The sequence below is a fragment of the Vibrio lentus genome (assembly GCF_030409755.1).
Taxonomy (GTDB): domain Bacteria; phylum Pseudomonadota; class Gammaproteobacteria; order Enterobacterales; family Vibrionaceae; genus Vibrio; species Vibrio lentus.
Window position 1 is genome coordinate 230,687 of the sequence record NZ_JAUFQE010000002.1, and the last position, 230,686, is coordinate 461,372.

The window sequence follows — 230,686 nt, forward strand, 5'->3', positions numbered from 1 at the left end:
TTGGGTACGAAGTTGTTGCTCTTGCTGTTTTTGTTGTTGAGTTGCCGCGTCATCAACGAACTCCGCACCATAACCTGCGGTTTTTACCGATTCTATGAGAGCGCTTTCGATGACGTCTCGTGTTTTAGACGTGAAGACCAAGGCTGTCTGTTCTGCGAGATTGATCTGAGCTTGGTCGACGAACTCATTCTTTTTCAGTGCTTTCTCTACCGAAGAAACACAACTCGCACACGTCATTCCCTCAAGAACAAGGTGATAAGTATATTGGCTAGCAGCAGGTTTATCTTGGGTCGGTTCCACTGGCGCTGTTTTTTTATCGTCTTCTGAATCTGAATCTGAATCTGAATTAGATAAAGGCTCATTAACCTCAGAGTAGGAAGCCGCGTGATAACCTACGCTTTCGATCAACTCAATAAGCTCGGATTCTGAAAGCAGAGTAACCAATGACAATTCATGTTTGCTGATTTCTAGCTCTGAGATTTGCTCGGTTTGTTCAAGTGCTTGAGTCAGCTTGCTCACGCACTTACCGCAGCTAAGACCGGATAACGAAAGGTGCAGCTTATTGCCCATGCTATAACCAAGCGTCGCCAACTGTTCACTGAGTAGAACGTAATTAATTGGAGTCGAAATATCGATGTATGTCGGCGATATATCATTGATCGTCGTATTGTCGAGTTCGCCAAACAGTGTGCGAACTTTCTTCGCACAACCCATGCAATTTAGGCCGTTGAGCGCGGTTGTGTAATGGTTCATATCGATACTCCAATTCTCATCTACGCCTAACATAAACCTTCCCGTAAGGGTAAGGTCAAACATAAATTCAAGAATTTGATCTTAGTGGCATATGAATGGGTGGGGTACGTTGATGAAATAAGCGGGAGTTAAAGAAAAGCGTGGCTATAATTTATTGGCTCAGGCTATAGATTTGCTACATCGAAGCTGAATTTGGCCTTTCTACAGTGGCTTTCGCACAAGATCCGCGCATTAATCATTCACTACTGATTGTAGATTTAAGCGGTGGTGATAAAATAGCGCCCAAAATTTAGTGATATTTGGCTATTACAGACTTTGTATTAGACCCCACTAAAAGAATCACCTACATAATCAAGGTATTTAAATGACGGTTAAAACTCGTTTTGCTCCTAGCCCAACTGGCTATCTTCACGTTGGTGGTGCACGTACTGCACTTTACTCTTGGCTATTCGCTAAGAACCAAGGTGGTGAATTCGTTCTACGTATCGAAGACACGGACCTTGAGCGTAACTCTCAAGAAGCGGTTGATGCAATTCTAGAAGGCATGCAATGGATGGGTATGGAATGGGATGAAGGTCCTTACTACCAATCTAAGCGTTTTGACCGTTACAACGAAATGGTTGATAAGCTACTTGCTGAAGACAAAGCATTCAAATGCTACGCGTCTAAAGAGCTGCTTGACGAAATTCGTACAGAGCAAGAAGAAAACAAAGAAATGGCTCGTTACGATGCGAACCACCCTAAAATTGTTGCAGCAAACGAAGCAGCGAAAGAAGGTGATGCGTGCGTTATCCGTTTCCGTAACCCTAAAGAAGGCAGCGTAGTATTTGATGACCAAATTCGTGGTCGCATTGAAATTTCTAACAGCCAACTTGATGACCTAATCATTCGTCGTACAGACGGTGCTCCAACTTACAACTTCGTAGTTGTAGTGGATGACTGGGATATGGGTATTACACACGTTGTTCGTGGTGAAGACCACATCAACAACACACCTCGTCAAATCAACATCTACGAAGCACTAGGCGCGCCAGTTCCAACTTTCGCTCACTGTGCAATGATTCTTGGTGATGACGGTGCGAAACTTTCTAAGCGTCACGGTGCTGTTTCTGTAATGCAATACCGCGACGAAGGTTACCTACCAAATGCACTGAACAACTACCTAGTTCGTTTAGGTTGGTCTCACGGTGACCAAGAGATCTTCTCTCAAGAAGAGATGATTGAGTTCTTCAGCCTTAAAGCCATCAGCAAGTCTGCATCTGCATTCAACACTGAAAAGCTACTTTGGTTGAACAACCACTACATCAAGACTTCTGAGCCTGAGTACGTTGCAAAATACCTGCAATGGCACCTAGACGCACAGAAGATCGATACAACAAACGGCCCAGCGATCACTGAAGTGATCAAGCTAGTTGGCGAGCGTTGTAACACGCTTATCGAACTTGCTGAGCAGTCTCGTTACTTCTACGAAGACTTCTCTGAGTTTGAAGCTGGCGCAGCTAAGAAGCACCTACGTGGTGTTGCTAAAGGCCCACTAGAACTTGCTCTTGCTAAGGTTGAAGCGCTTGAAGATTTCACTACTGCAAACATCAAAGATGGTGTGATTGCAGCGGTATGTGAAGAGCTAGAGATCGGTATGGGTAAAATCGGTATGCCACTTCGCGTAGCAGTAACTGGCGGTGGTCAGTCTCCTTCTGTTGATGCTGTGATGGAGCTTGTTGGTAAAGAGCGCGTAATCGCTCGCATCAAGATGGCTCTTGAGTTCATCGCTGAGCGTGAAGCTAACGCTTAATTGAGCGATTGCTAGAATCAAAAAAGGGTCAGTAACTTGGTTACTGACCCTTTTTATTTGTCTCGAGCTTTAGTCTCTGAACGATTTCGTTAGAGCTTGTCGTCGGCAATCATTTGAGTTGCTTGCGCGGCTGTTTTCTTATCGAACAAGATATCCATCATCGCTTTGATGCGTTCCATATCGTCACCAAACTTAGAAAAGTTTCCGCTGTTTGGCGCTTTGAATTCGACATTGCCTACGCGCTGTTGATCCTGATAAGCAGAGATCTTTGCGTCAGCCACAAAGGTTCTGAAATCCCAACTCCAACGAGAGATATAATCCAGCGTGATGTCCTCTGGATTATGTTCTGAGCCGTCGGCAACGACTTTACATTTGACCTGATTATTCAGACACCAGTCGAGCATGGAGTCGAGGAAAACCGCACGAGTTTTCTCGTCTTCAACAATCGTTACTTGTTCGATTGTATTTGCTTCTGGTAGTGCGTTTCCTGAATATTTCGGAGCACTACAACCTGCGAGTAAAACGACAACAGCAGCAACTAACCAGTTTTTCATTATCTATCCTAGATTTTTTTGAAGATGATTGAGGTGTTGATTCCACCAAAAGCGAAGTTGTTGCTCATCAGATATTCAACGTCCAATTCGCGACCAGAGCCTGTGATGTAATCGAGCTTGCCGCATTGTTCGTCGATATTCTCAAGATTCAATGTTGGGCTGAACCAACCTGAATGCATCATCTCTAGGCTTAACCAAGCTTCAATCGCACCACACGCGCCAAGCGTATGACCAAAGTAGCTTTTCAATGAGCTGATTGGCACTTCACCAAAAATGTTCGCGGTCGCATTACTTTCCGCAATATCGCCTTTTTCAGTCGCGGTACCGTGCGCAGAAACATAGCCAATTTTTTCAGCCGGAAGTTGAGCATCTTTTAGCGCTTTTTCCATACAAATTTGCATGGTTTCCATCTGAGGTTGGGTCACATGAGCGGCATCGCAGTTGCTGGCAAAGCCAATGATCTCAGCGTAGATCTTCACGCCACGAGCAACGGCATGTTCATACTCTTCAAGAACAAGCGTACCGGCGCCTTCACCGATAACAAGGCCATCGCGCTCACTGTCGTAAGGGCTAGGAGATTTTTTTGGTGTGTCGTTTTTTAAACTGGTAGCAAAAAGGGTATCGAAAACGGCAGACTCAGTTGGGCATAGCTCTTCACCGCCACCGGCAACCATCACGGTTTGGTAGCCGTGTTTGATCGCTTCATAGGCGTAACCAATGGCTTGGCTTCCTGAAGTACAGGCACTGCTGGTGGGGATCACGCGGCCGCGTAGGCCAAAGAACAGTCCCACGTTTACCGCAGCGGTGTGTGGCATCATTTGCACGTAAGTTGTTGCGGTGATCGCACGTGTCGACTTCTCGTTGAGCATTACGCCAAACGCGCCAACCGCATCTGTACTGCCGGTGGAAGAGCCGTAAGCAATGCCTGTTTCGCCGTTTGTCAAAACGTCGTGGCCGATCAGCCCAGCTTGCTTTAATGCGTTTTCTGTCGCAACAGTGGCTAGGCGAGACACACGTCCCATGCCACGTACTTGCTTACGCTTATAGTGTTTTGGTAATTGGAAATCATCAATAGGTGCAGCAAGCTTAGTGTTGAGGCCATCATATTGCTCAAAGCTTGGCATATATTGAGTGGCATTTTCACAGGCTTTTAGTTTTGGTTCGATGTGCTGCCAATCATTACCAAAGGCAGTAACACCAGACATGCCAGTTACAACAACGCGGCGGGTCATACTAAGCCTCCATTGACTGAAATCACTTGGCGAGTAACGTAGCCTGCAATATCAGACATTAGATAACTCACAAGGCCTGCTACTTCTTCTGGCTCACCCATACGTCGCAATGGCACTTGAGGGAGAGCATGCTCTTTCACGTGCTCATCAACCATGCCTGTATCGATTAAACCCGGAGCCACACAGTTTACTGTGATCTTGCGTTTTGCGAGTTCTAGAGCAAGTGACTTAGTCGCGCCAATTACGCCCGCTTTTGCTGCTGCATAGTTGGTTTGACCGCGGTTACCCATGATGCCGGATACCGACGCCAGAGTAACGATTCGACCGCCTTTGCGTTTTTGAACCATTGGCATCACGCACGGGTGAAGTACGTTGTAGAAGCTGTCGAGGTTGGTATGGATAACACCATCCCACTCTTCTTCAGTCATAGCTGGGAATGCCGTGTCACGAGTAATACCGGCATTGTTCACCACACCATAGTAAGCGCCGTACTCGGCAATATCTGACTCAAGCTTTTCGCGACACTCGCTGCGATTGCTGATATCAAATTGGATGAGACGTCCTGCGCCACCCAGTTCAGTGACCGACTTCAATGTGTCTTCAGCACCTTGCTTGTCACCCATGTAGTGAACGGCGATTTCAAATCCGTCTTTCGCGAGTTGAATAGCGATCGCTTTACCAATGCCTTTGCTGGCACCTGTGACTAAAACCTGACGGGTCATGATGGGCTCCTAGTTTTCATTTCTTGTAATTTTTGTTCGGTCGGCACGTAGACGTTGAGTTGGCATTGAGCCACTAACTCACCTTGGTCTTCGACTCGGGCGGTAAACACGGCCATGCCACTGTCTTCCATCAGTTGCTCGGCGTAGATATCAAGGGTCTGACCTTGAGTGAACTCATCACACAGTGACTTGTAGCGACGAGAACCGAGTAAGAAGCCGATTGGAGGAGTCGTGCCGTTTTTCAGCGCATGGTATCCAGACCATGCCGCTACAGACTGAGCCATAAACTCAATACCGACATACGCTGGTACGGTTTGAGATTCGGCATTAAAGAACAGGTTATGAGCACCAATATCGACCTGACAGTGAATCGACAACGCCTCTACGTTGATAGCACGATCGATTAATATCATCGGATCATCGTGTGGGAGAAGTTGGTCTACAGAAGGGATATCAGTCATTTACTACACCAAAAATCAGGCTAATGTTGTTGCCACCAAAAGCGAAAGAATTGCTTAAGATGTTCTTTACTTTAAGTTTCTGGGAACAGTTTACCAAATCAATCTCAATATCTTCAGCTTTATCCTGACATTTTTGTAAGGGAAGCGGTAAGTCATGTTTTAAAATATGCCATGCTATTGCAGCCTCTATTGCACTTGCGGCTCCAAGAGTATGCCCGGTGAGAGGCTTGGTGGAACTGACGGGAACCTTGTTTGCAAAAATACGATGAATGGCTTTGCTTTCCATTGAATCATTGAGTGGAGTTGCGGTGCCATGAGCATTGATATAACCGATGTCTTCAGCTTGTAATTGAGCGGAATCTAACGCCTTTTGCATAGCTTGCTCCGCACCATTTCCCTCAGGGTGAGGCGCTGAAATATGGTGTGCGTCAGAGCTATCGCCACAGCCTAACAAGGCAATGTTCGACGTGTTTGGGGTTGTATTAACACTGACCAGTTTTGCCTTGCTGAGCAACATAAATGCTGCTGCTTCTCCGATGTTGATACCATCTCGTGTTGCACTAAACGGCTTACAATGTGTGGTTGAAAGTGCTTCAAGACCATGAAAACCATTGAGCGTCAGCTCACATAAGGTGTCGACACCTCCAACCAACACAGCATCAGCCATGCCTGAATCTAACAAACGTTGAGCGGTCAGAAATACGCGGCCACTGGACGAGCAAGCGGTCGATATCGCATAGCTTGGTCCTGTTAATGCACAATGTTGGCTAACAAATTCAGAGGCATTGCCTAGTTCTTGTTTTGAATAATGGTAATGCTCAGGAAATTCACCATGTGCCAGTTTATGTTTGAATGCTGCTTCGCCGTCCGAGATACCTGAGGTGCTGGTGCCAATAACTACGGCAATCCTGTCTGCGCCAAATTGTGATTTTGCTTGCTCAATAGAGTCTTTGATTTGATTAAGAGCGGATAACGCCAGCTGATTGTTGCGAGTGGCGTATTGCGTTAGATCAGATGGGATCGCTGGCAGCTCGCCAGCCACCTTACCGACGATAGTGTGCTCACCATCATTCAGCATATCGCTTACTTCAACCATGTTTGATTCACGCGCACCTTTGAGGCAGCCATGAATGTCAGCGATACTTGAGCCTAACGCGGAGTGGAAGCCACAATCTTGGATATAAATAGGCATAGTGTTCAGATCTTACTTGGGTTGTCGACAATCGCTGAGTTCAACGTTTGTATGGTGATGGTGTAGCCCTGGGTCAAATGTTTGAAAACAATATTGCCCGTGGTTTTGTGTGTTCCGGGCTCTGCTTGGTAATCAATTTCAATGATTGCCTGTTGGTTTTCATCAAACACGGTGCGGCTGTTGTCTGTATCGACCAAATGCCAACCGATGCCTTGCAGAGGCTGAGCCCATGCTTCAATTGGCCATAGAGTCAGCATTAAATTAAATAACACCTGCTCAGGTTGCGGCAGGGTTGCGCCAAGACCGGACAGAACTTGAGTCTCAATGGCTTGGTTTTGGTATTGCAGCGATAAGATGCGCGTTCCCCAAGAGGAAAAACCCGCTAACACGACTTTATTTGGTGTGACTTCGACTTGAACAGGCAGTTGCTGTGTATCGTCTTGCCATGTTGCGCTGATCAGTTGGCTCGCCGTAAATGAGTATCCCAGTTCAGCAGGCAGCGGCAAGGCTAGCTCGGTGTCTTTATCGATTGCGACACTTGCGCCTGTAGGCTGTTGAGATACCATCGAACAAGCGCTGAGTAATAAGCCCAATCCAACGGCGAGCGCTATCTTGATTGTTTTGTTCATCTAAAAGCCTCTCGAGAGTTTGATTTTTCCGCTGGTTGTTGGTTGTTGATTGCAAGTGGCGAAAGCAGCCACGCGACGAAAATGCCAGTTAGGACGGTAACACCGAAACTATGAATGGCATGAGTTTGACTCAGTGACAATAAGCCAAATGAGAGTAGCGTCGTGAGGCCTGACAAAGTAATCGCTAATAAGGTGCTTAGTGATTTCTTCTGCTCAGCAAAGAACAGGGTATAGTCGATACCAATCCCTAAAATCAGAATCAGTCCAAGCAAATTAAACAGGTTCAATGTTGAGCCTAAAATACCCGTGATCGCTAAACCAGCGACTCCGGCAATTAACGATGGCAACAGCATTAACAGGCTTTGCTTTACACCGTAGCGCCAACCTAACACCATCCCAATAGCGGCCAAAGCAATCAATAATAGCTCGGTGATCTTGACTCTGTATTCCGCAAAGAGAGCGGAGATTTCATCGGCTTTATTAAGGTATTTAACACCTTGTTGCTGAGCAAAGCTTGAATCGAGCCATTGAGAGAACTGTTCTGAATCTGTGACGTCTTTGATCAAAATGACCGACGCGGCTTGCCCATCGATCGGTTTTAACCAAAGTGGTCGAACAGGCTCTGACACTGGTGATTCTAAAAATCCAGATACCGTGATTTCCTCGAACTTAGGTAGCTCTGGAAAGCTAGGCCAACCAAGAGTGTTCTGCAAGATATGGCTTTGCTGGCTATAAAGTTGTTCAACCAATTGATAGTTATCATGCTGTTGTTGTTTGCTTAACAATTGTTGATTGATGCTGCGATATCCGGAGATACCTTGGCTATCGACCAAAGAATCTAAGCTCGTGGTGATCTCTGCCAGTTTTTTTAGCAGTTTTTGGTCGCTGTTGGCAGTCACCAAAAGCATATTTTGACCGCTGCCTAATCCTGATATCTCAGTAATGGCTTGTTCTTGCTGTTTGAGTTGTTCAGGCATCGCTTGAAGTTGACGAATATCGTCGTCGTAGCGAATTTGGCTGAGTGATATCAAACTAACGACAGTCACTATTAATGGTAAGCCAATTCTAAATTTTTGGTTGCTCCAGAGGCTTAACCAAGTATGCCAAAGCTTCGATAAGGGAAGAGGGCGTTCTTGGCTTGGTTTTGCCGCTAAAACCGGATACCAACACACCACACTGGCGTAAGCTGCGATCAGTCCAATCGACGAAAAAAGAGCAAGTTGCTGTAACCCCGGGAAAGGTGCCACCAACAGACCTAGGTAGCCAATCAAGCTAGTGATCAGACCCAAGGTGATCGCAACGATAATATGTTTCAACCCTTTGTCGCTTTGCCATTGATTACCAGCCGCCAAACGATCGGTTAGGTAATGGAAAGAGTAGTCGATGGATACGCCAATTAAGCTGGCACCGAACACCAAACTAAATAGGTGAACCTTGCCGAAGATAGCGACGGTGCTTGCAAGGGCAACCAACAACCCAGTACTGATTGAAAGCAAAGACAAGGCAAGTGGGAGGGCGCTACGAAATGTCAGCCACACCAATAAAATCACACCTGCTAATGAGCCCAAACCAATGGTACTGATTTCTGATTTCGCACTTTCGGTACCGTAATTGGCGTAGAACACCACACCGGTATGCTGCACTTTGACACCAAACTGCGTTTCGATCTGGCGCTCAATTGAATCAAGATCTGGAAGCTGCTCTTGAATCGCTAAACTATAAGGCGAACCTGCCAGAGTCGCTGTCACCAAAATATGAGTTTGCTCATTAGACTGGGCTGTGAGGTAGCCTTCTTTCAGAACAAAGTTACTTGATTGAACGCCAACAGCGCTGATGTAGTCGCGAAATAATAAAAATGGGTCGAGAGATAGCTCTGCGGCAGTGACGCCTGAGAACGGATTGTACAGAGACTGAATGACATATTGAGCTCGCGAATCCGGCGAGTGTGTCAGCGTCTCTTTTTGTTGTTGGGTCAGCAGTTGAGCTCGGTGACGAAAATAGAAGTCGCTCCACTGGCTTTGAGTACTGGCGTTGATTTTTCCTTGAACTTGCTTAAACAGAGTTGGCTGGCTTGAGAAAGCTCTTTGGTTAAGTTTTTTTTCAAAAGCGTCAGTCGCTGTCATGGCTTGTTCGACGTCGGAGGCACTTATGATAAACACCACTTGCTCGCTCATCGAGCTGGATATCTGCTGAAAGGCTTGCTCTACCATGGGATCTTGCTGGTTTTCTGGCAGCAATTTCATGATGTTGCTTTCAATGGGTACCGACGAAGAAAAAGCGAATTGTTTGATCAACAATCCGCTAAATAGCATTACGACAACAAGCCAAGCAAGGGCTAGGCTAGAATTGGAATTGTTGCGCTTCAGCATCTGATAATACTTCCGGTAGATGGCTTAACTGGCTAAATTCGATCACTGTGCTGTCCCCACGAACTTCTCTAAGTTCGATACGTTCAATGTCACCTTGTCCTTGCAGTGTGATGGCTTCAAACACCGCGTTCATTGGCGCATTCTTTGGCTTTAGAGTGAGTGTCCATCGTGTGTCTTCTGAACTTGAGTTTGCACTTTCATCAGAATTTTTCGCAGTCGCTGGTTCAAATGACAGTGAGAATTGCTCTTGAAGTTTTTGGGTGTCTCCGTGAAACACTGACAAGAAGATATGACTGAAATAAAACGCCATCGGGTTTTCTTTGTCGGTGATGATTTTAGCGGGTTGATCGGCAAACCTTTGGCTCAGTTTGTTATCCGTGAGCACCAGACTTACAGGAAATGGTGTTACTTGCGTCCAAAGCAAGCCACTCGACTTATCTAATAAAAACGTGCCTTGTGACGTCAGAGGTTGGGCGAACATTTCCATGTTACGTGTTTGAGTGAACTCACCACGAACGATACTATTTTCGCTTAACACGGTTTGTAGCTCTGAAATAGAACCGACAGCAATCGTGTTCTCGCTAGCGCCAGCAAAGTGACTCGCCATCATTGAAGCAAGCCCTAATAGTGCGATGCTGATTTGCTTACGCCCGTGTTTAAACAGACTCATGTTTCACCTGCTGCTGTGTGTTAGATGCTTGATATGGGTCTGATTGTTGGTCGCTTGATTGCTGCTCAGCTGATTGGGGTAAGCAGCCAAATTGATGCCAGTGCTCGACTTTATCGGTAAACACCTTAGGCGAAGCAAAACACATCTCTTGCTCTTCAATGGTTACTGCAACCTGCATGGTGTGGGCGCGTGTCATACGAGCACCTGTGTTGGCATCGTGAATTTCGTAGTCAACACGCAAGCGGTTTTCCCACTCAGTTAACTTAGCGGATACCTTGATCTGATGATTAAACGGTATCGCTTTGATGTATTTTACGCGCGTGTCGATGATCGGCCACATGTAGCCAGAACCCTTCATCTCATGGTAGTTGTACTCAATCTTATCCATCATGATGCGTCTTACTTCTTCAAAAAATCGGAAGTAGTTGCCGTGATAGATCACGCCCATCGGATCGGCATCTTGGAACGAGGTGATAAGTGTCACCTCAGATTGTAATGGATGAAGGATTTCAGACATAAATCGCTCTCAACAATATTGCGTAAAGGGTTGGCTACTTTATGAGTTTAGCTACTTTATGAAGTTAGCTACTCTATGAGTAAAGTGACCAGTGCTGACTTTGAATACGAGCAATGAAGTGACGTAGATCGCCTTCAAGTGGTCGATCTTCAACGATAAATTCAAACTCTTTGAGTACTTCGTCGCGAATGTGCTTTAGGTTTTCACTCATGTGGTGCTCATCAAGCTCATTGTGGCGTTTACGAAGCTCAAGCGCTTGTGTACCTGCCAGAAGTGACGCTGCCGCTACTTGTTCAGTCAGTTCAAGAACGCGTAAGCAGTCACGAGCTGCAATGGTGCCCATACTGACTTTGTCTTGGTTGTGACACTCGGTTGAACGAGAGAACACGCTTGCTGGCATGGTGTGTTTCAATGCTTCTGCTGTCCAAGCTGAAACGCCAATCTGTACCGCTTTGAAACCGTGGTTGATTGGTTTACGTTCGCCTTCAGCACCCGTTAGGTTAAATGGTAAGCCGTTGTTGAACTTGTAATCCATTAGCTGTGCCATTTGGCGATCAAGTAGGTCTGCAAGGTTGGCTACCGCTGTTTTTAGTGTATCCATTGCCATTGCGATATGGCCACCATAGAAGTGTCCACCGTGCAGTACGCGCTCATTGTCGCCATCGATAATTGGGTTATCGTTAGCGCTGTTGAGTTCGTTCTCAATCATTTGGCGTAGCCAAGGCAGAGAGTCTTGAACGACACCGATAACGTGCGGTGCACAACGCAGTGAGTAACGATCTTGTAGGCGATCACTGTTACGTGGCGGGCGATCCGCTTGTAAGTCGTCACGTAGCCATGCAGCAACTTGCTGTTGACCCGGATGAGGCTTCACTGCAAACAGCGCTTCATCGAAATGGAAATCGTTGCCTTGCATACCGACAGACACCATTGCGGTGATCTTAGTCGACAGCTGAGCTAGGTATTCTGCACGTTTGTAGGCGATACAAGCCAAAGCCGTCATTACTGACGTGCCATTCATCAATGCTAAGCCTTCTTTTGGCTTAAGCTTGATAGGGTTAATTCCTAGCTCTTTGTAGACGTCACTAGTAGGGCGAACTTCGCCTTTGTAGATAACATCGCGCTCACCAATCAGTGCTGCCGCTAAGTAAGACAGCGGCGTTAAATCGCCACTAGCACCAACCGATCCTTCTTGAGGAATACGCGGTGAGATATCTTGGTTGATCAGAGTAACGATCTGGTTGAGCAAATCGTGAGTCACACCAGATACACCTTGTGACAATGAACAAAGGCGTGTTGCTAATACCGCACGAGATTGTTCGTGAGACAGTATTTCGCCTAAACCACAGCCATGAAAGCGCGTTAGATGCAGTGGTAGCTCATCAACTAGGTTTGGCGGAATCGCAACGGTACAAGAGTCACCGTAGCCTGTTGTCACACCATAGATCACGCCTTCTTCTTTCAATAGGCGTTCTAAAAAAGCGACACCACGGTCGATTTTTGATGTGAATGCTTCACTTGAGTTCATCGAGGCTTTTGCGCCTTGTGAGATAGCGACAACATCCTCAATCGTGAGGCGTTCGGCACCAAAGGTGATGCTATTTGGATTCTTTTTCGTCATGGTGCTTGCTCAATGTCCAAAAATTAAAAAAGTTGTACCACTGAAGCGGTGCTTTCAGTGTGTAGTGCTCAAGTCGATTTGCGTATTTTTGCACGACTTGCTGTAAAGATTGTTCGCGAGTCTTTCTTGGTAGTTCTATCTTGTCGCTAAAATGCTCGAAATAGACATCAAAATGCGGCTTAGATTGTGAGTCGTCACGTAGCCCAAATAATAGGAAGACTGGCGCTTTGAGAACCGAGGCTAACATAAATGGCCCTTGAGGGAAGGGGGCTTCCTTACCCAAGAACTCAGCCCATACTGAACGGCTCTCTTTGCTGGTGGAAGTTCTATCGCCAACAATCACAATCCACTCGCCTTGCTCCAACTTCTGTTGCAACAATATGGCGGTATCAGGGCCCATTGAAGTTACTTGAATCAGGTTTAAATCAGACTGCGGGTTGACCGCTTTCATCACTGAATTAAAACGTTCAGCGTGCTCTGTGAACACCAGCGCATTGATTTTGATGTTCGAGTGTCTGCGACCTAAAGCGCGGCACAGTTCGATATTGCCAAGATGAGATCCTAGAATCAGTACACCTTGTTGGTTTTCCACCATGCTTTCGAATTGGTCTTGGCCATGAATCGTCAGGTTATCTACCGAGAAATCGCCTTTCCATGCCGCTAACTTGTCTAGCATGGTATGGCCAAACGAAAGAAGATGGTTATAGCTGGTTAATTCAGCGGGTAACTCAATATTCTGTTGTTCAGCGTATGCCTTAAGCTGAAATAGGTACTGTTCTGAGGCGTTTCGTGCGCGCTTACCCGTTAGGTGGTAGTAACGCATCACACCGCGCAAAATAAGATTAAATACGCCTCGGCCTAACAAGGTATAAACAGTCAATAACAGTTTGATGCCGAGCACGGTTCCGCGTTCTTGAGTGCGAGACCAATGGGGTTGTTCTGACTCGTTTTTGTTGGATTCGGCCAAGGAACCTTGGTTTTGCCCACTTTTAGCAGAATCGGATTTGAAATGGCGAGCAATCAATTTTGGTGCTCTCGGCAGCATGCCAAAGAACAGTCTCGTGTGCATCCAGCTGATTTTTACGTTATCCCACAGCGCATCGAAATGAGATATGCCGTTTTCAGGATAGATGACTCGCGTTTCAACGAAGTCGATGTCACAGCCTTCCCAATACAGGCGAACCAAAATCTCGATATCGAAGTCCATTCGAGACCCAACATCGTATTTATTCAGTACGGTTTGCGTCTTATCGATTGGATACGCTCTGAAGCCACACATGCTGTCTTTAATCGATAGAGATAGAGTTTCTATCCATACCCAGATGTGCGTCGCGTAGCGCCCGTAGAGCCTTGCTTTAGGCACGCTCTCGTCGTAGACAGGCTGACCTGATATCAGGCGTTGTGGCTTAGTTTGCGAAGCTTGGATTAACGCGGGTAGTGCTTCAAGGTCATGTTGTCCGTCAGCATCAATTTGAATGGCGTGGCTAAAGCCGAGCTGTTGCGCTTTTTTGATACCGGCCTTTACTGCGCCCCCTTTGCCTTGGTTTTGCTCGAGCGTCACCAAAGTCACATTTGGGCTTTCCGCAAGCGGAGTCAGAAACTGTTTGGTCGCGAGTTCACTGCCATCATCAACAATAATAATCGGAAGTTCGAAATTAAGAAGTGATGAGACCACCGAGGGCATGGTTGCACCGTGGTTAAAGCACGGGATTAGGAAGCAAGCTTTGTAGCTGCTTTCTTTTAGATTTTGTTGAGAAACAGCCTCGATGGGAGCGCTATTCACTTTTCTCTCCCAGCTTCATTTTGCCTGAAGAGTGGGTCTGTTCACCGTTGTTTGAGGTGTAACTAAAGCTCAGTTTGTCTTTGTCAGCGTCCCACTTTAATGACAACTGAATAGTCGAGTCTGGCAGGATCGGTTCTTGGAATTTGATGACTTCCATGCCTTTAAAGAAACCAGGGACACTCAGTTCTTGGACTGCGTAGTGAAGTGCCCAATCAATCTGTGTAACACCCGGAAGAATAGGGAAGCTCTTGAAATGCCCCTTAAAATCGGTGATGTCTCCAGTAATATGGAGTGTCAGGGTCGATTCTTTCTCTGCAGTGTCAACAGCAATGACGTTTGGTTTTCTCTTATCCATAGCGTGTGCTTAGAATCCTTGGGCTGAAAATGGGTGTTCTGACAAAAATATAAAAAGATAATCTCAGTGTAAAATACGATCAGCGGTTTCTATGATTTTATTAGCTGTTCTATGTGAGATGTTAATCGCTTACCTTGGCTGTTGAGAGGAATCTCATCAACAATGCGATACTTTCTTGGGATAGCGATCGGTTCTAACCATTTTCTAAGTTCTGAACGCAGCATCAACCAGAATTTACCTTTACTCATGGTGGCGAGTTTCGCTTGGCCTTCCTCTGATAATACCAAAACCGACGCCAAGATTAAGCGCTCCGGTTCTTCAAATGGAATGACGACACATTCACTTATCCAAGGCAGTTGCTCAAGTCGCTTTTCGACTTCAACCAGTGATACTCGTTTTTCTTCTATCTTGATCACTCGGTCGGTTCGGCCTTTCAATATAAACTGATTATCCGAGACCATTTCGCACTCATCGGCGGTTTGATACCAGTTATTGTTATCGATGTAGGGCGACAATAACTTAATGCAATTCTCACTGTTGAGACTTGCCTCAATACAGTCAAAAAGTTGCCAAGGTGTTTGAGCGCTCTCTTGCTGGCGAAATGCGATGCCACCAGTTTCTGTGCTGCCAAAAACCTCGATAGGTAAATGACCAAGCAGATTCCGAGATTGGTGAGCCGATTCAGTCGGTAATGGGCCACCGGAAGAGAACACACCAGCAAGCTGCGCGGTATTGGTCTCATGTTTTAATCGTTTGAGTAGAGCTGGGCTGCTGATCAGCACACAGTTTTTATTGGCGTGAGAAAGGATCTGCTCAGGGTACTCAAGGTTGTTTCGAGCAAATGGAACACCAGAGCATAGTGGCCATAAGATTCTAAACAGCAAACCATAGATATGTTGATGCGAAACCGTGCTGTGAACTCGATTACCTTTGAGTAATTCGCCCCAGTTTCTCTCTAGCTGAGCAGTTTCTATATCTAGATGTTCTAGTGTTTTATTGATTGCCTTCGGCGTGCCGCTTGAACCTGAAGTAAATAGGGTCAATTGGATTGCTGCTAACTCAATGGCGGGAATATTATCGGTTAGAGGCTCGCGTGTTTCGGTGTCCAATAAGGTTTGGATATTGCGAACTTCACTTACTTCCACGGCACCAATCACATCATCGACCAACAGACAGTCAAAATGTTCATTCAGCTCGGCAAGCGCACAAGGTTGATAGTTACCTGGCAAAATGATGTGTTTGCGGCTGACTGTGCACGCTAAAAAGGCCACCGAAAATAGGTAGCTGTCTTGGGTGCAAATCGCGACTCGCTGAAAAGGGGATGAAGATAAAAGGTGTACGAGCCGAGATAAGTCGTCGTTAAATGTTTGCCACGTAATCTCGCTATTGTCGTCAAAGCAGACAATAGAATCAGGCGATCTGTTCTGACTGAGAAGTTCAGACAAGGAAGTGTAAGAGACGGTTTGGGTCATAACAATTTAACTCTGACGAATGCGCTGTCTTACTACCCACTCTCCTGCAAAAAGTAACCCGGCGAACAAATAGCTGAGTAAGCCATTGTATAGGGTCCATATTTCAAGCGGTTGGAAGCAGGTGTAAAGAGCGATAGAGCCATTGATAACAAAGAACAGGCACCAAACTTTGGTGACTTTTCGTGTGTAATCAACGCCACTTTGCGGAAGTTCAGGCTCTTGGAGACGAGCAAGACGCTCGATAATTGTTTGAGGTTGCCATAGGCTTGAAGCGAATACAGCCAACATACAAACATTAACGATGACGGGATAATAGGTTAACCAGCCATGCTGCTTGAAGGTTAATCCTAGTGCCAGCAGAACAATTCCGGCACTTCCACTGATCCAAGCTAAGTGTTTTAGCTCTTTGATTTTAGCCTGACCGCCAGTGAAAATGCGGACAGCAAAGATAGCGGCTAAGACGATACCAACGGTTTGTAGGCCAAACTTGTTGAGTCCAAAGTAAACCGCTATTGGATAAGTGAAAAGTATGATTGCCGACAGTAAAGTCAGCAGAGGACGCATTATGCGTCCTTCAATAGTTCAACCACAGACTCCACAACGTCATTAACGGTGCGTACTGCTTTGAACTCTTCAGGCTTGATCTTCTTACCTGTGACGTTCTGTAAGTGAACGACTAAATCAACGGCATCAATGCTGTCTAGGTCTAGATCGAGATAAAGGTGTGCTTCAGGAGTGATATCTTCAGCATCAAGCTCAAACAGCTCAATAAGCGCATCTTTAACCTGGTTGTATACTTCTTGTTGGTTAGCTTGTGTCATAAAGATCTGTCTAGTTGTTCGTTTGAGAAGAGATGTAATTCGCTAGATTTTCAACCGACGAGAAGTGCTGTCGAGTGTTTGAATCATCGGCATCGATAACAATGTTGTACTTTTTCTTGATAGCAAGGCCAAGCTCAAGTGCATCAATAGAATCTAGTCCAAGTCCATCACCAAATAGTGGAGCTTCCGTTTCAATTTCATCAATGCTCATGTCTTCAAGGTTCAATGCGTCGATGATCAGTTGTTTCAGTTCGTTGTGTAATGTTTCCACTTTGGCCTACTTAATGCTTTATCTAAATGCTGCTTTAAGGGGGCGATTCTACATTATGCGATGTATTTTCGAAATGCTGATATCGCCAGTTGTTTATTGATTTGCTAAATGTTTTCTTCGGAAGGGAAAATAGTATGTGCAAGATGATGATTAAGGCGTCTTGCTGCCGAAGTTAAGTTATTTGCATTCTCAATAAATGGTGCGACTTCTATTTTACCTTTCACCGCGATATGAAAAAAGGGTTTCGTAGCAGGAACTTGATACCATTTTTTCTCTTTCGTTAAGAATGTCGGAGAAACCGTAATATGAATCACGCGTAAATCGGTTTGTGTTCGAGTGGCAATTTGTGCCGCACCACGTTGTAAGGATGGTTCAATTCCCGGCGTTGTGCGAGTGCCTTCTGGAAAAACCAGCAGGACATTGCCACGTGAAAAGCGTTCTTCACAACGTTCTAAAAGATCGTCAGGTGCTTGATTGGGTATGTAACCCGCCGCTTTAACAATCCTCTTCATAAACGGGTTTTCCCATATTGCCGCTTTGACGAGGCAATCACATTGAGGAAGTTGAGAGGCGATTAGCACATAGTCGATTAAGCTCGGATGGTTGGCAACGATGATGCAATTACGATCTTCACGTAGCAGTTCGGCACCATCAATTCGATAATCAATCGCACCAGTGAACTTCATGATCTGGCAGAACGCATTGAATGAGAAGCGAATCAGTCGTTGAGCCTTAAGCTCTCTTTGAATGGTGTTTGATGTGGTGAGCGCGATCGACGGCAAGATCAAAAAGCTGAGAACTAAGCCACCTAAACCGAATATGGTGAAGCAAAGCCCTGTCGCGAATACTCGCCAATATTGGTCGACCTTACTCATTCTTGAGTTCCAGGTTTCGCGTTGTTTACCCACGACCAAGCTTGGTGTTTGCCTGTAATCGCCCATCGCTGCGTACCCAGTAGAATATGTTGTAGTGTTTGCAGACCTTGCGGTAAATCAGGCATTGACCTGTCGTGAGCTATGGGGCTACTAGCTATTGAGTTGCTGGTGGTTGTTCTCGAAATTGAGTATTCATTACCTGCTGTGATCACTAAACCCAGAGCATAATCGGCATAGTGCTGAGTTTCGTATTCTTGATAAAGCTCAGGCAGCGGTTGGTCAAAGTCGATGACTAAGACACGATGCGATGGGTATTGGTGAAGGTAAAGATAAGCTTCAATCAGCGCGTTATGGAAAGTATCTTGCCCCGCGGCGATTGAGGTCAATGGAATCGGTGCTTTTACGGCAATGGTGGTTAGGCCTGCTGCGGTATTATGTACCGACTGCGAGAACGCCATTGGAGAGGCATCGTCACCTTCTAGTATCGACTGAATCAATGTGGCAGTTCGGTGCAGTTCACCATGTCGGCTGGCAAAAACCAGATAATCAATCGAGGTGTCTTTTAATAGCGTTAATGCGGTTTGGACGGCAAGCTTACTTTGTTTGCTCATTCGGCGGCGCATCATCGGCGGGATAGCTTTAAATTCAGTTGAGCCATCTTGTGGCCAATCTAAATTCTTGCTCCATGTTTGCCATTCGGCATTAGAATTGAGCCCCGCAGAATTTGCAGACCATTTCTCAATATTAAACGACATTAATTGGGATTGATTTGACATAGAGTATTGATTTGCTTTGGGTCTAACTAAATACTACGCATGCTTATAAATAAACACAGATAAGGAATTTAAATGAAATTACTAAAAGTAGCGGTTTCAATGTTATTCATATTCGTTCTTGCAGGGTGTGGACGTGTCCAACCTGTAATGAATGTTGAGGATACTCCAGTTGCACTTAATCTTCAAAGCAAACAGGTGAAATCAGCTATTTATGAGTCGGCTGAGAATCGAGGCTGGTTGGTTTCAGAAATAAAGCCTGGCTTGATCCGTGCGGAACTGTATGTTCGTTCACACCATGCGGTGGTTGAAATTCCTTATAGTGACAAGTTTTACTCTATTCTTTACGTTGAATCAGAGAATTTGAAGTATGACGATGGTGAAATACACCGTAATTACAACCGTTGGGTTAATAACTTAAACGTTGATATTAAACGTAAGCTTGCACAAATGGCTGCTGAGTAACCCTCTATTATTTTAAAGTTAGGTTTTTCGTGTCGGAATATAAATTAGATCCATTCAATGCATTAGAAGCAAAAACAGAAGCGCAAAAGTTGTCTTTCGCTCCAATTGTTTTTCACACTGCTCGTACACTTCGTGATTTAGGTATTTTAAAGGCCTTAGATGGTGTGGGTAACGATGGTTTACCAGCTGAGTCTATCTCTGAAATAACCGGCGTATCTGAGTACGGCGTGAAAGTGTTACTCGATATGGCGTTGAGTGCTCATATTGTTACGTGGGAAAAGCCTAACTACAAAATGGCCAACCTTGGTTTCTATCTTTTGCATGATGGCATGACTAACGCAAACATGGATTTCACTGCCGATGTTTGTTACGCCGCGATGATGCATCTAACTGAAGCGATTGAAGAGGGTACACCTGCGGGTTTGAAAGAGCTGGGTGACTGGGAAACTATTTACCAAGGCTTGTCTCAATTGCCAGAAAAAGCAAAAGAGAGCTGGTTCAAGTTTGATCACTTCTATTCAGATCGCTCTTTCCCTGTTTTGCTTGAGAAGGTGTTCAGTAAGAAACCTAAATCGCTGGTAGATATCGGCGGTAACACGGGTAAGTGGGCGATGCAGTGCTGCAATCACGACTCAGATGTTGAGATAACGATTGTCGACTTGCCACAACAACTCGAAATGGCAATGGCAAATGCAACGCAACATGGCCATCAAGGCCGAGTGACGCCATTCCCAGCCAACATGCTCGATAAACAACAAGCGTTGCCGACAGGCGCGGATGTGTGGTGGATGAGCCAGTTCCTTGATTGCTTCTCGCCAATGGAAATTCTGAGCATATTAAAGCGTGTTCGCTCTCATATGTCAGAAGAGGCGACGGTCTATATCCTTGAACTGTTTTGGGATGCACAGAAATACGATGCGGCTTCTTATAGCTTAAACGCGACGTCGCTTTACTTCACTTGCTTGGCCAACGGCAACAGCCGTTTTTACCGCAGCGAAGATTTCTTAGAGATCGTTGAAGAAGCTGGCTTTGAAGTAGTGACCCGTACCGACGATATCGGTCTTGGTCATACGCTTCTTGAATTGAAAGCTGGCGCGCAATAAAAAATAACAAACATGGCTTAAATTAATGAAAAAACTGTCAACTCAAGTAGTGATCATCGGAGCTGGGCCATCAGGGTCTATTGCCGCGTCTTTGCTTCATAAAAAAGGCATCGATGTTCGAGTGATTGAAAAGAGCCTTTTCCCGCGCTTTTCTATTGGTGAAAGCCTATTACCTGCTTGCATGGAAGTGATTGAACAAGCTGGGATGAGCGAAGCGGTGGCTGACGCTAATTTCCAATTTAAAGATGGTGCTGCTTTTCGTAAAAATGGTGTGTACACCGCGTTTAATTTTGAAGATAAGTTCTCTGCTGGGCCGGGAACGACGTTTCAGGTTCAACGAGGCGCCTTTGATAAGGTGTTAGCAGACACTGCCGAGGCGCAAGGTGTTGCCATTGATTATCAACATGAGTTGATGGGCATTAACTTCACTGAAGACAGTACCATTTTAGACGTACAAGTGCTTGATGGAGAACGCTATCAGCTCGAAGCGCAATACGTGTTGGATGGCAGTGGCTTTGGTCGTGTGTTACCGAAGATGCTTGATTTAGAAGAGCCGTCATCGCTTCCTCCACGCAAAGCTATTTTTACGCACATTAATGATCATATTTCAGCGACGGAGACAGACCTTGAATATGACCGCAACAAAATTCTAATCTCGGTGCACCCAACTAACCCTGATGTTTGGTATTGGTTGATCCCGTTTAGTAACGGTGTGTCTTCGTTTGGTATTGTCGGGGAGCCTAAGTTCTTTGAATCATACCCAGAAGACAAGATTGCCGCGATTAAGCAACTGGCAACAGAAGAGCCGGGTTTGGCTGAGATACTGGCAAAGGCAGAGTACCCGAACCCTGCGGGCGAAATCGGTGGTTATTCTGCCAACGTAAAACACCTTGCAACAGACAAATACGCGCTATTAGGCAATGCCGGTGAGTTCCTTGATCCTGTGTTTTCATCAGGCGTGACAATTGCGATGAAGTCGGCTCAGTTTGCGGTTGAGTGCGTGGAAAAGCAGCTCAATGGTGAGAAGGTTGATTGGGATCGTGATTATGCGGATCCGCTGATGGTTGGCGTGAATACCTTTAGAACGTATGTTGAAGGGTGGTACTCAGGTACCTTGCAGGATGTGATTTTCTATCAAGATCCCAACCCGAAGATTAAGCAAATGGTGTGCTCAATTTTGGCTGGCTACGCATGGGATCAAACCAATCCTTATGTGAAAGAGTCAAAGCGTCGATTGACGACACTGGCAGAGATATGCCGAAGCTAGGTGGTCGATTTAGGGTGTAGCAACATGCTAAAGCACCATGATGACTAGTCTATAAATCAAAACAGCCGCGATGCGGCTGTTTTTGTATCTGATAAATATGGCAAGCTGATTCTCAGCTCATTCGCTCTACTGAGGTAGATACTACTTCAGGTCGATGCTGTTCAGTCGTCCCATAAAGATAAGCAGCTCAATCACGTCTTTGTGGGCCTCAAGGAGCGCTCGTTTGGTTTGGCTATAGGCGGCGAGTCGCCCGTGCTTCCTTATAGAACATACTTTGGTTTTGTATTTGTACTCACCACTTTCAGAGAATACGCGCCACTTAGCGATGTAGCATTCATCTCTATGTTCAGGATCTGTCTGAGTAGGGTTTGGTTTGAATACTATTTTAGGTTCTAAACTGTGCGGCAAACGTGTCATCAGATAGGGCTCTCTAAGGACTTTTGGCCAAAACTTTCCCCAGAGCTTTCTGCCAAGCTCATCTCTCAACTTGATGGTTTTCTTTAGTGCTTTGTCTTCACCCATACGAACAAAACCGACAGAACGATGTAACACCGTATCTTCAGGAGTATGGATGTGGATTTTAAAAGCGGTTTGGCCTTTCGATATAAATCGATAACCGGTCGCACCAATTAGATTATTCTGGCTCATAGTTTGCTAAATGATGATTATGTTATTAATAAGGTTACGACAAATACGTTAAAACCGAAACTAATCATCATGAAAAAAATAAAGCCTTAACAAAAGTGCTAAGGCTTTATTAGAAACTATGAAGCGAGGGTGACGCTAACTACATGATTTTCTGCATCACATCACCAATTTGAATGCTTCCAGCCAGGCTAGGTTGATCAATCGTGAGTTCGGCTTCATTTTCATAAACACGAGAAACCGTCAGCGTGATATCACTTTGAGATACCTTGTTACGCGGTAAACCTCGTTGGTCGATAAACGAACCTGTATGCCACAGTTGCAGTTTGTCACCTTTCTGAACGCCATGCATTCGCCCTAAGTCAATGGTCACCGTATTGCCAAATACCGCGGCAACCTCAGGAAGGGTGATCTTACAAGACACTTCAGATTCTAAGTCCAACATAATATTACGACTGACGCGCAGCATCATACTGCCGTAGGTCGATGCCCAGAAGCGAGCGCTGCGGGTGTCCACTTCACTGGTCTTAGCAAATGGCCACTTAGCTACTTCACGATAGCTGCGGTTGTAAACCTGATGACCCGTCTTACCGTCAAAGACTTGCATCTCTAACGCAAATTGTCGGTTGATAACATCGTCCTTTAACAGCTTAGATTCAATCGTTGCGGTTAAGTCGGTAATGTCGCCACCAATGATGTATTGCGCCCCCGTATCTTGAGCAATCATTTTAATGACTTCTGGTTGGCGCTTATCAATGTCGAAGTCGGTCGTGCCCACTGAAACAAAACTGCGAGACTCTTGCGCTAATTGTCGGTCTACAACATGGCTGAAGTCATCACCAATGTTATAGATTCTTCCCATAACGGCTTGCTGCGGGGAGGTAACATCAATATTACCGACGAGAAATGTCTTTTTGTATTGGCTCTCATGGCAAGCATTTGCCGAAGGATAGATGTCGATCCTTGCGGTGATCATTAAATTGCCACCGCGAGTTTTCTCTTTCTGAACCAAGATGTAGCGAACTTCATGGTTAGTAAACTGAAACTCTTTTTTATTCGAATCTAGATAGGGCGTGAGGTTGGAGATACTACCAATATCAGCACCTGAGAACTGCACAGCTTTATATACAGCGTCTTCCAGCGCGTGGATGCGTGCGCTTTCTTCCGACGATACGATGGCTGCTGTACCGGTAACTTCATACCAAGAGGCATGAACACTGAAGCTTATGGTTATCAGTGAACTTATTGAAAATAAGTAAGATATTATTTTTTTCATCTATTCGTTACCAGTTGGGTATAAATATTGCTTAACAAATAACTATAAGCTTGAAGCTGACTTAAGTGCGTTTTTCTTAATCTGAACCATTAATGAAAAGCAAAGACTGTTCCAACATTGTAATCCATTGAAAAGAATAATGGTGAGAACATATTGGAACAGGTAGCACTAAATATATCTGGAGATAAGAGAATGAAAAACTGGCTCGTAGTAATGAGTGTCATGTTGATGACATCATGTGCTTATTCGCCCATCTATAACGGCAAGTCTGAGTATTCAGGCAGTCAGTTTATGTTGATGGACAGCCCTCGTCATACCATGGATTTTTTCGTGGAAAGTATGACTGAAGATCTGATCATTTCGAATACGAGTATTTCAGCGAGAACGCCAATTGCTATCACTTCGTTTGTTGACCTACAACATATGGATACAACAAACTGGCTAGGTAATTCAGTTTCAGAAGGCTTCATTCACCAGTTTCAGCGTCGTGGCTTTAAGGTCGTCGATTTCAAAACAACGGGCTCTATCCAAGTGACTCACCAAGGTGACTTTGCGTTAAGCCGTGATTGGAAAGACCTCGCGCAGGAACAAGACGTGCAATACGTGCTAACAGGTACGATGCTACGCCAAGAGGGCGGTGTGCTTGTGAATGCTCGCGTGGTGGGTATGCAAACCCGCATTGTGGTGGCTTCTGCGCAAGGCTTCTTGCCTGCAGACCGTATTGGTCGTGACCTAGATACTCTGAACAGTATTCGAACTCAAGATGGCGTTATCATTCGTTCTGACCCAACGATCAGTCAGCCTTATACTGTTATTCTTCGCCCTTAGGAGTTCGAGATGAAGAAGTTAATATTTGTTGTTGCCGCTTTACTGCTTGTTGGCTGTCAGCCACTGCAAAACATGAGGCCAGACGACTATTTGGTTGCTGTTGGTTACGCAAGTATCAGTGAGCAATCAGGCCGTAACGACGAAGAAAAACGCATCCGTGCTATGCGAGCATCCAAAATTGATGCTTACCGTGAACTTGCTGAGCAAGTGTATGGCATGCGAGTGAGTGGCCGAGCTGAATTATCAGATCAGCGCTTGGGTACCGAGCGAACGACAGGTGCTGTCGACGGCGTTATTCGTGGTGCGGAAGTGGTACGCAGTTACCCTGTCGGTGATAGTTACGTGACGGAGCTTCAGTTAGACATCCGTAAGATGGAACAACTGCGTAATTACGGTGAAGTTCAGGCTGTACCTGAGAAGAGACAACAAACGCTGTTCTAGTCTTTATGACCATTTAAGTTATATGACCGACGAATTGTATAAGTGGCCCTCGCTTTCCAGATGGCAGGGCGGCAATAAATAACGACAGTGAATGTAAAAGCGGCAAGTATGAAAATACTTGCCGCTTTTTTGTATTTACAGGTTGGGTGTGGGATCTAGGCTTGGTATGAAAGATAAGTCGAGTAGTAAGTTAAGGGTTGGTGTTGCGAAAGACGCAAGGTGAATTAAGGTACTGGCTAGAGAATAGAGAATAGAGAATAGAGAATAGAGAATAGAGAATAGAGAATAGAGAATAGAGAATAGAGAATAGAGAATAGAGAAGTAGCTGGTGGCTTGGTTAGGCTTTAACGTTGGTGCCAAGTGTAGAAATCGTATGCGTTTGACCACCGGCATTGTAGGTCATGCCGATCTTTCCGTGGCTTTGTTGCATCATATTGCTGAGTTTTTTAAAGCTGAGGTGTGCTCGATTCAAGGCTTCACCATTAACAAGGTTCGCTTGATGGCAATCGTACACAACAGATTTGATGGTTTTAACTAACTGAGCCAGATCTGGATTCTCGGTCAGTTCGGAGATATTGCTATGCGCTTCGATTCGTTGATCGGTTGTTCTTAATTGTTCAACTAAGACAACTTTCTCTTTAGCGATGCGTTCAATGTCGGTCGATTTTCGGCTAGTAATAGCGGTTTTCTCTGAATCTAATAGATCAGATAGGGCTTTGGCATTTTGAAGTTGGAAATTAACTAAATCTGCTAGTGCCGCCATAACGTTATCCTACTAAAACCTTAGTGCTCTTTAAGTGGAGATAGCTTGAACTAAGAATCTATCGCTTAAAGACCTTTTAACTCATTTTCGAACTTGATCATGTTGTCAGCCAGTTTTTCTGGGTCGACAGTGTATGAACCGTTCGCAATCGCTTCTTTGATCGCTGCGACTTTTACCGTGTCAAAGCTTGGTTGTGCTGCCATATCTTGTTGGAGTTGGCCAATTGCTTTGCTTTGTTGACTCAGTGAAACCGCGTCTTTGCTTGTCGGTGATTTAGCTGCAACATCAGAACGTGATGCCTGAGAGCTAGAATCAGAGCGCGCTGCTGATCGGTTTGTGGTCGTTAGGGTCTGCCCTGAACGAATATTATCGATGCCTGCCATAGTTAAGCCTTTTTCTTCAAAAATGGGAACCTGTACAGTCAATATCGACCAAGGGTTCGATTACTTTAGCAATTTTTAGCTCAATAGTCGAAAAGGGGCAAAACACCGCAGCCGTCATATTCAGCGTTAGAATTGAGAGTAAAATCACTAACGATTACCACCCATTTAGAAGTAAAGCGTTAAAAGTAAACCGTGACTTCAGACATGTTGGTAACAATACCTTCGATTATACGCTGAGATTTGTCATTTTTCACTCTTACTTGATCACCCATCGAGCCATCAGTTAACGCAGTACCTTTGGTGGTAATGGTCATGCCACCTTTTACTGCCTGTATGATAACCTTCTCGTTTCGGCACACGACACAGATATCACCTCGTTCAACAACATCACCGGGTCGCATGTTCTTCTTCACTTTTGCACCAATCACCTGTTGTGGAGCGGTGAAACCTTGACGACGAAACTTGTTAAGCGAAATCATGGCGGTGGTGACATCGTATTGACCGACGATCTCGCCTCTGGCTAAAGAACGGGTGGTGGTAACCAGTGGTACCGACATTGAAAGTCGAACAGGCACGTAAATCCGCCACTCATCCGGTATACATTGCACTAAAACCGTAATACTACTACGGGTATTGGTGGTGGTTGAAGCACTGGTTTCAAGAGGGGTTGGGCAATCTGTTGCTTTTACTCTTGAGTCGATATTTGCTGCATTAACAAGGAGTTCGCCACCTTGAGGCTGCTCAATGGTCTCAAAGATGTGTTGTTCCGCCGCAGACTGAATCATTTCAATTTGTTCTGGAGTCGCAGCTTGTATAAAAAAACTAAACAATATTGACAAAATGCCGATAAACTTAGCGACAGTTTTAAAAGTAGCTCTACACATTGCTATAGAAAAAGGAGGCAGATTTGTTTTACGATGCGTCATTCTGTTTCTCTGGTAGTTCGTAGCCTGCAGTAGACTAACACTTTTTATCCAAAAAAGTTTGATATGGAGATGAGCTCATGACGGGTATTCTTGATTCAGTGAATCAGCGTACGCAACTCGTCGGTCAAAACCGATTAGAATTACTAACCTTTCGCCTAATGGGGCGTCAGCGTTACGGCATAAATGTCTTTAAAGTAAAAGAAGTGCTTCAATGCCCTAAGCTGACAAAGATGCCAAACTTGAACCCACTAGTTAAAGGCGTAGCACACATTCGTGGCCAAACGATCTCAGTGATCGATTTGAGCTTAGCGATTGGTGGCCGTCCTACAACGGATGTTGAAAAGTGTTTTGTGGTTATCTCTGAGTTTAACCGAACCATTCAAGGTTTCTTGGTCAGTTCAGTAGAGCGCATTATTAACATGCACTGGGAATCTATCCTTCCGCCGCCAGATGGTGCAGGTAGAGCTAACTACCTGACAGCGGTAACCAACATTGACAATGAATTGGTAGAGATTCTTGATGTTGAAAAAATCCTTGCCGAAATTTCGCCTGTTGATGAAACAATGGACAGCAAGATTGCTGAAGACATTGCGAAAGTTGAACAAGAGAAACCATTAGTCCGCCGTATCTTGATTGCTGATGACTCTACGGTTGCTCGTAAGCAGGTTCAGCGTGCGATTGAGTCTATCGGTTTTGAAGTGATCTCAGTGAAAGATGGTAAAGAAGCCTATGAGAAGCTGGTGCAGATGTCATCAGAAGGCAGTATTTACGATCAAATTTCATTAGTGATCTCTGATATCGAAATGCCTGAAATGGACGGCTATACGCTGACTGCTGAGATTCGCCGTCATGCAGAGCTAAAAGATTTATACGTAATTTTACACTCATCATTGAGTGGTGTATTTAACCAAGCCATGGTTGAGCGTGTAGGGGCTAACTCCTTCATCGCGAAATTCAACCCTGATGAGCTTGGTGCAGCGGTTAAAGCTGCGTTAACTAACTAAAAGAGACATTAATGACTGCTATAACAATAAGTGATCAAGAGTATCGCGATTTCAGCCGTTTCTTAGAATCTCAATGTGGCATTGTATTAGGTGATAGCAAGCAGTACTTAGTGCGCAGCCGCCTAAGCCCATTAGTAACGAAGTTTAATTTAGCGTCGTTATCTGATTTGTTGAGAGATGTAGTAACAGGTCGAAACCGTGAGTTGAGAGTGGCAGCAGTGGATGCTATGACGACGAACGAGACACTTTGGTTCCGAGATACTTACCCGTTTGCTGTACTTGCGGATAAGCTTCTACCGGAAATAGCGGCAAATAAACGTCCTATTAAGATTTGGTCTGCGGCAAGCTCTTCAGGCCAAGAAGCATACTCAATGGCAATGACGATTCTTGAAACTCAAGCACGCAAGCCAGGTATGTTGCCAAACGTGTCGATCACGGGAACGGATATATCAGCGAGTATGTTGGATATGTGTCGTAAAGGCGCTTATGACAACCTAGCGCTGGGTCGAGGCCTTTCTCCTGAACGTCGCCGTACCTTCTTTGAAGATGCGGGTGATGGCCGAATGAAAGTTAAAGATAATGTGAAGCGTATGGTTAATTTCCGTCCGCAGAACTTGATGGACAGCTATGCCTTACTCGGTAAGTTCGACATCATCTTCTGTCGTAACGTATTGATTTACTTCTCGCCTGACATGAAGGCGAAGGTACTGAACCAAATGGCAAACAGCCTAAACCCTGGTGGCTATCTACTATTGGGTGCTTCAGAATCGTTAACAGGTTTAACCGACCGTTTTGAAATGGTTCGTTGTAACCCTGGCATTATCTACAAATTAAAGTAATTGCGGGCACCGCATAAGGTGTAACGTTACTGTCTAATTTCAAAACCCAGCCTAGTGCTGGGTTTTCTTTTTTCCGCTAAAGCTATATCTTTAAGTCAGAGTGACATTCCAATTTACTCTGTTTTTTGGCTTGTATATTGCAAGTTTACCCACGAGTAACCTGTAAAAGTATTGATAGCCCGCTTTGTTTTAAAAGTTGGTATACATATTGCTTTGGTTATCTCATAACAGTCAGTTCTTGAGTTGAGGTTTACATGGCTATTTCTTTTGACAATGCTTTGGGCATTCACCAACACACGGTTGGTGTACGTGAGCGTAACGCTGAGGTGCTTTCCACCAATATCGCGCAAGCCAACACGCCTGGGTATAAAGCAAAAGGATTAGACTTTAAGAAATCACTGCAAGCGGCAAGTTCTGGGGCAAGCATTGGTCTTAGTCGTACAGATGGTCGGCACATTTCTGCCTCAACAACGGTGAACGGTGAAACGAAGTATCGAATTCCTACCCAACCTGATACAGGAGATGGCAACACGGTTGATTTGGATTTGGAAAGAAACCTTTTCATGCAAAACCAAATTAGGCATCAAGCCTCTCTCGACTTCTTAGGAAGTAAGTTCAAGAATTTAACTAAAGCGATTAAAGGGGAATAATTAGATGAGTTTATTCAATGTATTCAATGTGACTGGTTCTGCGATGAGTGCTGAATCTGTTCGTCTAAATACGACCTCGAGCAACCTTGCGAACGCGGACAGTGTAAGTAGTTCTGCTGAAGAAACTTACAAGGCTCGTCACGCAGTGTTCGGCGCTGAGTTAAATAAAGCACGCAACAGTGGTCACACTGTGCCTGTGAAAGTATTAGGTATTGTGGAAAGCGATAAGCCGCTGAGCGCGGAGTACAACCCGGATCACCCATTAGCGAATAACGAAGGCTATATCTACAAGCCTAACGTGAACGTTATGGAAGAAATGGCAAACATGATTTCGGCATCACGTGCGTACCAAACAAACGTGCAGGTTGCTGACTCGAGTAAACAAATGCTGCTGCGTACGCTGCAGATGGGTCAATAAGGATAAGGAGGTAGCACATGGCTGGAATCAACAACAATGTTGGTCAAAGCGGCTTGTCCTATGTTGACCAGCTGAAGAGTCTTCAAGATGGCGCTAAAAAGCCCGACGAAACAACAGGTAAGCAGGATCTTAAACAAGAAGACTTCTTATCTTTGTTGACTAAGCAATTAGCACAACAAGACCCTTTTAAGCCGGTTAGCAATGACCAGATGATTGCGCAAATGGCTTCATTTGCGACCGTAGATGGCATTGGCAAAATGAATACACAGTTTGAAAGCTTGAATTCATCAATGACTTCTAACCAAGCACTGCAGGCTTCCTCTTTGGTTGGCCGCGATGTATTGGTTCCTGGTGCGGCAGGTGTGAAACCCGGTGATGGCGGTATGGCGTCCATGGTTAAGCTTCCTCAAGCAATGGACAATGTAATTGTTCGTGTTGAGAACGAAGTTGGCCAATTGGTTCGCACTTTTGATATCGGCTCTAAACCATCAGGCGACACACGTGTTGAATGGGACGGAAAAGACGAAGACGGTAACCCATTGCCGGCTGGTAAATACAACGTGAAAGCGTCGGGTTTACTGGATGGCGAGAACACAGAGTTCCAAGTGTCGAGTTATGCGAACGTGAACAGTGTGCTTCTTGGTAAGGGTGATGGCAACGTACTACTCAATCTGGCTGGTTTCACATCGCCAGTACGACTTGCTGAAGTACTAGAAGTTGGTAAAGCGTAACGCTTTAAAAGAGTGATTATGCTAGCTAGAGAGATTAGGAGAATATTGGAATGTCATATGTAGCTTTAAGCGGTCTATCCGCTGCACAACTAGACCTGAATACAACCAGTAACAACATTGCGAACGCAAACACATTCGGCTTTAAAGAGTCGCGTGCGGAGTTTGGCGATGTTTACTCAAGTTCGTTATTCACTAACGCAAAAACGACGGCAGGTGGCGGTGCGCAAGCTAGCCAAGTGGCGCAACAGTTCCATGAAGGTTCAAGTATTTATACTAACAACCCAATGGACTTACGTGTAAGTGGTACAGGTTTCTTTGCAGTATCGAAAGACCGTATGGTACCGGAGATCAATGAACTAACGCGTAATGGTGCATTTCACCTAAACAAAGACAACTACATGGTTACTGCTAACGATGAGTTTCTTTTAGGTTACGATGTTGATCCAAACTCGGGTGAAGTTCTTTCTTACGCGCCAAAGCCACTCGACATTCCTGCTGAGTTTGGTAAGCCAAAACAGACAGAAAACATTGAAGTAGGGGTTAACCTTCCTGCAAACGGTGATCTTAAAGACCCGGCTGCATTTAACTTCAAAGATGCTGATACCTATAACCGTGCAACGTCTTCGACGGTATACGATTCTATGGGTCAGTCTTACAAGTTAACGACTTACTACCTCAAAGATCAGACTCAACCAAACACTTGGCAGACGTACTACACCATGTCAGATGAGAACGGTGAAAAGCCGGTCAACATTACTGGTGGTGATGCGACAAATGCACAAGGTCATGTTGGTCACACCATGAAGTTCAACAATGACGGTACATTGGCGAGCCTTAACAATGGCCAGCCAATTAACTCTGAAGCACTAGGTGCTGGAGCGAACCCAATTGATCTGAACGGTGCTGATCCAACGCAAGTGCTTAAGTTTGGTCTAGATTCGTCAACTCAGTTTGCTGCTCCATTTGAACTGACTAAGTTCGATGAAGATGGCGCGACAACAGGTTTCTTAACCAAAATCGATTTCGATGAGTACGGCAGTGTTTTAGGTACTTACTCAAATGGTGAAAACGTGATGCTTGGCCGTGTAGGCTTGGTTCGTGTACCCAATGAGCAAGGTCTAGATAAGAAAGGCGGCACTCAGTGGGATTCTACTAATGACTCAGGTTCTAAAATCTGGGGTGAATCGAACAAAGGTTCATTTGGTAGTATCAACAACGGCTCACTAGAGCAGTCGAACATCGATATGACTCAAGAACTGGTTGATTTGATTTCTGCTCAACGTAACTTCCAAGCGAACTCGCGTTCTCTAGAAGTACATAACCAACTGCAACAGAATATTCTTCAGATTCGTTAATCGTTTCGAGCGTTTGAATCATCTGCGAATACCCAATTCAATGTTATTGAATTGGGTATTGTTGGTGAATTTGATATGGCAGTTCACTTTTCTATTTGCCGCCCTTATTGCCGCACGGTAATGCCACTGGCAACAATTCTTCCTCAATGATCCTTTTGTGATCCCTCTTCTTAGTCGTTTTTCTATTTAAATTATTGATAAATAACAGTTAAAAATATTGGCACAGTGTTTGCTTTATTAGCCCCAGAAGATGATTTTTGGAGCAAAATTATGGATCGCGCACTGTTTCTTGCCATGAGTGGCGCTAAGCAAAATATGCAAGCTTTGCAGCTACGTGCAAACAACCTTGCCAACGTAAGTACAACGGGTTTTCGTGCTGATTTAGCACAAGCACGTTCAATGCAAGCGTACGGTGAAGGCATGCCTACTCGTGTTTTCAGCATGACAGAACGTCCGGGTCATAATTTCGCACAAGGTAGTGTGGTCACCACTGGCCGCGATCTCGATGTCACGATACAAGGTGATGGCTGGATTTCGGTAATGGACAACACGGGCCGTGAAGGCTTAACACGTAACGGTAACCTAAAGGTTGACCAAAACGGTTTACTAACCAATGCAAGCGGCCATTTGGTGTTAGGTGAGAACGACGCACCCATCACACTCCCTATTCCTATCAGTAAAGTAGAAATCGGCACAGACGGTACCATTTCGGTGATTCCTCAAGGCGCTCCAGCTGAAGAATTAGCGATTGTCGACCGTATCAAACTTGTGCGTCCAGATAATCAAAGTTTATTTAAAGACACGAATGGTCTATTCCGTTCGAAAAACCCAGATCAGGCATACGAAGCAGATGCAGCGGTAACGTTGCTAAAAGGTGCCATCGAAGGCAGTAACGTAAATGCTGTCGGTGAAATGACCAGCCTAATTGACTTACAACGTCAATTCGAAATGCAGGTCAAGATGATGAGCACAGCAGAGGAAATGGACAAATCGTCTGATTCACTGCTTCGTATGAGCTAATAGAATTTAAAGGAATTTGCTATGCATCCAGCATTATGGGTAAGTAAAACAGGTTTAGACGCCCAACAAACCAATATCTCAACAATTTCAAACAACCTTGCCAACGCCTCAACCATTGGCTTTAAAAAGAGCCGTGCGGTATTTGAAGATCTGTTCTATCAGAACATCAATCAGCCGGGTGGCCAATCTTCTCAGAATACTGAGCTGCCAAGTGGTTTGATGTTGGGTGCTGGTTCTAAAGTTGTGGCAACTCAAAAAGTTCACACGCACGGTAACGCACAAACGACATCGAACAGCCTAGATATGATGATCGAAGGTGATGGCTTCTTCCAAGTGGAAATGCCAGACGGTGAAACAGGTTACAGCCGAAATGGTCAGTTCACATTGAACGGTGACGGTGCGATCGTAACTTCGGGTCAAGGTTATGCTCTGCAACCAGAAATCGTTATTCCTGAAGATGCGATTTCGGTGACGGTTGGTAACGATGGTGAAGTATCGGTTCGTCTTCGTGGTGAGCAAAATAACGTCGTGGTTGGCCAAATCACCATTACTGACTTCGTAAACCCAGGTGGTTTAGAGCCAGTCGGTCAAAACCTTTACTTACCAACGGGCGCAAGTGGCGATCCGCAAGAGGGCGTTCCGGGCTTTGATGGTTTGGGTAACATCCGTCAGTCGATGCTAGAAACATCGAACGTAAACGTAACCGAAGAGCTGGTTAACATGATTGAAGCTCAACGTGTTTACGAAATGAACTCAAAAGTTATCTCGTCAGTAGACAAGATGATGAGCTTTGTTAACCAACAGCTGTAATTGGCTTATTTGCCGTTTACTGACTTATTTACAACTAATAGATCGGTTTCTAGTAGATAGACGAGTTTCTATTCATTGATCTATTTACCATTGCCTGCTGAGAGTATATCGCCATGAAACGTATTTTTTGTTTAGCTCTGTTTCTGTCTATGACAGGTTGTTCTGTACTGGATCCCATTGAAACTCCAGCGCAAGAAAACGCGACTACAGTGGTTGATGCAGTGGAAGGTGATAAGTCGGCTGAAGAGAGCTCTGGTATTATTGACACACTTCGTGGCAGAACTGATCCAATCGCGGGCGACCCTGCATGGGCACCAATCAACCCAAAGAAGAAACCTGAACATTATGCCGCAGCGACAGGCTCGCTGTTCAATGTGAGCCATATTGGCAGCATGTATGACGACTCAAAACCTCGCGGTATTGGTGACATCATTACTGTCGCTCTCGATGAAAATACACGAGCGACAAAAAAAGCCAACGCAGACATGTCTAAGTCGAACGACGCATCAATGGAACCATTGGCTGTTGGCGGCCAAGAGCTGACCATAGACAAGTACAACTTCTCTTACGACCTGAGTAACACCAACACCTTTGCTGGTGATACCTCAGCCAACCAAAGTAACAGCATCAGCGGCTACATCACCGTAGAAGTGATCGAAGTGTTAGCCAATGGCAACCTCGTGGTTCGTGGTGAAAAGTGGATGACACTGAACACGGGCGACGAGTATATCCGCCTAAGTGGCACCATCCGCCCTGACGATATCGATTTCGAGAATACCATTGCTTCGAACCGAGTTTCTAACGCGCGAATTCAGTACTCAGGTACTGGTGTTCAGAAAGATATGCAAGAGCCTGGATTCTTGGCACGATTCTTTAATGTATCTTTGTAGAGCTTGATCCAGTGTCGACATACTGACACGCCCAGAATTATCTAATTTCAAGCTAAATCATTATAAATTAAAGCAATACAGACAGGTTACTCAATGAAAAAACTGACACTCGTACTATTCGGCATGCTATTTCTTGCCACCAGTGCCCATGCTGCGCGTATTAAAGACGTGGCAAAAGTGGCGGGTGTTCGTAGTAACCAACTTGTAGGCTATGGTTTGGTCACAGGCTTGCCGGGTACCGGTGAGACAACTCCCTTTACCGATCAAACATTTAACGCAATGCTGCAAAACTTTGGCATTCAATTGCCGCCTGGCACCAAGCCAAAAACCAAAAACGTAGCGGCCGTTATTGTTACCGCTGAACTGCCTGCTTTCTCTAAGCAAGGTCAGGAAGTTGACGTCACCGTTTCTTCTATTGGTTCTGCTAAAAGCTTGCGTGGTGGTACCTTGCTACAGACCTTCCTAAAAGGTTTAGATGGTCAAGTGTACGCGGTAGCACAAGGTAACTTGGTGGTAAGTGGCTTTAGTGCTCAAGGCAACGACGGCTCTAAAATCGTCGGTAACAACCCTAATGTCGGCATCATTTCTAGTGGTGCAACGGTTGAACAAGAGATCCCAACCCCATTCGGTCGTGGCGATTACATCACTTTCAACTTAATCCAATCAGATTTCACAACCGCTCAGCGTTTGGCTGATGCGGTGAATAATTTCCTAGGTCCACAAATGGCTTCAGCGGTCGACGCGACTTCAGTAAAAGTTCGCGCACCACGTGAAATCAGCCAACGTGTGGCTTTCCTTTCTGCCATCGAAAACATCGAATTTGACCCTGCAGAGGGCTCTGCAAAAATCATTGTTAACTCACGTACTGGTACGATTGTAGTTGGTAAGCATGTTCGCTTAAAAGCGGCTGCGGTAACACACGGTGGTATGACGGTCGCAATCAAAGAAAACCTCAACGTGAGCCAGCCGAATGCATTCTCTGGTGGCCAAACGGTGGTGGTTCCTGATTCAGATATCGAAGTAACCGAAGCCGATGGCAAGATGTTCAAGTTTGAACCAGGCTTAACGCTGGATGATTTGGTTCGTGCGGTGAACGAAGTGGGCGCAGCGCCTTCTGATTTAATGGCAATCCTTCAAGCACTGAAACAAGCGGGTGCAATTGAAGGCCAATTGATCATTATCTAAGGAATAAAGCATGATTAAGAATAACAATGACATCGGCTTTATTCACGACATCGGCAGTTTAGACCGTCTTCGTCAACAAGCAGTAAACGGTGAAGAAGGTAGCGAAAAAGAAGCACTCACAGCAGCGGCAAAACAGTTTGAATCGATTTTTACGTCGATGTTGTTTAAGTCGATGCGTGATGCGAACTCAAGCTTTAAGTCAGATATGTTGAACAGCCAGAACGAACAGTTTTATCGCCAGATGCAAGATGACCAAATGGCGAGTGAACTCAGTGCATCAGGTTCGCTCGGTCTTGCGGATATGATTGTTGCTCAGCTAAGTGCAGGCCAAGCAAGTGATGCGACAGAAGATAAGGTTCGCAGTGAAGGCTTTGATACCTCATTGGAAAGACCTCAGTATTCAGGTCGTTCCGAAGAGAGAGCATCTGAAGTTCAATCTGCTTCCGCTGTTAAACAACCCGCATCTTTCGATTCTCCAGAATCGTTTGTGACCTCAATGAAGCCTTACGCTGAAAAAGCGGCGAGCGCACTCGGTGTTGATTCGTCATTGCTATTAGCACAAGCGGCACTTGAAACAGGTTGGGGGTCTAAGATGATTAAGAACTCTTTGGGCAACAGCAACAACCTATTCAACATCAAAGCAGATAGAAGTTGGAAGGGCGATAAGGTCGCGACTCAAACGCTTGAGTTTCATGGCAAAACAGCCGTTAAAGAGTCAGCCTCTTTCCGTTCTTACTCTAATTTCGAAGATAGCTTTAATGATTACGTGAAGTTCTTGAACGAAAACCCAAGATACGAAACAGCGCTACAGCATCAAGGCAATTCAGAGAATTTCATCAAAGGCATTCATCAGGCAGGTTACGCAACCGACCCTAACTATGCAGACAAGGTTTTACGAGTTAAAGCCAAGATCGATGAGATGAACTAGCGTCGTCAATCAACATAGAGAGCTTGCTAATGGCAGGCTCTTTTTTTATCCGCCCCTTTCGAACTTGCCACTCCTTTCATCGTTATCTCCTTACACTTCAATAAATTATTGCCTTTTAGCTCTCCGAACTTTCTATTGGCACATATATTGCTTTTTAAACCTGTAGTTAATCAGTTCATTCTGATTTTGTTAAGTTTTTTGGGGGCATTATGGCGTCGGATCTTCTGAATGTAGGGGCACAAAGTGTTCTTACGGCTCAGAGACAGCTAAACACCACAGGTCATAACATTTCTAACGCCAACACAGAGGGTTATAGCCGCCAGTCTGTGATTCAAGGTGTGAATGACCCGCGCCAGTACGGTGGGCAAACCTACGGTATGGGTGTACATGTGGAAAATGTTCGCCGCTCTTGGGATCAGTTTGCCGTTAAAGAACTTAACTTATCGACAACCAATGCCGCTAATAAAGGCGATACCGAGGCCAACCTCGATATGTTGTCGAGCATGTTGTCATCGGTCGCTTCAAAGAAGATTCCAGAAAACCTCAACGAATGGTTTGATTCCGTTAAGACTCTCGCCGATACCCCGAATGATGTGGGTGCGCGTAAAGTCGTGTTAGAGAAAGCAGGGCTTGTAACTAAAACCTTGAATGAATTTCATGAGACGGTGCGTCAACAGTCTGATTCTACGAACAAAAAATTAGAAGTCGGCATAGAACGTGTAAACCAAATAGCGGTTGAGATTCGTGATGTTCAGCGTCTGATGATGCGAACACCAGGGCCTCACAATGATTTACGCGATCAGCACGAAAAGCTGATCAATGAGCTATCTGGTTACACCAAAGTGACGGTAACGCCGCGCTCTAATGCGGAAGGGTTTAACGTCCATATTGGTAATGGTCATACCTTGGTTTCTGGTAGTGAAGCAAGTCAACTGAAGCTAGTTGACGGTTTACCTGATACGCATCAGCGTCGATTAGCGATAGTTGAAGGCAAGTCTTTGAAGCCGATTACCAGTAATGATATCGATGGAAAAATCGGTGCCATGCTCGATATGCGAGATGAGCATATCCCAGGCATCATGGACGAACTTGGACGTTTAGCGACGGCTTTCTCTGAGAAAGTAAACTCACTCCAATCACAAGGTTTGGATCTCAATGGCAATGTTGGCCAAGACATCTTCACCGATGTGAACTCTGAGCGTGTAGCGAAATCACGCGTGACGGCTGGCAGCCAATCAAAGGCTGATGTTGCCGTTTATATTGATGACACTTCTGCCTTAAAAGGCGGCGAGTACGGTCTTAAATATGACGGTAGTGACTATGTCGTGACCAAGCCTGACGGTGAAACGGTCAAAGTCAGCACTAATTCAGCGGGCAATGCTTTTTATCTAGATGGTATGCGAGTCGAAGTTCGAAACCCACCTGAATTGGGTGAGAAGCTGTTACTGCGTCCAACTCGTAACTTTGCTGCTCAGATTCAGATGGCAACCAAAGACCCAAGAGATATTGCCGCACAAAGTTATGAGGCATCGACCACGTTTGCGAAAGGCTCGGCGGGTTTCAAGATCCTAGCGGCCGGTCAATTGCGTGAGTTTGAAGTGATTGTTTCACCAAAAGGTGAGCAGTTTGCCGTGACTGATCCGAAAGGCAATATTTTAATGCAGCCGCAGCCGTACCCACCTGAAGGTCCGGTTACGATTAATGGCACGACTTTCGAGTTGACCGCTGGGGCTGTGGCAAACGATAAATTTACGGCAAACCTTGTCCCATCAGAGGGTGACAACGGTAACTTGCGTAAGCTGCAAGATCTCCAAACAGGAAAGATCTTGAATGATGGTGAGTCTACGATTTTAGACCTTTACCACAACTTGAATACCAATACGGGCCTGAAAGCGTCGACGGCAAATCGCTTAAGCGACATTGCCACCTTAGAAAAGGAATCCGCTCAGGAACGTATTGCTTCAGTGTCGGGGGTTAACCTCGATGAAGAAGCGGCAAATATGATGAAATTTCAGCAAGCGTATATGGCTTCTTCACGCATCATGCAAGCAGCCAATGATACGTTCAATACTATTTTGGCTCTGAGGTAGGAAGTATAAATGTTGAATCGTATTTCTAGCTTCCACAACTACCAATCTGTTCAGAACGACTTGCGTCGTCAAGAGAACAAGATACATCACAACCAAGCACAACTTGCTTCCGGTAAGAAGTTGCAGTCGCCAAGTGATGATCCTCTTGCGACCCACTATTTACAAAATATTGGTCAGCAATCAGAACAGCTTAAGCAATATAGTGACGCAATTGTCTTAGTTCGTAATCGACTGGAGCATCACGAGGTATTGGTCTCCAACACCGAAGGCTTTGCTGATGAAGCAAAACGAACCGTGATGGAAATGATTAACGGTGCGCTCTCTCCAGAGGACCGTTTAGCGAAGAAACGCGAGATCCAAGAGCTATCAAATAATTTTCTGCATCTAGCTAACTCTCAAGATGAGTCGGGTAACTACACGTTTGCGGGTACTAAGCCGAAGAATCAACCCTTCTTTAGAGATAACCAAGGTAACGTCAGCTATCAGGGCGATGACTATCAGCGAAAGATGCGTGTAGCGAGTAGCTTCGAGATGGCGATGAATGATCCAGGCAGTAAGTTATTTATGGAAATAGATAACCCGTTTGGTGATTACGAACCGCAGTACGAACTCGAACCCGCTTCTGAATTACTTTTGGAACGTGCGACGAACTCAGCTGAAGATGGGTCAACGTATAAAGTGACGTTCGTTGATATGCAGACAGGAAATTATGCTTATCAACTTGAAAAAGATGGCGCAGTGGTGGCCGCAGAAGACTTTGATCCTTCGACTGGCATTGTCTATGAAGGGCTGAATATCCAAATCAAAGGCCAAATCACTAAAGGTGATTCGATCACCTTAGAACCGCGAGAGACTTTCTCTATCTTTGATACGTTCAAAGAAGCTGCTGAGCAGGCTGAAAACCCGGTATCGGATGCATCAGCAACAGCGAAATTGCACCAAGTAACCGAAGAGTTCCACGCTGCGTTTATCCATTTGACCAAGGCGAGAACCGATGTTGGTGCGCGTTTAAGTACGCTGGATATTCAAGAGCAACAGCATGAAGATTTTAAGTTGTCTTTAGCCAAAGCAAAAAGCAACTTTGAAGACTTGGATTACTCGAAAGCCATCATTGAGTTCAATGAAAACTCTCGAGCACTGCAAGCTTCCCAACAAGCGTTTGGTAAAACAAAAGACCTGACCTTGTTTAATTATATTTAATGAACAATCTGTATTTAGTGGTGAATTAACCCTCACCATTGAAGTTAGATTCTTTGCCGTATGTGCTATGCCGTATGAGCGAATCACTTCAACCTTTGCCGGTTTCTTATACAGGATGTCATCTGTTTGAAAATAGCGGCAAAAAGCGGCAATGGGTCAACGAAGGTACTTTTTGTTCCCCAAGCTAGTTAAACCAAATCGAGTTAAGTTTTCATTTAAGTGATTGATTTTATATATGTTAAAAATTAATCGAAACAGTATTAAACTTGGCATATAACTTGTATCTGTGTTGGTCATAAAATGATTTATACAGATCTTAAACCCTGCATAGGGTTTAGCGAGTAATACACGGTCAGTGCTTATCCATATGAGAGTAAAGCTGGCCGCTTCGCAGAAAGTTTGCGAACTCATAAGGAGAGCAAAATGGCTATTAATGTAAGCACTAACGTTTCTGCTATGACAGCACAGCGTTACCTGAATAAAGCGTCTAATGATTTAGCGACTTCTATGGAGCGTTTGTCATCAGGGCATAAAATCAACAGCGCGAAAGATGATGCAGCCGGTCTGCAAATCTCTAACCGTTTAACGGCGCAATCACGTGGTTTAGACGTGGCAATGCGTAATGCCAATGATGGTATTTCAATTGCACAAACCGCTGAAGGCGCGATGAACGAATCAACCAATGTACTACAACGTATGCGTGATCTGGCGATTCAATCATCAAACGGTACGAACTCGGCAGCGGAACGTACAGCGCTTAATGAAGAGTCTTCGGCACTTCAAGATGAGCTAAACCGTATCGCGGAAACGACCTCGTTTGGTGGTCGTCGTCTGTTGAATGGTTCATTTGGTGAAGCATCTTTCCAGATAGGTTCTAGTTCTGGTGAAGCAATGATTATGGGACTCACTAGTGTTCGTGCTGATGATTTCCGTATGGGCGGTACTACGTTCGATTCTGAAAATGGTAAAGATAAAAGCTGGGAAGTGCCGCCAACGGCGAGCGATCTTAAGTTTGAATTTAGAACCAAAGCAGGTGAAGACATCGTTTTAGATATCAATACCAAAGCGGGTGATGATATCGAAGAGCTTGCTACTTACATTAATGGTCAATCGGATCTTGTGAACGCATCGGTGACCGATGATGGTCGCATACAACTATTCGTTGCTGAACCTGACCTTGACGGTGCAATGTCGATCTCTGGTGGCCTAGCATCTGAGCTAGGTATTAAGAGTGAAGGCCGTGCAACATCGGTTCAAGATATCAGCCTGACTAGCGTTGCAGGTTCACAAAACGCAATCAGCGTAATTGATTCTGCAATGAAGTACGTAGATTCACAGCGTGCTGATTTGGGTGCTAAACAGAACCGTCTAAGCCACAGTATTAATAACTTGGCAAACGTTCAAGAGAACGTAGACGCTTCTAACAGCCGAATCAAAGATACGGACTTTGCGAAAGAGACGACGCAAATGACCAAATCACAAATTCTGCAACAAGCAGGTACTTCGATACTTGCTCAAGCAAAACAGTTGCCTAACTCTGCAATGACACTATTGCAATAGTTATTGGTTGAACTTGCTGCTCGTGTTCAGACGTGAGCCATGCAGCAAGGGAAACTGGCAAGCATACTTACTATGAGTGTTTAGCTCTCTCATCTCTCACCTGCTATTCATTTTTACGGTAAGAATGCAACGGCGAGTCAGAAATGTGTTCATTTCTCGATGATCTCCACACAGGCTCTGACCTGCCAACTAGCCCCGGTTCTCTCAAAGGAAAAGGGGCTTTTTCCTTTCTGTTTTTTATTTCTCTGTTTCCTATCTTTCTTATTTCTATCTTTTTGTTTTCCTGTCTTTTGCGTTTCCCGCTGGCTTCTAACTTTAGATTTCTGATCCTTCAGTTTCAATTCAACCCATTTTATTCGTTACAAATGCTTTCCTTGGCTAGATAAATTGCACAGTTTTTAAGCCCATCTGCGATCTTTGGTGATTGATCATTTCTGAGCTTTGACCAATTTGAACGACAGTTAGCGTGTTTTTTGAACAAGTCAGGATCTTTAGCCCATTAAATTCAATAGCTTCCTTAGAAAGGTGGTAGTTGTAAGTTCCTGATAAATAACTAGTTAATATTTTATTTTTGGTTTTTTAAAAGTTTTTCTAAAGCTTCGGGATTTTGAGCCGTTATTAAAAGTAACTTTGAGAGAACTACTTGGTTTTCCGAGACGTCGGAAACCGCTATACCGGAAAATCAATTGGAGAAATCACCATGGCAGTGAATGTAAATACAAACGTTTCAGCGATGACTGCGCAACGTTACCTAAACAACGCAAACAGCGCACAACAAACATCAATGGAGCGCCTAGCTTCAGGTTCTAAAATCAACAGCGCGAAAGATGACGCTGCGGGCCTACAAATCTCTAACCGTTTGAATGTTCAGAGCCGCGGCCTTGATGTTGCTGTTCGTAACGCGAACGACGGTATCTCTATTGCACAAACTGCTGAAGGTGCAATGAACGAGACAACCAACATCCTGCAACGTATGCGTGATTTGTCTCTACAATCTTCAAACGGCTCAAACTCAAAATCTGAGCGTGTAGCGATTCAAGAAGAAGTAACAGCACTGAACGACGAACTGAACCGTATTGCGGAAACCACGTCTTTTGGTGGCAACAAGCTGCTTAACGGAACTCACGGTACTAAATCATTCCAAATCGGTGCGGATAACGGTGAAGCGGTAATGCTTCAACTGAAAGACATGCGCTCTGATAACGCTCAGATGGGTGGTAAGAGCTACCAAACTGAGAACGCGAAAGATAAAGACTGGAACGTTCAAGCTGGCGCAAACGACCTAAAAATGTCGTTCACTGATAACTTCGGCCAAGCACAAGAAATCGATGTGTCTGCGAAAGCGGGCGACGACATCGAAGAGCTAGCAACTTACATCAACGGTCAACAAGACTCTGTTAAAGCGTCTGTAACTGAAGACGGTAAGCTACAAATGTTTACTGGTAACAACAAAGTTGAAGGCGAAGTGGCATTCTCTGGCAGCCTTGCTGGCGAACTAGGCATGCAACCTGGCAAAGATGTAACGGTTGATACTATCGACGTAACATCAGTTGGCGGCGCACAAGAATCTGTAGCAGTCATCGATGCGGCACTTAAGTACGTAGACAGCCACCGTGCTGAACTGGGTGCTTTCCAAAACCGTTTCGACCACGCTATCAGCAACTTAGACAACATTAACGAGAACGTTAACGCATCTAAGAGCCGTATTAAAGATACCGATTTCGCGAAAGAAACGACTCAGATGACTAAGTCTCAGATCCTTTCTCAAGCTTCAAGCTCGATTCTTGCTCAAGCGAAGCAAGCACCGAACTCGGCACTTAGCCTACTAGGTTAATCGATTGAAATGCCACGTTGACTATATGTTGTTGATCATCATAGGCGTTAACGTAAGGCTTCCACAAATTAGCTCGTGGTGAGAGATGAGCGCTAAACAGACCCAGCTTCGGCTGGGTTTTTTATTGCCTGTTATTTGGGAAAAGTGCGCTGTCGGTGAACAGGAGTAAAAGCGAGATTCCCTATCACGCTCGTCACTCGCTGTAGGGAATGACGGGGATAGAGTGATGATGACTTCACAGCATCGCGAGATGAGTACTGTTGGCCTGAGTGCATAATGTTTCAGTTTGAACAAAGGTATTTGTCGTCATTCCAGAACCGAGTAGAACGAGGTATCAGGAATCTGTTGTGTTAATAGAAGCGTTGTTCAATATCTCACTTATCACAGTGACCAATGACGAGTGGTTCATAAATTAATGGGACATCTGCCGTCATCGCAGAATCGAGTAGAACGAGATATCAGGGACCTTTTGTGGTTTTTATATTCAACACCACGCTCATTAATCCAAGTTGAATGGAAGCTTTAGCGAATGTCGCTCTATTAATTGAATCCCGATCACACTTTTCTTTGTTGTTGAAAAGAATACGAAAAAAAGCACATTTTTTATTAAAGCTTCTACTTAAGGGGCCGTTAAAGGGATTGAGAGAAATGATATGTACCAATGTAAGGTGAGAGAGACACTGGTGCATAAACAAAATTGACATGTATTTGTGTGAGGTGAGAGTCACATAAGTACATTAAAAAATGCCTAAAGGAGATCAACTATGGCGATTAATGTAAGCACTAATGTGTCTGCAATGACGGCTCAGCGCTACCTAAATAGCGCGGCTGAAGGTACTCAAAAATCAATGGAGCGTTTGTCTTCTGGCTATAAAATCAATAGCGCAAAAGATGATGCTGCAGGCCTACAAATCTCTAACCGCTTAACGTCGCAAAGCCGTGGCCTAGATATGGCTGTGAAAAACGCGAATGACGGTATCTCTATTGCACAGACAGCTGAAGGTGCAATGAATGAGTCAACCAACATTCTGCAACGTATGCGTGACCTTTCTCTTCAATCTTCAAATGGTTCAAACAGCAAATCTGAACGTGTTGCTATCCAAGAAGAAGTCTCTGCTCTAAACACAGAACTTAACCGTATCGCTGAAACGACCTCTTTTGGTGGTAACAAGCTTCTTAACGGTACTTACGGTAGCCAATCTTTCCAAATCGGTGCTGATTCTGGTGAAGCAGTAATGCTAACGATGAACAACATGCGTACCGACACTCAAGACATGGGTGGCAAAAGCTACGGTGTTACTGAAGGTAAAGATGCTTCATGGCGTGTGGCTGCGGGCTCTGACCTAACGATCAAATACAACGATAAGTTTGGTGAAGCACAAGAGTTGTCTATTTCTGCGAAGGAAGGCAACGATATGGAAGAGCTAGCAACTTACATCAACGGTCAAAGCCAAGACGTTAAAGCGTCTGTAGGCGAAGGCGGCAAACTGCAACTTTTCGCTTCAAGCCAAAAAGTTGATGGTGATGTTGAGTTCGGCGGTAGCCTTGCTGGTGAACTTGGTATTGGTGCAGCTAAAGACGTGACTGTTAACGATATCGACGTAACTTCAGTTGCTGGTGCAAACGAAGCGGTGTCTATCATTGATGGCGCACTAAAATCTGTTGATAGTAACCGTGCTTCTCTTGGTGCTTTCCAAAACCGTTTTGACCACGCAATCAGCAACTTAGATAACATCAACGAAAACGTTAATGCATCTAAGAGCCGTATCAAAGATACTGATTACGCGAAAGAAACAACAGCAATGACGAAGTCTCAAATCCTACAACAGGCGAGTACTTCTATCCTAGCTCAAGCAAAACAATCACCATCAGCAGCTCTAAGCTTATTGGGCTAAACTTACTTCGGTAAGTAGCGGTAAACTCTACTTTGGGTAGAGTTTTACTGTATGGCTCACAAAGGAGGGAGGGAGACTGTTATGGAAATATCATCCAACACATCGAACATCCAGCCTTATGGCTCACCTAATGGCATTAAATTTGCAAGCGATGAAGGTAGTAGTGCGTCGAGTACTTCACGACTGAAAGAAGCAACATCTTATGGCAAAGTAGAGAAATCGAAAGAGGAAGCTACTGAAGCGGCGATTCAATTGGCTCAACATAGACAAGAGTTAAATGATGAAGAGCGAGTCAAGATGGTAGAGAAGGTAAACGAGTTTATCTCTTCTCTCAATAAAGGTGTTGCCTTTAAAGTCGACGAAGAATCGGGGAGAGATGTGGTCACGATTTATGAGACCACGACTGGAGATATTATTCGCCAGATTCCCGATGAAGAAATGCTTGAAATTCTAAGACGCCTAGCAGCCCAAAACTCAAATAGTCGAATATTTGAGGTGAAGGTTTAAGTCGTATTATTGAGGTGATTTAATGAGTTTTGGCCCAATGGGGATTTCGTCTGGCATGGATATCAATTCCATGGTCAGCAAAATTGTTGATTCTGAGCGTGTGCCTAAACAGCAACGAATCGACAATGAACGAACGCGAATCGATACCAGCATTAGTGCCTATGGAAGACTCAGAGAATCTCTCGATTCGATGAAAAACCTGATGACAAACTTTCGTCAGGAGAAAGCTTTTGCTGTGAGAACAGTCGAAAGTACCGATGAAGGTCTGGTGTCTGCAACAGCGACTACCGAAGCGATCGCTGGCAAATATGCCATCGATGTGTTGCAGCTTGCCCAAAGCCATAAAGTGGCTTCTGATGTATTGTCAGAAGACATGAAATTTGGTCCAGGCAAGCTGCAGATTTCATTAGGTGACAAGAGCTTTGACGTACAAGTTAGCGATAGATCGAAACTGATCGAGGTTGTTCGCGGAATTAACGGCGCAGATAAAAACCCAGGCGTTCGTGCTTCTATCATCAATGATGTTGAAGGCCCGCGACTTATCGTTGCTTCCAATCAGTCTGGTTCTGACCAACAAATCAATATCAATGTCGATTCCGACTCTGCAAATCCCTTAAAAAAGCTCGAATATAGAACGCTTGAAGAGCGTGTTGAATCGTTAGAGAAAGCTCGCCTTGCTGCTCAAGAACTCCTAGCTCTAACACCGGCAGGCAAAGCTGTCGAACTCATCGATGACGCGATCGCTAACGATGATCCTAATGTGAGTGAAACACTCGATGAAAACGGAAATATCATTCAGGCAACCCAAACAGATTCCACAGCAGCCGATGAAGGCTCTCAAAGCCTGAGCTACGGCGAACAAGCCGCAGCTGACGGCCAGGCAGCCCTAGACGCAGCCCAGGCTGCAAAGTCGGTCATGCCTGAAGACAATATTCCAGGTTGGAGTGAGACGGCCTCTGGTACGCTCCTAGACTCCTATTACTCACCTGAACTTGAGCTTGATGAAAAAGCAATTGAGAAAGCACCCGATGTTCCGGGTTGGTCAAATGCAGCATCAGGTACCTTGACCGATTCATACGTCACGCCAAAAGAAGCACAGCAGAAACTCGAAGCCGAACAAGCGCGTATTGAAGAGAAAATCGCTCAAGAAAAAACTGAGCTGGCTGAAAAAGTAGAAAAGGGCGAATTAACCGCTGAACAAGCTAAAAACATAGAACGCTCTAAGCTATCGCCAGAAGAGCGTGAGCAATTGGAAAAAGTCGACAAAGTACAAGCCGACCTTGCTCAAGCGCAGCAATCATTTGATACCTATAGCGGCATGACGGAAGTTCAAGCTGGCCAAGATTCCATGGTGGTTTTGGACGGCGTTGCTCAGCTTTCTAGCAATAATAATGTGATTGAAGATGCCGTTGAAGGTATCGATATTACGGTTAAAGGAAAAACACCGAAAGATAAGCCACCGGCAGAAATCGGTGTTGAGTACGACCGCAATAGTGTTCGCCAAGATATCGAATCCTTTGTGAGTTCTTACAACCAGTTTTATCAAGTGTCTAAAGACTTGGCGGGTGTCGACCCAACAACAGGCCAAAAAGGCCCACTTTCTGGTGACAGTACGGTACGTAATGCCGACTCAAGGCTAAAAGGCGTCTTCTCGTCGAGCATTGAGGGTGCGCCAGATAACCTTAAATCATTGACTGAGTTTGGTATCACGACAACTAGACAAGGCTCGCTAGAGATCAACTACGACATGCTTGACCGTCAACTCAACAACAACTTCGATAAGTTGGGTGAGTTCTTTGGCGGTAACAATGGTTTCGCCAAAAAAGTAGAAGATGCAATTCAAGGCATCACCGGTATTACGGGCTCTATTCGTACACGAGAAAAGAGTCTGGTCGAACAGAATTATCGCTTAGTTGATGATCAAAGTGCATTGGACCGTCGCATGGATAGCCTACAAAACCGGACACACTCTAAGTTTACGGCTATGCAAGATGCGACCAGCAAAATGCAGTCTCAATTGGGCAGTATGATGAATGCGTTGGGTTAATCGATGAATACCCAGCTTCAAGAGCTTTGTGAACTGGATCAATTAATTATCTCTAAGCTCGAGTTTAGTGAAATTAATGCTGAAGAAATAACGCAGCTTGTCGATAACAGAGAACAGTTATTGCAAAACGTGCTTCAATTCATCGACTCACACCCCGACGTTAAGCAAAGTTCTGAATGGTTTGAAGCTATTACCAGAACCAGAAAATTGGTCGAATTGATGCAGTCTGAGACGACTCGAGTAGGTAAGAACCTACACAAATACCGTCACGGCGCTAAATCAGTTCAACAATACAAAAAGTTTTTATAGAAGAGGTTTACTATGCGCGGTTCTTTACAGGCATATAAAAAGGTATCAGTGGATAGTCAGCTAACAGCTGCCTCACCCCATAAGATTGTACAAATGTTGATGGCGGGTGCTATTGAACGCTTGATTCAAGGTAAAGCGGCAATGCAAGCGGGCAACATTCCAGTGAAAGGTGAGCGTCTTGGTAAGGCTCTAGATATCATTATTAGCCTACGTAGTTGCCTTTCTATGGCCGATGGTGGCGATATTGCGAAAAACCTAGATCAACTTTATGAGTTCATGATCACGCAAATTTCTGCGGCAAATCACAAAAATGATCCACAGCCAATTGATGATGTTATCGATATTATCCGCGAAATTAAGAGCGCTTGGGACCAAATTCCGAACGAATATCACAACTTGACGTCTGCTGACGTAGGTATTTAAAGAAAAACTATCCTTCCAACTAGCGACACTTACGTTAATTGGTTGGTTGCCTTATTTTTTTAATCAAATAAAATAGAAGCCATTAGATAGCCTAATGGCTTTTTTCGTTGCTGATTTCCTTAATTTGTCCACGTAAAACATAATCATTGATATATTCTTCTGTTTTATAGATTACGTTGCTCACCGTTTTTCCGCATCGCACCAAAATAAAGGCAATAATTCCTACTTATGCATGGTTTGGCAAAACTGCTTGTCGTCGATGATAATTCTCAAGATCGTCACAATTTAAGCACAATATTAGAGTTTGTAGGAGAGAGCTGCGAAGTAATCAGCTCGGAACAAGCACGTAAAGTGGATTGGTCACTACAGTGGTCAGGCTGCATTATTGGCTCAATTAAAGGTAAAGGCTTCAACGCTTTACTCAATGAAAAGCTCGTTCACGCAAATCACATCCCATTGCTTGTTATTGGCAAGCATAATCATTCGGTCGATGAACTCACCAACTATGTTGGTGAATTAGAGCTACCTCTTAATTACCCTCAATTAAGTGATGCATTGAGACACTGTAAAGACTTCTTAGGTCGTAAAGGTGTCCAAGTTGTTTCTTCTGCACGTGATAACACACTGTTTCGTAGCCTCGTTGGGCAAAGTGCTGGTATTCAAGAAGTTCGCCACTTAATTGAACAAGTTTCTTCAACTGACGCGAATGTACTGATTCTTGGTGAATCGGGTACAGGTAAAGAAGTGGTTGCTCGAAACATTCATTATCATTCTAAGCGTCGCTCTGGGCCTTTCGTGCCAGTGAACTGTGGCGCTATTCCGCCAGACTTATTGGAAAGTGAGCTATTTGGTCATGAGAAAGGTGCGTTTACCGGAGCGATTACCGCACGTAAAGGGCGCTTTGAGTTAGCTGAAGGTGGCACGCTATTTCTTGATGAAATCGGCGATATGCCAATGGCGATGCAGGTTAAACTGCTGCGCGTGTTACAAGAGCGATGCTTTGAACGCGTTGGTGGTAACAACACGATTCAAGCTGACGTTCGCGTGATTGCGGCAACACACCGCAACCTTGAAGACATGATCGACGATGACTCGTTCCGTGAAGATCTTTACTATCGCTTGAATGTCTTCCCGATCGAAATGCCTGCGCTTCAAGATCGCAAAGAAGACATTCCATTGCTGCTTCAAGAGCTGATGACTCGAATGGAAGCGGAAGGCAGCATGCCTATCTGTTTCACTGCTCGAGCGATTAACTCTATGATGGAGCATTACTGGCCAGGAAACGTTCGTGAACTAGCAAACTTAGTTGAGCGTATGGTTATCCTCTACCCGAACAGTTTGGTAGACGTCAATCACCTGCCCACTAAATATCGATACAGTGATATTCCTGAGTTCCAACCAGAGTTTAATAGCTTTGTATCAGAGGAAGAGCAAGAACGTGATGCTCTGGCTGACTTGTTCTCAGAGGATTTCAGCTTTGACCAACAAGACGATCTCGCTGATAACGCCAATGCACCTCAAGAGTTGCCTCCTGAAGGTGTAAATTTGAAAGAGCTTCTCGCTGATATGGAAGTGAACATGATCAATCAAGCTTTGGAAGCTCAGGGTGGAATTGTTGCTCGTGCTGCTGACATGCTTGGAATGCGCAGAACGACTCTGGTTGAAAAAATGCGTAAATATAATCTACAGCGATAGAGCTCAGATTCGCTCTCAGCGGTATCAAGTTAAGACGGGTGTTGAGTTAAAACCTCGTTTTGATTGAGACAGTAGAAAGGACATAGTCGAGTTGTTGCTTGCTTAACTATGTGATAAATATAGCAAATAGCCTGACGCGTGTTTTACGTGTCAGGCTGTTTTAGTATTTGAGGCAAATTTTTGACATGCACGAATCAGAAAATCAATCACACCTAGATTCAGTTGAACAGCAGGTTGAGCGCTATAAGCAAGTGCTTGATGTGATGCCAGCAGGTGTCATCTTGTTAGATACTCATGGGGAAGTAAGAGAAGCGAACCCAGAAGCGCACCGTATTCTTGGTGTTGAGTTAGTGGGTGAGAAGTGGTTTTCGGTGATTCAAAGTGCCTTTGACCCTAAAGACGATGATGGACATGAGATTTCATTAAAGAACGGACGTAAGGTTCGCTTAGCGATCTCAGCGTCTACCACGGGTCAGCTTATTTTGATTACCGACCTGACAGAAACTCGTCTTCTACAGTCTCGCGTGAGTGATCTTCAGCGTTTGTCGTCGTTAGGCAGAATGGTTGCCTCATTGGCGCATCAGGTACGAACTCCGCTTTCAAGCGCGATGCTATACGCGTCGAATCTTGCCGCGCCCAACTTACCTCCGGCTACAAAGACACGTTTTCAATCTAAGCTTATGGATAGATTGCATGACTTAGAGAAGCAAGTGAATGACATGTTGTTGTTTGCCAAAGGTGGCGACAACAAGGTTGTGAAGCCGTTTACCGTCGCTGAACTGATCACTGAATTTCACCCAATGGTGGAAGCGGCATTAAAATCGAACCAGATTGATTATTGTCAGGAAGTGGAAGGCGAAGAGACTCAGATGTTTGGCAACGCTAATGCTATTGCGTCTGCTCTGAGCAACCTAGTTTTGAACGCAGTGCAAATTGCTGGCAAGGAATCGCAGATTGATGTGTTCTTTAGGCCCGTAAACGGCGAACTTAAGATATCAGTACAAGACAGTGGCCCCGGCGTACCGAAAGAGCTTCAAGGTAAAATTATGGAACCCTTCTTTACCACTCGTTCGCAAGGTACCGGTTTGGGGTTAGCGGTTGTGCAAATGGTCTGTCGAGCACATGAAGGCCGATTGGAATTAATATCAGAAGAAGGGGACGGCGCATGCTTTACAATGTGCTTGCCGTTAGAGAGAAGCACTTCTTCTGAAAATGAATAAGTTTTAACTGAATTTACACTGGAGAATCCTATGGCTCAAAGCAAAGTGTTAATCGTCGAAGATGATGAAGGTCTACGCGAAGCCCTTGTCGATACACTCGCACTTGCTGGCTATGAATGGCTAGAAGCGGATTGTGCGGAAGATGCTCTGGTAAAATTGAAATCGAACTCCGTTGATATCGTTGTCTCTGATGTACAGATGGCAGGTATGGGCGGCTTAGCATTGCTAAGAAACATCAAGCAGCATTGGCCAAATCTTCCGGTCTTATTGATGACGGCTTACGCCAACATTGAAGACGCGGTAGCGGCAATGAAAGAAGGCGCTATTGATTACATGGCAAAGCCATTTGCGCCTGAAGTTCTGCTTAATATGGTGAGCCGTTACGCTCCCGTAAAATCGGACGATAATGGCGATGCCATTGTTGCCGATGAGAAAAGCATCAAGCTAATGATGTTGGCCGACAAGGTGGCTAAAACCGATGCCAACGTGATGGTGCTAGGGCCAAGTGGTTCTGGTAAAGAGGTGATGTCTCGCTATATTCACAACGCTTCGAGCCGTAAAGATGGTCCGTTTGTTGCGATTAACTGTGCCGCGATTCCAGATAATATGTTGGAAGCGACACTGTTTGGCTACGACAAAGGCGCATTTACTGGCGCTATTCAAGCTTGCCCAGGTAAATTTGAACAAGCGCAGGGCGGTACTATTTTGTTGGATGAGATCAGTGAAATGGATCTTAGCCTACAAGCGAAACTGCTGCGAGTGTTGCAAGAGCGCGAAGTTGAACGTCTTGGTAGTCGTAAGAGCATCAAACTGGACGTCCGTGTTTTGGCAACCAGTAACCGCGACCTTAAGCAGTATGTGTCTGAAGGGAATTTCCGTGAAGATTTATACTACCGATTGAACGTATTCCCAATTACTTGGCCAGCCCTGTGTGAACGTAAAGGCGATATTGAGCCGCTTGCAAAGCATTTGGTTGAACGTCATTGCACCAAACTCGGTATGCCTGTTCCTACTCTTTCCGAGCAAGCGATCAGTAAACTCGTCAATTATCCGTGGCCAGGGAATGTACGTGAACTCGATAATGTCGTGCAGCGCGCGCTAATTCTGAGTGAGCAAGAAAATATTTCAGGTGAACACATCTTACTTGAAGGTGTTGATTGGCAAGACGCAAGTGGCCTACAACAAATTGTTGAAGGTAATGGTGTTGCAGCGCCAGAAATTAAGCCGATTGCTGAAGCGAATCCTATCAATAAAGTTGTGGCAGGCAGCGAAGGGCTTGGAAATGAGCTTCGAGATCAAGAGTATGCGATTATTCTTGAAACATTGATTGCTTGTAATGGCCGCCGTAAAGAGATGGCCGAAAAATTGGGAATTAGTCCACGTACGCTGCGTTATAAGTTGGCAAAAATGCGTGATGCTGGAATAGATATCCCAAACTGAGGCTAGATTAGTGGTGCCAGATTTCTGACTGCTGTAGTACGATGTCTAGTCAAATTAATGTGTGGCACGCTAATTGCTCTGTCAATAATACAGCTAAATAGATGGTCATAATTTTGACTCCTGAGGTAGTAGATGAGAATAGATGGTTTACAAGGCGAAATGCAGGCAATGATGGTTGAAGCTGCTAGCGCGCGTCCCGCTGCAACGGGGCAAGCGGTTGGTGCAGACTTTGGCAATATGTTGACGCAAGCCATCAATAACGTGAACTCACTACAAAAGACCTCTGGCGATCTTCAAGCTCGCTTTGATAGCGGTGACCAGAGTGTATCTCTATCCGATGTGATGATCGCTCGGAATAAATCTAGTGTGGCCTTTGAGGCGACGATCCAAATTAGAAATAAATTGGTCGAGTCGTACAAAGAGCTTATGAATATGCCGGTATAAGTTAGGTAGTTGAATAGTGGCAGAAAATAGTCAAACAACAGATTTAGCCGTAAGCGATAGCAACGACCACGCACTTATTGCCGGTTCAGAGCTAGACGGAGAAGGGCAAAATCCCGATCTAGGTGAACGCAGTTCATCAAAGTTCGACATGGCCGTAGGTGATCTTGATTTACTTCGTCAGGTCGTCTTAGTCCTTTCGATTTCTATCTGTGTCGCGCTTATTGTGATGCTGTTTTTCTGGGTTAAAGAGCCAGAAATGCGTCCATTAGGGGCGTATGAAACAGAAGAGTTGATCCCAGTTCTTGATTACTTAGATCTACAGAAGATCGAGTATTCTCTTGAAGGCAACACCATTTCAGTACCGGCCAGTGAGTACAATTCACTGAAGCTTAATATGGTACGAGCGGGATTGAATCAAGAGAGAAACGCAGGTGACGACATCCTCATGCAAGACATGGGTTTTGGCGTATCGCAACGTTTAGAACAAGAACGCTTAAAATTAAGTCGTGAAAGACAACTTGCGAAAGCCATTGAACAGATGAAACAGGTGCGTAAAGCGCAGGTTTTACTGGCCTTGCCAAAGCAAAGTGTGTTTGTTCGACACAACCAAGAAGCGTCCGCTTCTGTATTCCTAACGGTGAAAACCGGCGCCAACCTAAAACAACAAGAAGTGGATTCTGTTGTTGATATGGTAGCCAGTGCTGTACCGGGAATGAAGACCTCGCGCATTACTGTGACCGATCAGCACGGTCGACTTCTGAGCTCAGGCTCTCAAGACCCAATGTCCACAGCTCGTCGCAAAGAGCACGAACTCGAACGCAACCAAGAGCAAGCGTTGCGTGAAAAAATTGACTCTATTCTTATCCCTATTCTTGGTTTTGGTAATTACACCGCTCAGGTTGATATTCAACTCGACTTTAGCGCGGTAGAGCAAACAAGAAAGCGTTTTGACCCGAACACACCAGCAACACGAAGTGAATACACGCTAGAAGATTACAACAATGGTAATACCGTGGCAGGTATCCCAGGTGCTTTGAGCAATCAACCACCGGCAGATGCTTCTATTCCTCAAGATGTTGCTCAGATGAAAGATGGAGCTTTGACAGGGCAGGGTTCGGTTCATAAAGAAGCGACTCGAAACTTCGAGCTAGATACCACCATCAGCCATGAGCGTAAGCAAAGTGGCACGGTTAATCGCCAAACGGTTTCTGTCGCAATCAAAGATCGTCAGTCGTTGAATCCAGATACCGGTGAAGTCGTTCACACGCCAATCCCAGCGAGCGAAATCAATGCGATTCGTCAGGTATTGATCGGTACTGTGGGTTTTGATGAAACTCGTGGTGACCTACTTAATGTATTGAGCATGCAATTTGCGCCTCAAGTGACCGATATCGTAGCGGATGTACCAATTTGGGAGCATCCAAACTTTAACGATTGGATCCGTTGGTTTGCAAGTGCGTTGGTCATTATTGTGGTGGTGTTGGTTCTGGTTCGCCCAGCAATGAAGAAATTGCTTAACCCAGCGGCAGACAATGATGATCAGATGTACGGCCCTGATGGTATGCCAATTGGCGCCGATGGTGAAACCAGCCTGATTGGTGGCGATATCGAAGGTGGTGAATTGTTCGAATTCGGTTCGAGTATAGATTTACCTAACCTTCATAAAGACGAAGATGTGCTTAAAGCAGTACGTGCTCTTGTAGCGAATGAACCAGAGCTAGCAGCTCAAGTAGTTAAGAATTGGATGGCAGATGGCTAACGAAATTGTTCCACAACAAGCTGAAGGCGGTGAAGTGCTTGATGTCGCTAGTGTGGACATCGACTCGATATCGGGTGATGAACGCGCAGCGATCTTGTTATTGAGTCTCAATGAAGAAGATGCAGCCGGTATTATTCGTCACTTAGAGCCTAAGCAGGTTCAACGTGTAGGTAGTGCGATGGCACGTGCCACGGACTTGTCGCAAGAGAAAGTCGGCGCAGTTCACCGTGCTTTCTTGGATGATATTCAGAAGTACACCAACATCGGTATGGGCAGTGAAGACTTCATGCGTAACGCACTGGTGGCGGCTCTGGGTGAAGATAAAGCGAATAACCTTGTTGACCAGATTCTTCTGGGCACTGGCTCTAAAGGCTTGGATTCTCTTAAGTGGATGGATCCTCGTCAGGTGGCAAGTATCATCATCAACGAGCACCCTCAGATTCAAACGATTGTATTGTCTTACTTAGAAGCCGATCAGTCAGCTGAGATCTTATCTCAGTTCCCTGAACGTGTACGTCTAGACTTAATGATGCGTATTGCTAACCTTGAAGAAGTTCAACCTTCGGCGCTTGCTGAACTGAACGAAATCATGGAGAAACAGTTTGCGGGTCAAGCTGGTGCTCAAGCAGCCAAAATTGGTGGCTTGAAAGCTGCGGCTGAAATCATGAACTACATGGATAACAACGTCGAAGGCGTCTTGATGGATCAAATCCGTGACCAAGACGAAGACATGGCAACGCAGATTCAAGATCTTATGTTTGTCTTTGAAAACCTTATCGAAGTTGATGACCAAGGCGTTCAACGATTGCTGCGTGATGTTCCACAAGACATTCTTCAGAAAGCACTTAAGGGTGCCGATGAAGGTCTACGTGAGAAGATCTTCAAGAACATGTCTAAACGTGCTGCCGATATGATGAGAGACGATATTGAGGCGATGCCGCCAGTGAAAGTCTCTGAAGTGGAAGCGGCTCAGAAAGAGATCTTGGGTATTGCGAGGAAAATGGCAGACAGTGGCGAGATTATGCTATCTGGCGGTGCCGACGAGTTCCTCTAATACGAAATCTCAAAGCCCCACAATGTTGGGGCTTTTCTTTATCCAATCTCGAAATCCCAATTATTTAAGTCTAACTCTCTGAATTTAAATAGTAGTTTGACTCACACATAGATAGGTACTGATATGTCAGGTGATAGAAAACGCGGCTTCCTTCGTCCCGATGAAGATAATACGGTTGCCCAGCCTCAAAAATGGGGGCTCCCTGATTACACTTCTGACGTGAGTAAAAATGCTAAAGAGACGGCGTTTAATTACGACCCTAGCTGGATGCCCACAGTTGAAGAAGCCATTGAAGACGAAGAGCTTGTTCTGACTGAAGAGCAAATCGAACTGATCAAGCAAGGCGCTTATCAGGAAGGCCTTCACCAAGGGCAAGAAGCTGGCTTTAAGCAGGGCTACGAAAAAGGCAAAGAAGAAGGACTTGTTGCTGGTCATGCAGAGGGCAATGAATCGGGTAAGCTTGAAGGTGTTACTGCTGGGCAAGAATATATTCAACAACAAGTCGCGGTTTTCATGGGGCTTGCTAACCAATTCGCACAGCCGTTAGAGTTAATGAACGCTCAGGTAGAGAAGCAGTTGGTCGACATGGTGTTAACCATGGTTAAAGAAGTCGTTCATGTTGAAGTTCAAACCAACCCGCAAATCATATTAGATACCGTGAAAGAATCGGTCGAGTCATTGCCGATCTCTGGTCACGCAATTACTTTAAAACTTAACCCTGAAGATGTTGCGATTATCCGTTCTGCACATGGTGAATCTGAACTGGAATGTCGGAATTGGACTCTAGTAGCAGAGCCTGCACTCAACCGTGGTGATGTGCAAATCGAAGCCGGTGAGTCGAGTGTTAATTACCGCATGGAAGATCGCGTGAAAAACGTGATTCAAAACTTCTGTGGCGCCAATCGTCATCAAGGTCATGAGTAATGCTTGAACTCGCGAATCGCCTAAGCCAATACAAAGTCGAAGGGCTGAAATCACGACCGATTGCCTCAGGTAAGTTGGTGCGTGTGGTTGGCTTAACGCTTGAGGCGACTGGCTGTAAAGCTCCGATTGGTAGCCTGTGCTTGGTCGAAACTATGTCTGGTCAGATGGAAGCTGAAGTGGTGGGCTTCTCCGGTGATAATCTATTTTTGATGCCGAGTGAGCAAATCACGGGGATCTTACCGGGTGCACGTGTTACGCCAGTGACCTCTGAAAGCGGTATTCCTGTCGGGATGGAACTGCTTGGCCGTGTTATCGACGGCGTGGGTAATCCACTTGATGGATTAGGTCCAATCTATACCGAGCAACGCGCTTCATTTAACGCAGAACCTATCAACCCTTTAGCTCGTAAACCTATCTCGGAGCCGCTTGATGTCGGCTTGAAGGCCATTAATGGCTTGCTCACGGTGGGTAAAGGTCAACGTATTGGTCTGTTTGCGGGTTCCGGTGTGGGTAAATCGGTCACGCTTGGCATGATGACTCGAGGCACAACGGCGCAAGTGGTCGTAGTGGGTTTGATTGGTGAACGTGGACGCGAAGTAAAAGAATTTATCGAAGAGATTCTTGGTGAAGATGGGCGTAAACGTTCGGTTGTTGTCGCCGCTCCTGCGGATTCGTCACCATTAATGCGCTTGAAGGGTTGCCAAACCGCACTAGCCGTTGCCGAATATTTCCGAGACCAAGGTTTAGATGTTCTGCTGTTGATGGATTCACTAACCCGTTTTGCTCAAGCACAACGTGAGATCGCTCTGTCGGTCGGTGAGCCCCCTGCTACTAAAGGATATCCGCCATCTGTATTTGCCAAGCTTCCTGCGCTGGTGGAAAGAGCGGGTAACGGTAATGATGAACAAGGCTCTATTACCGCTTTCTTCACTGTTCTAACCGAAGGTGATGACTTACAAGACCCGATTGCCGATGCGTCGCGAGCAATTTTGGATGGTCATATTGTGTTGTCTCGAGAGATGGCCGATGCGGGTCATTATCCTGCGATTGATGTAGAGAAGTCGGTCAGTCGTGTTATGCCTCAAATTACCACTGAAGAACATGTTTTGATGTCGAAAGCAGTGCGCCAAGTGTTGTCTATTTGTCGTAAGAACCAAGATTTGGTATCGATTGGCGCCTATAAACCTGGGACTGATCCTGCGATTGACAGTGCCTTCACCTTGAAACCGAGATTGGACGAGTACTTACAACAGAAAATGAAAGAAACGGTTCCCTATGACATGTGCGTCAACATGTTGAAGCATGTGTTAGGCGGCTAAGCTGTGTTGAATAAGGTCAATCATGGATAACGCGTTAGAATTTCTTCTCGATCAAGCGAAAGACCAAGAGAACCAAGCCGTATTGGCGCTAAACAAAGCGAATTCTGAGTTGCAAGGTTACTACGATCAGGTCTCGCAGATTGAAAAGTACCGACTGGATTATTGCCAACAATTGGTCGACCGAGGTAAAGCGGGGCTTACAGCCAGCCAATATGGTCACTTGAATCGTTTCCTGACTCAGCTTGACGAAACGCTTTCCAAGCAAAGAGAAGCGGAACACCACTTCAAAAATCAGGTCGATAACTGCCAAGACTATTGGATGGAATTACGTAAAAAGCGTAAATCCTACGAGTGGTTGATGGAGAAAAAGCAGAAAGAGAAAGCCAAACTGCAAGACCAAAGAGAACAAAAACAAATGGATGAGTTCTCGACTCTGATGTATGGCCGAAAGAAGATGTGATCCTAAGCCACGAACGATACAGGTATTGTTCGGCAGATTGTAAAATCGAAACTTATAGGCATGTTTCTTGCTCCGTTTTATATAAAATTGCGTGTTATGCCCGACAAAGGTATGAAAAACGCCCGACTTTCTTTTTGTTGCCTAGTTTGTGGCAGCAAAGCTAGTAGATAGAGCTTGTATATATGAATGTTAGTCTTTCCTCAAATTCAGCGACCAACAAAACGTCATCATTGTTGGACACCGGTTCTGCCTCTCCAAAGGTAGAAGAAACCGGCGACTCAAAAGGTTTCTTTGAGTCTTTTAAAGAAGCGCTAGGCTTTGAAGAAAGTGACAGTAAAACAACAGTTAAAGATGCCGACAGCGCCTCTAAATCTGACGGAAAGCAAACCTTGACTTCGAGAGATGAGAGTGCATCGGTTAAATCGAGTTCTGCTGAAGATGAAGCATCTTCTGAAGTGACTAAAGGCGATGGTAGTGAACCTAAGAGCGAAGACGCAGCAAGTGAAGCTCAAGCCAAGCAAGCTTCTGCAAAGTTGGAGGCTGAAAAAGTTCTTAATGAAAAAGCAGTTACTGAAAAAATTGCCGCTGAACGAACGTCTGAGGTAGAACCTCAACAGAAAGGCACAAGCTCGTCGAATCCAACCGATGACAATACACTCACCGAGAAGTCACTAGCCAAAGGGGAAGAACCTCAAGGTGCATCTCAAGCGAATGCTGCGATGAGTGAGGGTAACAAGTTACTTGGTCAGTTGGATGAGGCAAATAAAACGCTCAATCAAACACCGAACGGCAAAGGCTTGCCTCAGCAAGCTCAAGGTCATATCGCGGGTGCTTCTGTTGCAGGGGCTTTCGCTACAGGCGAAATGGGCAAGGCGGCACAACAAGCTAATGTAGCAAATCAAGATAATGGCTTGGACGTCGATTCTGAAATCGCAGTGCTTACCGGTGGTAAAGGCGTTTCTCAACTGACAGATGATGAAATCCGTCAATTGATGGACAAAGGCATTACTCCCGAGCAAATCGAAGCGAGTATGAGCCGAGAACTGAGCCAAAAAAAGGCGGCTAGCGATGTTGCGGCTGTTCAAGGTCAAGCAATCTCGCCAGCAGATATTGAGCTCGCAAAGCAGGTTGACGCTCATACCAAAGCGTTGAACCAATTGAATGCGCAAATCGACTCAGAACAGTCAATCGTCGATGGTCTGCTTCAAAAGCAACAAAGCGGGGCTAAGTTGTCGGTTGATGAGCAAACCGCTCTGGCTAAAGCGACGACTAACCTCGAAGTATTGAACCAGCAACTCACTAATGTTCAACAGCAAGCAAACGCTCTGTTAAGCCAAGCTCCGGACTTGAACGGTGCATCAGGTCAAACAGCCGCAATTGATTGGGATAATACGGATTCGGCTGAAGCCAAAGCGTTAGCAGCAGTGGCATCGACAGCGGCTGTTGCGACGGCAGCCCAACAAGCGACGTCACAGATGTCATCTCAAGCGGCAACTAATGCTGTGGCAGACAAGGCAACAATGTTACATGCCAATAATGCGCACGCGGCTCAACAGGCTGCAGCGCAACAGTTAGCAGCTCAGCAGGGCAATGCCGCTTCTGCACAACAAGCAGCCTTGGACCCGAGTTTAACGGCGCAAAGCTTGGCAATGAATGCACCAGTAGCAACGACTAAAGCGGGTGCAACGGATATGTTGCTCAAAGCTGGCGCTGGCACGGCTGCATTGTCTGGTCTCGGAAAGGCTGGTGCTAAAGAAGACTCCAAAGATTTGACATTGGCTCAGCAGATAGCGTCTGCCGCTGGTGTGCAAGGTACTGCAACGACAGGTTCGGCTCCCACACGCGCTGAGATTCAAGCGGCTCAACAAGCTCCTTTGCAGCTCACTAAAGAACTGGCCAATGAGCAAGTGGCAGAAAAAGTACAAATGATGATGTCTAAGAACCTTAAGAACTTGGATATCCGCCTCGACCCACCAGAGTTGGGTCAGATGAAAATTCGCATGACCATGAATAATGATGTGGCGAACGTGCACTTTACGGTGAGCAATCAACAAGCCCGAGATGTGATTGAGCAGACTTTGCCACGCTTGAGAGAGATGCTTGCTCAACAAGGTATGCAACTGGCCGATTCGTCCGTCCAACAACAGAATTCGGGTCAGAGCCAAGATAGCTATAACAATGGTGAACAACAATCAGGCTCTAACCGCACAAATGATGGGCAAGGTGATGAAAACCTTGATAACGGCAGCAATCTTGAATTGAATGTCGCATCAAAGCGTGATGGAATTAGTTATTATGCCTAGTATCAGGTTTAGATCCGTTAGTCCGTGGAAATAACAGGAAGTTAGAGAAGAATATGTTTGCAGAACAAGCCCCTGGTCAAAAGAAAAGTAAGCTACTTATAATTATAATTGCTGTCGTTGTTTTACTGCTTGCTATCGGTGCTGCTGTGTTCTTTTTTATGGGCTCTAGTGACGATGCCTCTGAATCGAAATCTCAGTCTGCTACTGCTGTAGTCGCGGTTGAACCTGTGATGTATGTTAATATTCCACAACCTTTTTTGTTCAATGTCACCGGTGACAAAAAAGATCGTCTGGTACAGATCAAAGCGCAGCTTATGGTACGAGGCAGCAAGAATGAAGACCTTGCTCGATACCACTCTCCACTCGTTGAAAGTACGTTATTGGCGACCTTTGCCTCTGCAACGGTAGACCAATTGCGCTCTCCGATAGGGCGAGTAGAACTTCGTGACAAGGCGACAGAAGATATTAAAGCAAGTCTGGCTCAAGCAGTGGGTCAGCCTGTTATTGAAAAAGTGTTATTCACTGACTTCGTAATTCAATAGGTAATTTGTGACCGATTTATTAAGCCAAGACGAAATTGATGCGCTATTACATGGTGTCGACGATGTTGAAGAAGTTGAAGATGTCTTAGAGTCCGAAAACGAGAATGCGGTTAATTTCGACTTCTCATCTCAAGACCGAATCGTTCGTGGTCGAATGCCGACCCTTGAACTTATCAATGAGCGTTTCGCACGTCATATGCGGATCAGTTTGTTTAATATGTTGCGAAAAACGGCTGAAGTGTCGATCAACGGCGTACAAATGATGAAATTTGGTGAGTACCAAAACACATTGTATGTACCCACCAGTTTAAACATGGTGCGCTTCCGACCGCTAAAAGGCACGGCGCTAATCACCATGGAAGCTCGTCTTGTTTTCATCTTGGTAGAGAACTTCTTTGGTGGTGATGGACGCTTCCACGCCAAGATTGAAGGTCGTGAATTTACGCCAACTGAAAGACGAATCATCCAGCTACTGCTTAAAATTGTATTCGAAGACTACAAAGAAGCTTGGTCTCCCGTGATGGGCGTTGAGTTTGAATACTTGGATTCAGAGGTGAACCCAAGTATGGCCAATATCGTCAGCCCAACAGAAGTGATTGTGGTGAGTTCGTTCCATATTGAGGTTGATGGCGGCGGCGGTGATTTCCACGTGGTTATGCCTTACTCCATGGTAGAGCCGATTCGTGAATTGCTGGATGCGGGTGTGCAATCAGACAAGATGGAAACCGACGTTCGTTGGAGTTCGGCGCTGCGTGATGAAATCATGGATGTGCCAGTCAACTTCCGTGTCAATTTGCTCGAGCAAGATATCTCTTTGCGTGATTTGATGGAACTTCGTCCTGGGGATGTTATCCCGATGAATATGCCAGAACATGCGACGATGTTTGTTGAAGAACTACCAACCTACCGTGTGAAAATGGGCCGTTCAGGTGAAAAGCTGGCCGTACAGATTTCTGAAAAAATTCAAAGACCGCACGTGGTTAAAACCGATCTCGCTTTCCTAGGTAAAGACTTGATGTCTGAACTAGAAAACAGCGATGATAACGATTAGCAAAATATAAATGTATAGGAATTGGTAATGGAACCTAGTGAAGATCAAAAGCTAGCAGACGAATGGGCTGCAGCACTTGGTGAAGATCCTTCAGCACCGTCAATTGATGTTGATGATGTTCTCGCGGCGCCACTGGATGAGCTAACGGATTCGTCGTCGCCGATTTCTGAAGATGAGCGTCGTAAACTGGATACCATCATGGATATCCCAGTGACCATTTCAATGGAAGTGGGTCGCTCTCAGATCAGTATCCGTAACTTACTTCAATTGAACCAAGGTTCGGTTGTTGAGTTAGATAGAATTGCTGGTGAATCACTTGATGTAATGGTTAACGGCACTTTGATCGCTCACGGCGAAGTGGTTGTCGTGAATGACAAGTTTGGTATCCGTTTGACTGACGTGATTAGCCAAACCGAACGTATTAAGAAGCTACGTTAATGAGCCTTTCGTCTCAAAGGCTAGTGGGCTTGTCTCGCGAAGTGACCCATTTATCTCGCGGGATGACGGGTTTGCTTCGTGGAATACTAGGCATAGGCTTGTTTTCTATGCCTTCGATTGCCTTTGCTGCAGCGCCGCCTTCTCTCGATTTAGCGACCACTTTTGGGTCGCTAATTTTCGTTATAGCCTTCATCTTGTTTATCGCTTGGCTGCTTAAGAGAATGCAAGTGCCAACAATGTCTAACCAACAAGGGTTGTCCATTGTGAGACAGATAGCGGTTGGGACAAAAGAACGTATTGCTATCGTTCAAGCGGGTGAGGATCAGTATCTAGTGGGTATCACTACCCAATCGATTCAACTGATCTCTAAGCTTGATAAACCTCTTACTCAGGAGATGCTGGAAAAAAGCACATTCTCAAGTCAGCTTTCCCAGCTAATAAAAAAAGATGCAAACAAGTAACGGACTTTTGAACTCATCTTACTTTTGCCAAAGCGGAGTTTTCCGAATGGTGAAAGTGTGGTTAGTTCCGCTCATTCTCCTCTGCTCTCTAGTCTTCAGCATGTCGGTATTTGCACAAGCTGAAGATGGCACCGTGATTCCAGCGAATACGGCTGGTTCAGAGTCGGTCACCATCAGTACGATGGAGCAAGACCAAGCTAAATCGCAAACCATGACCACGGGCAGTCTAACGGGAAATGGTGGCGGTATTCCTGCCTTTACCATGACAACCAATGCCAACGGTGGTGAAGACTACTCGATTAATTTACAAATCTTAGCCTTGATGACCATGCTTGGCTTCTTGCCAGCGATGGTGATTTTGATGACGTCGTTCACCCGTATTGTAGTGGTGATGTCTATCTTGCGTCAGGCGATGGGTTTGCAACAAACACCTTCAAACCAAGTCATCATTGGTATCGCGATATTTTTGACCTTCTTCATCATGTCTCCGGTGATCAATCAGGTCAATGAGCAAGCGGTTCAACCTTATCTGAATGAACAGATATCGGCACGACAGGCATTCGATGTCGCCCAAGGTCCGATTAAATCCTTCATGCTCAAGCAGACTCGAATCAAAGATTTGGAAACCTTTGTTGAGATCTCGGGCGCGGAAGTGACCAACCCTGAAGATGTTTCGATGGCGGTTCTGATTCCAGCATTTATCACGTCAGAGCTAAAAACAGCATTCCAAATCGGCTTTATGTTGTTCTTGCCGTTCCTAATTATTGATTTGGTCGTTGCCTCGGTGTTGATGGCCATGGGTATGATGATGTTGTCACCGATGATTGTATCCTTGCCATTTAAATTGATGCTGTTTGTCCTTGTTGATGGTTGGAACTTGATACTCTCCACACTCGCCGGCAGTTTTGCCTTGTAGCTGGGGGAATAATGAATCCTGAAATATTCGTAGAATTGTTCCGAGATGCACTTTGGATGGTACTGATAATGGTGTGCGCCATTATCATTCCTAGCCTGCTGATTGGTTTGGTCGTGGCGGTATTCCAAGCTGCAACCTCAATCAATGAACAAACCCTCAGCTTCTTGCCTCGTTTGATCGTAACTTTGTTGGCGTTAATGTTGTTTGCTCACTGGATGACGCAGATGATGATGGAGTTCTTTTTTGAACTCATTGAACGCTTACCGCAAGTGTTGTATTAAACCGCAATGGAATACCCAACAAGTCTAGTACTCGAGTGGTTAGCCAATTACTTTTGGCCATATACTCGCATCTCAGCCATGCTGATGGTGATGACGGTAACCGGGGCACGCTTTGTGTCGCCACGTATTCGTCTGTATCTAGGCTTAGCAATTACGCTTGCGGTTATGCCGGCCATTCCTGCTGTCCCTAAAGACATTGAACTGTTGTCGTTTCAAGGCTTTCTGACGGTTTTTGAACAGATCGTGATTGGTGTCGCCATGGGGTTTGTCACTCAGTTTTTGATTCAGACCTTTGTTATGCTCGGTCAGATTCTGGGTATGCAATCGAGCTTGGGCTTCGCCTCTATGGTTGATCCAGCAAACGGCCAGAATACGCCAGTACTTGGTCAGCTGTTTATGTTGCTCGCGACCATGTTCTTTCTGGCGACAGACGGCCACTTAAAAATGCTGCAGCTGGTGGTGTTTAGCTTTACCACATTACCTATTGGCAGTGGTTCTTTAACCGCTGTTGATTTCAGAGAGCTAGCCTTGTGGTTGGGTATCATGTTCAAAACAGCGTTGGCGATGTCTTTATCTGGCATTATTGCGCTGCTCACGATTAACCTCTCTTTTGGTGTAATGACACGTGCTGCACCTCAGCTAAATATATTCTCTTTGGGTTTTGCGTTTGCGCTACTCGTGGGTCTGTTGCTTTGTTGGTACATTCTTGGCGGCTTATATAGCCACTATGAGCTGTATTGGTTACAAGGAGAGCAGCAGATATGTCGTCTCATCAGATTGGATTGCTAGGAGACTGAAATGGCAGAGTCAGACGGTCAAGAACGCACAGAAGACGCCACGCCCAAACGCTTGCAACAGGCCAAAGAAAAAGGGCAGGTTGCAAGGTCAAAAGAGTTAGCGTCAGCGTCGGTACTGATTGTAGGCGCGATTTCTTTAATGTGGTTTGGCGAATCGATGGCGAAAGCTCTGTTCGAGGCCATGCAACGCCTGTTTTCGCTCAGCCGTGACGAAATTTTTGATACCAATAAGCTACTGGAAATCGCTGGTGGCGCCTTGGTCAACCTGCTGTTTCCACTGTTCTTGATTCTTATCACTTTGTTTGTGGCGGCTGTGATTGGCGCTGCGGGCGTCGGTGGTGTTAACTTCTCGATGCAAGCCGCTATGCCTAAGGCGTCTAAGCTCAATCCTTTGAGCGGTATTAAGCGTATGTTTGGCCTACAAAGTTGGGTTGAGCTACTGAAATCTATTTTGAAGGTCGCCCTAGTATCGGGCATGGCTATCTATCTTATCCAAGAATCTCAACATGACTTAATGCAATTGAGCATGGACGTGTATCCACAGAATATATTCCACGCCTTGGACATCTTGCTTAACTTTATTCTGCTTATCAGTTGCTCTTTGTTGATAGTGGTGGCGATTGATATCCCATTCCAGATTTGGCAACACGCCGATCAACTTAAGATGACCAAGCAAGAAGTGAAAGATGAGTTCAAAGACACCGAAGGTAAGCCTGAAGTTAAAGGTCGTATTCGTATGTTGCAGAGAGAAGCGGCTCAGCGACGTATGATGGCTGACGTTCCTCAGGCAGATGTGATTGTTACCAACCCGGAGCACTTTTCAGTCGCTCTACGCTACAAACAGAATCAAGATAAAGCACCGATAGTCGTTGCCAAAGGTGTCGATCATATGGCGATGAAGATTCGTGAAATTGCACGTGCAAACGACATCTATATTATTCCAGCGCCTCCATTAGCTAGGGCGCTTTATCACACTACCGAGCTAGAACAGCAAATTCCTGACGGTCTGTTTACGGCTGTTGCTCAAGTGCTTGCATATGTATTCCAGCTGAAACAGTACAGAAAAAGAGGGGGGGAGAGGCCAAAATTGCAAGATTCTAATATGCCGATCCCACCTGATTTACGTCATTAGATCAATTGCTTGAGCTCAGCCCAATGAAGCCGGATAATGGTTGCTGTATCTGATCGTCTTTATTTGCAAGTTGTGACGATAAATTGACGTTGAGATATTGGTACAGTGCTTGCTATATCAATGCCGAACATTATAAGTCCGATCAGGGAAAACCTGACCATTATAAACCTTATTGCTATAAACTTTGGCAATACAGCTTAGCCCTGAGCCTCGATTCGCTTGGTGGAAAAGCTACAACATAGCGATACTACCCAGATTTATGAAATTTACCCTCCCTTTTGCGGACAAGCTACCTAAAATCCCTAACCGTGCCATGCCTGCGATTGGCGCGCCCGTTATGGTACTTGCCACGCTCGCTATGGTGGTGTTGCCAATTCCAGCTTTCTTGTTGGATATGTTCTTCACCTTCAACATCGCACTGTCAATGGTTGTGCTATTGGTTTCGGTTTATACCCGTAGGCCTTTGGACTTTGCTGCATTCCCAACGGTACTTCTGATTGCCACTCTACTTCGACTGGCCTTGAACGTTGCTTCGACACGTGTGGTATTGCTCCACGGTCATGAAGGGGGCGATGCTGCCGGTAACGTGATTGAAGCTTTTGGTAATGTGGTTATCGGTGGTAACTATGCGGTTGGTTTAGTGGTGTTCTTGATTCTAATGATCATCAACTTCATGGTTGTTACCAAAGGTGCGGGTCGCATCTCGGAAGTAAGTGCACGTTTCACGTTGGATGCCTTACCCGGTAAACAGATGGCAATCGATGCCGATTTGAATGCGGGTTTGATCGACCAAGATCAGGCTCGTACCAGACGTTTTGAAGTCACCAAGGAAGCGGATTTCTATGGTTCGATGGATGGTGCATCTAAGTTCGTTAAAGGCGATGCAATAGCCGGTATCTTGATCTTGTTCATCAACATCATTGGTGGTTTGAGTATCGGTATGGCTCAGTTCGACCTTGGTTTTGGTGAAGCAATCGAAATCTATACGCTACTGACTATCGGTGATGGTCTGGTTGCGCAAATCCCGTCTCTATTACTTTCTATTGCTGCGGCGATGATGGTAACGCGTCAAAACACCGATGAAGATATGGGTGAGCAACTTGTCTTCCAAATGTTCGACAACCCTAAAGCCCTAATGATCACTGCCGCCATCCTTGGCATCATGGGTATTGTTCCTGGTATGCCGCATTTCTCATTCTTGAGTCTTGCCATCGTTGCAGGTGCAGGTGCGTATTACATCGATAAAAAGAACAAGAAGAAGGCTGAACAACCCAACCTTCCTGCTACCGTTGAAGCGAATGGAGAAACGGGCTCCCAGAAGGAGCTTTCTTGGGATGATGTTCAACCTGTTGATATTATTGGTTTGGAAGTCGGATATCGTTTGATTCCGTTAGTAGACAGAGATCAAGGTGGCGAGCTGCTTGAGCGTGTAAAAGGGGTTCGTAAGAAGTTGTCTCAAGATTTTGGTTTCTTGATCCCAGCGGTACACATTCGAGATAACCTAGAACTCACGCCAAACAGCTACCGAATTACTTTGATGGGTGTTGCTGTGGGTGAGGCTGAAATTAAGCCTGATATGGAACTCGCGATTAACCCTGGTCAAGTCTACGGGATGATCGATGGTGAACCGACGATTGATCCTGCATTTGGCCTTGAAGCTGTGTGGATTAGAGAAGAACAGCGTGAACACGCACAAGCGTTAGGTTACACGGTTGTAGATTCGTCTACCGTGCTGGCAACACACCTCAGCCAACTATTAACTAATAATGCCTCACAGCTTATTGGTCATGAAGAAGTACAAAACTTACTCGAGATGTTAAGTCGTTCGACACCTAAGCTGGTTGAAGGCTTTGTACCTGATCAGTTGCCACTTGGTGTGGTCGTGAAAGTGCTACAAAACTTGTTGAATGAAGCCATCCCAATTCGAGATATCCGCACTATAGTCCAAACTTTGTCGGAGTATTCAAGTAAGAGTCAAGAACCTGACATACTTACTGCTGCGGTTCGTATATCCTTGAAACGATTAATTGTTCAAGAAATCAATGGTATAGAGCCTGAATTGCCAGTGATTACCTTGATTCCTGAGCTGGAACAAATCTTGCATCAAACTATGCAGGCATCCGGCGGAGAATCTGCTGGTATTGAACCTGGTTTAGCCGAACGTTTACAGACATCCCTCAGCCATGCAACGCAAGAGCAAGAGCTGAAAGGTGAGCCCGCCGTGTTACTGACTTCTGGCGTGTTACGTTCCACTCTTGCGAAGTTCGTGAAAAACACGATCCCAAGCTTAAGAGTTTTGTCTTACCAAGAGATACCGGACGAAAAACAGATACGCATTGTACAAGCTGTTGGTAATTAAGCCGCCTAATTAGAACGGACGATCGAATTGAAAATTAAACGATTTTTTGCAAAAGATATGCGAACCGCACTGCTCCAAGTTAAAGAAGAACTTGGTTCAGAAGCGGTGATCATGTCTAACAAAAAGGTCGCAGGTGGCGTTGAAATTGTAGCCGCTATTGATGGCGAATCTAGTCCATCGACAGCCAGCTCAAAACTCAATAAGCCTCAGCAGCCTACGCAAAGTCAATATACCCAAATGGCAGCGCCAGCCGCTTCCGCTGGGCGTCGTCAGTTAGATGATGACAAAGTTAGTCTACAGTCGAGTGCTGAAGGCGGACGTTCAATGACTAAGCGCTTCGCTAACATGCTTAAGCAATATAGCCATGGCGCAGACGACGAACCGCAACACCGAGCTGAAAATGAAGACTCGTTATCCGCGTTGCTTAACCGCCAGTCTGGTAGTAATCGATCGCTAGGAAATCAGCAACCTCTCGGTAACCAACAATCTCTCGGTAATCATCAGCCTCGTAGCGGTGGCAACGTAGATTCAGCTTTTGCTCGCGAGTCTGGTTTGTCTAAATTGATTGCTGAAGATCGCAGAGTAGAGCGTCCAGCTCCTCGCTTAGATCCTACTCGCTACGATCGTGGCCGTGATCCTGGTCAGTCGAAAGGTTCAGATACCGAAATGGAAACGATGCGCGAAGAGATGACCTCAATTCGCCGTCTGTTAGAGCATCAAGTCTCTGGGCTGATGTGGCAAGAAGTCGAACGTCGCGAACCTTTGCGAGCGATGCTTATCAAGCGCCTAGAACGTATGGGTGTTTCGGCAGAACTTGCCGATCAAATGGCTTGCTACATTCCAGAAGACACAAAACCAGCACGAGCATGGAAAGCCTTGCTTGCTCTGGTCGCTGATCAAATCTCTGTGACACAAAAAGATATTTTAAAACGCGGTGGTATTGTGGCCTTACTTGGCCCGACTGGCGTAGGTAAAACAACTACCGTTGCTAAGCTCGCAGCCCGTGCAGCAATGGAGTACGGTGCAGACAACGTTGCGCTAGTGACAACAGACACATATCGCATAGGTGCACATGAGCAGTTATCGATTTATGGTCGAATTATGGGTTGTCCTGTAAGAGTTGCTAAAGATTCTAGTGAACTGGCCGATGTAATATATCAATTACGTAATCGTCGCCTGATTCTGGTTGATACTGCAGGTATGGGACAGCGAGATGTGCGTCTATCTGAGCAGTTAGACACATTGATGCAAGAGAGTGGTTCCGTTATCAATAGCTACCTTGTGTTGCCGGCAACTGCGCAACGTAAAGTGCTGCAAGAAACCATTGAACACTTTAGAAGAATCCCGTTGTCAGGATGTATCCTGACTAAGCTGGATGAATCGCTCAGTTTGGGTGAGTTCATCAGTGTGGTAATACAAAATGCATTACCAGTTGCTTACATAGCAAATGGTCAACGAGTTCCTGAGGATATCGTTATAGCTCAGCCAAAGTACATGATTGCTAAGGCGAATGAGTTATTAGAGAAATCTACAGAGAATGAACCTCATTACTGGAATAGCGATTCTGAAGGACTCTAGGCGGCGGATAAATATGAATGAAAATATGATACATGATCAAGCTAGCGGCCTCCGTCGCTTAACGAAGCCTTCAATCACGAAAGTTATCGCTGTAACTGGCGGTAAGGGTGGGGTAGGTAAATCTAATGTGACGTTAGGTATGGCTATTTGCATGGCTCGCCAAGGCAAAAAAGTCATGGTACTGGATGCCGATTTAGGATTGGCTAACGTCGACATCATGCTGGGCATTCGCTCTAAACGAAACCTAGGACATGTTTTGGCGGGTGAGTGTGAACTTAAGGATGCGATTGTCGAAGGGCCGTACGGAATTAAGATAATTCCAGCGACATCGGGTACACAAAGCATGACTGAACTTTCACATGCTCAACATGCTGGTTTGATTCGAGCGTTCGGTTCTCTTGAAGACGAGATGGATATCTTGCTAGTCGATACGGCAGCAGGCATCTCGGATATGGTGATTAGCTTTTCAAGAGCGGCGCAAGATGTCGTGGTTGTGGTCTGTGATGAACCAACTTCGATTACTGATGCCTATGCCTTGATTAAGCTCTTGAGCCGAGAGCACCAAGTTCAGCGATTCAAAATCGTTGCAAATATGGTCAGAAGCTATCGCGAAGGCCGAGAATTATTTGCAAAGTTGACTTTGGTCACAGAGCGTTTCTTGAATGTGAGCCTCGAACTCGTAGCATGTATTCCTTTAGATGATAAAGTACGTCAATCAGTCAAGAGACAGAAAATCGTAGTAGATGCGTTCCCTCGCTCCCCTGCGGCGTTGGCAATCAGCTCATTAGCAAATAAAGCATTGACGTGGCCAATACCAAAAACACCAAGTGGACATTTGGAATTTTTTGTTGAAAGGCTGCTGAACCGTACTGAATTTGTAGAGGAACCATTTGGTGAATAAAGCGCTTACCTACGATCAGCATGCAAATCTCAATAGCCAGCAGGCTTTTTTTGAGAAGTACTCTGTGTTGGTTAAACGTATCGCTCATCACTTGTTGGGGCGATTGCCGCCTAATGTATTGGTTGATGACTTAATTCAAGCTGGCATGATTGGCTTGATTGAAGCGCAACAAAACTATGATGGTACGAAAGGCGCAAGCTTTGAGACGTATGCAGGTATTCGAATTCGTGGCGCTATGTTGGATGACATTCGCCGTGGTGATTGGGTGCCAAGATCGGTCCATAAAAATAATCGAGAAATCAGCAGTGCGATTGCAGAACTGGAGAGTGTTCTTAATCGAGACCCAAGTGATGCCGAAGTGGCAAAACACATGGGACTCAGTTTAGATCAGTATCACAGTGCTTTAACCGATATTAACTGCTCAAGATTGGTCGGTATCGAAGATTTAGGCGTCTCGGATGATGTCATATCTCCGAATGAAGACTCTCAAGACAATACGCCTTTTCAAGGGGTTGCTGATGAGTCATTCCGCCAAGCTTTGATCGATTCGATAAAACAACTTCCAGAAAGGGAAGGCCTCGTGCTTTCACTTTATTACGACGAAGAACTCAATTTAAAAGAGATTGGGGAAGTGTTAGGTGTCAGCGAATCTCGTGTCAGCCAAATACTGAGCCAATCTATGCAGCGTCTACGCACTAAGTTAAGTGCTTGGACACAGAACGACTAACAACACTGGTTTTATTCAGTGGAGGCTAATTTGAACAAAAACATGAAAATTCTCATTGTTGACGACTTTTCAACGATGCGCCGAATTGTTAAAAACCTACTACGCGATTTAGGTTTCAACAACACTCAAGAAGCAGACGATGGCTTGACCGCGTTACCAATGCTGAAAAAAGGCGAATTTGATTTCGTGGTAACTGACTGGAACATGCCTGGTATGCAAGGTATTGACCTGTTAAAACACGTTCGTGCAGACGCAGAACTTAAGCACCTTCCAGTGCTTATGATCACGGCAGAAGCGAAACGTGAACAGATCATCGAAGCTGCTCAAGCGGGTGTTAATGGTTACATTGTGAAGCCTTTCACAGCGGCAACTCTGAAAGAGAAACTTGATAAGATTTTTGATCGCTTATAAGCGTCAATAATAACCTGTTTTTAGGCGCTTCTAGAGAAACACTCACTATTAAGTTTGTTGTTTACCTTAATAGTCGAAGCGTCACAAAGTATGCGGAGTAAGGCCGAACTCAGGATGATTTCATTAGAACAAGCAAAAAAATTAGTAGAGCTGCTTGAAAACGACGAGCAGCAAGGTGCTGATTCTCTTGTTAGAAGCATTTACGAAGATAATTTTAGTCTTCAAGACAATCCAATGCTTCAAGAAATAGGAAGTCTGACTCGCGACCTCCATGACTCTTTGGCTCAATTCAATTTCGATGAACGCATCAGCGTTATCGCAAATGATGAAATCCCTGATGCTAGGGATCGCCTTCAATATGTCATTGATAAAACGGAAGTTGCAGCAAACAAGACGATGGACGCAGTCGATCGTTGTATGCCAATAGCAGGCAACCTACACGAGTGTTTACTTCAAGTAAGGCCTCAATGGAATGAACTGATGCATGGCCGCATTGAGCTGGCACAATTTAAAGCTTTATGTCACCGCATTGATGGATTACTTGTCCAAGTAGAAGGCGATAGTACTGAACTACGTGGACAACTGACTGAAATCTTGATGGCTCAGGATTTCCAAGATTTAACTGGGCAGATCATTAGCAAAGTTATTACCTTGGTAAATGAGGTTGAAGGACGTTTGGTAGAGATTCTCACGGTATTCGGTGCGAATCAGATAGAGCCAACTCCAGAGAAAGAGAAGAAAGCATCTATTGCTCCTGAGGGTCCAATCATGAACCCAGAAGCGCGCGAAGACGCTGTGGCATCTCAAGATGAAGTCGACGATTTGTTATCCAGTCTTGGATTTTAAAGGTAACGTATGAGCTACGATTTAGACGAAGATATTCTTCAGGACTTTTTAGTCGAAGCAGGAGAGATACTTGAACTCCTATCAGAACAATTGGTAGAGCTTGAGAATAACCCTGACGACAAAGACCTATTAAATGCTATTTTCCGTGGTTTCCATACAGTAAAAGGTGGTGCTGGTTTCCTAGCATTGACTGAGCTGGTGGATACTTGTCATGGTGCTGAGAATGTGTTCGACATTCTAAGAAATGGCCAACGCAGCGTAACATCAGGTTTGATGGACACGATGCTACAGGCTCTCGATACAGTTAATGTACAGTTTCGAGCCGTGCAAGATCAGGAAGCTTTAGTACCCGCTGACCAATCTTTATTGGATGAACTTCATCGTCTCTGCAAACCAGAGGCTGCTGATGAAGTCGCGCCAGCACCTGTTATCCCTGAACCTATTGTTGCTGCGCCTGAGCCTGTTGTAGAAAGCTCTAGTATCAGTGCATCTTCAGTGGATGATATCTCTGAAGATGAGTTTGAACGCCTACTTGATGAACTTCATGGTAAAGGCGGCTCACCAACAGCAGCTTCTGCACCAACTCCGCCGCCAGCGCCCGCTGCACCTCAGCCAGTTGCTGACAGTGGTGATATTACTGATGACGAATTTGAAAAGTTATTAGATGAGCTGCACGGTGCCGGTAAGAGTCCGACAGCGGCAAGTTCAACGCCTCCACCGCCACCACCTCCTGTTGCTGCTCCAGTTTCGGCGATGTCTGAAGGCGATGACCTGATGACGGACGAAGAGTTTGAGAAGTTACTTGATCAGTTACATGGTTCAGGTAATGGCCCGTCGATTGAAGAGCTAGATGCTGCAACTAAGCCTGCTGATGTAAAAGCTGCTTCTGTTGCACCTGCACCACAAGTCGCGCCTAAGCCACAGCCAGCAACTCCTGCTGTTGCGAAACCTGCTGCTAAAGCTGAACCTAAGCCGAATGTTCCAGCTAAGAAGCAACAAGCAGAAGCAACGGTTCGTGTTGATACATCAACTCTCGATACCATCATGAACATGGTGGGTGAGTTGGTATTGGTTCGTAACCGACTGGTGAGTTTAGGCTTAAACAGCAACGACGAAGAAATGGCGAAAGCTGTATCGAATTTAGACGTTGTTACCGCAGATCTTCAAGGCGCGGTAATGAAGACTCGTATGCAGCCGATCAAGAAAGTTTTTGGTCGTTTCCCACGAGTTGTCCGCGACCTTGCTCGTAGTTTGAAGAAAGACATTGTTCTTGAAATGCGCGGTGAAGAAACGGATCTTGATAAGAATTTAGTAGAAGCACTTGCCGATCCACTGATTCACTTAGTGAGAAACTCTGTGGACCACGGTATTGAGATGCCTGAAGCTCGTATTGCGGCTGGCAAATCACAAACAGGTAAAGTGATCCTGTCTGCCTCGCAAGAAGGTGACCATATTGAGTTGGCTATCGTTGATGACGGTGGCGGTATGGACCCTGATAAGCTTCGTGCTATTGCGGTTAAACGTGGTCTGATGGACGAAGACGCAGCGTCTCGCTTATCGAACAAAGAGTGTTTCAATCTTATTTTTGCACCTGGCTTCTCAAGCAAAGAGCAAATTTCAGATATCTCTGGCCGTGGTGTAGGTATGGACGTTGTGAAAACAGCGATCAATACACTGAATGGCTCGATCGATATCGATTCTGAAATGGGTCAAGGCACCAAGATTACGATCAAGGTTCCACTGACGCTTGCGATTCTACCAACCTTGATGGTCGGTGTTGCGGGTCACCCATTCGCATTGCCATTGGCTTCTGTGAACGAAATTTTCCACTTAGACCTCAGCCGTACTAACGTGGTTGATGGCCAGTTGACTATCATCGTTCGTGATAAATCTATCCCGTTGTTCTACTTGCAAAATTGGCTTGCACCAAAAGCCGGTATTGTTGAACTACGCAAAGGACATGGTCACGTTGTTATCGTTCAGCTTGGCAGCCAAAGAGTTGGTTTTGTTGTCGATACGCTGATTGGCCAAGAAGAAGTCGTTATCAAGCCACTTGATAAGTTGTTGCAAGGTACGCCAGGTATGGCAGGCGCGACAATTACAAGTGATGGACACATTGCATTGATTCTCGATGTGCCTGACTTGTTGAAGCAGTACGCTGCAGCATCAAGAATTTAATTTAAGGATAAATATGGCGATTAAAGTATTAGTCGTTGATGATTCGAGCTTTTTCCGCCGTCGCGTAAGCGAGATCATCAACTCAGAGGCTCGCCTAGAAGTCATCGATGTAGCTGTAAATGGTAAAGAAGCGGTTGAAAAAGCAAAGAAGCTAAGACCTGACGTCATTACTATGGACATCGAAATGCCTGTCATGGACGGCATCACCGCCGTTCGTGAAATTATGGCCGCGTCTCCAACGCCTATTTTGATGTTTTCATCGTTAACGCATGATGGTGCTAGAGCTACATTGGATGCGTTAGATGCCGGAGCTCTGGATTTCTTACCTAAGAAGTTCGAAGACATCGCTCGAAACCGTGACGATGCTGTCGCTCTGCTTCAACAACGTGTGATTCAAATTGCCGCGAAGCGTGCATTCATGCGTCGTGTGCCTGTTGCTCCTCGAGCAACGGCAGCAACAACGACGTCGACACCTTCATCGCTACGTCAAACAACTTCAGCGGCAACGCCTGCTGCGAAGCCTGTTGTTGCATCGACTGCAAAATTTAGAGCGTCAGGTAAAAAGTACCAGTTAACTGCCATTGGTACGTCGACTGGCGGTCCTGTTGCACTACAGAAGATTTTGACTCGCATTCCAGCTCACTATCCACATCCGATTGTGTTGGTTCAGCATATGCCGGCTACCTTTACCGCTGCGTTTGCAAGCCGACTGAATACCTTGTGTAAGATTGAAGTTCGCGAAGCGCAAGACGGAGATGTGTTGAAACCTGGAGTGGCTTATCTTGCTCCCGGTGGTAAACAGATGATGATTGATGGCCGTGCAGGATCTGCTCGCTTGAGAATTATCGACGGCGGCGACCGAATGAATTACAAGCCTTGTGTGGATGTCACATTCGGTTCTGCTGCGAAGATCTACGGTGACAAAGTCTTATCTATGATACTGACTGGTATGGGCGCTGATGGTCGAGAAGGTTCACGTATGTTAAAAACTGCGGGCTCGACGATTTGGGCACAAGACGAAGATAGCTGTGTTGTATACGGTATGCCTCAAGCTGTAGCAAAAGCTGGCATTTCTACTGAAGACCTACCTCTAGACCGCATTGCGGAAAGGATTCTGGTTGAAGTTGGCTTAGCTTAGGTAAATCGACATGATTGTTTGGAGTGTTGCAAACCAAAAAGGTGGTGTTGGTAAAACAACCACGACAGTGACCTTGGCAGGCTTACTTGCCTTGAAAGGGCACCGTGTTCTATTGGTTGATACCGATCCACATGCATCACTAACCACTTATCTGGGTTACGACTCAGATACAGTGGAGTCGAGTTTGTTTGATCTGTTTCAGTTGCGTGAGTTTAATGCTCAGACGGTAAGACCGTTGCTGTTACAAACGGAAGTCGAAGGCATCGATATTATCCCTGCACATATGTCGCTCGCGACATTAGACCGTGTAATGGGTAATCGCAGTGGAATGGGGTTAATTTTAAAGCGTGCGCTTGCCGCTTTGAAAGACGACTATGATTATGTACTGATCGATTGTCCGCCGATTCTTGGCGTGATGATGGTCAACGCATTGGCAGCCAGTGATCGTATCTTGATCCCAGTCCAGACTGAGTTTTTAGCAATGAAAGGGCTGGAGCGCATGATCCGCACTCTGACCATCATGCAAAAATCTCGAAAAACACCGTTTAAAGTGACGGTGGTACCGACGATGTATGACAAGCGAACCAAAGCTTCATTACAGACGTTAACTCAGCTGAAAGAAGATTATCCAAATCAAGTTTGGGCGTCTGCTGTCCCTATTGACACTAAGTTTAGAGATGCAAGCCTAAAGCGCTTACCAGCATCTCATTTTGCATCGGGTAGTCGTGGTGTATTTGCTTACAAACAGCTGCTTATTTATCTCGAAAGGCTGGCGATAAATGAGCGCGAATAACGAATCAACAATGGCGCGACCAAGCTTATCGAGTGAACAAGCACTTGATGATTACTTTACTGCGCTGTTAGGCGATGAAGTTCTGGATTCTGACGAATTTGTTGTTGACGAGTCTAACGATGAGTCATCATCTGCAGAGCCAGAGCCAGAGCCAGAGCCAGAGCCAGAGCCAGAGCCAGAGCCAGAGCCAGAGCCAGAGCCAGAGCCAGAGCCAGAGCCAGAGCCAAAACGTTCTAGTTACTCCACCTATGCAGAATTGCGACAAGCGGAGTTTGAGGTTCCAAACCTTGAGGATGTACAAAAACTGCTGAGTCGTTTAGAAGCGACGAATGTGGTTGATGAACTGAATCTTGATGAATTAATGGATCAAAACACACAGAAAATTGCTCAGCACGCAGACATGCAAATGTTTGATGCTGCCGTTGAATCCGTTCAGCTTTCTGTAGAACCTGAAATTCAAGACTGGAATCTCCCAGAGCCTGATTTATCAATGGCTGTTGAGCAAGCTATCGAGCCGACAATTGAGTCACCAATAGCTGAAGAGTCGCACGTCGAAGCTCAGCAAGACGAAACGAACACTGAAAAGCCAGAGATTGAATCGGTCAGTGAACCAGAGGTTGAGCTTGAAACTCAATCTGGCGGCATTGAGCGGTTTACGTCTTGGGAAAGTACAGCTCGAACAGAAGATTTTCAGGTACTGTATTTTGATGTCAACGGGGTAACTTTTGCGGTTCCTCTTGATGAACTGGGTGGTATTCATCGCCTTGAAGAGTTAAGCCATTTGATTGGTAAGCCTGCTTGGTATTTGGGTTTGCAAACAAACCGAGAGAGTCAGTTAGATGTTGTCGACACCGCAAAATGGGTGATGTCTGAGAAACTAACGAATGATGAATACAAAGAGAACTATCAATATATAGTCATGCTCGGAGAAAGCTTGTGGGGGCTTGCCGGCACTGAGCTGAAAGGCACCGAACTTCTCAATACAGATAAAGTACGTTGGCGAGAAATGGCAGGGAAAAGGCCTTGGCTCGCTGGTATGGTAAAAGAAAAAATGTGTGCTTTGATTCACGTCGAAGCATTGATCGCCATGCTAAACGCAGGGCTAGATGTAAAAGCATTAAGCTAGTAATAAGCATTAGGCTAACAACAAGCATCAAGTTAACAATAGTGGTCGGTAACGACGGCAAGAGGATTAAATATGTCTCATATGAGTGAAATTGAAGTAAGAAAAGACCCAACTAATGATGAAGTACTTCAATGGGTGACATTCCAGCTAGAAGAAGAAACTTACGGCATTAATGTTATGCAGGTACGTGAAGTACTTCGCTACAGCGAAATAGCTCCAGTACCGGGTGCTCCAGACTACGTTCTAGGTATTATCAACCTACGTGGTAATGTTGTGACTGTTATCGACACTCGTTCTCGCTTTGGTTTGATGCAAGGTGAAATCACAGACAACACTCGTATCATCGTTATTGAATCTGAGCGTCAAGTCATTGGTATCTTAGTGGATAGTGTTGCTGAAGTGGTTTACCTACGCTCTTCTGAAATCGACACGACTCCAAGTGTTGGTACTGACGAAAGTGCTAAGTTCATCCAAGGTGTAAGCAACCGTGATGGCAAGCTGCTTATCTTAGTAGATCTAAACAAACTACTAAGCGAAGACGAATGGGATGAGATGGCTCACCTGTAATGTTTGAAGCGCTTCCTTTGAGTCCTGCGGTGTTAATTGCAGGAGTCGGCGTGTTTACGTTGTTCATCTTGATTTTGCTTAGCAAAGTGAAAAGTGCTATTCAAAAACAGGTAGATCAATCACGCCTTCAAGTTCGTAATTTGGACAAAGAGCTGCAAAAATCGAGTAAGCAATTACTTGAGGTTCGTTCTGTTGTTCTTGGTCTTGGTCAAAAAGTGACTGAGCAGCAAGATGTGATTAAGCATTTGAATGAGCGTATTGTTGAACTCGAACACGCTGATACTGATGGTCGTTTGTACACACGAGCAACCAAAATGGTTCAGCTTGGTGCTGGGATCAACGAACTGATTGAAGAATGCGAATTGCCAAAAGCGGAAGCTGAGCTAATGATGTCTCTGCAGAATAAGCTTGCAGGCAAAGAGAAGATTCCTTCATTAAGAAGTAATCCGTCATCTTTTGATGAACAGCCTTCTTCTCACGATCGCAAGCCTCCACCTCGACGTCGTTAAATTGAGCGCTCAATCCGTATTAATATTCAGATGTTTATTATGTACTCCTCTTAAAAAGAAGCTTCGGCTTCTTTTTTTATGTCTGTCGCTTTATTTATAGAACGATGTTTATAAGTGCTTGTATCTAGAGCAATATCTGCTTCAAGAATAAAAATGTGTAAATTGTGATGCGGTAGTAACAGTTTCTTACGGAGTTTGTTCCCTCGAAAACGCCTAGTCCTGTTTTGTGACCTTGTTGGTGTGCTACTATAGCCCTCTCATTACTCGACTAAATTTACCTATGCTAGAAGTCTCTAATTTAACTGCTATTCGTGACGACAGGGTTCTATTTGAATCGTTGTCTTTTCAGCTAAAACCTGGCGAACTGGTTCAAGTTGAAGGTCGTAACGGTACTGGAAAAACGACACTCCTGAGGATCATCACTGGCTTAGGTGACCGTGATGAAGGCACTATCTCTTGGGATGGTAGCTCTATTGAGTCGAGTCGAGACATTTATCATCAGAACCTTCTGTTTCTTGGGCACCAAACGGGTGTTAAGCGCGAACTTAGTGCGTATGAGAACCTTAGTTTTTATCAATCGATTCATAACGCTGATACAACTAAGGAAGAGCTCTATCATGCCTTGACTCAAGTGGGTCTGGCTGGAAGAGAAGATGTCCCTGCAGGTCAACTTTCAGCAGGTCAACAACGCCGTGTTGCGTTGGCACGTCTTTGGTTGAGTAAGCAAATGTTATGGATTTTAGATGAACCACTGACTGCAATTGATAAGCAGGGTGTCAAAGTTCTGGAATCTCTTTTTTCTCAGCATGCGGATAATGGTGGCATTGTGTTATTGACCACTCACCAAGATATGTTTGCTGACAGCCCGAAACTAAGAAAAATAAAGTTGGGTGAGTAATATGATCTCTTCAATGACAATGATCATTCGACGCGAATTGCTTATCGCATTTCGCCGTCAAGCGGATATTTTTAACCCTCTGTGGTTTTTCATCATTGTAATCACCCTTTTCCCGTTAAGTATTGGGCCTGAGCCAAACTTACTCGCACGCATTGCAGCAGGCATCGTTTGGGTTGCCGCTTTACTTTCTGCATTGCTCTCTTTAGAGCGTTTGTTTCGCGATGATTTTCAAGATGGCGCCCTTGAGCAGATGATGCTGATGCCCATCCCGTTGCAGTTGGTAGTATTGTCCAAGGTCATAGCACACTGGTTATTGACCGGGTTACCATTAATTTTGATTAGTCCTCTATTGGCTGTATTACTGTCTTTGGATTTCGATACCTGGCTGTCGGTTGTTTTAACGTTATTGGTCGGTACGCCTGCATTGAGCTTTATTGGTGCGATTGGGGTAGCTTTAACGGTAGGGCTTCAGAAAGGTGGTGTGCTTTTAAGCCTGCTTATTTTACCGCTTTATATCCCAATTCTTATATTTGCTACATCAGCGATTGATGCGGCAGCACTAGGTGTTGCGTATAACGGACAGTTAGCAGTGTTAGGGGCGATGTTAATGGGCACAATGACGCTTACCCCATTTGCTATCAGCGCAGCACTGAGAGTGAGTGTTAACTAGTTAATTATCTGATTAAAACTAGCTAACTAAGCGCTCACTTCCACTTTGTTTGTTCAGAGTGAACTAATTAAAACTTTCAAACTCATAGAGTCACTGGAAAAGATACAAGCCAACTAAATTATAATAATTATAGCTGTGATAGCTGTAAGCAATATGAAGTAAGAGTGAGATTACAACATGTGGAAATGGCTCCATCCCTATGCCAAAGCAGAAACGTCTTATCAGCTCGCTGGTAAACTTTTGCCATGGTTCTCTATCCTAGCGCTATTGTGTCTATCCGTCGGTACTGTATGGGGGCTCGCGTTCGCACCTTCAGATTACCAACAAGGTGATAGTTTCCGAATCATCTACATCCATGTTCCGTCAGCAATTTGGTCTATGGGCGTATACATGTCTATGGCGATTGCTGCCTTTATCGGTTTGGTATGGCAAGTCAGACTGTCTGAAATGGCTGCGTTGGCAATGGCTCCGATTGGTGCTGTGTTTACTTTTATCGCGCTATTAACGGGTGCGGTTTGGGGTAAACCAATGTGGGGTGCTTGGTGGGTTTGGGATGCACGTTTAACCTCAGAGCTGATTCTACTATTCCTATATTTGGGTGTGATTGCATTACACCACGCCTTTGATGACCAAAAAACAGCGGCAAAAGCGGCGGGTATTTTGGCTATCGTAGGTGTTATCAACCTGCCGATTATTCACTTCTCTGTTGAGTGGTGGAACACTCTACATCAGGGCGCGACAATCACTAAGTTTGATCAGCCTTCTATTTCAAATGACATGTTATGGCCGCTTCTTCTGAACATATTCGGTTTCGCCTTCTTCTTTGGTGCAGTCACTATGGTGCGTTTTAGAAACGAAATCATCAGTAAAGAAAGTCACCGTCCGTGGGTTCGTAAACTTGCGGCTGATAAAGCGTAGTAGGGTAGGTAATTATGTATTTTGAATCTCTGAGTGATTTCTTTGCCATGGGTGGCTACGCCTCATATGTATGGAGTGCATTTGGAATCACATTCCTTGCGATGATCGTCTTACTGGTAGTAAGTGTTCGTCGTGGTAAGCAATTACTAACTGAAGTACAAGCGAAGATTGATCGTCAAGCTCGTATCGATGCAGCAAAAAATATGGAGAACACTCTATGAACCCAAGACGCAAAAAGAGGCTGGGCATTGTCTTAGCGATCTTTTTTGGTATCAGTGCAACTGTTGGATTAATGGTTTATGCACTTAACCAGAACATGGATCTGTTCTACACGCCAACTGAGCTTGTTAATGGCAAAGACGGTAAAAAACCTGAAGTTGGCCAACGCCTACGTATTGGTGGCATGGTTGTAGTCGGTTCTGTAAGCCGTGACAACGAATCACTACGTGTAAGCTTTGATTTGAAAGATGTTGGCCCTAAAGTAACGATTTTATACGATGGCATTCTTCCTGATCTTTTCCGCGAAGGGCAAGGTATTGTTGCTCAAGGCGTTCTAAAAGATGCGACAACAATTGAAGCGTTCGAAGTATTAGCGAAACATGATGAAGAGTACATGCCTTCTGAAGTTGCTGAAGCAATGAAGAAAACCCATGAGCCAATGCAGTACTCGACAGAACAAAAAGAAGGAAGTGCTCAATGATAGCCGAGATCGGCCACTTTGCCATGATCCTGTCCCTAGGGCTGGGATTGCTTTTGAGTGTGCTCCCCCTCTATGGAGCCTCTCGAAATAACACTTTATTGATGAATAGTGCACGACCGTTGTCGTGGGGTATGTTCGGATTCCTAGCGATTTCGTTTTTCATCTTGTGTTACGCGTTTTACACCAATGATTTTACGATTCAATACGTAGCAAGTAACTCAAACAGCCAACTTCCTTGGTACTATCGCATTACTGCGGTTTGGGGCGCTCACGAAGGCTCTTTATTACTTTGGGTTCTAATCCAAGCGGGTTGGACGGTTGCTGTTGCTACGTTTAGCCGCGGTATGCCTCAAGAGTCTGTGGCTCGCGTACTTGCAATCATGGGTTTGATTACTGTCGGCTTCTTGCTGTTCATTATCATAACGTCTAACCCGTTCTTACGTACGCTGCCTTTCTTCCCTGTCGATGGCCGTGACTTAAACCCACTATTGCAAGATCCGGGTTTGATCATTCACCCGCCAATGCTTTACATGGGTTACGTAGGTTTCTCGGTAGCGTTCTCTTTTGCTATTGCCTCTCTAATGAGTGGCCGTTTAGATACGGCATGGGCTCGTTGGTCTCGTCCTTGGACAATCGCTGCTTGGTTATTCCTAACAGTAGGTATCGCACTAGGTTCATGGTGGGCTTACTACGAACTTGGCTGGGGTGGCTGGTGGTTCTGGGATCCAGTAGAAAACGCTTCATTCATGCCTTGGTTGGCTGGTACTGCACTGATGCACTCACTAGCGGTAACCGAAAAGCGTGGCACATTTAAAGCTTGGACAGTATTGCTGGCTATCTCTGCATTCTCACTAAGCTTACTAGGTACGTTCCTAGTTCGTTCGGGCATCTTGGTATCGGTTCACGCATTCGCGTCAGATCCTGCTCGTGGTATGTTTATTCTAGGTTTCCTAGTGTTCGTTATCGGTGGTTCTCTGTTGTTGTTCGCTGTTAAAGGCGCATCGGTTCGTGTCCGTGGTAACTTCGATTTAGTTTCTCGAGAAAATGCACTACTCGGCAACAACATATTATTGATTGCTGCGTTAGTGGTTGTGTTAGTGGGTACATTGCTTCCACTAGTTCATAAGCAGTTAGGTTTGGGCTCGGTTTCAATCGGTGCTCCATTCTTTGATATGTTGTTCTTCTGGTTAATGATTCCGTTCTCGTTCCTATTGGGTATCGGTCCACTGATTCGTTGGAAGCGTGACAACCTGTCTAAGCTTATTAAGCCCATGTTGGTTTCAGGTATCTTCTCGCTAGGTTTAAGTGCGCTAATGGTGACACTGCTGGCTGACCGCTTCAGTGGTACTGCTTTTGCTGGTTGGGTTATGGCGTTCTGGATCTTCTTCATGCACGGCTTTGAGCTGCATGAACGTGCGACTCACCGTCATACCTTCATGAAAGGTCTAACTAAACTGCCTCGTAGCCATTGGGCGATGATCTGTGGCCATATTGGTTTAGCTGTGACAGTGATCGGTATCGCGATGGTGCAAAACTACAGTATTGAACGTGATGTTCGTCTGGCACCTGGCGAAAGCTACCAACTTGAAGAGTACGATTTTCTATTCACTGGTGTTCGTGACAAAGATGGCCCTAACTACGATGGTTACATCGCTGACTTTGAAATTACCAAAGAAGGCAAATACATCAACACGCTTCACGCTGAAAAACGTTTCTACACTACAGCTAAGTCTATGATGACTGAAGCGGCGATTGATCGTGGCGTAACACGCGACCTTTATATCGCAATGGGTGAGCGTTTAGACGACAACAAGTCTTGGGCTGTTCGTATCTACTACAAACCGTTTGTACGTTGGATCTGGGCGGGTTCTTTGATCATGTCGATTGGTGGCGTAATTGCAATCAGTGACCGTCGTTACCGTTTCCGTAAGCCAACGAAAAAGTCGGCTCAAGAGCAGGAGGCCTAATGAACAAGAAGATTTTATTTGTTCCACTGATTGCTTTTATGATTCTAGCTGGAGTCTTTGCAACCCAACTGATGCGTAACCAGTCGGGAGATGATCCGACTAAACTGGAATCGGTATTGATTGGTAAGCAAGTGCCTGAATTTGGCCTAGAGGATTTGGAACAACCTGGAAAGTTTCATGATCAAGCGATCTTTAAAGGTGAGCCATTGCTGCTTAACGTTTGGGCGACTTGGTGTCCTACTTGCTATGCAGAGCACTCATACTTGAACAAGCTTGCTGATCAAGGCGTTAAAATTATTGGCCTTAATTACAAAGATGATCGCAATAAAGCAGTAGGTTGGTTGAACGAACTGGGCAATCCATACCTGATCAGCTTGTTCGATGGTAATGGCATGCTAGGCCTAGACCTTGGTGTGTATGGCGCACCAGAGACGTTCCTAATTGACGCTAACGGTGTTGTTCGTTACCGCCATGTTGGAGATGTGAATCCAACAAACTGGGCTTCGACACTTGAGCCGATGTACCAAGAGTTATTGGAGGAGGCAAAATGATTAAACAAACACTTGTAGCATTGTTTGCCACATTCGCTATCTCTGCGTCGGTAACAGCTGCGCCTATCGAATTTCATGAGTTTGATACGGTCGATCAAGAGCAACAATTTAAAGATTTGAGCAATACGCTTCGTTGCCCAAAATGTCAGAACAACACTATTGGTGATTCGAACGCGGAACTTGCGGTCGACTTGCGTCAAAAAGTGTATGAGATGACAAAAGATGGCAAGTCTGAACAAGAAATTATTGATTACATGATTGCTCGTTACGGTAACTTTGTAACGTACAACCCGCCACTGACCTTAGCGACATCGATCCTTTGGGTTGGCCCGTTTTCGGTTGTTGTATTAGGTTTTGGTTTGATTGTTTTACGAAGCAGAAAGTCAAAATCGAAAGCAGTAGAGTCCAATAAAGACTGGGATGCAGACAAAGAAGCACGTTTAAAAGCGTTACTCGACGAAGAGAACGACGGAGATAAACAGTAATGACTCTATTTTGGATTTCTACAATTGTCCTTTCGCTAGCTGCAGTTTTATTGATTGTTCTGCCTTTCTTGAACAAGAAAGAAAACAACGATGACGTGCTTCGCGATGAGTTGAATAAAGCCTTCTATAAAGATCGCTTAGTTGAATTAGAAGTAGAAGCGGAAGAAGGCCTTGTTGATAACCAGCAAGAACTGATCGCTGACTTAAAGCAGTCGCTACTTGATGATGTTCCAGCACAAGAAAAGATCAAGAAGACACAAATCTCTACGCTGGGTGTTGTTGTACCATCAGTGATTCTTGTTTTGGTTGTGACCTACGGTATGTACTTTAAATTTGGTGCATTAGATAAGGTTCAGCATTGGCAAGAAGTGAGCGCTAATCTTCCTGCATTGTCTAAAAAGCTGATGTCATCAGAAGGCGGTGCGTTAACGGATGATGAATTGGAAGACCTAACTTTGGCTCTTCGTACTCGTCTTCACTATCAACCAAAAGACTCAACGGGTTGGTTGTTACTGGGCCGTATCGCATTAGCAAATCGCGATGCTGAAACTGCGAAAGATTCAATGGAAAGAGCCTACAAGCTTGAACCTAAGAATGAAGATGTTCAGTTAGGTTTCGCTCAAGCATTGATGCTTTCTCCTGATGAAGCCGATCAAAACCAAGCTCGTTTGATTTTGAGCCGCTTGATTCAAAATGATTACGTTGATCTTCGTGTGTTCTCATTACTAGCGTTCGATTCGTTTGAACGTCAAGACTACCCAGGTGCTGTGAAGTACTGGAGCATCATGCAACAGATGATTGGTCCACAAGACAGTCGCTACGAGATGCTGTCACGCAGTATTGAAAGTGCTCAGAAGAAAATGGGCGACACCATGGGTGTTGACCAAGGTAAGAGTGTTGCAGTAACGCTTGAGCTGTCTGGCGATGTGAATGCTGATCCTAAGTCTGTGTTGGTTGTTTCGGTACATAGAGCCGATGGTTCGCCAATGCCGGTCGCAGCAGCCCGTTACCCATTGGGTTCTTTCCCTCGCACTGTTGTTCTCGATGATGGTAACAGCATGATGGAAGGGGCGAAGTTGTCTAGTCTTGAAACTCTGATGGTTAGAGCTAGGCTTGATACAGATGGTAATGTTTCAACTCGCGATGGTGATTGGTACGGTGAAAGTGAAGTGGTTGAACTGGGTGCTCCAGTGACCATCAACATCAATAAGCAATATTAATCATCACTTTGCATACGTGTTAGCTATTCCGATTTCACGATAAACGGTATAGACTTATGCAAACAATTGAGGCCAGCGATTGCTGGCCTTTTTTATTATATGAATTCCTTATGGAAAAGGTGATATGTCTGTCAGTGTTTTAAGACTCTCGAGTTTACTTTTTATCGCAAGCTTAACGGTGGGCTGTTCTAGCGCGCCAGATGAAAGCACTAATGATAATAACCTCGAAACCTCTGAATACGTCGAAGAGTCCCACCCGAATGACCCTTTCGAAGGGTTCAACCGAGCTATGTGGGATATCAACTACGAATATCTTGATCCTTATTTAGTTCGTCCTGTTTCACTCGCTTATGTTGGCTATACTCCTGTTCCAGTTCGCTCTGGTATCTCAAATTTTTTAGCCAACTTAGATGAACCTGCAAGTATGGTGAACAACTTATTCATGGGTAATGGCGAGAAAGCACTCGATCATTTCAACCGTTTTTGGATTAACTCAACCTTTGGTCTGTTGGGCTTGATTGATATTGCGAGTGAAGCCGGGATCACCAAGTATGATGATAAGTCGTTTTCTGATGCGATTGGTCATTATGGGGTAGGGAATGGGCCGTACTTTATGGTGCCGGGTTATGGTCCTATTACGACTCGTGAAGTGACGGAGCAAGTGGATAGTTTATATGTGCCTTTAGCTCTGTTGAACTTCTGGGCAAGCCTCGGAAAGTGGGCATTTGAAGGTATGGAGACTCGTGCACAGCTAGTTTCTCAAGAAGCTCTGTTGGATGACTCGCCAGATCCGTATGCGTTAACGCGAGATGTTTATATTCAACGTCGTGACTTTAAAGCCGAGATCGAGCCTGAAGAGGTCGACCTTGAAGAAGAAGATTTGATCGATGGTTATCTAGAAGATTACTAGAAATATGATTTAGAAAATCGATAAAAGAAAGGCTCGATATTGAAGCAACATCGAGCCTTTTTATTGTTTGTTACTTTAGATTAAGTAAAACAGATTAGAAGCGGTAGTTAGCTTGGATACCTACTAGCCAGATGCTACCTGTCACTTCACCTTCGAAAGTGCCGCCAAACGGTGCTGATGCCGCATCATCTTCAAGCATCTTCGCATCTTTCGCTAGAATGTAGGTGAAGCCTGCATCTAGAGTTAATTGCTCAGACCATTGATAGCCTGCACCAATGCTTAACCAAGTACGGTCCGTTTCAGGAATCGTCGCAGTACGGTGCTCTTCACTTACGGCTGAAGTATCGTATGCAATACCAGAACGCAAAGCTAACTTAGGCGTCATTTGGTAAGTGGTACCAAGAGCAAAGCGGTAGTTGTCTTCCCAGTTCTCTTCTTTGATTGACACTGATTCCGTTGGGAAATCAGCAACAAGCTCTTTGAAGCTGCTCCAGTTAGTCCAGTTAATGCTCGCGTGAACCGCGACTTTCTCTGTCAATTGGTGGAAACTTGCAAGCTCTGCGGTCGCAGGAAGCGCAAGATCCATTGAGCCATTTCTCTTCTGACCTTGAGGTAATGTGAAGCCTGCGCCCTCTGCATGACCTTCAAGTGTAAGGTCAACTTCTGATTTGTAGGTAAAGCCAAGACGGTTGTTTTCATTGATCTGCCACGCAGTACCTACTTGCCAACCCCAAGCTGTGTCATCGCCTTCCATATATTTTAGAGTGTCGCCTTTTGCTACACCAGCAAGTGGAAACGGAGCCGACGCAACTGCGCCAAAGCTGCCTTCAGCCATGATGTAGCGAATACCGCCACCAATAGAAACGGTTTCTAGTATTTGGTAAGCCGCGTTTAAGTTTAGCTCCATTGTCGTAACACTTGCTTCGTTACCGTGGTTAGCGCCACCGAAGTCTGTACCTAGGTCTGTTTCCATACCGTAGTTAGTACCAGCAGCAAAACCTAATGCAAACTTGTCGTTGTACTTATGAGAAACATAAAAGTTTGGAATTACTGCGCTATGTGCAAAATCGCTAGAGTTAGATGAGGACTTAGCGCCAGTAAAAGCAGACGTAGAAGTGCCATCGATATCAATGTTCGGGTCAACATAGATAGCGCCAACAGAAACTTGTGTGCCTTCTAGGTAAGTAAGAAGAGCAGGGTTACGCCATTGTGAACCAGCGTTGTCTGCGATTGCTGCTTCACCAGCGTATGCACGGCCTAGGCCTGTTGCTGAGTATTCTGCTAGTTGAAAACCTGCCGCTTGAGTGACGGTAGAAGTCGAAAGTAGTCCAACTGCCACTGCAGCAGATAGAAGAGTCTTATTCATTTTCATTATTATGTTCGCTGAATCATAAGTATTTAGTGGCGTGATTCTACGTTTAGAGTTATTACTTTAAAAATGAAATTCGAATAAAACAGTGTTTTAGGGATTTAATGACAAAATGTGACTGATTATTAGGTAAATAGTCTGAATGTTTCGGCTGTGTTGCGAAGTTTGAGCGTACACCTGTAGGCGTATTTTACCTTTGCAGGCTACAGCTGTAAGCCTAAATCGATGTCAGTCAGTGGTTTAGGCAACAAAAAAGGGTCGCATAATGCGACCCTTTGGAGATTACTTATTCGCGTATATTAGAAGCTACGGCTGTACTGAAGACCCAGTAGGATTGCATCAGCATGAGTTGTGCCTGTAATTGACGAAACTGGTACAACAACTCCCGGAGCTGGCTCCACTTCAGTTGTTTCTTTAACATCTACATCGTCACCCATCAGGTACGTGAAACCAAAGTCGATGTTTGACTTTTCATCTAGGTGGTATGTAAAGCCTGCTGAGAACCACTGACGATCTGAGTCAGGAACAGAGATTGAAGTTAGCTCATCCTGTGCGCTTGTGTCGTACATGTAACCCGCACGTAATGTCCAAGTTTGGTTTAGGTAGTACGTACCACCGATAGCGTAGTGCATACCATTTTGCCATTCGTAGTCATTTAGTACGCCAGCGTCTTTAGCTTCTAGCTTGTCGAAAGAGCTCCAGCCGATCCATTGAACAGAGTAGTGTACTGCAAATTTTGTATCTTCAATGCGGTGGTAACCAGAGAACTCAAGAAGATCTGGTAGAGGCATGTGTAAAGTGTCGTTCTTGTACTCGGTACCTAAGTAAGAGATGTCGCCTTTTGCATCAAGCTCAGGAGAGTAGTGATAAGCTAAACCGAAACGGTTGTTCTTATCTAGTTCGAACACAGTACCTACGTTAAAGCCTAGCGCCCAACCATCAGCGTCAACATTTAAAGCATCGCCCTGCATACCAAGTGGGTTTGGTCGCTGAAGCTTACCTTTACCGTAGATTAGATCAAGGCCAGCACCAAAGCTCCATTGTTCGTTTAGACGGTATGAACCAGCAAGGCCAAAGTTAACACTTTGTACATCTGTTAGACCACCAAACTCGTTACCTGCGTAATCTCCAGAAAATTCAGTTTTCGTACCGAAGTTAGAGTACGCGTTCACACCCCAAGCAAACTTGTCATTTACAGGAACGATAAGGTGGATGTTTGGAGCGATAGAAGTACCACCTGCGTCATCGTAGTTTGCATTTGAAGACAAAGGAGAAGAAACTCCGCCTGGATTGTATTGAGCATCTTTAACTTCAATCATTGAAGTGATCGACTCAAAACCAAGAGAAAGTTCAACGCTATCAAATAGTGCCATTGCTGCAGGGTTACGTGCCATTACTGACGCGTTATCTGCGATTACTGCATCACCAGCGAAAGCACGGCCGATGCCGGTTGCTGATTGTGCGTTAAGTTGGAAACCTGCTGCCATCGCTTGCGAAGACGCCAGTGTGATTGTTACTGCTAAAAGAGACTTTTTAAACAGACGCGTGTTGTTGGTAGTCATTCATTTATTCCTTTATATATCCGCCTCTACAGGGCGATTAATTTGAGCAATTGCTCAATGGTGGCTGATCCTATTCGGAAGTATACGATATACAAATCCGACCATTGGAAATTTTGAGGATAAAATTATGGAAATGACGCCTATCTGACACGAAAATGGTGGGAAATGCTTCTTTTTAGAGTTTTAACTCTAGATGTATTGGTGGTGTGAATGGTTTTTCGGTTTGTCTATAAATAAAGCCCAGCAATATCAAGAGTATAGTTGCTGGGCCTTTTGTGACGGGGCTTTGAGAGCGAGTTAGCTCATCGGTTTGATCATTTTGGTTAGCTTTTCGGCGATCTTAGAAACGTCCTCGCCATCTTCACCTACGAGGATCAGACTGCTGTTATCGATAGGTGTTACCGAACCTGACATGCCTTTTTCATCGAAGTCGATCGATTTGTCAGTCGGAATCCCTGTTAAAAACAGCGTGACTTTGCCTTTTTCACCTTGGAAAACCATGTGCATTGCATTGGACTTACCAAAGCCACAATGATTTAGGTAGTAAACGTGATAAGGAAAAGCTTTATCAAACTGAAAATCAAATGGGTTCATTTTGGCATTGATCTGTTGTGATGTGACTTGTTCATCAATTCCACTGACGAAGCTCTTTTCATTAACCACATGTTTCATTGCTGTATCAGCCAAACTTGCTTGAGCTGGAGAGACTAACGCATTTCCCCAGTTAACTTGGCCAACGAGTAAACCTGCAACGAATGCAACTGAGGCTGCCATTGCCATCGCTCGTCGAGCAAAAGTAGGCCTTACTACTTTGCTTTCTTCGCTTGAGGTTTGATTGAAGAGAATGCGATCAGCAAGATCGTCTGGCACATCCACGTTCATTGCTGAATGGATCTTCTTATCAAGCGATAGTACATCGTCTAAAAAGTTACTATTGGCTTCGCTATTTGCTGTCGCATCAATAATATCTTGTGTGCGTTGTTTAGGTTCCGACAATACACGACGACGAAATTCCAAATCATCCATTATGTTGCCCCCTCTCTGCCTCTTCTGTATCCAGCATCTCTTTCAACTGATTTCGAGCTCTGAATAAACGTGTCATCACCGTGTTCTTGTTGAGGTCGAGAATATCCGCGATCTCATCACCACTAAACCCACCAATCACTTGCAAGAAAAGAGGTTCACGATAATCAATTTCAAGTTTCATGATCTGAGCTTGTAACCACAGATGTTGATGGTGTGGGTCATCACTGACACTAGCATCATTACCATGATCGTCGATATCAACCAGATCAAACTGCTTGCGTTCAAAACGTCGAGCGTTCTCGCGTCTCAAGATGGTAATCAGCCAAGACTTAGCGGCTTTTTCATCTTGTAGGCTATCGAGTGACTTCCATGCTCGAAGGCAAGTCTCTTGTACTAAATCCTCGGCAATGCTTTTGTCTTTACATAACCAATAGGCGTAGCGAAAGAGGTCACGATGATAGGCACGCACGAGTGCTTCGTATTTTCTTTGTTTGTCCATATCAGAGTTGACCGGACGCTTGGCTGTTTTCTTTCCAAACATTTTTATTATTGACACACGAGCCTCCATAATTGCTCTGCGTATAGCTGTCCTCTATACGTTGTGCTTCGTTTTTATATTTTTAGAGCTAACGATCATCGGCAGGAAATCGTAAAATCACATTAAAATTGATCTACTTCAAAATCTAAGGCCTCGAACCCGTTATAGTACACCTTGTCGTCTAGTTAGTCATTCGTGGCTAGCATGTTGAGCAAGACGACACTTCCTTTTGAAGGCTGACTTTACTTTCTCCTAATCAGGAAACTGATTATTTCAATTGGCGTTAAGTTAATTGCTTTATATACGTTCCGACCACACAGCTTTGTGTGGTTTTTTTTTGCCTTCAGAAAATACTCTGATACAAAACCATCGACTCTTTACCCACACATAACAGTCTCAACTAGCAATAGTTTAGTCTCTTAGGACAACCTTTCCCCCAAAAAGGTTCGCCTGAATGTGCAGTTATATTTTCAAGCAGTGAGATACTCGTATCACGTTTATTTAAACGCTCGTTTGATTTAATTAACAACTTCTTTACAATGCTTCAGGTCAGACCTCTTAACTTTAAGGAGAAACCATGGGCAAACAGGAAGTCAAAACGCGTTCTGGAGAACGTGTTGCCGTTGTCGCTGGACTACGAACCCCATTCGCTCGTCAGAGCACAGAATTTAGCCAAGTGCCTGCGGTTGACCTAGGCAAAATGGTTGTGAGCGAAATGCTTGCACGAACGGATATCGATCCTGCGCTTATTGAGCAAGTTGTATTCGGCCAAGTTGTGCAGATGCCAGAAGCGCCCAATATTGCGCGTGAAATCGTATTAGGCACCGGTATGGACATTAATACTGATGCTTACAGTGTGACACGTGCTTGTGCAACGAGCTTCCAAGCGGCAGTTAACGTCACAGAGAGCATTATGGCTGGCACGATTGATGTCGGTATTGCGGGTGGCGCTGATTCTTCTTCTGTATTGCCAATCGGTGTTTCGAAAAAGTTAGCGGCAAACTTATTAGCGCTCAGTAAAACCAAAACCATGGGTCAAAAGCTTAAGATTCTTAAAACGCTTTCCGTTAAAGATCTTATGCCAGTACCGCCTGCTGTTGCTGAATACTCGACTGGTTTATCTATGGGTCAAACCGCTGAGCAGATGGCGAAAACTCATGGTATCACCCGTCAAGAACAAGACGCACTTGCTCACCGTTCTCACTCTTTGGCTTCTCAAGCTTGGAAAGAGGGCAAGATCCAAGGTGAAGTGATGACAGCCTTCCCAGCGCCTTATAAAAAGTATTTAGCAGAAGACAACAACATTCGTCATGACTCGACCGTTGAAGGCTACGCTAAATTACGCCCAGCATTCGACAGACAATACGGCAGTGTAACGGCAGCCAATGCCACGCCTCTTACCGATGGCGGCGCCGCGGTGATGTTGATGCGCGAAGGCAAAGCGAAAGAGCTAGGCTTAGAAGTGCTTGGTTACATTCGTGGCTACGCGTTCTCAGCGATTGGTGTTGAAACGGATATGTTGATGGGTCCGACTTACGCGACTTCTCAAGTTTTGAAGAACACGGGTCTAGAATTATCAGATCTAACACTTATCGAGATGCACGAAGCGTTTGCAGCTCAAGTTCTAGCTAACGTCAAAATGTTTGCAAGTGACGAGTTTGCTCAGAAGAATCTTGGCCGTGACAAAGCGATCGGTGAGATTGATATGGAGAAATTCAACGTGCTGGGTAGCTCAATTGCTTACGGACACCCGTTTGCAGCGACTGGTGCGCGTATGATGACTCAGACACTGCGTGAACTTAAACGTCGTGGTGGTGGCCTAGCATTGAATACTGCTTGTGCGGCTGGTGGTTTAGGTGCAGCAATGATCTTGGAGGTGGAATAATGTCTACGACTCTTGATGTGAAAAAAGAAAAGAAAGCAGTCAAAAAAACGGATTCAAAGCCAGTGACTGCATCTAAAAGTGACAAGACGGTTTTAAACGATGAAGCCGTAAAACCGGCGACCGCGTTTTCTTTAACTATCGATGACCAAGATATTGCATGGCTTGCGATCGATGTGCCAAACGAAAAAATGAATACGCTACAAGCAGCGTTTGCCGAAGAAATGAAGGCAATCTTCGATCAGTTGAAGGAAAAGCAAAGCCGAGTTAAAGGCTTAATCGTTCATTCATTGAAGCCAGATAATTTTATTGCTGGCGCTGATGTTCGAATGCTTGATGCCTGCAAGACGGCTGATGAAGCACAATCTCTCGCTCGTCAGGGGCAAGAGATGTTCCAAGCGCTTTCTGATTTGCCTTATCCTGTTGTCGCAGCGATTCATGGCCCATGTTTAGGTGGTGGCTTAGAGCTAGCACTATCGTGTGATTACCGCGTATGCACAGACTCAGACAAAACTCGCCTTGGCTTGCCAGAAGTCCAACTTGGTCTGCTACCTGGTTCTGGTGGTACGCAGCGTCTTCCTCGTCTTATCGGTTTACTGCCTTCTCTTGACCTTATTCTTACGGGTAAACAGCTGCGCGCTAAGAAAGCGAAATCGCTAGGTGTCGTGGATGCTTGTGTGCCAGAAACTATCTTGCTGGAAGTGGCTAAGAGCTTTGTTGAAAAGAACTCAGGCGGTAAAAAAGGCAAGCGTTTGGCGTCTAAAAGCCAAGCTTCGACCAAAGAAAAACTAATCTCACGTACGGGTCTTGGTCGTAAGGTTATTTTTGAACAGGCTTCGAAGAAAACTAACCAGAAAACACGCGGTAATTACCCTGCAGCCGATGCGATTCTTGATGTGATTCGTTACGGCCTTGAGAACGGTTTTGATAAAGGTCTTCAGTATGAAGCGAAACGTTTCTCTGAACTGGTAATGACTTCAGAATCTAAAGCCCTTCGTTCGATTTTCTTTGCAACGACTGAAATGAAAAAAGAACACGGCGCAGACGCAGAACCGAAAGCGGTTAAGCGTGTTGGTGTGCTAGGTGGCGGTCTAATGGGGGCAGGCATCAGCCATGTCAGCGTTGCTAAAGCGAAAGTACCGGTTCGTATTAAAGATGTGTTTAACGAAGGTGTGCTCAATGCGCTTAACTACAACTACAAGTTGTTCGATAAGCAGCGTAAACGTCGTATCCTGAGCCGAGCTGGCCTTGAAAGTAAGATGCTTCAGCTTTCTGGTGGTATCGACTTTACAAGCTTTAACCATACTGATGTTGTGATTGAAGCGGTATTTGAAGATCTTGACCTTAAGCAGTCAATGGTTGCGGACATTGAAGCCAATGCCAAGCCTAGTACTATCTTTGCGACCAACACTTCTTCATTGCCAATCCATAAGATTGCAGAGAAGGCGCAACGACCAGAAAACGTGGTCGGTCTTCACTACTTCAGCCCAGCAGAAAAAATGCCACTGGTTGAAGTTATTCCTCATGAAACAACCTCAGAAGAGACGATTTCGACGGTTGTTGCATTAGCGAAGAAGCAAGGTAAAACCCCTATTGTTGTTAAAGATACAGCTGGCTTCTACGTGAACCGTATTCTTGCTCCATACATGAATGAAGCGGCGCATTTGTTACTGGCGAATGAGCCGATTGAAAAGCTCGACAGCACGTTATTGGACTTTGGTTTCCCGGTTGGCCCAATTACTTTGCTAGACGAAGTCGGTGTTGATATCGGTGCGAAAATCATCCCAATTTTGGTTAATGAATTAGGCGAACGTTTCCAAGGCCCTGATGTGTTCGACATTCTGTTGAATGACAACCGCAAAGGCCGTAAGAGTGGCAAAGGTTTCTACACTTACAAAGGTAAGAAGAAGGAAGTTGATAAGTCAGTTTACAAGCTGCTTAAGCTGCAACCTGAACCTAAGCTAAGTGATAACGACATCGCAATGCGTTGTGTGTTACCGATGCTTAACGAAGCGGTTCGTTGTCTAGATGACGGCATTATCCGTAGTCCAAGAGATGGCGATATTGGTGCTATTTTCGGTATCGGTTTCCCGCCATTCCTAGGTGGTCCGTTCCGTTATATGGATCAAGTGGGTATTAAGTCACTGGTAGAGATGATGAACGACTTCGCTAAGAAGTACGGTGATCGTTTCGCGCCATGTGATGGCCTACTGACACGCGCTGGATTGGATGAGTCTTTTTATAAGTAACTCTCTAGTCTGCTAGTTATTGAGCCCGTATCAAGCAATTGATGCGGGCTTTTCTGTTTGGTGGCTGAGCGAAAGGAATAAGATTCCCAACTCAGTCATTCTTCCTTCTCGGGAATGACGACTGAGATGTAAAAAGTAAGCTATTGTGTTGCACCCAATAAAAAAGGTTGATGCTTTCACATCAACCTTCTGATCTTTTTACTAAGAACGACTAACCAAGCTCACAGTCTTTCGGGCGCAGTTGAAACTCATCAATAGAGCCTATTTCCACACCTGCTGATAGCTTTTCTTCTTCGTTATGCGCATTACCTTGCGCGTGCATAATCAGACGATTTGCGGTGCGTGGTTTAAGTTGGCTAACCACGAAGCGCATCATGTCAGAGCGAGTCAGACCTTTGAGCTCTTCTAGCACACGATCTCTTTGATTGAATTCCAAGTCCTTATTGCCTATCGCAACCCATAAGCGCTGAGCTCGACCTCGTAAGGTGGTATCTGGCGTTGAAATTTGATTCCAGAGGCCGCGTTTACTGCTGTGCCATTGATAGTCATTAAGCTCTAACAGCACCATGTAAAAGGCATTGAGGAACTCGTCTATTGAAGCCAACAGATCTGCTGGCGCTGCATTCGGGGACTGCACGTACAACACAATACCTGGGTGTCGGTTAAGCGGCATATTACCGGTGCCGACCATATAACCTAGCTGTTGCTTGGTACGAATCTCGTGGAAGAAGGTGGCCGACATTAAGTGGTTAGCCAGTGAATACAGCGCAATGTTTTCAGGTGAGATATCGGCGCACTGGTAATAAACCACGATCGCTGAATCATCTTGGTTACACACCACTTCACGTTGAAAGCTGCCGTTCTCACCCAACATGATTAACGGGCGCAATGACTCTTCGTAGGCTTGGTCTTGAACACGCAGGGCATCTTTTAGCGTTTCCGCCATTTTGTGTGCATCGGCTTTTTTCCAGTCGCCATACACAAACATCTCTACATGCAGTTCAGCCAAGATAGCTTGAACAAAAGAAGAGAGTTCATCGACCTCTATCGTTTCCAGCGCTTCAATTAATACAGAGTAGGGCGGGTTATTTGGCTGCAAGATCCCGGTCATCGCATTAAACAGCTGCGAAATAGGGCGGTCTTGCGACGCATTATTCCAGTTTCTTAGCAATTGATGCTTAATCGTTTCGAAGCGTGTTGGACTAAAGTCGCGTGCTTGAAAGCGTTCAAGGATCATATTGAGCAATTGTGGCTGCTTCTCGCTGAATCCAGAAAGCGTGAGTGTGACACCACCTTGATGGGTATACATGTTGTAGCCCATACCGGCGATTTCAGCCTGATAAGTATCCTTTTCAAGCGAGTCTAAGAACATCTCTACACACAAGCGTGTTTTGACGATATTTCTAGGGCTAGCTACCGAGTGTGGGCTGTCGATGGCGATATACACGACACCTTTCGGTACTCGAAACTGATGATCTTGTAGATGCCACAACTTAAATCCGTCTAACTCTTCGAGCAGCTGTGGAAATTCAGTTTGCTCTTCAAGCTCGGCAGGGTCTAAGTCATAACAAATAAATGGGTTTCTATCGGGTAATTCAAATTGCCAACCGGGATTGATGCAGGTAAAACACTGTTGCTGTTCGCTGCTAAACGGTGTCACGGAGTAGGGCGTAAAGTACCACTTCGCTTCTCGGTCATATTCGAAACCTTGGGCAACAATGGTCGCGCGCATATTGTCGACGGTTAAGTAAGGAAGCAGAGACCGTTGTAACTCGTCATCGAAATGCGACATTTTATAATCGCCATACACCACGTCTTGCTCTTGGTAGTGTTGCATGTTGATCACTAGGTGACTTACGACATCAAGCGGCCTTGCTGGCTCTTGAAAGCGGAACGCGGACTCTAAAACCGCACGCTTCTCTAGGTAACGCCACTCTTCAATACCTTGTTGTTCAATCAACTTGATGTACTGGAATACGGCTTGGATGATGTTGTCCGTTTTGGTCAAACCTTCGATGGTCAATGAACAACTGACCGTGAAATCACGATAGTTACTGCCACTGGCACCACCACCGGCCGAGAGAGAAGTAATCCAACCTTTTTCCTTCAGTTGCATCATTAGGCTGCCGTCACCCTCATAACCTAATAGGTGAGCAAAGAACGACAGTGGCTTAATACCATAGTGTTCATCCATGCTTGGCATTGGGAAAGTTAAAATCAGTTTTCGTACTTCTTTTATCGGCTCTACGTGTACTTGTACGCCAGTGCTTAACTCGCCAACAATGGGTACTTCAACCTTCTTGCCTTGTAGGTTGTTATTGGTAATCGAGCTAAAGCGATCCTCAACCCAGCTTTGCATCTCATTTAATGACTGATTGCCAGAAAGTGTCAGCGTCATTAAGTCAGCAGAGTATTGTTGCTGGTGGAAAACTAAGATCTCTTGTCGAATCGTCTCACCGTTTCTGTCGCCCAACGTATCGATATTACCGACAGAAAACTTCGAGAATGGGTGATTGTGATTTACCAACTCTTTGGTAACTTGGTACAAGCGTCGCGAGTCGTCATTGAGTTTCATCTTGTACTCAGAATCAACAGCTTGGCGTTCTTTGTCTAAGGCTTCTTCGTTGAACAGGGGAGCCGTGAAAAATTGGCTGAAGCGATCGAGTGCGGTTTCAAAGGCATTCAATTCAACATCAAAAAAGAAGCAGGTGTGCTCTGTTCCTGTCCAAGCGTTGTTGCTACCGCCATGTTGACTGATAAAACTTTGGAACTCTCCGACCTTTGGATACTTTTCAGTTCCCAAAAATAGCATATGCTCTAAGTAGTGAGCTAAACCCTCTCGGTCTGTAGGGTCATCAAAATGCCCGACATTAACGGCGAGTGCGGCTGCAGCTTTTTGAGCGTTCTGATCGTGAACTAACAGTACTCTCAACCCGTTATCCAATGTTACGTAACGGTATTGATGTTCATCATTAGGGCTTAAATGCACAGATGCATCTCCAGAGAAGGTGGTTTTTAAATTATGTACGCGATGATTTAAGGTGCAAACCTCGCGATCATATTTTGGGATATGAAGTGCTTTTTGGCGACTTCTAAATCACTTTTATCGATTTTTATCAGTGATTTATTTTCTTTTAATAAGATTGTTAAGAAAGTCGAACTCTTTAGCAAGTGACTTGATATAATTATTTATATAGACTGCGGTTTCTCTAGTTTGAGAGCCAAACGCTAAGTAGCGTATCGCTGATATGGGATATATCGACTTTCGAAATGTTACGTAGACAGGACTGAACATGAAAATATTCATAATGCGCCACGGTGAAGCAGAACATTTTGCTAACTCGGATGCAGAACGAGCGTTAACGAAGCGCGGTAAAATGGCGTCTCTTGCGGTAGCTCAAGCTGCAAATGAGCAAGGGTTTAGCCAGTTCGATAAAGTGCTTGTGAGCCCATACTTAAGGGCACAAGAAACGTGGTTAGAAATCTCTCAAGCGTTTTCTGGAAAGAAAGTAGAAACCTGTGATGATATTACGCCTTACGGAATGTCCGACGATGTGTTTGATTTGACCATAGCAATGGCTGAAGTAGAAAAGCTAGAGACCATTTTATTTGTTTCTCATTTACCTCTAGTGGGCTATTTAACGGCTGAATTTGCGACGGGCATGGCGCCACCTATGTTTCCAACATCAGGGCTAGCGTGTATTGAATTCGACCTTGAAAAACAAAAAGGTGAGTTGCTTTGGAACATTAATCCATAGCTGAGACCGTTTTCTCAAGATAAATAAAAGGGCACCTCATGATTATTGAGATGCCCTTTGTTGTTTCTAACGGACTATTTTGACCAAACGACAAGGTGCTGGACGTACTTTTTAGAATAAAGAGCAAGTCGATGGCTATTTATCTGGGATAGCGAGTAAAACCAGTAGCGCCCCATGGCCGCCAAACTCTAAAGGCGCTTGGTGGAAGGCCATTACGTCTGGGTGCTGTGCTAACCACAGTGGCACTTTCTGCTTCAAAATGTGCTTGCCGATACCATGCTGAACACAGGCACATGCCACACTTTCTTTAATACAGTGTGCAATCATAGCCCCAAGCTCACGTTTGGCTTCTTGCTGCGTCATACCATGCATATCGAGATACACGTCGGGCACATAGACCCCACGACGTAGACGTTTCACTTCGTATTTAGAGACATCATCGCGCGCATAACGTGTTGGTCCTTCCTCACTAAGGTGCGGAATGAACTCGTCAGAGAAGTAAAACTCGCTATCACTGGCTTGTCTGGCCGTTCGAGTAATTTCTTTTTGCTTGGTATTTCTTTTTGGCTGCTGGACTATGGTATCCTGTTGCAACTTTTTAACGCCCTTTACTGCATCGTTGAATAAGGCGAAATCGTCATCAAAGTCGGTGTCTTTTTTGCTCATCAGGTTATGAATTCTAAATTAGAAACGTAATTAGCAGTATTGTAGCGCTTTTCGGAGACAATTTTGGATAAGATTTTTGTAGAAGAAGCGGTATCAGAACTACACACGCTTCAAGATGTGATTCGTTGGACTGTTAGCCGCTTTAACGCAGCGGGCCTATTTTATGGTCACGGCACTGATAACGCGTGGGATGAGGCGGTACAACTTATTTTACCTACTCTGTATCTACCGATTGATGTTCCTCCGCATGTTTTGAACTCTCGTCTAACAAGCAGTGAGCGTCTACGCATTGTTGAGCGTGTGATCAAGCGTATCAATGATCGCACCCCTACAGCTTACCTAACCAACAAAGCTTGGTTCTGTGGTCTTGAGTTCTTTGTTGATGAGCGCGTTCTTGTGCCTCGTTCTCCAATTGGTGAGCTGATTGAAGCTCAATTCCAACCTTGGTTAACTGAAGAACCTGTTCGTATCATGGATATGTGTACGGGTAGTGGCTGTATTGCGATTGCATGTGCTCATGCTTTTCCTGATGCGGAAGTGGATGCGATTGATATCTCTACTGACGCACTGCAAGTTGCAGAGCAGAACGTTCAAGATCACGGCATGGAGCAACAAGTGTTCCCAATCCGTTCAGATCTTTTCCGTGATTTGCCAAAAGAAAAATACAACCTGATCGTATCGAACCCACCTTACGTGGACGAAGAAGATATGAACAGCCTGCCAGATGAGTTCACACACGAACCAGAACTTGGCCTAGCTGCAGGTACAGACGGACTGAAACTGGTTCGCCGTATTTTGGCAAACGCACCAGACTACCTAACTGATGATGGTATTCTGATCTGTGAAGTCGGCAACTCAATGGTTCACATGATGGATCAGTACCCAGAGCTTCCATTCACTTGGATTGAATTCTCAAACGGTGGTCACGGTGTATTCATGATTACTCGTGAGCAGTTAGTGGCTTGCGCAGACGAGTTCTCTATCTACAAAGACTAGGTTACTGTTAGTTGTTAGCTTAGGGATTAAGCTGGAAACTTAAGGTTAGAACCTTATAAGACGTTCTATTTAAAACGTTTGAATTTAAACGCCATGCAGCAATGCATGGCGTTTTTTATTGCTGGAATTTAAGGGATAAGTAATCAACACAGAGTGAACGTACTTAATATTTAGTTGCTTAATATGAATAGCTATTACATATTGGTGCCTAATATTTAGTCGTTTTAGTGAGTTAAGGAGAATTCGCGATGAGCTTTGATACATGGATTTATTATTTGTTGGCGGTGTTAATTTTAACAGCCTCGCCAGGGCCAAGCTCTTTGTTGTGCATGACTAAGGGTGTGCAATCAGGCTTTAAGTTATCGATATTTACCGCCTTGGGTAGCGTGACTGCCATTACCGGAATCTTAACGTTATCGTTTACCGGTTTAGGGGTGATTATTGCTTCATCAGAAGTGGTGTTTAATATCATTAAGTGGACGGGTGCTGCTTACCTTATTTATCTCGGTTGGAAGTCGCTACGGTCGAGTCAGCAAGATTATGACAAGCTATCGAATCAACAAGCAGGCTCTCAACCTGTTAAAGAAAGCGCTGCGCAGCATTATGTGAGTGGCTTTATTGTTGGCGCGAGTAATCCAAAAGCTATCCTGTTTTTTACCGCACTTTTCCCTCAGTTTATTGACCCGTCGATAGCGCTATTTCCTCAATTTTTGGTGTTCGCTTTGACCTTCGTTGTCATGGAATTGTCTTGGTTATTGGTCTATGCCTACCTAGGTGCAAAATCATCAACTTGGTTATTTGCAAAGGGTCGAGCCAAGGTGTTTAACCGTGTTACAGGGGGCGTGTTTATTGGTGCTGGAGCGCTACTTTCGACGACAAGCCGAGCATAACTTTTCGATTTATCAAAGGGCTGAATAGTTACAGAAAATTCTTAGTGCTGTCATAAAAGGTTAATATTAATATGCTTGCTGCTTTTGGCGAAAAGCCGATATATTGGTGTTACACCATCACGTTCTCAAGGAGAGACATATGCAGCATCAAGAAATGATTCAACACAGTAACTTTGGCGTTATCAGCCGCACTTGGCTTTTCTCTACCCTGTCTCTAGTGGGTATTCTTGCTCTAATGTAGTCAGCTTTATGGCTCTATATTTTTAGTTTTTATTATGAACACACTTGTTAAAAAGTCTTCAAAGTCAGAACTCTTCTTCTCTTAATGTGGCTCTTCTCATCAGGCTAGCCACTTAACCTTTTCTTAGCTGTACCTTCCTCTCTGTAACCTTTTTCTCTGACGAATCTCTTTGTCTGGTTAACCCTTTATCTCAATAGACTCACTGCATAACCTGATCTGAAGTTGTTATCAAACTGTGATAATCTTAAGTTATCTTTTATTTACAGTGTATCTCTCATGTCTGTCTGGGATTCTATTTCATTTAACAATCGATTTACTGCATTACCTCGATTGTTCTATACCCCAATTCAACCTACACCGCTCAGCAATGTCCAATGGCTCGCATGGAACCATAACCTTGCGAATGAACTCGGCTTTCCGTCATTTGAGGATGCCTCAGAGGAATTGCTTGAAACGCTGTCGGGCAATGTTGAACCTGAGCAATTCTCGCCAGTAGCAATGAAATACGCAGGCCACCAGTTTGGCTCTTATAACCCTGATTTAGGTGATGGGAGAGGGCTCTTGTTAGCTCAAGTTGTCGCGAAAAGCGGTGAAACGTTCGACTTACACCTTAAAGGTGCGGGTAAAACCCCCTATTCTCGTATGGGCGATGGCCGTGCTGTTATTCGATCAACCGTTCGTGAGTACCTATGTAGTGAAGCGATGGCAGGGCTTAATATCCCAACCACTCGCGCGTTGGCGATGATGACCAGTGACACACCCGTATATCGAGAGAAGCAAGAGTGGGGCGCATTGTTGGTGCGTGCTGCTGAGTCACACATCCGTTTCGGTCACTTTGAACATCTTTTTTATACCAATCAGTTGGCTGAGCATAAGTTGCTGGCCGATAAAGTCATTGAGTGGCATTTCCCTGAATGTCTTGATGAAGAGAAACCATACGCTGCAATGTTTAATCAGATTATTGATCGCACTGCGGAAATGGTCGCGTTGTGGCAAGCGAATGGTTTTGCCCATGGGGTCATGAACACCGATAACATGTCGATCATCGGCCAAACCTTCGATTATGGCCCGTTCGCCTTCCTTGATGAATATGACCCGAGATTGATCTGTAATCACTCCGACTACCAAGGTCGTTATGCCTTTAATCAACAGCCTAGAATTGGATTATGGAATTTGTCAGCTCTGGCTCATTCACTTTCGCCGCTGGTGGATAAAGCCGATTTAGAGGCAGCGTTAGAACAGTACGAGCCGCAAATGAATGGTTATTTCAGCCAGTTAATGCGTCGTAAGTTGGGGCTGCTTTCGAAACACGAAGGTGACAGTCGCTTGTTTGAATCGTTGTTCGAGCTGATGTCGCAAAACAAAGTCGATTACCCAAGGCTCTTTAGAACGCTGTCGAACCTAGATACATTGCCGCCGCAAGACGTGATTGATTTGGTTATAGACCGCGAGGCCGCAAAGCTATGGGTGAATAACTACTTGCAACGTTGTGAATTGGAAGAGAGTTCAGTGACCGAGCGCTGTGAAAAGATGCGACAAGTAAACCCGAAATACATCCTCAGAAACTACCTAGCCCAGCTTGCGATAGATAAAGCTGAGCGTGGTGATAGCAGCGATATTGATGCATTAATGGTGGTGCTGGCAGACCCTTATGCGGAACATCCTGACTACGAACATCTTGCTGCCTTGCCGCCTGAGTGGGGCAAAGCCATGGAAATCAGCTGTTCCTCTTAACCTCCTATGATTCTTTGAGTCGCTAAGTACAGGTAGAGGTCACTAAGATGTGATCTTTATCTGTTTGTTCGTCTAACTTTACAAACATGTCAATAATCAAATAATCGGCCAGCCTATACACTATGTGAATAAGTTGTAAATTTAATAGGTTTGGGCGATGCCAACAAATACTCGAATTCTCGTGGTGGATGATGATCAAGAAATCCGCGAGCTGCTGGAAGAGTACCTCACTAAATCGGGTTTCGATGTCTCCTCTGTTGGAGACGGTGTTGAATTAAAAACCCACCTGCAAAGCCAAGGTTATCCCGACCTGATTCTGCTCGATGTGATGCTGCCCGGTGACGACGGTTTTACCTTGTGTCAGCGAGTTCGAAAACAATCAAATGTGCCTATCATTATGCTGACAGCGGTATCGGATGAAACCGATCAGATTATCGGCTTAGAAATTGGTGCAGATGATTACATCGCGAAGCCGTTTAGCCCTCGTCAGTTAATGGCTCGAATCAAAGCGTTATTGCGCCGCGTTCAAGTGGTGGATGACAAACCGAGTGATGCACTGCCAAAGCAGATTATCTTTGGTGATTGGACACTTGATACGCTCGCGCATCGAATTTCCCACAATGAAAACTCAGAAGAGATGGATTTGTCGGGCAGTGACTTTTCTTTGTTAATGCTGTTCTTAACTCGTCCTAACGAAGTTCTCGACCGTGACACCATCTCTTTCGCGACCAGAGGCCGTGAAGCGCTGCCTTTTGAACGTGGCATTGATGTGCAGCTTAGTCGTCTGAGAAGCCGATTGGGCGACAGTGGTAAATATCCTCACTACATCAAAACCATGCGCGGCAACGGTTACATTCTTGCTGTGCCTGTTCAGTATGAACACTGATAATCAAGTGCTGTTAATGAACACCTTGCCAATGAAGTATTTCCTATGAACTGGTTGAGTCGATTAAAACCAAACTCATTGGTCGCAAGAACATTGTTGCTGACCTTGTTAGCCGTTGTGATTGCTCAAGGTATCGCAACGTCTATTTGGTATAGCGAATCCAAACACAAAGAACTGGAAGGGATTCGTTCTGCCTCTTCGAGCATGGCAAACATGTTTGCCTCAACGGTGACTTTCTTCCAATCTTTGCCCGTCAAGTATCGTCATATCGTATTAGATCAGATCCGCAATATGGGCGGTACGCGCTTCTTCGTTTCTTTCAATAAAGAGGCTTTGATCGTTGAACCGATCCCTGACACGCGCTTAAAAACCGCATCGATAGAAGCGATAGAAAGTGTTTTAAGTAGCAAGCTCAATAAAGTCGAATCGGTGCGGGTAGATTTTTCTCGACCTGAACACCTTCGCTTGCTTAAAAACGACATCTACTTAAGCGATCTCCCGCGATCGTGGGCGCATCACACCTTAACGTTAGAACCTCTTAATCCGCCAATTCTGGTTGTTCAAATAGAGCTAACCAGTCATGAATGGGTGTACATTGCCGCACTGTTGCCAGCGCCATACGTGAAACTCGACGATACGATTCTTGGCAGAGAGCAGGTGATCTTCTTAGTTTCTTCAACGCTCATTTTACTGGTGTTGACTTACTTGATGATTCGTCGCCAAGTACGTCCTCTTAAAAAGTTGGCAAGAGCGGCTAATGAAATGAGCATGGATATTCAGCAGCCCCAACTGAAAGAAGAGGGGGCGACTGAACTGGTCACGGCAACCAGAGCCTTTAACCGCATGCAGCAGCGGATTCGTCGTTATGTTGCCGACCGAGAGCATTTGTTCTCTGCTATCTCTCATGACTTGAAGACACCAATCACCCGACTCAGGCTTCGTGCTGAGTTGTTGGAAAGCGAAGTAAAGAAAGACAAATTCAACAAAGATCTTGATGAGCTTGAGATGATGGTGAAAGGTGCATTACAAGCAGTAAGAGACACCGACCTTCATGAAAACAATGCCATTATCGATCTCAACGAGATGATGCTCTCCGTGATTGAATTGCACAACCAATACCAAACTCAGGTCGAGTTTGAACCTGCTGTGGTTGAGCCTTTGGTAGCTAAACCTTTAGCGATTAAACGCGTGCTCACCAATCTTATCGACAATGCTGTGAAATATGGACAATCCGCCGAAGTCGATATCAGCAGTGATTCAGTGTGGGTCATTGTGACGATTCAGGATCACGGCAAAGGTATCCCTGAAGACAAGTTAGAGTTGGTTTTTGAACCCTACTTTAGGCTGGCAACCGACGACCAAGGACACGGCTTAGGGCTCGGGATCTGCCGAAATATCCTGCACGGACACGGCGGAGATCTCATTATTCGCAACTCCTCTCAAGGTGGCTTAGAAGCTAAAGTCTATATACCAAGAGGCTTAGAAGTGTAATGTAACAATTGTGTTACATAGGGCTTACCTTTTGTTTCAATCTTATAAATCAGAATAAGTAGACTCTTTATTGAACCGGACGTCGAGTCCGCTAAACATGGAAGATTATAATGAAAATCAATAAAACCCTACTTACTCTATCTCTTCTTGCTGCCTCAACATTTTCTCAAGCTGGTGAAGTGGAAGTGCTTCACTGGTGGACTGCCGGTGGTGAAGCGAAATCTGCTGCGGTACTGAAAGAGATGATTGAAGAACAAGGCCATACGTGGAAAGACTTTGCTGTTGCTGGTGGTGGCGGTGAAAGTGCGATGACTGTTTTGAAAACTCGAGCAGTGTCGGGCAATCCTCCATCTGCCGCGCAGATTAAAGGTCATGATATTCAGGAGTGGGGTGGTTTAGGTTTTCTAACGTCTCTCGATGCGACTGCTAAACAAGAACAATGGGATGAACTACTACCAGAGGTGGTTACTAAAGTGATGAAGTGGGATGGCGAATATGTGGCAGTTCCTGTCAACGTTCACCGTGTTAACTGGCTTTGGGCTAACCCTGTTGTTTTAGAAAAATCAGGCGTTACGGTTCCAACTACGTTAGATGAGTTCTTTGTTGCTGCAGACAAGATTAAAGCGGCTGGTTTCATTCCATTGGCTCACGGTGGTCAACCTTGGCAAGACGCGACGGTATTCGAAGCCGTGGCACTTGATGTACTAGGCAGTGAAGACTACAACAAAGCGTTCGTTGATCTTGATATGGACGTGTTATCTGGCGACAAAATGGTGGAAGTGTTCACCAAGTTCAAAAAGATGCGTGATTACATCGACAGCAACTCTCCAGGTCGTGATTGGAACGTCGCAACTTCAATGGTTATCAATGGCGAAGCCGCGATGCAAATCATGGGTGACTGGGCGAAAGGTGAATTTACTGCGGCAGGCAAAGTACCGGGTAAAGATTACATCTGTGCGCCAGCACCGGGCACTGATGGCCAGTTCACTTTCAACATCGATAGCTTTGCGTTCTTTGAGTTAAGTGACAAAGAGAACCAAAAAGCGCAGCAAGACCTAGCGAAAACCATTCTTACCAAAGATTTCCAAGAAGTCTTCAACCTTAACAAGGGTTCTATCCCTGTACGTCTAGATATGGACATGTCTAAATTCGACCAATGTGCGTTGGATTCAATGGCTACCTTCAAAGCGAGTGCTGAATCGGGCGATCTTGTTCCGAGTATGGCTCACGGCCTAGCGACAACAAGCTACGCTCAAGGCGCTATCTATGACGTAGTGACCAACTTTTTCAACGAGAAAGATGCCGATCCTAAACAAGCGGCAGCTAAGTTAGCAAAAGCAGTGAAAGCGGCTATTTAATCTAACTTGATAAGTGACACACAACGCACGTGAGTGACGGGTTGTGTTGCTTTATCGAACCCCCAGGGTGGGTAGGCTCGTAGGGAGCCTATCTACTCTTCACTCCCAATTCTGATATGCGTGATGCTGATGTGGTGCCGAAAGGTAAGCCATTGGCTCGATTGTGCAACAAGGATAAGTTATGGAGCATGTTTTGACTGAGTCGACTCCAAAACCCACAAGGAGCCAGCCTGCACCGAAACCGAGTTTTGCTGACAGGTTGCAACATTGGTTACCTAAAATAGTACTGGCGCCCACCGCGTTAGTGACCGTGGTGTGTATCTACGGCTATATATTCTGGACGGCAGCGCTGTCGTTCACCAACTCTCGATTTTTGCCGAGCTTTAACTTCGTTGGTTTAACCCAATATGAAAAGCTGATGGATAACGACCGCTGGATCACCTCAATCACCAACCTCGGTTTGTTTGGTTTTCTATTCATGGCGATTGCTATTTTGTTAGGTGTTGGTTTGGCTGTGTTGCTTGACCAAAATATCCGCCAAGAAGGCGCGATTCGTACTATCTATCTTTACCCAATGGCGTTGTCATTCATTGTGACGGGTACGGCGTGGAAATGGATTCTTAACCCGGGTCTTGGCATTGAAAAGCTGATGCAAGACTGGGGCTTTACTGACTTCAAATTCGATTGGCTCGTCGACTCCGAAATGTCGGTCTATACCTTGGTTATCGCAGCACTTTGGCAGTCTTCTGGATTCGTGATGGCGATGTTCTTAGCGGGTCTTCGCGGCATCGATTCTTCAATCATCAAAGCGGCGCAAATCGATGGGGCAAGCTTACCTACCATCTATCTCAAAATCATTTTACCTTGCTTGCGCCCTGTGGTTTTCAGTGCGGTGATCATTACGTCGCACATTGCGATTAAGAGCTTCGACCTTGTGACCGCAATGACGGCTGGTGGCCCCGGTTATTCATCGGATCTTCCTGCACTATTCATGTATGCACACTCCTTTACTCGCGGTCAAATCGGCCTTGGTGCTGCCAGCGCCATGATGATGCTTGCCGGTATTTTAGCGATTCTCGTGCCTTATCTTTACTCTGAACTTAGGGAGAAAAAGTCATGATGAATAATATCAATTTTGCTCGAATCTTTATTTATTCAGCACTGCTTTTCTTCTGTTTAGTGTACCTAATGCCATTGTTCGTGATGGCGCTGACCTCATTCAAAACTCTGCCTGACATCAAGGCGGGTAACTTGATGAGCTTACCGAAAGAGTGGGTGTTTGATGCTTGGTATAAAGCGTGGGACACCGCTTGTACGGGCGTGAAATGTGAAGGCATCAAAGGCTACTTCTGGAACTCGTTTCAAATGGTGATTCCTGCGGTTGCGATTTCAACATTGCTCGGTGCATTCAATGGCTATGTCGTGACGAAATGGCAATTTAGAGGTTCAAACCTGTTCTTTAGCTTGTTGTTGTTTGGTTGCTTCATCCCATTTCAAGTGGTGTTGTTACCAATGGCAACCATGCTCGGCAAGATGGGGCTAGCGAACACAACTATCGGCTTGGTGATTGTGCACGTTATCTACGGCATGGCGTTTACCACTCTGTTTTTCCGTAACTTCTACATCTCGATTCCTGATGAATTGATCAAAGCGGCAAAACTTGATGGTGCAGGTTTCTTTACCATCTTCTTCAAGATTTTATTACCGATCTCAACGCCAATTATCATGGTGACGGTGATCTGGCAGTTCACTGCAATCTGGAATGACTTCTTGTTCGGAGTGGTTTATTCCGGCTCAGAGACTCAGCCGATCACCGTGGCATTAAACAACCTAGTTAACACCAGCACTGGCGTTAAAGAATACAACGTCGACATGGCTGCCGCGATCATCGCCGCACTGCCAACGCTGTTGGTGTATGTCTTCGCAGGAAAATATTTTGTTCGTGGCCTAACGGCAGGATCAGTAAAAGGATAATTACCCATGGCAACATTAGATTTAAAACAGATCCGTAAAACCTATCGAAACGCGGACAACGAAACGTTAAAGGGCATCGACATTAGTATCGATTCGGGGGAATTTTTGATACTTGTCGGCCCTTCGGGGTGTGGAAAATCCACCCTAATGAACACCATCGCTGGGCTCGAAAATATTAGCTCGGGTGAAATCGTGATTGATGGTGTCGATGTGGCGCAGGTTGAACCTAAAGATCGCGATATTGCGATGGTATTCCAGTCGTACGCGCTTTACCCAAACATGACGGTACGTGGCAATATCGCTTTCGGTCTGAAGATCCGCAAGATGCCGCAGCAAGAGATCGATGCTGAGGTTAATCGAGTGGCAGAAATGTTGCAAATTGAACAATTGCTGGAGCGTAAACCGTCGCAGCTTTCTGGTGGTCAGCGTCAACGTGTCGCGATGGGCCGTGCTCTAGCTCGTCGTCCTAAGCTGTATCTGTTTGATGAGCCGCTTTCTAACTTGGATGCCAAGCTACGTGTTGAAATGCGCCACCAGATTAAACGTCTCCACCAGAAGCTGAATACCACAATTGTTTATGTAACCCATGATCAGATCGAAGCAATGACGCTCGCTGATCGCATCGCAGTAATGAAAGACGGTGAACTGCAGCAGTTAGGTACACCACAAGAGATCTACACCAAGCCAAATAATATGTTCGTGGCGGGTTTTATGGGCTCACCATCAATGAACTTCATTAAAACCATGGTGGACTTGGATGAGGAACAGAATCCGATCATCAAAGTAACTGGCACGGCGGAGCAAGAACACCACATTCGATTGCCACAGAGTATGCGCGATCAAGATGGCAAGGAATTGGTCATTGGGTTGCGTCCTGAACACATTACTGAGCAAGAAGGTGATGATATGTCGGCAACTACAAAGCTAGACCTGCAATTGGAAGTGTTGGAGCCAACAGGGCCAGATACTATTGCGATGGTCAAAGTGAACGATCAAGAAGTCGCGTGTCGTTTATCGCCAGAATTTGAAGTGTCGGTTGGGCAAATGGCACCGCTTCATTTTGACTTATCAAAGGCAGTATTCTTCGATGCTCAAACTGAAGCGAGAATCGACTTTTAACTTCTAACGTCTAGTTGCTGAGTTAGTTTAACAATCAAAGTTCATGTCTAAATCAAAGGCAGTATCACCAACTAGTAATAAGTAATGTGATGCTGCCTGTTTCGTTGTCTATACTTGCTTTTTATCCCTTATAAAAACAGAGGGATAAACGATATATATGCTTCTACTGCAATAATATCTTGATTTAGTATCCCTTAGCTCTATAAAGCTGACGTAGAAACGCGTAGGATCACACTACTTTAGACCAAAAACTAGGTTGCACCTTGGTGCATAAACAGAAGAATACATGAAACTAACAGCAAAACCAGCGGCGAATAACGCTTTACTTATTTCTATTACGACACCGGATTTTAAAGGTGACGAAGCAAAAGAGTCTCTTGCCGAACTTGCTCGCTTAGTGACAACCCTAGGGTTTAAAGTCGTCGGTACACAATCGCAACACCACAGTTCATCTCAAAGACAGAATGTGTTGGGTGCGGGTAAGCTTGCCGAAATTGCACATCTAACTGGTTACCAAGGCTCTATTGAAGAAGCTGAAGATGAAGACTTTCTTGATGAGTCGGGTTTGTTTGATTCTGAAATCGATGAGCTAGATTTTGATGATCTTCCAACGGGCAACTTCCAATACGGTGCTGCTGATGTTGTGGTATTTGACTGTGATTTAAGTCCATCTCAAATGCGTACTGTTGAGGCGAGTTTGGGGGTGGAAGTATTTGACCGTACTGGCATCATCATCGAAATCTTTAGCCGCCACGCTCGTACTCGTACTGCTCGTCTGCAAGTTGATATCGCTCGTCTAAACTACTTAGTGCCACGACTTCGTGAAACGGCTGAGGGTGATAAAGAGCGTCAAATGGGTCAGGGCGCCGGTGAAACTTCACTTGAGCTAGACCGTCGTAACGTACGTGACCAAATTGCTGCGCTTAAGCGTGAGCTAGTAAGCGTACAAGATGAAATGAAGACCCGACGCACAAGGCGCGCGGAGCTTTTCACTGTTGCTTTAGTTGGCTACACCAATGCCGGTAAATCTTCGATGATGCGTGCAATGACCGCAACCGAAGTGGTCGGTGAAGATAAACTGTTCGCAACGCTAGACACTACGGTTCGTGCGCTTCAGCCAATCACTCAACCGCGTATTCTGGTTTCAGATACGGTGGGTTTCATCAAGAAATTGCCACACGATCTGGTTGCTTCGTTCCACTCAACGCTAGCAGAAGCGCACGATGCTTCATTGCTACTTTATGTCGTTGATGCTTCTGACGTTTCATTCCGCGCACAACTTGATGTGGTACACGACGTATTAGCTCAAGTGGGTGTAGAAGGCAGCGAAAAACTATTAGTTCTGAATAAGTGCGATAGATTGACTGAAGAGCAGCAATTAGAGCTGATCGAAGAATTTCCAGATGCGATGCTGACGTCGACTCGAGATCCGCTGGATATTACGAAACTGCACAAGTACATCGTTGGTGTTGCAGAAGAGGGCATGATTGAAGAAGAGATCACGATTCCTTATTCTGGCCAAGGCATCATCGGTGAGATTCGCTCAAACATGAGTGTGGTTAAAGAAGAGTACGACTACGAGTGTATTAAGTTGACCGTTCGCTCTAGTGAAATTGACTTAGCTCGACTGAAAAAGCGTATGCAGAAATCTTAATCACTTAGCTAGTTTAAGAAGAATAACCAAAAGAAAAGCGACCCGTTAAGGTCGCTTTTTTTTGTTCGTTGAGCTTAATTAACGCTGTATTGAAATGCCTAGGCCATTCTTTGCGTTGGCTTCCAGCGTGCTAGTTCCGGATCAAGCTTGATACCTTGCGAAGTCAGCAGGTTAACACGAGCCAAGTAGGCTGCGCCGTGCATTAGGTGTTTTGCTAGGTCGACTGCATTACGCTGCTGGTAATCGTCTAAGTAGCTGTCTTTCGCCCATGCGTTGAATGCGCCAAGTGCAGGACCTGCCCATACTTGGTAATCCATTTCACGACCTTGTTCGCCGGTGTTTGACCAACGGCTAGAAAGACCCAAGTACCAACGGAAAATCAACGCCATCTTACGCTTCGGGTTGCCTTCCGCTCGTTCGATCTGTTTAGGATCGCGCTCGTTAAAGTGAGCCACAGTCCCTGCCCAAATATCATCCAGTGTTGAACGGAAGACTTGCTTCTCAAGTTTCAGACGCTCTTCTACTGGAATCGCTTCAATTGAATCGTAGCGAGTGTAAAGTTCGTACAGTTTGTTTGCACGCATTGGGAACAAGGTACCACGCTTAACCACTTGCAGTTTCACGCCCATTTCGAACATGTCGGCCGCCGGAGCCATAGTCACGTCAGCCATTTCAGTTGTCGATAGCAGCTTACGTGTGTGTTCGCTCGCGCCAGCCTCAACACACGCTTGGTTGATTGAACCAGTAACAATGTAAGCAGCACCCATGTTAAACGTCGCTAGAGCAGCGTCAGGCGTGCCTACGCCACCACCACAGCCAACACGCAGCGGTGTTTTGAACTGGTACTGTGCTTGGATTTGCTCTTTCAGTGCAAGAATCGTTGGTAGTAGGGTAACCAGTGGACGATTGTCGGTGTGACCACCAGAATCGGCTTCTGCAGTAATGTCATCAGCCATAGGAACCAGCTGTGCCAGTTCCATCTGTTCTGCTGTGATTCGACCTTCATCAACCAAAGCTTGCAGCATTTTCACCGGAGCAGGTTGCATGAACTTACTTGCAACTTCAGTACGGCTTACCTTAGCAATAACCTTATTACTAATCTGAATCTCACCTTGTGCATCGCGGCTAAGGCCAGCTGCACGGTAGTGAACGATTTGCGGTGTTAAACCTAAGAAGGCAGAAGCCTCAACGGTTTTCACTTTGTGCTTCAAAAACAGCTCAACACTGCCGCGCTCTAGAGCGGGTTCGCTTGGGCTGTGAATCAGGTTAAACGCGTAAGGACCGTTTGGTAGTGCTGCTTGGATACGATTAATCGCTTGCTCAACACGAGACGGGATTAAACCCGCCGCGCCAAATGAACAAAGAATGCCAGCTTGGCCAAGCGCAATCACCAACTCTTCAGATGAAATGCCGTTTGCCATTGCGCCCGCATAGTAAGCGTATTTCACGCCATGACAGCGACGAAAATCTTCGTCGCCTAGGCTTTGTGTACCAAGAGCTGGGGCAAATGCGCTAACAGGTTGGTTGTTCGCTGAACTTGCTGAATCGCCCGATGCAATCTCAGCTTGTTGGCTTACGCCTAAGCCTTTTTCTGGGTGGTTCACGATGTAACAAGCAAGGCTTAAGTCTTTTAATATTGTCGACATTGCCGCGTTATCAAAGCGAGTTGTGCTCTCTTCGATCTGCCAAGGCCACGGAGATAGCTTTTCGTTATTGATTGTAGTTTGAGTTGTCATAATTATTTCTTTCCTAGTCCCGTGTCAGGCTTATGCTTCTTCGATACAAATTGCGATGTCTTTCACTTCGTAAATACGCAGGCCATCTTTGCTCAGGTTTGCGTCGCCAACGATGATGCGTTTGCCGTCTTCGTCTTTGATTGCAGTGATGTGTACATCCAGTGACATCTGTTTGTTCAGAGGGTTAATCTGACCACGGTATTTCCACTTCACTTCAGATTGAATTTGACCAAACTTCGGATTGCGGAAGCCAGCGCCAAGGTCTTTGTTCAGAGCGTAGGTTTGCATTAGTTCGATGATCGCTTCGACACCTAGAGAGCCTGGCATTACCGGATCTTGATGGAAGTGGAACTGGAAGAACCAATCGCTTGGGTCAATCGTACGCTCAGCGTATAGGTAACCTAGGCCATCTTTACCACCATCGCTGGTGATCTGCACCGTATCGATAAAGTTTAAGCGACCGCCAGCCAGTTGGTAGTGCTCTTGTACTTCACCAGTAGCAGAAACAGGTGCATTGAAGTAACGCGTCGTTTTGTCTAGTAGGTTGATGTTTACATCAGGCGTGCGGTTGTTATCAACATGCCAAGGGTGAGTCACTTTACCGTTGTCCAAACCAAGTTGATCTTTCAGTGCTGCGCCCTTGAAGTAACCAAATACCGCTGTACCTTGGTAGAAAGGCACGCCGTCAGTGCTCAGTTCGAAGCTGAAGCTCTGAACGATGTTGGTGCCCATCATTACTGTTGAAAGCAGACGAGAATCGTTGGTAATCGTTTTGCCGCGCAAGTCGACGTTACGCAACATTTTACCGCTGCCATCTAGGTTGCGGAAAAACAGTTCTTCACCTGGGAAGCCCAGTGTTGTGCCCATGTAGCCTGAGATGAAGCCGTTTGGCTGCAGTGAAATCTCCATCAATACCGAGTAAGGCATTAGGGTCTGGTGGCTGTTTTCATCAAAGTACCATGCGTTTTCTGGCACTTCGTATTCTGCAATACACGATGAAGGCTTCTTGAAGTCGCCACGCTTACCATCGATTTCAACGACACGAGTGGTTAGCTGTAGGTCGCCACACGGAGTACGTGGTGGAATCATGCCACGGTAGATAGAGAAATCAGGACCGAAACATTTCTCGATATCACCAGTCGCGAATTCGAACATATGATAAGGCGTGAATGGAACCGTATCGGGTGTGCGGTTCGGGTAATCAGGAGTTACCGGAGCTTCAACGTGTTGAAGAGGAACCACACCTTTGTTTGGTGCAGTTTCTAGGTCTTCAATTTGAGCCATTAATGGCGCATTAGCTGAAGCCTGCTGATTAACGGCTGGTGTATGTCCCAAGTTTTCGATAACAGGGGTCGCGACAGCTGTTTCTAAAGAAGGCAGGTAACGAGTACATTCGTCGTCTTCTTTGATCATCACCCCCAAGTTTTGGAAATCAACAATCACTTTGCCGTTCAGCAAAATATCGATGTTGGCTTTCGCGTATGGACGAGGGCTTAGACCAATCTCAGTCACTTCCATGCGGTACGTCAGCTCTGCCGATTGTGGTAGCACTTGTCCACGACAACGTACTTGTTGAGGCGCATTCTCAAGCGGTTGGAAACGACCATTTTGAACAAGCGTATGCATGCCAAGGTGCATCATGAAGAACTGAAGCAGTTGACCACAACCTTCTGCCATCAAAGAACCAGCCATTACTGAGTCATCTTTGAAGTGACAAGGGAAGTACCAGTGCTCAGGCTCTAGCTGCTTGTGACCTTCAATCAGACCAAGTCCCCATGTGCCGCCTTGCGGTTCAACACGGCTAACCTTTTCGATCATCATGAACTTCTCTGAGCTGAAGCATAGAGAAGGCTGGTGGCTATTGGATTGGTGAGTTGGGCCAAAACACTCTGCAATGTTGGCAGTCAGTAGATGACGCAATTCTTGGTGGTTAAACTGCGTTTTAGGGCAGTGCAACATAGGGTCGAAGCGTTGCTTAGTTGCAAGCTTACGAGCCTTGATTTCATCTTCAGTGTGAATCACACCTTTGCCATCTGCTAGCTCTTCGTCCGTGAAGAAGCCCGCACAGCCGTTATCCATTTTGAGGATCATCTTGTCGCCAACGAAACATTCGTACGAGAAGAAGAACAGCAACGTGTCGCCATTGCGAGCAAAGTTGTTGATTGAGATATCGTAACGCAGCGTATCGCCACCACGAGGCAAGTCACCAAGGAAAGTCAGCGTACAATCAAGCAGGCGATAAACTCGCTCGCCTTTGTTTTCAAAATCGATACCTAAGTAGCTGATCAGCATTAGATCACACTGACCAGATTCAACTGCAACAGCCCAAGGGATCTGACCATCAACAAGATACGGCGCATCAACTGGGATGTCGTATTCGGTGGTCATTGTGCTTGGCTTGTACTCGTTAACGGTCGCGTTTAGCTTGGTTACACGAGATACCAATAGGTAGTCAGTGGTTGGCAAGCGAACGCGGCGCGAGTAGCTATCGATGATTGCGTAATCAGGGCCAAATACATTGGCGATATCGCCTTCGGCGTATTCAACCAGATCATCGTAATCCCAGATACATGGTTTACGGATAGGTTTTACTGGTGCTGGTGTCGCAAGTACGTTGACTGGTGTTGACTGAACCTGAGCTGGTTGAGCTTGAACAGGCTGAGCTAATGTTTCGGCTGAGCTATCTAAACCAGACGTAATTGCGTTTAACTGTGCTTTTAATAGCGCATCAGCCATTTGCATGCCTTGGGCACGAGTGTGCAGGAATGCTTTGTGTACTTGCTGCGCCGCTTGCTGGTTTTGAGCAAAAGCTTGGTTGTGTGGTGTTACAGACGGCTGTAATGCTGCGTCCGTATTAGCGTCGATTGGAGACGTGCCATTTTTAGCGGATAGGACATGAGTCATATTGCTGTGGTTACCTGTTAGCTGACTGTGGCGAGTTGGCGCCAGAGTAGGGGATACTGATGTAGGAGTTTCGATGACTGGCTCTACCGCGTTCTGCGCTAATGCTTTCTTCTCTAACTCTTTTTGCACAAGAGCTGCTTGAATGCTTGCTGTCGTTGGAATCGACGCCACTCTTGCTGCTTGTTTACCAGAAGCTTTTTGCTGAATCGCAGCCAAGTTGGTCACTGGGGTTTGGGCAATATGTTGATAGATATCACGACCACCAAGAGTCACTTGCTTAACCAATTGACGTTTAGCATCGCTCGCCAGTTCATTGCTTAAACGAACGGAAAGTGATTGAGATTCAACACCCGATTGGCTTAGTAGCAGCTGTGAACATTGTCCTTCGCTGATGTTGGCAACAATCGCATTTTTAGAGCTGACATTCGGATTTAGAGGTGCAAGGTTCAGATTGAGTAGACCGTGTAGCAGGCTTGCCATACCAGAAGCTGCAGAGCAGTGACCCACACGCTGACTCGCTTGAGTCGTCTTTGTGCTCGATAAACTTAGAGATGAAGACTGATGTGATGAAGATTCTGGTGCATGGTTAAGTTCAAGCAGAGAAACATCGTTCGAGCTCATACCGACTTGAGTCAGTAACTCATCAGCAACGGCGTTGTTACGCTCACTTGAACCAAAAGCCAAGGCGTTGATTCTGCCGTAAGCCGCATCTTGGTTGCTCGCTACTTGACCTTCTTCCACAAGAACAATCGCACCTGCGCCTTCGCCCACATTCCAACTACCGTCTTGCGGTTGTCCGAATTTTGGATCAAGCGACACTGGGCTCATGCTGTTCTTCAGAATCACATGCTCTGCACTGCCGCTTAGGTCGACGGCTGCAATCACAACAGCGTCCATGGATTCTTGCGACATTAGGTTTTGTGCGACATCAATACAACGTGCAACTGACTGTTCAGCGGCTGAAATCGTAAAGGCAGGGCCGTTAAAGTCCCACAATGAAGAGATACGCGAAGCCATGATGTTGCCGATGAAACTGGTGTATTGGTTCAGCTTGGCTGCGTCCATCACACTGTCCATCGCGATGGTTTCTAGCGCTTGGTATTCGTCTTGAGTTAGTTTGATGCCCATGTTGGCAAAGCTGTCAGCCAATTGGCTATGCAGGTTTACGCGTCCACGGAATTGGTGCATCTCAAGCTCTGTTTCCATCGCAACGAGTACTGCAACCTTTTGGCCTGCTACAAGCTTGGCATCTTTAATGGCTTCGTCTGCAACTTTCATCAGTAGCAACTGCTGAGAGATCAAACGGTCATCTTCATTTGGCGGCACTTTGAAGCGAAGGAAATCGAGATCGAATTGATCGATGTAGGCTCCGTTTGGAATGCCGGGTAAACCAAACTGATTCAGGAGTTCTGGATGTTGGTCTAAGCCTTTCCAGCGTTTCTTAGGCAAAGCAATGAAAGCATCGTTGTTGGTTTCAATCGCAGTGCTCAGTGCATTGATACTTTGCAGAGAACCGAAGTGAGACGCGAGGCCTGTAATGCTTAAATTAGACGGTTGTAGGCTTGGAGAAGCCGACTCTAAAGTCTGGTTTACATGACGAGTGTCTGAATACGCTTCAAGCAGTAAGTGAGCGTTACAACCACCGAAACCAAAGACAGAAACACCTGCGCAGCGCTCTGGGTTACCCGCTTTACTTGGCCAAGATTGAACCTGCGTTGGCAGAGTCTGTGAGCCAAATAAACCTTCCGGCGACGATAGTGGCTTATCCAAGTTAATACTTGGCGGAAGCACACCTTCTTTCATCGCAAAGATCATCTTCATGATCCCTGGCATACCTGCCGCAGTCAGCAAGTGGCCGAGGTTGGACTTCGCAGAGCCAATCAGTGGCGGGTTAGAACCATTCAATTTGTCAGCAAAGAAACGCTCCATTGAGGTTAACTCAACTTTGTCACCTAATGGCGTGCCGGTTGCGTGACACTCAATCACTTCAATGCTGTCTGGTGTTAGATTTGATGCCTCGTAAGCGCGTTCAAAGGCTTGGACTTGTCCTTTGCTATTTGGGCTTAATACGAACTGGCCACGGCCATCGTTCGACAAGCCAATACCGCTGACGACTGCGTAGATGTTGTCGCCATCACGCTCCGCATCAGCTAAGCGTTTTAGGACTAAAACCCCCGCACCTTCGCCAGCAAACAGACCTTTACTATTGCTATCAAACGGAACCGACACTCCGTGGTCAGGGTAAGCGTGGAAGATCGAAAAACCCATGTTGATAAAGAATGGGTCAGCACCGGATACCGCGCCTGCCAACATCATGTCGGCTTTGCCCGTGTTCAAGTAATCACACGCTAACTTCAATGAATACACAGAGCTTGCACATGCGGCATCTAGACTCAGTTGTACGTTACCTAAACCCAATGCATCAGCCACTAACTTAGAGGCGTTATGCGCTGCAGCACCATTGATAGGGTTGAGGTCTTGCGCGGTTTCATTGGTTGGTAGCAATGAAAATTGGTCATTAGCTAATTTATCTTTCAGTGCTTTTTCGACCACCGAGTGATACATCGGCAGAAACAGGTCGTTCGAGCGTGTTGTTGGGAACGAAAGGGCACCCATGATCACGCCGGTACGCTCTAAAACATCGGCATTTAAATCAATGCCGGCGTCGACTAAAGCCTTGCGACTGGTATCCAAAGCCCAAAGGAAACTTTGGTCAACACCGTTGAACGACTCGGCTGTTAAGCGGTAGCCATTGCTATCGAAATTGAAGTTTTCGATGTAGCCGCCTTTGTCACAGTAAAAGCGGTCTGACTCACCTTGCACGCCCTGATAGCTTTCAGGTTTAGCGCCTAACTTTTCAGCGCTTAATGTGGTTCGAGAATCTTTTTTGTTTAGCAAGTTTTGCCAAAAATCTTTTGGCGTATCAGCTTCAGGGTATTGGTTAGCAATACCGACAATCGCGATCTTATTGCACTTCACTTGCTGTTTGTTCTGAGCCTGATTCGATTGAGAACTCATACTAGCTCTCCTTGATGATTCACTGCGCTGCCTTGAGACACACCACTTAATTGCTTCGTGGTGATCTGTTGTTCTAGCCCTTGAATAAGAGGCTCGACAGACAGTGGAATTTGATGAGTAATGAGCTGACCAATGCATTTGATGAGCGTGACAACATCGTCACCGCCTTTGGCATTGGAAGCGATTGTGCAGTATTGGTCGGCTACGTTGTCGCTACGATTGATCTTGTCGATCAATGTGCTGGTTTGACGATCGGCACCGACTTCTACAAACAGGCGAGCACCTTGTTGACGTGCACTCTGGATCAACGCGGTGAAATCCAGCGTTGAACAGAAAGTGTCGGCAATCGAAAGGGCGATGCTGTCGCTGTCGATATTGATTGGTGCGCCAGTCGGCAGACCTGCCGCGCTGATAAAGCGGATACGTTTTGGCAACTCGTCGAACAGTGGTTGCGTGTAAAACTCTTGCACTTGGCTATGTTGGCTCAACGCTGGCGTAGTGTGCATTGCAGTAACACGGTTAGCGGCAATGCCACGTTTACCCAGTTTCTTGAGCAATGCACGACAGGTACTTTCACAACCTGCTAGCACGCAAGTATCACCTTGGATGATAGCGAGATAAGCGCGCGGAAACTCTGGTAGCAGCGCCTCAATCGCTTGTGCATCACTGCGAACCACAAAGCTATTCCATTGGATGTTTTCGTCGCCGTTGAGCTGCCAATCTTGACGCACTGCGGTGAGTTCACCAGAAATAGCCGTGGTGAAGATAGGACTGGTTTGAGTCATCTCAATCAGCGCATGTGGTTTCTTCCAAACATTTAAGCTGGCCCACATTGAAGCTTCACCCTTGGAGTAGCCCAAGGCGAAATCTGGCTGCACTTTGAATTCATCACACAGCAGTTGTGTTAACAGATAACTACTGCCCACACCTGCAATGGCCAATTCACTGAGTGACATTTCTTGCGAGTCTTCAGCGTAGGTTTTTTCAGCCTGCAGCATCTCTTTCAAGTTACCTTCGCGCTCTAAACGAGCAAACAACTGTGGGAAATGGTGGTGAAATTCGCGCAACATACCGGGATAAACCGTGCCAACACCAGGGTAAACAAATGCAACGCCACCTTTGCTTTGAGGCATCGGTGAGAAACAACTGCCCGCTGGCGTTTTGTATTGGCTATTTTCAGCCATTACTTTTGGCAACGCATTTTCTAGCGCTATGATCTCTTGTATTGCAGCATCAATTGAAGCCGCTTGAATCACGATGTTCGCATTACGGCCAGCATTGTGCTGAACGCTTTGGAAGTGACTTAGGTTTGAATGCATCAAGCTGGCGATAGCAAGTTTGCTGTCTGCCGCTTCGTCAACGCATTTAAGCTCAGCTCTTAACGAGATTAACTGAGAAACCAACTCGGCTTGTTCGTTGCCTGAAACCACAAACATCAAACGCTCGCTTGATAGCAAGGGTTTTGGTTCTTGCAAACCTGTTGCTTGCGTCAATATTAGGCTGGTGGCTTTTTGGTTATCGTCACTGAAATTTAACGCAGCAACACGAGCTTTGTTCGGCTCAGTGAACCAGTAATGGTTAGGTAATGAATGGCTCGGTAATGAACGGCTCGATATCGCCTCAACTATATTCAACAACTCATCAAACTGCTGCGAAGCAGATAGGGCTGAGTATTGCTGTTGATGGCTTAGGTCTGTAGCGGGGCGGCGTGCAATATCCAGAGCAAGCTGAACGCTATCTTCGGTAGCTGAATCTACAAAACCCGCTAGATAAGCGTGTGGATGAATCTTGTTTTGAGCAGCCGTCAACGCGCTCAACATCACTAATGATGGAGAATGAGAATCCAAACAAAGCTTAACCACATTACCTTGATTGACTGTCTCGATGGCGTGAGCAAGTGCTTGATTAAAATTGCCATCAACCACAACAGTAACCATCTCAGGAAGCGAAGGTGATAAGTCGGCAGAAAGCTCAGCCGCGTTTGCTGGCTGAGCTAAAAGAGCGATGCGCAATGGCATCGCTTTATTAGTAGGAACAGTCACTATGACAATTGCTCCTTTTCTGCGTTCTTAGTCGCCTCTTTCTTTGATACTGCTGAGCTAGACTTCGGCAAAAATGCGTCGTTTAAGCTCTTGCTGATGGTGACTTTGGCACCTTTCATTACCGCACTTAAACGACCATCTTGGTGGTAAAGCGAGATATCAGCTTGCAGAGAACGAGCCGTGCTTTTTATCACGCTCAGCTCTAGCCAACCTTGGTCACCATTGTGCATCGGTGCGTAACAAACAAACTCACCGATTGCAGACGGTAGGCTTGCCGCGCCGTATTTCAATCGAGCCCATACCAGCATTGCTTGCAACAGATAATCTTCAGCAAATGGCTGACTATCGCCAAAACCTTGCTTAGGAATAAATGATCCGCAGTCGCTGTTTTCAATCTGAGGCAATTGGCACTGAGCCAGTAAGCCTAAGTCGTCAAAGCGTTCGACTGAGGTTATACCTTGCAGTCTTGGTCCGTGAAACAGAGTGCCGTCACTGTATAGAGCTTGTGCCGTTGTTACAGGTGCTGAAGTGTTGGCTTCAAAGCGCTTTTCTGACGCTTGTTGAGCATCTTCAGACACTTGCACAGAGGCAACTTGCAACTGAGCTTGATACTGTGGTCGCCCTTGGCAACTGATCACCGCTTTTAGCTGCTCTTTTGATTTAGCATCAGAAGAAAGAACCAGTTTTAGCTCTTGCACTTCATCAGTATCAAAAATCACACCCTTAAGCAGTTTGTAGTTGTGAACGCTAACGTTCAGCCCTAACAGTTGCTCTGCCACTTCACGCATCCATTGGATGGCACACACTGTCGGTAACACTGGGTTACCGGCAATGCAGTGATCTTGAATGAAAGGCAATGCCTTTGGATCAAGATGACGTGTCACAGTAATGCTTGTACTCAGCGGACTCTCTGCAAGGTGCACAGACTCCGCATTAAGCTTTTTTACAGCAGCTTCCTTGTTGTCAGAACCTTGCATGCTCGTACCAACCAGCAGTTGAATGCCAGTTTCGTTCAGTAGTTGAGAGCTAAACAGCTCTGCACCCGCCTGAAGAGGAATCACGTACACACCGCGCTCTGTGAACATACGTTTCAGTGCTGCGTTGACCATGCCACCGTCCCACGGTCCCCAGTTGAAGCTCATCACTTTCGCTTGAGGGTTACGTGCAGATAGTTGTAGAGCCGCTTTGTTTAGGATCTCGTTGGACATCGAGTAATCACTTTGGCCAGTGTTTCCGTAGAAACCCGCCGCCGAAGAGAACATCGCAATCAGTTTTAGCTTGCTGCTATCAAGACCACCAAGAACCGCTTCTAGCCCGCCCACTTTCGTGCCGTAAACCATGTTCAGTTCATCAAGTGTTTTATCTTGAATGTGTTTGTCAGCCAGTACACCTGCACCGTGGATAAGACCCGTGATGCCGTCGAAATTCGCCAGTGTTTTCGCTACAGACTCATGGTTCGACACATCTAGACTTAGGTATTCAGCGCTCGCGCCAATCTCGTTGAAAGCGGCAAGTGCTGCGTTGATTTCAAGGCTGCTCAATACAGGTTTTAGCAAGGTATCAACTTTCTTTGGCGTTGGTTTGTCACCTGTTGCTTGTAGGTGAGCAATAGCCGCAGGTTTAAGCTCTTTCTCTTGCTTGCCTTGTGCCCACTGAGGTAGCTCAGCTGAAGTAATATGCTTACTACGACCTGCAAGAATGAAGTGAGACTTACATTGCTTAGCAAGCGTCAGTGCACATTCAAACGTCACGCCTTTAGCGCCACCAGTTACGAGAACTTTGTCGCTCTTGGTGAGTTGAGCACCTGTGTTTTTGGTTTGTGCAGCACCTGGTGTTGCCGCAATCAATGTTGCACGACCAGATTCACCGTTTTCTGCATGGCTAAGGCCGATTTCAACCGTGTTGGTATCGATATCGAACAGTTCGCCTGTGATAGCTTCAGCTAGGTGACGAGCATCAATAGAAGCGTCAGCATCCAATGCGCGGCAGAACACGTTTGACCATTCATGGTTTAGTGTCTTAGTTAGACCAGACAGCGCGGCTTGGTTAAGTTCCGCATTCGCTAGTTGCTTAGTATCTAGGTAACCAAAGCCACCATCGATACGGCTTAGTGTGAAGAAAACACTGCGACCAGAAACGGTATTCAGCTGACCATTTAGGTGCTTCGCGAATAAGAACGCTGTGGTTAGTGAAGTTCTTGAGTCTGCATTCAAGTTAACCGCTTGCTCGTTGCTTTGTTTCGCATCAACGATAGCTTGTAAATGAATGAAGCCAGCAATCACTTTGTTCGACGTTTTAAGGTCTGCTTCGATGTCGTTAATAACCGCAGTCACACCAGCATCATCGATGCTGTTGAGTGTGTAGCTTGCGATTTCACTGTTTAAAGGTGACGCGGCAGAAAGGGCACTACGCACTACGGCAACTTGAATGCCGTTAGCGGTCAACTTTTCTGCTAGAACACCGGCGTTGTGACCATCATCTGTGATCACGACACAAGCGTCTTTTGAGAAACAATCGACGAGTTTATCTGCCGCTGGTAGCTTTTTTAGCGCTACCTCATTGTGTGGAGGAAGTTCCGCTGTCGCTGTTTCTGCGATAGGCGTTACTGATTCAGCTTTTGGAGTCGCTACGGGTGCAGCAGCGGATAGCTTGCTTTGCATGTATGTAACGATTTCACCAAGCGTACGACACTCAGCTAGGTCTTCAGGGTTTAGCTCTGGCAGCGTTGGTAGCTGGTCTTGAACTGTACCTAAAATCTCAACACGTTTGATTGAGTCGATACCAAGGTCTGCTTCCATGTCCATCGCGAGGTCGAGCATTTCTGCTGGGTAACCTGTTTTGTCGGCAACCACTTCCATCATTGTTGATTGAACATGAGCAGGGTTTAGGTCGTTGCTTGCGCTTTCTACAGCGGCTGTAGCTGCTACTGTCGGAGTTGCTGCGTTAGGAGCTAACTTGCTGTTCATGTAGTCAACGATTTCGCCAAGAGTACGGCACTCAGCTAGGTCTTCAGGGTTTAGCTCTGGCAGTGTTGGTAGCTGGTCTTGAACCGTACCAAGGATCTCAACACGTTTGATTGAGTCGATACCAAGGTCTGCTTCCATGTCCATTGCTAGGTCTAGCATTTCTGTTGGGTAGCCCGTTTTATCAGCCACTACGCTCAGCATTGTGCTTTGAACTTGTTCTGCGTTTAAACCGTTTGATACTGCTTGCGCTGGTGCAGATGCTTGAGCTGCTACTGGAACAGAAGCTGGAAGCTTACTGTTCATGTAGTCAACAATTTCGCCTAGAGTGCGACATTCAGCTAAGTCTTCAGGGTTTAGCTCTGGAAGAGTCGGTAGCTCGTCTTGTACCGTACCTAGGATTTCAACACGCTTGATTGAGTCGATACCAAGGTCAGCTTCCATGTCCATTGCTAGGTCTAGCATTTCAGTCGGGTAGCCCGTTTTCTCTGCGACTACTTCTAACATGGTTTTTTGAACGACAGCCGCATCTAGACCATTGCTAGCTGTTGCCGGAGTAACTACTGGTGCTTGTGAAGACACTGGAGCAGAAGCTGGAAGCTTGCTGTTCATGTAGGCAACGATTTCGCCAAGAGTACGACACTCAGCCAAGTCTTCAGGGTTTAGCTCTGGAAGAGTAGGCAGTTCATCTTGAACCGTACCAAGAATCTCAACACGCTTGATTGAATCGATACCAAGGTCAGCTTCCATATCCATTTCTAGATCAAGCATTTCCGTTGGGTAACCTGTCTTCTCAGCAACCACTTCTAGCATGGTTTGTTGAACGACTTTCGCATCAAGACCGTTAGCGGCTTGAACAGGAGCGGCTGCGCTTGGCTGTGCTGCCACAGGCGCTGATGCTGGCATCTTGCTGTTCATGTAGGTAACGATTTCACCAAGAGTACGACACTCAGCTAAATCTTCAGGGTTCAGCTCAGGTAGGTTCGGCATTTCGTCTTGAACGGTACCAAGGATCTCTACACGCTTGATTGAGTCGATACCAAGGTCTGCTTCCATGTCCATTTCTAGATCAAGCATTTCCGTTGGGTAACCCGTTTTCTCAGCGACTACTTCTAGCATCACTTTTTCAGCATCGGCTGTTTGTACTGCTACTGGTGCAGCCACAGGAGCTGGTTGTGCTTTTACTGGCACAGGCTGAGCTGCAACAGGTGCTGCTGCTTGAGCGACTACTTGTGGTGCAGGAACGGCTTTCTGGACTGGAGCTTGCTGAACTGTTGTATTTTGAACTGGCACAGCCTGTACAGGAGCTGTTTGTACTTGAGCTACAGGCTGTTGGACGATAGCTGCTGGAGTAGTTGGAGCTTGAATCGCTGGTTGAGCATTTACTGGCGCAACGAAGGTTGGTTGTGCCGTTTGTACTGAACCTTGCGTCAGCATATTAAGTGCTGAGTTGTTGCTGTGCGCTTGCATTTCTAGGTAATGAGCGTGCGCTTTTAGCGTTTCAGCTTGGTGCTGGTGGAACATTTCCATAGAACGCTGTAGGTTCTCAGGAATTGCTACTCCTGCTGTTGCCATTTTCGCTTGCTCAGACATTAGGGTGTTGAATGTGTCACCGTATTGCTGAGGAATCGCCAAGAATTGCTGATGTACTTCTGCTGTTTGTTGTTGAGCATTGAAGAACGATTGCAGTGAAGATTCATCAACTGTTACTTGAGCTGCTGGCTGAATAGTCGCTGGTGCAGATTGCGCCACTTGTGGCTGCTGAGCTGCTGTTACTACTTGTGCACTTGGTGCTGGAGCAGTTGACTGTTGTACATTTGAAGCTTGAGGAGCAGCCACAGGTACTTCAACGATTTCTGTTTTAATTACTTCTTTTTCCACGATTTTCTCGACTTCAACTTTCACTTCAACAATCTCGGTCTTTTCGGTGACGTTGCCCGAAGCCAATGATTGATCCATTTTCTTACGAGTAGCAGGGCTGATGTAGTTGGTTGCATTCAGCTTGATGTTCATTGGTGATGCCTTTGCAGGTTCAGCAATGTCAGCTTGGTAAGGGTCAATGTTGTCTAATGAAACACCTGCCACGCACAGTTGAACCGCAGCTAAACGAAGCTGTTGGTCACTGTCGCCTTTAGGGCTTGGGTTGATGCTGATTGCATAAAGTTCTTCGTTCTTATCAGCCAATGTTTTTTCAACCAGCTTTTGAAGAATGTTCTTCGGACCGAACTCAACGAATACACGCGCGCCTGCTTCATACATCGCTTCAATTTGCTCGCTAAAACGAACCGATTGCAGCATGTGTTGCTTGAACGCTTTCTTAATCGCTTTCGCGTCTTTGCTGTGTAGTTTGCCCGTTGCGTTTGAGTAAAGCGGCAGCGTTGGAGCGCTAAATGAAGCTTTGTCAATTGCAGCAGCAAATGGTTTTTGAGCGTGAGCAACAAGTGGAGTGTGGAACGCGCCAGATACAGGCAGAGCGATTGCTTTGAAGCCTTGTTCTGTCAGCGCTTGTGCTGCTTGTTGAACCGTCGCAGTTGGGCCAGCAATAACCAGTTGAGTCGGAGCGTTGTAGTTGGCAATGCTCACGCCTTCGAATTGGCTGATGCAGCTTTCAACGGTTGGAAGTTTGTCTGCGTCTAAGATGACCGCAAACATAGTACCGCTGTCGCCTTGTTCAGGTGTCGCAGCCATCGCATCGCCACGAGCGAAAGCTAGCTGGTAGTAATCGTCTTGCGAGATAACACCCGATGCACATAGTGCGCTTAGCTCACCAAAGCTGTGTCCTGCGACCATGTCTGCTCTGAAGCCAGCTTGAGTCATGATGTCGAACTGACCCATAGACACAGTACCAATCGCACTTTGCGCATTGGCCGTGTTGGTTAACACCGCTTCTTGAGCTTTGGTTGCTTCTGGTGTGAAAGTTGGAATTGGGAACAGAATTTGCGACAGAGCCGTTTTCTTGTGCTGACCAAATACTTGATCCGCTTGAGCAAGCTGTTGACGCATCTCTGGGTAGTGACACGCAAGCTCGCGCCCCATGTTTAGGTATTGAGAACCTTGACCGGCAAATAGCGCTGCCACTTTACCTGCACCGTTTTCAGCAATCAGTGCTGACTCACGATAGCTAGTACCGTTTGGCATCTGCCAATGTGCTTTGGTTTGGCTCTCAAGCATAGAAACAGCCTGAGTCAATTGCGCTTGAAGGTCTGCTTGGTCAGTGACAACTAAACCAAGGCGAGCGTGCTTAGCGTCTACTTCGCGTAGAGCGTGCTGCTCAGCAAGCGCTTCCAGTTTGAACGCAGCGTCTGCAGCTTGAGTTGAAACTTGTTTTAGCTCATTGATCAATGCTTGACGAGATTCTGCGCTGAATAACAGAGTTTGCGGTACTTGGCGCTGACGGTATTTGTCACCGCGAGCGTGCTCTGGCGTGTACTCTTCCAATACCACGTGGAAGTTAGTGCCACCAAAACCAAATGAGCTGATACCTGCACGGCGTGGTGTACCGTCGACACGTTTCATCCAAGGACGAGTTTGTGTGTTTAGGTAGAACGGTGAGTTCTCGATATCCAACTTAGGATTCGGAGCCGATACGTTAATCGTTGGCGGCAGTACTTTGTGGTGCAGTGCTAATGCAGCTTTGATTAAACCTGCAGTACCCGCGGTTGACTTAGTGTGACCAATTTGAGATTTCACAGAGCCTAACGCAATGTGTTGCTTCTCTCCATTGTTCTCACTGAATACCGAGTTTAAGCCACCAAATTCAGCCACATCACCCGCTGCAGTACCTGTACCGTGCGCTTCTAAAAGACCAAGCGTGTGCGGTGCGAAACCAGCATCATCGTAAGCACGTTTTAGTGCTTTTGCTTGTCCTTCAGGGCGAGGTGCGTAAATACTCTTGAACTTACCGTCCGAAGAAGAACCGACACCTTTAATCACAGAGTAGATTCTGTCGCCATCGCGCTCTGCATCTTCAAGACGCTTAAGAGCAACCATGCCGATACCTTCACCAATCATCATACCTTTTGAATCGATATCGAAAGGTTGAATGGTTTCATTAGTAGTGAATGCTGGCGTTTTAGAGAAGCTCATGTACATGGTTGGTGAGTTATCAGTACACACACCACCTGTGATCATCATTTCACTGCGGCCTTCAACCAGCTCACTTAGAGCCATACGCATTGCGGCTAGAGAGCCTGCACACGCAGCATCTACTACACAGTTGATGCCACCAAGGTCAAAGCGGTTAGCAATACGACCTGAAATTACGTTACCCAATGAACCAGGGAATGAGTTCTCTTCCCAGTGGATGTATTGGTCTTGGAATTTTTTGATCAGCATTTCGCTGTCGTCGTCGCTGATACCACTGCTCTTGAAGACTTTTTTCAAAACAGGGTATTGAAGACGAGCATTTAGGCTTTGAGCGATCTTTTGACCACCACCAACACCGAGCGTGATACCGATCTTATCGCGATTGTAGCCTTCAGGCAGCTTGGCATCTTCAAGTACTTCTTTTGCAACGATCAAAGAAAGCAGCTGTGAAGTATCAGTTAGTTCTAGGATATTTGGCGGAAGACCGAACTCCATAGGGTTGAAGTCTACTTCTGGGATGAAACCACCGCGCTTACAGTAAGACTTGTCTGGCGTAGTACGATCTGAATCGTAGTAATCTTCTGGACGCCAGTGCGTATCTGGTACTTCAGTAATCGCATCGATCTTTTCGCTGATAAGGTCCCAAAATTTATTCAGGTAGCGAGAGTTTGCAAACATGCTCGCCATACCAACGATAGCGACAGGCATATCTTTAAGGCGTTTATTCAGTCGAGAATCGTCGACTGATTCCGGTGTATTTGTCTCGGGTTGGCTCATTATGAGTCTCCACTAGAAATCACAGAAAGTGATGTCGTGTTTTGAGGCTGCGCTTTTAAAGCTATAGAAAGAAAATCTGAAACAGACTTAGGGAAGCGCAGCTGAAAATTCAGGTTGCTGAGTGGCGGCAACCAGATAGAAATTAGTTCTTCGAAGTGCGTTGACTTACGAGAGTAGGGGAGGTGTTTCATGCGCGACGGTGGCATTCAAATGTTGAGGCGATGTCCATTAAAATCCTGTTCAAAGTCTGACTAAACGACAAGTCGGTATCCGCAAAGAAAACGTGTGAATTTGTTTAATGGTTGAGCAGGCTACCCGAGGTGAGTGGTCGATACAATGCTCCCAGAGGCCACTATGATCTGTTCAGACCAGATGAATTTGGCATGGTTTTGATTTTTGTATTTTTAATTTAATTAACTTATTGATAATTAATGGGTATGGGTTGTTTTTTAGTGTTTTTACTCTATATTTCGACTTGGTGAGATCTATGTCATATTTTTGTAAGTAACATTTAATGGATTCCTCTTGTGTAAGGCTAAGTGTGATCTGTGTTTTAATTTGTTATTATTTGAAAAATTAGTTTTAAGTCCTCATATGAAGGGGGTTTCCCTCCCGTATTCTCTAGGTTCCACTTAATTCATAGCTGAGTTAAATTTGTTCGATTGGATTGTTCCAATCGTGTTTTGAAGAGTGATTTATAGAAGTGAGTTCGAGTTAAATGAAAACTCCCGTTGTTGATTTGTGGCTATGCTCTCTGAGTAACTTGAATGACCAGCCAGACAATGTATCTCAGCTCAAAAAGAGACTGACAACCGATGAGATTGCCAAAGTTGAGCGTTATCGAATGCCCTCATCTCAGATTCAAGCTTTGTATGTACGAAATTATCTGAGAAAGGTGCTGTCTAGCTATTCTGATTTGATGCCTGAAGCGTGGCGCTTTGAATATGGTGAGAAAGGGAAGCCAAGATTAATTGAGAAACAACAAATAGAAACCGGCCTGAATTTCAATATCAGTCATAGCAAAGAACATTTGTTAATCGCAGTTTGCCAGAGAGAAGGTAAGCAAGTTCAGCTAGGTGTTGATATTGAACATGCCAGAAGCTCGACCAATATTGACTCGATCATGAAGCACTACTTTTCAGATACGGAATTGACGGATTTACTTGAGCTCAGCAAAGAAGAACAAAGAGAGCGTTTTTTCGATCTTTGGGCGCTGAAGGAGTCGTATATCAAAGCGACAGGTAAAGGGCTAGCCACATCATTGCGAAGCTTTTCGTTCGATTTCTCCAATCTGACGGAGCAAACACTGTCACTTCACACTTCGGATTTTCAACCAAACTTGCAGGATGAAATTAGATTGCATGGTGAAATCAGCATATACAGTGGAGTTGGGTTGGATGTTACTGAGCAAACCGATAGTTCTACAAGTTGGCAATGTTGCTTAGGGCGGCTGGATGAACAGTATCGCTTTGCGGTTACGCTTGGTGGAAATTTGCTACCGATGAAGATAGAGATGAGAACCTTTTCATCGTCTCATCTCTTTTAAGCGAGTTTGGTGAGACGAAGTTAGCTCGTTTCGCCAAGCATCGCTTTTAAGACTTCAGCAGGCACGGGTTGTAGTTGCTTGTCTTTGTCTAGGCAAACCATTTCGATATCACCAATCACCGCGGGTTTGGTTGCATCTTTACGCCACACTTCCTGTCGCCATAGCGTTTTGTATTTGCCATCAAGTTCAAAAGAGGTTCGGATGTCGCAGATCTCAGCGAACTCAACCCCATCTTGAAAAGTCATGTTGGCTTTATATACCGCAAAACCTACTCCATGTTCATTCCACAATGTTGCCAGTTTATCGCTACCCAATACATGTTCGCGTGCACGCTCAAAGTACTTTAGAAAGTTAGGGTGATAAACCACACCTGAGTGATCGGTATCTTCATAGTAAATTTGTACTGGGTGATGGTAGATCTGGCTCATTGATATCAACTCTTATTAAGTAGCATTGAAGTAAATCTGACTAAGTTGTGCAGCACTCTACAGGATAGGTAGAAATTACTTCAAGGCATCTTCGACTATTGAGCTTTTGGTCAGACCTCATTCAGCCTTATTCATTACTAATACGTTGGTCAGCTTCCACCCATTTACAAATATTCTATGTGTCATTTTCCACCCATTAATTTTTGCGGCGAGTTGATGACTACTGCAGGCCGATATCATGAAGCCTTACGGTTAAAGGGTTGTTAATGGTTTGTGTCAATGTGGCGCGCTAATTGCCTTAGTGAAAGCACGCAGTTCCCATTGAAGGGCTGCTTTGTTTACTAAGGAGAATAATAATGTTTAAGCCTCTTACCCTGCTGTCTGTATCTGCTCTGGCGCTCACAAGTTTTAATGCTGCTGCAAACTGTGACCCAGGTGAAATCGTGATTAAATTCAGTCATGTAACCAATACCGACAAGCACCCGAAAGGCATTGCCGCTTCTTTACTGGAAGAGCGAGTAAACACGGAAATGAATGGCAAAGCTTGTATGCAAGTTTTCCCTAACTCAACACTCTACGATGATAATAAAGTATTGGAAGCCCTATTAAATGGTGATGTTCAAATGGCGGCACCATCGCTGTCTAAATTTGAGAAGTTCACTAAGAAATACCGCATTTTTGACCTTCCTTTCCTATTTGAAGACGTAGAAGCTGTTGACCGTTTCCAAAACTCAGAGTCTGGCGAAAAGCTGAAGAACGCGATGAAGCGTCGTGGCCTGCAAGGTCTAGCGTTTTGGCACAATGGCATGAAACAGATGTCAGCAAACAAACCTCTTATCAATCCTGAAGACGCGGAAGGTTTGAAATTCCGTGTTCAAGCATCAGACGTATTGGTTGCTCAGTTTGAACAACTGGGTGCTAACCCACAGAAGATGTCTTTCAAAGAAGTATACGGTGGCCTACAAACTAAGGTTATCGATGGCCAAGAGAACACATGGTCAAACATCTACGGTAAGAAGTTCTTTGAAGTACAAGACGGCGTCACAGAAACTAACCACGGTATCCTTGATTACCTTGTAGTAACGTCGAACGACTTCTGGAAAGACCTACCTGAAGATGTACGTACGCAACTTGGCACAATCGTTCAAGAAGTGTCTGAGACTCGTAACGCAGAATCTTCAAAAGTTAACCTAGCGAACAAAAACAACATCATCGAAGCGGGTGGTGAGGTTCGTACGCTTACGCCTGAACAGCGTGAAGCATGGGTAACTGCGCTTCAACCAGTATGGAAGAAGTTTGAAAAAGACATCGGTTCAGATCTTATTGATGCAGCGTTAGCTTCAAACCAATAACACCGCTAAGGGAGTGGCGTGCATTTCGCCACTCCTTATTAAAATAACTATAAGCGGAGTCAATTATGGATAATCCTCAAATGGAACAACCAAATTCTAGCGAATCAGCACTGGAAACCTCTCTTTTTTCCAAAGTCGGAAGAGTTACGGATGTGATTGAAGAGTCATTAATCGCATTTTTCCTTGGCGCAATGACGCTACTTACTTTTGCCAATGTGGTGTTTCGATACGCATTCAACGATAACATCTTATGGGCACTGGAACTGACCGTGTTCATGTTCGCTTGGATGGTGTTAGTAGGTGCATCTTATGGCGTCAAAAAGCACTTCCACATTGGCGTTGATGTGATCATTAACCTTGCCCCAGAAAAGCTACGTAAAGTGTATGCGTTAATCGCCGTTACAAGTTGCCTAGCATTCTCAATTCTACTTCTTATTGGTTCTTGGAATTACTGGTACCCGTTCGCGACTGAGCGCGCTTGGTATGAAACCGATGATATTCCAATGCCAGAGATGCTTCAGTTTCTTGCCGACTGGCTAAATGAAGGCGAGCGATACGAGAAATTGCCACGTTTTATTCCTTACATGGCACTGCCGATTGGTATGGCAATGCTGACGTTCCGATTCATCCAAATCGCTTATCAAGTGGCGACGGGCAAACTTGACCGCATGATTGCAGGCCATGAAGCCGAAGAAGAGCTGGATGCATTAAAAGCTGATGTTTTAGCGGGTTCTGATGAAGACGCGACAGCGGTATTGGATTCGACTAAGCAAAACAAGGCGAATGAGTCGGGTACAAAATCTAACGGTAAGGAAGACTAATCATGGCAATGTTATTTCTATTTTTAATGGTAATTGCTTTCATGTTGGTCGGTGTGCCAATTGCGATTTCCCTCGGTTTATCAAGCGTCATATTCTTATTGATGCATTCAGATGCTTCTTTGGCATCCGTTGCACAAACGCTGTTTAATGCATTTGCAGGCCACTACACACTCTTAGCGATTCCTTTCTTTATCTTGGCCTCTAGCTTTATGTCTACTGGTGGCGTGGCGAAACGTATTATCCGTTTTGCTATCGCAATGGTGGGTTGGTTCCGCGGCGGTTTAGCAATGGCATCGGTTGTGGCGTGTATGATGTTCGCTGCACTATCAGGTTCTTCACCGGCTACGGTTGTGGCAATCGGTAGTATTGTTATCGCGGGCATGATCAAAAACGGCTACACAAAAGAGTTCGCGGCAGGGGTTATCTGTAACGCGGGTACGCTGGGTATCTTGATTCCACCATCCATCGTTATGGTAGTTTACGCGGCGGCGACAGATGTCTCTGTTGGTCGTATGTTCCTTGGTGGTGTGATTCCTGGCCTGTTGGCGGGTGTGATGTTGATGATTGCTATCTACATTGCAGCACGTATTAAGAAGATTCCTGCACAGCCATTTGTGGGCTGGGGTGAGATGTTCGCAGCCGCCAAGGATGCGAGCTGGGGCTTGTTGCTGATTGTTATCATTTTAGGTGGTATCTACGGCGGTATCTTTACTCCGACAGAAGCGGCGGCTGTTGCAGCGGTTTACGCGTTCTTCATTGCCAACTTTATCTACAAAGATATGGGGCCGTTTGCGGACAAGAAAAATACAAAGCCTGCTTTGGTGAAAGTGTTCCAAACGTTTTTCCATAAAGACACCAAAGACACGCTTTACGATGCAGGCAAGCTGACCATCATGCTGCTGTTTATCATTGCCAATGCTCTGATTCTTAAACATGTACTGACAGAAGAACGTATTCCTCAGATGATCACGGAATCGATGTTGTCTGCAGGTTTAGGTCCAATCACCTTCTTGATTGTGGTGAACGTTCTACTCTTGATTGGTGGGCAGTTCATGGAGCCATCAGGTTTGCTGATCATCGTTGCTCCGTTGGTTTTCCCAATTGCAATTGCATTGGGCATAGACCCAATTCACCTTGGTATCATGATGGTGGTGAATATGGAGATAGGGATGATAACACCGCCTGTGGGGCTCAACTTGTTTGTGACCGCAGGGGTCGCGAAGATGTCGATGATGAATGTGGTAAAAGCCGCACTGCCATGGGTTGGCGTGATGTTCTTATTCTTGATTATCGTAACTTACGTGCCTTGGGTATCAACATGGTTACCAACCACCTTGATGGGGCCGGAGATCATAACCAAATAGCGGTTTGTTCTATGTGATTAGAATTGAAAAAGGTTTATTGGAATAAAAAATGAGGAGGTCACTAGACCTCCTCATCTATGTTTCTACCGCGATTCGAATGAGGATTAATCTGCTCATACAGCGCTCGCTTCGCTTCTAATTCTGGTGTGTTTAAGTCGACATGCTGATCGGTGTAGTAGATACCGTCTATCTCAAACGTATCAGTAATCGATGGTACTTTCGTTTTCTCACCCATATCTATTTCCTTATCCTATTTATTGCATAACATCCTGTTATCAAAATAAGTATAGGTGATCTTGCTCCCAAATCTAATCTAGTTTTGTTCTACCTTATAAGACTCTTTCGTGAGCTGGTGTTTTTGCATCTTGTCGTAGAGTGTTTTTCGGGGAAGTTGTAGCCTTTCCATTGTCTCTTTTATGCTGCCGTTACACTCAATAAGTGCTTGCTTTAACGTGTTTTTTTCAAAATCACAGACCAGCTCGGTGAGTGACATTTCATGGCTGGAGTCGGTGCTGTTTTCTGACATATGAGAAAGCTTACCTAACAACACAAAACGTTCTGCAGTATTACGTAATTCACGTACATTTCCCGGCCAATCATGGGCTAGAAGCTCATGTAGCTGTTTTTGTGGAAGCGCAGGGGCTGTTTTCCCATAGCGAGCCGCAGCCACAAGTAAGAAGTGGTGAAATAGTGCAGGGATGTCTTCTTGGCGGCTTCTTAACGGCGGTAAATCCAAGGTAACAACATTGAGTCGGTAATAGAGGTCTTGTCGAAAAGTCCCTTCTTCAGCAGCTTTCTTTAGATCGATTTTGGTGGCGGCAATCACTCGAATATCGAGAGGCACCAAGCTATTGGATCCAACTCTCTCAATCACGCGTTCCTGTAATACACGCAGTAGGCGAATTTGTGCCTGCATTGGCATGGATTCAATTTCATCTAAGAATAGGGTTCCGCCTTGAGCAAATTCAAATTTACCGACACGTTTGCTTTCTGCGCCAGTAAACGCGCCTTTTTCATGTCCATACAGTTCGCTTTCAATCAGGTTCTCTGGAACCGCACCGCAATTGACGGCGACAAAGTTTTGTTCTCGTCGGCTGCTTTGTTCATGCAGGGAACGTGCGACCAACTCTTTGCCTGTGCCAGTTTCACCAAAGAGTAAAATGTCAGCGTTAGTGTCTGCCACATGAGTGATGATAGAACGTAGCTCAGTCATGGATTGTGTGTCACCAATGATTCTTGGTCCAAGTGCTTTACTGGCCTTGAGCGAGCGCTTTAATTCAAGGTTCTCAAGGGTGAGTTGACGTTTATCTATCGCACGTTTGGTTGTTTCAATTAAGCGCTCATTGGCGAACGGCTTTTCAATGAAATCATAGGCACCGTCTTGGATGGCTTGTACTGCCATGGAGATGTCACCGTGGCCTGTGATCATAATGACGGGAAGTTCTTTATCTTTGTGCATCAGGGTATTGAGTAGATCATGCCCTGATATACCTGGCAAGCAAATGTCAGTGATGATGACATGGGGAAGACCATCCGCTTGGATAGCGAGCAAGGCGGATTCTGCATCGGGAAAGAATTCAGCATCGATATCAGCAAGCTCAAAGCTTTGCTCGATGGCCATTCTTAAATCGGATTCATCATCAATGAAATAGACGTGACACATAGTTATTCCTTTAATCTTTTATTTTTATTATTGGTGAAGGTGTACTGGTTTGCTTAGCGACTAATCTGATTCTTTTGTCGGAACGATAGGTAACTCGATACTAAATCGAGCACCACCTTGGGGGCTGGTACCTGTAATAAGCTTTCCGTTAATTCCGCTGATTATTTGTTGAGAAATCGACAGGCCTAACCCAAGCCCATTCTTCTTCGTGGTATGGAAAGGTTCGAAAAAATCACCGTTCGAAGGTGAGGAAAATCCCGGGCCATTGTCATCGATATGAATAAGCAGTGTACTCGTTGTGTCTGTGCTTGGTGGTCGTATCTCCAACAAGATGGACAATTGTTTGTCGTCTTGTTGATCCATTGCTTGAATAGCATTGGTCAGCAAGTTAATAACGACTTGTTCCAGTTGAATAGCATTGGCGACCACACGAACATCAAAAACATCGGGTAACTCATTAATTTTGACCCTCTCGCTCTTGAGTTGAGGCTTCATCAGTTCTTTTGAGGAATGAAGAACCGGTAAAATTTGCAACGTGTGTAGCTCTTCCGCGGTCGATTTCTTAGCAAAAGAGCGAAGTTGGTGACTGATTTTAGCCATTCGATCGGTGAGTGCTGAGATCCGCGATAAGTTGTCATCAACACGGTCGGTCTTTTCTTTGGCGAGAAAAAGTCGGCCATTGTCTGCATAACTGCGAATAGCCGCTAACGGGTTGTTCAGCTCATGACTGATGCTCGCTGACATCTGACCCAGAACGGCCAATTTTGCGGCTTGTATGAGTTCATCTTGGGTTTGTCTGAGTACGCGCTCTGTTTCGATACGTTGCTTGATCTCTATATGAAGCTCAGAGGTTCTTTCGAGCACTTGAAATTCAAGTTTCTGGTTCGCTTCAGACTGCAATCTGTCGATCTGCGCACGCCTTTGTTGACGATGTGTGTTGAGTTGTATCGCAATATAAATAATGGCGAACACTAAGCTCAGCACCACGAGGTAGGCGATCAAATCCCACCAGACTAAGTGAGTTGGAGAGAACACTCTGACGGTTAATCTAGGGTCGGACAGGAAGCGTGAAGAGGTAAAGAACTGTTCCTTTACCAATGGATGAGATGACTTAATGCTGCTGGTGGCGCTTTCTAAATCGCCGGAGAAATGGAGGCTCTCGATATTGGTATCTAGATATTGTTGGCTTTCTCTAATACGAGAGCGTTGCTCTTCGCCCAAAGGTTGAAGGCTTTTGAACAGCCATTCAGGATTACTCGACATGAAAACAATTTGGTCTTTATCGTCAGCAACAAAAAAGCTCTGCTTACCCTTCCAACTGGCTTCAATCAGCGATAAATCCATCTTTACGACAATAACGCCAATAATTTCAGCGGCATAGGATACAGGGTAGGAATAGTAATAGCCGCGTTTCCCTGAGGTCGAACCTAACGCAAAGTATTGGTTTTCATGACCAAGAATGGCTTGTTGGAAATAGGGGCGAAAAGCAAAGTTACGTCCAACAAAAGAGCGCTGTTGATTCCAATTACTGGCCGCAATCGTGGTGCCGATGCTGTCGAGTAAATACGTGTCTGATGCTTGAATGACAGTGTTTACATGGCGTAGATAGCGGTTGGTGAGTTCAATTTGCGCAGAGTTACTGGGTGAATGCAGGGCATCAATCAACTCTTTGTCTTTTGATAATAGCTCTGGAATGTGTGCGAATTTGTCGAGTTGGCTTGAAATATGGACCGAAAAGCGGTCGAGTTTGGATTGATGATCATTTAACAAACTTTGATGGCTGGTGTTCCATACCCAGTGGCCACCGATAATCATCAACAAGCTATAAGTGATCAACAATAAAACAGGCACTCTTAAAGCTTGAAACATGGTGGATCTCCGCTAAATCTGGGCAAAATCAACAAGCCTGCATTATCCGGTTAAGACCGTAAACAATAGCTATTTTTACGGAAATTTAAGAGTTAGCAGCTCAGAATAGGTTAAGGCCTTGTAACGGAGATTGTTGAAAAAGTTATCGACTCTGAGGGGTAAAACAAGAGCAAGATCTCTTTTTAAGGTTTTTAGCAAAAAAAGCCCTCCATTCCCTTGAAAAAGTCGCTATTGTCCCCATTTCTGATGTGCTAAGTGATGATTTGATCGTTTTTGTATCATTTAGTTGGACGAATTTAGAGCATTCATCATCAAGCAGAGGTGAACGGCTCGACAGAGATTAAACAGATCGCTAGAATGTCGCGTCTAAAATTTCTGTCCTGAGGCTAATCGGAGATACCTTTCTTGTTTCTGAAAACAAGCTTTATTGCGTTTTAATCGACGCGTGAAGAACGAAGATATCGCTGATTAGTCTGGTGTTTGGTTGAATAATCAATTCAGACATCAATGCTCGATTTTAAATTAGGTGTTCGGATAGAGCACTACACAAGAATGAAGCTAACAACGTCGGCTTTGAATAAAAGCTAAGTTACGGCTCATATGCTCAGATTACTGAGCCAGTTTTGAGGTTTATATAATGCAAGTTACTGTTGAAACGCTAGAAGGCCTAGAGCGCCGTCTTAATATTACTGTTCCTGCTGCTAACATCGAAGATGCAGTTACAGCTGAACTACGCAACATCGCGAAAAACCGTCGTTTCGATGGTTTCCGTAAAGGCAAAGTGCCAATGAAGATGGTTGCTAAAATGTACGGCCAAGCAGTACGTCAAGACGTGATGGGCGAAGTAATGCAACGTCACTTCATCGAAGCGATCGTTAAAGAGAAAATCAACCCAGCTGGCGCACCTACTTTCGCACCAGTTGAAAACAACGCAGGCGCTGACCTAGTATTCAACGCAACTTTTGAAGTTTACCCAGAAGTTGAGCTGAAAGGTCTAGAAAACATCACTGTTGAGAAACCAGCAGTAGAAGTTAAAGAAGCTGACGTTGAAGAGATGATCGAAACTCTACGTAAGCAACAAGCAACTTGGACTGAAGTTGAAACTGCAGCTGACGCTGGTTCTCGTGCAACTATCGACTTCGTTGGTTCTATCGACGGTGAAGAGTTTGAAGGCGGCAAAGCTGAGAACTTCCCACTAGAGATGGGTGCTGGTCGCATGATCCCTGGTTTTGAAGACGGTATCGTTGGTAAAACAACAGGTATGGAATTTGAAATCGAAGTAAACTTCCCAGAAGATTACCACGCAGAAAACCTAAAAGGTAAAGCTGCTAAGTTCGCAATCAAGATCAACAAAGTTGAAGCTCGTGAACTTCCAGAACTAAACGAAGAATTCGTTTCTAAGTTTGGCGCTGCTGACGGTGTTGAAGGTCTTAAAGCTGAAGTTCGTAAGAACATGGAGCGTGAGCTTAAGCAAGCTGTTAAGAACCGCATCAAAGAGCAAGCAATCGACGGTCTAGTTAACGAAAACAACATCGACGTACCTTCTGCTCTTATCGATCAAGAGATCGGTGTTCTTCGTCAACAAGCTGCTCAACGTTTTGGTGGCAACACTGAAGCTGCTGACCAACTTCCACGTGAGCTGTTCGAAGAGCAAGCTAAACGTCGCGTAGTTGTAGGTCTTCTTCTTGGTGAAGTAATCAAGACTGAAGAACTAAAAGCTGACGACGAAAAAGTTAAAGCTATCATCCAAGAGATGGCTACAGCATACGAAGATCCAACTGAAGTTATTGCTTACTACGAGCAAAACGAGCAAATGATGAACAACATGCGCAATGTTGCTTTAGAAGAGCAAGCTATTGATGCAATCATCGCTAAAGCTCAAGTTTCTGATAAAGAAGTTAGCTTCAACGAGCTAATGAATCAGCAACCTGCTTAATATAGTAATATCTGACGTAGAAGGTTGACGTACGGTCAACAATTCTGCTAACAATGGTCCGTATGATTTAATCATTCGGGCCATTTATTTTAGGGACATAAGAATATGAGCTACCAAGAAAAAAACACAATGCCATCGATTATGGACGCACTAGTTCCTATGGTGGTTGAACAGACTTCCCGTGGTGAACGTTCTTACGATATTTATTCTCGTCTATTAAAAGAACGTATCATTTTCTTAACAGGTCAAGTGGAAGACCACATGGCAAATCTTGTCGTGGCTCAACTGCTTTTCTTGGAATCAGAAAACCCAGACAAAGATATCTATCTTTACATCAACTCACCTGGCGGTAGCGTAACAGCGGGCATGTCTATCTACGACACAATGCAGTTCATCAAGCCAAACGTGAGCACAGTATGTATGGGTCAAGCTTGCTCTATGGGTGCATTCTTACTAGCGGGTGGTACTCCAGGTAAGCGTCACGTGCTTCCAAACTCACGTGTAATGATTCACCAGCCACTTGGCGGCTTCCAAGGCCAAGCGTCTGATATTCAAATTCACGCGCAAGAGATCCTAACGATCAAGCAAAAGCTAAACAAACTATTGGCAGAGCATACAGGTCAGCCTCTAGAAGTTGTTGAGCGTGATACAGATCGTGACAATTTCATGTCTGCTGATCAAGCAGTAGAATACGGCTTAGTGGATTCAGTTCTTAATCACCGCGGTCAATAATTGCACGGCAATTGTTTAACGCAAAGTGATTCAAATTGATATACACTCAAGCATAGAAAGTAAAGGCTAAGAGGTTAGCGAATGACAGATAAAAGCAAAGAGGGTGGTAGCGGTAAACTGCTTTACTGCTCTTTCTGTGGCAAAAGCCAACACGAAGTTCGCAAGTTAATCGCAGGTCCTTCTGTTTACATTTGTGATGAATGTGTCGATCTTTGTAACGACATTATTCGTGAAGAAATTAAAGATGTTCTTCCTAAGAAAGAATCGGAATCGCTGCCAACGCCGCGTGAGATTCGTGAGCATCTTGACGACTATGTAATCGGTCAAGAATACGCGAAAAAAGTGCTAGCAGTTGCGGTATACAACCACTACAAACGTTTACGTAATGGTGACACGACAGCTGAAGGCGTAGAGCTAGGTAAGAGTAACATTCTTCTTATCGGTCCAACTGGTAGTGGTAAAACGCTACTGGCTGAAACACTGGCTCGTTTCCTAGACGTTCCATTCACAATGGCAGATGCAACAACACTAACCGAAGCTGGTTACGTGGGCGAAGATGTTGAAAACATCATCCAGAAGTTGCTTCAGAAATGTGATTATGACGTAGCGAAAGCGGAACGTGGCATTGTTTACATCGATGAAATCGACAAGATTTCTCGTAAAGCTGAAAACCCATCAATCACGCGTGACGTGTCTGGTGAAGGTGTACAGCAAGCTCTGCTAAAACTTGTTGAAGGTACAGTTGCTTCAGTTCCACCTCAAGGTGGTCGTAAGCATCCACAGCAAGAGTTTTTGCAAGTGGACACGTCTAAAATCCTATTTATTTGTGGCGGAGCATTCTCTGGCCTAGATAAAGTGATTGAACAACGTGTAGAAAAAGGTTCGAGCATTGGTTTTGGCGCAGAAGTGCGTTCAAAAGATGAAGCGAAAACTGTGGGTGAATTGTTCACTCAAGTTGAACCTGAAGATCTGGTGAAGTACGGCCTAATTCCGGAATTCATTGGTCGTCTACCCGTGACAACGACATTGACAGAACTTGACGAAGAAGCTCTAGTTCAAATTCTTTGTGAACCGAAGAATGCGCTTACTAAGCAGTACGCAGCATTGTTTGAAATCGAAGATACTGAATTAGAATTCCGCGAAGATGCTCTACGTGCGATTGCGAAGAAAGCAATGGAACGTAAAACGGGTGCTCGTGGTCTGCGTTCTATCTTGGAGGGTGTTCTACTAGAAACTATGTACGAACTGCCATCTTCGACAGATGTAAGCAAGGTTGTGATTGATGAGTCGGTAATTAATGGTGAGTCAGAACCACTGTTGATTTACAGCAACTCAGATAACCAAGCCGCGGTTGCAGAGTAGGTCTTTTTTAGACAAGTCACTCAAATTGAAAAAGGAGGTAAGCAATTACCTCCTTTTTTTTATTCTTCCATTGAATCCAGTCGTTTAAGCCCCATATACTGCTTTATAAGTTAAAGCGGAAGAGAGAAATATATGAACTTGGAACGTTCCGAGCGTATCGAAATCCCCGTGCTACCTCTACGTGATGTAGTGGTTTACCCACACATGGTTATTCCATTGTTTGTCGGTCGTGAAAAATCGATTACTTGCCTTGAATCGGCAATGGAAGCTAACAAACAAGTACTACTTGTAGCGCAGAAAGAAGCGGACACTGATGAGCCTTCAATCGAAGACCTATTTAATGTAGGTACCGTTGCTACCATTCTTCAGTTACTTAAGCTCCCTGACGGTACTGTAAAAGTACTTGTTGAAGGTCAGCAGCGTGCAAAAATTCACCAATTTAAAGAAAGTGAATTTTTCCTAGCGGATGCCGAATACGTTGTAACCTCAGAACTTGACGAAAAAGAACAAGAAGTGGTTGTTCGCAGCGCGATCAATCAATTCGAAGGCTTTATTAAGCTAAACAAAAAAATCCCACCAGAAGTTCTAACGTCTCTGAACGGTATTGATGAGGCAGCACGCCTAGCCGATACGATTGCAGCGCACATGCCACTTAAGTTGGTAGATAAGCAGCACGTTCTAGAAATTGCAGATGTGACTGAACGTCTGGAATTCTTAATGGGCCAAATGGAGTCAGAAATTGACATCCTGCAAGTTGAAAAACGCATTCGTGGCCGCGTTAAGAAGCAGATGGAGAAATCTCAGCGCGAGTACTACCTGAATGAGCAAATGAAAGCGATTCAGAAAGAACTGGGCGAGATGGATGACGCACCTGATGAATTCGAGACTCTGAAGAAGAAGATCGAAGATTCAAAAATGCCTCAAGAAGCTCGTGAAAAAACTGAGCAAGAACTGCAAAAACTGAAAATGATGTCGCCAATGTCTGCTGAAGCAACAGTAGTACGTAGCTACATTGATTGGATGGTTGGTGTTCCTTGGGCTAAGCGTTCAAAAGTTAAGAAGAATTTAGCGAAAGCGGAAGAGGTCTTGAATGAAGACCACTACGGCTTAGAGCGTGTTAAAGAACGTATCCTTGAATACTTGGCAGTACAAAACCGAATTAACAAGCTAAAAGGTCCAATCCTTTGTCTTGTTGGTCCTCCTGGTGTAGGTAAGACCTCACTAGGTCGCTCGATTGCCGCTGCAACGGGTCGTAAATACACTCGTATGGCTCTAGGTGGCGTACGTGACGAAGCGGAAATTCGCGGTCACCGTCGTACTTATATCGGTTCACTTCCGGGTAAACTGATCCAGAAGATGTCTAAAGTTGGCGTTAAGAACCCACTGTTCCTATTAGATGAAATCGATAAGATGTCGTCTGATATGCGTGGCGACCCATCTTCAGCGCTTCTAGAAGTGCTAGATCCAGAGCAAAACGTTGCATTCAACGATCACTACTTAGAAGTCGATTACGATCTGTCAGATGTGATGTTTGTTGCAACGTCTAACTCAATGGACATTCCTGGCCCGCTACTGGACCGTATGGAAGTGATTCGTCTGTCGGGTTACACAGAAGACGAAAAGCTGAATATTGCCAAGAGCCACTTATTGGACAAGCAAGTTCAACGTAATGGTCTTAAGCCTCACGAGATTAATATCGAAGATTCAGCAATTGTCGGCATTATTCGTTATTACACGCGTGAAGCGGGTGTGCGTAACTTAGAGCGTGAAATCTCTAAGATCTGTCGTAAAGCAGTTAAGAACATCCTGCTAGATAGCAATCTTAAGTCTGTAACGGTTAACATTGATAACCTGAAAGAGTACTTGGGTGTTCAACGTCATGACTTCGGCAAGGCGGATGAGAGCAACCGTATCGGTCAAGTGACTGGTTTAGCGTGGACTCAAGTTGGCGGTGATCTGCTGACTATCGAAACTGAATCAATGCCAGGCAAAGGTAAGCTAACGCAAACCGGTTCTCTTGGCGATGTGATGAAAGAATCGATTCAAGCGGCAATGACTGTGGTTCGTTCTCGTGCGGAAAATTTGGGTATTAATTCAGATTTCTACGAGAAGCGTGATATTCACGTTCACGTACCTGAAGGTGCAACACCAAAAGATGGCCCAAGTGCGGGTATCGCAATGTGTACTGCACTTGTTTCTAGCTTAACGGGTAACCCTGTGAAAGCGGAAGTGGGTATGACTGGTGAAATTACCCTACGTGGTGAAGTTTTACCTATCGGTGGCTTGAAAGAAAAACTGCTTGCTGCACACCGTGGTGGCATCAAAACGGTCTTGATTCCAAAAGACAATGAGCGTGATTTGGAAGAGATTCCAGACAATGTTATTGCTGACTTACAAGTGATCCCAGTCCAGTGGATTGATGAAGTACTTAAAGTCGCGCTAGAACGAGATCCGTCAGGGGTCGAGTTTGACGTGAAAAAATAGTGATGCGTAGCAAAAACTAGTAAAGAATTACGCTGATAGGCCCGAAAAGGCTTGTCAGCGTTTTTTTTGGACGCTAAGTTATTCCACTAAAGCGGCAATCCCTTTTGTAATAAGGCTTGCGGCTAAATTAAAACCAAAATGGAACGTACAGTCATCGAGAAGTAGTCACAGATGACACATAGGGGAAAAACAGTGAATAAAACACAACTAGTAGAATCAATCGCAGAAAACGCAGACATCTCTAAAGCTTCAGCTGGCCGCGCTCTAGACGCTTTCATCGAAGCAGTTGGCACAACGCTACAATCAGGTGACCAAGTGGCACTTGTAGGCTTTGGTACTTTCAGTGTTCGTACTCGTGCTGCTCGTACAGGTCGTAACCCAAAAACTGGTGAAGAGATCCAAATCGCAGAAGCTAAAGTACCTGGCTTCAAAGCGGGTAAAGCACTTAAAGACGCATGTAACTAATTTTCACTGCTGAAACCTCGAGTTTTAAGAGGGGAAGGCAGTAAAATGCGTTTACTGTTTGAAAAATGATGTTTCATTCTTAGACAGTATGTGTGCAAAGCACATTGAACTTATTTAAATTATGCGCATCCTACTGATGCGCATTTCTTTTTCTGATAATATCGCGTGAATAGATTTTTATTTTGAAGCCAATGCTTCATATCCGGAGAGCACTTAAATTATGATGGATCGATTACGCGAAGGCGTGAATAGCATCGCGGTAAAAATTATCCTTGGGTTGATTATCCTGTCATTCGTATTCGCAGGTGTAGGCAGCTACATCACCGGTGGCGGTAACAACGCAGCAGCTAAAGTTGGCAATACAGAAATCGCTCGTGGTGAGTTCGAACAGGCTTACCAAAACGAACGTAATCGCATGCAGTCTCAACTAGGCGATTACTTTGCCCAAATGCTTGCAGACCCTGCATACGTAGAGTCTTTCCGTAAATCAGTTCTTGATCGCATGATCAATGACGTTCTACTTGAACAGCAAGCTGAGTCTTTAGGTCTACGAATCAGTGATACTCAAATCCGTACAATGATTCTAGAAATGCCTCAATTCCAAACGGCTGGTCAATTCGACCAAGAAGTTTACCAATCGGCATTACGTCGTGCAGGTTTCAGCGCAGAAAGCTTCGCTGAATACATGCGTCGTGATCTAATGCGCAACCAGCTTGTTACTGCCCTACAAGGCAGCGAATTCGTTCTTCAAGGTGAGATCGATACGCAAAGCAAGCTTATTGCTCAAACTCGTGACATCCGTACTGTGACTCTTTCTGTTGCTGACCTAGCAAAAGACATCGAGTTAACTGACGAACAAATCGAACAGTACTACCAAGAGAACCCAGCAGCTTACACTCGTCCAGAGCAAGCTAAGGTGTCTTACATTGAACTTTCTGCTGAAGCACTTAAGTCTCAGCTTGAAGTTAGCGATGAAGAAGCTCAGAAATACTACCAAGAGCACTTAGACAAGTACTCAACTGAAGAGCAACGTAAAGTTAGCCACATCCTAGTTCAAGGCGATGACGAAGCGAAAGCTCAGTCTATCCTAGACGAGCTAAATGCAGGCGCTGATTTTGCTACGCTAGCAGAAGAGAAATCTGACGACTTCGGTAGTGCGGATGTTGGCGGTGACCTAGGTTGGATTGAACGTGATGTTATGGACCCAGCATTTGAAGACGCGGCTTTCGCTCTTGAGAATATTGGCGATACGACTGGTCTAGTTAAATCTGATTTCGGCTACCACATCATCAAGCTAGACGAACTAAAAGCATCTCAAGCTCAGCCTTACACTGAAGTAGCGGCAGAGATTAAGACAGAGCTTCTAGACCAGCACGCAGTTGATCAGTTCTACGAGCAACAAACTGAACTTGAAAAAGTAGCGTTTGAATTCCCAGATTCTCTAGACGACTCTGCTGAAGCTATCAACGCGAAAATCACGACGACGGATTTCATCTCTCAAGCTGACGCTCCAGAAGTTCTGATGACGCCTGCAGTAATGCAAGCTATCTTGAGCCCTGAAGTAAAAGAAGACGGTCTGAACTCTGAAGTTATCGAAGTTGCACCTGAGCACGTGATTGTTGTTCGTGTAGAAGAGACTCGTGACGAAACAGTTCTTCCTCTAGCTGAAGTGAAAGATCAAGTTGTCGCTGCACTGTCTGCGGTACAAGCAGAGCAACAAGCGGTTGAGCTTGGTGTATCTCTTGTTAACGAACTTAAGCAAGGTAACGAAGCGGTACTTTCAGACAACAACCTTGAGTTCACTGAACTTGAAACGATTGACCGTAACTCTCCACTTGCCGCTTCTGTATTCGCACTATCGAAACCAGAAGAAGGCCAAGCGGTATTTGGTCAATCTAAAGACCAAGACGGTAACATCGTCGTTGTTGAGCTTTCTAAAGTGACAGCTGAAATCAACCCAGCTTACAGCACTCAAATCGGTGCTCAGTTAGAGCGAGTTGGTAACCAACAAGATCTAACTAACGTATTAAACGTACTGCGCAAAAATGCAGACGTTGAATACTACGTAGTGGGTCAAGGTCAGTAAGCGTTTGATTACCTCAGTAGCAAGCTCAAGTTAGAGTTTACTACTGAGAATCAACATATGGTTGTTAAGCTCCAATTCAGATTTGTGAGCCAACAAACAAGCTGATGAAAACAAGATGTATAACAAAGCGGGTCACTTCGGTGACCCGCTTTATTTTTATCTGGCGTTTGTGTTATCTGCAGCGGCAAATACATAAGTTACCTTTTTTGTACAAAGGAACGGTTTATGCACGCGATATATTCAACACTACTTCTCTCATTTCTTATTACCCTAAGCTCTGCAGTGCTTGCTGATAGCCCAACTAAAGCTGAGCTATACGATGGCATTGAGATCACGGTAAACATCAACACAGCGACAGCAGAAGAGCTATCAGCCTTATTAGTAGGTGTGGGCGATAAGAAAGCAAAAGAGATTGTTGATTACAGAGAGAAGAACGGTGAGTTTGCCACTGCTGACAGTCTGGTTAACGTGAAAGGGATAGGTGAAGCCACGGTCGAAAAGAACCGTGAAAGAATTCAGCTTTGATTCGTTTGTCTATTCGTTATAAATAAAACGACAGCCATGAAGCCTCCAGTCAATGCTCCTGCTAGGTGGGCTTCAATGGCGACACGAGCATTAATCAGTTCGCCAGTCGTGCTAGAAGGGCCAACAAACTGCTCCCACGCTATCTTAGCGATTAATCCGAATACTAACAGCCAACTAGAGTTCCTGCCGTTCAGCGCCTCTCTGAGCGCGAATAAACCAAACAGCCCATGCAAAGTTCCCGATAAGCCGACATAGATTTGAATACTTGACAGCAATAGAGCGAATCCAGTGACTAAACTAATGAAAAGCAATGCGCTGAGCAGTTGTTTTTTATTAGGTTGAAACAGATAACTGATGATCCATAAGCCGGCTAGATTCATCAGTAGGTGCGAGTAGTTGGTATGTGAAAAGTTTCCTGTTAGGATCCGCCACCATTGCCCATCGGCGATCGCATTTTTATCCCAAACTACCCAAGCCTGCACAGGCTCTAGTTGGAATAAGACGCATAAAAGTGAAGTGAAAATTAAAACAGGGTACACATTAAATCCATGTCTCGTTATTGCCGCCAATGCAGCAAGGCTTTAAAAGCTTGTATATGTCAGTGGGTTACGCCACTAGAATCGAACGTTGAGCTTATCATTCTTCAGCATCCATCAGAAGAGCATCGTCCAATGGGAACGGCGCGTATTCTCTCGTTGTCTCTAAAAAACAGCGTGACGCTTGTGGGTGAAGACTTTTCAGAGAATACACAACTTAACGAGTTGCTGGCTGATGAGCAGTATCAACACGTGATTTTGTACCCTAGCGAACATTCTGTTTCTGTTGAGTCTGCAATCTGCCCACGTAAAAAACTGCGTGTGATTTTATTAGACGGGACATGGAAGAAAGCGTTCAAAATGTGGCAGGTATCGAGTAACTTGCACGCGCTACAAACCGTTCATTTACCCAAAGACCTTAAAGGTAATTACCGGATCCGCAAAGCTCCCAGTGAAAACAGCCTTTCAACCGTTGAAGCTGGCTATCATTTGCTTAGCTTGTTAGAAAATGACGTCGATTTTAGTCCATTGCTAACGGCATTTGACCAAATGATTCAGTTTCAAATCAATCAAATGCCGCCGGGCGTGTTTGAGAGAAACTACTTAGATTAAGCCGTTTTAGTAAAGTGAGTCAGGAATTAAAACTCGGTATGCGCCGAGAACAGTTGCTGATGCATTTTCTGAGCAAGATCATCGGTCATCGATGAAATGTAATCGGCTATCACGCGCATCTTTCTCGATTCATCTTCATGCAGCAGCCATTGCTTCTTGATTGGCAGTGGCAACAAACGTTCAGGATCGGCACTGAATGCTTCAAACATGTCCATGATGATCTGCTGACCCTTATATTCAATCACTTGAACCTGTGGAACTTGGATTACAAATTCACTGACAAAGCGTTTAAGCCTATCCAACGTAGCATCCATGCTCGGCTCAAGAAAAGCGTTATAAGCCAGCAGCACGTTCTCAAATTCTGTATCAACGGGCTTGATAGAAATACTGGTGAGTAGTGCGTTAACTATCCCACCTATCGCATCTTTTCTACGATATTGCTCTCCCGAAAAAAGCATTTCAGTAATCGAATCTAAATGCTCACAGATCCAAGGATCAGCCATCTCTTTCAATTGAGGATAAGCCGATTCGATCCATTGTGCTTTGGTTACCGAGCCAAGCACAATCGCATCTTCCAAATCATGCACGCCATAAGCGATATCATCGGCCAATTCCATGATCGAACAGTCGAGAGATTTGTATTTGGTTCTGTTGTGCTCAAGTGGTTCGGTGTGTGATTTCCTTTTCTGTTTGAGCAACTGTTGGTCATTGTTTGAAAGCGGCTCCAGTACCCAGTTAAACAGTTCTTCATCATGATCGTAGATGCCTTTTGCTGGCATCCAATCTTTAGCTCGAAGTTGTCGTTGATGCTTAACGGGCTCAGACTGCAATTTAGCTTGAACTTCACTAAGCAGAGAAGGGTACTTAATCAGACCTAACAGAGTTCGTCGAGACAGGTTCATCCCATGATGTTCAGTGTAGGGTTCTAATTGAGTCACGATTCGGAACGTTTGGGCATTGCCCTCAAAGCCGCCATGGTCGCGCATCATATAGTTCAACGCGACTTCACCACCGTGCCCATAAGGTGGGTGGCCAATGTCGTGAGCTAGGCATAGCGAGTCGATTAAACTGTCTGAAGGCAACAAATCTCGAAACTCGGGTTGTTTTTTCTTTAGCTGAGCGACAATCCCCGTACCAAGCTGAGCAGCTTCTAGTGAGTGGGTTAAGCGGGTACGGTGAAAATCATTCACCGTGGTGCCATGTACTTGTGTCTTGGCTTGTAAACGACGGAATGCAGCTGAGTGAAGTACGCGAGCACGATCGCGTTGATATGGGCTACGGTGATCGTCTCTTCTGATCTTATGCTCATCGTTGTTTCGATCTTGCCATTCTTGCTCGAGTACAAATGGTGGTTCGATTGGAGAAGTCAAAATAGCACCTATCAAATTGATTTTATTTAGATAATTACACTCAACTTATACCTAGCTAGCTGATTTCGTCTAGTGATAATTCGAAACTGGGTGCAAATGTCGTCAGAAAGTAATCCATCTCCGGGCTTTTGCGTTGTGATAGCGTCTCTTCAAGCCTGCGTTTGGCCTGTTCGTATTCGTGGTTTCCCGCGCTGAGTTCTTCCAAGCATTTGAGGTAAGCACAGATAGTGTCGGCTTGCTTGACGATGTTTTGTTCTTCTTTGTTTGCTGTTCCGGATATTAAGAAGGGCGCGAAATCGTCTTGGAACTCTTCCGGTAGCATTGAAAGCAGTCTTTGCTCTGCTGCCGCTTCTATCTTCTTGTACTCTTGGGCGATGTCTGGGTTGTAGTATTTAACCGGAGTTGGTAAATCGCCAGTCAGTACCTCGCTCGTATCGTGGTACATGCCAAGCAGAGCAATGTGCTCGGGGTTGAGCTGACCATCAAACTTCTTATTTTTAATTAATGCCAAGGCATGTGCGACGAAAGCCACCTGCAGGCTATGTTCTGAAATATTCTCGCTTGAGATTGAACGCATCAGGGGCCAGCGTTGAATCAGCTTCATACGGGCAAGATGGGCAAAGAAATGGCTTTGTTTCATAAGAGTCCTTATAGTACCAATCGTAGTAAATAACTGGTCATCCTAGCTTGTTAAAAAACTCGATAACTTTGTTAGAATTTTTGATTGTAGAATAACTACTTACCAAAAAATTCTGCCTTGTTCTCAAGTTTTTTTCCTACGCTATTTCTGGACACTTACTTACTGTGATTGGCAGCAACAATGCTCCACTCGTATCTTATGTAAACTCAAACAGTACGAGACAGCGGATACAAAAAAGGCTCCCAAACAGGAGCCTTTTAAGCATAGAAGTGATTGATTACAAGTTAAAGTCTTTTAAAACAGCAAATTGTAGTCATAACTTTTTGTGTTAATTAATCGACTGTGAGCTCATCTTGGCTGTAAGTCTGTAAGAAGCGCTCTAGGCGACCAATCGCGATTTCTAGATCTTCGATGTGCGGCAGAGTCACGATGCGGAAGTGATCCGGTTTCGGCCAGTTGAAGCCAGTACCTTGAACCAATAACACTTTCTCTTGCTTAAGGAAGTCGAGTACGAATTTCTGATCGTCTTTGATGTTGTACATGTTGGTGTCGATCTTAGGGAACAGGTACATCGCACCTTTTGGTTTCACACAAGAAACGCCAGGGATCTTGTTGATCAGTTCCCATGCACGGTCACGTTGCTCAAGCAGTCGACCACCAGGAAGAATCAGTTCGTTTATACTCTGATAGCCACCCAGTGCCGTTTGGATGGCGTGCTGCATTGGTACGTTGGCACACAAACGCATCGAGGCGAGCATTTCTAGTCCTTCGACATAGCCTTTCGCGATGTGTTTCGGACCCGTTAAGAACATCCAGCCACCACGGAAACCACATACACGGTAAGCCTTAGACAGACCATTGAATGTCACCATGAGTACATCTTCAGCCAGCGTTGCGACTGACGTGTGGACTGCACCGTCGTAAAGTACTTTGTCGTAGATTTCATCAGCGAAGATGATCAAACCGTGCTCACGCGCAATCTCAACAACTTGTAATAGGAAATCACGGCTGTATACCGCGCCCGTTGGGTTGTTCGGATTGATAAGAACGATGCCGCGCGTTTTTGGTGAGATCTTCGCGCGCATGTCATCTAAATCTGGATACCAATCAGCATCTTCATCACACATGTAGTGAACCGGCGTGCCACCAGAAAGCGCAACAGACGCTGTCCATAGTGGGTAGTCCGGAGCGGGAACTAAGATTTCATCACCATTATCCAGTAGCGCCTGCATAGACATAACGATAAGCTCTGATGCGCCGTTACCAATGTAAACGTCTTCTACATCAAGGTTACGTAGGCCTTTTTTCTGGTAGTGCTGAACAACCGCTTTGCGGGCTGAATAGATGCCTTTTGAGTCACAGTAACCTTGAGATGTCGGTAGGTTACGGATTACATCAACAAGGATTTCATCAGGGGCGTCAAAACCAAATGGGGCGGGGTTACCGATATTAAGCTTCAGTATTTTATGCCCTTCTTCTTCCATGCGTTTAGCATGTTTGAGTACAGGCCCCCTGATTTCGTAGCATACGCTGTTGAGTTTTGACGACATCCCGATATTTTGCATTGCCGATTTCCTGAAATTAATTTAAATACTTTATTAAAGTACCGCAAAACGGGGTTTGATAGAATAAAAATCTGATGAATGTCGCATTTCAGTGTCACGTTTGGTCTTTTTGTTGTCACTCTTTTCTAAATTTTAATTAATCGCTTTCTTTGTTATTGGCTAAGATGAATAAAGAGGTTGGATCGCTTAGAATCACAGGAATGTTCAAAAGATATAGTACATTCTTGATCTAAGTGGGTACTGCCCATAAAGTATCAAACTAATATAATAATAATAATTTAGATGTGAACGAGGTCGATTTGTCACATTTCCAGCAAACTATCTCCGCTTTGATTGAGCGAGTACAAAATGCCCAAGCAAGTGAAGTTCGTTGTGTTGAAGTTCTAACGCAAAAACCATCGTTTGCATTTATAGAATGGCTTCATGCTCAACCGCTCTTTCCAAAGTTCTACTGGCAGTCACGCGACACTCGTGAAGAAGTGGTCGCGCTCGGTCAACTGCATACTTTCTCCGATCCTGCTCCCGCGTATGCCATTCTTGGTGAAGACCAACGAATTTGGGGTGGACGTTCATTTGACGGACATACCGCAAAGAACCGCCGTTGCATGGAATCATTTTTCTTTCTTCCTCAGGTTGAATTAATTCGCTTTGACGACACTTGGTCGCTGGCGGTTAATTTGTCTCCTGATCGCGTTGCTACCATTAATGCCTTGAATAAGCTTTCTGTCGAAGCGGCGATATTGGCACCCTTGTCGGCGCACATTGAACAGATTAACCACGTTCCAGAACGAGAACAGTGGGGCAATCTGGTTGATAAAGTGCTTCAGGGCATCAGCGATGAAGAATATAAGAAAGTCGTATTAGCTCGTAGAACCACATTGCAATTGGATGCGCCAATCTGCGCGGCTCAGTTGCTCAAGGCCAGCTACCTGCAAAACCATCACAGCTTTCACTTTATGTTGGTATTGGATTCCAAACACAGCTTTATTGGCTCAACGCCAGAACGTTTGTACAGTCGATATGGCACTGAGCTTAATACTGAAGCGCTAGCGGGAACCATTGGTCGCGGAGAAAACGCGACAGAAGATATGGAGTTAGCCAACTGGCTTTCTCAAGACAGTAAAAACCTCAATGAAAACCAATATGTGGTTGACGATATCATTGAGCGTCTCGCTCCTCATTCTCAAACGGTACACGTTGAAAAAGAGGCGCGACTTGTGCGTTTGCGTAAGGTGCAGCATCTTAAGCGTAATATTCATGCTCAACTCAATACTGGTGTTAATGGTGTCCAGCTACTGGCTTCATTGCAACCAACAGCTGCCGTTGCGGGGTTACCTCGTAAAGAAGCGATGGATTTCATACTTGAACATGAACCGTTTGCGAGAGGCTGGTATGCAGGCTCTGTTGGTTATATTAGCCATCAACGCGCTGAATTCTGTGTCGCGATTCGAAGTGCCTTGATTGTAAATGATCAAGTACAACTGTTTGCGGGTGCCGGGATCGTGCCGGGATCGGTTGCTGAACATGAGTGGCAAGAGTTGAATAAGAAAATGTCGACTCTGCTCAGTTTAATTTCAGATCACCCACCTCTGGGTGTGGCGTCATGAATCACGACCAAGCCGTATTAAATAGAGTTTGGTGTCACACGTTACTTGAAGAGCTAGCCCGGAGTGGTGTTGAACATGTATGTGTCGCGCCAGGCTCGCGCTCAACGCCGTTAACACTCGAAGCTGAAGCCAATCCAAAACTGACGCTGCACACGCACTTTGATGAGCGTGGGCTTGGTTTTCTAGCGTTAGGTTTAGCGAAAGCCAGCGGTAAGCCAGTTGCTGTGATTGTCACCTCTGGCACTGCTGTTGCAAACCTTCTTCCTGCGACGGCTGAATCTGGGCTGACACGAGAAAAGCTGATTTTGCTGACCTCTGATCGACCTATCGATTTAGTCGACTGTGGCGCCAATCAAGCCATTCAACAACAGGGTATCTTTTCTTCCCATGTTGAAAGTGCTTTAAATCTACCAAGTCCAACCACACAGATTTCATTGAATTGGCTTCTAACATCGGTTGATAACGCGCTAGCGAAACAACGCAATGTTGGCGGTGCGATTCATATCAACTGTCCGTTCCCAGAGCCTCTATATTCTGCGAATAGCGCGGAAATGTATGCGGAATACACATCCAGTATCTCTGTGTGGAAGTCGGGAACAGGTTGTTACAGCCAAACGTTTTTACCTAATCAAGTGAATACACAACCGATTGCTCCAGGTGAGTATCTTGGACGTAAGGGTGTGGTTATTCTCGGTTCGCTCGATATTGAACAAGCGACAAAAGCTCAGCAGTTTGCTACTGCATTAGGCTGGCCAGTTTTTTGTGACCCTCAATCAGGTGTCAGCAGTGATTGGAAACATTATGATTTGTGGATGCAGAGTGACGTAGCCAAAGCGCAACTCAACCAATGTGATTTCATCCTTCAGTTCGGTGAGCGCATTGTTTCTAAGCGCCTTAATCATTGGATAAAGTCACAAGCAGCATCGTTTGATTGCACGCAATATGTAGTGGTTTCACCGGATGCGCATCGTATAAACCAAGATCATCTGTCTCAAACTCATATCGTCGCAAACATCGAACAATGGTTATCTGAGCAACATTTACCAAGCTTATTGGGTCAACATGCTGGCTGGGCCGTACCTTTGGTCGAAATTGCGAATACGGTTCAACAATTGGCATTGGCGCAAATATCCAATAATGACCAACTGACCGAGTTGAGCGTTGCAGTTGACTTGTCGACTAGACTTAAAGACAGAGAGTTGTTTGTGGGAAACAGCTTGATGGTAAGGCTGGTGGATATGCTGTCATCAATATCTGCGAATCAAGTTTACAGTAATCGTGGCGCATCGGGCATTGATGGCTTGGTGGCGACGGCTGCGGGTGTGGTGAAAGCCAACCAAAACCCCTTGATAATGTTGATTGGCGATACCTCTTTGCTTTACGACCTCAATTCACTGGCTCTGCTTACTCACAATGTAACGCCGATGGTGATTGTTGTGACCAACAATGATGGCGGTGCGATCTTTGACTTGTTGCCCGTTCCTGAGCAACAAAAACAATCTCTATATCAAATGCCCCATGGTTTCGGTTTTGAACATGCCGCTGCGCAATTCCAGCTTGGTTATGCGGCGCCAGAAACTTTGAACTGCTATCAAACGGTTGTCGAACAACATTTCGAACAAGGTCAGGGTACCTTGCTCGTTGAAGTTAAGACGCCTCCCGAACAAGCGTCTACTTTGCTGAAACAATTCAGTTCAATGCTCACCGAGGCATTAGCCTAAGGACTTTACATGCTTTACTCCAATTATTACCCAGCTGTACAAGAATCTTCTGACAAACCTTTGCTTGTTTTTCTACATGGTTTACTCGGAAGCGGGGATGATTGGAGCGCATGTCATCCATATCTAGAGGATTTTCCTCGTCTTTGCATAGATTTACCCGGGCACGGACAAAGTCGCTTTATCGATCCGGTAGGCTTTGATCATTGCTGCAAGAAAATCGTTCAGTGCATCACTTCTCAACTTGCTCTCAACGATCTTCCTGCGGATTACCCTATCGTGGTGATTGGCTACTCTATGGGTGGCAGGCTTGCCATGTATGGGGTGACAAGCCCTTGCTTCGAAACGCTCAATCTTGAGAAAGTCATTATTGAAGGTGGCAACTTTGGTCTGGAGCGTGATGAAGAACGAGCACAAAGGTTAGTACATGATACGCAATGGGCTGTCCGCTTTGCGCAGCAGTCGATTGAAGATGTTTTAGACGATTGGTATCAACAAAGCGTCTTTTCTTCACTAAATCATGAGCAAAGACAAACTTTGGTCATAAAGCGTAGTGGTAACCTTGGAGTATCCGTAGCAAATATGTTGTTATCTACTTCGTTAGCAAAGCAACCGGATTTACGTGCCACATTGAAATCTCATGAGCATCAATTGCATTATGTGTGTGGTGAAAAAGATCGTAAATTCATGGAGCTAGCTGAGAATAGTGGCTTTGAATATAGTCAGGTTGATTACGCTGGTCATAATGTTCATTTTGAGCAACCAGAGTTGTTTTCCAACCTGATCATCCAATGTATCGCCAGTCGTCGTTAAACTGACTGAGCGGTTCTCTCGTATCAAGCACTATCAAAAGCAGAGCAACACCGTCACGACTATTCGTTAGTCGTGGTCTCTAATAGAACAATGGGAATCACCATGGCTAAAACAGTAGGCATCACAGAAGAAGAACTTTACGCAGCAGTTAACTGGCGCGATGAAAGCAGTCAATTTGAAGATATTCAGTACCACAAGTCTGACGACGGTATTGCGAAAATCACGATTGCTCGTCCTCAAGTCCACAATGCGTTCCGTCCACAAACCGTAAAAGAGATGATCAATGCATTGGCTGATGCTCGTTATGACGAGAAGGTTGGCGTAATCATTTTGACGGGGCTTGGTGAGAAGGCGTTCTGTTCTGGTGGTGACCAAAGTATCCGTGGTGACTACGGCGGTTATCAAGATGATTCAGGTACACATCACCTGAACGTGCTTGATTTCCAACGTCAAATTCGTACTTGTCCAAAACCAGTAATCGCAGCGGTATCGGGTTGGGCCGTCGGTGGTGGTCATGTTCTTCACATGATGGCAGACCTTACCATTGCAGCTGAAAACGCTCAGTTCGGTCAGACAGGTCCTAAAGTAGGTTCATTCGATGGCGGTTGGGGTGCTTCTTACATGGCTCGTATCGTTGGCCAAAAGAAAGCGCGTGAAATCTGGTTCTTGTGTCGTTTCTACGATGCTCAAGAAGCATTGGACATGGGTCTAGTAAACACGGTCGTGCCCGTTGCCGACCTAGAAAAAGAAACGGTTCGTTGGTGTCGTGAGGTTCTTCAACACAGCCCAATGGCGCTGCGTTGCTTGAAAGCCGCACTAAACGCTGACTGTGACGGCCAAGCTGGTCTTCAAGAGTTGGCGGGTAACGCAACTATGATGTTCTACATGACAGAAGAAGGCCAAGAAGGCCGAAACGCATTTAACGAGAAGCGTCGACCTGATTTCGACAAATTCCCGCGTAACCCATAGTCTTTCTCTTCTTTAAAATGAGTCGCTAATAGCGGCTCGTTTTGTTTTGATGTTCCCCGTTTTTTAGGAAACTTTATGAACTCAGTGAATTCTCAGCGTCACGCTAAACTCTACCGTTATCAATTACCTATGGATAGTGGTGTGATTCTTCGTGACAATAAGTTGAACGAACGCGTTGGTTATATCATCCAACTTGAGTGTGATGGTAAAACTGGTTTTGGCGAAGTTGCACCTTTGCCAGGTTTTAGCCAAGAAGATGCTGAACAAGCTGGCATTCAGCTGCAACACGAATTAGAGCTTTGGAGCCACAATAACCCTCAAACGCCTTTTGATGAGTTATATCCTTCTGTTGCCTTCGGTTTTTCGATGGCGATGATGGAATTACGAGGCGAACTCAACGCTGAAGGTAACTACCAAGCGGCACCGTTGTGTACAGGCGATCCAGATGAATTGATCCCTGTGCTGAATGAGATGAAAGGCGAGAAGGTCGCCAAAGTAAAAGTCGGTCTCTACGAAGCGATTCGTGATGGCATGCTTGTCAGCTTATTCCTTGAGTCGATCCCTGATTTGACCCTAAGGCTTGATGCCAACCGCGCGTGGAAACCAGAAAAAGCCAAGCAGTTCATCAAGTACATTTCGCCTTCACTGCGTCAACGTATTAGTTTTATTGAAGAGCCTTGCCAGAAACCTGAAGATAGCTTAGCTTTTGCTATTGACCACGGTGTTGCTATTGCATGGGACGAAACACTACAAGAAGCGGTAAGAAGTCCAGAGTTTAATCTTAGTGACTTAACGGGTGTTAAAGCGGTAGTGATTAAACCAACCTTGATTGGCTCAGTAGAGCGTTGTGTTGCTATCATTGAACGCGCGCAACAACTTGGTATTAAACCTGTACTAAGCTCAAGTATAGAGTCTAGCCTTGGCTTAACTCAGATTGCTCGATTGGCACAACAGTACTTGCCTAATGAAGTTCCAGGGCTTGATACGATTGGCTTGTATCAGCAACAGCTAGAAGTCTCTTGGCCGGGTTGTCAGCTTCCTGTTTCAACGCTTGAACAGCAGCAATTGATTTGGTCTTCTTAGGCTGGCGTTCGATTGGCTTAGACCGTTCTCAATCTATAACTTGGTTATCTTATGATGCGCCCACAATCTGATCATCACCCGCTCTGGGTACAGTGGGCGCAGCAGAACCCACATCAAACAGCGTTAGTGACTCCTAACCGCGCTTACACTTGGCAGCAAGTGTTTGTGCTGGTGAGTGAGTACCAACAACAGCTATCTCATCAAGGCCTATCTGAAGGTGATGTACTGACGATTGTCGGTAAGAACCAAGCTGAAGTGATTCCGGCTTATCTTGCCGCACTCAATTTGGGTGTGGTTTGCGCGTTTACCATGCCTCAGCCGAAAGCTCGTTTAACGCAGAAGCTTGAATCCCTCTATGGTCAGCTAGACAGACGTTACCTTTGGCTATTAGATAGCTGTGGGTTAGATCATTCTGATGCTGTTGACCTCAAGACTGTATTGGTGACGCTACCTTGCTTGAACGAAGTTGAGGTCGATGGTGATGACAAACCAACAACACCGCAAAATCCTAACTTTAATCCTCAATCTTTAGCGACCATCGTATTCACTTCTGGCTCTACCGGAAACCCGAAAGCGGTGGCTCACACATTGCAGCAACACTTATGTTCAGCTCAGGGGTTATTAGACGTTTTCAACTTTGAACAAGCTGACACTTGGTTGCTTAGCTTGCCGATGTACCATGTGTCGGGATTGGCGATTGTCCATCGTTGGTTGGCGGCTGGTGGCTGCATCAAAATAGGGTCAGGTAAGCTTGAGTCAGACATCGAAGGTTGCAGTCATGCCTCTTTAGTGGCTACTCAACTACATAGGTTATTGCAGGGTAAGCAAGCACTTACTCTAACTCATGTGCTTTTAGGCGGTAGCCATATCCCTGAGTCTCTTGGGCTCGAAGCTCAACGAATGGGCATTGAAACATGGCTTGGATATGGCATGACAGAAGCGGCTTCAACAGTGACCGCGAAGCCAGTCGATTCTAGTAATACTGCAGGTTTTGTTCTCGACCAACGCCAGTTAAAAATTGAAGATCAACGTATCTTTATCGGCGGCAATACGCTTGCTTCTGGTTATTATTATCAGGGTGAGGTAACGCCATTAGTTGATGAGAACGGTTGGTTCGACAGTAAAGACCTTGGCGAGTGGGATGGCGAACAAGTGTCTATTATTGGTCGTGCTGATAATCAGTTTATTTCTGGGGGAGAGAATATCCACTGTGAAGAAATTGAACGAGCACTGAATCAGTTATCTTTAATCAATCAGGCGTTTATCGTTCCAATTGAAGATGATGAGTTCGGGTTTCGACCTGTCGCTATTGTGGATTGTACGGATTTACCAACCAAAGAATGGTTTGCTGAACAATTAAATGGCAGTCTTGAACGGTTCAAATTTCCTGTCGAGTACTATCGAATGCCTCATCAAGAACAGTTAGGTATTAAGGTTTCACGCGCAGGGTTGGCACAATGGCTACAGCAGATACGTTCTAAATAGAGCTGAGAACAATAAAACGAAGCGCAATACACGGTGACTAGTCGTAATTGCGCTTCAGGGGGTTGTGATGGTGGTGAAACCATCACAAATTCTTAATATTCTATCTGGTCATTAAGGCTTTTATCTTTGCATCTGGCTGTTTAGCTTAAGCGAGTGCCTTCTTCATTTGTTCAGCAACCTTATCTACCTTACCTAAACCGATAATGACTTGTAGGCCACCTTTTCCAATAGGCACGACGCCTGCAGCACCTAGTTTTTTCAGTTTGTCACTGTCTGCTACTGACGAGTCTTTTACTGTTAAGCGTAAGCGAGTAATACAGTTGTCCACTTCTAGAATGTTGTCTGCACCACCAATAGCTTCGATGTAGTTGTTGGTTAGGCTAACTAACGCTTCTGGAGATTTTGTCTCGCCTTCTGCTTCCATCTCTTCACCACGACCCGGAGTACGTAGATTGAACTTGATGATAGCGAAACGGAAAATACCGTAGTAAAGCGCGAAGAACACTACACCTTGAACTAATAACATGTACCAGTTAGTCGCTAACGGGTTTTGGCTTGATAGCACCAAGTCAACAAAGCCTGCAGAGAAGCCAAAACCTGCCATCCATTCCATGCTTGCTGCAATGTAAAGCGACAGACCTGTTAACACAGCGTGCACTAGGAACAATACAGGTGCTAGAAACATAAAGCTGAACTCTAGAGGCTCAGTGATGCCAGTGAAGAACGAAGCCATTGCTGCGGCAAGCATGATGGCGAATACTTGGTTCTTGTTTTTCGCGTCAGCGCAGTGGTACATCGCCAATGCTGCTGCAGGTAAACCAAACATCATGATAGGGAAGAAGCCTGCTTGGTACATGCCAGTTTTACCCGGAATGCCTGTGCCGTTAGCGATAGATTGTGCGCCGCCTAGGAAGTTTGGAATGTCGTTAATACCCACAACGTCGAACCAGAACACTGGGTAGAGTGCGTGGTGCATGCCTATTGATAGGAACAAACGGTTGAAGAAGCCAAACAGACCAGCACCCACAGCGCCCATGCTTTCTAGCTTGATACCCAATACGATCAGAGCATCGTACACAGCTGGCCAGATGTATAGCAGAGCAAAAGAGAGCGCCATACCTGCGATTGAGGTAAGGATAGGAACCAAACGCTTACCGCTGAAGAATGCTAAAGCTTGAGGAAGCTCAACCGTTGAGTAGCGATTGTAGATCTCAGCAGAGATGATACCGACAATGATACCCACGAATTGGTTGCTGATTTTTCCGAATGCAGCTGGTACTTCACTTAACTCAACATCCATCAATTGAGCAACTGAGCCCGGAGCAAGTAGCGTGGTGACGACTAGGAACATCACAAAACCAGACAGTGCCGCAGAACCATTCTTATCACGGCTTAAACCAAAGGCAACACCCACCGCGAACAGAACCGCCATGTTGTCGATGATCGCACCGCCTGATTTGATCAAGAATGCGGCTAAGATACTTTCAGAACCCCAACCAACAGGATCCAACCAGTAGCCGATCCCCATAAGGATTGCTGCAGCTGGCAGTGTGGCTACGGGAACCATCAATGCCTTACCTACTTTTTGCATATACCCGAGTATATTCATACGTGCCCCTAAGTTTGTAATTAATTTTTTTAATGTTTCTGCTCGTCAACGTATGGAGTTAAATATTGATCGAGGCAGGGTTTTAAGTAACTGCGGCTATTAGAAACTTATTTCTTAATGCAAACAAACGAAACGGGTAGTACTATGAATTAAAATTTTTAATGCATGAGTTCGTATGGCTAACCATCAATCTTTACTGAGAAATCTTCATACTTTTAATGTTGCTGCCGAGAAAATGAGCTTTACGTTAGCCGCGAAAAAGTTGCATCTGACTCAGGGAGCCGTTAGCCATCGAATCAAAGTGTTGGAAGGTGAACTCGGATTTAACTTGTTTGTGCGAGGGACTCGTAAGCTGGAATTGACCGAAGAAGGGCAACGCTTTCAACGCACGTTATCGAAGTCGTTGAGCTCTATTTTTGGTGAGATCGAAGACATTACCAACACCGACTTGTACGGTCAGATCAATATCGGTACCAGTCCTGCCTTTGCAAACAGTTGGTTGCTACCAAGGCTAGCTGATTTCAAACAGCGATACCCAAAGTTCAACCTCAATATTTTCTCTCAAGAAGAGCAAGATTTTCATCAAAATCATCTCGATGTCGCCATTTACTATGGTGCTGAAGATCTAAAAGATATGCATCGCCAGCGTCTGTTTGGTGAAAAGTATATTCCGGTATGTACGCCGAGTTATGCCGCTGAACACGACATCTTTGATGATGGTTTAGAGTCGTTACACCGGATTAATTTCATTCATGCGCTAGGCTCTGATGTTTGGCAGCGTTGGATTAAGCACAATCAACTCGATGTAAATCTGTTTGAGCAGTTTTATTGTGTGAGTCATCGCGATATGGGTGTGCAGAGTGCTCTGCATAATATCGGTGTGGCGATGGGGCGCTATCATTTTGTTAAGCCGTACATTGAGACTGGTGAGCTCATAACGCCTTATCCAAGTATGGATACTGATAAAGGATACGACTTGATCTGTCCGTTAGGCACTGAAAAACGGCCTAAGGTAAGAACCTTTATTAAGTGGCTAGAGGGGCAATTGGGCTAGGTTAGTTAATTTAGCAATTAGATAGTTCAAAACAGAATTTATTATCTTTATAACCATCCATCATAATAAGTCCTATAAATAACGGATTATAGAATAAGGTCTTATTATGAAAATTGCCCTCATCATCGCGGTTTTACTGCAGATAGGCCAAGCAGTGACTTCGTCTGGGCTGACACGATCGTTGGCTGAACTCACCGCATTTGTGTTGGTTGTGGTACTTGTTTTAATGAAAAGAGAGAGCAAGAAGAGTGATAAGCCCCTGTTTGATTTGTGATTGTTGCAATAAAGAATATCTTTACCACAAACGATAAAGGCAAAGCCCATTTGAGCTTTGCCTTTTTATTTTGTCATTCGCTAATCTGTTTGTCTTCTTAACAAGTTAACCAATCTACAGCGCTTCTTTACGTATTAGGAGTATCAGGCAAGCGTTAACCACGCTAATGAGCCTGTCGAAATCATCGTCCACATTGTAATACCAAACATCAATGGCTTCGGCCCTGCAGCTTTAAGCTTCTCTACTGAAATACCGCAACCAATCAAGAATAGACACACCACCAATGCACGCTTAGACACATCAAAGATACCTTGATAGACCATCTCAAATTGTGGCAATAAGTCACTAACAGCAATAGCAGCGCAGTAGAAGAAAATGAAGTAAGGAATCGTAATCTTCTTTTGATCGTTCTTGAAGATCATTGCACTGACTAACGCGATTGGGATGATCCAGAGTGCGCGAGCGAGCTTCAATGTGGTTGCTGTGGTCAGTGCTTCTTCGCCATATGCTGATGCTGCGCCTACTACAGAAGATGTATCGTGAATCGCGATTGCAGCCCATGTTCCGAAAGTTTGTTGGCTTAACTCAAGTGCATGGCCAATCATTGGGAACAAGAAAAGGGCGACCGAGTTCAACACAAATACAGTGGCTAACGCCAAGCCAATCTGTTCATCATCGGCTTTGATGGCCGGTGCTACGGCGGCAATAGCGCTACCACCACAAATTGCAGTACCAGAAGAGATAAGGTAACCCGTGGTGCGATCTAATCCCATGCGTTTTGCCAAGAACCAACCAATGACCAAGGTACCAATAATCGTCGTGACAATGAGGCCAATACCATCGCCTGTTACCGCTAATGCTTTCTCAAACTGGATGCCAAAGCCTAAGCCGACAATCGAGTAGGCCAGTAGCTTTTTGGTGAGTTTGCCCACTTCTAGATGCTCAGGGACTAAACCTAAGCTCGCAAGAAGGAAACCGATCACGAGTGCCGTCGGTGAACTCACCCATGGGGTTAAGCAAAACAGAGCAGCAAGATAAAATGGAACAGACTTTTTTAGATTCATTATATTTAATTCGTCGCGTCTAGTATTGGCAGCGTAGTGGAAGACTATACGCTTAACGCAATGGTAAGTAAGTCTAAATGAATTGAACAAACGTTAAGTAAAACTGAACGTTTGTTCTTGTGCTCAAGTGTTTAGCTACAGAGTTGTTTAGTGTGGCTCTGCTTAGCGCAATGGCCCACGAAGCTCGGCAACTGACTGGCGCAATGTTTCACAAGAAGTATCTTTCGGCAAAATTGGTCTCCCGGCTTCGATCTCGATTTTTGTCCAGAATCGATTGGGCAAACCTTTACATGCGCTGCCTTTGAAACGGCTAAAGTAGCTTCCCCATAACCCTTTGAGTGCCATTGGGATGACGGGTACCGGTGAACGTCGGATGATCAGTTCCATTCCACGCATGAATTCAGCAACTTCGCCATCAGAGGTCAGCTTTCCTTCTGGGAAAATACATACAATGTGGCCTTCATGCAGCGCACGTTCTACTTCTTTGAAAGCATTTCGAATCGAACTGCGATTCGTTGCGGAGATTGGAATAACCCCAGCTCGTTTCAAGAAACGTCGTAATGGCGGGAGCTTGGCGTAATCCTCTTCCATCACAAAGCGGATCAAACGAGGACAAACGGCGCTTAGTAGTAATGCATCCATATAACTCACATGGTTACAGACGATTAGCGCACCACCTTTTTCTGGCAGGTTGTGAAGGTTCTTATGCTTCACACGGTACATGGTGTGAGTCACAACCCAAGTGAAGAAACGGAAAGCATAGATCGGTACCTGATAAAACAGGGCAAACATGACTAAAGTATTGAACACCGCGAGTAGCGCAAACAATTGTGGGATTGAAAGCTGTAGAACACTCAGGAAGACGATACCAAGAACAGCGCTTCCCACCATGAACAGTGAGTTATAGATGTTCAAACCTGCGATAACTTGCGCTCGCTCAGTGGGTTTAGCTCTAAATTGCATCAAAGAGTACAAAGGCACGATGAATATGCCACCCGACATGCCAAGCAGCAGTAGATAAGCGAATAGAGGCCATAATTCAGAGTAAGACACGAAGCTTTTGAATGAATCGAAGTCAGGGAGTGCCTCTGGGATCGACACCGCCATTAAAAATCCAAAAATAGAGATGCCTAAGCTGCCCATTGGCACAATGCCGATCTCAATTCTGTGGTTGGATAACTTATCGCAAGCCAATGAACCGATGGCAATACCGACCGAAAACAGTGCTAGTAAAAATGCGACAGCACTTTCGGTACCGTTTAAGTAAACCTTGGTGAAGTTGGGAAACTGAGTGAGATAAGTCGCCCCTAAGAACCAAAACCAGCTTATTGCCATCAGTGCTTGGAACGTAGGTCGATCTTTTTTAGCAATCGCGAGCGTTTGGCGTGTCAATGTAATAGGTTGCCACTTCACTTTTAGGTCAGGCGCATTGCTTGGTGCTTCAGGAATAAAGTAACTGGCTAAATAACCGAGTACCGCAAACGTTACGATGCAGACTGCGGCAATCAGTTTTGAATTTTCTTCAGAGGCAATAATTCCGGCGCCTAAGGTGCCGATTAAAATCGCTAAGAAGGTGCCTGTCTCGACCAAAGCGTTACCAGAAACCAGCTCTTTCGATTCTAACTGCTGAGGAAGTAGGGCGTATTTTACAGGGCCAAAGAAGGCACTTTGTGTTCCCATTAAAAACAGTAATAGAAGCAGAATCGCGTAGCTTTCGTAGATAAAACCAATGGCACCCAGTGACATGATCACGACTTCAAGAAGCTTAACTTTGCGAATGAACCACGATTTTTCGTACTTATCCGCCAAGACGCCGGCTAAAGCAGAAAAGAGAAAGAAGGGCAGAATAAAAAGACCAGCGGCCAAGTTAATGAACAAATTGCTGGAAATTGGCAAGGTATCTACGCTTGCGAAGGCAACAAATAGCAGCAGGACATTTTTGAAGATGTTGTCATTAAAGGCTCCCAAAAATTGGGTAATAAAATAGGGTAGGAACCTTTTTTGGGTTAACAGCGAGGATTGGCTGTCATTGTTCATTATCTGTCCTTCGATGATTACCAGTTGGTGAGGTAGTTTGAGATTAGGTTATTAATCAATTCTTTACCATCAATGGGTTCAGAAGCGAAAAACTTATCATCAACACTCAACAGGGTTATTCCGTGAACACCAGACCATAACACACGGCTTGCCTTCACAACTTCACTTTCGGTGTGCTCAGGAGCAATGGCCATGAGTAATTGCTCAAGCATACCTGTCATTTTATCGATTCGATTGGATTGCCACTCAGGAAGGTTTTCACCGTTCATGTTGTGTTCGAAGATAAGCTGCCAGCGATGAGGGTTTTTCTGTGCGTAGTCGTGGTAGCAATAAGCGAGGTTGAATAACGCTTGCTGTGGGTTGCTTGATTTCTCTACGGCTGATGCGGATTCAGAGGCTAGTTCGTCTAGTGTTTGAGCGACTACATGTAAAAGCAACAGGTTATAGTTGCCAAACACATTCACTAGAGTACTCGGTACATACCCAATCATATTGGCGATTTTACGTAAACTTAACTCGTGATAAGAGTGCTCTTCTAGGAAGTCAGTCACTGTCTTTAGTGTGAGCTGAACCAGTTGTTCTCGAGTGTGGTCGTTTCTTCGTGCCATGAGTAGTATCTAGTAAATGAACATCGTTCAATATTTTAATGCTGCCCCAGAGTGCCGTCAATCCTTTCGCCAAATAAGTAAACAATTAATAGCCGCAATATTATGATACATGTGTAAACACCGTGAATATTTCATTGTTCTTTGTTAACGAGTATGATTAAGGTGTCGAAAGATAAAGAAACCTATAAAGGATAATAATGAAACGATTTTTCTCACTAGTCGCGATCCTGTTGGTAACAGTCGCGGTGACGCCAATCGCGGAAGCGAAAAAGTTTGGTGGTGGTAAGTCATTTGGCAAAAGCTTTAAAACGGCTCCAGCACCAAAACAACAAAACACGAATTCGATCCGTCAAGATCAAACGGGTAAGAACACAGCAGCTAACTCTAGCAAGAAAGGCCTTATGGGCGGTCTGCTAGGTGGTTTACTTGCTGGTGGTCTTTTAGCTGCATTCTTTGGTGGCGCATTTGAAGGTATCCAGTTCATGGATATTCTGATTATGGGTCTTATTGCTTTCCTAGCGTTCAAATTCCTACGCGGAATGTTGGGTGCTAAGCAGGGCTCCATGAATCAGCAGAATGCACGTGGCCAACAGCCAGCATTCGGCGGCATGGGTCAGAACAAGTTTGAACAACCGCAGCAAAAGCCAAATGTTCATAACTTTGAGCAAGCACAACCTCAATCTCAAGGCGCTGCTGGCGGCTTTGGTTTTGGTGCGCAAAGCGATGTTCCACACAACTACCCACCGGGTTTTGATCAAGCGGCTTTCATCAATGGTTCTCGTGAGCATTACCGTACACTGCAAGGTGCATGGAACCACAACGAGCTAATCACGATTGAAGAATACGTATCTCCAAGCCTATTTGAAGACCTGAAAGCTGAGCGTAATAAGCTAGACGGCGATCAACACACTGACGTAATGTACGTTGATGCTGAAATCGTTCGTGCTGACCATGACGGTAGCAAGGCTCAATTAAGCCTACAGTTTAGCGGTCGTTACCGTGATACTGCGGATGGTATTGAAGAAGATATCACCGATATCTGGCACTTAGAGCGCGACCTAACGACTGACAATGCGCCTTGGTTAATTGTTGGTATTCAAGGTTAATCTATACTAAATACCATTCAATTTAGTCTTTAAATCAAACGCCTACTGAGTAATCAGTAGGCGTTTTTTTATGGTAAAGAAAACGATCATTTGACTCTTCTTGCCTGTTAGCGAGATAAATCATGAACAGCTTGGGTTATTTGTTCTCTATTTCATTGAATGAGTTCTGAGTAAACTGATACCAAACAATTGATTAGGTAATACGATGAGCGAAAACACAACATTGGTGAAATGGGGCATTGCTGGCTTAGGCAACATAGCGAAAAGGTTCGCAACTGCACTCACTCAGCATTCTGCACATGGTGAGCTTTACGCCGTCGCTTCTAGGGACTCTGAACGAGCAAACGTGTTTGGTCAGAACTTTGGTTGCGAGTTGAGCTATGGATCCTATGAAGAGATGGCCAACAACCCGGATGTCGACGCGGTTTATATTGCCACTGTTCATCCATACCACAAACCGTTGGCGGAGTTGTTTCTCAGTCACAATAAACATGTCTTGGTAGAGAAACCCGCGTTTACTAATCTCGCAGACTGGTTAGTAATGAAAGCCCTAGCCGACAAACATGGGGTGTTGTTGTTGGAAGCGATGAAAACAGTGGCGTTTCCAGCGTACCGTGAGCTTAAATCTTATCTATCTGAAAACAACATACAAGTCACCTCGATTGAAGCTGGGTTTGGCAACGAACATGACTATGACCCCAACTTGTTTATATTCAACCCAGAACTCTCGGGTGGTGCGACACTTGATGTTGGGGTTTATGGGCTTTGGTTTTACTATGATTTATGTCGAAGCTTAGGCGTAACGCCTTCAGAGCCTAAGGTTGAGATGTCGAGTCTGTACAAGCAATCGAATGTGGATACTGATTCTCTGTTTACGTTCTCTCAAGGTATTGAAGGGAAAATATCGGCGTCTATCGTTTCTAATTTACCTCGGTCTGCTACATTGCGAGGGCCTGAACTAACGATCACGATCAGAGACAAGTGGTGGAACCCAGAGACAATAGACATTGAATATCAGAGCACAAAACACACCATTCAGCATAAAGTTGCGGGTAATGGTTTCGAGTTCGAGATTGATCATATGTCTCAGTTGATACGTGATAACAAGACTGACTCTGATATTCTGCTCTCTGATGTATCTCTACAGGTTATCGAAACCATGGAGCGAGCATTGATGAACGCGGGCTTCGGGCACCTCACTAAAATAAAGACTTCAGAAAAATAAATGGCAAACCAAAAGCGACAACTCGAACTTTATGAACAGATATTTCAGGCGTTTGGCCCTGGAACCTCGCGATGCCAGATCAGTCAATTGGCGGCGCTGTTGTTCGTCAGTGAGCGTCATGTTCAAACCATTATCAAAACGATGGTTAGGGAAGGTTGGGTTGAGTGGCAGGCGAGTTCAGGTCGCAACAAAAAAGCGTTATTAACATGCCTCGTTGAACCTATCGATGCGTGTTATACGTTGGTTCGTGAGCTGTCAGACGCAGGTAGTGTGGAGCAAATGCTTCCAATATTGAGTTTTGGCGGAAGGGATGTCGGGCTAGAGCTGCAATCGTTTTTAAGCCATGCTAATCAAGCCGCGCGTCGCGCCTATATCCCATTTCATCGAAAGCTAGAGCAACTCCATCCTCATAAGGTGCTCCGACGAACTGAGCGCTTCTTAGTGAGCCAAGTGTGTCAGCGTCTTACTTATGTTGAGAATGACCAAACTGAGAATAACCAAGCTGGGAATGACCAGGCTAAGAATAGCCAAGTTCGAGGTGATTTAGCTTATCACTGGCAATCAAATGAAGATGCGACAGTGTGGCGCTTTCAAATTCGCAATGACGTGCATTTTCACGATGGCAGCCTTTTATTGAGCAAGGATATTGTTCGCTGCCTTCAATCTTTGACTCAGAGTGAGCATTGGCGTCTTGGTTATCAGCACATCGCCGCCGTGGATCTCTATTCAGAGAATACAGTGGAAGTGCGTTTGAGTGAAACGGACTGGCATTTACCAAGGCTTTTGTCTCGTGCTGAAGCGTCAATATTTCAAATGTCGACATCTGGGAAGCTCAATGGATCAGGTGCTTTTTCTCTCGATATTTTCTCAGAGAACATGCTCCGCCTCAGTCGTAATAAGCTCTATTCACATCATGTGTCTATTTTAAATAGCATCGAGCTGTGGGTGTACCCAGAATGGGCAACGAGTAAGATATGCGCTGAAAACAAGCTGTGTCTTGAAATGCCTGAAAAAACCAGTGCCGTACCGAGTGAAAACTATTCTACATTTTTGAAGATCCAAGCCCCAAGTCAGACTAACGAAATAACCTCAATAATGACGGTCGAAGATACATCGGAATGCCAAAGGCTCTTTACAAGCCTTGCTTCACCTGATGATAGGTTGGTGTTAATCGAATACGGAAACTACACCAAGATCGAAGGTGTGGTGTTGTGCAGTATTATTGACGAAGGTGACCCGTTGAGCGCTTGGCTTAGCTTCTTATCTCGCTTTCCGTTTTCTACTTTCAATTTAGATTCGAAGATCTTAGAGACGATTCGAACGTACCTTTCGTTGATTCGTCAGGAGCCTGATTTCAGTCGTTCGCTAGCCATACTAGCTGAATGTCGTCAGTGGTTGTCTGAGGTAAGTATTGTTACTGAGCTTAAGCATGAAGCGTTTGGATTGGAAGTGTCAGAGCGGATACAAGGCGTACAAGTGAATGGTTTTGGCTGGTGTGAATTGAATAAATTATGGATTTTAGAGAGTTAAGCACTGATGGTTCAAAGAAAGTGATAAATCAGAAATACGCAATCAACAAGTCAGAAACCAATAAGCCAGAAACGAAAAAAGCCAACTCAATGAGTTGGCTTTTCGATTTTCCAATTAAGGAGAATATGGTGGAGGGAGACGGATTCGAACCATCGAAGGCAGTGCCGGCAGATTTACAGTCTGCTCCCTTTGGCCACTCGGGAACCCCTCCAGGGTGTGTCTTACTTTTCACAAAGTAAGCCTAAATTGATGTTTTCCCATAAGCCCATCAACTAGGTTGTTCTCTTAACTCTCGAAAGAGGTAAGAAGAATATGGTGGAGGGAGACGGATTCGAACCATCGAAGGCAGTGCCGGCAGATTTACAGTCTGCTCCCTTTGGCCACTCGGGAACCCCTCCAGGGTGTGTCTTACTTTTCACAAAGTAAGCCTAAATTGATGTTTTCCCATAAGCCCATCAATCAGGTTGTTCTCTTAATTCTCGAAAGAGGTAAGAAGAATATGGTGGAGGGAGACGGATTCGAACCATCGAAGGCAGTGCCGGCAGATTTACAGTCTGCTCCCTTTGGCCACTCGGGAACCCCTCCAGGGTGTGTCTTACTTTTCACAAAGCAAGCCTAAATTGATGTTTTCCCATAAGCCCATCAATCAGGTTGTTCTCTTAACTCTCGAAAGAGGTAAGAAGAATATGGTGGAGGGAGACGGATTCGAACCATCGAAGGCAGTGCCGGCAGATTTACAGTCTGCTCCCTTTGGCCACTCGGGAACCCCTCCAGGGTGTGTCTTACTCTTCACAAAGTAAGCCTAAATTGATGTTTTCCCATAAGCCCATCAATCAGGTTGTTCTCTTAACTCTTAAAAGAGGTAAGAAGAATATGGTGGAGGGAGACGGATTCGAACCATCGAAGGCAGTGCCGGCAGATTTACAGTCTGCTCCCTTTGGCCACTCGGGAACCCCTCCAGGGTGTGTCTTACTTTTCACAAAGTAAGCCTAAATTGATGTTTTCCCATAAGCCCATCAATCAGGTTGTTGTCTTAACTCTCGAAAGAGGTAAGAAGAATATGGTGGAGGGAGACGGATTCGAACCATCGAAGGCAGTGCCGGCAGATTTACAGTCTGCTCCCTTTGGCCACTCGGGAACCCCTCCAGGGTGTGTCTTACTTTTCACAAAGTAAGCCTAAATTGATGTTTTCCCATAAGCCCATCAATCAGGTTGTTCTCTTAACTCTTAAAAGAGGTAAGAAGAATATGGTGGAGGGAGACGGATTCGAACCATCGAAGGCGGAGCCGGCAGATTTACAGTCTGCTCCCTTTGGCCACTCGGGAACCCCTCCAGGGTGTTTTTCCTAACTCATAATGGATAGGCTAAAGAGATGTTTTTCCCAACGCATCTCTCAAGTGCGGAGCGCATCATAGCAAACACGTTAAACCTGTAAAGAGTTTTTCTTATGGTTTTGTGTTGAATGCTGCCTTTTTGGGCAAAGATGGCGAAAAGTACGCATATTGCTCGGGAAGTGAACATCTGTACTAAGGTTTACGTATTAATAGGTAACACCTTGAGGTAACTGGCTTTCTGTATTGTGTTTGGTTTGCGTCATTCGCCGAGAAACGTAAATGGAATTTAATCTAGATTTACACTTCTTGACGTTACAGCATTCATCACTTGATAGAATACGGTTAATTTCATTTATAGATCTTAAATCTTACTTGCAGACCATTATTATGAAGCGTAAATCTGTTTTAACCCTGCTTAGCTTGTCTATTCTTATGGCGTCTCCGGCCGCACTTGCAAAACGTCAGGGGCCTAGCACTGTAACTGTTGTTACTGAGCAGGTTGATATTCACCAAGTTAGCCAATCTCTTTCTTTGGTTGGTAAGTTAGAAGCCGAGCAATCTGTGATCATTACTTCTGAAGTCGCGGGCAGAGTTGACTCTATCAACATCAAAGCCAATCAAGATGTGACTAAAGGGCAGATGTTGGTTCAATTAGATGACGACAAAGCCAAGGCCGCGGTTGCAGAAGCGCAAGCGTACTTAAAAGATGAGAAACGTAAGCTTGCAGAATTTCAACGACTAGTGAAACGTAATGCGATTACGCAAACTGAAATTGACGCACAGAAAACCAACGTTGAAATTGCCAATGCACGTTTAGCTGCTGCGAATGCTAACCTTAAAGATCTTCACATCAGCGCACCTTTTTCTGGCACGGTCGGCTTTATCGATTTTAGCCGCGGTAAAATGGTGACAGCAGGCACTGAACTCGTGACGTTAGATGACTTGTCTGTGATGCAATTAGATCTTCAAATTCCTGAGCGTTACCTTTCGAAATTGTCTAAAGGCATGACAGTAACGGCTCGCACCAGTGCGTGGGGTGAGACTCAGTTCACGGGTACTGTGGTTGGCATTGATTCTCGTATCAACGCTGAAACCTTGAACTTACGAGTTCGAATCCACTTCGACAACAATAATGATTACCTAAAACCGGGCATGCTAGTCGCGGCTGACATGGATTTCCCTCCAGTAGAAGCGCCAATCATTCCTGTTCAAGCACTTGAATATTCAGGCACTAAGCGATTTGTTTATGTTATCGGTGAAGATAACAAAGCGACACGTACCGAAGTTTTCTTAGGTGCGCGTATCGATAACGAAGTCGTGATTGATAAAGGTATCGAGATTGGTCAGAAGATCGTGGTGCAAGGTATTGTGAACATGCGTGATGGCGTGTTGGTTCAAGAACTTGCCGTTAATCGCCCTGCTAAACCTGACGGCGATACCGCTAATCTTGATGGTAATACAGCAACTCAAGAAGGTGCGAACTAATGTTGTTATCTGATGTTTCTGTAAAGAGACCAGTAGCGGCTATCGTATTGAGCTTGCTCTTGGTTGTGTTTGGTATTGTATCGTTCAACAAGCTTGCTGTTCGTGAGATGCCTGACATTGAAAGCCCAGTAGTGTCGATCAGTACTCGCTATGAAGGTGCATCAGCCACCATCATTGAGAGCCAAATAACCTCTAATCTCGAAGACCAACTCTCCGGTATTAGTGGTATAGACGAAATTGAGTCAACCACTCGAAATGGTTCTTCAAGAATCACGATTACCTTTGAACTTGGTTATGATCTTAATACCGGTGTCAGTGATGTGCGTGATGCGGTAGCGCGTGCCCAGCGTTCGTTGCCAGATGAAGCCGATGACCCGATTGTTTATAAGAACAATGGTAGTGGTGAAGCGTCTGTTTATATCAACTTAAGTTCAACCGAGATGGACCGAACGCAGTTAACCGATTACACCGAGCGTGTGTTGATTGACCGCTTTAGTTTGATCTCTGGTGTGAGCTCAGTGGACATCTCGGGTGGCTTGTACAAAGTAATGTACGTCAAGCTAAAACCTGCTCAGATGGCCGGGCGTGGTGTGACAGCCTCTGATATTACGCAGGCGCTGAACAACGAAAATATTGAAAGCCCGGGCGGTGAAGTTCGTAACGATGCGATTGTGATGTCGGTTCGTACGGCTCGTTCATATACCCAAGCTGAAGATTTTGAGTACCTTGTTGTTAAGCGTGCTTCTGACAACACACCTATCTATTTAAAAGACGTAGCAGATGTTTACATCGGCGCTGAAAACGAAAACTCGACCTTTAAAAGCGACGGTGTTGTTAACGTAAGTATGGGCATTGTGCCTCAGTCTGATGCCAACCCACTTGAGGTGGCTGACTTAGTTCATAAAGAAGTAGAGGCCATTCAAAAGTTCTTGCCTGACGGAACTCGCTTGGCTGTCGACTATGACTCCACTGTCTTTATCGACCGTTCGATCTCAGAGGTTTACAGCACACTCTTTATTACGGGTGGTTTGGTTATCCTCGTGCTTTATGTCTTCATCGGCCAAGCACGTGCAACCCTGATCCCAGCGGTGACGGTTCCTGTCTCTTTGATTTCATCGTTTATTGCGGCGTACTACTTCGGCTTCTCTATCAACTTGATTACCTTGATGGCACTGATTCTGTCTATCGGTTTGGTGGTTGATGACGCTATCGTGGTGGTTGAGAATATTTTCCACCACATTGAGCGCGGTGAATCACCACTGCTTGCCGCTTATAAAGGCACGCGTGAAGTAGGCTTTGCGGTAATTGCAACCACGCTAGTACTGGTAATGGTGTTCCTACCCATCTCGTTTATGGATGGAATGGTTGGCCTTCTGTTTACTGAGTTCTCGGTACTGTTGGCGATGTCGGTGATCTTCTCGTCTGTTGTGGCATTAACGCTAACGCCAGTTCTGGGCAGTAAGATTCTAAAAGCGAATGTAAAACCAAACCGCTTCAATCGATTTGTAGAACGTGTGTTTGGCAAGCTAGAAGCTGGATACAAAGCGGTATTGCGCCGCGCGCTAAACTGGCGTTGGGCTGCTCCAATCATCATTATTGCGTGTATGGGCGGTAGCTATGGTTTGATGCAGCAAGTGCCTTCGCAACTGACTCCGCAAGAAGACCGTGGTGTTATCTTTGCGTTTGTTCGTGGTGCTGATGCAACCAGTTATAACCGTATGTCTGCCAACATGGACATTGTTGAAGAACGTCTAATGCCGCTACTTGGTCAAGGCTTCTTGAAGTCATTCAGTATTCAATCACCAGCGTTTGGTGGTAATGCGGGTGACCAAACGGGCTTTGTCATCATGATCCTAGAAGATTGGGACGAACGTGATGTTACGGCGCAAGAAGCGTTGAACGAAGTTCGTAAATCTTTAAATGGCATTCCAGATGTACGTGTATTCCCGTTCATGCCTGGTTTCAAAGGCGGTTCAAGTGAGCCAGTTCAATTCGTACTGGGAGGCTCTGATTACTCTGAGCTTCAGAAATGGGGCGAACTGTTAAAGCAAGCGGCTGAAGACTCTCCAATGATGGAAGGTGCGGACATCGATTACTCTGAGAAAACACCTGAGTTATTGGTTACCGTAGACAAGCAGCGTGCAGCTGAGTTGGGTGTAAGCGTATCCGACATTTCGGACACGTTAGAAATCATGCTGGGCGGTCGCAGTGAAACCACCTTCGTTGACCGTGGTGAAGAGTACGACGTGTATCTGCGTGGTGATGAAAACAGCTTCAACAACGCCAACGACTTAAGCCAAATCTACATGCGAACTCAGTCTGGCGAGCTAGTAACGCTCGATACGCTGACACACATTGAAGAAGTGGCATCGTCGATTCGTTTGTCGCACTACAACAAGCAGAAGTCAGTAACCATCAAAGCGAACCTAATGGAAGGTTACACGCTGGGCGATGCTCTAGATTTCCTTGATGAACAAGCTATCGAGCAGCTACCGGGTGATATTTCAGTAAGCTACTCTGGCGAGTCAAAAGACTTCAAAGAGAACCAATCGAGTATCTTAGTGGTGTTTGCGCTAGCGATGTTGGTGGCGTACTTGGTACTTGCGGCGCAGTTTGAGAGCTTCATTAACCCGCTGGTGGTGATGTTCACCGTACCTATGGGTATCTTTGGTGGCTTCTTAGGCTTGGTGTTGATGAGTCAAGGACTCAACGTATACAGCCAGATCGGTATGATCATGCTGATAGGTATGGTGACCAAAAACGGCATCTTGATCGTAGAATTTGCTAACCAACTTCGTGACCGTGGTATTGAGTTTGAAAAGGCGATCATTGATGCTTCAGCTCGACGTTTACGTCCAATCATGATGACCGCATTTACCACGCTAGCAGGTGCCATTCCATTGATTACTTCAACGGGCGCGGGGTATGAAAGCCGAGTGGCGGTGGGTACGGTTATCTTCTTCGGTATGGGCTTTGCGACTTTGGTTACTCTGTTCGTTATCCCTGCGATGTACCGACTGATTTCTGGCTCGACGCGTTCTCCGGGTCACGTGGAAGCGGTTCTAAATAAAGAACTAAGCCACGATAACGTGGGAAGAACCAGTCACGGTTAATCGGTTTCAATAGCGATTCTTTTAAAGCCCGACAACCCTGTTTAGTTGTCGGGCTTTTTATTTAACACGTGAAAATGATCTGAGGGAATAACTCAGCAGGCGTTATAAATCGCTAAGATATTTTAAAGTTTCGAGCAGTTCATCCATTGAGCTGTGGCCTCTTAGGTTCACCATATAGCGACCATTTATGATGAAGCTTGGAATGCTGACAATTGCAGTTTGCTCTGTTTTATCCGCAGCATCCTTTACATAAGTTGCCCATTGCTGCTGTTGGCTTTTTGTCATGTTCTCTTGTGTCACAAGGTTGTGTTTCTTAAAGAAGACATCAATATCGGCTTGTTGAAGTGGACTGTTTGTCTGCACCAGAGAAAACAGTTCATTAAGCAGTTCGTGAGATAGGTTGGGCTGTTGAACCAATACGGTGTAATAAAGGCTTGCGGCTTGAAGTGTCGATTCATTAAAAATAACGTGAGTACGGTGCAATGTTAGTTCACCAGAAGCTTCTTTATCTTTGAGTAGCTCAGTCATCTGCCAACAAGGTGTGCAGGTTAATGAGAAAAACTTGTCTATCTGATGGTCTGTTGAATAAGGATTCTCCAGAAGTGTGTATTGCTCGCCTTCAGTAGGAGATGCATAGGTTACTGAGCTAAAGATGATAGACGCTAATAAGAAAAGTACGGTTTGAAATCGTTTCATGGGAGTTCCGGTTTATCGGTGTAGTGATAAAAAATGCCCATCACACGAGGTGCAATAGGCTTGGTATTGGTTTATTGATGAATGTTTTGAAAAGCCTGCGTTTGCTCCTAGCGAAATGCGGGCTTTTTTTGTATAACAATATCTGCTCAACACATTAAAAAATGAAAACTATTAAGGGACACCAAAGTGGCTGAATTTAAATACAAAGATCTTTCTCAAGAAGAACAAGACAAGCTGGATGCAGCAACCTTTCGTCGCCTGTTAGCACACCTAGACAACAACAAAGATGTACAAAACATCGACCTGATGATCTTGGCTGGCTTTTGCCGTAACTGCTTCAGCAAATGGTACAAAGCGGAAGCTGAGCAACAAGGCCTAGACCTTGATATCGACGATGCTCGTGAGCGTGTCTATGGCATGACTTACGATGAGTGGAAACAAAACCACCAACCAAAAGCAACTCCAGAGCAACTGGCAGCTTTTGAAGCGAAGCAAAAACCAGAATAACCTCGTGTCATGGGTAACCAATGACACACAAAAAGAGCCCATTAAGGGCTCTTTTTTATTTTGAAAACTTGTTCTTGGCTAGGTGTTTAAACTAATTCACCCGTTTGCGAGAAAGCTTCCAACTTCGCTGCGTAAGGCTGTAGGTCACCAATGTTGTTGTTCACCCACTCATCATTAAAGTAAGTGTCTAGGTAGCGCTCGCCACTATCACAAAGTAAAGTCACGATAGAACCTTTCTCGCCACGCGCTTTCATCTCGCTTGCCAGTTGAAGCACACCGTACATGTTTGTACCCGTAGATGCGCCAACCTTGCGACCAAGAATGTCAGACAACCAGTGTGTGGTTGCGATACTTGCTGCGTCTGGGATTTTACGCATTTCGTCAACTACACCAGGAATGAAGCTTGGTTCTGCACGTGGGCGACCAATGCCTTCAATTTTGCTGAATGTGTTGCCTTTAACATTCGCATTGCCTGTTTTGAAGTACTCGTGGAATACCGAGTTTTCAGGGTCGACAACACATAGCTTAGTTTCATGCTGTTGGTAGCGAATGAAACGGCCGATTGTTGCTGAAGTGCCGCCAGTACCTGGGCTCATTACTACCCAAGTTGGAACTGGGTGATCTTCCATCTGCATTTGATTGAAAATTGAGTTCGCGATGTTGTTGTTACCGCGCCAGTCAGTTGCACGCTCAGCGTAAGTAAATTGGTCCATGTAATGGCCATTCAGTTCCGTCGCTAAACGGCGAGACTCATCGTAAATTTCATCTGAGCGATCAACAAGGTGCGCTTGGCCGCCGTAGAATTCAATCTGCTCAATTTTTTTCTTCGCTGTGCACTTAGGCATTACCGCAATAAACGGCAGACCAAGTAGGCGAGCAAAGTACGCCTCAGACACAGCAGTGCTGCCTGATGAAGATTCAATGATCGTTGTTTCTGGGCCAACCCAACCGTTACAAATCGCGTATAAGAACAGAGAACGCGCCAAACGATGCTTCAAAGAGCCTGTTGGGTGTGTGCTTTCATCTTTAAGGTAGATATCAATGCCTTCGATGCTTGGAAGGTCTAACTTGATAAGGTGCGTATCCGCTGAGCGTTGGTAGTCGGCTTCAATTTTACGAATCGCGTTATTAATCCATTGATGGTCAGTGCACATAAGCGTTCTCCTGATCTTGTGTAGGAATTTTTTGTAATTGGTATGGTTATAATTTAGCGATAATTCGAGAGAAAAACTTTGCCATATTTGCTTTGTTTTGACTAAAATGTAGAAAATTATTCTATTTAAATGCGATTTGGTGAAAGTGTGATAGATGCTGTAGATAAAAAGATATTAAGTTTGCTGCAAGAAGACAGCACACTGTCGTTGAACGATATTTCAGAGGCGGTCAACCTAACCACCACGCCCTGTTGGAAAAGGCTGAAGCGTCTTGAAGAGAACGGCATTATTGAAAAAAGAGTGGCGTTGCTTAACCCTGAGAAGCTTGATCTTGCTTTTACCGCGTTCGTATTGGTGAAAACAAGCAACCATTCTCATGAGTGGTATGGGCGCTTTGTGAATACTGTGTCGGACTTTCCAGAAGTGATGGAGTTCTATCGAATGGCTGGCGAGTATGATTATATGATGAAGGTTCAGGTTAAAGACATGAAGTGCTTTGATGACTTCTACAAGCGCTTGGTGAACAGTATTGATGGTATCTCGAATGTGACCTCGACGTTTGCTATGGAACCATTGAAGTACACCACAGCACTGCCGCTGTAAGTTAAACCTAGCCTCACGTTACATCTTGTCTCAGTTTAGATGTCGCCTCTGCGATAAAGAAAAGGATTATTCATGTTTGCAAAAATCTCTACCGCGATCCAATTGGTGTTAGCCGTCGCTATTTTTTATTTAGGCTACACCATCTATTCGTTTACCAATAAAGTCGGTGAGATCGTCGATACCTATCCGCAGGTCATCGAAGATTTATCAGCTCTCACCAAAGGGCTAAAAGTAGAAGAGATGTTAGCGTTTGCTGAGCATGTTAGTGAACTTGCTCCTCAGGTGTTAAACACAGTGGATGAAGTCAGAAAGACCATCGACCAAGTTAATCAAACCGTTTCGTCAGTGGATGGCAAAATTCCCGCTATTTTGGATGAAGTGAAAAATGTTCGAACGGAAGTCGAGCAGGTAAGAACCGATGTGATCCCGCCAACATTGACTGAATTAAAACGATACCGTGTGGATGTGATGCCACCAATGCTCGCTGAAAGTAAGTCATACCGAGAGCAGACTATTCCCGTCATTGTTACCGAATCCGAGATGCTCAGAGCGGAAGTGCCGGGTATTTTGGCACAGGCTAATTTGCTAGCCGATAAGAGTAAAGAGTTAGCTCAGGGAGCGGCAGAGGGTGCAGTGAAAGGCGTGGTGTTATCGCCATTTAATCTACTGCGAGACGCGAGCGACGGCCTAAAAACACGTGTGCAAAGTGAATTCGAACCGACGCTTGAAGCTGAATAGAGTTTACTGATTTTTGATCAACGGCTTTCGTCGACGCAATGAAAACAAAAGGGGCTAGGTGTGATACCTAGCCCTTTATTATTTGGTGTGTTGACAGGTTTACTTAGTAAAGCGCATCACACCTTCTTGAACAGCTGTCGCTACTAGCTCACCTTTTTGATTGAAAATCTCGCCGCGCACTAGGCCACGAGTGTTCGCTGCCGTTGGGCTTTCAATCGCATAAAGCAACCATTCATCCATCTTGAATGGGCGGTGGAACCAGATTGAGTGGTCAATCGTCGCCACTTGGAAGTTTGGCGTCATGATTGACACTTCATGTGGGTGAAGTGCTGTTACCAAGAATCCCCAATCCGACGCGTAAGCAAGCAGGTATTGGTGAATGAGCTGGTTATCTGGCAACGCACCATTCGCTCTCACCCAAAGATACTGCTTTGCTTCTGTCTTTTTAGGCTTCAGTGGGTTAACCACTGTTACTGGGCGCATTTCAATTGGCTTTTCGCCACAGAAAGTTTTACGCAGTTTCTCAGGTAAGAACTCAGCAATATGACTCGCTAGCTCAGTTTCAGATGCAAAATTCTCTGGCCCAGGGATGTTTGGCATTTCATTCTGATGTTCAAAACCTGGAGCATCACCATGGTAAGAAGCCGTGAGATAGAAAATAGGGCGGCCATTTTGAATCGCTTTAACACGGCGCGTGCTAAAACTGCGTCCATCCCTTAGGTTCTCTACATCGTAAATGATTGGCTTTTCAGGATCGCCGGGAAATAGAAAATAACTGTGGAACGAGTGAACACTACGATCGTCTTGAACAGTATAACGGGCAGCGGAAAGCGCTTGTCCCAATACCTGACCGCCGTATACCTGTGGCAGTCCGAGGTTCTCACTTTGCCCACGGAATAAACCTTCTTCCAGTTTTTCTAGCTGAAGTAAACTTAGTAATTCTTGTAAAGGTTGACTCATCGCCAGCATTCCTCTTCGTAAAATAGGTGTCAGATTATGGTGCTAATCATTTAGCTTAGTCAGATATCTGTCAATAAATCATAGGGTTTCAAGACAGAATATGAAAGCTCTCTTATAATTGGTGGGTAGATTTGCCGAGTCCGGCAAACATGTGGAGAGAAATTGAATATGAAAAAGGCTCTAATTCTTATTACGTCTTTAGTATCGTTTGGCCTACTTGTTGGTTGCCAAGCAACATCAGAAACGAACACTTCTCAGGAAGTGGTTGCAGAGAACGCTCAAGTGATTTCAGGAACAGTAAGCTATCGCGAAAGAATTGCATTGCCCGAGAATGCAGTGGTTACCGTAACGCTAGAAGATATTTCACTGGCTGACGCTCCATCGACCGTTATCGCGACTCAAGAATTCACTACTGACGGTAAGCAAGTACCGTTCGCATTCGAGCTGAGCTACGACAACAACAAGATTCAACCGAACCACCGTTACAACATGCGCGCAACGATTCATGTTGACGGCAAACTGCGTTTCACAACAGACACAATTAAGTCAGTGATTACCGACGTAGAAAACACGCAACAAGCAGACCTACGCTTGGTTGGTGTTCGTTAATTAGAAATGGATGCCAATATTAAGGCATTTTGGCTAGTTGATTAGCTAACCAACTAGCTAATAAATGGCAGCTCTAGGGCTGCCATTTGTATATTCTGAGTTTAACCTTTCCTGTGTCACTCACTTCAATGCCTTCTTCGACCAGATGCTTCTTTTGGCGATCAAACGAATCACCTTTCAAAGATATCTCACCCTTACTGTTGATCACCCGATACCAAGGCAGTTTGCTACCTTCTGGTAAATTACCTAATGCTCTACCGACATGTCGTGCATACCCCGGAAAACCTGAAAAACGTGCTATGTCTCCATAAGTTGTTACTTTTCCATATGGAATTTGGTGAATCACTGCAAAGATTTGGGGCAAAAATTGGTCCATACTAAAAATTCCTAGTTCATTAATACCACGGATCGGTAGAAGGAGAGGGCTATGGTATTTTCAACGTTTCAGTTCTTGATAACCACATTATTAGCCGTTGTTTGTGCGAGAGCAATCAGTTTAAGTGAGGGAGATATCCCAGTGCTTGCAATGGTCATCCCTGCATTATGGATATTACCGCAGGGCGGCATTGCAGGATTAGTTCTGCTTGTTTCCATGACGACTTACGGCTTAACGCTGCCCCTACAACCCATCACGCTCTCTGTGAGTGCGTGGGTGCTCTTCCCATTATTGATGGTGGTTTTTTCAAAACGTAGTAGCTTGTCGGTTGTTATTATTTCGGGATTAATTGTCGCGACCCTACAAGTCGGGATTATGGTGACCCAATCCGCGGGTAAGCTTGATGGCGCACCTTGGATTACCACACTGCAAACCTTGTCGATCATCATGATTTGGTGGGCGGCGAATCACCTTAAACCAGCCAGTCGACACAGCTGGTGGTCATTAGGCTTGATTCTTCCATTATGGATGGCCGATTTACCTTACGCGGCTTTGGTCGCCTTGTGTGTTACAGGCATCATGGCATCGATGGAAACCCTCACTCGCTTGAAGACCTTCCGTTGGAATAAGTTACTGTGTTGGACATTGCCGACTGTTGGCTTTGCGGCTTTGGTGATAACGCCAAGTATTGAGGTGCCAAGCCCAGTCTTTGTGGTGTGGCTATGTTTGTTGGGCACCGCATGGATGACAGATTACATCATCCGAACGGAAGAGAGCGAAGACGCCGACCTCTAGCTGAAGTGAATGATATTCTGCTCGTAAGGATAAAAGCGAGCACATGTGACTTGAATGAATGTGTTATGAAACAAAGACAAAGCTGATGCTTTATCCGACAGTTTTACGGTGTGTTGGGTAAAGGGTAATCACTTGAACCACATTTGTTTAAAAAGAGTCGCTTTGTGCTTGCAATGGTTGCTGCGATGCTTAATAATCCAATCACTCTTTGAGGCAAGCCTCTTGGAAAAAGAATCTATGGAGGCTCTGGTCCTCCCGCAACACTAACTTGTGAACTCGGTCAGGCCTGGAAGGGAGCAGCCGCAGCAGGCGACGTGTGTGCCGGGATGTGGCTGGGGCTTCCACCCATATAAAAAGCCGCTTTTAATGAGCGGCTTTTTGCTATCTGAAGCTTAATTTTATCTTGTTTATGGCTAGAGGTGCGAAAATATCAGTTTTTGAGGAAACGGTTATAAACAAACAGCAACACGAATGCGCCAAGCGTTGCGGTTATAATACTACCGATGTTAATGCCGTCAGCACTGCCGAGGCCGATGAAGCTCCCTAAAAAACCACCAACAAAGGCACCAGCAATACCTAGAACCATGGTGGCGATCCATCCACCACCATCGTTGTCCGGCATTAGCCACTTAGCTAGCGCCCCTGCAATCAACCCAAGAATAATCCAAGATATAAACCCCATAACTTCTCCTTACTCATTATTGTGTTAGGTGCATGTCGTCACACATCTATGGTTACGTTTAAATCATAGACCATACATCAAAACTCGATTTCACTAACTGATGACCATTGCGATGTAACCCAGAATAAGAACCAATACCGATGTTAAAGCGTAGGGCACAGGATATCCGATCGCTGGCATGTCACTGTGACTGGCATCTTGTGCGCCTTTCATTGCAGGCGTACTGTTCCTGCCTCCGGCACAAGCGCCAGCTAAAATTGCAGGATTCATTTTTCGGAAATATAAGCCGTACAACCAAGCTAATAAGGGTGGTACTAAAGCAGCTGTCACCCCGAGCAAAGCTATCTTGATGACAACGATGCCTTGAAAAGAGGCCAGTATTTTGGGGCCTACCGTCGCTGCCAATACAGCAACAAACAGATTTAGGCCGATGTCTTGTAGAAAGCTTCTTGCTCCCTCGCTCATAGGGCCGCCAAAACTTGGATTTCGCGTGCGTAGGAAGGAAAAAATGATCCCGGTGAGCATACAGCCTGCCGAGGTTCCCAATGCAAATGGAATACCTGCGACTGTGACACTTAAATGGCCGAAGACATAACCAATTAATAAAGAAACGGCGAGATAGAAGGTTTCTGTGACGGTACTCTCGACGATGGGTACACTGTTCAACTTAGTGGCTGTTTGTTCTACACACCACTGAGAGCCGGCAATTCGAACCACATCGCCAACTTCGATCTGGGTTTGTGGTAATAGAGGTTGCTGGTGGCCTTGTCTGAAGACTGCTTTAAAGTAAACACCAAAACCGACTTCGGAATGTAACTGCGCTATCGTTTTTCCTGCATGTTCGGACTTCCCAATGTGAATGTCCGCTACTTCGATATCGACATTTCTAGCTCGTGGTTCATCGACTTCATTTCCGATATCAGCTTCACCTTCCGTAATCAAGACGCGATATTCTCCGCGAATGCCAATGACATCATTTAACTCAAGCATTGGATTATCAGAAGCATCAATGACTTGCTCACCTCGAACCACTTTAAGCACGGCCGCATCAGGGAAGTTTCGATACAGCTCCTGCACTGAACGACCGACTAACTCTTGGTGTGTGACCTTATAAGCGCGAACATCAATGGGTAGAATGCCAACATCTGAGAACCCAAAGGTACTTGGGAGCTTCTCGTTGTCATCGCCAGTTGAGAACTCTGCTTCTGCTTCTTTACCTGCTTTGACGGGATCAATTCCAAAGAGAGAAGGGAGGTACTTAATGAACAAGATGATGAGGACGGTCGACAGGACATAGCTTATCGCGTAACCCGCCGCAATATTGGCACTGACCTGATCAATGCTCATCCCTTCCGGTGGAGTAAATGCGCCTGAGCTAATTGCTGACTGCGCTACGCCCATTACTGCCGTCACTGTGTAACTGCCAGAAATGATGCCCGCGGCATAGCCGGGCTCAAGGCCTATGAGCTTGGCGCCGATGACAACAATCGCAAAATTGCTGAACACGACAATTAAACCAATGACGACGAAGTCGATGCCTCCTCTAGCAAGGCCGGAGAAAAATTGCGGTCCTACTTTCATCCCAATGGCGTACATGAACATCATTAAGAAAATGTCGGAGACCAATCCTGGTTCTTCAATTTTTAGTCCATAAACTGAGAAGGACGTCAGTGCGATACCAACGCCAACGATTAGGGTGCCAGCTGTTGTGCCTAAGCTCACACCTTTAAAAGTGAGTCGACCAAGTGGATAACCAATGGTGAGTGATAGAAAGAGAAATACAAACGGATTCTCAGACAAGTAACTAAATAGAAAGGACATAATGTCACCTGCTAACTTGTTGATATAAGGGCAAGGAACCATCAAGGCTCCTTGCTTTAAGTAAGATGGGACAATTAGCTGTGATTAAAGTTACTCGACTCGTCAGCGTCGCTACCATTGACGACCGGGTGTTTGTCAAAGAAATCAACGCAGTGTTGTAAGTCGGAAATCAAAAGGTCAGCCATATCACGACTAAAACCATGACGAACTAAAATACGCATGATTACCAGATCTTCACGCTCGGCGGGCATCGCATAAGCGGCAATTTGCCAACCACGAGATCGGATGCGATCCGAAAGATCGTAGAGGTTAAAGCCTGGGGTTGCGCCATCTTTAATTGACCAACTCAAGGCCGGGATACCACCATGACCATCGTAGATGATGTGAAATATACCCATCTTTTCGACTTCTTTGGCAAGGTAACGAGCCGTGTCATAACAAGCATCATGGATCTTACGGTAGCCCTCTTTACCAAGACGTAAAAAGTTATAGTATTGCGCAACGATTTGACCCCCAGGGCGGGAGAAATTGAGCGCAAAGGTAGGCATGTTGCCACCGAGGTAGTTGACGTTGAAAATCAAGTCTTCATGCAGAGCATCCGCATCTCGCCAAACAACCCAGCCAACACCAAGTGGAGAAAGACCAAATTTATGCCCAGAAGCATTAATGGATTTGACCCTTGGCAAACGGAAATCCCACACTAAATCTGGGTCGCAGAATGGGGCGAGAAAGGCACCACTTGCACCATCAACGTGAATCGGAATATCTAATCCGGTCTCTTCTTGTAGTTTATCTAACGCTTCGTGTACCGCTTGTACTGGCTCGTATTGGCAAGTAAAGGTCACGCCTAGTGTCGGGACGACGCCAATCGTGTTCTCGTCACAACGTTTGATTACTTCCTCTGGGGTCATGATCAGACGATCACCTTGCATTGGGATTTCGCGAAGTTCAATGTCCCAGTAACGGGCAAATTTATGCCAACAAACCTGAACTGGACCACAAATAAGGTTAGGACGGTCAGTTGGCTTACCTTGCTTCTTCATTTTCTCACGCCAAGCCCATTTTAGCGCCATACCACCAAGCATTGCGGCTTCACTTGAGCCAGTTGTTGAACATCCCATTGGATTTTCAGCGTTAGGTGCATGCCAAAGATCGGCGAGCATATGTACACATCGAGATTCGATTTCTGCCGTTTGTGGGTATTCATCTTTATCGATCATGTTTTTGTCGATGCATTCATCCATCAATTTATGGACTTCGTCTTCGACCCACGTTTGACAGAAGGTCGCAAGGTTCTGACGCGAATTGCCATCTAGCATTAGTTCATCATGCACGACTTGGTAAGCATGAGCGGGTGCATGCTCTTGCTCTGGGATTCGATACTTGGGCATAACAACGGAAAGATCTTTGGAAGAATAAACATCATCTAAGAGTGAACCACGAACAGTCGATTTTTTATGAAGAGGCATGGTGAATCCTTTATCTTATTGAATTTATTTTACTTATTGCCATTGAAACATCAGTAAATAGCAATATTGGCAGCTAAATAAACATAGCAGGATTTTATAAAAATTCAGCTTAAATAAGAGTCTGGTTGCTTATTTCACGTTGTTTTATCTTGTTTTGTGCACGGTAAAACAAATATTTCAAAAGTACACTGTGTGGTGAAAAACGGAGTTGTCATGATGAACTTTATGTGAATGTTGATGCTTATTTATTAGTGTTGTAAGTTTTGGATATATGATTTTGGTGGCTGATTATAATTTGGTCATTCTACGATGTTAAATTTTTAATTCTCTTAATTAGCAGGTAGCACCACCGCAGACGCTTCTTCCTCTGAATCTTCTTTGTCTTCGACTTGTTCAGCTACCCAATCAATCGTCTTTGTTAGATAAAGTTTGTTGGTTTCGGTATCACACCAACTCTTGGATAATCCTCTTCGATTAAATTCACTGCCAATTGCTGCGCAATTGTTCGAAAGCCAGTTCGCGCTATGCTGACTTATGTTGCAAGCATCATCTTAAAATACCGCTCTTTATGGGTGGCCTCTTGCTATCTGAAGTATGTCCAAAATTGAGATGTGGTTACGTACTTTTTCCCCTCGAATGAAACCCAATTTATTGTTTTTTCCTTTACTGGCTCGACTATAGGTTGGATCTGTGACTTGTTACTGCGAGTACGATGGCTGCAGTTAAAAGCGCTGAGCCTCCGATTTTATTCAGGTACGTTGGGTGATCTTGCATAAACCCAAGAAGCTTCTTGGCAGAGATGGCGTAAATCATCACCCAGGTAAAATCCAACACTGCCATTGTGGGGCACATCACCAACATTTGTGATAACAGGGGCTTAGTTGGGTCTATGAACTGGGGGAAGAATGCAGTGAAAAAGACAATCGCTTTGGGGTTACCCGCTGCAACGAAGAAACCACTTAAATAGAGTCTGTGGCCTGAAATCGCGGTGGGTGAATTGGTGGTTATTTGTGCATCACACTCAGGTTTATCACGCAACATCTTGATACCCATATACAGCAATGTTGTGACCCCAAGCCACTTGATAACGGCGAACGCTAGTTCAGACGTTGACATTATGATGCCAAGTCCAACTGCAACAATGATCATCTGTATGAAGTTTGCTGAGATATCGCCTAGTGCCGTAAAAATAGCTTTATTAACGCCATATTTCATTGAATGAATGACGCCCAACAAAATGCTGGGACCTGGCGTCATGGTTAAGATAAGTGAAGCGAGGCAGAAGGTTAGCCATGTTTCTACAGTCATTTGTTTTCTCCGGGTGACTAGTATCTATTTTTCGGAAAAAGTAGTCTGCTAGCATAGAGATAGATATCAAAATAACCTGAGGTTATATAAATGGTTGAAGACTTGGAAAGCATCCCATCATTAGTCCCCAAATTACTTCTGCAGTTACTAGCGCTCGGAAGTATCACTGATGCCGCTCTGGTATTAGGAGTCAGCCAACCCGCTGCGAGCAAAGCTCTTCGACGTGCTGAAGATGTGTTAGGTTTCGCTTTAGTTCGAAGAGACAGTCGTCCCTTATTGTTAACAGCGGAAGGGAGGTTGATTGCTGAGTTCGCCAAACAGCAGGAATTGCAGGGAGAGGTGTTATTGAGACAGCTTCGACTTATTCAAAAAGATGGCGCTGGACAGGTGAAAGTGGCTTCTTTTGGCGCATCCGCTTCCACACATATTTTACCCAGCCTAATTCATGCGATCAGCCAACACTTACCTCAAGTTAAAATTGAAATAAGCGAGTTTACTGACGAAGGAGCATTATTAGCATTGCGAGAGGGGCGCGTAGATTTTGCAATCGCGGTTGATAAAGAGTATTTAGATCTAGATATCATCCCAGTTTTTACTGACCGTATGGTGGCTTTAGTTCATGAAGATGACCCTTTATCCCAGTTGTCAGTTTTGTCGGCTGTGGATATCGAAGATCGAGATTTTATACTGAGTAAAGGGGGCAGCGAGGCGCTCATTAGAGAATGGTTTAAGCTATCAAAATCTCGCCTTAAAGAAAAACACACCATTGTTCAATTGACCTCGATACTTGCTTTGATTAGAGCGGGCTTAGGTGTTTCTATTGTTGCAGAGCTTGCCGTTCCAGAATCTCATCCCAGCGTAAATGTTATTCCTCTTGCGCCCGAGTACCCTCGTAATATTTGTGTAGCGAAAAGAAGCGGTTGTTTTTCTTCGAACGCAGCCAGGTTAACTTGGGATTTTTTGAGTAAGAATAGGGCACTTAATTACCTAAGCAAGCGAGGTCATTAAGTGCGAACAGACGTTTAGCTGTCATTGCCTCATTTAATTCGCAGGCAAAACCACCGCAGACGCTTCTTCCTCTGAATCTTCTTTGTCTTCGACTTGTTCAGCTACCCAATCAATCGTCTTTGTTAGATAAAGCTTGTTGGTTTCGGTATCACACCAACTCTTTGATAATCCTCTTCGATTAAATTCACTGCCAATTGCAGCCAGTGTTTGGTTACTTGGTCTACCGTAATACAAGGTGTCGCACAGTTGCAGATTCGACATCGATTGTGGGTATGAATTAACCGATGATGAGTTCATGCTTAGTGCTTTCGATTGATTGTGAGTGCATCCGGTTAGGCTTAACAGAAACAAGGTAGCTAGAGCTATTTTCATGGATCTTAGGTTCACGAACGATGACTGATACATGATTATGAGCATGTACGATAATGCTATTTGTCAGTATTTTGCCAAACGACGGATTAGCGGGATCTTGGTACCAGTTCTTCTGGCACGGCTAACGCTATATGTTATCTCTGATACTCATCTTGTCATGCCGGAGGCGGTGAATTAAAAATGCACCAAAGGTTAAAATGCTCTTTAATTTAATTGGTGAATGCGCAATTTTGTACAAAAGCTGAAAGAGCCGATAGAGTAGACTGATGAATCGCTCGGTGATTAGCAGGTTTGAGGATGGTTATGGAGAACAAGAAGGGCTCTAAAGAGAAAGCCGATTATAAGGTCACGGAAGAACTCGGTGGTCTTGAGATCCTCAATGCTGAATACGAAAAGCAGAATTTCTCACGTCATAGTCACGAAGGTTATACGTTCGGTGTGATAGAGCAGGGTGCTCAGCGTTTTTATCGAACCGGCGGCCATCATATAGCCCCCCAAGATGCGATCATTTTGGTCAATGCAGATGAGGTACACAGCGGACATTCTGCCACTGAAGGTGGTTGGGCATATCGTGCAATGTACCCACTTCCAGAACAACTCGCCAAGATCACTCAAGAGTTGAACCTGCCTAACTATGGTGCCCCTTATTTCCCAAGAGCCGTTGTTGAAGATCCAGAGCTCGCCAATCAACTGAGGTTGGTTTTCAATACGATTGAAGAATCAGATAATCGCCTGCTCAGAGAAACCTTGATGTATGGGATGTTGGTTAAGTTAATCAGCAGACACGGGAAATCGAGTCTAACGCCTCAACTGGATAGCAAAGTCCAACGTCAGCTTATACTGGTAAAAGAGTTTCTTGATGACTTTCCACAAGCGGATGTGTCACTCGATGAGTTGTCTAAGCTAGCTGCTTTGAGTCCATTTCATTTGGTGCGCTCATTTCAAAAAGAATTTGGTCTTCCTCCGCATGCTTATCAGATCCAGTCTCGATTAAGGTTGGCTCGTACGCTCCTCAAACAGGGGCATTCGATTTCCGATACGGCTCAAGAATGTGGTTTCCATGACCAAAGCCACTTCCATCGTCACTTTAAGAAAGCCAACGGTTATACGCCGGGTCAGTACGTAAAGATGCGTTGAGATTTGTGCTTTATACCTTAGATATAGAGCAAGTTTGTACAATCGAATAAGTTAACCCTCTCTTACATTGAATAGCCAATGCAAAGAGAACTAGGAAAATATGGATAACAACACAATGAATAGACGCACGCAGTTATGGAAAGGCGTTTTGGCTGCGATGCCCTTGAGTATTGCTGTAATACCGTGGGGCATATTAGCTGGCTCGTATGCAATAGATGCTGGTCTGAATCAGCTTCAAGCTCAGGCTATGTCTGCGATTTTGTTTGCGGGTTCAGCGCAATTAGTGGCGGCGGGGATGTTCAAATCGGGCATTGGGTTAGGGACTATGTTGTTAACAACATTCTTTATTACTTCAAGGCATTTTCTTTATAGCGTGTCGATGCGCGACAAAATTAGTCATCTTCCGGCTCGCTGGCGTCTATTGCTCGGTTTTTGGCTCACCGACGAACTGTTCGCGATTTGCAGTGGGCAGTATCAACAAGAATTTAATCGTTGGTACGCGGCGGGTGTAGGTGGTGGTTTTTATCTGGTTTGGAACATCGCGAGTTTCGTCGGCATTGTCGCAGGAAGTCAGATTCCGTCACTCAATGAAATCGGTCTCGATTTTGCGGTCGCGGCAACCTTTATTGCTTTGGTTTTCCCATTAATCAGAACCTGGCCAGTCGTGGTATGTGTTGTGGTGTCTTTGATCGCCTCCGTTGCCTTGTCAGTCAACAATGTTGAAGGTGGCCTTATGATTGCTGCTATTTCGGGTATGTTAGCCGGCTTTATCAGCGAGTCATTTGTGGAACGTAGAAACGACAATAAGCTCATCAAAGAGGGGGATTCGGCATGATCTGGCTATCGATATTCCTCATGACCGCGATTGTTTTCCTTAGTCGATATTTGTTTCTAGAACCGGCCATCCCGCTTCGATTAAACAGCACTGCGAGACGATTGTTGCGTTATTCGAGCCCTGCGGTATTAACGGCAATCTGGGGGCCGATTGTGTTCGCACCAGAGCAAGCTTTTTGGCCAAGCCTAGAAAACCCTTATTTAATCGGCGCGGTAGTGACTGGGCTTTTGATTTGGAAAACGGGTAATGTGCTGCTAACGATCGGTGTCAGCATGGCGGTGTTCTTGTTCTACAACCTTGTCGCGGTTGATTTCCTTTTCTCTTGATTCCCAATATTGATTTTATGTTTTCCCCGTAATTTAAGGGCTATATAACTATGATTACTTGTTATGTTCGATATGTAATTGATCCTAAGAAGATAAAGGAGTTCGAGACCTACGCAAAAATGTGGATTCCTTTGGTGACTAAATTTGGCGGTCAACACAATGGTTACTTTTTGCCATCAGAGGGTGCGAACAATATCGCGTTAGCACTATTCTCTTTTGATAGTTTGGCGGCTTATGAGGAGTACCGTACTCAGTCGCTAAATGATCCTGAGTGTATCAAAGCCTTCGAATTTGCTGATGAGGTCGATTGTATTGTTAGTTATGAACGTAGCTTCTTTAGACCTGTTTTTAACTGATTGACCTTGCAACGCTTGGCGTGGTGACTTCTAATGTATTGATTCACTATTTGTGTATTTAGGTTCTGGTAAGGAGTTAATTTGGCTAAGAAGTATTATGTGGTTTGGAAAGGTCGTACACCGGGTATTTTTACTACTTGGAATGAGTGTAAGTCGCAAGTCGATGGTTTCGCTGGTGCGAGATATAAATCGTTTCCAACATTAGGCGAAGCAGAGTCCGCTTTCGGTGGTAAAGCATCTTCTGCGTCTAGTTCTGCTTCAACATCTGGATCTTCATCGACCAAGCCAAGTGTTGCGGGTAAGCCTAAGAAAGCGAAAGTTCCACCTCTTTCTGAGCAGCAAATCTCTGAAATGCCTTTCGATATCAAGATATACACAGATGGCGCTTGTGAGCCGAACCCTGGTGAAGCGGGCACAGGCTTAGCAGTCTACTTGAACAACGAATTAACCGAGTTGTGGTATGGCTTGTATCAGCAGGTTGGAACTAATAATACAGCAGAGCTGCATGGCTTGAAGCAAGCATTTATTCTGGCTAAGGAAAAGCTGAAAGCTGGTTTATCTGTCGCGATTTATTGCGATTCTAAGTACTCGATTGATTGCATCACCAAATGGGCTACAGGTTGGGAGAAAAAAGGCTGGACGAAGTCGGGGGGCGAAATTAAAAACCTCGATATCATTAAGCCTGCGTATGCCCTTTACCAAGAGTTGGCTTCTAGAATTACCATTTACCACGTAAATGGCCACGTCGGTATTGAAGGTAACGAGCTTGCCGACCGAATGTCTATTGTGGCGATTGCTTCTAAAGAGCAAGACTTGAGTCGATATACTGAAACTGACGATCTCACTGAAATCTTAGCTTTGCGAGCGGGCTAGCAAGAGTCAAAAGTTAGAAAGTGAGTTAACCAAAGCGCTACTGTTTATATTAAGGTAACGCTTTGTTGTATGCTCCCGCCTCATTTCACTCAACTTGTTTAGTCGAAGATTAAGCTGGGTTTTCTATCCAGTGAGACAGTTGTTGAGCTTGTTTCAACGAATTAAAACTCTCTTCCACTCTTGTTCTTGCTTTAATCCCCATCTCTGTTTTGTCATTGCAGCTCAACTGCGCAAAACGCTCAATCGCTTCTCTTAATTCCTCAACGTTTTTCTCGCTAACCACAAACCCTGTCTCTGGAGTGACGATCTCCTTACAACCCATGATATTGGTGGTAATCACTGGAGTTCCCACGGCCATCGCTTCTTTAAGTACCAGTGGACCTGTGTCCACACAACCCGTTTCCGAGAAGCAGAACGGTGCGATCAAGCTATCGTAATTCGTTAGGTTCACTTTCACCCATTCGTGGGGCTTAGCTCCTAGAAAATTGACGTGTCGAGTTAAACCTTGTTGCTCAACTTGTGTTTTTAATTGTTGTTCTAAATCGCCAGTGCCGACGATATCAAGATGAATGTCGAGAGGTTGGGCAATCGGTGCCAACGCATCTATAAGATGGTGAATACCTTTTTGTTCAACTAATCGGCCAAGAAAAACGAGTCGAAGTTGCTTGGCGTCGGTTTTTGGGTGTGGTTGGAATTGTTTAGTATTTACACCACAGTGAAGGAGCTTGATATTCCCTTTTGCCATGTTGTTGAAATCGGTGAGCATGTCTTTGCAGACCGCAACCACAAAGTCACTCGATGAAATTTTGTATTCAATATCGTAAGCAAATTCGTAGACATCGTGACCATGGGCAACAAACGAACAGGTAATATTGAGAAGCTTAGCGGCGACAATCGCATGTGCGGTGGTGTGTTGGCAAAAATGCGCATGAACATGGTTAACGTCTTTTTCTGCGAGTTGTAACGCCAGCTTAAATCCATAAGCGAAAAGTGAATTTTTAGGCATGCTATTTTGCTTTGAAACAAACGAAAGCGCTTTAACAAAGCCGATCCAGTTGATGTTGGTTATCTTGCCCGCCCGAACATCCTTGCCAATTTTTATGATGTCATAGTCGAATGACTTTTCGCTGTCCTCAATCTTGAACGTCATCACACAGACGTCGTGCCCACACGCTTTAACGGAGTCGACTTCGGTTTGAATGAAGGTCTCACTGAGGACAGGATAAGTAGGCGCTATAAATGCTACTTTTTTCATTTTTTGCTCCCTTGATGAAGGCCACTATAGTAAACTAAGCAAAATACGAACCAAGATTGAATGGGGTTTTAGGGAGGATTTTAGAGGAAAGGGGATGACTTTCTTATGGTTATCGCGAAGGTGGGGCTGATTTTCTCAAAATGGTAATCAAATTAAAATTTTGAGTTTCTCCGCTGTACGCACCTTGTCGTCATTTTGCGAATTAGTTCGTAAGACATTGATATGAAAGCAAACCAATAAGCCTAAGCTCTCGGCACAGAACATGCACTCTTAGCTGTATAACGTATAAATGTGAGAGCGTCATTATGGCTAAAGTAAGTATTATTATTCCTACCTACAACTGTTTAGATTACCTGCCGAAAGCAATCGGCAGCGTGTTAAAACAGACTCATCAAGACGTTGAGCTAATCATTATTGACGATAACAGTAATGATGGAACGTCCACTTACCTCGCATCGATTGATGATGAACGTATTATTACGCTATCAACCTTAGGTGTTGGTGCCCCTCAAGCGAGGAACTTAGGCATTGATAAAGCGACGGGCGAATACATTGCTTTTTTAGACGCTGACGACTTTTGGTTTCCAGAAAAAATCGAACGACAACTTGAGTTTCATCAGCGCTACCCAGATCTTGCGATGAGCTTTACTAACTACGAACACCTCACTGAAGACTACCAAGTGATTATCGACTGTTTTAGTTACTGGTCGCAGTTTCAAGACCAAGACGAATTGTTCATTAATATTGAGAGCCCGCTAGAATTCATTATCGAAAATAACGTTATTGGTACCTCAACCGTCATGGTGAAAGCTGATGTGTTCTCTCAAACCAACAGCTTTGATGCAGATATTAAGTATGGGGAAGACTGGGAGTTATGGCTTCGAATGAGTGAGAACCACCAGATCGGGGTGTTGAATTCAGTGCAGGTTGGTTACCTAATGAGGGCGAGTTCCGTTACTCAAACGGAAAGCCTTAAGCTGAGAAACCTGCAGTCAATAGAATCAATTCTTCAGCGTTACCAAAATAATAGTGAGCATTGGAATTTAAGGTCATCTAGTTTCAAGGTTGCTAAGGCGAGAATACTAGAGGGCTACGCTGACTATTACCGAGGTTTACAACAAAACCGACAGGCGGTTGCCTACAGTTTTCGCTCTCTGGTGATGGCTCCACAGAAGAGAACCTTGCGACACCTGCTCGGAGATTGTAAAAGTTTCCTAACGCCCGCTTGGTAAAGGATAGGTGACGCTATGGGTTCGTTAAAACAGTCTGCCTATTACGCCATTGGTATCGTGATGATGAAGGGGATCTCATTGGTGATGATCCCGTACATTACCCACAAAATGACGTTAGCAGAATATGGCTCTTTAGAAGCGATCGTGTTGTTGGCCGATATCGGGACGATATTATTTAGCTTCGGTATCGTAGACGCCATGTATCGCTACGTTGGTGTCGTCGAGGGTGATGAAAAGCGAAAACTGGTCTCGAACTGTTTCACGTTAAGTGTTTTGGTGTGTGTGCTAGGGGGCGCTTTAATTGCTCTTAGTATGCCGCTATTAATATTTATGCTGCCCGTAGAGTTTCAGCCGTACCAAATTCTCCTTCTCCTTATCCCTGTCATGCTCGACGGAGCGATCTCTATTCCGCTTACCTTAATGCGAATGAATGCGATGGCGAAACGTTTTTGCTTGCTCAATGTCTTCAAAGCAGGTGTTCAAGCCTCGATGACTTTTGCGCTGCTTGAGGCTGGATATGGGATTGATGGCGTGTTGATCTCAGCGGCGGTATCTAGCGTGTTACTCATGGTTTGTTTAGTGCGTTATCAGTGGCAAGAGATGGGAACTTTTGGCTGCTTCAAATACTCAGCCAAGATCTTAAAGTTTGGACTGCCTGCTTTGATGGGTGGTGCGTCAATTTACATGATCACAGGGTTAGATCGTTGGGTGATGGCGAGCTTTGTTGGGGTGGAAGAACTGGCGATTTATGCGGTCAGTGGCAAGTTTGCATTGCTGCTTGGCTTGTTGCTACAGCCTTACGCGCTTTGGTGGTTCCCAAACCGTGTCGCTATGCTTCAACAACCGGGAGGTAGCAAAAAGTGTGCTGATAGTGCCTTAGTCGGAGTGAATTTCGCGATTGTGTTGGGTTCTTTGATGATTCTAACGGTGCCCGGTTTTATCTCTTTAATTTTGCCGAGCAGTTATCACTATGCAGGGACTCTTGTTGTCGCCTTGCTTGCCATTAGCGTTATCAAAAACGCAGGTGATTACCTTAACCTTGGTTGTTTCAGTGGCGATTCGAGTCAATCGCAAATGTGGGTTCAAGGTGGGTGCGCGATATTGGCTGCCATTGGTTATTTTACAGTGACACCGATATTTGGTGTGGGGGGCGTTATCTTCGTTCTTTGCGGCACGTATACCTTAAGGTTGTTGCTCCTATATTTTGTCAGTCAATCGATGGAATATTTACCGTATCAACACAGTAAGTGGGTAACCGCAGTCAGTATCGCTGTTGTGGCTATCGCGTGTGATCGACTTCTTGGTTTGGTATTCGCTAATGTTCATGACTTTGTTTTAGGTATCTGTGTTGCTCTAATCACGCTGGTGGCCTTTATTAAATACTCGGTCATCGTTATTCCTCAAACTCTGCTTGATAAATTGACACTCGGCAAGCATTCACATGTTGGCTAAACTGCGTCATTCAGGCGATGAAGAGCTTCATTGAGCGAATCAAAATTCAAACACTTATAATAAAACACTGTTCATAATCTTTTGGATTAGATAGTATTTATAAATTCAATGAATGCTAACTATGGAAAGATACATGAATAAGTGGATGTTGCTCTTCTCTTTGTTTTCAGTTGCCTCATACAGCTCCTCTGATTTTTCAACGGTGGATGCTTCGGCTTCTGACTTAAACTCACAAGAGGAAAATGCGCTAGGTTATAAGTCGCCCGACTTCAATCCTCCTGAAGTTTCTTTGCAAGAGCAGCAAAATATCGTGTGTGCTAGCGTTGTCTGTAACTCTACATTCAATCCAGAGGCTGTTCCTGTGGTTGGTGAAGTGCCAAAGTGCGAACCTAATCCAACTTTAGATACCATTGCCAGTGCTATTTATATCGTTGGTGAGATAGGTGTTGCAGAAAACCTCTCTACGCCAGAATACGAGAAGTTTTTTGAGAACTAACTAAAAGGATGCGGCAGATCTTTTAAATGCTGCTATAAAAGATAAGATCTTGTTCAATGATTTTATAACCGCAGCATATTGCGACTAGGAAGCCTCAATGGAAATATGGAAGTTACTGCTGTTTATCCCGGCCTGTTTTGCTTTAAATTTAACGCCTGGACCCAATAACCTATTGGCGATGAACAACGCCCGCTGTTATGGCTTTCAAGCGGCTTTCGTCGCAGGGTTAGGAAGAATCTGCGCCTTTTCTGGCATGATCGCTCTGGCTGCTTCTGGACTCGCTGTTGTCCTCTATACTTCTGAAACTCTGTTTTTCATGATCAAGCTGTTTGGCGCAATGTACCTACTTTGGATTGCGTTTAATTTGTGGCGCTCAAAAGCCAGCCCTATTGTTGGTATTGAGCACAACAAGAATTGGTTTGGTTTAGTTAAACAAGAATTTGCTCTCGCCGCTGGCAACCCGAAAGCGATACTTATCTTCACCGCATTCCTTCCTCAATTTGTCGATGTTTCTGCCAATGTTCATACCCAATTCTTTATTTTAGGAAGTACTTTTCTAGTATTAGAGATGGTTGCTATCTCTATCTATGCAGCCTTCGGTTTATATCTTAGACATTGGTTCTCTAAGCCTGAAATGGCGCAGCGTTTCAATAAAGCCTGCTCGGTGTTTTTAGCATTTTCTGGTGCGAACCTGCTGATCAGCCGACAGTAAGGAATATGAAGCAGAACTCTTTGCTTGCTTCATTTGAATGGTGAAAAGGAATGTTATGAGCACCAATGATCTATCTAAAATGGGTTCTGCTCGGGTCACCTTGGAAGAGCTTGATGGTGAACTTTGTATTCGAAAGCAAGGTGCTGGTGGCGTAGAGATTTCCTTTTACCAACATGCAGCTCAGCATTTGTCTGGTGTGCATAGCCCTAAGCTATTGGTTGTTAAAGGGGATGATCTATATATCGAATACATTCCGCACTCTTTGAAATTAACTGAACTTCAAATCACCTCCGATGTATATCAGCAACTTTCTCGTATTCACCAGTCTCAATATGTACCGAGCTTTAAAGTCAAAGAGCATTGTTGGCACATAAATGAAACCGAGACAGCTTTAGCCTCTCTGAAATTACCTCTAGTAACACAAGATAGTTTGCTCTGTATTCAGCAGCTTAGTGATGCTTTGTTCGACCATAAAACTTTGGTCTCTGGGGATGCGAATGAAGGGAATTGGGGGAGAAGAGACAACGGTCAGCTCGTGCTATTTGACTGGGAGCGTTTTGGTTTTGGCAGCCCTGCGATAGATTTGACTCCGCTCGTTTCACGAATGGGGACTTTGTCAGATTATGAGTGCATTGTTGATCAGTACCTTTGCCATAACACCTTGATTCCGCGTGAGGATTTAATCAAGCAATTGATCATCGCGAAAAGCTGGATCGTAGTCGAAGTCACGAATATATTAGTCACGCGTAACAACCCTGAAGCTTCGAAATACATCAATTGGTTTAGAGAGCAATTGCCCACTTGGTTGGCTTCAGTTGAAGGCCGATTGTAGTCGAAGGGCGGTTGTAGTCACATCTATTAAGGTCTATCTATGAATGTTGTTTGTGCGGAAAAACAAGAACTGGTTGATATTTACCAGCTTGAACATACTTTGTTTGGTGACCACGCCTATCCGCAGTTTTTCTTTCGTCAGGCATTTGATTGCTGGGGGAAGGGCTTATTGGTGGCTAAGCAAGAGTTGAAGGTTGCGGGTTATGTATTGATGACGCCAACCGACAACCCACAAGAGTATTGGGTTTTGTCATTAGCTGTTGATCAAGAATTCCGAGGCATGGGGGTGGGGCGTTTATTGATGCAGCAGGCTATAGCGACACTGCCTCAAGAATCCAAAATATTGCTGACCGTAGATCCCAATAACACGTCGGCTTGCGCGCTTTATGCATCGATGGCTTTTGTCACGATCAAAGAAGAAGATAACTATTTTGGCGAAGATGAGCCTAGATTGGTGATGCAGCTCATCATCTAATTTTGCTTAACCCTGTGGGTGCTGGTTCTCGCTTTCACACACCTAAGTCAACATCACGATACCGTGCATTAACACGACACTAGAGGTGAGCCGAGTTCTCATGTCAAAGTAGCCATCCGGGCCTTCGCTTTGATTTTCTTCTCTCATCGACCTTTCCGCTCGCCAAACCGCAATATAGCCGATGATAAGAATCAGAGTAGTGAGAAACTCTTTTTGTTCCCCAAGTAGCACCGCTAACCACGCGACTAACACAATCACGTTACTTAGAATCAGAGCCTTGTTACTAGACTGGCTTTCGAAATTTTCGATGCCATTTCCCCACAAAATACCCGACAAAAAACTCAATATGACCACGCTGTAGGTGATGAAGAGTGTCTCGCCACTCAGGCCCAAGAATTGACTGTCGGTTAGAGACAACAGTAGGCCAAATAGAAACGGGATTAGCCCCATGTAACCGAGCTTGGCCATGGTATTGCGGGTTTGAGTTGGCGCTAAATAATCAGACCTCATAGCTGCTGCTCAATCGCATTTTTGAGTGTCGCACTCACTGGTGATGTCGAGCTAGGGAAGGTTGCCACCACTTTACCTTCTTTGCTGATTAGGAATTTGTAGAAGTTCCATTTGGGCGTCACACCTGCTTGCTGTTGAATTTCTGCAAACACAGGGTTAGCGCTACTGCCAGATAGTGTTGCTCGAGCCATCATCGGAAAGGTCACACCGTAGTCGAGGTAACAGATTTTGGCTGACTTCTCTTCGCTTCCTCGGTCTTGGCGAAAATCATTGCTTGGAAAGCCGACCACCGTGAAACCTTGGTCTTTATAGGTCTGATGCAATTGCTCCAGTTGTTTAAATTGTGGTGTGAAGCCACATTGGCTGGCCGTGTTCACAACCAAAAGGGTTTTGCCTTGAAACTCTTCACACAGCTCAATCTCTTCGTTGGAGTTTAATAACCGTTGTTTGCCGTTGAGTATCTCAGGGCAACTTGATGCAACAGCGATAGAGCTCGTTAGGCTCGCAATCAGGGCGGTGGAGCAAAGCAGTGAAGGTTTCATAGGTTTGGCTCATTTTAGTTGGCGTAACTGTTAGTACTCTTGCGCCGTGGGAAATGATCACTCTGCGAATCACTAACCGTCACTATTTATGAATTAATCAAGTGTCATCGCTGATGAGATATGGAGCGACCAAACGACTTATGTTCACCCTTGCACCAAGGCGAGCGGCTAACAGATACATGCCACCGATTTTACGGTGTAGGAATAGGGCATCGGCAGGCGGTGTGTGCCAATACTCTTGCTCCATGCTCAGGATGGTGCCAGCTTCACGAAGTTTTTGAGCGAGTCCGCTGGCTTTAAAATCGTAGTCTTCGTCAACCAACATGGGTTCACACGCCATAGTCACTAAGTTAAGGATGGCTTGGCGCTGATCGGGGAGAATCGTCTCGCTAAAGAATCCAATCTGTTCCAATGCCTTGTTGAGTCCTTGCTCATCGTGTTTAATCACAGAGGTAAAAGCCAAACGATAGCCATCACTGAAGCGGTCGCTGTATTCTCGGGTTGCCCCAAAATCTAACAGCCCAATCTGGCGCGTGTTTTCAACGTAAAGGTAGTTGGCGAAGTTGGGGTCGGTCTGCACCATCTTAAAATCGAACAATTCCCTGAACATGAGTTCGAGCAAGCTGCGCATGACAAAATCACGAGTACTTTGATCGTAATCTTCGATTTGCTCTATCGAGACACCTTCAATGAAGTCCATCGCGAGCACTGATTCTGAAGACATTTGGGGGTGAATCTTAGGCACGACGAAGTGAGCGTGTTCTTTCAGTGCATGATAGTAACGTGTCGCATAGTCAGCCTCGCGAGCATAATCCGCTTCATCATGGAGCTGTTTCTTAGCTTCTTCTAGTAAGCCTTTATAATCGACGGACTTGGGTATCAAACCAACGATGTTCAGCAATGTGCCTACGTTGTCCACATCACTGTCGATACTTTTTCGAATGCCTGGATATTGGACTTTGATGGCAAGTTTGTCTCCCGCATCACTGTAAGCTTGGTGAACTTGTCCTATGGACGCACTGGCGATAGGTTTAAAGTTGAAGGAAAGAAATTCGGCTTTCCAGTTGATGCCGAGTGAGCTTTCTAGCACTAGGTTGAGCTGCTTTGTTGGCAGTGGGTCGGCGTCTGAGCGCAGGCGAGAAAGAATGTCGGCGAGTTCAGGTTCGAGAACATCGCCAGCGTCCATTGATAACATTTGGCCAAGCTTCATCGCTGCACCGCGCAGGTGTGCGAGTTGGTCAGTCAGGCGAGCAATGTTCTGCGGCGTCAGCATTAAGTCTTTTGCTTTTGGCCTGTTACCTTGTGCGAGTTGCTTGGTGCCTTCCGTTATCACATTACCCGCGACCCTTGTCGCCAGTGAGGCAAACTTACTGAATCTCGAAATTCGATGTGTAGGAAGGTTTCTCTCTTTTGCCGACATAAAGGTTCTCTCTGGGAATCAAGGTTGACTACAAAGTTCTATTAATCATTACCCAACCGAATGTTTTGTTGTGATAACTTGTCTCGTGGAACAGTAAACAAAATTAATAAGGACAAAATATGAAGTTTATTTGGTTGAAAGTGGCCGTAACGGTATTGGTATTTGCAGCGCTGTTTGGCATTGTTTACTACAAAGTCGCCAGTGGTATATCTTAATTCCAATGCAATTTAGTAGAGCTATTTAGTACAGCTATTTCCGTTGCAGCGTGACTGTCCAGTTAGCCAAAAAGAGACTTTATATCGGTTTTTCGCAAACCGCAGATAACACCAGTCGGCCATTGGCTTAAATATCGCCCAACGCAATGGGGCGTATAGCCAACCTTTGCCAACCAGCTTCCATGCTTGGTAAGTCACGTCCAAACCAAGCAGTAATTTTCCATTCTCATCGAGTGCATGCAAAATCGTGTTGGCTGCCTCGGCATCTATCTGCGGGTAATCTGTAAACGCCTCACTGTAGATATCGATGGTTTGAATCTGATTTTTGGTATCATGCTTGGCAAGCGCTGCCATCTCTTTTGCGCATAACGGGCATGTCCCATCGTAAAATATCGTTAATGCAGTCATTGTTTTTCTTACTCTTTTCGTGAATACCAATCTATACGACATCACCAATTAGGTGGATCATTCTGCCCAGTTATCCGACACTGTCATTGTGAGAACTATTTTACAGTATCATCTAGAGGTAACATCCGTTCCATGCATTTACAAATTAAGAGCCTATCTCCAATGACAACAAAGTTAATGACCCGTTTCATTATAGCTATGACTACCCTGATGCTAAGTGGTTGTGTTAGCTACAGCGTGACTGAACAAGAAATGACGAACTACCTGCAAGATTCGGTGATGTTAGAGCAGGAAGTGGGTGTACAAAACGTTATGTACGCGCAAGTTGCTGTCGATGACTTAGCGGTGAAAATTGGTCGAGCTGATGCCGAGCGTGTTTCTGTACTGGCGAATACCAATGCAAAAGTTCAGGTGTTCAACATGCCTAATATGGGGTTGGATTTGGATATTGAGTTCAGTGCGATTCCTGAATACGACAAAGAGAGTGGCGAGATTTATTTAAAATCACTGCGTTTAGAGCGCTTTGAAGAAAAAGATAAACAGCTTTCGCCAGAGATTGCCAAACTACTTAAGCCAGCCGTTTCTATGATTGGTTTTGCTTTGTCCCAGTCTCCCGTTTACAAGCTCGACAGCAATAAAGTGCAAGAGTCGTTGATTAAATCGTCAGAACCGAATCTGGTGATCCGAGATAATAAGTTGGTTATCGAGTTATTTGATTAGAGGCTTGTTGTATTAAAGGTTGACTAGTTTTAGCCCGAGTACGGAGTAACTTGTTATTGTGTACTCGGGCTGAGGTTAATTCACTCTTTTGATTGTTGTTCGATAAAAGCCATTAATCAGCAACTTATTTGGTGCTAGGGCATTCAGTCGAGATGTCTCCAAACTGTTGTTTATGAACATTGATTGTCAGATCTCTCGGTTTACTCCAATCGATGATTAACTCAAAAACAGTGTCGTAATCTGAATTCGGCCATTCTGGGATTGGGTCAACGTTATCAAAGCGATGCTTAATCAAAGTAACAAGCACTTCAATGCTGATGTGTTCCCACGCCAGTAAAAGATCTGCATTACGGTATTTTTCTAAGAATAACTCATCAAGAATTCCTTCAAAGTCATTCAAACCATATTGTGTGTTGATGGGCATGCCATATTGGATCGCAGTTGGAGCAATGGTTACCAAAGGACGAACGTAGCTATAGCATTCACCATCGCCATGCAGCTCGCAGGTTTTAATTGATGGGTTTGGGGCAAAGATGTAGTCCGGTTTATTGAACTCACGTTGAATATAATCTGGTAATAATAGTGCTCTGTTCAATCCCTGACAGGTTAGGTTACCAAGGCCGTCATCTGGCTTTTCGGCATGTCGAACAAGAATAATTCGTTGTACTTCATCTTTACTTGTTTTTTCTGCTTCCGCAGTTGCAGTATTACAAGCCATACCTAAGAGTACCGCCAAGAATATTTTTACTTTCATTTTTTACTCGAAACTTATTTAGCACTCCTTGCAAGGTTAATAACGATATTTTCCTTAATATCATTTGTACGTGTGTTTAATTTAGAACTCGAACTTTGCTTTTAGGGCAAATACCACATCGGTTTTATTCTGGATTAAATTGATGTTGTCGAAGCCATTGGTCAGATCAATCGCGGTGTGATTCAGAACTTGCACACTTGGAGAAATTTGCAGCCATGGTGTGATTTGAGCTCGGTAATACGCTTCAGTTGTATATTGGTCACCTAAGTCCAACCCTTGCGTTGTGCTCTCCATTGGGCTTGCCCAGTTAACTGCCAGTCCAAACATGTCTTGGTTTCTCTGTGCAGGAATGTAACCAAAGCCGACGCTTACTGAGGCGTCGTACATGGCTCCGCCATCTTGAGCCCATCCAGCCCTAATGAAAGGCAACCAACGCTCAGCCACTAAACCTGATAGAGACAGGTTGATACCGTAACCTTCATCATCGTTTCCAACTGCGTCACGCTGCCATAGGCTGATATGAGCATTGCTGATGAACAGCATATCTTTACTTGGTGTCCAACCGAGTTCTAAGCTTTTCCAAGTGGCTCCTGTGTCAAAGAGCTCTTTGGCTCCTTCTACTAAGTCAGAAGCGTTGCCTTTAGCATCAAGAATACTGGCCGAGCCATAAATGCTATCTGAGAAAAAACCGCCGGCCATAACACCCAGTGCACCATCAGGCAATCCACCAATCGTTCCACTACCGGAAGTAAACACACCATTGTTGAAGTCATTCCATGGACTAGCTAACGCATAAAAATCGGTGTAATCCGTCATGTCTAAGAAACCGGCGTAAACCACCATCTGTTCTTGCATTAGAGACTGACGCCAAAATAAATGAGTAGTTCTAAAGCCTTGATCACCATATAAGGAGTGAGCAAAACCTAAGTAACCGAGATCGGCCAAACCGTATTCTTTCGGGGAGTTTTCAGTGTATTTATGTCGATGTTCAAACTTGAAAACAATTCCACCTTTGTCTCCATCTTCTGTCTCTAGAAGATCCCATTGACCAAAGACTCTTAATGCTCCTGCCGCAGCAGATGAATCCCCAAGAGGATCAATCGCTCCCATACTCAGCATGTTGTAATCCATGCCCAACTGTAAGCCATGTTCTTTTTGAAGGTTTTGCTTGGTTTCATTCCATGAATCGTAATGTGAACGCGAAGTCGAGGACTCTACTGGCATTGCTTCAGCGGTTGTTACCCCTGATGCCAATATCAGAGCAACCGTTGACAGGTTCAAAAGATGTTTCATTTTAACCTCTTAGTAATTACGACTCAGCTTGGTTAATCAAACACGCTGAGTGCAAAAATAATGATGTATCTAATTTAGGAGTGGGTGACTGAACTCGATTATTACTTCGCCAATCTGCCGTCATGGTATTCGCGATATCGAAACTGAAGAAATTCGGTTTGTCTGACCCAATAGGACAATGACCGTTGAGGTTTTAGAAATAGGCGCGGTATAAGAACCAAGCTGCCGTGTCATCAACATGTTGAGTTTTGACGGCTGATTTTACGTCGCCATAAGTGTTCTCTACTCTTAGCTCTCCCCAGCGAGATTTATCTTGTGATAAAGGTGTTGCAAGGCGGAGTGTTGTTTTCAAGGTGCTGCTTTCAAGATCGCCGTCGATGTATGTGTATTCCGGATTGAAGGTGAAAAAAGTGCCATCGTCGCCAGTTTTAACGTTTAGGAATGCCGCAGCAGTACCACCAATCGCGGTTTGGTCGTTGATGCCAAATCCACCGCTTTGGATAAAGTCTTCTTTGTATTCGCCTGCCAATGCGCCTGCGCGAAGGAACACAGTAAAACGTTCACTGTCCGTGTTAATTGCTGCTACGCCACCGACTGCTGCAGTGCTGACCATGTCGTTGTCTATAAGATCGAGTGACGCCGCGACTTTAGGGACTGATGCGCTATCAAGATTGAATACATGGAAGTATTGGACACGTGCATCACTGTATTTGCCTTCATTCGTCATATTGCCTTCGGCTACGATCATGGCTTGCTGTTGTTCATTGATTGGCATTGCCATGGTGCCCATCGCTTTCACTTTGCCGGTGTTGCTAAGGCCAACAGTGAATGAGGTTACAGCTCGTGCGACATCGGATGGGTCCACACTTTGTTCTTCATCAGCCAAAATGAAAGGAGAGGTAAGCAGTGATAAGGTCAAAGCGGTCGCGGTAAAAGTCTTGGTGGTATTCATATCGGTATTTCACATAGGTTGTTTAGATAAGCCGGAATGATATAAACGTTTAATGGAAACTCAGAATTGCTATTGTCTGACGTGATCAGACAAACTACTTGAACCTTGTTGGTTTTTTTTTGAGGTGGAAGTCGTAACCTATTCATGTTCTGTCTATACTCATCACGTCAAAGTGATTGATTTGAAAGCAACAAAGCATAATTTGAATATTGGAGTCATCTATGAATTTCAGCCTCGAGCAACTCTCCACCTTTGTGACGGTTTACGAGCAAAAGTCTTTTAGCAAGGCGGCCGCTAAGCTAGATAAACACCGTAGTACCGTCGGGCAAGTTGTTGTCAATTTAGAGGATATTCTTGATGTCGCACTCTTTGAGCGCAAAGGTCGCAGTGTTGAAGCAACACAAGAAGGGAAGTTACTTTACCGCTATGCAAAGCAAGCCGTCGAGCAGCTAAAAGCCTTTGATAAAATAGCGCTCAACATTTCCCGAGGCGAACCAGAAACCATCAATATTGGTTATCTAAGCTTTATGCCACAGCTCATTTTGGTTGATATCAGGATGCAATTACAAAAAGACTTTCCAGGTTGTAGAGTCAATATGCTGGTCATGAATAAAAAGGAGATTAAGCAGGGGATTGAAGATGGGACACTGCACTTCGGTTTTGTGAATACTCACGAGAGTAGGGCGATGAATAGCTTTCACGCGGTTTACCTAGAAACCCTTACGCTGATCCCATTCGCAAGTAAAGGCAGTGAACTGAGTAAAACGCCACCAAACGAACTGTTCTCTAAGTTAAAAATATCTAAGCAGTTAATCTTGAAATCATTAATCGATGAAGGGATGGCAGATAAAGTCACCCTTTCTGCTAACTATGAGCTTGTTGACCAACTTGCGCTTGTGATCCAATTGGTTCAGCTGGACTTAGGTTGGGCGTTACTTCCTCGCTCTGTTATTTACTCTGAATTTGTGCAGCAAAATTTAATTGAGCTCAAGCCTACTGAGATTAAAAAAGGGTTAGAGATTCCCATTTCATTATGGAGCCCACACTCTTTGCATATTGAAGGGATAAGGGAATCTATCGTTACTGCTGCTAATGAATACATCCAACACGTTTATGATGAATACTTCTAACTTGGGTTTATTAGATTAAAAAAACAGCCAGTAAAAATCACTGGCTGTTATGAGAGCATATTAGTGCGCGTTAGGTAGATCGTCTCCAATCGCTTGTCGTAACTTCATCAATTTCGTTCTTTGCCAGATATTCGTACTTGATATCTGAATCTCGAACTCTTGGTGTTCATCACAAAAGATCGCTGATGGCAATTGGTCATAACTTCCGATCAAATCATCAAGTTGCACCTGAGACAAATTGGCGACATCTACGCCGACTTCGCTTACATATGAGGCCAGTTTACTCTCCTGAACTAACGTTGGCGCTTTCGGTTCTTTGACAGATATTTGTTGTCCTGTTTGTTTAAAACTAGACACATCAAATCCCATATCATCGATGCTAGTTGCACTTGTCGTTCCTGAAAACGAACCCGTGAGTAGCAATGCACATATAGCCTTTTTGATCATGATTACCTCACCTTTTTCTATAGTTGCGGATTGCCAGAGGCACCCGAGTCATCGATAGAAATCGTTGGTACTGTTAGGTTTTCCAAGAACTTTTCTTTGCTCAATCCTTCAAATCGCGATTCATCCGATGGTGTGTTACGAATGGGTTGGCCTGCCCATACTTTTTGGAACTCAGCTTCTTTAACCACTTGCTCACCATTTACGATGACATAAGAAATACCGGTTGTTGGATTGCCTTGTTCTTTGGCTTTGTAAGTCGCATTATCGGTTACGTTTTCTGGGTCGAAAATGGTGATATCCGCAACCATGCCTTCTTGCATACGACCACGAACTTTCATTGATTCAACCCCCGCATCACCTAGGTGCTTTGCTGCCCAGTAAGACGTTTGAGCAAGTGTGAATAACAATGGTACGCCTTCTTCACGTGCCATACGTAATACTTTGCCTCGAGTACCCGCAGTTCGAGGGTGACCTTGATATTCTGTTGGATCGGCATCCCAAGAATCAGTACCTAAACCTGAATAGATAGAATCTGCTGCAACGGTCATGTTTGGAATTTGTAGCCAGTATTTCATCCAATCTTTACGTGCAGGGCTAAACAGAACCACCAAGTGACCCGGATCTTCAGCGGCAATGACCAGATACTCTTCTTTGGTCAGAAATTTATCGCGTGTTGGGTCGTACATCATTTCTTCATACTTCGCGTTGTACATCCCTTCCACAGATTCCGGTACAAGGAAAGATGAACCAATCGCAGTGGATGCTGCATCATATGGGTAGTATTCAGACCACATCACTAAGCCTTTTTCTCGTGCAAGCTTTAGCTTTTCTTCCACTTCCCACCAACCGAAGTCGTTGTTGTGGTGCATCAAAAATGGTAAGTCGAGAAGCATCGCATTGGTAAAGATTTCGTCAAAACCTAGCTGTGCTTCTGGATTTGAAGGGTTAGCGTGAAAACGTGTATGTGATGATACAAATCGGTCCCAGTTTGCTGCGACTTTCATGGACTCGTACATCTCAAATGCCGTCAAGCCATCTTTCATATAAGCGGTTGTTGAAGCTAGGTTCAATGCACCTTCTGCAAAGCCTTGATCAAGAACAGAAAGGATTTGGTTCATCTGCTCGATGTCAGCTTTTGTCTCAGACCAGCCACTCACACCGTCTTTAGCCGCTTCTGTTCGAAGCGAGCCAAGAATCGTAGTCGCATCATGTGGGCCTGTAATTTTCACTTCAGGATCTAGGATTTGAAGACGAGCTCCTTCGTGGCTGACACCAGTACCGTAGTTCAGTGGCCATTTACCCGCTTTTTCTTCATACCACTCACCGACGCGAATCGCACCGACTTCCAGATCCATACCCGTTGTTACACCATCTAGGGCTGCAAGCTTGATAGATAAACCATCTAGCGAGTGAAAGTGGGTATCAATGAAACCTGGGGCAACCACTTGATTTGTTGCATCGATTGTCTCGTCACCGTCGAGTTTTTCTGCCGTAATTTTGATGATTTGACCATCTTTGATCCCGACGTTTAATACAGCATCCAGCATGCTTTCAGGGTCCATCACTCGTCCATTCTCGATAACTAGGTCGTAATCCGCGGCAAAAGCTCCTGACGCTCCTAGGCACAATGCGATACTAACAAGTCCGCTTATGCGGCCTTTCTTGAATGATTTTTTCATGATTTCTCTCTTTGTTGCTGGAAAGGTTAAAAGTGTTTACCTATTTCAGCTGAAATTAATTGTCGTACTGCCGTTTGTATTTCTGGCTTACCTTTGGAAGCTGAGATAATTCTAGCCCAATTTTTATATAACAAAATTTCAGTTTGTCTGATCTGATCCTACAAATTAAAAGCCCTGAGTTAATGATGAGAGTCTTGGTGTTGGTCTTTGAAAGTGATTTCCCATTATTTGGACGGAATGGATATCGTTGAGGCATAGAACCAATATATGAATATCAGCACGATGGTTATCGGTTTGATGGTGATTCAGGCTTTCGAGTGGCACCGCTTTACTTCACCCATTTATTGAATTCGTCACGCATCTCACCTTTACTTTACTCTTGTGAGCAAGCCATCGCTTCAGTCATCAAATGATAAAAAAGAAAAAGGTGAACGAACTATGAAGAATCCAGTGATAGCGGATACCAAGCCAATCAAAGTGGAGCTAACCGAAGGGGAGGAGTACTACTTCTGTACCTGTGGTAAATCGAAAAACCAACCGTTTTGTGATGGTTCTCATGCAGGTACCGGCTTTAAACCGAAGAGTTTTGTGGCCGAAGAAAACGGCGACGCCTATCTGTGTCGCTGTAAATATTCGAACAACCTACCTTTTTGCGATGGCACTCATAAACAGTTTACGGCTGAACAGGTTGGGCAAGAAGGCCCAGAGGTTCACATCCAAGCGGCTGCGCCAGACTTGTCTCCTGCTGCGAGCGCAACCAAAGAAGAACCCACGGTCGAGTTTATCCATCAACTGGCGCGCGATGGTTTATCTAAGGTTGGGCATCATGGGCCCATGACCTCAATGGGTGTGCCAAGATATCTATTGCCGCATTGGGATGATATTCAGGTGATGGTCGCGCAAATGGCGACCAAACCTCTGCTTGAAAATGTGCCTGTGGGTACGGAACTGATTATTGGCCCTAAAGCGAAGAAGCCGCTCAAGTTGAACATCTCCTTGTTTGTGTCTGATATGAGTTTTGGCTCGTTGTCTGAAGAAGCGAAAGTCTCGTTGGCGACAGGCGCAGAACTCGCAGGGACGGGTATCTGTTCTGGAGAGGGCGGTATGTTACCCGAAGAGCAAGCCGCGAACTCACGTTACTTTTATGAACTGGCCAGTGCTCAGTTTGGTTACGATGAATCTAAGCTCAAGAATGTCCAAGCCTTTCACTTTAAAGGCGGACAGGGGGCGAAAACTGGAACAGGCGGTCATCTGCCGGGAGTTAAGAACATCGGTAAGATTGCAGAGGTACGCGGCATTGAAGCGGGCACGGCTGCGATTTCTCCACCAACCTTTGTTGATCTAAAAACCGTCGCGGATTTTAAAAAGTTCGCCGACCGAGTTCGAGAAGTAACAGGCGGAATCCCGATTGGCTTCAAGTTGAGTGCCAATCACATTGAAGAAGACATTCAGTTTGCACTCGATGCCAGTGCCGATTACATCATCTTGGATGGGCGTGGTGGCGGTACAGGCGCTGCGCCTGAAATGTTCCGAGACCATATCAGTGTTCCCACCATTCCAGCACTTGCTCGTGCCAGAGCTTATTTAGACAAGCAAGGTGTCAGTGACAGAGTCACCTTAATCATTACTGGCGGACTTCGTGTTCCGATGGACTTTGTGAAAGCGATGGCGCTTGGCGCTGATGGTGTCGCCATCTCGAACAGCGCCATGCAGTCGATTGGTTGTGTGGCGGCGAGAATGTGTAATACCAACAATTGCCCAGCAGGCATCGCGACTCAAAAAGCCGACTTACGCCAACGGCTAAACGTTGAAAAGGCATCGAACCAATTGAAGAACTTCTTCGAAGCTTCGACTGAATTGATGCAAGTGATGGCGAGAGCGTGCGGTCATGATCATTTGAATCAATTTAACCCGCACGATTTAGCGACATGGAATCGTGAAATGGCAGAGTTATCAGGTGTAACTTATTCAGGTGTCAGCCCTTTAAATCAATCTAAGTAAATAACACTTCAATAAAGCACATTCACTGCATTTTTGGGTGTGCTTATTCTTGCCATGCAATACCAATCTATATTCCACCTGCTGTAAGGCATTGCTTTATTAGCGTTTTTAAATTACTTCCTATTTCTTGAAAATATCACTTTACCTCAAGTTAACTTGAGGTTTTATCATCCTACTTAATCTAAAAACACAGACAATCGCCTGATGGTTGTATAGACCAACAAGTGACGAATTGCAGGTGAGATAAATTAAGAAGGTTAGGGTATGGAACAGAATCAAGTGACTGAATATTTTGCACGAATAGGCTTATCTGAAACGAGTGACATTACGGTCGAAAGCCTCAAAGCCATTCATCAGCATCAACACAGAAGTATCCCGTTCGAAAACTTCGATGTGATCAATGGACAAGCGATTCAACTATCTCCCGAAGCGCTTTACCAAAAGCTAGTGGTTAATCAGCGAGGCGGTTATTGCCAAGAGTTAAATGGACTGCTGCTGAATGTGTTAACCCACTTGGGTTTTGAAGCCAGAAGCCTACTTGGCCGTGTTCACCTAGCAGGTGAGCCGACAGGGCGTAGTCATCGAGTAACGTTAGTGACACTCAATGGTCAGCAATGGTTGGTGGATGCGGGCTTTGGCACCTTTACACCTCGAGCTCCATTGCTGCTAGAAACCGGTCTTGAGCAATCTAATGATTTACAGACCTTCCGTTTCATAGAAGACGAATTGTACGGCTTGCTATTGCAAATCAAGCAGGGTGAAGAGTGGATGAAGGTATACAGCCTAGACATGACTCACGTGTGTGCGAACGATTTAGAGTCGAGCAACTTTTTTACATCTAACAGCCCGAAATCGATTTTTACATCGAACTGTATTGCGGCGCTGCCGATTGAAGACGGGATTGTCACGCTACTTAACCAGAAAATTAAAATTAGCAAAAACGGCTCAACAGAAGAGTGGTTGCTTGAAGACGAACCCGCTTATTTTGCTGCATTACAAACGTACTTTGGCTTAACCCTAAAGGTACCTTTCCAAGCTTTAGAGAAATGTTTCTAACCGATTTAAAGGATCAACAATGAAAGTATTAGCCATTGGCGCCACCAACAGTAAGACATCGATTAACCAACAATTAGCGGCTTATACCGCAAGCCTTGCGAACAACGCGCAAGTTGAAGTGCTTGATCTTAATGATTTTGAAATGCCGATTTACAGCGAAGACAGAGAAAAGGCGTCAGGTATTCACCAGCACGCGCAGCGCTTTTTTAGCAAGATTAGTGAAGCTGACGCTGTGGTCATTTCGTTTGCAGAATACAACGGTTCTTATACTGCGGCCTTTAAGAATGTGTTCGACTGGGCATCTCGAATTGATATGAAGGTTTACCAAGGCAAGCCTGTCGTTATGTTGGCTGCATCTCCGGGCCCAGGCGGCGCAACATCGGTGCTATCTTCTGCCGTAAACTCTGCGCCATATTTTGCTGCGGACATCAAAGGCACACTGTCTGTGCCGAGTTTTTACGACAATTTTGATGTAGAGATAGGGGAAGTGACCAACGCTGAAATGTTAGAGAACCTAAAATCGATCATGAGTAAGCTTTGAACCTTAAATACTAAGCCTCAAAGATAAACCTCAGGTGTTCAGTTATTAAGGTTGAGTCTTAGGTTGTAAGCTCGTGATTAATTAAGCACAGAAACGGCCACCCTCAGGTGACCGTTTTTTGTATGGTGACTACATGGGGGATTATTTAGATAGCTCAGCTGCAGTATCGGCGAAGATACCTGGCATATCTTTAGCTTCACGCTCTGTTTGTCCGCCATGTTTTAGAAACGCGCCAATGATTGCCGCTGTTTTTTGCTCTTTTGCACGCTCTAGGAAGTAACGAAGCTCTAGCTCTGCGCCCGCTTGTTCGTCTTTGATTGAAGCCGCGATGATCTCTTTGTACATCACGATGTCACGTACTTCTAACTGGCTGATCACACCTAACGTTGTTGCTAAGAAATCGTTTAGGTCGGCCTTCGGTACGAACTGCGTGATGATGTTACGGCTCTCTGCTTGTTGAGCAGTAAAATCGTTGCCGAGTAACAATGCTTGTAGCGCTTTGTTTTTACCCATGCGTCTTGCAAATTGCACTGCGCCTTGGCCACCCGTTGGGATGTTTACATGAATTTCTGGTTGTGCGAACGCTGAGTTTTCAGTGCCATAAGCTAGGTCACACGCCATCACAAATTCATTACCGCCCCCACGAGCCACACCATCAACCACTGCAACAGACACTTGCTTCATTGATTTGATGTTCTCAATCATGTGATTGAATTCAATCGAACCCGCTTGTCCACCTTGCGTACCATTGATCACATTAAGATCTAAGTGAGCCAAAAAGAAGCTTTCATTCAATGATTTAAATACAACAACCTTGGTATCACGATCATCTTTCAATGACAGAACGAATGCGTTGATCTCATTGATCAAATCGAAAGTCAGTACGTTCACTGGTGGGTTGTTGATAGATACAGTTGCAATGCCATTTTGGTTAGTTGCAGATAGTAGTGTCATGGGATGTTCCTCTATTAGTTCGGGACTTAATGTTGTCTCCGTTATGTGCAGCTACTATAGATTTGTAATAAGATGAGAAAAATAGGCAAATTTGCACAATATTGGTGCTTAAAATGCAACAAAGGGCGTTATGGATATATCGAGTCGTTTATTGTTATTACTTGAAGTGGTCGAGCTTGGCTCGTTTGTCAAAGTGGCGGAGCAAAGAAACGTTGATCGTTCTGTTATCTCAAAGCAGATTAGCCGTCTTGAGGAAGAGCTCAACGTTCGGTTATTGAATAGAACAACCCGTTCGTTATCTCTGACTGCGGCTGGCAATGAGATGGTCAATCAAGCGCATCAACTTCGAGCATTGTTGAACAACACTCGACGCCTAGCGCAAAACTACCACGCAGAGCCTCGTGGCTTACTGAGAATTACCAGCTCAACCATGTTTGGTCGACAGTATGTTCAGCAAGCGATTGCTGTGTTTCAAAAACAATATCCGGATGTCGATTTTGAATTGAGACTAGAAGACCGAATCGTAGACATGGTTAAAGAAGGGTTTGATATCGGTTTTCGTATCGGTAAGCCCAAAAACTCTAGTTTGATTAGCCGTAAGATCGCCAGAAGTCGATTGCTGATTGTTGCTTCCCCAGAGTTCATTGCTGAGCATGGAGAGATCAATACCATCGAAAAGCTAGAGTCATTACCTGCGACCATTTATGCCGCACCGGGATTGTTGATCGACAAGTTTTCCTATGTTGACCAAGAGGGACAAGCGCAGCATTTTCAGCTCAACGCGACCTATAAAGTGAATGATGTTGAGATGATTTCTAAGAGTGCTTTAACGGGCAGTACGCTCGCAGTAGTCACAGCGCAAATGATTGAAGATGAAGTACTGAACGGCGAGTTGGTGCCTATCATGACTCATTTACACTTGGATGACTTTGGTACTTTCTATGCGGTGTATCCACATCGAGATGCTCCAATCAAAACCAAGCTTTTCATTGATACATTGAAAAACATTGTTGGTGAAGAGCAGCCTGTGTGGGAGCAAGGTATTCCCGGCTTTGACAGCATGTATGGTAATCGTCCAGCGAAGTAGTAGACCAAAGGTTCAATCTGGGCTCTTGATAGATCGTCGTTTTCAATTTAGTCCAAACCTAAATTTGAACCCATAGTTAAAGTTAAAGTTAAAGTGAACTCTATTATACTGGTCAGTATCAGGACGAAATGACTATTCAAACAGGAAGTGAAAGATCATGAGAAACATTGTATACCTCACCATTGGTCAGCTGTCAGAGCGAAGCGGTGTCGCTCCTTCAGCGCTGCGCTTTTATGAAACCAAGGGGTTGATTGCTTCGATTCGCACTAACTGAAATCAACGTCGTTATCAGTCGGCGATGCTGCGTCGAATCGCGCTAATACAAGTGGCGCAGTCTATAGGCTTCACGCTCGAAGAGATCACCGAAGAGTTGTCTACTTTACCAATGAACCATACTGCGACTAAGCGAGATTGGGAACGCGTTGCGAAGAAATGGCAGGGGCAACTCGACAGTAAGATGGCGCAGATTAAATCGCTACAAGAAAACCTAACCGGTTGTATCGGTTGTGGTTGTTTGAGTATGCAGAAATGCCAACTGTTGAACCCTGAAGATATTCTGCATGACCAAGGGCAGGGCGCACAACGCATTGTTGATTAGCCCTGAATCAAGGTTCCTTATCTGAGAGCGTCGAATCCAATACACTCTATCTTATGGTCGTTTAGCCACTGCTTTAGTGCAGAGCTAGTGAGAAGCTGGTATTCCTCAACACGCCTCTCACGATAACCAGATAATGATTTAAGCTCATCAGTGACAGAAAGCGATGGGTGACACATCAATTCGACAACCCCTTTCGGCATTGCGGTTTGATAGCTCAGCAGTAAATCTTGTAAACGAGCAAGTGATACGCCGTCATCGAAAAATCGCATATCAAAAGCGTCGGGTGTGGCGACTTTTAGTGAATCTTGCCCATTCACAATGTTATCGATTCGTCTGACCGGAAGACCAATCTGATTGACGGTGCGAGTAAACGCGGCTTTGAGTGGTTTAAATACACCGCCAAAGTGATGGCTATCGATGTGGTTGATCGTTAACCCTGCATTGATAGCCGCTCGGTATTGAGCGTTGAGCTCAAGTGTCACTTGCTCTTCGACGACATCGGCTTTATCGAACAGAGTGACATTGTCTAAGAAGTTGCCTTGAGCATCCACCAAGCTAGGAACAAGCTCAGGTGGCGTCAGGGGTTTTCCTGCAGTAACGGTAAAGTGCAAACCAACCTCAGGGACTTTCCCTTGGTGATAAAGCTCCACAGCGTGTTGTGTGCCCGGCTGATTCATCATGATAGTGGTCGACTTGACCATTCCTGCTTGTAAGCAGTCGACGATGCCGTGGTTAACACTTTCTGTGAGCCCGAAATCATCGGCATTTAAGATCAGTTTCATCGCTAGCCTTCTTATTACTTAGTTTCTATGCGTTACTCATCAGTGCGGCAAAGGTTGGTTGTCTTGTGCTCAATGTCAGTTGATTTTCTATCTAATTGCTGGTCAATCTAGCTTCAATCGGTGAGCAAAGGCTGGCATGAAGTCTAAGTTTTCACGGATGGTTTCTTGTAATGCTTCATCGATGTGCGAACCACTATCGACAATAGGATTCAGAATCAATGCGCGCTTGGCAATGGCGATATCGCCCGTCATTGCGGCTTTCACGGTGAGTGTTTCAAACTCTTTCATTTGCTGGATGAGGCGTAGAGTATCGCTATCAAAAGGCTCGACATTTAATGGAAGGATCGCGCTGCTGGTGATCACCGAACTCACCTCAACTGCACAGTCGTCAGGCAGGCCTTTAATCGCACCGTTATTACGAGTGTTGACGTGCATGATAGAACGTTTGTTGTTGTGAATACTGCTCATTAGCTCACAAGCTGCTTCAGAGTAGTACGCGCCTCCTCGCTCTTCTAACAACTGAGGCTTGGTGTCTAACATCGGGTCTTGATAGATCGCCAACAGTTGTTCTTCTACCTTAGCGACAAGGTCTGCTCGGTTGGTGCTGTTCTCTGAAGCTGAGAATTCTTTGTCGAGAATATCTCGTGATTGGTAGTAGTAGCGTAGGTAGGCACATGGCACGAGGTTCAATGATCGAATCAGCTCGCTATCCCATTCAAAGGGTGGAATGTTTTTCGGCATCATTTGGTCGTTACCACCAAGTAACTGTTCAATCACCTCACCGAGTTTGTCTTTGCCTTCATGAAGTACTTTTCTCGCCCACACTAAGTGATTTAAGCCAGCAATTTGCATGGTAATGTCGGCACGTTCTGCTCCTAACATTTCAGCCGCGCCACGTTCCATGTTGACGGGCACATTGCATAGGCCAACAGTTTTGATGGTTGAGTGTTTAATCAAGGCTTCGGTCACCATGCCTGACGGGTTGGTGAAGTTAAGAAGCCAAGCGTCTGGGCAGAGTGTTTCCATCTCTTTGGCAATGTCTAGCGCAATTGGGATGGTGCGACAGGCATTTGAGAAGCCACCTAAGCCATTTGTTTCTTGGCCAATCATGCGGTATTTCAATGCGATTCGCTCATCTCGCAGCCGTGCTTCCAAACGACCTGCTCTAAATTGTGAACACACGAAATCAGCGTCGATTAAGGCCGATTGTCTATCTGTGGTGAGGTGAACAGCGATGTCGCAGTTGGCTTTTTTGATCATACGCTTGGTTAAATCCGCAATCACTTTTGCCTTGTCCATCCCTTCTTCGATATCGACTAACCACAAGTCAGAGATCGGCAGTTCGTGATGACGATTAAGGAGACCTTCAATGAGTTCTGGGGTGTAACTTGAGCCACCACCAATTACGACAACTTTGAGTTTTTGATTCTGTTTCATGTTGCTCACCATTTATCTTGTAGATTACGTGGTTTAATCTATATGATGGTTGTGCGCACCAACAAACCAGTAATGATGAGATATGAATTAATGAGGTTAATCCATGGGGTTGTTCGAAAATCGCCAACAAACGCTGTCGCTGCTGCACACCTTTAGTGTTGCAGCCAAATATTTGAGTTTCACGCAGGCGGCTGATGAACTCTGTTTGACTCAAGGGGCAGTGAGCCATCGCATTAAAAAGTTAGAGCAACAGCTGAAGTTCAACTTGTTCATTCGTAAAACTCGTAAGCTCGAATTAACGCCCGAGGGGCAGCGTGTTTTGTCGATGCTCAACATTTCGTTTGAGTCGATATTCTCGGAGCTAACGGACATCAAAACTGGAGAGCTGAGCGGCGAATTGTATATCGCTACGTCGCCTTATTTCGCTTCGTCTTGGCTGATGCCACGCCTGCCAGAATTTAGAAAACTCTATCCAAATTTAAGCATCAAATTACAAACCAAACAGAACCAATCTGATTTACAGTTTGAACCTTATGACGTGGCAATTTTCTATAGCGAAGGCCACTATCCGAATCACTATAGTGAGCGGTTATTTACAGGCGTGAGAACGCCGGTTTGTAGCCCTGAATATGCGCAAAAACTCAATCTTGAAAAGGGTGTTGATCGCTTAGAACAAGCGCGCTTTATACACAGTGGTGACATCACCGCATGGCAACGTTGGTTGGAAGAAGCACAAGGCAATGTTGACTGTACTCTGCAGTGTGATTATTACAGCGATAATCGCTTGGCAATGGATGCTGCAATATTGTCGATGGGAGTGGCTTTGGGGCGCCTAGAGTTCATGCAACCACAGATTGACCAAGGACTGTTGGTTGCACCATTTATGAGTATCGAATCAGGAAAAGGTTATGACTTGGTGTGTCCGAAAGGGATGGATCAGCGAACCAAGTTCCAAGTGTTCTCTCAATGGATCAAGCAACAGCTATGACGAAATCTCACGGCTAGACAAAACAAAGTAGAAGGTCTAGTTTAGGTGGTTCTTTCAATAAAAGAAGAGGTTAGTTATGTTCAGCCATGTTTTTCTCGGTACCGAAGATATTGAACGCGCGAAGTCTTTCTATGATCCAATTATGAAGGTGCTTGGTTACAACGAAGGTTCCGTTGATCCAAAAGGACGCTGTGTTTACGTTAGCCAAACGGGTGTATTAGGTTTAACCAAACCGATTGATGGTCAGCCAGCAACGCACGGCAATGGCATGACGGTGGGCTTTCTAGCGTCTTCACCTGAAGCTGTGGATGAGTGGCACCGTGTTGGCGTAGAAAATGGCGGCACAAGCATTGAAAACGGCCCTGGTGCGAGAGGCTCTGACGAGCGTCGTCTTTACATGGCCTATTTGCGAGATCCTGATGGAAACAAGATCTGTGCAACTCACTTTATGCCATAGTGGCGTATAATTAGATCGTATTGATTGTTCAGAGCTTGTGAATCACGGCTCTGAACTTGTAAGTTTTCCTGAAGACTCACAAATATTGCAAAGGATCTGTCAGATGTCACCAAACGAACTGTTTTATGAGAGCTTTGAGCGCTGCAGGATCGACCAAGAATTTTTAGAAACCTTCTTGGCTGATTTTTGTGAGCATAACCCTAGGTTTTCAGAACGATTTGAAAGCATTGGATTAGAGCAACAAACCAAGATGCTCAAAGCTTCTATTATCCTAATCTATAACTCGTCAGGTTTATCAAGCGTGAGAAACTCGGTTAAGAGGCTAGGTAAAAGACACAAAGATTTGGGGATGGATATCTCAGAGCAAGAGCTAAACGAGTGGTTTAATTCGTTGCTTAACACTGTTAAAAAGTACGACCCGCATTACAACGAGCAAGTTGAGCAAGCGTGGGCAGAAACGCTTGATGCTGGCCTCAAGATCATGAAACAAGAATGTGTTGTGCCACACCCTGTGAATCAATAAGTAAGTCACCAGCAGCTTTTCTTGAAAGGTAGACTTCATTTGAAAGGTAAGCCATGAATCAGGCTTACCTAAATTTCTAATATCCTGACTCTCCAATCAAAAATGAGCTGCCCAACCCACCAAGAAGCCTTGTGTGGCAGTATCGTATTCAAAAGTGCCTTTATTTTCGTAATCAACCCAAGTGGATTTGTAGGCGAGATTTAAATCTGACCAGTCGTTAATTTGATAACGAACTCCTGTTAGCAAAGAACTGGTAAAGTCAGTGTCGCTGCCAAGCCCCATGTCTAGACTGGTATGTGCTGTCCAACTTTTGTTGAGTTCTTTGGTCCATCGAACACCGACAAGATAATCGATCCAATCTTCATTGAGTGATTTACGTAAATCCACATTTCCTTTGGAACCATAGAGCCTTGTATCAATATCGTTGTCCCACCAACGTATCCCCACCATATAATCAATCATCCCGATATCATATTGATAGCGTTTGAAGCCCTTAGCCTCTAAAACGCCTTGTCTTATATCGACATTGCCTTTCAAAATGTTTTTGTTTATGTCTAGTACAGAATCTGTTTTCCCACTTAATTTCATGTAACTGTAATCAAGGTAGTAACCCCATTGATTGTCATAAATTCCTTCCAGGCGAAGCATGGCACCCATGTCGATATGATCCATGATGAATGCAGGATCAACGTCTACATCTGTTGAGATTCTACCGATCGTGCTGTTGCCTCGAATATTCAAAGCCTGAGCATAGATTTCAATACTGTGTTGCCATTTTTTTGTACTTGTTTCAGAGCTCGCTTCCTGAGCATTAACGGTTGAGCTGACCACTAACATTGATCCGATTAAGTAACGCCACTTAGCCATATTGATATCCCTATATTCGATTTGAAATAGCACGATTATGAATGCCTGTTCTAACTATCCATTTCCCACATATGCAACTTGTATATCCCTGATTGTAGACTATGTTTTTTTTAAAGAGCCAAATTTTGAGAGAAGGGTATGAAGCCACAAAGTATTTTCTTGTTAGTCGCGGTTGTGGGCTTAACACCCATCGCTCTGTCTTACGGTTATGCACCGGTTATTTCTCTGAACTACCTATTTGAAATCGACGCGAGTCCGATCAACGTGACTCATATCTTCCGCGCTGTGATGGGGCTTTATTTGGCTCTGGCGTTATTTTGGGTGCTTGGCGCACTGTTCAAAAAGTATCGACTACCAGCGCTCTATAGCTTGGTGGTTTTCATGTTGGGTTTGGCTGCTGGTCGAGTCATTAGCTTGGTATTAGATGGCATGCCTCATTGGCTACTTTTCGTCTATCTAATCTTGGAGTTGGGCTTCGGTTTAGTCGGTTTAAAAATGATTCATAAAGAGCAATCTGAAACAGTATAAGGACATTGTATGAAAAGGATTTTCCATCTTCTTATCCTGAGTGTGTTGAGTAGCTTTTCGCTATCGGCATGGTCAGCTCAAGAGCAGCCAAATATCTTTGTTATCTTTACCGATGATGTCGGTATATCGAACTTGAGTGCCTATCATAACGGCGTGATGAGCAGCGAAACGCCGAACATCGACAGCATTGCCGAAAAGGGCATGTTACTTACTGATTATTATGCTCAACCTTCATGTACAGCAGGTCGTTCTGCATTCTTAACTGGGCAGTTACCGGTGCGAACAGGGATGCACTCTGTTGGGCTACCAGGTGGCCCTGTGGGTTTAAGCGCAGATACACCAACGCTTCCTGAAATACTCAAGAGTATGGGTTACATGACTGGGCAGTTTGGTAAAAACCACCTAGGCGACCGAGATGAATTCTTACCGACAATGCATGGTTTTGATGAGTATTGGGGTTGGTTGTATCACTTGAATGCGATGGAATACACCGAAGATCCAGATTGGCCTAAAGATGGATCGTTAGATGCCTTTGCGCCTCGTAACGTGATCTACGCAAAATCGGACGGTAAGGGCGGTCAAACGATTGAAGATGATGGTGCACTGTCGATTGAACGTATGCGTACATTGGATGACGAAGTTAACAAACACACGATTAACTTCATTGAAAGGGCGGTTGAAGCGGATAAGCCATTCTTTACTTGGTATTGCCCATCACGAGGTCACGTATGGACGCATCTTTCTGAAGAGTATGAAGCCATGCTTGGTCAGAATGGTTGGGGACTGCAAGAAGTGGTGATGAAAGATCTCGATGATCACGTTGGTGAGATGCTTGCCAAAATGGAAGAACTCGGCATTGCAGATAACACCATCATCATTTTCACGGCGGATAATGGCCCAGAAATTATGACGTGGCCAGATGGCGGTATGACCCCATTCCATGGCGAAAAAGGCACAACATGGGAAGGTGGTGTTCGTGCACCAGCACTGGTTAGCTGGCCGGGTAAAATCCCAGCGGGCAGTGTTGGCAATGGCATCTTTGACGGCATGGACTGGTTACCAACGCTGATTGCAGCGGCGGGTGGCCCTACAGATCTGAAAGAGAAAATGCTGAAAGGTCACGATGGCTTTAAAGCGCACTTAGATGGTTACAACCAAGTCGATATGCTGACCGAAAAAGGTGAGTCGAATCGTAAAGAAATTTACTACTACGAACGAGACAAGCTACAAGCGGTTCGAGTGGGAGATTGGAAAGCGCACTTCGTAGTACAAAATCACGGTTGGAGCGGTCCGAAAGAAGAACTCAATGCTCCGTTACTGTTCAACTTACGTCGTGACCCATACGAGCGAGCAGCTGAAGAATCAGGTATGTACTTGAAGTGGATGGGGCAGAAAATGTGGGCATTTGGTCCTGCTCAAGCCGCTATTCAGCAACACTTGGCGACCTTCGAAGAGTGGCCTCCCGTTACGCCTGAATCTCCGGCAGAGAAAACCGGCGGTGTGGGTAACTAGTTAAATATCATAAAAAATCCCGCTCACACTGAGCGGGATTTTTATTGGAATGCGTTTTAACGTTGGTTCTATTTCAGCGTGGTGTTTCGTTCAATGAACTTCACTGGCACCATCAACTTAACCAAGCTCGTGTCTTGCTCTTGAATTTGACTAACCACAATTTTCACAGACTCACGTGCAAGGCGTCTGAAATCTTGCTTGAAGGTCGTGAGTTGATAGTTCAACCACTGAGTCTGCGGGATATCATCAAAACCGACTACTTGCAGATCTTCTGGAATACGCAGGTTGAACTCTAAGCGCGCCACATCCATCACTGCCATTGCTAGGTTATCTGTCGCACAGAAAATCGCTTGCGGGTGTGTGGGTTCTGAAAATAGGGCGCGAATAGTATCCAGTGAATCAAGGTAGTCATAATCAGCTTCAATAACACGAGCTTGTTTGCCCGTTAGGTCTTCGAATTCTGAGCAAAAGCCTGCCTCGCGTTCGCCATTGGTGTAGGTCGGTACGTTACCTGTCAGGTAAACCGCTGATTTCGTTCCCACGCTATGAAAGTGTTGAGCAGCAACTTGGCCTGCAGCGTAGTTGTCGCTAACCACATGGCTACTCTTAGTCCCTTCAACAACACGTGCGAACTGGACGATAGGGATGTCGAACTCTTCACACTCTTCATAAAGCGACTTATTGAATGTCGCAGAAGCCGCAATCACGCCATCAACTCGGTATTGGAAGATATTAGGAATAGAGTGGTTGTCGTTTCCATCAACTTGCCAAGGAATCAATACCGCAGAGTAACCCTGTTTTTGTAGCTCAGTGGAGATAAGCTGTAGGGTTTTCATGTGGATAGGGTAGTCAGCGTCAGGAAAAACTAGGCCAATCAATTTGGATTCATTTGTCGTCAGACTGCGGGCAAAAGCATTGGGACGATAATTCAACGATTTTGCTGCATCGAACACTTTCTGCTTGGTCTTTTCAGACACCGAACTGCCCGGTACAAATACGCGAGATACCGTTGATTGAGAAACGCCAGCCAGCTTAGCGACATCTTTAGAGGTGACGGTTGGCTTTGATGCCGTGGAGTGTTTTGGAGAGCTCATAGACCATACTTTTGAACCAAATTAACTGCGCACAGGATACCATAATTAGGTACGTACTCATAAAGCAATAACAAGGAATGATATGAAAAATAAGGAATAATGACTATTTTGAATTTGATGTTGGGTATAACCCACTCTCTGTGTTGGTAAAAAAGTATGATTACAGAGGTAGTGACTCAAAAGCTCTGCGTGAGAGCAGAGCTTTAGATTACGAGTTTACCCACAAATTGAGTGACGTACCGCTAAGTCATTAGACTGTTAAGCCAAAAGCCAAAAGCCAAAAGCCAAAAGCCAAAAGCCACTAGCGATTAGAAGTAGTAACGGATACCAGCTGCGAATTGGTCATCGCTATTCTCGTAATGGTTACCAACAGACTTGTCGTTGCCATTATCAAATTGGTATTCCGTCCACACTAAGAACTTGTTCTTCTTAAAGTGGTACTCAAGACCAGGGATAATTAGCTGGCGCTCGTAGCCATTTGCGTTGTCGTCTGTGTCCGTTAAGTAGTTAACGTTAAAGGTTGGACGTAGACCATTTTCAAAGTGGTAGTAGGTGAAGAATTCAGCACCACGGTGGTCGTAGAATTCTGCTTTGCTGGTGGTTTCCCAGTTAGAACCTTGGCTGTAGGTGAAGCCAACAAACAGACCATTATTGGTGTAGTTCAAACCTAATAAACCGATACGTTGTGTGTCGCCATCTTTGATGTTTTGAACGCCAGCGTCGACATCGTCAAATTCATTCTGATGGTAAGCCAAACCAATGGTTAGGCCGTCAGTGATGGTGTAAAGCGTTGAAGCGCCCATACCGTTTTTCAGTGTTGCGGTTAAACCATCCGCAAGGCCAACATCTTCACGAGTTGTTTGGTAAGTGAAGCCGTATTTCCAGTTATCACTGATGTTGTTGCGGTAAGTGATAGAGTTTTCCGCGCGGCCTGTACCAGAAGCAATACCCCAGTCAGAAAGGTTGTAGTAACCAGAACCACGTGAACCAAAAACACGACCCATATCGGTAAACCAAGCCACATCGTAGAAGGTAGACCACTGCTTAGTACCTGCTGCGATTTTGCCGTATTTCTCGTGCTCTACGCCTGCGTATAGAAGTCGGTCGTAAATGTTATCGCCGTTAGCGCCCGAGTTATAACCCCATTCGGCATGGCCAAAGCCAGTCCAACCGTTATCTAAGCCCATTTGACCTTTAAGACCGAAACGAGAACTACCACTGTTCCATTCGCCGTTATGGTCGCCGCCTTTGTCTTGGTAACGAACATCGAAACGGCCATCTAAAGTAAGGCTATCGCCCGCGTCATTGGTAAAAGTGTGTGCAGCAAAAGCTGAACCTGATGTAAGTGCCGTCAGGATCACTGCAGAAAGTATCGACTTGTTCATTGTTATTCTCTTATTCAGGCCGTAGAAAGCCACCGTGCTTTCAAGCCCGTTATTAGTATTGGTTTGGCAGGATGTACCCCATCCATGAGGCACTATTTGATTCAATTATTGGTGGAGCAATATTGATTGGTGAAGCAATTGATTGGTGGAACATTGATTAGTTGGTGGAGCACTTGCTAGGCGCGAGAAGGAACGCCTAGCAAGTCATAGCAACCCAAATCAGATGTCGACTTAGGTTGCTACTGTTTGGTTTCTATATTTTGGCTTTTATCGCCATGATTAAAGCGTTTTTATTAAAGCGTTGGATTCATGATGGTTGAAGTGCGCTCGAACACATCTAGACCTTGCTGTTGTAGCCAGTAAGGAAGGTCGATAAGCACCCAGTTCTCAGACAGTTTGTCACCGTCGCGGTAGTAAACGTCAACCACTTGCATGTTTGCGCGTACTTCGCCGCCAGTCATACCTAGGAAGCCACCTGTTGGTGTGTTTGATAGGTTTGGCCAACCGAAGAAACAAGAGAAGTTACCTTCAGCGAAACGACAAACGTGACCGTTGAACTTCTTATCTTTCAGGTTGTTACGGAAAGGAAGTTGGTGCTGTTGTTGGTAGCGAGGAATTGTGTAAGACGCGCCGATACCACATGGGCCGTACCAAATCATGTCTTTTGACCAGCTCTTAGCTAGTACTTCTGGTGGACAACCCATTGCGCCGCTGTCGTTAAGAGCAGACAGGTCATCAACCATTTTGTTTACTAGAGCAAGTGTCGCAACGCCTTCTTCTGGAGCCGCGTCTTCGAATAGCAGACCATCGTGATTGCGTGGGCCAGGGTAAACAAAGTGCTTACCTGTTGATGGTGGAAGTGGGTAGCAACCCGCTTGGTCCATCATGCCTAGAAGATCTAGGAACAGGCCTGTCTTTGTGATTTTGCCATCAACAACACAGTTAAACTCTGCGTAGCGAACGTTCATGATCTTGCCAGTAGGGCGCATGCCAAGGTATTCAGCGTCGAACAGACCCATGAAGTGACCCATGCTCATTACCCAAATCTCATCTGGGTTAACTTCGTTGTTACCACCGATGAAGATATCTTGACGACGCTGCATGCGTGTCATTGATTTCATCATTGGAGCCCAGAATACGTCAGCCGCAGCTTGAGCGCCTTCTTGCTCGCGGAATGGGTAAACACCGCGCCATAAGTAATCTTCAGACGTGTGTGCTTTCAAAACTTCAGCAACGTTTTCGTGAGTAGCGTTTTCCATTGCGTCAAAGTAGTCACGAACAATGCGTTTAGCTTCTTGATATTTAGACATAATTAATTCTCGTTTTGTTGTCGAGTCAACATTCGGAACAGGACTCGATTTGGATTTTGTTACCGGCTGACTTATCAGCCGGATTGATGTTTATTTCGTGTCTTTAGAGGTTTCGACTAAAGGGGATTAAGCTTTTGCTGTTTCCGCTTTTTTGCTCTTGTCGAAAATGCCGCCTTTCAATGTTTCTGGTAGAGATAGCCACAGTAGACCAGCCAGAATCCATACGATTGGTGAACCCCACATTGCTGTTGCAAGGTCGCTGCGCTCTTGGATGAATACCAACACCATTGGTGCCCACATGCCGATGATACGACCACCGTGGAACAGAGCTGCACCGAAGCTACGTAGGTGAGCTGGGAACAACTCAGAGAAGTAGCCACCCCATACCGCAGAAGCAGACAGACCGAAGTTGTAGATAAGACCTAGGATAGCCAGCATGTTTAGGCTGCCGATCATCACGTCGCTTGGCGCAACGAAGAAGACTGACGCCATGACACCCGCAAGAATGAAACCAAACGCGTTCACTTTACGGCCGTATTTGTCGGCGATTGCACCCCATACCCAAGCACCGAATAGAGAACCGAATGCTGAGATAGAAAAGATGATGCCGATAGTTGAACCGTCAAATTGGCGAACTTCTTTCAGGTACGTTGTCACGAAGCCAGAAAAGAATTGGTAGCCGTAGAAGTTAAGGCCAGCCAGTAATAGACAAGTGATCGTTAGCTTGCGGTATGGTGCGCTTAGCATTTCACCCCAAGAACCTTTCTTCGCTGGTGCGTTAGATGCTTCAGCCGCGGCTTGATCTTCTTCACCGTAGGCGATCACTTTCTTGTCGCTAGGCAGGATGAAGATCATTAGTGCAGCAGCAACTAGAGGAGGAATACCACCCACCCACATTAGGCTCTGCCAAGGTGCATCAATGCTAGAAATGAATGCCGCGTATGCACCCATTGCCATTAGGGCAACCGAGAACATAGAAGAAGCGAATGCTGTTAACTTACCGCGAACGCTTGGTGTGAATAGGCCGATCATCAGGCTTACTGCTACGGTGAAGTAGCCACCTAAAGAAATACCGATGATGAAACGCATTGCTGCCCACATCGCGTAGTCAGTAAACATCATGTTGATGATGGTTGCGCCACCGTTCAGTGCAGTGATGACAATAAGAGTCGATTTCTTACCAAAGTTTGATGCCACCCATGCACAGCTCAGAGCACCAATAAGTGCACCAACCGACTGCCATGTATAGAACTGAGCGGTATCCGCCAAGTTAATACCATCATACGCATCAACGATGTATGGGCGTACGTAGTCAATAATTACAAAGTTATAACAATAGAAAAAGTAGCCAACTAGAATTGCAAGATAAGCAGCTACCCTTTGAATCATAGGAACTTCGCTCATGTGTTTTTTAGTAGTCATGACCGATAAACCTTTATTTTTTATAGGGTGTTTTTAGTTTCGATTATTGTGTAGTGGTTATTGAATATCACCACACCATCTTCATTTCGGGAGAGATAATAGAATTTTTGTGGTTATTAGATCCGTGATCAAAGTCAATTTTAAAATGAGTGCGTACCCATTTTGTGTATTTTAGTGATCTTGATCTCATTAGATCGTTGTTTTGCGACTTTTTGGGCATTTAGAGTGTTTAATCATCTATCTTAGTGACAATACTCACACTTAT

208 protein-coding genes, 7 tRNA genes, 1 other RNA gene and 2 pseudogenes (1 of these 218 only partly in view) are annotated in these 230,686 nt (G+C 45.1%); 135 read left to right on the top strand and 83 right to left on the bottom strand.

The window, feature by feature from the left end; all coding sequences use genetic code 11:
* Nucleotides 1-786 carry the start of a heavy metal translocating P-type ATPase gene (locus QWZ07_RS09430; RefSeq protein ID WP_192853180.1) on the bottom strand. 2,010 nt of this gene lie to the left of the window's left edge, so the window shows 786 of its 2,796 coding nt (coding positions 1-786); its start codon is at nucleotides 784-786; the stop codon falls past the left edge of the window.
* Nucleotides 787-1,117: 331 nt separating this feature from the next.
* Here QWZ07_RS09430 and gltX point away from each other — a divergent pair, with 331 nt between their 5' ends.
* The gene (gene gltX, locus QWZ07_RS09435; protein ID WP_099166231.1) at nucleotides 1,118-2,545 is read left to right on the top strand and encodes a glutamate--tRNA ligase; all 1,428 of its coding nucleotides are present in this window, start codon (nucleotides 1,118-1,120) and stop codon (nucleotides 2,543-2,545) included.
* An 89-nt stretch (nucleotides 2,546-2,634) separates the two neighbouring features.
* Here the strand turns inward: gltX and QWZ07_RS09440 are convergent, their stop codons facing one another.
* The 18 genes from QWZ07_RS09440 to QWZ07_RS09525 all read right to left on the bottom strand — a co-directional run bounded on the left by QWZ07_RS09440 (nucleotide 2,635) and on the right by QWZ07_RS09525 (nucleotide 18,865).
* On the bottom strand, nucleotides 2,635-3,099 hold the full coding sequence (locus QWZ07_RS09440) for an Sbal_3080 family lipoprotein (RefSeq protein WP_065675623.1): 465 nt from the start codon (nucleotides 3,097-3,099) through the stop codon (nucleotides 2,635-2,637).
* A gap of 8 nt (nucleotides 3,100-3,107) precedes the next feature.
* Nucleotides 3,108-4,331, bottom strand: a complete 1,224-nt coding sequence (locus QWZ07_RS09445) for a beta-ketoacyl-ACP synthase (RefSeq protein WP_192853181.1) — start codon at nucleotides 4,329-4,331, stop codon at nucleotides 3,108-3,110.
* Nucleotides 4,328-5,053, bottom strand: a complete 726-nt coding sequence (locus QWZ07_RS09450; protein WP_192853182.1) for a 3-ketoacyl-ACP reductase FabG2 — start codon at nucleotides 5,051-5,053, stop codon at nucleotides 4,328-4,330. Before QWZ07_RS09450 ends, QWZ07_RS09445 begins: the two co-directional genes overlap by 4 nt.
* Nucleotides 5,050-5,514, bottom strand: a complete 465-nt coding sequence (locus tag QWZ07_RS09455) for a hotdog family protein (protein ID WP_017106323.1) — start codon at nucleotides 5,512-5,514, stop codon at nucleotides 5,050-5,052. The genes QWZ07_RS09450 and QWZ07_RS09455 overlap by 4 nt, the downstream gene beginning before the upstream one ends.
* Entirely contained in the window at nucleotides 5,507-6,706 is a 1,200-nt protein-coding gene (locus QWZ07_RS09460; protein ID WP_192853183.1) for a beta-ketoacyl-[acyl-carrier-protein] synthase family protein, read from the bottom strand. Before QWZ07_RS09460 ends, QWZ07_RS09455 begins: the two co-directional genes overlap by 8 nt.
* A 5-nt stretch (nucleotides 6,707-6,711) precedes the next feature.
* Nucleotides 6,712-7,335: a DUF3261 domain-containing protein gene (locus QWZ07_RS09465; protein WP_192853184.1), complete on the bottom strand. Its 624-nt coding sequence runs from the start codon at nucleotides 7,333-7,335 to the stop codon at nucleotides 6,712-6,714.
* Entirely contained in the window at nucleotides 7,332-9,704 is a 2,373-nt protein-coding gene (locus tag QWZ07_RS09470) for an MMPL family transporter (protein ID WP_192853185.1), read from the bottom strand. Before QWZ07_RS09470 ends, QWZ07_RS09465 begins: the two co-directional genes overlap by 4 nt.
* On the bottom strand, nucleotides 9,676-10,374 hold the full coding sequence (locus QWZ07_RS09475; protein WP_192853186.1) for a LolA family protein: 699 nt from the start codon (nucleotides 10,372-10,374) through the stop codon (nucleotides 9,676-9,678). Before QWZ07_RS09475 ends, QWZ07_RS09470 begins: the two co-directional genes overlap by 29 nt.
* Nucleotides 10,361-10,891, bottom strand: coding sequence for an acyl-CoA thioesterase (locus QWZ07_RS09480; protein ID WP_192853187.1), 531 nt, complete (start codon nucleotides 10,889-10,891; stop codon nucleotides 10,361-10,363). The genes QWZ07_RS09475 and QWZ07_RS09480 overlap by 14 nt, the downstream gene beginning before the upstream one ends.
* A 73-nt stretch (nucleotides 10,892-10,964) precedes the next feature.
* Nucleotides 10,965-12,512 carry an HAL/PAL/TAL family ammonia-lyase gene (locus tag QWZ07_RS09485; protein WP_065104919.1) on the bottom strand — a complete coding sequence of 516 codons (1,548 nt, stop codon included), beginning with the start codon at nucleotides 12,510-12,512 and terminating at the stop codon, nucleotides 10,965-10,967.
* Entirely contained in the window at nucleotides 12,490-14,295 is a 1,806-nt protein-coding gene (locus QWZ07_RS09490; RefSeq protein WP_192853188.1) for a glycosyltransferase family 2 protein, read from the bottom strand. Before QWZ07_RS09490 ends, QWZ07_RS09485 begins: the two co-directional genes overlap by 23 nt.
* Nucleotides 14,288-14,650 carry an ApeI family dehydratase gene (locus QWZ07_RS09495; protein WP_102514069.1) on the bottom strand — a complete coding sequence of 121 codons (363 nt, stop codon included), beginning with the start codon at nucleotides 14,648-14,650 and terminating at the stop codon, nucleotides 14,288-14,290. Before QWZ07_RS09495 ends, QWZ07_RS09490 begins: the two co-directional genes overlap by 8 nt.
* 89 nt (nucleotides 14,651-14,739) lie before the next feature.
* Nucleotides 14,740-16,122: an AMP-binding protein gene (locus tag QWZ07_RS09500; protein WP_192853189.1), complete on the bottom strand. Its 1,383-nt coding sequence runs from the start codon at nucleotides 16,120-16,122 to the stop codon at nucleotides 14,740-14,742.
* Nucleotides 16,123-16,128: 6 nt separating this feature from the next.
* Nucleotides 16,129-16,686 carry a COG4648 family protein gene (locus QWZ07_RS09505; protein ID WP_114633094.1) on the bottom strand — a complete coding sequence of 186 codons (558 nt, stop codon included), beginning with the start codon at nucleotides 16,684-16,686 and terminating at the stop codon, nucleotides 16,129-16,131.
* Nucleotides 16,686-16,943: an acyl carrier protein gene (locus QWZ07_RS09510; protein WP_004739745.1), complete on the bottom strand. Its 258-nt coding sequence runs from the start codon at nucleotides 16,941-16,943 to the stop codon at nucleotides 16,686-16,688. Before QWZ07_RS09510 ends, QWZ07_RS09505 begins: the two co-directional genes overlap by 1 nt.
* Nucleotides 16,944-16,953: 10 nt before the next feature.
* Complete coding sequence (locus tag QWZ07_RS09515; RefSeq protein WP_017106334.1) at nucleotides 16,954-17,214, bottom strand: phosphopantetheine-binding protein; 261 nt, start codon at nucleotides 17,212-17,214, stop codon at nucleotides 16,954-16,956.
* Between the two features lie 104 nt (nucleotides 17,215-17,318).
* Nucleotides 17,319-18,089 carry a lysophospholipid acyltransferase family protein gene (locus QWZ07_RS09520; protein WP_054548144.1) on the bottom strand — a complete coding sequence of 257 codons (771 nt, stop codon included), beginning with the start codon at nucleotides 18,087-18,089 and terminating at the stop codon, nucleotides 17,319-17,321.
* Complete coding sequence (locus tag QWZ07_RS09525; RefSeq protein WP_192853190.1) at nucleotides 18,086-18,865, bottom strand: beta-ketoacyl synthase chain length factor; 780 nt, start codon at nucleotides 18,863-18,865, stop codon at nucleotides 18,086-18,088. The genes QWZ07_RS09520 and QWZ07_RS09525 overlap by 4 nt, the downstream gene beginning before the upstream one ends.
* 72 nt (nucleotides 18,866-18,937) lie before the next feature.
* Here QWZ07_RS09525 and QWZ07_RS09530 point away from each other — a divergent pair, with 72 nt between their 5' ends.
* Genes QWZ07_RS09530 through QWZ07_RS09540 form a run of 3 tightly spaced genes read left to right on the top strand, consistent with a single transcriptional unit; the run spans nucleotide 18,938 to nucleotide 21,697 of the window.
* Nucleotides 18,938-19,327: a hypothetical protein gene (locus tag QWZ07_RS09530; protein WP_017110147.1), complete on the top strand. Its 390-nt coding sequence runs from the start codon at nucleotides 18,938-18,940 to the stop codon at nucleotides 19,325-19,327.
* A gap of 29 nt (nucleotides 19,328-19,356) precedes the next feature.
* Nucleotides 19,357-20,430, top strand: a complete 1,074-nt coding sequence (locus QWZ07_RS09535; RefSeq protein ID WP_192853191.1) for a methyltransferase — start codon at nucleotides 19,357-19,359, stop codon at nucleotides 20,428-20,430.
* 25 nt (nucleotides 20,431-20,455) lie between these two features.
* A complete protein-coding gene (locus QWZ07_RS09540) occupies nucleotides 20,456-21,697 on the top strand; it encodes an NAD(P)/FAD-dependent oxidoreductase (protein WP_192853192.1) in 1,242 nt (413 codons plus the stop codon).
* A 141-nt stretch (nucleotides 21,698-21,838) separates the two neighbouring features.
* Here QWZ07_RS09540 and QWZ07_RS09545 read toward each other — a convergent pair whose 3' ends face one another.
* Nucleotides 21,839-22,345: a hypothetical protein gene (locus QWZ07_RS09545; RefSeq protein WP_004736164.1), complete on the bottom strand. Its 507-nt coding sequence runs from the start codon at nucleotides 22,343-22,345 to the stop codon at nucleotides 21,839-21,841.
* Nucleotides 22,346-22,484: 139 nt separating this feature from the next.
* Nucleotides 22,485-23,618: a flagellar assembly protein FlgT gene (locus QWZ07_RS09550; RefSeq protein WP_192853193.1), complete on the bottom strand. Its 1,134-nt coding sequence runs from the start codon at nucleotides 23,616-23,618 to the stop codon at nucleotides 22,485-22,487.
* A 192-nt stretch (nucleotides 23,619-23,810) separates the two neighbouring features.
* On the opposite strand from QWZ07_RS09550, the gene QWZ07_RS09555 reads away from it, so the two are divergent.
* The gene (locus tag QWZ07_RS09555) at nucleotides 23,811-24,446 is read left to right on the top strand and encodes a FlgO family outer membrane protein (protein WP_102314926.1); all 636 of its coding nucleotides are present in this window, start codon (nucleotides 23,811-23,813) and stop codon (nucleotides 24,444-24,446) included.
* A 9-nt stretch (nucleotides 24,447-24,455) separates the two neighbouring features.
* A complete protein-coding gene (flgP, locus tag QWZ07_RS09560) occupies nucleotides 24,456-24,887 on the top strand; it encodes a flagellar assembly lipoprotein FlgP (protein WP_102514064.1) in 432 nt (143 codons plus the stop codon).
* 135 nt (nucleotides 24,888-25,022) lie between these two features.
* On the opposite strand, the gene QWZ07_RS09565 is transcribed toward flgP, so the two are convergent.
* The 4 genes from QWZ07_RS09565 to flgA all read right to left on the bottom strand — a co-directional run bounded on the left by QWZ07_RS09565 (nucleotide 25,023) and on the right by flgA (nucleotide 26,959).
* Nucleotides 25,023-25,247 (bottom strand): hypothetical protein, encoded by a 225-nt coding sequence (locus QWZ07_RS09565; protein ID WP_192853233.1) that lies wholly within the window; start codon nucleotides 25,245-25,247, stop codon nucleotides 25,023-25,025.
* A complete protein-coding gene (locus QWZ07_RS09570) occupies nucleotides 25,225-25,650 on the bottom strand; it encodes a flagella synthesis protein FlgN (RefSeq protein WP_017106343.1) in 426 nt (141 codons plus the stop codon). Before QWZ07_RS09570 ends, QWZ07_RS09565 begins: the two co-directional genes overlap by 23 nt.
* Before the next feature lie 65 nt (nucleotides 25,651-25,715).
* Nucleotides 25,716-26,033: a flagellar biosynthesis anti-sigma factor FlgM gene (gene flgM / locus QWZ07_RS09575; protein ID WP_029223448.1), complete on the bottom strand. Its 318-nt coding sequence runs from the start codon at nucleotides 26,031-26,033 to the stop codon at nucleotides 25,716-25,718.
* A 179-nt stretch (nucleotides 26,034-26,212) separates the two neighbouring features.
* Nucleotides 26,213-26,959, bottom strand: coding sequence for a flagellar basal body P-ring formation chaperone FlgA (flgA, locus tag QWZ07_RS09580; protein ID WP_192853194.1), 747 nt, complete (start codon nucleotides 26,957-26,959; stop codon nucleotides 26,213-26,215).
* 77 nt (nucleotides 26,960-27,036) lie between these two features.
* On the opposite strand from flgA, the gene QWZ07_RS09585 reads away from it, so the two are divergent.
* The 60 genes from QWZ07_RS09585 (at nucleotide 27,037) to QWZ07_RS09880 (ending at nucleotide 88,342) form a co-directional block, all read left to right on the top strand.
* Nucleotides 27,037-27,963, top strand: coding sequence for a chemotaxis protein CheV (locus tag QWZ07_RS09585; protein ID WP_017106345.1), 927 nt, complete (start codon nucleotides 27,037-27,039; stop codon nucleotides 27,961-27,963).
* Between the two features lie 11 nt (nucleotides 27,964-27,974).
* A complete protein-coding gene (locus QWZ07_RS09590) occupies nucleotides 27,975-28,802 on the top strand; it encodes a protein-glutamate O-methyltransferase (protein WP_017110142.1) in 828 nt (275 codons plus the stop codon).
* A 254-nt stretch (nucleotides 28,803-29,056) separates the two neighbouring features.
* Nucleotides 29,057-29,452, top strand: a complete 396-nt coding sequence (gene flgB / locus QWZ07_RS09595) for a flagellar basal body rod protein FlgB (protein WP_004736175.1) — start codon at nucleotides 29,057-29,059, stop codon at nucleotides 29,450-29,452.
* 4 nt (nucleotides 29,453-29,456) lie between these two features.
* Nucleotides 29,457-29,870: a flagellar basal body rod protein FlgC gene (gene flgC, locus QWZ07_RS09600; RefSeq protein ID WP_004736176.1), complete on the top strand. Its 414-nt coding sequence runs from the start codon at nucleotides 29,457-29,459 to the stop codon at nucleotides 29,868-29,870.
* A 17-nt stretch (nucleotides 29,871-29,887) separates the two neighbouring features.
* Nucleotides 29,888-30,601 (top strand): flagellar hook assembly protein FlgD, encoded by a 714-nt coding sequence (gene flgD, locus QWZ07_RS09605; RefSeq protein WP_004736177.1) that lies wholly within the window; start codon nucleotides 29,888-29,890, stop codon nucleotides 30,599-30,601.
* A 50-nt stretch (nucleotides 30,602-30,651) separates the two neighbouring features.
* On the top strand, nucleotides 30,652-31,956 hold the full coding sequence (gene flgE, locus QWZ07_RS09610; protein ID WP_017076830.1) for a flagellar hook protein FlgE: 1,305 nt from the start codon (nucleotides 30,652-30,654) through the stop codon (nucleotides 31,954-31,956).
* 270 nt (nucleotides 31,957-32,226) lie between these two features.
* Nucleotides 32,227-32,976: a flagellar basal body rod protein FlgF gene (locus QWZ07_RS09615; RefSeq protein WP_004736179.1), complete on the top strand. Its 750-nt coding sequence runs from the start codon at nucleotides 32,227-32,229 to the stop codon at nucleotides 32,974-32,976.
* A 21-nt stretch (nucleotides 32,977-32,997) separates the two neighbouring features.
* A complete protein-coding gene (gene flgG, locus QWZ07_RS09620; RefSeq protein ID WP_004736180.1) occupies nucleotides 32,998-33,786 on the top strand; it encodes a flagellar basal-body rod protein FlgG in 789 nt (262 codons plus the stop codon).
* Between the two features lie 113 nt (nucleotides 33,787-33,899).
* Nucleotides 33,900-34,676: a flagellar basal body L-ring protein FlgH gene (flgH, locus tag QWZ07_RS09625; protein WP_017106349.1), complete on the top strand. Its 777-nt coding sequence runs from the start codon at nucleotides 33,900-33,902 to the stop codon at nucleotides 34,674-34,676.
* A 93-nt stretch (nucleotides 34,677-34,769) separates the two neighbouring features.
* The gene (locus QWZ07_RS09630; RefSeq protein WP_017106350.1) at nucleotides 34,770-35,861 is read left to right on the top strand and encodes a flagellar basal body P-ring protein FlgI; all 1,092 of its coding nucleotides are present in this window, start codon (nucleotides 34,770-34,772) and stop codon (nucleotides 35,859-35,861) included.
* Between the two features lie 10 nt (nucleotides 35,862-35,871).
* Nucleotides 35,872-36,789 carry a flagellar assembly peptidoglycan hydrolase FlgJ gene (flgJ, locus tag QWZ07_RS09635; protein ID WP_054542507.1) on the top strand — a complete coding sequence of 306 codons (918 nt, stop codon included), beginning with the start codon at nucleotides 35,872-35,874 and terminating at the stop codon, nucleotides 36,787-36,789.
* A 209-nt stretch (nucleotides 36,790-36,998) separates the two neighbouring features.
* Nucleotides 36,999-38,879: a flagellar hook-associated protein FlgK gene (flgK, locus tag QWZ07_RS09640; RefSeq protein WP_192853195.1), complete on the top strand. Its 1,881-nt coding sequence runs from the start codon at nucleotides 36,999-37,001 to the stop codon at nucleotides 38,877-38,879.
* Between the two features lie 9 nt (nucleotides 38,880-38,888).
* Nucleotides 38,889-40,079, top strand: coding sequence for a flagellar hook-associated protein FlgL (flgL, locus tag QWZ07_RS09645; protein ID WP_004736186.1), 1,191 nt, complete (start codon nucleotides 38,889-38,891; stop codon nucleotides 40,077-40,079).
* A 423-nt stretch (nucleotides 40,080-40,502) separates the two neighbouring features.
* Nucleotides 40,503-41,639, top strand: coding sequence for a flagellin (locus tag QWZ07_RS09650; protein ID WP_004736187.1), 1,137 nt, complete (start codon nucleotides 40,503-40,505; stop codon nucleotides 41,637-41,639).
* Between the two features lie 700 nt (nucleotides 41,640-42,339).
* The gene (locus QWZ07_RS09655; RefSeq protein WP_004736189.1) at nucleotides 42,340-43,473 is read left to right on the top strand and encodes a flagellin; all 1,134 of its coding nucleotides are present in this window, start codon (nucleotides 42,340-42,342) and stop codon (nucleotides 43,471-43,473) included.
* Nucleotides 43,474-44,237: 764 nt separating this feature from the next.
* A complete protein-coding gene (locus tag QWZ07_RS09660) occupies nucleotides 44,238-45,368 on the top strand; it encodes a flagellin (protein WP_017104817.1) in 1,131 nt (376 codons plus the stop codon).
* A gap of 81 nt (nucleotides 45,369-45,449) precedes the next feature.
* Nucleotides 45,450-45,875, top strand: a complete 426-nt coding sequence (gene flaG, locus QWZ07_RS09665; protein WP_017104818.1) for a flagellar protein FlaG — start codon at nucleotides 45,450-45,452, stop codon at nucleotides 45,873-45,875.
* Between the two features lie 22 nt (nucleotides 45,876-45,897).
* Complete coding sequence (fliD, locus tag QWZ07_RS09670; RefSeq protein ID WP_192853196.1) at nucleotides 45,898-47,922, top strand: flagellar filament capping protein FliD; 2,025 nt, start codon at nucleotides 45,898-45,900, stop codon at nucleotides 47,920-47,922.
* A gap of 3 nt (nucleotides 47,923-47,925) precedes the next feature.
* The gene (gene fliT / locus QWZ07_RS09675) at nucleotides 47,926-48,231 is read left to right on the top strand and encodes a flagellar protein FliT (protein WP_017104820.1); all 306 of its coding nucleotides are present in this window, start codon (nucleotides 47,926-47,928) and stop codon (nucleotides 48,229-48,231) included.
* A gap of 12 nt (nucleotides 48,232-48,243) precedes the next feature.
* Complete coding sequence (gene fliS / locus QWZ07_RS09680; RefSeq protein ID WP_017104821.1) at nucleotides 48,244-48,654, top strand: flagellar export chaperone FliS; 411 nt, start codon at nucleotides 48,244-48,246, stop codon at nucleotides 48,652-48,654.
* A gap of 228 nt (nucleotides 48,655-48,882) precedes the next feature.
* Nucleotides 48,883-50,349 (top strand): sigma-54 dependent transcriptional regulator, encoded by a 1,467-nt coding sequence (locus tag QWZ07_RS09685; RefSeq protein ID WP_102308178.1) that lies wholly within the window; start codon nucleotides 48,883-48,885, stop codon nucleotides 50,347-50,349.
* A gap of 185 nt (nucleotides 50,350-50,534) precedes the next feature.
* The gene (locus QWZ07_RS09690) at nucleotides 50,535-51,569 is read left to right on the top strand and encodes a sensor histidine kinase (RefSeq protein WP_017104823.1); all 1,035 of its coding nucleotides are present in this window, start codon (nucleotides 50,535-50,537) and stop codon (nucleotides 51,567-51,569) included.
* A gap of 30 nt (nucleotides 51,570-51,599) precedes the next feature.
* Entirely contained in the window at nucleotides 51,600-53,009 is a 1,410-nt protein-coding gene (locus QWZ07_RS09695) for a sigma-54-dependent transcriptional regulator (protein ID WP_192853197.1), read from the top strand.
* A 132-nt stretch (nucleotides 53,010-53,141) separates the two neighbouring features.
* Entirely contained in the window at nucleotides 53,142-53,453 is a 312-nt protein-coding gene (fliE, locus tag QWZ07_RS09700) for a flagellar hook-basal body complex protein FliE (RefSeq protein WP_010439327.1), read from the top strand.
* Nucleotides 53,454-53,469: 16 nt separating this feature from the next.
* Nucleotides 53,470-55,212, top strand: coding sequence for a flagellar basal-body MS-ring/collar protein FliF (fliF, locus tag QWZ07_RS09705; RefSeq protein ID WP_017104825.1), 1,743 nt, complete (start codon nucleotides 53,470-53,472; stop codon nucleotides 55,210-55,212).
* Nucleotides 55,205-56,266, top strand: a complete 1,062-nt coding sequence (gene fliG / locus QWZ07_RS09710) for a flagellar motor switch protein FliG (protein WP_017104826.1) — start codon at nucleotides 55,205-55,207, stop codon at nucleotides 56,264-56,266. Before fliF ends, fliG begins: the two co-directional genes overlap by 8 nt.
* A gap of 123 nt (nucleotides 56,267-56,389) precedes the next feature.
* Entirely contained in the window at nucleotides 56,390-57,190 is an 801-nt protein-coding gene (gene fliH, locus QWZ07_RS09715) for a flagellar assembly protein FliH (protein WP_192853198.1), read from the top strand.
* The gene (gene fliI, locus QWZ07_RS09720; RefSeq protein ID WP_017073202.1) at nucleotides 57,190-58,509 is read left to right on the top strand and encodes a flagellar protein export ATPase FliI; all 1,320 of its coding nucleotides are present in this window, start codon (nucleotides 57,190-57,192) and stop codon (nucleotides 58,507-58,509) included. The genes fliH and fliI overlap by 1 nt, the downstream gene beginning before the upstream one ends.
* A 22-nt stretch (nucleotides 58,510-58,531) precedes the next feature.
* A complete protein-coding gene (gene fliJ, locus QWZ07_RS09725) occupies nucleotides 58,532-58,969 on the top strand; it encodes a flagellar export protein FliJ (protein WP_192853199.1) in 438 nt (145 codons plus the stop codon).
* Between the two features lie 182 nt (nucleotides 58,970-59,151).
* A complete protein-coding gene (locus QWZ07_RS09730) occupies nucleotides 59,152-61,272 on the top strand; it encodes a flagellar hook-length control protein FliK (RefSeq protein WP_192853200.1) in 2,121 nt (706 codons plus the stop codon).
* A gap of 53 nt (nucleotides 61,273-61,325) precedes the next feature.
* A complete protein-coding gene (gene fliL, locus QWZ07_RS09735) occupies nucleotides 61,326-61,814 on the top strand; it encodes a flagellar basal body-associated protein FliL (protein WP_065104900.1) in 489 nt (162 codons plus the stop codon).
* A gap of 7 nt (nucleotides 61,815-61,821) precedes the next feature.
* Complete coding sequence (fliM, locus tag QWZ07_RS09740) at nucleotides 61,822-62,865, top strand: flagellar motor switch protein FliM (RefSeq protein ID WP_017110130.1); 1,044 nt, start codon at nucleotides 61,822-61,824, stop codon at nucleotides 62,863-62,865.
* Nucleotides 62,866-62,892: 27 nt separating this feature from the next.
* Nucleotides 62,893-63,303: a flagellar motor switch protein FliN gene (gene fliN / locus QWZ07_RS09745; protein ID WP_004739851.1), complete on the top strand. Its 411-nt coding sequence runs from the start codon at nucleotides 62,893-62,895 to the stop codon at nucleotides 63,301-63,303.
* Nucleotides 63,303-63,764, top strand: coding sequence for a flagellar biosynthetic protein FliO (fliO, locus tag QWZ07_RS09750; protein WP_102518138.1), 462 nt, complete (start codon nucleotides 63,303-63,305; stop codon nucleotides 63,762-63,764). Before fliN ends, fliO begins: the two co-directional genes overlap by 1 nt.
* Complete coding sequence (fliP, locus tag QWZ07_RS09755) at nucleotides 63,751-64,680, top strand: flagellar type III secretion system pore protein FliP (protein ID WP_170960632.1); 930 nt, start codon at nucleotides 63,751-63,753, stop codon at nucleotides 64,678-64,680. Before fliO ends, fliP begins: the two co-directional genes overlap by 14 nt.
* An 11-nt stretch (nucleotides 64,681-64,691) precedes the next feature.
* Nucleotides 64,692-64,961, top strand: a complete 270-nt coding sequence (gene fliQ / locus QWZ07_RS09760; RefSeq protein ID WP_029235191.1) for a flagellar biosynthesis protein FliQ — start codon at nucleotides 64,692-64,694, stop codon at nucleotides 64,959-64,961.
* A gap of 6 nt (nucleotides 64,962-64,967) precedes the next feature.
* Nucleotides 64,968-65,750 (top strand): flagellar biosynthetic protein FliR, encoded by a 783-nt coding sequence (fliR, locus tag QWZ07_RS09765; RefSeq protein WP_017110126.1) that lies wholly within the window; start codon nucleotides 64,968-64,970, stop codon nucleotides 65,748-65,750.
* A gap of 9 nt (nucleotides 65,751-65,759) precedes the next feature.
* Nucleotides 65,760-66,890, top strand: a complete 1,131-nt coding sequence (gene flhB, locus QWZ07_RS09770; RefSeq protein ID WP_192853201.1) for a flagellar biosynthesis protein FlhB — start codon at nucleotides 65,760-65,762, stop codon at nucleotides 66,888-66,890.
* A 259-nt stretch (nucleotides 66,891-67,149) separates the two neighbouring features.
* Complete coding sequence (gene flhA, locus QWZ07_RS09775; protein WP_065104897.1) at nucleotides 67,150-69,249, top strand: flagellar biosynthesis protein FlhA; 2,100 nt, start codon at nucleotides 67,150-67,152, stop codon at nucleotides 69,247-69,249.
* A gap of 27 nt (nucleotides 69,250-69,276) precedes the next feature.
* Nucleotides 69,277-70,827: a flagellar biosynthesis GTPase FlhF gene (gene flhF / locus QWZ07_RS09780; RefSeq protein ID WP_192853202.1), complete on the top strand. Its 1,551-nt coding sequence runs from the start codon at nucleotides 69,277-69,279 to the stop codon at nucleotides 70,825-70,827.
* A gap of 13 nt (nucleotides 70,828-70,840) precedes the next feature.
* The gene (locus QWZ07_RS09785) at nucleotides 70,841-71,728 is read left to right on the top strand and encodes a MinD/ParA family protein (protein ID WP_102351312.1); all 888 of its coding nucleotides are present in this window, start codon (nucleotides 70,841-70,843) and stop codon (nucleotides 71,726-71,728) included.
* On the top strand, nucleotides 71,721-72,455 hold the full coding sequence (locus QWZ07_RS09790; protein WP_017104840.1) for an RNA polymerase sigma factor FliA: 735 nt from the start codon (nucleotides 71,721-71,723) through the stop codon (nucleotides 72,453-72,455). Before QWZ07_RS09785 ends, QWZ07_RS09790 begins: the two co-directional genes overlap by 8 nt.
* A 42-nt stretch (nucleotides 72,456-72,497) precedes the next feature.
* Complete coding sequence (gene cheY, locus QWZ07_RS09795) at nucleotides 72,498-72,866, top strand: chemotaxis response regulator CheY (RefSeq protein WP_017104841.1); 369 nt, start codon at nucleotides 72,498-72,500, stop codon at nucleotides 72,864-72,866.
* A gap of 114 nt (nucleotides 72,867-72,980) precedes the next feature.
* The gene (locus QWZ07_RS09800) at nucleotides 72,981-73,712 is read left to right on the top strand and encodes a protein phosphatase CheZ (protein ID WP_192853203.1); all 732 of its coding nucleotides are present in this window, start codon (nucleotides 72,981-72,983) and stop codon (nucleotides 73,710-73,712) included.
* A gap of 9 nt (nucleotides 73,713-73,721) precedes the next feature.
* Nucleotides 73,722-75,890 (top strand): chemotaxis protein CheA, encoded by a 2,169-nt coding sequence (locus QWZ07_RS09805; protein WP_065113384.1) that lies wholly within the window; start codon nucleotides 73,722-73,724, stop codon nucleotides 75,888-75,890.
* Nucleotides 75,891-75,903: 13 nt separating this feature from the next.
* On the top strand, nucleotides 75,904-77,028 hold the full coding sequence (locus QWZ07_RS09810; protein WP_102327885.1) for a protein-glutamate methylesterase/protein-glutamine glutaminase: 1,125 nt from the start codon (nucleotides 75,904-75,906) through the stop codon (nucleotides 77,026-77,028).
* A 10-nt stretch (nucleotides 77,029-77,038) separates the two neighbouring features.
* On the top strand, nucleotides 77,039-77,821 hold the full coding sequence (locus tag QWZ07_RS09815) for a ParA family protein (protein WP_192853204.1): 783 nt from the start codon (nucleotides 77,039-77,041) through the stop codon (nucleotides 77,819-77,821).
* A complete protein-coding gene (locus QWZ07_RS09820; protein WP_192853205.1) occupies nucleotides 77,808-78,947 on the top strand; it encodes a chemotaxis protein CheW in 1,140 nt (379 codons plus the stop codon). Before QWZ07_RS09815 ends, QWZ07_RS09820 begins: the two co-directional genes overlap by 14 nt.
* A gap of 72 nt (nucleotides 78,948-79,019) precedes the next feature.
* Nucleotides 79,020-79,514 carry a chemotaxis protein CheW gene (locus QWZ07_RS09825; protein WP_004736225.1) on the top strand — a complete coding sequence of 165 codons (495 nt, stop codon included), beginning with the start codon at nucleotides 79,020-79,022 and terminating at the stop codon, nucleotides 79,512-79,514.
* The gene (locus tag QWZ07_RS09830) at nucleotides 79,514-80,023 is read left to right on the top strand and encodes a DUF2802 domain-containing protein (protein ID WP_017104847.1); all 510 of its coding nucleotides are present in this window, start codon (nucleotides 79,514-79,516) and stop codon (nucleotides 80,021-80,023) included. The genes QWZ07_RS09825 and QWZ07_RS09830 overlap by 1 nt, the downstream gene beginning before the upstream one ends.
* Before the next feature lie 280 nt (nucleotides 80,024-80,303).
* Nucleotides 80,304-80,921, top strand: a complete 618-nt coding sequence (gene ccmA / locus QWZ07_RS09835) for a cytochrome c biogenesis heme-transporting ATPase CcmA (RefSeq protein WP_029223446.1) — start codon at nucleotides 80,304-80,306, stop codon at nucleotides 80,919-80,921.
* Between the two features lies 1 nt (nucleotide 80,922).
* Nucleotides 80,923-81,591 carry a heme exporter protein CcmB gene (gene ccmB / locus QWZ07_RS09840; RefSeq protein ID WP_017104849.1) on the top strand — a complete coding sequence of 223 codons (669 nt, stop codon included), beginning with the start codon at nucleotides 80,923-80,925 and terminating at the stop codon, nucleotides 81,589-81,591.
* A gap of 177 nt (nucleotides 81,592-81,768) precedes the next feature.
* Nucleotides 81,769-82,509: a heme ABC transporter permease gene (locus QWZ07_RS09845; RefSeq protein WP_017104850.1), complete on the top strand. Its 741-nt coding sequence runs from the start codon at nucleotides 81,769-81,771 to the stop codon at nucleotides 82,507-82,509.
* A gap of 14 nt (nucleotides 82,510-82,523) precedes the next feature.
* Nucleotides 82,524-82,730 (top strand): heme exporter protein CcmD, encoded by a 207-nt coding sequence (gene ccmD / locus QWZ07_RS09850; RefSeq protein WP_017110117.1) that lies wholly within the window; start codon nucleotides 82,524-82,526, stop codon nucleotides 82,728-82,730.
* Complete coding sequence (gene ccmE, locus QWZ07_RS09855) at nucleotides 82,727-83,209, top strand: cytochrome c maturation protein CcmE (RefSeq protein ID WP_017076805.1); 483 nt, start codon at nucleotides 82,727-82,729, stop codon at nucleotides 83,207-83,209. Before ccmD ends, ccmE begins: the two co-directional genes overlap by 4 nt.
* Nucleotides 83,206-85,176 carry a heme lyase CcmF/NrfE family subunit gene (locus QWZ07_RS09860; RefSeq protein WP_076671144.1) on the top strand — a complete coding sequence of 657 codons (1,971 nt, stop codon included), beginning with the start codon at nucleotides 83,206-83,208 and terminating at the stop codon, nucleotides 85,174-85,176. The genes ccmE and QWZ07_RS09860 overlap by 4 nt, the downstream gene beginning before the upstream one ends.
* A complete protein-coding gene (locus QWZ07_RS09865) occupies nucleotides 85,176-85,727 on the top strand; it encodes a DsbE family thiol:disulfide interchange protein (protein ID WP_065113378.1) in 552 nt (183 codons plus the stop codon). The genes QWZ07_RS09860 and QWZ07_RS09865 overlap by 1 nt, the downstream gene beginning before the upstream one ends.
* Nucleotides 85,724-86,212 (top strand): cytochrome c-type biogenesis protein, encoded by a 489-nt coding sequence (locus QWZ07_RS09870; RefSeq protein WP_017110114.1) that lies wholly within the window; start codon nucleotides 85,724-85,726, stop codon nucleotides 86,210-86,212. Before QWZ07_RS09865 ends, QWZ07_RS09870 begins: the two co-directional genes overlap by 4 nt.
* Complete coding sequence (gene ccmI, locus QWZ07_RS09875; protein WP_065113377.1) at nucleotides 86,212-87,432, top strand: c-type cytochrome biogenesis protein CcmI; 1,221 nt, start codon at nucleotides 86,212-86,214, stop codon at nucleotides 87,430-87,432. The genes QWZ07_RS09870 and ccmI overlap by 1 nt, the downstream gene beginning before the upstream one ends.
* Before the next feature lie 124 nt (nucleotides 87,433-87,556).
* Entirely contained in the window at nucleotides 87,557-88,342 is a 786-nt protein-coding gene (locus QWZ07_RS09880) for an MlaA family lipoprotein (protein ID WP_099166256.1), read from the top strand.
* Between the two features lie 94 nt (nucleotides 88,343-88,436).
* On the opposite strand, the gene QWZ07_RS09885 is transcribed toward QWZ07_RS09880, so the two are convergent.
* The 4 genes from QWZ07_RS09885 to QWZ07_RS09900 all read right to left on the bottom strand — a co-directional run bounded on the left by QWZ07_RS09885 (nucleotide 88,437) and on the right by QWZ07_RS09900 (nucleotide 92,840).
* Nucleotides 88,437-89,714, bottom strand: coding sequence for an outer membrane protein transport protein (locus QWZ07_RS09885; RefSeq protein ID WP_192853206.1), 1,278 nt, complete (start codon nucleotides 89,712-89,714; stop codon nucleotides 88,437-88,439).
* Between the two features lie 296 nt (nucleotides 89,715-90,010).
* On the bottom strand, nucleotides 90,011-91,273 hold the full coding sequence (locus tag QWZ07_RS09890; RefSeq protein ID WP_017071731.1) for an outer membrane protein transport protein: 1,263 nt from the start codon (nucleotides 91,271-91,273) through the stop codon (nucleotides 90,011-90,013).
* A gap of 297 nt (nucleotides 91,274-91,570) precedes the next feature.
* Nucleotides 91,571-92,299, bottom strand: coding sequence for a DUF3379 domain-containing protein (locus QWZ07_RS09895; RefSeq protein WP_192853207.1), 729 nt, complete (start codon nucleotides 92,297-92,299; stop codon nucleotides 91,571-91,573).
* Nucleotides 92,292-92,840 carry a sigma-70 family RNA polymerase sigma factor gene (locus QWZ07_RS09900; protein ID WP_004736042.1) on the bottom strand — a complete coding sequence of 183 codons (549 nt, stop codon included), beginning with the start codon at nucleotides 92,838-92,840 and terminating at the stop codon, nucleotides 92,292-92,294. Before QWZ07_RS09900 ends, QWZ07_RS09895 begins: the two co-directional genes overlap by 8 nt.
* 574 nt (nucleotides 92,841-93,414) lie before the next feature.
* Between QWZ07_RS09900 and fadI the strand changes: the two genes are divergently transcribed.
* Nucleotides 93,415-94,722 carry an acetyl-CoA C-acyltransferase FadI gene (gene fadI, locus QWZ07_RS09905; protein ID WP_102351303.1) on the top strand — a complete coding sequence of 436 codons (1,308 nt, stop codon included), beginning with the start codon at nucleotides 93,415-93,417 and terminating at the stop codon, nucleotides 94,720-94,722.
* On the top strand, nucleotides 94,722-96,968 hold the full coding sequence (gene fadJ / locus QWZ07_RS09910) for a fatty acid oxidation complex subunit alpha FadJ (protein WP_192853208.1): 2,247 nt from the start codon (nucleotides 94,722-94,724) through the stop codon (nucleotides 96,966-96,968). The genes fadI and fadJ overlap by 1 nt, the downstream gene beginning before the upstream one ends.
* Before the next feature lie 211 nt (nucleotides 96,969-97,179).
* On the opposite strand, the gene QWZ07_RS09915 is transcribed toward fadJ, so the two are convergent.
* Entirely contained in the window at nucleotides 97,180-99,957 is a 2,778-nt protein-coding gene (locus QWZ07_RS09915) for an insulinase family protein (RefSeq protein ID WP_192853209.1), read from the bottom strand.
* Nucleotides 99,958-100,261: 304 nt separating this feature from the next.
* Between QWZ07_RS09915 and sixA the strand changes: the two genes are divergently transcribed.
* The gene (sixA, locus tag QWZ07_RS09920) at nucleotides 100,262-100,726 is read left to right on the top strand and encodes a phosphohistidine phosphatase SixA (RefSeq protein ID WP_012603460.1); all 465 of its coding nucleotides are present in this window, start codon (nucleotides 100,262-100,264) and stop codon (nucleotides 100,724-100,726) included.
* Nucleotides 100,727-100,861: 135 nt separating this feature from the next.
* On the opposite strand, the gene smrB is transcribed toward sixA, so the two are convergent.
* Nucleotides 100,862-101,392 (bottom strand): endonuclease SmrB, encoded by a 531-nt coding sequence (gene smrB, locus QWZ07_RS09925; RefSeq protein WP_065104881.1) that lies wholly within the window; start codon nucleotides 101,390-101,392, stop codon nucleotides 100,862-100,864.
* Between the two features lie 63 nt (nucleotides 101,393-101,455).
* Between smrB and prmB the strand changes: the two genes are divergently transcribed.
* The 10 genes from prmB to hflX all read left to right on the top strand — a co-directional run bounded on the left by prmB (nucleotide 101,456) and on the right by hflX (nucleotide 113,735).
* Nucleotides 101,456-102,388, top strand: a complete 933-nt coding sequence (prmB, locus tag QWZ07_RS09930) for a 50S ribosomal protein L3 N(5)-glutamine methyltransferase (RefSeq protein ID WP_017104863.1) — start codon at nucleotides 101,456-101,458, stop codon at nucleotides 102,386-102,388.
* Between the two features lie 248 nt (nucleotides 102,389-102,636).
* Nucleotides 102,637-103,278: a LysE family translocator gene (locus QWZ07_RS09935; protein ID WP_102327878.1), complete on the top strand. Its 642-nt coding sequence runs from the start codon at nucleotides 102,637-102,639 to the stop codon at nucleotides 103,276-103,278.
* Nucleotides 103,279-103,795: 517 nt separating this feature from the next.
* Nucleotides 103,796-105,253, top strand: a complete 1,458-nt coding sequence (locus QWZ07_RS09940) for a protein adenylyltransferase SelO (RefSeq protein WP_192853210.1) — start codon at nucleotides 103,796-103,798, stop codon at nucleotides 105,251-105,253.
* Nucleotides 105,254-105,410: 157 nt separating this feature from the next.
* Complete coding sequence (locus QWZ07_RS09945) at nucleotides 105,411-106,139, top strand: response regulator (protein WP_192853211.1); 729 nt, start codon at nucleotides 105,411-105,413, stop codon at nucleotides 106,137-106,139.
* 45 nt (nucleotides 106,140-106,184) lie between these two features.
* On the top strand, nucleotides 106,185-107,630 hold the full coding sequence (locus QWZ07_RS09950) for an ATP-binding protein (RefSeq protein WP_102297207.1): 1,446 nt from the start codon (nucleotides 106,185-106,187) through the stop codon (nucleotides 107,628-107,630).
* A gap of 110 nt (nucleotides 107,631-107,740) precedes the next feature.
* Entirely contained in the window at nucleotides 107,741-108,988 is a 1,248-nt protein-coding gene (locus tag QWZ07_RS09955) for an ABC transporter substrate-binding protein (RefSeq protein WP_004736057.1), read from the top strand.
* Nucleotides 108,989-109,169: 181 nt separating this feature from the next.
* Nucleotides 109,170-110,108 carry a carbohydrate ABC transporter permease gene (locus QWZ07_RS09960; RefSeq protein WP_099166264.1) on the top strand — a complete coding sequence of 313 codons (939 nt, stop codon included), beginning with the start codon at nucleotides 109,170-109,172 and terminating at the stop codon, nucleotides 110,106-110,108.
* On the top strand, nucleotides 110,105-110,962 hold the full coding sequence (locus QWZ07_RS09965) for a carbohydrate ABC transporter permease (RefSeq protein WP_009848502.1): 858 nt from the start codon (nucleotides 110,105-110,107) through the stop codon (nucleotides 110,960-110,962). Before QWZ07_RS09960 ends, QWZ07_RS09965 begins: the two co-directional genes overlap by 4 nt.
* Nucleotides 110,963-110,968: 6 nt before the next feature.
* On the top strand, nucleotides 110,969-112,081 hold the full coding sequence (locus tag QWZ07_RS09970; protein WP_192853212.1) for an ABC transporter ATP-binding protein: 1,113 nt from the start codon (nucleotides 110,969-110,971) through the stop codon (nucleotides 112,079-112,081).
* Between the two features lie 286 nt (nucleotides 112,082-112,367).
* On the top strand, nucleotides 112,368-113,735 hold the full coding sequence (hflX, locus tag QWZ07_RS09975; RefSeq protein ID WP_010439465.1) for a GTPase HflX: 1,368 nt from the start codon (nucleotides 112,368-112,370) through the stop codon (nucleotides 113,733-113,735).
* Between the two features lie 98 nt (nucleotides 113,736-113,833).
* Here the strand turns inward: hflX and pfaD are convergent, their stop codons facing one another.
* From pfaD to QWZ07_RS26390, 5 genes are read right to left on the bottom strand one after another with little or no spacing between them, the layout of a single operon-like run.
* A complete protein-coding gene (pfaD, locus tag QWZ07_RS09980; protein WP_102361101.1) occupies nucleotides 113,834-115,471 on the bottom strand; it encodes an eicosapentaenoate synthase subunit PfaD in 1,638 nt (545 codons plus the stop codon).
* A gap of 30 nt (nucleotides 115,472-115,501) precedes the next feature.
* The gene (locus QWZ07_RS09985; protein ID WP_192853213.1) at nucleotides 115,502-121,393 is read right to left on the bottom strand and encodes a hotdog fold thioesterase; all 5,892 of its coding nucleotides are present in this window, start codon (nucleotides 121,391-121,393) and stop codon (nucleotides 115,502-115,504) included.
* Nucleotides 121,390-123,435, bottom strand: a complete 2,046-nt coding sequence (locus tag QWZ07_RS09990) for a PfaB family protein (protein ID WP_192853214.1) — start codon at nucleotides 123,433-123,435, stop codon at nucleotides 121,390-121,392. The genes QWZ07_RS09985 and QWZ07_RS09990 overlap by 4 nt, the downstream gene beginning before the upstream one ends.
* On the bottom strand, nucleotides 123,435-131,261 hold the full coding sequence (locus QWZ07_RS09995) for a type I polyketide synthase (RefSeq protein WP_192853215.1): 7,827 nt from the start codon (nucleotides 131,259-131,261) through the stop codon (nucleotides 123,435-123,437). Before QWZ07_RS09995 ends, QWZ07_RS09990 begins: the two co-directional genes overlap by 1 nt.
* Nucleotides 131,261-131,452 carry a hypothetical protein gene (locus tag QWZ07_RS26390; RefSeq protein WP_102315353.1) on the bottom strand — a complete coding sequence of 64 codons (192 nt, stop codon included), beginning with the start codon at nucleotides 131,450-131,452 and terminating at the stop codon, nucleotides 131,261-131,263. Before QWZ07_RS26390 ends, QWZ07_RS09995 begins: the two co-directional genes overlap by 1 nt.
* Nucleotides 131,453-131,979: 527 nt before the next feature.
* Between QWZ07_RS26390 and QWZ07_RS10000 the strand changes: the two genes are divergently transcribed.
* Complete coding sequence (locus QWZ07_RS10000) at nucleotides 131,980-132,807, top strand: 4'-phosphopantetheinyl transferase family protein (RefSeq protein WP_192853216.1); 828 nt, start codon at nucleotides 131,980-131,982, stop codon at nucleotides 132,805-132,807.
* A gap of 20 nt (nucleotides 132,808-132,827) precedes the next feature.
* Here QWZ07_RS10000 and QWZ07_RS10005 read toward each other — a convergent pair whose 3' ends face one another.
* On the bottom strand, nucleotides 132,828-133,235 hold the full coding sequence (locus QWZ07_RS10005; RefSeq protein ID WP_192853217.1) for a thioesterase family protein: 408 nt from the start codon (nucleotides 133,233-133,235) through the stop codon (nucleotides 132,828-132,830).
* Between the two features lie 356 nt (nucleotides 133,236-133,591).
* Here QWZ07_RS10005 and QWZ07_RS10010 point away from each other — a divergent pair, with 356 nt between their 5' ends.
* The 3 genes from QWZ07_RS10010 to QWZ07_RS10020 all read left to right on the top strand — a co-directional run bounded on the left by QWZ07_RS10010 (nucleotide 133,592) and on the right by QWZ07_RS10020 (nucleotide 136,772).
* Nucleotides 133,592-134,587 (top strand): TRAP transporter substrate-binding protein, encoded by a 996-nt coding sequence (locus tag QWZ07_RS10010; RefSeq protein ID WP_012604509.1) that lies wholly within the window; start codon nucleotides 133,592-133,594, stop codon nucleotides 134,585-134,587.
* A 65-nt stretch (nucleotides 134,588-134,652) separates the two neighbouring features.
* Nucleotides 134,653-135,408, top strand: coding sequence for a TRAP transporter small permease (locus QWZ07_RS10015; RefSeq protein WP_076671185.1), 756 nt, complete (start codon nucleotides 134,653-134,655; stop codon nucleotides 135,406-135,408).
* A gap of 2 nt (nucleotides 135,409-135,410) precedes the next feature.
* Nucleotides 135,411-136,772 (top strand): TRAP transporter large permease, encoded by a 1,362-nt coding sequence (locus QWZ07_RS10020; protein ID WP_004736074.1) that lies wholly within the window; start codon nucleotides 135,411-135,413, stop codon nucleotides 136,770-136,772.
* Nucleotides 136,773-136,833: 61 nt separating this feature from the next.
* Here the strand turns inward: QWZ07_RS10020 and QWZ07_RS10025 are convergent, their stop codons facing one another.
* From QWZ07_RS10025 to QWZ07_RS10035, 3 genes are all read right to left on the bottom strand, one after another.
* Nucleotides 136,834-137,007: a hypothetical protein gene (locus QWZ07_RS10025; RefSeq protein ID WP_017110090.1), complete on the bottom strand. Its 174-nt coding sequence runs from the start codon at nucleotides 137,005-137,007 to the stop codon at nucleotides 136,834-136,836.
* Nucleotides 137,008-137,085: 78 nt separating this feature from the next.
* Nucleotides 137,086-138,435: a sigma-54-dependent transcriptional regulator gene (locus QWZ07_RS10030; RefSeq protein ID WP_192853218.1), complete on the bottom strand. Its 1,350-nt coding sequence runs from the start codon at nucleotides 138,433-138,435 to the stop codon at nucleotides 137,086-137,088.
* A gap of 60 nt (nucleotides 138,436-138,495) precedes the next feature.
* Nucleotides 138,496-140,304: a sensor histidine kinase gene (locus tag QWZ07_RS10035; RefSeq protein WP_192853219.1), complete on the bottom strand. Its 1,809-nt coding sequence runs from the start codon at nucleotides 140,302-140,304 to the stop codon at nucleotides 138,496-138,498.
* A 161-nt stretch (nucleotides 140,305-140,465) separates the two neighbouring features.
* Between QWZ07_RS10035 and QWZ07_RS26395 the strand changes: the two are divergent.
* The 8 genes and pseudogenes from QWZ07_RS26395 to QWZ07_RS10070 all read left to right on the top strand — a co-directional run.
* Nucleotides 140,466-140,648 (top strand): annotated as a pseudogene (locus QWZ07_RS26395) (hypothetical protein); the annotation flags it as partial.
* A 293-nt stretch (nucleotides 140,649-140,941) separates the two neighbouring features.
* Nucleotides 140,942-142,240, top strand: coding sequence for a trigger factor (gene tig / locus QWZ07_RS10040; protein WP_017110087.1), 1,299 nt, complete (start codon nucleotides 140,942-140,944; stop codon nucleotides 142,238-142,240).
* A gap of 105 nt (nucleotides 142,241-142,345) precedes the next feature.
* The gene (gene clpP, locus QWZ07_RS10045) at nucleotides 142,346-142,972 is read left to right on the top strand and encodes an ATP-dependent Clp endopeptidase proteolytic subunit ClpP (RefSeq protein ID WP_004736080.1); all 627 of its coding nucleotides are present in this window, start codon (nucleotides 142,346-142,348) and stop codon (nucleotides 142,970-142,972) included.
* Nucleotides 142,973-143,053: 81 nt separating this feature from the next.
* A complete protein-coding gene (gene clpX, locus QWZ07_RS10050; RefSeq protein WP_017110086.1) occupies nucleotides 143,054-144,334 on the top strand; it encodes an ATP-dependent protease ATP-binding subunit ClpX in 1,281 nt (426 codons plus the stop codon).
* A gap of 132 nt (nucleotides 144,335-144,466) precedes the next feature.
* A complete protein-coding gene (gene lon / locus QWZ07_RS10055; protein ID WP_192853220.1) occupies nucleotides 144,467-146,818 on the top strand; it encodes an endopeptidase La in 2,352 nt (783 codons plus the stop codon).
* 171 nt (nucleotides 146,819-146,989) lie between these two features.
* Entirely contained in the window at nucleotides 146,990-147,283 is a 294-nt protein-coding gene (locus QWZ07_RS10060; RefSeq protein ID WP_012604504.1) for an HU family DNA-binding protein, read from the top strand.
* 220 nt (nucleotides 147,284-147,503) lie between these two features.
* Entirely contained in the window at nucleotides 147,504-149,369 is a 1,866-nt protein-coding gene (gene ppiD, locus QWZ07_RS10065) for a peptidylprolyl isomerase (RefSeq protein ID WP_017110084.1), read from the top strand.
* 225 nt (nucleotides 149,370-149,594) lie between these two features.
* On the top strand, nucleotides 149,595-149,894 hold the full coding sequence (locus tag QWZ07_RS10070; RefSeq protein WP_192853221.1) for a ComEA family DNA-binding protein: 300 nt from the start codon (nucleotides 149,595-149,597) through the stop codon (nucleotides 149,892-149,894).
* Here the strand turns inward: QWZ07_RS10070 and rrtA are convergent.
* Nucleotides 149,885-150,433, bottom strand: a complete 549-nt coding sequence (rrtA, locus tag QWZ07_RS10075; RefSeq protein WP_192853222.1) for a rhombosortase — start codon at nucleotides 150,431-150,433, stop codon at nucleotides 149,885-149,887. The genes QWZ07_RS10070 and rrtA overlap by 10 nt on opposite strands.
* A 9-nt stretch (nucleotides 150,434-150,442) precedes the next feature.
* On the opposite strand from rrtA, the gene QWZ07_RS10080 reads away from it, so the two are divergent.
* Nucleotides 150,443-151,042 (top strand): tRNA-uridine aminocarboxypropyltransferase, encoded by a 600-nt coding sequence (locus QWZ07_RS10080; RefSeq protein ID WP_192853223.1) that lies wholly within the window; start codon nucleotides 150,443-150,445, stop codon nucleotides 151,040-151,042.
* Nucleotides 151,043-151,068: 26 nt separating this feature from the next.
* Here the strand turns inward: QWZ07_RS10080 and QWZ07_RS10085 are convergent, their stop codons facing one another.
* From QWZ07_RS10085 to QWZ07_RS10095, 3 genes are all read right to left on the bottom strand, one after another.
* Complete coding sequence (locus QWZ07_RS10085) at nucleotides 151,069-152,412, bottom strand: anti-phage deoxyguanosine triphosphatase (protein ID WP_192853224.1); 1,344 nt, start codon at nucleotides 152,410-152,412, stop codon at nucleotides 151,069-151,071.
* Between the two features lie 55 nt (nucleotides 152,413-152,467).
* Nucleotides 152,468-153,052 carry a 5'-deoxynucleotidase gene (gene yfbR / locus QWZ07_RS10090; protein ID WP_192853225.1) on the bottom strand — a complete coding sequence of 195 codons (585 nt, stop codon included), beginning with the start codon at nucleotides 153,050-153,052 and terminating at the stop codon, nucleotides 152,468-152,470.
* A 332-nt stretch (nucleotides 153,053-153,384) separates the two neighbouring features.
* Nucleotides 153,385-154,617, bottom strand: a complete 1,233-nt coding sequence (locus QWZ07_RS10095; RefSeq protein WP_017110067.1) for a pyridoxal phosphate-dependent aminotransferase — start codon at nucleotides 154,615-154,617, stop codon at nucleotides 153,385-153,387.
* 299 nt (nucleotides 154,618-154,916) lie between these two features.
* On the opposite strand from QWZ07_RS10095, the gene QWZ07_RS10100 reads away from it, so the two are divergent.
* The 6 genes from QWZ07_RS10100 to menE all read left to right on the top strand — a co-directional run bounded on the left by QWZ07_RS10100 (nucleotide 154,917) and on the right by menE (nucleotide 162,292).
* Entirely contained in the window at nucleotides 154,917-156,224 is a 1,308-nt protein-coding gene (locus tag QWZ07_RS10100) for an isochorismate synthase (protein WP_192853226.1), read from the top strand.
* A complete protein-coding gene (gene menD, locus QWZ07_RS10105) occupies nucleotides 156,221-157,945 on the top strand; it encodes a 2-succinyl-5-enolpyruvyl-6-hydroxy-3-cyclohexene-1-carboxylic-acid synthase (RefSeq protein WP_192853227.1) in 1,725 nt (574 codons plus the stop codon). The genes QWZ07_RS10100 and menD overlap by 4 nt, the downstream gene beginning before the upstream one ends.
* Before the next feature lie 9 nt (nucleotides 157,946-157,954).
* Complete coding sequence (gene menH, locus QWZ07_RS10110) at nucleotides 157,955-158,755, top strand: 2-succinyl-6-hydroxy-2,4-cyclohexadiene-1-carboxylate synthase (RefSeq protein WP_017110064.1); 801 nt, start codon at nucleotides 157,955-157,957, stop codon at nucleotides 158,753-158,755.
* A 102-nt stretch (nucleotides 158,756-158,857) separates the two neighbouring features.
* On the top strand, nucleotides 158,858-159,724 hold the full coding sequence (gene menB, locus QWZ07_RS10115; RefSeq protein WP_010439547.1) for a 1,4-dihydroxy-2-naphthoyl-CoA synthase: 867 nt from the start codon (nucleotides 158,858-158,860) through the stop codon (nucleotides 159,722-159,724).
* Between the two features lie 75 nt (nucleotides 159,725-159,799).
* Nucleotides 159,800-160,807 (top strand): o-succinylbenzoate synthase, encoded by a 1,008-nt coding sequence (gene menC / locus QWZ07_RS10120; RefSeq protein WP_017110063.1) that lies wholly within the window; start codon nucleotides 159,800-159,802, stop codon nucleotides 160,805-160,807.
* 51 nt (nucleotides 160,808-160,858) lie between these two features.
* Nucleotides 160,859-162,292, top strand: a complete 1,434-nt coding sequence (menE, locus tag QWZ07_RS10125) for an o-succinylbenzoate--CoA ligase (RefSeq protein WP_192853228.1) — start codon at nucleotides 160,859-160,861, stop codon at nucleotides 162,290-162,292.
* Between the two features lie 145 nt (nucleotides 162,293-162,437).
* On the opposite strand, the gene nagE is transcribed toward menE, so the two are convergent.
* Nucleotides 162,438-163,883, bottom strand: coding sequence for an N-acetylglucosamine-specific PTS transporter subunit IIBC (gene nagE, locus QWZ07_RS10130; protein WP_029223441.1), 1,446 nt, complete (start codon nucleotides 163,881-163,883; stop codon nucleotides 162,438-162,440).
* 193 nt (nucleotides 163,884-164,076) lie between these two features.
* Here nagE and QWZ07_RS10135 point away from each other — a divergent pair, with 193 nt between their 5' ends.
* Both QWZ07_RS10135 and QWZ07_RS10140 read left to right on the top strand, forming a co-directional pair.
* Nucleotides 164,077-164,955, top strand: coding sequence for a LysR substrate-binding domain-containing protein (locus tag QWZ07_RS10135; RefSeq protein ID WP_017105244.1), 879 nt, complete (start codon nucleotides 164,077-164,079; stop codon nucleotides 164,953-164,955).
* Between the two features lie 106 nt (nucleotides 164,956-165,061).
* Nucleotides 165,062-165,229, top strand: a complete 168-nt coding sequence (locus tag QWZ07_RS10140; protein WP_004736103.1) for a hypothetical protein — start codon at nucleotides 165,062-165,064, stop codon at nucleotides 165,227-165,229.
* A 143-nt stretch (nucleotides 165,230-165,372) separates the two neighbouring features.
* On the opposite strand, the gene QWZ07_RS10145 is transcribed toward QWZ07_RS10140, so the two are convergent.
* The 3 genes from QWZ07_RS10145 to QWZ07_RS10155 form a co-directional block, all read right to left on the bottom strand.
* A complete protein-coding gene (locus tag QWZ07_RS10145) occupies nucleotides 165,373-166,293 on the bottom strand; it encodes a YeiH family protein (RefSeq protein WP_029223440.1) in 921 nt (306 codons plus the stop codon).
* Nucleotides 166,294-166,455: 162 nt separating this feature from the next.
* Nucleotides 166,456-168,330, bottom strand: coding sequence for an MFS transporter (locus QWZ07_RS10150; RefSeq protein ID WP_192853229.1), 1,875 nt, complete (start codon nucleotides 168,328-168,330; stop codon nucleotides 166,456-166,458).
* Nucleotides 168,331-168,347: 17 nt separating this feature from the next.
* Nucleotides 168,348-168,938, bottom strand: coding sequence for a TetR/AcrR family transcriptional regulator (locus QWZ07_RS10155; protein ID WP_017110059.1), 591 nt, complete (start codon nucleotides 168,936-168,938; stop codon nucleotides 168,348-168,350).
* Nucleotides 168,939-169,135: 197 nt separating this feature from the next.
* Between QWZ07_RS10155 and QWZ07_RS10160 the strand changes: the two genes are divergently transcribed.
* The 3 genes from QWZ07_RS10160 to QWZ07_RS10170 all read left to right on the top strand — a co-directional run bounded on the left by QWZ07_RS10160 (nucleotide 169,136) and on the right by QWZ07_RS10170 (nucleotide 172,799).
* Nucleotides 169,136-170,044: a Tim44 domain-containing protein gene (locus QWZ07_RS10160; protein ID WP_192853230.1), complete on the top strand. Its 909-nt coding sequence runs from the start codon at nucleotides 169,136-169,138 to the stop codon at nucleotides 170,042-170,044.
* A 205-nt stretch (nucleotides 170,045-170,249) separates the two neighbouring features.
* Nucleotides 170,250-171,269, top strand: coding sequence for a Gfo/Idh/MocA family protein (locus tag QWZ07_RS10165; protein ID WP_192853231.1), 1,020 nt, complete (start codon nucleotides 170,250-170,252; stop codon nucleotides 171,267-171,269).
* Nucleotides 171,270-172,799: an SgrR family transcriptional regulator gene (locus QWZ07_RS10170; protein WP_192853232.1), complete on the top strand. Its 1,530-nt coding sequence runs from the start codon at nucleotides 171,270-171,272 to the stop codon at nucleotides 172,797-172,799.
* 126 nt (nucleotides 172,800-172,925) lie between these two features.
* Here the strand turns inward: QWZ07_RS10170 and QWZ07_RS10175 are convergent.
* From QWZ07_RS10175 to QWZ07_RS10205, 7 genes are all read right to left on the bottom strand, one after another.
* Nucleotides 172,926-173,010 (bottom strand) — tRNA-Tyr (locus QWZ07_RS10175).
* Between the two features lie 102 nt (nucleotides 173,011-173,112).
* Nucleotides 173,113-173,197 (bottom strand) — tRNA-Tyr (locus tag QWZ07_RS10180).
* A 102-nt stretch (nucleotides 173,198-173,299) separates the two neighbouring features.
* A tRNA-Tyr gene (locus QWZ07_RS10185) sits at nucleotides 173,300-173,384 on the bottom strand.
* A gap of 102 nt (nucleotides 173,385-173,486) precedes the next feature.
* A tRNA-Tyr gene (locus tag QWZ07_RS10190) sits at nucleotides 173,487-173,571 on the bottom strand.
* Nucleotides 173,572-173,673: 102 nt separating this feature from the next.
* A tRNA-Tyr gene (locus QWZ07_RS10195) sits at nucleotides 173,674-173,758 on the bottom strand.
* A gap of 102 nt (nucleotides 173,759-173,860) precedes the next feature.
* Nucleotides 173,861-173,945: transfer RNA gene (locus QWZ07_RS10200), tRNA-Tyr, on the bottom strand.
* Between the two features lie 102 nt (nucleotides 173,946-174,047).
* Nucleotides 174,048-174,132 (bottom strand) — tRNA-Tyr (locus QWZ07_RS10205).
* Between the two features lie 388 nt (nucleotides 174,133-174,520).
* On the opposite strand from QWZ07_RS10205, the gene QWZ07_RS10210 reads away from it, so the two are divergent.
* Together QWZ07_RS10210 and vexH are read left to right on the top strand one after the other, a co-directional pair.
* Complete coding sequence (locus tag QWZ07_RS10210; RefSeq protein WP_032501088.1) at nucleotides 174,521-175,618, top strand: efflux RND transporter periplasmic adaptor subunit; 1,098 nt, start codon at nucleotides 174,521-174,523, stop codon at nucleotides 175,616-175,618.
* Nucleotides 175,618-178,731 carry a vibriobactin export RND transporter permease subunit VexH gene (gene vexH, locus QWZ07_RS10215; protein ID WP_017105252.1) on the top strand — a complete coding sequence of 1,038 codons (3,114 nt, stop codon included), beginning with the start codon at nucleotides 175,618-175,620 and terminating at the stop codon, nucleotides 178,729-178,731. The genes QWZ07_RS10210 and vexH overlap by 1 nt, the downstream gene beginning before the upstream one ends.
* Nucleotides 178,732-178,833: 102 nt before the next feature.
* On the opposite strand, the gene QWZ07_RS10220 is transcribed toward vexH, so the two are convergent.
* The gene (locus tag QWZ07_RS10220) at nucleotides 178,834-179,427 is read right to left on the bottom strand and encodes a thioredoxin domain-containing protein (RefSeq protein ID WP_192852640.1); all 594 of its coding nucleotides are present in this window, start codon (nucleotides 179,425-179,427) and stop codon (nucleotides 178,834-178,836) included.
* A gap of 186 nt (nucleotides 179,428-179,613) precedes the next feature.
* Here QWZ07_RS10220 and QWZ07_RS10225 point away from each other — a divergent pair, with 186 nt between their 5' ends.
* Nucleotides 179,614-179,934: a DUF1244 domain-containing protein gene (locus QWZ07_RS10225; protein ID WP_004736423.1), complete on the top strand. Its 321-nt coding sequence runs from the start codon at nucleotides 179,614-179,616 to the stop codon at nucleotides 179,932-179,934.
* Between the two features lie 86 nt (nucleotides 179,935-180,020).
* Here the strand turns inward: QWZ07_RS10225 and QWZ07_RS10230 are convergent, their stop codons facing one another.
* Nucleotides 180,021-181,088: a PLP-dependent cysteine synthase family protein gene (locus QWZ07_RS10230; protein WP_102460213.1), complete on the bottom strand. Its 1,068-nt coding sequence runs from the start codon at nucleotides 181,086-181,088 to the stop codon at nucleotides 180,021-180,023.
* A gap of 129 nt (nucleotides 181,089-181,217) precedes the next feature.
* On the opposite strand from QWZ07_RS10230, the gene QWZ07_RS10235 reads away from it, so the two are divergent.
* Nucleotides 181,218-181,691: an Lrp/AsnC family transcriptional regulator gene (locus QWZ07_RS10235; protein ID WP_017105254.1), complete on the top strand. Its 474-nt coding sequence runs from the start codon at nucleotides 181,218-181,220 to the stop codon at nucleotides 181,689-181,691.
* 72 nt (nucleotides 181,692-181,763) lie between these two features.
* Nucleotides 181,764-182,429 carry a hypothetical protein gene (locus tag QWZ07_RS10240; RefSeq protein ID WP_017110053.1) on the top strand — a complete coding sequence of 222 codons (666 nt, stop codon included), beginning with the start codon at nucleotides 181,764-181,766 and terminating at the stop codon, nucleotides 182,427-182,429.
* A 99-nt stretch (nucleotides 182,430-182,528) separates the two neighbouring features.
* Here QWZ07_RS10240 and tesB read toward each other — a convergent pair whose 3' ends face one another.
* Nucleotides 182,529-183,389 (bottom strand): acyl-CoA thioesterase II, encoded by an 861-nt coding sequence (gene tesB / locus QWZ07_RS10245; RefSeq protein ID WP_029405291.1) that lies wholly within the window; start codon nucleotides 183,387-183,389, stop codon nucleotides 182,529-182,531.
* A gap of 168 nt (nucleotides 183,390-183,557) precedes the next feature.
* Between tesB and QWZ07_RS10250 the strand changes: the two genes are divergently transcribed.
* Complete coding sequence (locus tag QWZ07_RS10250) at nucleotides 183,558-183,998, top strand: YbaY family lipoprotein (RefSeq protein ID WP_065103959.1); 441 nt, start codon at nucleotides 183,558-183,560, stop codon at nucleotides 183,996-183,998.
* A gap of 73 nt (nucleotides 183,999-184,071) precedes the next feature.
* Here the strand turns inward: QWZ07_RS10250 and QWZ07_RS10255 are convergent, their stop codons facing one another.
* Nucleotides 184,072-184,374, bottom strand: coding sequence for an MGMT family protein (locus QWZ07_RS10255; protein ID WP_099166286.1), 303 nt, complete (start codon nucleotides 184,372-184,374; stop codon nucleotides 184,072-184,074).
* Between the two features lie 51 nt (nucleotides 184,375-184,425).
* Between QWZ07_RS10255 and QWZ07_RS10260 the strand changes: the two genes are divergently transcribed.
* Together QWZ07_RS10260 and ffs are read left to right on the top strand one after the other, a co-directional pair.
* Nucleotides 184,426-185,169, top strand: a complete 744-nt coding sequence (locus QWZ07_RS10260; RefSeq protein WP_099166287.1) for a VP0952 family biofilm-associated protein — start codon at nucleotides 184,426-184,428, stop codon at nucleotides 185,167-185,169.
* 244 nt (nucleotides 185,170-185,413) lie between these two features.
* Nucleotides 185,414-185,510: signal recognition particle sRNA small type (ffs, locus tag QWZ07_RS10265), an RNA gene on the top strand.
* An 89-nt stretch (nucleotides 185,511-185,599) separates the two neighbouring features.
* Here the strand turns inward: ffs and QWZ07_RS10270 are convergent.
* From QWZ07_RS10270 to QWZ07_RS10290, 5 genes are all read right to left on the bottom strand, one after another.
* Complete coding sequence (locus QWZ07_RS10270) at nucleotides 185,600-185,851, bottom strand: GlsB/YeaQ/YmgE family stress response membrane protein (protein ID WP_192852641.1); 252 nt, start codon at nucleotides 185,849-185,851, stop codon at nucleotides 185,600-185,602.
* A 93-nt stretch (nucleotides 185,852-185,944) separates the two neighbouring features.
* The gene (locus QWZ07_RS10275) at nucleotides 185,945-187,672 is read right to left on the bottom strand and encodes an aspartate:alanine exchanger family transporter (RefSeq protein ID WP_192852642.1); all 1,728 of its coding nucleotides are present in this window, start codon (nucleotides 187,670-187,672) and stop codon (nucleotides 185,945-185,947) included.
* Nucleotides 187,673-187,746: 74 nt separating this feature from the next.
* A complete protein-coding gene (gene gad, locus QWZ07_RS10280) occupies nucleotides 187,747-189,141 on the bottom strand; it encodes a glutamate decarboxylase (protein WP_017105444.1) in 1,395 nt (464 codons plus the stop codon).
* 329 nt (nucleotides 189,142-189,470) lie between these two features.
* Nucleotides 189,471-189,677 (bottom strand): hypothetical protein, encoded by a 207-nt coding sequence (locus QWZ07_RS10285; RefSeq protein ID WP_102278651.1) that lies wholly within the window; start codon nucleotides 189,675-189,677, stop codon nucleotides 189,471-189,473.
* Nucleotides 189,678-189,816: 139 nt separating this feature from the next.
* Complete coding sequence (locus QWZ07_RS10290; protein WP_102278273.1) at nucleotides 189,817-190,449, bottom strand: LysE family translocator; 633 nt, start codon at nucleotides 190,447-190,449, stop codon at nucleotides 189,817-189,819.
* Nucleotides 190,450-190,539: 90 nt separating this feature from the next.
* On the opposite strand from QWZ07_RS10290, the gene QWZ07_RS10295 reads away from it, so the two are divergent.
* Nucleotides 190,540-191,457, top strand: a complete 918-nt coding sequence (locus tag QWZ07_RS10295) for a LysR family transcriptional regulator (RefSeq protein ID WP_102278274.1) — start codon at nucleotides 190,540-190,542, stop codon at nucleotides 191,455-191,457.
* Nucleotides 191,458-191,490: 33 nt separating this feature from the next.
* Here QWZ07_RS10295 and QWZ07_RS10300 read toward each other — a convergent pair whose 3' ends face one another.
* A complete protein-coding gene (locus QWZ07_RS10300) occupies nucleotides 191,491-191,829 on the bottom strand; it encodes a hypothetical protein (RefSeq protein ID WP_017110048.1) in 339 nt (112 codons plus the stop codon).
* A gap of 303 nt (nucleotides 191,830-192,132) precedes the next feature.
* On the opposite strand from QWZ07_RS10300, the gene QWZ07_RS10305 reads away from it, so the two are divergent.
* From QWZ07_RS10305 to QWZ07_RS10325, 5 genes are all read left to right on the top strand, one after another.
* On the top strand, nucleotides 192,133-192,966 hold the full coding sequence (locus tag QWZ07_RS10305; RefSeq protein WP_065103937.1) for an AraC family transcriptional regulator: 834 nt from the start codon (nucleotides 192,133-192,135) through the stop codon (nucleotides 192,964-192,966).
* A gap of 100 nt (nucleotides 192,967-193,066) precedes the next feature.
* Nucleotides 193,067-193,801 carry an AzlC family ABC transporter permease gene (locus tag QWZ07_RS10310; RefSeq protein ID WP_192852643.1) on the top strand — a complete coding sequence of 245 codons (735 nt, stop codon included), beginning with the start codon at nucleotides 193,067-193,069 and terminating at the stop codon, nucleotides 193,799-193,801.
* Nucleotides 193,798-194,127: an AzlD domain-containing protein gene (locus QWZ07_RS10315; protein ID WP_102308121.1), complete on the top strand. Its 330-nt coding sequence runs from the start codon at nucleotides 193,798-193,800 to the stop codon at nucleotides 194,125-194,127. Before QWZ07_RS10310 ends, QWZ07_RS10315 begins: the two co-directional genes overlap by 4 nt.
* Nucleotides 194,128-194,177: 50 nt before the next feature.
* A complete protein-coding gene (locus tag QWZ07_RS10320; protein ID WP_192852644.1) occupies nucleotides 194,178-194,483 on the top strand; it encodes an NIPSNAP family protein in 306 nt (101 codons plus the stop codon).
* 81 nt (nucleotides 194,484-194,564) lie between these two features.
* Nucleotides 194,565-195,356, top strand: coding sequence for a ribonuclease H family protein (locus tag QWZ07_RS10325; RefSeq protein WP_192852645.1), 792 nt, complete (start codon nucleotides 194,565-194,567; stop codon nucleotides 195,354-195,356).
* Nucleotides 195,357-195,465: 109 nt separating this feature from the next.
* Here QWZ07_RS10325 and QWZ07_RS10330 read toward each other — a convergent pair whose 3' ends face one another.
* Nucleotides 195,466-196,611: a glycosyltransferase family 4 protein gene (locus tag QWZ07_RS10330; RefSeq protein WP_192852646.1), complete on the bottom strand. Its 1,146-nt coding sequence runs from the start codon at nucleotides 196,609-196,611 to the stop codon at nucleotides 195,466-195,468.
* Between the two features lie 305 nt (nucleotides 196,612-196,916).
* On the opposite strand from QWZ07_RS10330, the gene QWZ07_RS10335 reads away from it, so the two are divergent.
* From QWZ07_RS10335 to QWZ07_RS10360, 6 genes are all read left to right on the top strand, one after another.
* Nucleotides 196,917-197,843: a glycosyltransferase family 2 protein gene (locus tag QWZ07_RS10335; RefSeq protein WP_102560050.1), complete on the top strand. Its 927-nt coding sequence runs from the start codon at nucleotides 196,917-196,919 to the stop codon at nucleotides 197,841-197,843.
* Nucleotides 197,844-197,858: 15 nt separating this feature from the next.
* Nucleotides 197,859-199,295, top strand: coding sequence for a lipopolysaccharide biosynthesis protein (locus tag QWZ07_RS10340; RefSeq protein ID WP_192852647.1), 1,437 nt, complete (start codon nucleotides 197,859-197,861; stop codon nucleotides 199,293-199,295).
* A 133-nt stretch (nucleotides 199,296-199,428) separates the two neighbouring features.
* Nucleotides 199,429-199,791, top strand: a complete 363-nt coding sequence (locus tag QWZ07_RS10345) for a hypothetical protein (RefSeq protein ID WP_225998389.1) — start codon at nucleotides 199,429-199,431, stop codon at nucleotides 199,789-199,791.
* Between the two features lie 97 nt (nucleotides 199,792-199,888).
* A complete protein-coding gene (locus QWZ07_RS10350) occupies nucleotides 199,889-200,503 on the top strand; it encodes a LysE family translocator (protein WP_102362581.1) in 615 nt (204 codons plus the stop codon).
* 55 nt (nucleotides 200,504-200,558) lie between these two features.
* The gene (locus QWZ07_RS10355) at nucleotides 200,559-201,335 is read left to right on the top strand and encodes a phosphotransferase family protein (protein WP_192852649.1); all 777 of its coding nucleotides are present in this window, start codon (nucleotides 200,559-200,561) and stop codon (nucleotides 201,333-201,335) included.
* 39 nt (nucleotides 201,336-201,374) lie between these two features.
* Nucleotides 201,375-201,809 carry a GNAT family N-acetyltransferase gene (locus tag QWZ07_RS10360; RefSeq protein WP_192852650.1) on the top strand — a complete coding sequence of 145 codons (435 nt, stop codon included), beginning with the start codon at nucleotides 201,375-201,377 and terminating at the stop codon, nucleotides 201,807-201,809.
* Between the two features lie 42 nt (nucleotides 201,810-201,851).
* Here the strand turns inward: QWZ07_RS10360 and QWZ07_RS10365 are convergent, their stop codons facing one another.
* From QWZ07_RS10365 to QWZ07_RS10380, 4 genes are all read right to left on the bottom strand, one after another.
* Nucleotides 201,852-202,319 carry a DUF3429 domain-containing protein gene (locus QWZ07_RS10365; RefSeq protein ID WP_065112083.1) on the bottom strand — a complete coding sequence of 156 codons (468 nt, stop codon included), beginning with the start codon at nucleotides 202,317-202,319 and terminating at the stop codon, nucleotides 201,852-201,854.
* Nucleotides 202,316-202,861: a glutathione peroxidase gene (locus tag QWZ07_RS10370; RefSeq protein ID WP_065112084.1), complete on the bottom strand. Its 546-nt coding sequence runs from the start codon at nucleotides 202,859-202,861 to the stop codon at nucleotides 202,316-202,318. The genes QWZ07_RS10365 and QWZ07_RS10370 overlap by 4 nt, the downstream gene beginning before the upstream one ends.
* Nucleotides 202,862-202,958: 97 nt before the next feature.
* Complete coding sequence (locus QWZ07_RS10375) at nucleotides 202,959-204,281, bottom strand: ABC1 kinase family protein (RefSeq protein ID WP_192852651.1); 1,323 nt, start codon at nucleotides 204,279-204,281, stop codon at nucleotides 202,959-202,961.
* 236 nt (nucleotides 204,282-204,517) lie between these two features.
* A complete protein-coding gene (locus QWZ07_RS10380) occupies nucleotides 204,518-204,904 on the bottom strand; it encodes a thiol-disulfide oxidoreductase DCC family protein (RefSeq protein ID WP_065112086.1) in 387 nt (128 codons plus the stop codon).
* Between the two features lie 162 nt (nucleotides 204,905-205,066).
* Here QWZ07_RS10380 and QWZ07_RS10385 point away from each other — a divergent pair, with 162 nt between their 5' ends.
* The gene (locus QWZ07_RS10385) at nucleotides 205,067-205,624 is read left to right on the top strand and encodes a YceB family lipoprotein (RefSeq protein WP_192852652.1); all 558 of its coding nucleotides are present in this window, start codon (nucleotides 205,067-205,069) and stop codon (nucleotides 205,622-205,624) included.
* A 124-nt stretch (nucleotides 205,625-205,748) separates the two neighbouring features.
* On the opposite strand, the gene QWZ07_RS10390 is transcribed toward QWZ07_RS10385, so the two are convergent.
* The 3 genes from QWZ07_RS10390 to QWZ07_RS10400 all read right to left on the bottom strand — a co-directional run bounded on the left by QWZ07_RS10390 (nucleotide 205,749) and on the right by QWZ07_RS10400 (nucleotide 208,623).
* A complete protein-coding gene (locus tag QWZ07_RS10390) occupies nucleotides 205,749-206,378 on the bottom strand; it encodes a histidine phosphatase family protein (protein ID WP_192852653.1) in 630 nt (209 codons plus the stop codon).
* A gap of 81 nt (nucleotides 206,379-206,459) precedes the next feature.
* The gene (locus QWZ07_RS10395) at nucleotides 206,460-207,671 is read right to left on the bottom strand and encodes a carbohydrate porin (RefSeq protein WP_102278289.1); all 1,212 of its coding nucleotides are present in this window, start codon (nucleotides 207,669-207,671) and stop codon (nucleotides 206,460-206,462) included.
* Between the two features lie 193 nt (nucleotides 207,672-207,864).
* Entirely contained in the window at nucleotides 207,865-208,623 is a 759-nt protein-coding gene (locus tag QWZ07_RS10400) for a hypothetical protein (RefSeq protein WP_192852654.1), read from the bottom strand.
* Nucleotides 208,624-208,844: 221 nt separating this feature from the next.
* Between QWZ07_RS10400 and QWZ07_RS10405 the strand changes: the two genes are divergently transcribed.
* On the top strand, nucleotides 208,845-209,753 hold the full coding sequence (locus tag QWZ07_RS10405) for a LysR family transcriptional regulator (protein WP_065112090.1): 909 nt from the start codon (nucleotides 208,845-208,847) through the stop codon (nucleotides 209,751-209,753).
* 60 nt (nucleotides 209,754-209,813) lie between these two features.
* Here the strand turns inward: QWZ07_RS10405 and QWZ07_RS10410 are convergent, their stop codons facing one another.
* Nucleotides 209,814-210,200: a hypothetical protein gene (locus tag QWZ07_RS10410; protein WP_017069637.1), complete on the bottom strand. Its 387-nt coding sequence runs from the start codon at nucleotides 210,198-210,200 to the stop codon at nucleotides 209,814-209,816.
* Between the two features lie 17 nt (nucleotides 210,201-210,217).
* Nucleotides 210,218-211,879 (bottom strand): amidohydrolase family protein, encoded by a 1,662-nt coding sequence (locus QWZ07_RS10415; protein WP_065112092.1) that lies wholly within the window; start codon nucleotides 211,877-211,879, stop codon nucleotides 210,218-210,220.
* Nucleotides 211,880-212,317: 438 nt separating this feature from the next.
* Here QWZ07_RS10415 and QWZ07_RS10420 point away from each other — a divergent pair, with 438 nt between their 5' ends.
* The 3 genes from QWZ07_RS10420 to QWZ07_RS10430 all read left to right on the top strand — a co-directional run bounded on the left by QWZ07_RS10420 (nucleotide 212,318) and on the right by QWZ07_RS10430 (nucleotide 215,477).
* Nucleotides 212,318-213,880: a glutamate synthase-related protein gene (locus tag QWZ07_RS10420; protein ID WP_102315213.1), complete on the top strand. Its 1,563-nt coding sequence runs from the start codon at nucleotides 212,318-212,320 to the stop codon at nucleotides 213,878-213,880.
* 264 nt (nucleotides 213,881-214,144) lie between these two features.
* Nucleotides 214,145-214,936, top strand: coding sequence for an arylamine N-acetyltransferase family protein (locus tag QWZ07_RS10425; protein WP_192852655.1), 792 nt, complete (start codon nucleotides 214,145-214,147; stop codon nucleotides 214,934-214,936).
* 19 nt (nucleotides 214,937-214,955) lie between these two features.
* On the top strand, nucleotides 214,956-215,477 hold the full coding sequence (locus QWZ07_RS10430; RefSeq protein ID WP_192852656.1) for an NADPH-dependent FMN reductase: 522 nt from the start codon (nucleotides 214,956-214,958) through the stop codon (nucleotides 215,475-215,477).
* Nucleotides 215,478-215,618: 141 nt separating this feature from the next.
* Here the strand turns inward: QWZ07_RS10430 and QWZ07_RS10435 are convergent, their stop codons facing one another.
* The gene (locus QWZ07_RS10435; RefSeq protein WP_192852657.1) at nucleotides 215,619-216,431 is read right to left on the bottom strand and encodes an enoyl-CoA hydratase/isomerase family protein; all 813 of its coding nucleotides are present in this window, start codon (nucleotides 216,429-216,431) and stop codon (nucleotides 215,619-215,621) included.
* Nucleotides 216,432-216,561: 130 nt separating this feature from the next.
* On the opposite strand from QWZ07_RS10435, the gene QWZ07_RS10440 reads away from it, so the two are divergent.
* Together QWZ07_RS10440 and soxR are read left to right on the top strand one after the other, a co-directional pair.
* A complete protein-coding gene (locus QWZ07_RS10440; RefSeq protein ID WP_192852658.1) occupies nucleotides 216,562-217,518 on the top strand; it encodes a LysR family transcriptional regulator in 957 nt (318 codons plus the stop codon).
* Between the two features lie 157 nt (nucleotides 217,519-217,675).
* A pseudogene (gene soxR, locus QWZ07_RS10445) lies at nucleotides 217,676-218,116 on the top strand (redox-sensitive transcriptional activator SoxR).
* A gap of 17 nt (nucleotides 218,117-218,133) precedes the next feature.
* Here soxR and QWZ07_RS10450 read toward each other — a convergent pair.
* A complete protein-coding gene (locus QWZ07_RS10450; RefSeq protein WP_192852659.1) occupies nucleotides 218,134-218,898 on the bottom strand; it encodes a carbohydrate deacetylase in 765 nt (254 codons plus the stop codon).
* A gap of 102 nt (nucleotides 218,899-219,000) precedes the next feature.
* Nucleotides 219,001-220,335, bottom strand: coding sequence for a 6-phospho-beta-glucosidase (locus QWZ07_RS10455; RefSeq protein WP_192852660.1), 1,335 nt, complete (start codon nucleotides 220,333-220,335; stop codon nucleotides 219,001-219,003).
* Between the two features lie 103 nt (nucleotides 220,336-220,438).
* Here QWZ07_RS10455 and QWZ07_RS10460 point away from each other — a divergent pair, with 103 nt between their 5' ends.
* The 3 genes from QWZ07_RS10460 to QWZ07_RS10470 all read left to right on the top strand — a co-directional run bounded on the left by QWZ07_RS10460 (nucleotide 220,439) and on the right by QWZ07_RS10470 (nucleotide 222,303).
* Nucleotides 220,439-221,323 carry a LysR substrate-binding domain-containing protein gene (locus tag QWZ07_RS10460; RefSeq protein ID WP_192852661.1) on the top strand — a complete coding sequence of 295 codons (885 nt, stop codon included), beginning with the start codon at nucleotides 220,439-220,441 and terminating at the stop codon, nucleotides 221,321-221,323.
* 76 nt (nucleotides 221,324-221,399) lie between these two features.
* Nucleotides 221,400-221,780: a VOC family protein gene (locus tag QWZ07_RS10465; RefSeq protein ID WP_076671269.1), complete on the top strand. Its 381-nt coding sequence runs from the start codon at nucleotides 221,400-221,402 to the stop codon at nucleotides 221,778-221,780.
* A gap of 103 nt (nucleotides 221,781-221,883) precedes the next feature.
* A complete protein-coding gene (locus QWZ07_RS10470) occupies nucleotides 221,884-222,303 on the top strand; it encodes a globin (RefSeq protein WP_029223433.1) in 420 nt (139 codons plus the stop codon).
* A 96-nt stretch (nucleotides 222,304-222,399) separates the two neighbouring features.
* Here the strand turns inward: QWZ07_RS10470 and QWZ07_RS10475 are convergent, their stop codons facing one another.
* Nucleotides 222,400-223,170 carry a hypothetical protein gene (locus QWZ07_RS10475; protein ID WP_192852662.1) on the bottom strand — a complete coding sequence of 257 codons (771 nt, stop codon included), beginning with the start codon at nucleotides 223,168-223,170 and terminating at the stop codon, nucleotides 222,400-222,402.
* Nucleotides 223,171-223,308: 138 nt separating this feature from the next.
* Here QWZ07_RS10475 and QWZ07_RS10480 point away from each other — a divergent pair, with 138 nt between their 5' ends.
* Together QWZ07_RS10480 and QWZ07_RS10485 are read left to right on the top strand one after the other, a co-directional pair.
* Nucleotides 223,309-223,698 carry a DUF4345 domain-containing protein gene (locus QWZ07_RS10480; RefSeq protein ID WP_017110021.1) on the top strand — a complete coding sequence of 130 codons (390 nt, stop codon included), beginning with the start codon at nucleotides 223,309-223,311 and terminating at the stop codon, nucleotides 223,696-223,698.
* A 9-nt stretch (nucleotides 223,699-223,707) separates the two neighbouring features.
* Nucleotides 223,708-225,210, top strand: a complete 1,503-nt coding sequence (locus QWZ07_RS10485; protein ID WP_192852663.1) for an arylsulfatase — start codon at nucleotides 223,708-223,710, stop codon at nucleotides 225,208-225,210.
* 68 nt (nucleotides 225,211-225,278) lie between these two features.
* On the opposite strand, the gene QWZ07_RS10490 is transcribed toward QWZ07_RS10485, so the two are convergent.
* The 4 genes from QWZ07_RS10490 to QWZ07_RS10505 all read right to left on the bottom strand — a co-directional run bounded on the left by QWZ07_RS10490 (nucleotide 225,279) and on the right by QWZ07_RS10505 (nucleotide 230,421).
* The gene (locus QWZ07_RS10490) at nucleotides 225,279-226,304 is read right to left on the bottom strand and encodes a LacI family DNA-binding transcriptional regulator (RefSeq protein WP_017105499.1); all 1,026 of its coding nucleotides are present in this window, start codon (nucleotides 226,302-226,304) and stop codon (nucleotides 225,279-225,281) included.
* A 308-nt stretch (nucleotides 226,305-226,612) separates the two neighbouring features.
* Nucleotides 226,613-227,689 (bottom strand): porin, encoded by a 1,077-nt coding sequence (locus QWZ07_RS10495; RefSeq protein ID WP_102344714.1) that lies wholly within the window; start codon nucleotides 227,687-227,689, stop codon nucleotides 226,613-226,615.
* A gap of 293 nt (nucleotides 227,690-227,982) precedes the next feature.
* Nucleotides 227,983-228,999 (bottom strand): nuclear transport factor 2 family protein, encoded by a 1,017-nt coding sequence (locus tag QWZ07_RS10500; protein ID WP_016788980.1) that lies wholly within the window; start codon nucleotides 228,997-228,999, stop codon nucleotides 227,983-227,985.
* Between the two features lie 126 nt (nucleotides 229,000-229,125).
* Nucleotides 229,126-230,421: an MFS transporter gene (locus QWZ07_RS10505; protein WP_010439698.1), complete on the bottom strand. Its 1,296-nt coding sequence runs from the start codon at nucleotides 230,419-230,421 to the stop codon at nucleotides 229,126-229,128.
* Nucleotides 230,422-230,686: the final 265 nt, after the last annotated feature.

Coding starts and splice junctions, on each gene's coding strand:
- QWZ07_RS26390 (WP_102315353.1), bottom strand. CDS start 131,452: ATGAAACACCTCCCCTACTCTCGTAAGTCAACGCACTTCGAAGAACTA.
- QWZ07_RS09830 (WP_017104847.1), top strand. CDS start 79,514: ATGTTTGAAGCGCTTCCTTTGAGTCCTGCGGTGTTAATTGCAGGAGTC.
- QWZ07_RS10000 (WP_192853216.1), top strand. CDS start 131,980: ATGAAAACTCCCGTTGTTGATTTGTGGCTATGCTCTCTGAGTAACTTG.
- QWZ07_RS10380 (WP_065112086.1), bottom strand. CDS start 204,904: ATGACTGCATTAACGATATTTTACGATGGGACATGCCCGTTATGCGCA.
- flgP (WP_102514064.1), top strand. CDS start 24,456: ATGAAGAAGTTAATATTTGTTGTTGCCGCTTTACTGCTTGTTGGCTGT.
- QWZ07_RS09615 (WP_004736179.1), top strand. CDS start 32,227: ATGGATCGCGCACTGTTTCTTGCCATGAGTGGCGCTAAGCAAAATATG.
- QWZ07_RS09935 (WP_102327878.1), top strand. CDS start 102,637: ATGAGCTTTGATACATGGATTTATTATTTGTTGGCGGTGTTAATTTTA.
- QWZ07_RS09805 (WP_065113384.1), top strand. CDS start 73,722: ATGAGCTACGATTTAGACGAAGATATTCTTCAGGACTTTTTAGTCGAA.
- QWZ07_RS10425 (WP_192852655.1), top strand. CDS start 214,145: ATGGAACAGAATCAAGTGACTGAATATTTTGCACGAATAGGCTTATCT.
- QWZ07_RS10385 (WP_192852652.1), top strand. CDS start 205,067: ATGACAACAAAGTTAATGACCCGTTTCATTATAGCTATGACTACCCTG.
- QWZ07_RS09730 (WP_192853200.1), top strand. CDS start 59,152: ATGAATGTTAGTCTTTCCTCAAATTCAGCGACCAACAAAACGTCATCA.
- fliS (WP_017104821.1), top strand. CDS start 48,244: ATGCGCGGTTCTTTACAGGCATATAAAAAGGTATCAGTGGATAGTCAG.
- QWZ07_RS09820 (WP_192853205.1), top strand. CDS start 77,808: ATGAGCGCGAATAACGAATCAACAATGGCGCGACCAAGCTTATCGAGT.
- QWZ07_RS10015 (WP_076671185.1), top strand. CDS start 134,653: ATGGATAATCCTCAAATGGAACAACCAAATTCTAGCGAATCAGCACTG.
- QWZ07_RS10300 (WP_017110048.1), bottom strand. CDS start 191,829: ATGAAAATAGCTCTAGCTACCTTGTTTCTGTTAAGCCTAACCGGATGC.
- QWZ07_RS10020 (WP_004736074.1), top strand. CDS start 135,411: ATGGCAATGTTATTTCTATTTTTAATGGTAATTGCTTTCATGTTGGTC.
- QWZ07_RS09585 (WP_017106345.1), top strand. CDS start 27,037: ATGACGGGTATTCTTGATTCAGTGAATCAGCGTACGCAACTCGTCGGT.
- fliE (WP_010439327.1), top strand. CDS start 53,142: ATGAGAATAGATGGTTTACAAGGCGAAATGCAGGCAATGATGGTTGAA.
- QWZ07_RS09480 (WP_192853187.1), bottom strand. CDS start 10,891: ATGTCTGAAATCCTTCATCCATTACAATCTGAGGTGACACTTATCACC.
- fliR (WP_017110126.1), top strand. CDS start 64,968: ATGGAATACCCAACAAGTCTAGTACTCGAGTGGTTAGCCAATTACTTT.
- flgC (WP_004736176.1), top strand. CDS start 29,457: ATGAGTTTATTCAATGTATTCAATGTGACTGGTTCTGCGATGAGTGCT.
- QWZ07_RS09505 (WP_114633094.1), bottom strand. CDS start 16,686: ATGCGTCCTCTGCTGACTTTACTGTCGGCAATCATACTTTTCACTTAT.
- QWZ07_RS10420 (WP_102315213.1), top strand. CDS start 212,318: ATGAAGAATCCAGTGATAGCGGATACCAAGCCAATCAAAGTGGAGCTA.
- QWZ07_RS09495 (WP_102514069.1), bottom strand. CDS start 14,650: ATGGATAAGAGAAAACCAAACGTCATTGCTGTTGACACTGCAGAGAAA.
- QWZ07_RS09655 (WP_004736189.1), top strand. CDS start 42,340: ATGGCAGTGAATGTAAATACAAACGTTTCAGCGATGACTGCGCAACGT.
- QWZ07_RS09965 (WP_009848502.1), top strand. CDS start 110,105: ATGATGAATAATATCAATTTTGCTCGAATCTTTATTTATTCAGCACTG.
- gltX (WP_099166231.1), top strand. CDS start 1,118: ATGACGGTTAAAACTCGTTTTGCTCCTAGCCCAACTGGCTATCTTCAC.
- QWZ07_RS10470 (WP_029223433.1), top strand. CDS start 221,884: ATGTCACCAAACGAACTGTTTTATGAGAGCTTTGAGCGCTGCAGGATC.
- QWZ07_RS09690 (WP_017104823.1), top strand. CDS start 50,535: ATGCACGAATCAGAAAATCAATCACACCTAGATTCAGTTGAACAGCAG.
- QWZ07_RS10060 (WP_012604504.1), top strand. CDS start 146,990: ATGACACATAGGGGAAAAACAGTGAATAAAACACAACTAGTAGAATCA.
- QWZ07_RS09950 (WP_102297207.1), top strand. CDS start 106,185: ATGAACTGGTTGAGTCGATTAAAACCAAACTCATTGGTCGCAAGAACA.
- QWZ07_RS09995 (WP_192853215.1), bottom strand. CDS start 131,261: ATGAGCCAACCCGAGACAAATACACCGGAATCAGTCGACGATTCTCGA.
- fliI (WP_017073202.1), top strand. CDS start 57,190: ATGCTTGAACTCGCGAATCGCCTAAGCCAATACAAAGTCGAAGGGCTG.
- QWZ07_RS09500 (WP_192853189.1), bottom strand. CDS start 16,122: ATGACCCAAACCGTCTCTTACACTTCCTTGTCTGAACTTCTCAGTCAG.
- pfaD (WP_102361101.1), bottom strand. CDS start 115,471: ATGACAACTCAAACTACAATCAATAACGAAAAGCTATCTCCGTGGCCT.
- QWZ07_RS09455 (WP_017106323.1), bottom strand. CDS start 5,514: ATGACTGATATCCCTTCTGTAGACCAACTTCTCCCACACGATGATCCG.
- fliN (WP_004739851.1), top strand. CDS start 62,893: ATGGAACCTAGTGAAGATCAAAAGCTAGCAGACGAATGGGCTGCAGCA.
- QWZ07_RS10345 (WP_225998389.1), top strand. CDS start 199,429: ATGAATAAGTGGATGTTGCTCTTCTCTTTGTTTTCAGTTGCCTCATAC.
- QWZ07_RS10490 (WP_017105499.1), bottom strand. CDS start 226,304: ATGAGCTCTCCAAAACACTCCACGGCATCAAAGCCAACCGTCACCTCT.
- lon (WP_192853220.1), top strand. CDS start 144,467: ATGAACTTGGAACGTTCCGAGCGTATCGAAATCCCCGTGCTACCTCTA.
- QWZ07_RS09550 (WP_192853193.1), bottom strand. CDS start 23,618: ATGAAAAAAATAATATCTTACTTATTTTCAATAAGTTCACTGATAACC.
- QWZ07_RS10295 (WP_102278274.1), top strand. CDS start 190,540: ATGGTTGAAGACTTGGAAAGCATCCCATCATTAGTCCCCAAATTACTT.
- QWZ07_RS09465 (WP_192853184.1), bottom strand. CDS start 7,335: ATGAACAAAACAATCAAGATAGCGCTCGCCGTTGGATTGGGCTTATTA.
- QWZ07_RS10320 (WP_192852644.1), top strand. CDS start 194,178: ATGATTACTTGTTATGTTCGATATGTAATTGATCCTAAGAAGATAAAG.
- QWZ07_RS10095 (WP_017110067.1), bottom strand. CDS start 154,617: ATGCAAAATATCGGGATGTCGTCAAAACTCAACAGCGTATGCTACGAA.
- flhA (WP_065104897.1), top strand. CDS start 67,150: ATGAAATTTACCCTCCCTTTTGCGGACAAGCTACCTAAAATCCCTAAC.
- QWZ07_RS10315 (WP_102308121.1), top strand. CDS start 193,798: ATGATCTGGCTATCGATATTCCTCATGACCGCGATTGTTTTCCTTAGT.
- QWZ07_RS09845 (WP_017104850.1), top strand. CDS start 81,769: ATGTGGAAATGGCTCCATCCCTATGCCAAAGCAGAAACGTCTTATCAG.
- QWZ07_RS09880 (WP_099166256.1), top strand. CDS start 87,557: ATGTCTGTCAGTGTTTTAAGACTCTCGAGTTTACTTTTTATCGCAAGC.
- clpP (WP_004736080.1), top strand. CDS start 142,346: ATGAGCTACCAAGAAAAAAACACAATGCCATCGATTATGGACGCACTA.
- QWZ07_RS09895 (WP_192853207.1), bottom strand. CDS start 92,299: ATGGATGATTTGGAATTTCGTCGTCGTGTATTGTCGGAACCTAAACAA.
- QWZ07_RS10390 (WP_192852653.1), bottom strand. CDS start 206,378: ATGAAAGTAAAAATATTCTTGGCGGTACTCTTAGGTATGGCTTGTAAT.
- QWZ07_RS09650 (WP_004736187.1), top strand. CDS start 40,503: ATGGCTATTAATGTAAGCACTAACGTTTCTGCTATGACAGCACAGCGT.
- QWZ07_RS10305 (WP_065103937.1), top strand. CDS start 192,133: ATGGAGAACAAGAAGGGCTCTAAAGAGAAAGCCGATTATAAGGTCACG.
- QWZ07_RS10370 (WP_065112084.1), bottom strand. CDS start 202,861: ATGAAACCTTCACTGCTTTGCTCCACCGCCCTGATTGCGAGCCTAACG.
- QWZ07_RS10460 (WP_192852661.1), top strand. CDS start 220,439: ATGGGGTTGTTCGAAAATCGCCAACAAACGCTGTCGCTGCTGCACACC.
- QWZ07_RS09890 (WP_017071731.1), bottom strand. CDS start 91,273: ATGACTACCAACAACACGCGTCTGTTTAAAAAGTCTCTTTTAGCAGTA.
- smrB (WP_065104881.1), bottom strand. CDS start 101,392: ATGAGCAAAAAAGACACCGACTTTGATGACGATTTCGCCTTATTCAAC.
- flgG (WP_004736180.1), top strand. CDS start 32,998: ATGCATCCAGCATTATGGGTAAGTAAAACAGGTTTAGACGCCCAACAA.
- QWZ07_RS10030 (WP_192853218.1), bottom strand. CDS start 138,435: ATGTGTCACGTCTATTTCATTGATGATGAATCCGATTTAAGAATGGCC.
- cheY (WP_017104841.1), top strand. CDS start 72,498: ATGAAAATTCTCATTGTTGACGACTTTTCAACGATGCGCCGAATTGTT.
- QWZ07_RS10310 (WP_192852643.1), top strand. CDS start 193,067: ATGGATAACAACACAATGAATAGACGCACGCAGTTATGGAAAGGCGTT.
- ccmE (WP_017076805.1), top strand. CDS start 82,727: ATGAACCCAAGACGCAAAAAGAGGCTGGGCATTGTCTTAGCGATCTTT.
- QWZ07_RS09520 (WP_054548144.1), bottom strand. CDS start 18,089: ATGAGTAAGGTCGACCAATATTGGCGAGTATTCGCGACAGGGCTTTGC.
- QWZ07_RS10330 (WP_192852646.1), bottom strand. CDS start 196,611: ATGAAAAAAGTAGCATTTATAGCGCCTACTTATCCTGTCCTCAGTGAG.
- QWZ07_RS09510 (WP_004739745.1), bottom strand. CDS start 16,943: ATGACACAAGCTAACCAACAAGAAGTATACAACCAGGTTAAAGATGCG.
- QWZ07_RS10230 (WP_102460213.1), bottom strand. CDS start 181,088: ATGTGCACTGACCATCAATGGATTAATAACGCGATTCGTAAAATTGAA.
- QWZ07_RS09985 (WP_192853213.1), bottom strand. CDS start 121,393: ATGAGTTCTCAATCGAATCAGGCTCAGAACAAACAGCAAGTGAAGTGC.
- QWZ07_RS10375 (WP_192852651.1), bottom strand. CDS start 204,281: ATGTCGGCAAAAGAGAGAAACCTTCCTACACATCGAATTTCGAGATTC.
- QWZ07_RS10145 (WP_029223440.1), bottom strand. CDS start 166,293: ATGAATCTAAAAAAGTCTGTTCCATTTTATCTTGCTGCTCTGTTTTGC.
- QWZ07_RS09460 (WP_192853183.1), bottom strand. CDS start 6,706: ATGCCTATTTATATCCAAGATTGTGGCTTCCACTCCGCGTTAGGCTCA.
- QWZ07_RS10290 (WP_102278273.1), bottom strand. CDS start 190,449: ATGACTGTAGAAACATGGCTAACCTTCTGCCTCGCTTCACTTATCTTA.
- QWZ07_RS10405 (WP_065112090.1), top strand. CDS start 208,845: ATGAATTTCAGCCTCGAGCAACTCTCCACCTTTGTGACGGTTTACGAG.
- QWZ07_RS10360 (WP_192852650.1), top strand. CDS start 201,375: ATGAATGTTGTTTGTGCGGAAAAACAAGAACTGGTTGATATTTACCAG.
- QWZ07_RS09900 (WP_004736042.1), bottom strand. CDS start 92,840: ATGTTTGGAAAGAAAACAGCCAAGCGTCCGGTCAACTCTGATATGGAC.
- QWZ07_RS09870 (WP_017110114.1), top strand. CDS start 85,724: ATGATTAAACAAACACTTGTAGCATTGTTTGCCACATTCGCTATCTCT.
- QWZ07_RS09475 (WP_192853186.1), bottom strand. CDS start 10,374: ATGAGTCTGTTTAAACACGGGCGTAAGCAAATCAGCATCGCACTATTA.
- QWZ07_RS09860 (WP_076671144.1), top strand. CDS start 83,206: ATGATAGCCGAGATCGGCCACTTTGCCATGATCCTGTCCCTAGGGCTG.
- tig (WP_017110087.1), top strand. CDS start 140,942: ATGCAAGTTACTGTTGAAACGCTAGAAGGCCTAGAGCGCCGTCTTAAT.
- vexH (WP_017105252.1), top strand. CDS start 175,618: ATGTTGTTATCTGATGTTTCTGTAAAGAGACCAGTAGCGGCTATCGTA.
- QWZ07_RS09450 (WP_192853182.1), bottom strand. CDS start 5,053: ATGACCCGTCAGGTTTTAGTCACAGGTGCCAGCAAAGGCATTGGTAAA.
- QWZ07_RS10235 (WP_017105254.1), top strand. CDS start 181,218: ATGCGATTTGGTGAAAGTGTGATAGATGCTGTAGATAAAAAGATATTA.
- QWZ07_RS10240 (WP_017110053.1), top strand. CDS start 181,764: ATGTTTGCAAAAATCTCTACCGCGATCCAATTGGTGTTAGCCGTCGCT.
- QWZ07_RS09445 (WP_192853181.1), bottom strand. CDS start 4,331: ATGACCCGCCGCGTTGTTGTAACTGGCATGTCTGGTGTTACTGCCTTT.
- QWZ07_RS09695 (WP_192853197.1), top strand. CDS start 51,600: ATGGCTCAAAGCAAAGTGTTAATCGTCGAAGATGATGAAGGTCTACGC.
- QWZ07_RS10155 (WP_017110059.1), bottom strand. CDS start 168,938: ATGGCACGAAGAAACGACCACACTCGAGAACAACTGGTTCAGCTCACA.
- nagE (WP_029223441.1), bottom strand. CDS start 163,883: ATGCAAAAAGTAGGTAAGGCATTGATGGTTCCCGTAGCCACACTGCCA.
- QWZ07_RS10210 (WP_032501088.1), top strand. CDS start 174,521: ATGAAGCGTAAATCTGTTTTAACCCTGCTTAGCTTGTCTATTCTTATG.
- QWZ07_RS10455 (WP_192852660.1), bottom strand. CDS start 220,335: ATGAAACAGAATCAAAAACTCAAAGTTGTCGTAATTGGTGGTGGCTCA.
- menC (WP_017110063.1), top strand. CDS start 159,800: ATGAACTCAGTGAATTCTCAGCGTCACGCTAAACTCTACCGTTATCAA.
- QWZ07_RS10010 (WP_012604509.1), top strand. CDS start 133,592: ATGTTTAAGCCTCTTACCCTGCTGTCTGTATCTGCTCTGGCGCTCACA.
- QWZ07_RS09540 (WP_192853192.1), top strand. CDS start 20,456: ATGAAAAAACTGTCAACTCAAGTAGTGATCATCGGAGCTGGGCCATCA.
- QWZ07_RS09810 (WP_102327885.1), top strand. CDS start 75,904: ATGGCGATTAAAGTATTAGTCGTTGATGATTCGAGCTTTTTCCGCCGT.
- menE (WP_192853228.1), top strand. CDS start 160,859: ATGATGCGCCCACAATCTGATCATCACCCGCTCTGGGTACAGTGGGCG.
- QWZ07_RS09570 (WP_017106343.1), bottom strand. CDS start 25,650: ATGGCGGCACTAGCAGATTTAGTTAATTTCCAACTTCAAAATGCCAAA.
- menH (WP_017110064.1), top strand. CDS start 157,955: ATGCTTTACTCCAATTATTACCCAGCTGTACAAGAATCTTCTGACAAA.
- QWZ07_RS10170 (WP_192853232.1), top strand. CDS start 171,270: ATGGCAAACCAAAAGCGACAACTCGAACTTTATGAACAGATATTTCAG.
- QWZ07_RS10250 (WP_065103959.1), top strand. CDS start 183,558: ATGAAAAAGGCTCTAATTCTTATTACGTCTTTAGTATCGTTTGGCCTA.
- fliT (WP_017104820.1), top strand. CDS start 47,926: ATGAATACCCAGCTTCAAGAGCTTTGTGAACTGGATCAATTAATTATC.
- fadI (WP_102351303.1), top strand. CDS start 93,415: ATGGGCAAACAGGAAGTCAAAACGCGTTCTGGAGAACGTGTTGCCGTT.
- QWZ07_RS09525 (WP_192853190.1), bottom strand. CDS start 18,865: ATGTCAAATCAATCCCAATTAATGTCGTTTAATATTGAGAAATGGTCT.
- QWZ07_RS09555 (WP_102314926.1), top strand. CDS start 23,811: ATGAAAAACTGGCTCGTAGTAATGAGTGTCATGTTGATGACATCATGT.
- flgE (WP_017076830.1), top strand. CDS start 30,652: ATGTCATATGTAGCTTTAAGCGGTCTATCCGCTGCACAACTAGACCTG.
- QWZ07_RS10150 (WP_192853229.1), bottom strand. CDS start 168,330: ATGAACAATGACAGCCAATCCTCGCTGTTAACCCAAAAAAGGTTCCTA.
- QWZ07_RS10450 (WP_192852659.1), bottom strand. CDS start 218,898: ATGAAACTGATCTTAAATGCCGATGATTTCGGGCTCACAGAAAGTGTT.
- flhB (WP_192853201.1), top strand. CDS start 65,760: ATGGCAGAGTCAGACGGTCAAGAACGCACAGAAGACGCCACGCCCAAA.
- QWZ07_RS10440 (WP_192852658.1), top strand. CDS start 216,562: ATGGATATATCGAGTCGTTTATTGTTATTACTTGAAGTGGTCGAGCTT.
- flgM (WP_029223448.1), bottom strand. CDS start 26,033: ATGGCAGGCATCGATAATATTCGTTCAGGGCAGACCCTAACGACCACA.
- QWZ07_RS09960 (WP_099166264.1), top strand. CDS start 109,170: ATGGAGCATGTTTTGACTGAGTCGACTCCAAAACCCACAAGGAGCCAG.
- QWZ07_RS10080 (WP_192853223.1), top strand. CDS start 150,443: ATGTCTCGTTATTGCCGCCAATGCAGCAAGGCTTTAAAAGCTTGTATA.
- QWZ07_RS10365 (WP_065112083.1), bottom strand. CDS start 202,319: ATGAGGTCTGATTATTTAGCGCCAACTCAAACCCGCAATACCATGGCC.
- QWZ07_RS09785 (WP_102351312.1), top strand. CDS start 70,841: ATGAATGAAAATATGATACATGATCAAGCTAGCGGCCTCCGTCGCTTA.
- QWZ07_RS10355 (WP_192852649.1), top strand. CDS start 200,559: ATGAGCACCAATGATCTATCTAAAATGGGTTCTGCTCGGGTCACCTTG.
- QWZ07_RS10475 (WP_192852662.1), bottom strand. CDS start 223,170: ATGGCTAAGTGGCGTTACTTAATCGGATCAATGTTAGTGGTCAGCTCA.
- QWZ07_RS10140 (WP_004736103.1), top strand. CDS start 165,062: ATGAAAATTGCCCTCATCATCGCGGTTTTACTGCAGATAGGCCAAGCA.
- QWZ07_RS10220 (WP_192852640.1), bottom strand. CDS start 179,427: ATGAAACGATTTCAAACCGTACTTTTCTTATTAGCGTCTATCATCTTT.
- flgB (WP_004736175.1), top strand. CDS start 29,057: ATGGCTATTTCTTTTGACAATGCTTTGGGCATTCACCAACACACGGTT.
- QWZ07_RS10415 (WP_065112092.1), bottom strand. CDS start 211,879: ATGAAAAAATCATTCAAGAAAGGCCGCATAAGCGGACTTGTTAGTATC.
- flgD (WP_004736177.1), top strand. CDS start 29,888: ATGGCTGGAATCAACAACAATGTTGGTCAAAGCGGCTTGTCCTATGTT.
- QWZ07_RS10035 (WP_192853219.1), bottom strand. CDS start 140,304: ATGTTTCAAGCTTTAAGAGTGCCTGTTTTATTGTTGATCACTTATAGC.
- QWZ07_RS09885 (WP_192853206.1), bottom strand. CDS start 89,714: ATGAAAATGAATAAGACTCTTCTATCTGCTGCAGTGGCAGTTGGACTA.
- fliL (WP_065104900.1), top strand. CDS start 61,326: ATGTTTGCAGAACAAGCCCCTGGTCAAAAGAAAAGTAAGCTACTTATA.
- QWZ07_RS10400 (WP_192852654.1), bottom strand. CDS start 208,623: ATGAATACCACCAAGACTTTTACCGCGACCGCTTTGACCTTATCACTG.
- QWZ07_RS09545 (WP_004736164.1), bottom strand. CDS start 22,345: ATGAGCCAGAATAATCTAATTGGTGCGACCGGTTATCGATTTATATCG.
- QWZ07_RS10260 (WP_099166287.1), top strand. CDS start 184,426: ATGGTATTTTCAACGTTTCAGTTCTTGATAACCACATTATTAGCCGTT.
- fliG (WP_017104826.1), top strand. CDS start 55,205: ATGGCTAACGAAATTGTTCCACAACAAGCTGAAGGCGGTGAAGTGCTT.
- QWZ07_RS10005 (WP_192853217.1), bottom strand. CDS start 133,235: ATGAGCCAGATCTACCATCACCCAGTACAAATTTACTATGAAGATACC.
- QWZ07_RS09815 (WP_192853204.1), top strand. CDS start 77,039: ATGATTGTTTGGAGTGTTGCAAACCAAAAAGGTGGTGTTGGTAAAACA.
- QWZ07_RS10410 (WP_017069637.1), bottom strand. CDS start 210,200: ATGATCAAAAAGGCTATATGTGCATTGCTACTCACGGGTTCGTTTTCA.
- QWZ07_RS09630 (WP_017106350.1), top strand. CDS start 34,770: ATGAAAAAACTGACACTCGTACTATTCGGCATGCTATTTCTTGCCACC.
- QWZ07_RS10495 (WP_102344714.1), bottom strand. CDS start 227,689: ATGAACAAGTCGATACTTTCTGCAGTGATCCTGACGGCACTTACATCA.
- QWZ07_RS10275 (WP_192852642.1), bottom strand. CDS start 187,672: ATGTCCTTTCTATTTAGTTACTTGTCTGAGAATCCGTTTGTATTTCTC.
- fliJ (WP_192853199.1), top strand. CDS start 58,532: ATGGATAACGCGTTAGAATTTCTTCTCGATCAAGCGAAAGACCAAGAG.
- QWZ07_RS10480 (WP_017110021.1), top strand. CDS start 223,309: ATGAAGCCACAAAGTATTTTCTTGTTAGTCGCGGTTGTGGGCTTAACA.
- menB (WP_010439547.1), top strand. CDS start 158,858: ATGGCTAAAACAGTAGGCATCACAGAAGAAGAACTTTACGCAGCAGTT.
- QWZ07_RS10160 (WP_192853230.1), top strand. CDS start 169,136: ATGAAACGATTTTTCTCACTAGTCGCGATCCTGTTGGTAACAGTCGCG.
- fadJ (WP_192853208.1), top strand. CDS start 94,722: ATGTCTACGACTCTTGATGTGAAAAAAGAAAAGAAAGCAGTCAAAAAA.
- fliD (WP_192853196.1), top strand. CDS start 45,898: ATGAGTTTTGGCCCAATGGGGATTTCGTCTGGCATGGATATCAATTCC.
- QWZ07_RS09825 (WP_004736225.1), top strand. CDS start 79,020: ATGTCTCATATGAGTGAAATTGAAGTAAGAAAAGACCCAACTAATGAT.
- hflX (WP_010439465.1), top strand. CDS start 112,368: ATGAAACTAACAGCAAAACCAGCGGCGAATAACGCTTTACTTATTTCT.
- QWZ07_RS09865 (WP_065113378.1), top strand. CDS start 85,176: ATGAACAAGAAGATTTTATTTGTTCCACTGATTGCTTTTATGATTCTA.
- flgA (WP_192853194.1), bottom strand. CDS start 26,959: ATGACGCATCGTAAAACAAATCTGCCTCCTTTTTCTATAGCAATGTGT.
- menD (WP_192853227.1), top strand. CDS start 156,221: ATGAATCACGACCAAGCCGTATTAAATAGAGTTTGGTGTCACACGTTA.
- fliO (WP_102518138.1), top strand. CDS start 63,303: ATGAGCCTTTCGTCTCAAAGGCTAGTGGGCTTGTCTCGCGAAGTGACC.
- QWZ07_RS10395 (WP_102278289.1), bottom strand. CDS start 207,671: ATGAAACATCTTTTGAACCTGTCAACGGTTGCTCTGATATTGGCATCA.
- QWZ07_RS09485 (WP_065104919.1), bottom strand. CDS start 12,512: ATGACGAAAAAGAATCCAAATAGCATCACCTTTGGTGCCGAACGCCTC.
- QWZ07_RS10025 (WP_017110090.1), bottom strand. CDS start 137,007: ATGGGTGAGAAAACGAAAGTACCATCGATTACTGATACGTTTGAGATA.
- gad (WP_017105444.1), bottom strand. CDS start 189,141: ATGCCTCTTCATAAAAAATCGACTGTTCGTGGTTCACTCTTAGATGAT.
- QWZ07_RS09530 (WP_017110147.1), top strand. CDS start 18,938: ATGAAATTACTAAAAGTAGCGGTTTCAATGTTATTCATATTCGTTCTT.
- QWZ07_RS09685 (WP_102308178.1), top strand. CDS start 48,883: ATGCATGGTTTGGCAAAACTGCTTGTCGTCGATGATAATTCTCAAGAT.
- flgK (WP_192853195.1), top strand. CDS start 36,999: ATGGCGTCGGATCTTCTGAATGTAGGGGCACAAAGTGTTCTTACGGCT.
- QWZ07_RS10485 (WP_192852663.1), top strand. CDS start 223,708: ATGAAAAGGATTTTCCATCTTCTTATCCTGAGTGTGTTGAGTAGCTTT.
- QWZ07_RS10255 (WP_099166286.1), bottom strand. CDS start 184,374: ATGGACCAATTTTTGCCCCAAATCTTTGCAGTGATTCACCAAATTCCA.
- QWZ07_RS10165 (WP_192853231.1), top strand. CDS start 170,250: ATGAGCGAAAACACAACATTGGTGAAATGGGGCATTGCTGGCTTAGGC.
- ccmB (WP_017104849.1), top strand. CDS start 80,923: ATGATCTCTTCAATGACAATGATCATTCGACGCGAATTGCTTATCGCA.
- QWZ07_RS10135 (WP_017105244.1), top strand. CDS start 164,077: ATGGCTAACCATCAATCTTTACTGAGAAATCTTCATACTTTTAATGTT.
- fliP (WP_170960632.1), top strand. CDS start 63,751: ATGCAAACAAGTAACGGACTTTTGAACTCATCTTACTTTTGCCAAAGC.
- QWZ07_RS10435 (WP_192852657.1), bottom strand. CDS start 216,431: ATGACACTACTATCTGCAACTAACCAAAATGGCATTGCAACTGTATCT.
- flgH (WP_017106349.1), top strand. CDS start 33,900: ATGAAACGTATTTTTTGTTTAGCTCTGTTTCTGTCTATGACAGGTTGT.
- QWZ07_RS09800 (WP_192853203.1), top strand. CDS start 72,981: ATGATTTCATTAGAACAAGCAAAAAAATTAGTAGAGCTGCTTGAAAAC.
- fliQ (WP_029235191.1), top strand. CDS start 64,692: ATGAATCCTGAAATATTCGTAGAATTGTTCCGAGATGCACTTTGGATG.
- QWZ07_RS09945 (WP_192853211.1), top strand. CDS start 105,411: ATGCCAACAAATACTCGAATTCTCGTGGTGGATGATGATCAAGAAATC.
- tesB (WP_029405291.1), bottom strand. CDS start 183,389: ATGAGTCAACCTTTACAAGAATTACTAAGTTTACTTCAGCTAGAAAAA.
- QWZ07_RS10270 (WP_192852641.1), bottom strand. CDS start 185,851: ATGGGGTTTATATCTTGGATTATTCTTGGGTTGATTGCAGGGGCGCTA.
- QWZ07_RS10465 (WP_076671269.1), top strand. CDS start 221,400: ATGTTCAGCCATGTTTTTCTCGGTACCGAAGATATTGAACGCGCGAAG.
- QWZ07_RS10505 (WP_010439698.1), bottom strand. CDS start 230,421: ATGACTACTAAAAAACACATGAGCGAAGTTCCTATGATTCAAAGGGTA.
- fliH (WP_192853198.1), top strand. CDS start 56,390: ATGTCAGGTGATAGAAAACGCGGCTTCCTTCGTCCCGATGAAGATAAT.
- flgL (WP_004736186.1), top strand. CDS start 38,889: ATGTTGAATCGTATTTCTAGCTTCCACAACTACCAATCTGTTCAGAAC.
- flgJ (WP_054542507.1), top strand. CDS start 35,872: ATGATTAAGAATAACAATGACATCGGCTTTATTCACGACATCGGCAGT.
- QWZ07_RS10350 (WP_102362581.1), top strand. CDS start 199,889: ATGGAAATATGGAAGTTACTGCTGTTTATCCCGGCCTGTTTTGCTTTA.
- yfbR (WP_192853225.1), bottom strand. CDS start 153,052: ATGAAACAAAGCCATTTCTTTGCCCATCTTGCCCGTATGAAGCTGATT.
- QWZ07_RS09940 (WP_192853210.1), top strand. CDS start 103,796: ATGTCTGTCTGGGATTCTATTTCATTTAACAATCGATTTACTGCATTA.
- QWZ07_RS09470 (WP_192853185.1), bottom strand. CDS start 9,704: ATGCTGAAGCGCAACAATTCCAATTCTAGCCTAGCCCTTGCTTGGCTT.
- QWZ07_RS09970 (WP_192853212.1), top strand. CDS start 110,969: ATGGCAACATTAGATTTAAAACAGATCCGTAAAACCTATCGAAACGCG.
- ccmI (WP_065113377.1), top strand. CDS start 86,212: ATGACTCTATTTTGGATTTCTACAATTGTCCTTTCGCTAGCTGCAGTT.
- QWZ07_RS10500 (WP_016788980.1), bottom strand. CDS start 228,999: ATGTCTAAATATCAAGAAGCTAAACGCATTGTTCGTGACTACTTTGAC.
- ccmD (WP_017110117.1), top strand. CDS start 82,524: ATGTATTTTGAATCTCTGAGTGATTTCTTTGCCATGGGTGGCTACGCC.
- QWZ07_RS10430 (WP_192852656.1), top strand. CDS start 214,956: ATGAAAGTATTAGCCATTGGCGCCACCAACAGTAAGACATCGATTAAC.
- QWZ07_RS10070 (WP_192853221.1), top strand. CDS start 149,595: ATGCACGCGATATATTCAACACTACTTCTCTCATTTCTTATTACCCTA.
- QWZ07_RS09660 (WP_017104817.1), top strand. CDS start 44,238: ATGGCGATTAATGTAAGCACTAATGTGTCTGCAATGACGGCTCAGCGC.
- QWZ07_RS10340 (WP_192852647.1), top strand. CDS start 197,859: ATGGGTTCGTTAAAACAGTCTGCCTATTACGCCATTGGTATCGTGATG.
- clpX (WP_017110086.1), top strand. CDS start 143,054: ATGACAGATAAAAGCAAAGAGGGTGGTAGCGGTAAACTGCTTTACTGC.
- QWZ07_RS09440 (WP_065675623.1), bottom strand. CDS start 3,099: ATGAAAAACTGGTTAGTTGCTGCTGTTGTCGTTTTACTCGCAGGTTGT.
- QWZ07_RS10335 (WP_102560050.1), top strand. CDS start 196,917: ATGGCTAAAGTAAGTATTATTATTCCTACCTACAACTGTTTAGATTAC.
- QWZ07_RS09955 (WP_004736057.1), top strand. CDS start 107,741: ATGAAAATCAATAAAACCCTACTTACTCTATCTCTTCTTGCTGCCTCA.
- flaG (WP_017104818.1), top strand. CDS start 45,450: ATGGAAATATCATCCAACACATCGAACATCCAGCCTTATGGCTCACCT.
- QWZ07_RS09590 (WP_017110142.1), top strand. CDS start 27,975: ATGACTGCTATAACAATAAGTGATCAAGAGTATCGCGATTTCAGCCGT.
- sixA (WP_012603460.1), top strand. CDS start 100,262: ATGAAAATATTCATAATGCGCCACGGTGAAGCAGAACATTTTGCTAAC.
- ppiD (WP_017110084.1), top strand. CDS start 147,504: ATGATGGATCGATTACGCGAAGGCGTGAATAGCATCGCGGTAAAAATT.
- ccmA (WP_029223446.1), top strand. CDS start 80,304: ATGCTAGAAGTCTCTAATTTAACTGCTATTCGTGACGACAGGGTTCTA.